Raw genomic sequence first — 228,859 nt, forward strand, 5'->3', positions numbered from 1 at the left:
CCACGTCCTGGCCGACGACGGCGACCTGCGTGCCCTGCAGCAGCGGCAGCGTCGAGAGGTCGGCCGCGACGAGCTCCTGGATCTTCTCGATGTCCGACTGGCGCGCGGCCGCATCCGTCTCGGACGCCTGAGCCGTGATGAGCTCCTGCACCTCGCTGTTGTCGTAGTGGTTCGCGAGGAAGTTGTCCGCGGCGAAGAACGGCGTGAGGTAGTTGTCGGCGTCGGAGTAGTCGGGGAACCATCCGAGCTGATACATCGGGTAGACGTCGGCGGTGCGGTCCTTGGAGTACTGCACCCACTCGGTCTGCGCGAGATTGACGGTGAACAGGCCGCCCTCTTCCAGCTGCGACTTGACCGCGGCGTACTCGTCACCCGACGAGGGGCCGTAGTGGTCGCCGTTGTACTGGAGGTTCAGTGTGACCGGGGTCGATACACCGACGGCCTCGAGCGCGGCCTTCGCCTTGTCGAGGTCGGGCGCCCCCGCACCGTCACCGTAGAGCTCCTTCAGCGGCTCGGTGGCGCCGGTGAGACCCTGGGGCACGTAGGAGTAGAGCGGCGTGTAGGTGCCCTTGTACACGTCCTCGCTCAGTGCCTCGCGGTCGATGAGGTCGGCCATCGCCTGCCGTACCGCGAGCGACTTGGCCGGGTCGGCCTCGGGCGTCGCGGCACCGAAGGGCATCGTGTCGAAGTTGAAGACGATGTAGCGGATCTCGCCGCCGGGACCGTCCACGACCTTGACCGCGTCGTTCTTCGACAGGTCGTCCACGTCCGTGGCGGAGAGGCTGCGGAAGGCGACGTCGATGTCGCCGCCGGCGACATCGAGCTTCAGGTTGGAGGAGTCGGCGTAGTACTTGACCGTGACGCTGCTGTTCTCCGCTGCGCCGAGAGCGCCCTTGTAGTCGGGGTTGGGCTTGTAGGAGATGAGTTCGTTGATCTTGTACGAGTCGATCACGTACTGACCGCCGAAGGCGTTGCCGGCGACGATGTCATCGTCGCTGGTGAGCGCGTCGGCCGAGAAGACCTCCTCGTCGACGATCGGACCTGCGGGGCTGGAGAGGATCTGCTCCCAGGTCTGGTCGTTGCCGTTCTTCAGGGTGAACACGACGGTGGTGTCATCGGGCGCCTCGACGGATGCGAGGTTGCCGAGCAGCGAGGAGGGCCCGTTCGGATCGGCGATCTTCAGCTGCCGGTCGAAGCTGAACTTGACATCCGACGACGTCAGCTCGTGTCCGTTCGCGAAGGTGAGTCCGTCTTTGAGTGTGACGGTGAACTCCGTCGGCGAAGTGAACTCGCCGGACTCGGCGATGTCGGGAGTCACATCCGCAGTGCCGTACTGGCTGTTGAAGAGGAACGGGTAGACCTGGTTCATCACCGCGAACGAACCGTTGTCGTAGGAGCCCGCCGGGTCGATGAAGGTGATCTTGTCAGTGGTGCCGACGATGAGGTCGCCGCCCGTGCCGCCGCCGGTCGACTCGCTGCCGCCCCCGCCCGAGCACGCGGCCAGCATCACCGCCGTGCCGGCCAGAGCGGCGACTGCGAGACCGACACGGCCCCGCCTGATGTGAACAAGAGACATAGTGGTATCCCTGCTGTGAATGGTCGCTGGGCGCACTTCGCCCCGCGCATGCAGGTCATTCTCACCTGGTCTTGAGCGAACACCCAGGAAGATGGCGATCTTTTAACGCACCCGAAACGCCTCCCATCGCGCGTCGTCGGTCAGCAGATCGCTCAGACGGCCGCCCGGCGATCATCGGATTTGCCCGTGCCTAGACCACCGCAACAGTCGTCGCAACCGCCCCGCCCCGCGGTGGACGGGAGTCCATGGTGGATGCATGAGACGCATCACCTATGCCGGCGAGAACGTTCTGACCACCGACGATGTGGCGCGCCTCCTCGTCGAACTGACCGCGGAACTCGCCAAGCGTGGCGAAGCGGCGGCGGTGCGGATCCCCATCGATCCGGAGGGCACCGCAGAACTCGTGGTGGGTCTGGGCAACGATGTGCTCTCGGTACCCGTCACGCGGGACGGCGACGACCCTGACTTCGACAGCTCCGAGCTCGAGGCACACCTCCAGCGGGTCCGCCCGACGCCCGAGCGCCACCTGCGCGCAGTCGAGGGGACCGACGGATCGGACGACGGCTACGACCCCGACTACGACATCTCAGAGGCCTGAGCTCACCGCATCCACAGCAGCGGAATCGCGGCGAGTCCGACGACCAGGGGAGCCGCGAGCGCACCCCAGAGGATGAATCGTCCCCACGACACGTCGATGCCCTCGGATTGCAACCGCTCGTGCCACAACAGCGTCGCCAGTGACGCCCACGGCGTGATCAGCGGACCCGCGTTGACGCCGATGAGGAGCGCCGCGAGATGGATCGGGGATGCTGCGACGGCCGGTTCGAGGGCCAGGTAGGCGGGAAGGTTGTTGATCACGTTCGCGCCGAGGGTTCCCGCACCGGCGACCGCGAACACCGCCCATGGCTGGTCCGAAGAGTTGAGGACAGCAGAGACCGGGTCGAGCAGACCCGCCGCATCCGCCGCCGCGGCGACCAAGAGCAGACCGCTCGCGAAGACGAGCAACTGCCAGGGGATGAGGCGCAGCGAGAGCAGTCGGGGCGAGCGCCACGAGACGAAACCGACGAGCACGACAGCCGCTGCCGCCGCGGGGATCCACGGCTCGAGGCCCGAGACCAGCAGCGGGAGCATGACCGCCACGATCACTCCGGCCGTGATCAGGAGCGGCTTGTCGGCGATCTGCGGTGACGCTGCGGGGGAGAAGCGTCCTCGCAGCCGCCTGCGGTCGCGGAGCCACAGGAGGGCCACGGTCACGACCACGGCGATCAGCGCCGACGGCCCGAGAAGTCCCACGAACGCTCCCGTGCCTCCCTCGAGATTGTGGGCTGCGAGCAGGTTCGTGAGATTGGACACCGGGAGAAACAGGGACGCCGTGTTCGCCAGCCACACCGTCGCGAACGCGAATGGCAAGGGGGGAAGTCCGTTCGCTCTGGCGACAGCGACGACGACGGGCGTGAGCAGCACTGCGGTGGTGTCGAGAGAGAGGAACGCGGTGGACACCAGCGCGAGCGCCACCACGAGGAGCCAGAGCACGATCGTGCGGCCGCGGGAGAGGCGTGCGAGAAAAGCGCCGAGCACGTCGAACAGGCCCACGCGGGTCGCGAGCTCGGCGACGACCGTGATCGCGGTGACGAAGCCGAGAACCGGCAGGATGCGTTCGGCCACCGCAACGGCCGCGTCCGGGGGCAGGACGCCGAAAAGGACCGCGGCGACGCCGACCAGCAGCAGCGCGCCGCCGATGAGGGCCAGCTTCACGACACCATCTTGCCGCCTCGCAAGCTCGATAGGATCGATTGAGACCCACTTCAGGAGCGTCCTTTGACTGATCTGACCCCGGCAGCCGTCGCATACCCCGCAGACGGATTCGCCCTCTATCCCGACCGCTCCGTCATCGCGTTGCGCGTGAACGGCGAACTGAAGGACCTCGCGACGACGATCGCTGAGTCCGACGTCGTCGAGCCGGTCACGATCTCGTCGGAGGACGGCCTGGCCATCCTCCGTCACTCCACCGCGCACGTGCTCGCACAGGCGGTGCAGCGCATCAAGCCGCAGACGAACCTCGGCATCGGCCCGCCCGTCACCGATGGCTTCTACTACGACTTCGGCACCGACACCCCGTTCACGCCGGAGGACGTCAAAGCCATCAAGAAGGAGATGGAGCGGATCGTCCGCGAGAACCAGCGGTTCGTGCGTCGGGTCGTGACCGACGACGAGGCGCGCGCGGAGCTTGCCGACGAGCCCTTCAAGCTCGAGCTCATCGGCCTGAAGGGCGGTAAGAAGGAAGCAGCCGAGGGGGCATCGGTCGAGGTCGGCGCGGGTGAGCTCACGATCTACGACAACGTGAACCGCGACGGCGAGACGGTCTGGAAGGATCTCTGCCGCGGACCCCACGTGCCCAGCACCCGCGTCATCGGCAATGGGTGGGATCTGCAGCGCATCGCCGGCGCGTACTGGCGCGGCAGCGAGAAGAACCCGCAGCTGCAGCGCATCTACGGCACCGCGTGGGCGACCAAGGACGACCTGCGTGCCTACCAGCACCGGCTGGAGGAGGCGGCGAAGCGCGACCACCGCAAGCTCGGCAAGGAACTCGACCTGTTCTCGTTCCCCGACGAGATCGGCTCCGGCCTCAGCGTCTGGCACCCCAAGGGCGGCATCGTGCGCGGCGAGATGGAGCAGCACGCGAGGCGTCGGCATGTGGAAGGCGGCTACACCTACGTCTACACGCCGCACATCTCCAAGGAAGACCTGTTCATCACCTCCAACCATCTGGTGACCTACCGGGAGGGCATGTTCCCCCCCATCACCATGGACGAAGAGCGCGACGCGGAGGGCAACGTCACCAAGGTCGGCCAGGAGTACTACCTCAAGCCGATGAACTGTCCGATGCACATCCTCATCTACAAGGAGCGCGGCCGCAGTTACCGCGACCTGCCGATGCGACTCGCGGAGAACGGCACCGTCTACCGCAACGAGCTCTCGGGTGCCCTGCACGGCCTCACGCGCGTGCGCGGATTCACCCAGGACGACTCGCACCTGTTCGTCACCCCCGAGCAGCTCGAGGCCGAGGCGACGCGCGTGCTGGAGTTCGTGATCTCGATGCTCCGCGACTTCGGGCTCGAGGACTTCGAGCTGGAGCTCTCGATGCGCGACGACGAGAAGTCGAAGTGGATCGGTTCCGACGAGTTCTGGGAGTACTCGACGAACGCGCTGCGCAACGTCGCCATGGCGAGCGGCCTGAAGCTCACCGAAGTGCCGGGCGAGGCCGCCTTCTACGGGCCGAAGATCGACCTCAAGACCCGGGACGCCATCGGCCGCACCTGGCAGCTGTCGACCGTGCAGGTCGACCCGAACCTTCCCGAGCGCTTCGGTCTCGAGTACACCGGTCCCGACGGCGAGAAGCACCGCCCGATCATGATCCACCGGGCGCTGTTCGGCTCTATCGAGCGTTTCTTCGCCATCCTGCTCGAGCACTATGCGGGGGCTTTCCCCGTGTGGCTTTCGCCCGTGCAGGTGGTCGGCATCCCGGTCGCCGAGCAGTTCGCGGACTACCTGGACGGCATCGTCGACCGCCTCAAGGTGTCGGGTGTCCGCGCGGAGGTCGATCACTCCGACGACCGGATGCAGAAGAAGATCCGCACGCACACGACCCAGAAGGTCCCGATCCAGCTGATCGCGGGGGAGCAGGACCGCAGTGCCGGCACGGTGTCCTTCCGTTTCCGCGACGGGACGCAGACGAACGGGATTCCCGTCGACGACGCGATCGCGATGATTCAGCGCGCGATCGCGGAGAAGACTCTCGTCAACACCGCGGAGGACCTCGCGTGACGACGGAGCCGGATCAGACGGATGCGGCGCTGATCGCCGCATCCGATCTGGCCGGCGTGCCGGATGAGTTCCAGCGGCTGTGGACTCCGCACCGCATGGCCTACATCCAGGCCGGCCCCGAGCCGCACTCCGAGCAGTGCCCTTTCTGCGCCGCGCCGCACAAGAGCGACGAGGACGGACTCATCGTGCATCGCGGGGCTCGCGCATACGTCCTGCTGAATCTGTTCCCGTACAACTCGGGCCACCTGCTGGTGTGCCCGTACCGCCACATCCCTACCTATGACCAGGCGGATGCGGAAGAAGTCGCCGAGATCGGTGCGCTCACACAGACCGCGATGCGCGTACTCCGCGAGACGTCCCGGTGCGACGGGTTCAACATCGGCATGAACCAGGGCGCCGTGGCAGGCGCGGGGGTGGCGGGCCATCTCCACCAGCACGTCGTCCCGCGGTGGGCGACCGACGCGAACTTCTTCCCGATCATCGCGCGCACCAAGGCACTGCCACAGCTGCTCGGCGACGTGCGCCGCTCGCTGGCCGACGCGTGGCCGCTCTGAGCGTTCTCCACAAGCCCCCGGTGCCCGCGATCGCCTGCCGATAGCGTGGCGGGCATAGTTCCACGAGCCCGGGGGTCTCTCATGCGCACACGTTCCGTCCGACTCATCGCACCCATGCTGCTGCTGGCTCTCGTGCCGTTGGCGGGGTGCCAGTTCACCCCACTGCCCTCATCCAGCGGGTCGGGCGAGGCGCTCGCTCCCTCGGGCCAACCCACGGAGATCACCGGCGACTCCGGGTCCGACGATCTGATCGACGGCGATGTCTTCGCCGAGCGCGATGCGTTCTTCGAGGCCCAACAGCAGGTTCCGGGAGACCCGATGCTGACGCCGAAGACCCCCGAGCAGCAGGAGTTCATCTCCCAGCAGCGGGCCTACACCGAGTCGCAGGGCGGCACGTGGTCCCCGGAGATCGAGAGCATCACGCTCGCCCTCGCTCTGGACGCCTGCGAGACCTCGATCCTCAACGGTCACGATGTCGACCAAGACTTGTACGCCACGCACGTGGCGACCTCGCCGCTGATCTCGGCACTCACGAACGGCGATCCGACGACGGAGCGCAATGTCACCAGCATCATGGTCTTCGGAACGGGATTCCTGTGTCCGGCCGACGCTCCCCAGTGGGAGAGCGCCTTCCGTGCCGCCACCGGAGGCTGAGCCGACTCAGCGCACCTGACGCACGGTGAACTGCATGCGGGGATGCGCGTAGGCCTCCTGCGACTCGACGAGCTGGAGTTCGCGCTCACCCGAGCGGTGTGTGGCCTCGAGCAGGTCGAACACGCTGGATGCGGTGCGGGCCAGGGCGTCCGCGGCATCACCGGTGCGCGTGTAGTGCGCTGTGAAGAGGGCCGCGGTCACGTCGCCGGATCCGTTCGCCTTCATGGGCAGCAAGGGCGTCGTCACGATCCAGGCGCCTCGGGGCGTCACGGCCATCATCTCGATCGTTCCCTCGTCGCGGTCGGGGCGCTCGACGCTCGTGACGAGAACCGTGTCCGGACCCATCGCGCGGGCCGCATCCGCTGAAGCGAGGGTCTCCTCGATCGTGTGCGGATCGGTGCCGGTGAGAAAGCCCAGTTCGAACTGATTGGGCGTGATGATGTCCGCCACCGGGACGACCTTCTCGCGCAGGAGCTCGGGAATCGCGGGAGCGACGAAACAACCGGACTTCGCGTTGCCCATGACGGGGTCGCATGCGTACACGGCGTTCGGGTTTGCGGCCTTCACGCGCGCCACCGTGTCGACGATCACGTCGGCGATGCCCTCGGAACCCTGATAGCCGGACAGGACCACGTCGATCCTGTCGAAGACACCGCGCTCCTCGATGCCCGTGACGACCTCGCGCACATCGTCCGGTGCGATGAGCGGTCCTCGCCACGCGCCGTACCCGGTGTGGTTCGAGAAGTTCACGGTATACACCGGCAGAACCTCGACTCCGATGCGCTGCAGGGGGAAGACCGCAGCGGAGTTGCCGACGTGGCCGTAGGCGACGGCGGACTGGATCGAAAGTACCTTCACAGTGGAGTCATCCCATCTTCGAAGTGGCGGCGACCGCATCCACGGCCGCAACGAGGTCGGCGATGAGCCGACCGGCATCATCGTCGGAGAGATCATGCACCGTCAGGCGCAGGTAGTGCGTCGCGCGCGCGTCGGCGAGCACGAACTCGTCGCCGGTGCGTGCCAGCCAGCCGCGGCGCATGAGCTGCTCGGCGACGGCGCGAGCGGAAACGCCGAGGGGGACCCACAGGTTCAGTCCGTCGCCCGGCTCGACGGCGAGGCCGTGGTCCCGCGCCCGCTCGGCGAAGGCACGGTTGCGGTCCGCGTAGTGCCGTCCTGTCGCCCCGATCGCGCCCTGCACCGTCTCGTCGGCGAGGAGGGCGATGGCGAGCCGCTGCAGGAGATGGCTGACCCAGGTGGTCCCGGGGCTGAGGCGCAGCGCCAGACGGTCCGCGGTCTCGGGATCCGATGCCGCGACGGCCAGGCACATGTCGGGTCCGAGGAACTTCGAGACCGACCGCACGAGTGCCCACCGTCGGTGGTTCGTTCCGATGATCGAGTGGTAGGGCTGCGGTGACAGGAGCGAGAAATGGTCGTCCTCGATGATGAGCACGTACGGATGGTTCTCGAGCACGGCGCGCAGCTCGGCGGCGCGTCGTGCACTCAGACTCGCGCCGGTCGGGTTCTGGGCACGTGGCGTGCAGACGATCGCGCGGACGCCGGCGGCGAGCGCAGCACGAAGTCCGTCGACCGTCATCCCCTCGGCGTCGACGGGAACCGGAACGGCGCGATAACCGCCGAGGCGCACGGTGTGGATGCTGGCGAGGAAGCAGGGGTCTTCGAGAGCGACGGCGTCGTCTCTGGTCAGGGCCTGTGCGAGCAACCGCTCGACGGCGTCGACCGCACCGCTCGTGATCGTCAACCGCACTGTCGACGGCGCGAGGTCGGCGCTCACCCACTCTCGGGCCCACGCCTCGAGATCGGGGTCGATGACGGGCTCGCCGTAGAGGACGGGGCGGCGGGCGATGCGTGTCAGCGCGGGAAGGGTGTTCGGGATGCGGTCGGGATCGGGGTTGCCGGTGCCCACATCACGGAGCACGGTTCCGGCGGCGAATCCCTCCTGCGCGACCGGTGCGGCCTCGGCGACGAGGGTGCCGCCGCGCCCGCGGGTGACGACGGTTCCCGCCTGCGTGAGCAGACGATATGCCGCCGCGACCGTGTTGCGGTTGACATCCAGCGCCTCGGCGAGCGCCCGAACCGGCGGCAGTGACTGGCCGGGAGCGAGCTCGCCGCGCTCGACGAGTGCGCGGACGCTGTCGGCGATCTCCGCGGCGGAGGAGCCGCGGATCTCGGGACGCGTGTCAGACAGAGACATCCACACCAGCCTACGCCGTAGGACATGCTAATTTCTGACCTAGGACAAAACGTCGCACCGGGCGGCGTGGACGAAGGAGCACCCGATGACCGATTCCCTCACCGGTTCCACGCGCGTCAAGCGCGGACTCGCGGAGATGCTGAAGGGCGGCGTGATCATGGACGTCGTCACCGCCGAGCAGGCGCGAATCGCTGAGGACGCGGGGGCCGTCGCCGTCATGGCCCTCGAGCGCGTCCCCGCAGACATCCGCGCGCAGGGCGGTGTTGCGCGCATGAGCGATCCCGACCTGATCGACGAGATCATCGCGGCGGTCTCGATTCCGGTCATGGCGAAGGCGCGAATCGGTCACGTCGTGGAAGCTCAGGTTCTGCAGGCGCTCGGAGTGGACTACGTCGACGAATCCGAAGTGCTCTCGCCGGCGGATTACGTGAATCACATCGACAAGTGGGGCTTCACCGTCCCCTTCGTGTGTGGCGCGACGAACCTGGGTGAGGCTCTGCGGCGGATCACCGAGGGTGCGGCGATGATCCGCTCCAAGGGGGAGGCGGGCACGGGTGACGTCTCGGAGGCCACGAAGCACATCCGCACCATTCGCGGTGAGATCGCGGCTCTCGGTGCGAAGAGCGCGGACGAACTGTACGTCGCGGCGAAGGAACTCCAGGCGCCGTATGAACTCGTGGCGGAGGTCGCCCGCACCGGCACGCTCCCGGTCGTGCTCTTCACCGCCGGCGGTGTCGCGACCCCCGCGGATGCCGCGTTCATGATGCAGCTGGGAGCCGACGGCGTCTTCGTGGGCTCCGGGATCTTCAAGTCCGGCAACCCCGCCCAGCGTGCTGCCGCCATCGTGAAGGCGACCACGTTCTTCGACGACCCCGCCGTCATCGCCGAGGCCTCGCGCGGACTCGGCGAGGCGATGGTCGGCATCAACGTGGCCGATCTCCCCGCCCCGCACCGCCTCGCCGACCGTGGCTGGTGATGCTCCCCGCATCGGGGTCCTCGCCCTCCAGGGCGATGTGCGCGAGCACATGCGCATCCTCCGACTCCTCGGCGCGGCGGTGCGACCGGTTCGTCGGCCCACGGAACTCGCCGAGGTCGACGGCCTGGTGATCCCGGGCGGCGAGTCGAGTGTCATCGACAAGCTGAGTCGGGCGTTCGGGATGCGCGACCCCCTGCGCCGGGAGATCGCCGCGGGGCTCCCGGTTTACGGGACGTGCGCCGGACTGATCCTCCTCGCCGACGAGGTGCTCGACGGCCTCCCCGGCCAGGAGAGCTTCGGCGGCCTCGACGTGGTCGTGCGGCGCAACGCGTTCGGTTCGCAGCTCGACTCGTTCGAGAGCGACCTGCGGGTCGAGGCACTGGGCGGGCCGCCGGTGAAGGCCGTCTTCATCCGTGCGCCCGTGGTCGAAAAGGTCGGTCGGGCCGTGGACATCCTCGCGACCCTCGACGACGGACGCGTGGTCGCGGTCGAGCAGGGGAACCTGCTGGGAACGTCGTTCCACCCGGAGGTCTCGGACGAGACGCGGTTCCATGAACGCCTCCTCGAGCGGGTCCGCGCGCGGCTGAACTAAGATCGACGCTGGACTTTCCAGCCGCTGAACACGGGAGACTCATGTCCGGTCACTCCAAATGGGCCACCACGAAGCACAAGAAGGCCGTCGTCGACGCGCGTCGTGCGAAGTCGTGGGCGAAGCTCATCAAGAACATCGAGGTCGCCGCGAAGCTGGGTGGGGCCGATCTGGCGGGTAACCCGACGCTCTTCGATGCAGTCCTCAAGGCGAAGAAGACCTCGGTCCCGAAGGACAACATCGACCGCGCCATCAAGCGCGGAGCCGGCATCGGCGGCGAGTCGGTCGAGTACTCCTCGATCATGTACGAGGGCTACGGCCCCAACGGCGTCGCCCTCATGATCGAGTGTCTGACCGACAACAAGAACCGCGCCGCGGCCGAGGTCCGCACGGCACTGTCGCGCAACGGCGGAACTCTCGCCGATCCGGGGTCGGTCGCCTACAACTTCACGCGCAAGGGCGTGATCGTCGTCTCCGAGGAGGGAACGACCGAGGACGACGTCATGATGGCCGCGCTCGAGGCGGGTGCGGAGGAGATCGAGCCGCACGCGCAGGGTTTCGAGGTGATCACCGAGGCCTCCGACCTGGTGTCCGTCCGTACCGCGCTCACCGACGCGGGCATTGAGTACGAATCGGCCGATGTCGAGTTCGTCCCCAATCTCAAGGTCGAGGTCGACGCGGAGACCGCGCGGAAGGTATTCCGTCTGATCGACGCCCTCGAAGACAGCGACGACGTGCAGAACGTCTTCAGCAACTTCGACCTGACGCCCGAGGTGCAGGCGGAGCTCGAGGCCGACGAGTAAGCGTCGGGCATTGCGGGCGCGTCGAGGCACCGGCTCGCCCTGAGACACGTACCGTGATGGGGTGGGTTCTTCTCTGCGTGTGCTCGGTGTCGACCCGGGCCTGACTCGCTGCGGCGTGGGCGTCGTAGACGCCGCGGCAGACCGCCGCGCCAGCCTCGTGCACGTCGGCGTCATCCGCTCGTCGCCCGAGCTTCCGATCGCGGAAAGGCTCCACCTCATCGCCCAGGGGCTCCGCGACGCCGTGCGGGAGCATCGGCCCGATGTCGTCGCCGTCGAGCGCGTGTTCGCGCAGCAGAACCGCAGCACCGTGATGGGGACGGCGCAGGCCAGCGGTATCGCGCTGCTCGTCGCGGCCGAGCACGGACTACGCACCGCGACCCACACGCCCAGCGAGGTCAAGGCCGCGATCACCGGCTACGGCTCCGCCGAGAAGCTGCAGGTGCAGACGATGGTGGCACGAGTCCTCAGACTCGATGCGCTTCCGCAACCCGCCGATGCCGCCGATGCGCTCGCGCTCGCACTGTGCCACGCGTGGCGCGGCGACAGTGCCGGGGGAGCGGCGGTCTCGGATGCGGCTCTGACTCCGGCGCAGCGCGCGTGGCGAGCGGCGGAGAAGACGCGACGCTGAGCGTGTCGAATCGAACAAAGGTGCGAAGCGGGCTAGGCTCACAGCCATGATCGCCTCGCTCCGCGGCTCCGTTGCACACGCATCCTCCGACGGCCTGGTTCTCGAAGTCGCCGGCGTCGGCTACAGCGTGGCCGTGACCCCGGAGGTCTCGCGCGCCGTGCACCTGGGTGACGAGATCCTGCTGCACACGCACATGATCGTCCGCGAGGATGCCCTGTCGCTCGTAGGATTCCGCACTCGAGAAGAGCTGGCGGTCTTCGCGGCGCTGATCGCAGTTTCCGGGGTCGGCCCGAAGTCCGCGCTCGGTGTGCTGGCCGAGCTCAGCATCGACCAGATCGCACAGGCGGTGGCCGACGAAGCCGACGGTCCGTTCCGCAAGGTCTCCGGCATCGGCCCCAAGACCGCCAAGCTGATCGTGGTGCAGCTCGCCGGCAAACTGGCACCGCCCACCTCATCCGCCGCCGGCCCCTCGGCGGGGTCGCCCGATCTCGTCGATCAGCTCGCACAGGCACTCGTCGGTCTGGGCTGGTCCGAGCGCGTCGCCGCCGAGACGGCTGCGGTCGTCGTCGCCGACGCACCCGACGAGCGCACGGTCGCGGCTCTCCTGCGCAGGGCCCTTGCGGCGCTGGGCCCGGCCCGCGCGGAGGTGCTGCGTGGATGAGTTGAGAGACGCGGGGAGCCCCGCGGACGAGAACGAGCTCGCGATCGAGGGTGCGTTGCGGCCCGACTCGCTCGCCGACTTCGTCGGACAGCAGAAGGTACGCGGTCAGCTGCAGCTGCTGCTCGACGCGGCCCGCATCCAACAGCGCCCACCCGACCACATTCTGCTCTCCGGTCCTCCGGGTCTCGGCAAGACGACCCTCGCGATGATCGTCGCGCACGAGAGTGGCCGCGCGCTGCGGATGTCCAGCGGGCCCGCCATCCAGCACGCCGGCGATCTGGCGGCCCTCCTATCGTCGTTGACGCCCGGCGAGGTGCTGTTCATCGACGAGATCCACCGGATGGCGCGCTCCGCCGAGGAGATGCTCTACCTCGCGATGGAGGACTTCCGCATCGACATCATGGTCGGCAAGGGCGCCGGCGCTACGAGCATCCCCCTCGATCTCGCCCCCTTCACCCTCGTGGGCGCCACCACGCGGTCCGGACTGCTGCCCAATCCGCTGCGCGATCGCTTCGGCTTCACCGCGCACCTCGAGTACTACGAGCCCGAGGAGCTCGAACGGGTCATCGCCCGCTCGGCCACGATGCTCGGCGTCGATCTGCCGGCCATGGCGCGCTCCGAGATCGCCCGCCGCTCGCGCGGAACCCCGCGTATCGCGAATCGGCTGCTGCGACGAGTGCGCGACTACCTCATCGTGTACGGCGATGGAGGATCGGGCAGTCTCGCCAGTGTGGATGCGGCGCTCGAACTGTACGACGTCGACCCGATCGGTCTCGACCGGCTCGACCGGGCCGTGCTGGACGCGGTCATCCGTCGCTTCCGCGGCGGCCCGGTAGGGCTGAGCACCCTTGCTGTCGCGGTGGGTGAGGAGGCCGACACGATCGAGTCGGTGGTCGAGCCCTACCTGGTGCGGATCGGTTTCATGGGGCGCACGCCGCGAGGACGCGTGGCGACTCCGGAGGCCTACGGGCACCTGGGCGTGCCCCATCCGACCGGAGCGCTGCGCTTGGATGACCTATAATCGCTGAAGGCTTTCGCCGCAACTGACTCGACCAGCGCTGGACCCGGTTCGCGCTGCCCCGGAAAGGGCCCCTCCACTTCATGGACTTCGCGACCTTCTTCGCCAACTACGGTCTGATCATCCTGCTGGTGATCCTCCTGATCTTCATGTTCTGGAGCTCGCGTCGCCGCATGCAGAAGGCGAAGGCCGAGCAGGAACAGAAGGCCCGCCAGACGGTCCCCGGCGCCGAGGTGCTGTTGCAGGGCGGCCTGTACGGAACGATCGTCGAGTTCGACGCCGACAACCTCGACCAGCCGGCTCTCATCGAGATCGCTCCTGGCGTCGAGATCAAGGTGCACAGCCAGGCCATCCTGCGAATCGTCGACCCTGCAGAGGGCGTCGTGACCGAGGACGAGTTCATCGAGGCCGAGGCGAGTGAGGCCGAGTACATCGCCGGCGTCGCCGACGGTGACATCACCTCGATCAGCGACGACCACAAGTACTCGTCGCACAGTGACGAGGTCGAGAACGACAAGAAGGACAAGCCTGAGGCCTGACGCCTCCATCCCTTCCTGCACGAGAAAGCTGATCGTCCGTGGCGACATCCACTCCCGTCCGTCACGCCTGGCGCGCCCTCATCGGGCTCCTCGCGGTGACCGCTGTGCTCTTCGGCGTGAACGCCTTGGGCGTCTACGTCTTCAAGACCTCCGCAGGAGCTCCCGCGAGCTCCTGGTCCCCTGAACTCGCGCTGGATCTTCAGGGCGGGACGCAGATCATCCTCGCGGCGCAGACCGCCGACGGCGCTGCTCCGAGCGGCGACCAGATGACGCAGGCCGTCACGATCATCCGCCAGCGCGTCGACGCCTCCGGCGTCGGCGAGGCGGACGTCACGACCGAGGGCGGGCGCAACGTCGTCGTCCAGATCCCGGGCGAGGCCGATGAGGAGACGCGTCAGCGCATCCAGGACTCGGCGCAACTGCAGCTGCGTCCGGTGCTCGTCGAGTCGGGTGAGATCAGCGGCAGCTTCATCGGTCAGGACGGCACGGCGACGCCGTATCCGACGCCCGATCCATCGCTCGCGGCCACGCCGACCGCGTCGCCGACGAACGGCAGCGACGTCAGCTGGATCACCCCGAAGCTGCAGGCGGAGTTCCAGGCCTACGACTGCGCCAACCCCACGAACGATCCGGCGAATGCTCCCGACGCCGACCCGCTGATCACCTGTTCGACCGACGGCACCGCGAAGTACATCCTCGGTCCGGTCGAGATCAAGGGCGACGACGTCGCCGACGCGAGCTCGGGGGTCGTGCAGACCAACGGCCAGTGGGCGGTCAACCTCGTCTTCAATGCCGAAGGCACCGAGAAGTTCACCGAGATCAGCCAGCGGCTGTACCCGCTGCAGCGCCCGCTGAACCAGTTCGCGTTCGTGCTGGACGGCACGGTGCTCTCCGCGCCGTCGATGAACGGCATCATCACCGACGGAAAGCCGCAGATCACCGGTTCCTTCACGCAGGAGAGCGCGAAGACGCTGGCGGACCAGCTCAAGTACGGAGCCCTGCCGCTGAGCTTCACGGTGCAGAGCTCCGACACGATCTCGGCAACCCTCGGATCTCAGCAGCTGATGATCGGGTTGATCGCCGGCCTCATCGGTCTGGGTCTCGTCGCGGTCTACTCGCTGACCGTCTACCGAGCCCTCGGCACGGTGATCATGGCGTCGCTCGTGGTCATGGGTGTGCTCACCTACATCACCCTCTGCATCCTCGCCTGGCGCATGGGCTACCGCCTGTCGCTGGCCGGCGTCGCGGGTGTGATCGTGTCGATCGGATTCACGGCGGACTCGTTCATCATCTACTTCGAGCGCATCCGCGACGAGTTGCGCGACGGCAAGTCGATCACCGCAGCGGTCGAGGACGGCTGGAGCCGTGCCAAGCGCACGATCTACATCTCGAAGTCCATCAACGTGCTCGCCGCCGTGGTGCTCTACATCCTCGCGGATGCGACCGTGAAGGGATTCGCGTTCACGCTGGGCCTCACGACCGTCATCGACGTGCTCATCTTCATCCTGTTCACCCATCCCGTGATGCAGCTGCTGGCCCGCACCCGATTCTTCGGCTCGGGCCACCCGCTGTCCGGTCTCGACCCGACGGCGCTCGGCGCGGTGTACCGCGGTCGCGCGCAGTTCCGCGCTCCCGTGGCCCCGACCGGTCGCGTCGCGCGCTCGCGCGGCGAGGCGGAGCGTCGTCAGACCATCGCCGAGCGCAAGCGCGCCGCGCAGCAGGGGGATGCCGGCTCCACACCCGCGGACGATACCGTGTCCCCGTCGAAGGGCGGTCGCAACTGATGCGCTCGATGTCCCAGGTCGGTAACGACCTCTACACCGGCAAGACCTCCTTCCCGTTCGTCGGACGTCGCCGGCTCTGGTTCCTGATCGGTGCGCTGCTCGTCATCGCCTCCGCGCTGGTGCCGCTCTTCCGCCCGATCGAGTTCTCGATCGAGTTCACGGGGGGATCCCAGTTCACGATCAACGAGCTGTCCAATCCCGACCAGGCCATTGCGACCACCGCCGTCCAGTCCGTCGTCCCGAACGCCGAGACGCGAGTCACGACGGTCGGTTCGGACTCCGTCCGGGTGCAGACCGACCAGATGTCCAACGACGAGACACAGCGTGTCTCGGAGGCGCTCGCGGAGGCCTACAACGTGCCGGCCGCCGACGTCACGTCGTCGTTCATCGGCCCGAGCTGGGGCGAGGGGGTGACACGTCAGTCCCTGTGGGGTCTGGCGATCTTCCTCACGCTGACCTTCGTGATCCTCGCGCTGTACTTCCGTACCTGGAAGATGTCCGCGGCTGCCATCATCGGCGTCGTCGACGTGCTGATCGTCACGATCGGGATCTACGCGGTGTTCGGCTTCGCGATCTCGCCCGCCGCCGTCATCGGATTCCTCACGATCCTCGCGTACTCCCTCTACGACATCACCGTCGTCTTCGACAAGATCCGAGAGAACACGAGGGACGACGGGGAGATCTCTGCCCGCACGTTCGGTGAATCGGTGAACCTCGCGGTCAACCAGACGCTGATCCGCTCCATCAACACGACCGTCGTCGCCATCCTGCCGACCGGCGCGATCCTGTTCATCGGCGCGTTCTGGCTCGGTGCGCAGACCCTCACGGACATCTCGCTGTCGATCTTCGTGGGCACCATCGTGGCCGCGTACTCGACGCTCTTCCTCGCGGCTCCGCTGTACAGCCTGTTCCGCGAGGGCGAGGCGAAGGTCAAGGCGAGTGATGCGCGGGTGCTGACGGCGCGCGAGCGCGCCGTCGTCGAAGCCTGATCGGATCCAAGACGCGTAAAATGGTCCGACCGGGCGAAGGGCGGTGATCGAGGTATGGCCGAGACGCTTCCCGCGGGCGCCCAGAGCTCGTCTCTGCGCCGCCTGATCCCGCGCATCTTCTCGCGCGCCGCCCGCCGTGACGACGTCGACAAGCTCGTTCGCACGGTCCGGACCCACCACCCGAAAGGCGATCTCGCGATCGTCGAACGGGCCTACGTGGTGGCGGCCCGGGCACACGAGGGGCAGAAGCGGCAGAGCGGCGAGCCGTACATCACGCATCCGCTCGCGGTCGCTCAGATCCTGGCGGATCTCGGCCTCGGGCCGAAGGCGGTCGCCGCCGCGCTGTTGCACGACACCGTCGAGGACACGGGATACCGCCTCGATGAGCTGAGCGCCGAGTTCGGCGACGAGGTCGCGATGCTGGTGGACGGCGTCACGAAGCTCGACAAGGTCAAATACGGCGAGAGCGCACAGGCGGAGACCGTCCGCAAGATGATCGTGGCGATGTCTCGCGACATCCGCGTGCTCGTCATCAAGCTCGCGGACCGCCTGCACAACGCCCGCACGTGGGGCTTCGTGCCGCCCGAGAAGGCATCCAAGAAGGCGACCGAGACGCTCGAGATCTACGCACCGCTGGCGCACAGGCTCGGCATCCAGGCGATCAAGTCCGAGCTCGAAGACCTCTCGTTCGCGGTGCTGCACCCGAAGCTCTACGTCGAGATCGACAGCCTCGTCAAGCAGCGTACGCCCCAGCGGGAACAGTACCTGCAGAACGTCATCAATGCGGTGGAAGAGGATCTGCGCGAGCTGCGGATCCGCGGCAGGGTGGCGGGTCGCCCGAAGCAGCTCTACTCCGTCTATCAAAAGATGGTCGTGCGAGGTCGCGAGTTCGACGACATCTACGACCTGATCGGCATCCGCGTGATCGTGGCGACCGTCCGCGACTGCTACGCCGTGCTCGGTGCGCTCCACGCGCGATGGACGCCGCTACCCGGGCGGTTCAAGGACTACATCGCGACGCCCAAGTTCAATCTGTACCAGTCGCTGCACACGACGGTCATCGGTCCGAACGGGCGCACGGTCGAGATCCAGATCCGCACGAACGAGATGCACCAGCAGGCCGAGTTCGGTGTCGCGGCGCACTGGAAGTACAAGGAGCGGATGTCGGGCGCCAAGACCGACACGAAGGCCGTGGACGCCGACATGGCGTGGCTCGCCCATATCTCCGACTGGCAGGCGGAGACCGCCGACCCGGGCGAGTTCCTCGACTCGCTCAGGTTCGAGATCGGCGCGAAGGAGGTCTACGTCTTCACGCCCAAGGGACGCGTCATCGGCCTGCCGGCGGGCGCGACCCCGGTGGACTTCGCGTATGCGGTGCACACCGAGATCGGGCACCGCACGATGGGCTCGAAGGTCAACGGCCGGCTCGTCCCGCTCGAGTCCGAGCTCCATTCCGGCGACGTCGTCGAGGTCTTCACCTCCAAGAACCCGGATGCGGGACCCAGCCAGGACTGGCTGGGGTTCGTCAAGAGCACCCGCGCCCGCAACAAGATCCGCGGCTGGTTCACCAAGGAACGCCGTGAAGAGGCGATAGAGCAGGGGCGCGAGTCCATCGCGCGCGCGATGCGGCGCCAGAACCTGCCGCTGCAGCGCTTGATGAGTCAGGACTCGTTCACTCAGGTCGCGCAGCAGCTGCGCTACGAGGACGTGTCGGCGCTCTACGCGGCTGTCGGCGAGGGACACGTCTCCACCCAGTCGGTGATCGAGAAGGTCACGGCGCTCGTCGCGGCGGACAACGACACCTCCACCGGCCCGATCGACATCCCGCACATCGGTCGGGGCCGTACGCCGCGCGACGGCGATTCCGGAGTGCTCGTGCGCGGTGCGCCCGACATCCTCGTCAAGCTTGCCAAATGCTGCACACCGGTCCCGGGGGATGAGATCGTCGGCTTCGTGACCCGCGGCAGCGGTGTCTCGGTGCACCGCGCCGACTGCACCAACGTCAAGGCGCTCGAGGCCGATCCCGAGCGGATGATCGATGTCGAGTGGGCGCCCACCACGAAGAGCGTCTTCCTCGTACAGATCCAGGTGGAGGCGCTCGATCGCTCGGGGCTGCTCAGTGACGTGACGCGGGTGCTGAGCGAACACCACGTCAACATCCTCTCCGCGACGGTCTCCACATCGAACGACCGTCTCGCGCTCAGCCGTTTCGTTTTCGAGATGGGCGACACCGTGCACCTCGACCGCGTGCTGAACGCGGTGCGCCGCATCGACGCCGTGTACGACGTCTACCGCGTCACATCTTCCTGACGAGCTCCTGCAGAAGCGCGAGCGCCGCCAGACGACGCGGTACGCGTCGTCTGGAATCGAGCCACGCGATGGCGCCGTGGATGGCTTCGGGGGCTCGCTCGGCGCACTGTCCCAGCAGGCCGCGAGCCGCCTCGTCGGTGCCCCGTGCGAGATCGGCGACGGTGCGAGCCGGCGTCGTGACGGGAACGCCGCCGAGACGGAGCAGGTCGTCATCGGGGATACGCGGATCGCGGTAGACGAAGCGCCGGTCCACGGGCTCGTGCAGGCGGTGCTCGCTGATGCGCTGCAGGTCGTGACGGACGGGCACCTCGTCGATGAAGCCGTGCACCCAGGCAGCGCTGCGGTGGGTCGCGGCCATTCGTTCGCCGACGAGAGGGTGCAGGGATGCGGCTCGCAGTGCCGCCGTCTCGATCGTGTCCGCGGGGACGAAGCCCTCGCCGAGTCCCACGAGGTCGCCGTCGAGACACGCAGCCGTGAGCTCAGCGCGGCTGAGCAGTTGGCTCGGGAAGTAGAGGAAACGCGATCCCATCGCCTCAGTGTGCCGGGATCGAACGCAAAGACGCGCGGGGCCCGTCCGATCTGTGGACAGGCCCCGCGCGTCGCGGTCAGGCGGAGGAGGAGTCAGCCGCCGATGGCGCGCAGCCACGCCTTGCGCGCCTCGAGCGACTCGCGTGCCGTCTTCGCCGCCTTCGTGTCCTTGCGGGCCTCCGCGTCGGCCAGTTCGCTCTCGAGCTTCTCGATGGCGTCCGTCAGCTGGCGGGTCATGTCGTTGGCACGAGCCGTCGTCTCGGGCTCGTTGCGCTTCCACTCGGCGTCCTCACGGTCACGCACATGCTGCTCGATCTTGCGCAGTTCGTCGTCGAGCGCCCGCTCGCGATCGCGCGGGAAGATCCGGCCGATCTCGTCCCACTGGCGCTGGATCTCGGTGAGACGCTGACGGGCCGTCGACAGGTTCTTCTCGTCGACGATGGGCTTCGCCGTCTCGAGCAGCGCCTGCTTGGCGACGATCCGCTCCTTGGACTCCTCGGCCTCGGCCGCTTCGCGGCCCTGGCGCGCGCCGTAGAGCGCGTCGCCCGCGGCCTTGAAACGGGCCCAGAGCGCATCGTCGACGCGCTTGCCGGCGCGTCCCGCGGCTTTCCAGTCGTCGAGGAGGTCGCGGTACGCGGGGATAGCGTCCTCCCCGCGTGGTGCGAGAGCCTCGGCGCGCTCCACCAGGCGCGTCTTGCGGTCCTTGGCGGCCTTGTGCACCTCGTCGAGCTCCGCATAGAACGCGCGGCGATGACGCTCGAGCGCACTGCGCGCATCGCGGAAGCGCGTCCACAGCTGCTGCGACGCGGACTTCGGCAGACGCGGGCCGTTCTGCTGCTGGCTCTGCCACTGGTCGAAGAGTTCGGTCAGCTCTGCGGTGACCTGCTTCCACTGCAGCGACTTCGGGTCGCGCTGAGCGAGGGCCTCCGCCCGCTCGACGAGGACTGTGCGCTGGGCGAGCGCTTCGTCGACAGCGGCCTTTGCAGCCTCCGCCTCATTCGCGCTCGCTTCGGCCAGCGAGGCGACGAGGGCGTCGAGCCGGGCGCGCAGTGCCTCGAGGTCGCCGACGGCGGCGGCGTCAGTGACCTTCTCGCGCAGCGCGTTCGCCGTGTGACGCAGGTCGGATGCCGACGCGCCTCCGCGACGATGACGGACCTCCAGGAGCGTCACCTCGCTCGCGAGGTCGGTGTACTTGCGAACGAAGTACGCCAGCGCCTCATCCGGAGTGCCGTCGGGGTACTGCCCGACGACACGCCAGTTCTCGCCCTCGCGCACGGCGACGGTGCCATCGGCATCCACCCGACCCCAGGGCTCTTCAACGGCCCCGGTGGTGTCGGGCTGGTCAGGGGTGTGGTCTGTCGCGGCAGTCACGGGGCACCTCGAGCGTCTCGCGTCGGCGGGGGAAATCGGATTCAGCCTAGTACGCCGGTCGGTCCGGCGCCGTGCAGGTCAGGACGTGGGCTCCGGTGTCGAGGTGGGCGCGGGGTCGGAGGGCGCCGGGCTCGGTGTCTCGACGACGGGCGAGCTCACGCCGGGTCCGACCGTGTAGTACGCGATCTGGCCGCCGAGGACAGCGAGGACGAGCAGCCCGCCACCGAGCCCGGCCAGGATGTTGTCGCGGCGGCGCCGAGTGATCTGTGCGTCGTGGTGGGCGCGGCGCGCCTGATACAGACGAGCGCGTTCGCGCTCGGCACGCTGCTGCTTGTTTCCCGCTGCCACGGTTCCTCCTCGCCTGCCGGACCAGCCGATCCTATGCGGCGCCGGCGGCCGCCATCAAAGCCGGGCGTCGTCGGCCGCCGTTAGCCTGGGGGAGTGACCTCCTCCGGTGCCCTCTTCCAGGGTCAGACGCCTCTTGCCGTGCGCATGCGTCCGGCGTCGCTGGCCGAGGTCGCAGGGCAGGGGCACCTCTTGAAGCCCGGTTCGCCGCTCGTCGCGCTGGCCGACCCCGAGCGGCAGACGTCCGGAGCGGTGTCCGTGATCCTGTGGGGACCGCCCGGCACCGGAAAGACCACGCTCGCGCAAGCGATCGCGCGTTCCTCCGGGCGTCGTTTCGTCGAGCTCTCGGCCATCACGGCCGGTGTGAAGGACGTTCGTGAGGTGATGCAGGAAGCGCTCAATCAGCGCGATCTGTACGGGCAGTCCACCATCCTCTTCCTGGACGAGATCCATCGCTTCACCAAGGCCCAGCAGGACGCGCTGTTGCCCGGCGTCGAGAACGGGTGGGTCGTGCTGATCGCCGCGACCACAGAGAATCCCTCGTTCTCGGTGATCTCCCCGCTTCTGTCCCGCTCACTCCTGCTCACACTGAAGCCACTCGGTGACGACGATCTCGGAGAGCTCGTGGATCGGGCGGTGAGCGATCCACGAGGGCTCGCCGGGCGGATCGCGCTCGACGACGAGGCGAGGGAGGCGCTCGTCCGCCTGGCCTCCGGAGACGCCCGGCGTGCGCTGACGGCGCTGGAGGCGGCGGCGGCCATGACCGACGGCGACGGGGAACCGCGGATCACGGCGGCCCTCATCGCGCAGGCGGTCGATCGGGCGCTGCTGCGCTACGACCGCCAAGGTGACGAGCACTACGACGTCATCAGCGCGTTCATCAAATCGATCCGCGGGTCGGATGCGGACGCCGCGATCCACTACCTGGCGCGCATGATCGAGGCGGGGGAGGACCCCCGGTTCATCGCACGACGTCTGGTCATCTCCGCGGCGGAGGACATCGGGCTGGCCGATCCGCAGGCCCTGCCGATCGCCGTCGCCGCTGCGGATGCGGTGGCGTTCATCGGTATGCCTGAAGGGCGCATCCCTCTCGCCGAGGCGACGGTGTATCTCGCGACCACCGCGAAGTCGAACGCTGCGTACAACGCCATCAACGCCGCGATCGCCGATGTGAAGGCGGGCGGCTTCGGCCGGGTCCCCGCACACCTGCGCGACGCGCACTATCCGGGCGCCAAGCGTCTGGGGCATGGCAAGGGCTATGTCTACCCGCACGACCTCGATGTCGGCGTCGCGACGCAGCAGTACCTCCCCGACGAACTGAGAGGGCGACGGTACTACCAACCCACGCAGCGCGGTCTCGAGCGCGACATCGCGGCGCGTGTCGAGAAGATCCGCCGGATCCTCGAGGGATGAGTGCCCGCTGGTGGTGGCTTCGTGACGGCTCTGCACGGCGGTGATGCCGAGGCGGCCGCATCCGTCGCCGATCGAGACCTCGAGTACGGCCTGCTCGTGTTCTACGGGATGCGCGAGCTCGCCGACGGACTCTCCGACGACGCCGCTGCGCTGAGCAGGCGGATGGAGCGCGAGGCCAAACGGTCTGCACGCCGCCGATTCGGCGCGGCGACATCGTTCGGCGCACCGCTGGCGGGCCTGCAGTTCCTCTTGGTGCTCGTGGGTGCGACCGTTCTCATCGGCGTCAACATGCTCAGCGTGCAGTTCGACCGCGAGCACCGACTGGGGACGCTGCAGACCGATGCTGCCTCGCTCACCGTCGCCGGTGTCGTCGCGCTCGCGCTGCTGGCGATGCTGGCGGCGGTGGGGCAGAGGGTGGTCGACCGTTCCGTGTCCACCGTGGCCGCGCGTGCCGCCCTGTTGTATGCCCTGGGCGCCGGCGCCGTGATCGTCGCGTACGCGAACGGGCTCACCGCACCCGCCACGGTGGTCGCCGTCGTCGTCCTGGCCGTGTTGTCCGCGGGCGTCGGGGTGTGGTTCGCCGCCCATCGACGCCGCAGGCCGGCTGCCGCTGCAGAGGTCGATGCGGCGTGGTCATGGGCGGTGGCGCAGCAGTTGCCGTCCTTCGAGCACGAACGAGAACTCCTTCGCGAACGGGTGGCGCGCGCCTTCGCCGCGCGGACCGACACCGGCTCGATCATCGCCGACCGCAACAGCATCCGCACCCCTGCCATCGCGGACGCGCTGCCGGGCGAGGCCATCATCGCGATGCAGAGTTCGCTGTGGCTGACGACCGGTCGGCACGCCCGTGAGAGCCGTAAGACGGTCTGATAGCATGAATCGGCTCGAAACCGAGTTTTCGGGCATCCCCCTCCTTCTGCTCCACCGTCCGACGCGCCCCGGCGTGCGCGTCATCGGGAGAAGTCGGGTGATACGCCCGTGAGCCGCGAAAGGCGCGGCCACGTCATCGGAAGGACACCTTCGTGACCACGAAGTCCCAGGACCGCCGCAAGGTCCGCCTGTCGCGCGCGCTCGGCGTCGCGCTGACCCCCAAGGCCGCCCGCTACCTCGAGAAGCGTCCCTACGCTCCCGGCGAGCACGGACGCACCAAGCGCAAGGCCGACAGTGACTACGCCGTCCGCCTGCGTGAGAAGCAGCGTCTGCGTGAGCAGTACGGCATCCGCGAGAAGCAGCTGCGTATCGCGTTCAACGAAGCCCGTCGCACCGACGGCCTGACGGGTGAGAACCTCGTCGAGCTGCTCGAGATGCGTCTCGACGCCCTCGTGCTGCGTTCCGGTTTCGCCCGCACCACGGCGCAGGCGCGTCAGTTCGTCGTGCACCGCCACATCATGGTCGACGGCCAGATCGTGGACCGCCCGTCGTTCCGCGTCAAGCCCGGTCAGCTGATCCACGTCAAGACCCGCAGCGAGGGCACCGAGCCGTTCCAGGTCGCAGCCGCCGGCGGTCACGCCGAGGTCCTGCCGAACGTCCCCGGTTACCTCGAGGTCGAGCTCGACAAGCTCCAGGCTCGCCTGGTGCGTCGTCCGAAGCGCGCCGAGGTCCCCGTGACCTGTGACGTGCAGCTGGTCGTCGAGTACTACGCCGCGCGCTGAGTCGTTCGCGCACGAAGGGCGTCGGGGTCATCCCGGCGCCCTTCGTCGTCGACCCGTCGCCGGCATCCGTTCTCGCCTACGATGGAGGATGCTCGCGACAGACGCGGACACGATGAGGAAGAGGTCACGGTGAGAAGTCTTCTCTGGTTCGCGGTCGGAACGACGGCCGGGTTCGTGCTCGCGCACCTCGTCAACAAGGATCCGCGCGGACACGAGATGCTCGCCGAGATCGACGCCCGCATCACAGAGTTCACCGACCGCATCCAAGACGCCTACCACGAGCAGCAGGCCCGGTTCGAGACCGGGGCCGATGCCGAAGGCTCCGCTGCCGACGATCGCTGACCACCCGCGAACTCCGAACGGCCGCTCCGGCGGCCTTCCTGTCCTGCCCGAGGAAGACACCGCATGAAGACCGCCGAGATCGCCCAGCGTTACCTCGACTTTTTCGAGAAGAACGATCACACCATCGTTCCTTCCGCGTCTCTGGTCAGCGATGACCCGACGCTCCTGTTCACCGTCGCCGGGATGGTGCCGTTCGTCCCGTTCCTCAATGGAACGGTGCCGCCTCCGTTCCCGCGGGCCGCCGACGTGCAGAAGTGCATCCGGACCAACGACATCGAGGAGGTCGGTCACACCGCCCGCCACGGCACGTTCTTCCAGATGCTCGGGAACTGGTCTTTCGGCGACTACTTCAAAGAAGGCGCCATCACCTACGCCTGGGATCTCCTGACGCGCTCCGAGGCCGATGGTGGTCTCGGTTTCCAGGAGAAGGACCTGTGGGTCACGGTCTACGAGACCGACGACGAGGCCGCCGATCTCTGGCGACGCATCGCTGGACTGCCGGAACACCGCATCCAGCGACTCGGGCGCGAGGACAACTACTGGTCGACGGGTCAGCCCGGTCCGGCCGGCCCCTGTTCCGAGATCTACTTCGACCGTGGGCCGGCCTACGGCCGCGACGGCGGCCCCGCCGTCGACGATTCGCGGTTCACGGAGATCTGGAATCTCGTGTTCATGCAGTACGCGATCACCAACGTGCGCTCGAAGATCGACTTCGACATCGTCGGTGAGCTGCCGAACAAGAACATCGACACCGGCATGGGGCTCGAGCGCGTCGCCTTCATCAAGCAGGGCGTCGACAACATGTACGAGACGGATCAGGTGCGCCCCGTCCTCGATCGCGCGGTCGAGCTCTCCGGCCGGCCGTACGGCAAGGAGCACGAAGACGATGTGCGCTACCGCGTCATCGCCGACCATGTCCGTTCGTCTCTCATGCTGCTCTCCGACGGTGTGACGCCGTCGAACGAGGGCCGCGGCTACATCCTGCGCCGCCTCATGCGCCGCTCGATCCGCGCGATGCGACTGCTCGGAGTCGACGGCGCCACCTTCCCGGAGCTCTTCTCGGCGTCTCGTGATGCGATGGCAGCGTCGTACCCCGTCGTGGCCGAGGACTGGGGTCGCATCTCGCAGTATGCCTTCGCGGAGGAGGAGACCTTCCTTCGCACGCTAGCCTCAGGATCGTCGATCCTCGACCTCTCGATCGCCGAGACGAAGAAGACGGGCGGCGCCTCGATCTCCGGTGACCAGGCGTTCCTCCTGCACGATACCTACGGCTTCCCCATCGATCTGACGCTCGAAGTCGCCGAGGAGGCCGGGCTCAGCGTCGACCGCGGCGCTTTCGACACCCTGATGCAGGAGCAGCGCACCCGGGCGAAGGCGGACGCCAAGAGTCGGCGTCGCCAGCTCGCCGATCACAGCGTGTACCGCGACTTCCGTGCTCAGGGCGAGACCGTCTTCACCGGGTACACGGACCTCGCGACCGAGTCGCGTGTGCTGGGCATCCTGCACGAAGGGGTCTCCGTCGACCGCGCGCGGCAGGGTCAGGTCGTCGAGGTGATCCTGCCCGCCACCGCGCTGTACGCGGAATCCGGCGGACAGGTCGCTGACAAGGGCACCATCGTCGGGTCGGGCTTCGAGCTGGACGTGCTGGACGTGCAGAAGCCCGTGCCGGGACTCATCAGCCACACCGTCGAGGTGCTCACGGGCGAGGTCGGTGTCGGCGATGCGGCGACGACGGTGGTGGATGCGGCCAACCGCCGCGCCGCGCGTCAGGCGCACTCCGCGACCCACCTCGTGCACGCTGCTCTCCGCGACACCCTGGGAAGCTCCGCGACCCAGGCGGGCTCGTTGAACCGTGCCGGGTACATGCGCTTCGACTTCAACTGGAGCCAGGCGCTCTCGCCCGCGACGCGGAGCGAGATCGAGGAGATCGCCAACAACGCCGTGCGCGACAACCTCGAGGTGACCACCCGCGTGCTGCCCCTCGACGAGGCCAAGGAACTGGGCGCGATGGCGCTGTTCGGCGAGAAGTACGGGACGACTGTGCGCATGGTCGACATCGGCGGCCCGTGGTCGCGCGAGCTGTGTGCCGGAACGCATGTCGCCTCCAGCGCGGAGGTGGGACTCATCAACCTCGTGGGGGAGTCCTCGGTGGGCGCGACCGCGCGCCGGGTCGAGGCGCTCGTCGGACTGGACGCGTTCCGTGATCTTGCGGCAGAGCGTGCGATCGTGTCTCAGCTGACGTCGGACCTGAAGGTCCCCCGCGAGCAGATTCCCGCACGGATCGCCGATCTTGCGGCAAGCCTGAAGGCGGCCGAGAAGAAGATCGCGTCCTTCGAAGCGCAGGCTCTCGCTCAGCGCGCCCCAGAGCTTGCGACGCAGGTGCGCCGGGTCGGGCAGGTCGGTGCCGTCGTCGCCTCGATCGGCGCCGTGGGATCGGCCGACGATCTGCGCACCGTGGCACTGGCGGTTCGCGACCGGCTCGGCGAGGACGCGAGCGTCGTCGCTCTCGGCGCGACAGCAGGAGGACGTCCGATCGTCATCGTCGCAACGAACGAGGCGGCACGGCGGGCGGGCGTCAAGGCAGGGGTTCTCGCCAAGGGTGCCGCGGGGGTCCTCGGCGGCGGCGGTGGCGGACGCGACGACGTCGCACAGGGCGGCGGTTCGGATGCGGCGGCGCTGCCCGACGCGCTCGAGGGCATCGTCCGAACGCTGGAGACCACGTCGGCGTGAGCGACTTCCGCAGGGGCGTCCGGCTCGGCATCGACGTGGGCAAGGCGAGGGTCGGCGTCGCCCGATGCGATCCCGATGGGATGCTGGCGACGCCGGTGGAGACGGTCGCGCGCGCGGACGACTCACCGCAACGCGTCCTCGCCATCGCCCGCGAAGAGAACGCGACCGCGCTCTACGTCGGGCTGCCGATCAGTCTGAGCGGCAATGAGACGGCCTCGACGCAGGATGCCCGCGAGTTCGCGCGCGCCCTCGCCGTCGCCGGTCCTCTCCCCGTGCGGCTGGTGGACGAGCGGTTGAGCACGGTGTCGGCGCATGCGGCGCTGCGGAGTTCAGGGCGTTCACAGCGCTCTTCGCGTGGAATAGTGGACCAGGTCGCCGCCGTGATCCTGTTGCAGAACGCCCTCGATGTCGAGAAGCAGACGGGTCGGGCGCCCGGCACTCCCGTCGACCCGGACCAGGAGACCGACTGATGTCCGACACTCCCTCCTCCCGCCGCGAGGCGCGCGAGGCCGCCCAGCGCGCGAGCGCGCCGCAGCCCGAATCGGCGCCCCCACCGACCCCCGCGGTGTCCGAGCCGATCCTCCGCACTCCTGCGGACCCAGCGCCGGCCACCGCCGCCCGTCCCTCGCTGGACGACCTGTTCACGGGTGAGGCGACGACCGATGTGCTGGGCGCTCCGCCGCCTCCGCCCAACAAGCGCCGCCGTCGCAAAGGCGGGTGGATCGCCCTGGCGATCGTGGTCGTGCTTCTCGGTGGCGTCGCCGCCGGAGGGCTCTGGGTGTGGAACACCTACGAGGACAAGATCCGCGCGGTGCTCGGGTGGGAGGAGCCGACCGAGTTCGAGGCCGGACAGGCGCACGGCGAGGCGACGATCACCGTCGTCAGCGGCGACGCCGGTCCCCAGGTCTCCCAGAAGATGTTCGACGCCGGTGTGACGCGCACCGCGACCTCGTTGTACAGCTACATGATCGACAACAACATCGCTTTCACGTTCCAACCGGGAACGTACAAGCTGCAGCAGGAGATGACCTCGGCGGCCGCGCTGGAGGCGCTCGGCGATCCCGCCAACCGGCTCGAGGGACGCGTCGTGCTGCCCGAAGGGCTGACGGTGGATGTGTCGCTGCAGCGGATCGCCGACGGCGCGAGCGTCTCGCTCGACGATCTGACCGCAGCCGTGGCGGACCCCTCGGCCTACGGCGTCTCGGCGTCGAGCCTCGAGGGGTGGCTCTTCCCCGCGACGTACACGATCGAGCCCGGCACCAGCGCGACGTCCATCATCCAGATGATGGTCGACCGGACGGTGCAGTCGCTGGATGCGGCCGGGGTCCCTGCGGATCAGCGGGAGCGCATCCTCACGATCGCCTCGATCATCCAGCGCGAGGCGCGGTACGAGGCCGACATGCAGAAGGTGTCGCGCGTCATCCTCAACCGACTCGATCCGTCCAATCAGGAGACTTTCGGCCTGCTGCAGATGGACTCCACCGCCCAGTACGGCTACGGCGAGCTCCATGCCGGCTCGGTGAGCACCTCGGAACAGGCGCAGCACGACGACAACCCGTGGAACACGTACGTTCATCCGGGATTGCCGGTCGGACCCATCTCGAACCCGGGGGATGTGGCGATCGATGCGGCCATGCACCCCGCCGACGGCCCGTGGCTCTACTTCGTGACGGTGAATCTGGACACCGGTGAGACGGTGTTCACGACGACCTATGCGGAGCATCAGAAGTACGTGAAGCAGTTCCAGCAGTGGTGCAGCGAGCACCCGGATTCGGGATGCTGACCGGCACGCGCCTCGCCGTGTGGGGCGATCCGATCGCCCACAGCCGTTCGCCGCTCCTGCACGCGGCCGCCTATGACGCGCTCGGTGCGGCGTGGACGTATGACCGGCGACGCGTCGATGAGGCGGGCTTCGAGGCCGAGCTCTCGGCGCTCGATGCATCGTGGCGAGGACTCTCGCTGACCATGCCCCTCAAGTCGGCGGGCTTCCGCGCGGCGGTGGATCTCGATGCGAGGGCGCGCGCGACCGGCGCCGTCAACACGCTGCTACTCGATCCGCGTGGTCCGCGCGGATACAACACGGACGTCGGCGGCATCGTGGCCGCGCTGCGCGAGCTGGGCGTGGGAGAGGTGTCGTCGGCACGAATCCTGGGAGCCGGGGCCACTGCCACATCGGCCTTGGTCGCCCTGTCGGAGATGGGCGTCGGTTCCGTCGAGATCCTGGCGCGGCGTCCGGAGGCGGCGAAGCACCTCGTGGCCCGGGGCGCCGCGCTGGGGATGCGCAGCACTGCTCGAGATCTGGACGCCCGTCATCACGCGGTCGACCTCACCGTGGCCACCCTTCCCGGAGACGCCGCGCTGCCCCCCGAGGTTGTGTCCTCGCTGGCGGATGCGGGTGGCGCCCTCATGGATGTCGTCTACGGCACGTGGCCGACCTCGTTGTCCGGGGCGTGGACTGAACGCGGCCTCACCGCGGTGTCGGGGCTGCCGATGCTGCTCCACCAGGCGCTCCGACAGGTGCGCGTGTTCGTGGGCGGCGAGCAGGACCAGCCGCTCGATGACGAAGCACGGGTGCTGGCCGCAATGCGCCGGGCGCTCGTGGGAGAATAGACGAATGCTCCGCGTGCTCACGGCCGGCGAATCGCACGGCCCCGAACTCGTCGCCATCATGGAAGGCCTGCCTGCCGGCGTGCCCGTCGCCCGTGACGCGATCCAAGCCGACCTCGCCCGACGCAAGCTGGGCTACGGCCGCGGCTCGCGGATGAAGTTCGAGGAGGACGAACTCTCGATCTCCTCGGGCGTGGTGCACGGATACTCGATCGGCAGCCCGATCGCGCTGCGCGTGGGCAACACGGAGTGGCCGAAGTGGGTCGAGGTCATGAGCCCCGAGCCGGTGGAGCTCACGGAGCGCTCGCGCGGCCGTGGCGCCGCCCTCACGCGTCCTCGTCCCGGTCACGCTGACCTCGTCGGCATGCAGAAGTACGGGTTCGACGAGGCTCGTCCCATCCTTGAGCGCGCAAGCGCCCGGGAGACCGCCGCGCGCGTCGCCCTGGGGGCGATCGCGCGTTCCTTCCTCGGCGAGCTCGGGATCCGCCTGGTGAGCCACACGCTCTCCATCGGCCCGGTGCGCGTGCCCGAGGGCACGGCGCTTCCGACACCGGACGACGTCGACACGCTGGATGCGGATCCGTTGCGCTGTTTCGATGCGACGACGTCTGCGGCGATGGTGGCCGAGGTCGACGCCGCGAAGAAGGACGGCGACACCCTGGGCGGCATCGTCGAGGTGCTCGCCTACGGCATGCCGCCGGGGCTGGGATCGCACGTCCAGTGGGACCGCCGTCTCGACGCCAAGCTCGCGCAAGCGCTCATGAGCATCCAGGCCATCAAGGGCGTGGAGGTCGGCGACGGCTTCGAGACCACCCGTCGGCGCGGCTCCGCGGCGCACGACGAGCTGTTCGCGACCGATGGCGGAATCACGCGCGGCACCGACCGCGCCGGCGGCACCGAGGGCGGCATGTCCACAGGGACCGTGCTGCGGGTGCGAGCGGGTATGAAGCCGATCGCGACCGTTCCGCACGCGCTGCGGACCATCGACGTCGCCACGGGCGAGACCGCCTCCGCGCACCACCAGCGCTCGGACGTCTGCGCCGTCCCGGCCGCCGGCGTCGTGGCCGAGGCCATGGTCGCCATCGTCCTCGCCGATGTCGTGCTCGAGAAGTTCGGCGGTGACAACATCGTCGAGACCCGCCGTAACCTGCAGTCGTACCTCGCGGCGATCCCGGACACCCTGCGCACGGCGGACGCCAGCGATCCCGACCTCGATCGATGACAGCGCCCGCCGCCTCGGCGATCGTGCTCGTCGGACCCATGGGTGCAGGCAAGACCAGCATCGGCAAGCGGGTAGCCAAGATTCTGGAACTCGGTTTCGTCGATACCGACGCGATCGTCGTCCGCTCGCACGGTCCGATCGCCGACATCTTCACGACGCACGGCGAGGCGCGTTTCCGCGAGCTCGAACGAGAGGCTGTCACGCAGTCCTTGGCTCAAGGCGGCGTCGTCTCGCTCGGCGGCGGTTCCGTCCTCGACCCCGACACGCGGGCGGACCTGCGAGCCCACCGCGTCGCCCTCCTGACGGTCTCGCCGGCGATCGTGGCCGGCCGGATCGGGGGTGGCCACCGTCCGCTGCTCGCCGCCGAGGGCGAGGATCCCGTCGCGCGCTGGCGCCGCATCCTGGATGAGCGGATGCCGCTGTACACCGACGTCGCCGACGCCACGTTCGACACCTCGCACGGACCGCTCTCCGACGTCGTTGACCAGATCGTCGCGTGGGCGCGGACGGCCGCACCGAAGGGACACTCATGACCGAGACGACCGAGATCACCGTCGCCGGTGACAACGGGTACGCGATCCATCTCGGGCGCGACATCCTGGATCGGGTGGGAGAGGCCCTCGCGCCGTCGGTCCGCAAGGTGCTCGTCGTCCACCCGCCGACACTGGCTGCGGCCGCAGCCTCCCTGCGCGAACGGCTTATGGCCGACGGGGGGCGTGAGGTGCTCCTGGCAGAGATCCCCGATGCCGAGCAGGGCAAGCGCGTCGAGGTGGCCGCGTTCTGCTGGCAGGTCATGGGCCAAGCGGACTTCACGCGGACGGATGCGGTCGTCGGGTTCGGCGGGGGAGCAGTGACAGATCTGGCGGGCTTCGTCGCCGCAACCTGGCTGCGCGGCATCCAGGTGGTGCAGGTGCCGACGACCGTCCTCGGCATGGTCGACGCGGCGGTCGGCGGCAAGACGGGCATCAACACGGCGGAAGGCAAGAACCTCGTCGGCGCCTTCTGGGCCCCGCAGGCGGTCGTCTGCGATCTCTCGATGTTGGACGGGTTGTCGCAGAACGAGGCCACGGCGGGCTTCGCCGAGGTCGTGAAGGCGGGCTTCATCTGGGCACCCGAGATCCTCGACCGCATCGAAGCGGAACCGCAGGCCATTGTGGATCCGTCGTCCGCATCCTTCCGGCGCTGTCTCGAGCTCGCAATCGACATGAAAGCGCGCGTTGTGGGCGAGGACTTCCGCGAGGCGGGTCTGCGGGAGATCCTCAATTACGGTCACACGCTCGGTCACGCGATCGAGCACGCCGAGCGCTACCGGTGGCGTCACGGCGCCGCGATCTCCATTGGCATGGTGTACGCCGCCGAGCTCTCGCGCCTCGCGGGTCGACTCTCGGACGGGGCTGCGGCCCGCCATCGCGAGATCCTCGAGTCGCTCGGGCTCCCGACGACCTATCGCGCCGGCGCCTGGCCGCAGCTGCTGGCCACCATGCAGCGCGACAAGAAGTCGCGCGGCGGGATGCTGCGGTTCATCGTGCTCGACGACATCGCCCGTCCGACCGTGTTGCAGGCACCCGACGAGTCGCTGCTGTTCGCGGCCTACCAGGAAGTCGCGGGCTGAAGACGCCGCGCCACCCGTGCTCCTGGTAGCGTGCGAGCGTGACCGCCCCACGTCGTCTCCTGCTCGTCAACGGCCCGAACCTGAATCTGCTCGGGACGCGTGAACCCGACATCTACGGGACGGCGACGCTCGCGGATGTCGAGCGCATCGCGTCGGAGGCTGCTCATGCGCACGGTTTCGAGCTGCGTGCCGTGCAGAGCAACCACGAGGGCATCCTGCTCGACGCGATCCATGCCGCGCGCGAGGACTGTGCAGGAATCGTGATCAATCCGGGCGGTCTCACCCACACCTCGGTCGTGCTCCGCGATGCCCTGAGCGGTGTCTCGCTCCCCGTCGCCGAGGTCCACATCTCGGATGTCACGGCGCGAGAGGAGTTCCGGCACCACTCGTACGTGCGGGACGTCGCGATCGTGCATGTCGTCGGCGAGGGCGTGCGGGGCTACGCGACGGCAGTGGATCGCCTCGTCCGGGTGATCACCGGACAGTCGGATGGCTGAGTGATTTCTCCTCCGCAAGGAATGAGTCGACTCACTTTTGAGTTCACTCATTTGTGGCCGATGACACAGGACGCCGGGAGCGCGGGAAGCAGCTGAAGCGGGAGCGCATCTTCGCTGCCGCGCGTGATCTGTTCGACGAGTTCGGCTACGCGGGGGTGACCACTCAGCAAGTAGCCGATCGCGCGGACGTCGCGGTGGGGACGGTGTTCCGCTACGCCGCGACGAAGGCCGAGTTGCTGCTCATGGTGCGCAACGAGGACGTGCGCCATGCCGTTCGCCGCGGACTCGACGAAGCCGGGGCGGTGGCCGACGCGACCGAGGCGGTCCAGACCGCGCTGAGGCCGCTCTTCGACACGGCAGCGCAGCGGGCTGCGGATGCGGCCGTCTACCAGCGCGAGCTCATGTTCGGCGATGCGAACGATCCGTACCGCGCCGACGGCTTGGCGGTGGTCGCCGAGCTGGAGGACGGCATCGCCCGGATCCTCACCGGCGGCCGGCAGAGCGCGGCAGCCCGTAGCGCGGCTCGCGCGATCTTCGCCTGCGCGCACATCGTGCTCGTCCGCCCCAGCGGGGGAGAACGCTTCGACACCACCGACCTGCCCAGGCAGATCGCACAGATCGTCGCCGGCTACCGTGCCGGCGCGGCTGATACCGCGGCCCACCCGACCGCGAACTGAGCGACGGGGGATCCCCGTCAGGAAGAAGACATCATGACCGACATCACGACCGTCGCCGTTCTCGGAACAGGTGTTCTGGGATCGCAGATCGCCTTTCAGAGCGCCTACAGCGGATTCGCCGTCGTGGCGTACGACATCAACGACGAGGCGCTGGTCTCCGCGCGCGAGAGATTCGAGCGCCTCGCTGCCACCTACCGCGCCGAGGTGCCCGGTGCTGCAGAGGGCACGCGCGTCGAAGATGCTCTGGCCCGCGTGACGCTCACGACCAGCCTCGCCGACGCGGCGAAGGTCGACCTCGTCATCGAGGCAGTACCCGAAGTCCTCGACCTCAAGCGCGAGGTGTACACGCAGCTCGCTGCACTCGCGAACGAGAACACGATCTTCGCGACCAACTCATCGACACTCCTGCCGTCCGACATCGTCGACTTCACGGGGCGTCCCGACCGCTTCCTCGCCCTCCACTTCGCGAACCGCGTGTGGACGTTCAACACCGGCGAGGTGATGGGAACCGAGCGCACCGCCCCGGAGGTGTTCGACGCGGTGATGCACTTCGCCGAGGCCATCGGCATGGTGCCGATCGCCATCCGCAAGGAGAAGGCGGGCTACGTGCTCAACTCGCTCCTCGTCCCGCTGCTCAACGCCGGTATGGGGCTTGCCGCGGGCGGCTACGCCTCCGTCGCGGACATCGACAAGACGTGGCGCATCGCCACCGGCGCTCCGATGGGCCCGCTTCAGATGCTCGACGTCATCGGTCTGAACACGCCGTACAACATCCTGACGCACTCCAGCACGGGCGACCAGGCGCTGGCTGCCTGGCTGAAGGAGAACTACATCGACCAGGGCAAGTTGGGCGTCGCCACCGGAGAGGGCTTCTACCGATACGCCTGATGCCGCCGTCGCCGACCCCGCCGCCGCGCCATCGTGTGCCCGGCGGGGCCGGCGACGATCCCGTAGGATAGGGCGCTGGGCCATCGGCTGACACGACGCGCCCGCAGATCTCACGACGAACGGAACCTCCACCCCCATGGCATCTACCGCAGACATCAAGAACGGCGTCGTCCTCAGCATCGACGGACAGCTGTGGAACGTCGTGGAGTTCCAGCACGTCAAGCCCGGCAAGGGCGGCGCGTTCGTGCGTACGAAGCTGAAGAGCGTCATGACCGGCAAGGTCGTCGACAAGACGTTCAACGCCGGCGCGAAGGTCGACATCCAGAACGTCGACCGCCGCGACTTCACCTACCTCTACAACGACGGTGAGGGCTTCGTCTTCATGGACGTCGCCGACTACGACCAGATCACGGTGGGCGCGGCGACGGTCGGCGACGCGGCCAACTACCTCCTCGAGAACCAGCAGGTCCAGATCGCGCTGCACGACGGCAACCCGCTCTACATCGAGCTGCCCGCCTCCGTCGTCCTCGAGATCACCTACACCGAGCCCGGTCTGCAGGGCGACCGCTCGTCCGCGGGAACGAAGCCTGCGACGGTCGAGACGGGTCACGAGATCCAGGTGCCGCTGTTCGTCGAGACGGGCACGAAGGTCAAGGTCGACACGCGCACGGGCGACTACCTCGGCCGCGTCAGCTGACGGGTGAGCGCTCGTAGCAAGGCGCGCAAGCGCGCCCTCGACATCCTTTTCCAGGCAGACGTCCGCGGCGAGGACCCTGCGGCCATCCTCGCCGCTGAAGCCTCCCGCGCAGCGGGGGAGCCCGACCGCCAAACGTCCTGGCTGTATGCCCGCGACATCGTCGACGGCGTCATCGACCACCGTGACGAGATCGACGAGCAGATCATCACGCACGCCCGCGATTGGAAGATCGAACGGATGCCGGCCGTCGATCGGGCTGTCCTGCGCATCGGTGTCTGGGAAGCCGTCTTCAACGACGAGGTTCCCGTCGCGGTCGCCATCGATGAGGCCGTGGAGCTGGCGAAGGAGTACTCGACCGATGAGGCCGGCGCCTTCGTCCACGGCGTGCTTGCGCGTATCGCACGCTCGGCCTGACGCGCGGGCCACGGGCGAACGCTGAGAATCGACCCGAGCGCGGAAGGGGCTGGGCATGACGGCACTGCTGGAGATCAGGATCGTCAGCCCCGTCCTGATCGGAGTGTTCTGCGCAGTGAGCCTCGTCGCGCTCGGCTACCTCCTGTGGCGTCCCGGGCGCGGACGGTGGTTGCTTCATGCGGCTGTCGCGTTCGGTCTCGGAGCTGTGCTGGCGCTCGTGGTATCGGTCCTCGCCGACGCGACGGGCATGTTCGGCATCACACTGCCGTGGCAGGTGAAGACGTGGGCGTCCGCGGGTCTCGGGGCGACCGCCGTCGCGGTCGCCAACCTGTGGGACTCTCGTTGGCGGCGGCGCGTGATCGCTCTGATCTCCGCGGTGGTGTTCCTCCTCACGACGACCCTCGGAATCAACGCCCATTTCGGGCTCAACGCCACTCTGGCGAATTTCCTGCATATCCAGATCGACAAGCCGATCGTCATCCCCACGGCGTCGCCGGGGGCGTGGGATCCGGACGTGCCCCTCTCCCAGAGCTGGCAGCCCCCCTCGGATATGCCGGCGTCAGGGAAGCAGGGGACCGTATCGATCCCGGCGACGAAGTCGGGGTTCGCGGCGCGGCAGGCGGGGCTCTACATTCCTCCCGCCGGTCTCACCGCCAATCCTCCGCTTCTGCCGCTGGTCATCCTGATGATGGGGCAGCCGGGGGATCCCGATCCCCAGTACATCGCCGCGACGCTCGACGCCGCCGCTGCGAAGAACAAGGGGCTCGCGCCCTACGTGCTCGTGGTGGACCAGCTCGGCGATCCCACGCGAGACCCCGCGTGTGCGGACTCGCCGATGTACGGAAACGTCGAGACCTATGTCACGCAGGACGTCGTCGACTTCGCCCGGACGCTGCCCGTGATCCCGCGGGCGCAGGACTGGATCATCGCGGGTTACTCCAACGGCGGGGGATGCGCCTTCACGTACGCCGCCAAGCATCCGGACATCTGGGGCAACCTCCTCTCCATCAGCGGCGAGATCGTGCCGGGCTCCGAGCACCCCGATGAGACGATCGCGGACGTCTATGGGGGCTCTGAGGCCGCCTACAAGGCGTCACAGCCGATGAGCATCCTCGCCTCCGGTGCCGTGGCCTACCCGAACGAATGGGCGCTGTTCACCGCGGGTGAGAACGACCCCGGGTACGTCGCCCAGGCACAGACCGGAGCCGCCGCGGCCGCGGCGGCAGGGTGGGATGCCCAGAGCTACATCGTCCCTGGTGCCGGCCACGTGGTCGACGCCCTGGAAGGCGGGTTGGCGGAGGGCTTCGCTCGGCTGTACCCGCGACTGGGGCTCGCGCCCTCGTGATCGGCGAGCGGTGAGTCGGCGGTGCGCACGGGACACACAGCGGGCGCTGCCTAGACTCGAGTGCGGAAAGGACTCATCTATGCGCATCACGGGTCTCGGCCACGCGGGCATGTTCATCGAGACGGCGGGCGGCAGCATCCTCTGCGACCCCGTCATCGGCCCCTCGTTCTTCGGATCGTGGTTCCCGTTCCCCGACAATCGCGGGCTCGACTGGGAGCGTTTCGGTCAGGCGGACTTCCTCTACATCTCGCACCGTCATCGCGATCACTTCGACCCCCGGCTGCTGCGGCGCTATGTGCGCTCGGACATCCCCGTTCTCCTCCCCGATTACCCGACGGATGATCTGGAGCAGGATCTGCGCTCTCTCGGCTACGAGAACATCGTCTACACGCAGTCCGGCGTTCCGCTGCAGTACGGGGAGCTGTCCGTGATGGTCACTCCGCTGCGTGCGCCCAGCGACGGCCCCATCGGCGATTCATCCCTGAGCGTCGACGACGGAACGGCCTCCGTGCTGAACCAGAACGACTCGCACCCCCTCGATCTCGAGAGGCTGCTGGCGTTCTCCAAGCCGGACGCGTACTTCACCCAGGTCTCGGGGGCCATCTGGTGGCCGATGGTCTACGACCTGCCGCAGGACGCGAAGCAGAACTTCGCGCAGCTCAAGCGCGACGCGCAGAACAAGCGCGCGATGTACTACATCGAGAAGGTCGACGCCGAGCACGTGTTCCCGATGGCCGGCCCTCCGATGTTCCTGCGCGAGGAGCTGTTCCGCTACAACGGCCTCGGTCTCGAGAACGACTCGATCTTCACCGACCAGAGCGAGTTCCTGGCGCACATGTCGGAGGTCCGCCCGGACCAGAAGGGATACCTGTTCGTGCCCGGCACGCAGGTCGATCTCAACCACGGGGCGGTCGAGGTCACCCAGACGCTGTACACCGACGCCGAGATCGAGCGGATGTTCGCCGACAAGTGGACCTACCTCGCCGAACAGCGTGACAGTCGTCAGCAGGAGATCCGCGACGAGGAGGCGACCCGCGCCGAGGTCCTGCCGCCCGCCGAGATGCTGGCAGCCATCAAGGAGTGGTGGGAACCGTTGCTGCGCCGAGCGCGCACCATCCGCAACGGCGTCGGCGGCAACGTCCGGTTCCGCATCGGCGACCTGGACATGGTGGTGGACTTCCCGAAGGCGAAGGTCCGCGAGTACGCGGGGGAGGAGTGCATCTACTGGTACACGATCCCCGCCGACCTCGTGTCCACGAACATCGCCGACCATGAGATCGACTGGTCGAACTCCATCTTCCTGTCGATGCAGTTCGAGGTCGGGCGAAGCGGCAAGTTCAACGAGTTCCTCACCACGTTCCTGAAGTGCCTGTCGCGCGACCGCATCGAGTACGTCGAGAACTGGTACGCCGAGCAGTCCGATCAGACCGAGGACGCCCAGCTGGGTGACTGGGTCGTGCAGCGCCGATGCCCTCACCTGCGCGCGGACCTGACGAAGACCGGCAAGATCGAGGACGGCGTGCTGACGTGCAGCCTCCACGACTGGAAGTGGGACCTCGCGAGCGGGCGCTGCCTGACGACGCAGGGGCACCCCATCCGCGCGTCGCACGCCGCCGCCGAGGTCGCCTCCGGCGTCTGAGTCGGAACGCGTTGCGCGTCGCCTCGCTCGTCCGCCGGAGCTGATTGCCCGGCCGGCGAGCGAGGCTGCCTCGGTGCGGCGGGTCAGACCTGGTCGACGGTGTACTGACGCGCGCGCCCTCGCACGCCCGCGAAGTGGTACGGCCACGGAGACTGTGCCGGCACGGCCACGTCCTGACGGCTCCCCAGGTGCGCCGCCGCGTGCAGGGCACGGTATGCAGGCACGTCCACTCGGGTGCGGGCGGCGAGCATCTCCGCGGTCTCATCGGCGCGGGTGTGTGCGCGGTAGCCGGGCTGCACGACCCCGGCGAAGAACTCGCTGACGCTGCCGGAGCCGTAGCTGAACATGCCCACGCGCTTGCCGGTCAGATCATCGTCGCCGTCGAGCAGAGCGGCGAGACCGAAGTACAGCGACGCCGTGTACGAGTTGCCGATGCGCCGGTTGTAAAGGGTGGAGCGCAGGTAGCGGTCCTCCGCGAGTTCCGTTCCCAGGTGCTCGGCGAGACGGCGATGCGCCTTGGCGGCCATCCGCGTGAACGGCTGGTGGTGGGTGAAGACGTCGATCTCGTCGACATCCGCTCCGCCGTGGGAGCGGTAGTCGTCCCATGCGCCGACGAAGCCGTCGAGATACGCATCGATGGACAGCTTGCCGTCGACGACGGCGGTCACGCTGTCGTTGGGTCGCCAGAAGTCGTCGACGTGGGCGGTGTGCAATCCGGTCGCCGGTTCGATGCTCATGAGGGCCGGGTCCGCGGTGACGAGCATCGCGACCGCACCGGCACCCTGTGTGGGCTCGGCAGCGGAGTCCAGCTCGTAGCGGGCGATGTCGCTCGCGATGACGAGCACCCTCGAGCCCGGCTCGCGCGCGACGAGCCCCGCGGCCGCCTGCAGCGCGGCGGTCGCGGAGTAGCAGGCCTGCTTGAGCTCGATGACGCGGCTGGTCGAGGGTAGGCCCAGCAGATCGTGCACCCAGACGCCGGCGGACTTGGACTGGTCGACCCCCGACTCGGTCGCGAAGAAGACGGTGCGGATACCCTCGGCACCGTGGCGGTCGATGATGCGCCGGGCCGCTGTCGCACCCATCGTGACGATGTCCTCGTCGGGGCCGGGAACGCTCATCTGATCCTGCCCGAGCCCGATGTGGAACTTGCCCGGATCGACGCCCGTCGCCGCGGCCAGGTCGTCGAGCTCCAGCACGTGGCCGGCGGTGGCCACTGCCAGGTCATGGATGCCGATCAGGGGCGCGGTCATCGCGTGGCCTTTCCGTTGCGCTCCAGCTGGAGGTGGGAGGTCATGAGTTCTCCGGCGTTCGTCTGGGCAGCCAGGAGGGAGAGCTCGCCGCAGAGAACGGTCGCCGCGACGAGGGCGGCCAAGCGGCGGGCGTTCTCGCCCGACTCCCGCTCCTCGCGGCAACCGAGGCGCGTGAGGGCCTCTTCGACCTGTGGGAGGTCTTTGCCGTTGCCGACCGTGCCGACGATCAGAGTGGGCAGCGTGCACGAGAAGTAGAGGTCGCCGTCGCCGCGGACCTCCGCCCACGTGATCCCCTGAGATCCCTCGACGATGTTGGCCGCGTCCTGACCGGTCGCGAGGAAGATCGCGAGCAGCATGTTGGCGTAGTGGGCATTGGCCGAGCGCAAGGCTCCCGCGATCGTCGAGCCGACGAGGTTCTTGCGCGTGTTCAGTTCGACGATCCGTGCCGCGGTGGAGCGCAACTGGGCCTCCACGATCTCTGCGGGGATGAGGATGTCGGCGACGACGTTGCGACCGCGGCCCAGGATGCCGTTGACGGCGGTCGCCTTCTTGTCGGAGCAGTAGTTGCCGGATATCGATCCGTACTCCAGCTCGGGATGCCACTGCAGGATCTGGGCCATGAGCGACTCCGCAGCCAGCGTCACCATGTTGTGTCCGGATGCATCGCCGGTCGACAGGGCGAAGCGCACGAAGAGCAGGTTGCCGACGACTTCGGTGTCGACGTCGAGGAGCCGGGCATGCCGGCTCTGCGCGGCCACGGTGGCCGCGAGTTCGGCGAAGCGACCGCGGATGTCGCGTCCGGCGCGGACGGCGGTCGCGGCGTCGACGGCCGTGAACAGCGAGGAGCGCGTCATCCGCTCGTCCACGACCGTCACCCGGATACCGTCGTCGATGAGGCGGGAGATGCGCGCGCCGCGCCCGACAGAGGGCCAGAGGGGGCTCTCGTACGTGGCGAGGGGGACCTCCTGCTCGCCGACGACGTCGCCGCTCAGACGTAGCGGACCGACCCAGCGGGTGGGCAGGGGAGTGAACTCACCGGTCATTCCGGCTCCTTCCAGGTGCGCCGAGCGCATCGGAGCGATGCGCCAGCGAGGTGATGTCGATCGCGCGTGCCCGCGCGAAGTCGGCGGTCTGGCCGCCGATGATCAGATCCGTCATGACCAGGTCCGCACTCGCGCGCGCACCGAGAACGGTCAGGAGGGCTCGGAGCTGGGCCTTCCACGCATCGAGCGCGGCGGACAGGGCATCCGTGCCCCCGTCGAGCACGATCCGCAGGAAGGTGCCGGAGACGCCGACGGCTCCTGCGCCGAGGGCGAGGCCCCGGACGACGTCGAGGGGTGTGCGTACTCCTCCGGAGGCGAGCAACGGGGGCGCGTCGGACGGCGCGTCGAGCAGACACTCGACGGCGCTCTGCCCCCATCCGGCCAGATAGCCGAAATCCGCATCGGCTCGGCGTGCGTTCTCGATCTGCACGAAGTCCGTGCCGCCGCGGCCTGCGACGTCCGCGGCGGAAACCCCGATGTCCCCGAGGACGGAGAGCGTGCGTCGGCTGAAACCGAACCCGACTTCTTTGACGAGGACGGGCACGTCCACCGCCGCGACGATGCGCTCGAGCGACGCGACCCAGTGGCCGAAGGAGCGCCCGCCCTCCGGCATGACGATCTCCTGCACGGCATTGACGTGGATCTGCAGCGCGTCGGCATCGATGAGGTCGATCGCCCGGCGGGCGTCGTCAGCCGATCGTTCGATACCGATGTTGGCGAACAGGAGTCCGTCCGGATTCTCCTCACGCAGCACGCGGAACGTCCCGGCGGCATCCGGGTCGTCGAGTGCGACACTCATCGAGCCGGAGGCGATCGGCACACCCGCGGCTGCGGACGCGGCCGCGAGCGCACGATTGATCTCGCCCGTGCGCGCGCTGCCGCCGGTCATCGCGTTGATGTAGAACGGCGTGGACCACTGCAGCCCGGCCACCTCGGTGTCCAGCGTGACCTCGGATGCGTCGATGCCGGAGAGCGCGTGATGCAGGAAGCGGACATCGTCGAAGCCGTTCCCGGCGACGAGCGGATGCTGAGCGGCGGCGAGCCGGACGTGATCGTCCTTGCGATCCGCGGCGCTCACGGTGCACCTCCCTCGGCGGGCGACACCGACAGCGTCAGGTGACGGATGTCGCGCTCCTCCCAGTCGCGGAGCATGCCGGCGACGTCGGCGTCCTCGGGAGCCAGGACGATTCCGCAGTCGCCACCGCCGGCGCCCGACGATTTCGCCGCGGCGCCAGCCGCCTCGGCGGTGTCGCAGAGCGCGGCGAGCGCGTCCGTCTCGATGGCGACGCCGGCGCTTCGTCCGAGGCGTCGCAGCAGCCGCCGCGCCCGACGGACGGCGCCGAGCGTGGCGACGTCGTCGCCGTCGTCCAGCGCGCGTGCCAGCTCCGTCACGCATGCGCGGGAGTCGAGCAAGAACGCCGGGTAGTCCATGGCGCCCGATCCGTCCCGCACCGCGTCGACGAGCCGCGCGGTGGATGCGGGGCGACCGGTCCATCCGACGAGGAAGCGGAGGGATGAGGGCGGTGCGAGGCGCGTGATGTCCAGCGGCTCCCATCCGCGCGATGCCAGCAGATCGGCGACGGACGCCTCCGCCTGGAGGGCAGCCCGAAGCACCTCTCGGTCGGGCGAGCGGTAGGAGATCCATCCGCCGAATGCGCTGGCGGCGAGGTCGCCACCCGATGCCTGCGGCGCGACCTGGATGGTGGCCAACAGGGCGAGGCGGTACGCGTCGCGCCGGGACAGGCCGAATCCGTAGAACTCGTCGATCGCCCGGATCGTCGCGATCGTGACCGCCGCGGACGATCCGAGACCGAACTTCCGGCCGGAGGCGTCGTCGAGACCACTGTCTATGCGCAGGTCGTAGTAGCGCGCCGACAGCCCGCGCTCCGAACGCAGACGTTCGGCGAGCGTGATGGCTGCGAGCACGTACTCGTACGGATGGTGCTCGGCATCGATCGTCAGTCCATCGCCCGCACGACCCCAGACCAGCGGAGTGCGGCCGAACTCGGGCGAGTGAACGCTTCCGGAGTCCGCGCTGGGGGTGAGACGGACCGTCAGGTAGCGATCGACGGCGACGAGCACGGCGGGCTCTCCGGGAGTCACGACCGCGTACTCACCCGCGATGAACAGCTTGCCCGGCGAGCGGACGATGATCGGGGCGGTCATCCGACGGACCTTCCGCCGACCACCAGCCCGGGCCCGGGCAGTGCGATGACGGTCTCGGCCAATGCGCCGAGCTCGCCCGCGACCGCCTCGGCGTCCGCGGCGTGGCACAGGGCGACGACGTTCGGGCCCGCGTCCGCCGTCGCGTACGACTCCAGGCCCGCGTCGCGCAGCGCCGCCACGCGGTCGAAGAGCGCGATGCTGGTCGGCGAGAGGTAGCGGATGGACGGGGCCGAGGCCTGGATCACGGCGTGCATCCGAAGAGCGTTGTTCTCGGTGAGGCGTCCGAGCTGCGCGACATCGCCCTCGACGCATGCGCGCCGCGCTTCCTCGAGCGTCGCCGCGGTCGAGGAGACCCACGCGGGGTAGAAGGGCGAGGTATCCGCCGTACGGCGCATCGCCTCCCGGCTGGAGACCTGCTTCTCGCCGCTGTCCACGATCGCGACGACCATCGCGAGGTCCGCGGGCGCCGGTAGCGGTTCGGCGTACGACTGCTCGTCGTCGCCCGCGTGCCAGAGGGCGAAGCCGCCGAAGACGGAACGCGCGGCCGAACCCGAACCGCGACGGGCGAGGCGGCTGAGCTCCCTCGCGCTCAGCTGCAGTCCGAAGGCCGATGCGGCGGCGCCGGCGAGTGCGGCGAAGCCGGCCGCGGAGGACGCGAGTCCCGCAGCGGACGGCACGGTGTTGTGGGACTCCACGCGGGCACGTAGAGCAGAGCCGGACAGCTCTCGTACGAGGTCGAGGAAGCGCGCGGTGCGCTCGGCGGGGATCCCCGTCTGCTCACGGCCGTTCAGCACGAAGACGTCGGCGTCCAACGTGTCGTCCACGGCGACCGTGGTGGTCGTGGGGAACACGCCGAGCGTCATCGAGAGACTGCCGGTGGCAGGCAGATTGAGCGCCGTGTCACGTTTGCCCCAGTACTTCACCAATGCGATGTTGGGATGCGCGATCGCGCGGGCCTCGGTCATGTCGTCGCCTCCACCGTGGTGGTCCAGGTTGCGGCTGCTCCCGCCGCACGCAGAGCGCCGGCGACCTCGGCAGCGCTCTCGTCGTCGCGGGAGAGCACGAGGACGCATCCGCCGCGCCCTCCGCCGGTCAGTTTGGCCCCCCAGGCCCCGTGCGCACGCGCCGCGGCAGCGAGTGCGTCGAGCGCCGGGTCACCGACTCCCAGGAGACCGAGCGCGGCGTGACCCCTGTCCATCGCGGCGCCCAGGGCTCGGGCGTCGCCGGTCGCGAGGTGGGTGCGGGCATCGCGGGTGAGCTCGCCCAGTTCGTCGAGGAGAGCGGTCGTGCCCCGCGGATCCTCGTCGTGACGCGTGCGCACACCGGCTACGGCTTCTCTGGTGCGTCCGGCGATGCCGGTGTCGGCCACCACGAACGTGAGGGGGGTGGCCACGGTGACGGGCGAGACGGCTCCGTCCTCGAACCAGATCGGCGCACCGGCGCGCACGGCGTGTGCGTCGAGACCGCTCGGCGACACGTGCGCGACCCGCTCGGCGCGCTGGATCAACTCGTGCTCCGCCGCAGCGTCCAGAGCTCCCCCGAAGGCCGCGGCCACGGCGCGCACAACGGCAGCGGCCACGGCGGCGGACGATCCGACGCCGCGTTCGGCCGGCAGGTTGCTCGCGATACGGAGTTCGATCGACTCGTCAGCGACGCCCAGGGCGTCGAGCGCTGCGGCGGCGGCCGTGACCGTGGGGCCCAGGCGAGCGGGCGCTGCGGCGAGAGGGCCGTCGTACAGGTCGCTGTGGAGGACGCTCGGACCGTTCGATCGGAGGACGTCCGCTCGCACCTGAAGCGCCGAGAGCGGGATGGCCAGCGCCGGCCGTCGATAGACGACCGCATGCTCGCCGAGGAGGATCGCCTTGCCGGATGCCCGCCCGCTCGCTGCGGCAGTGGGGGTCGGCGTCGCCGGCGCATCGGATGGGCGCGCGGGACGGGCGGAAGAACTGGTCATAGGAACGCACGCGAGCCTAACAGCGTCCGCGCCACCGAGCGCGGAGCCGCCTGTCTGGGATAGTCTGTCCGGCAAACCCCAGCAACCTTTAACCCCGTCCTGTGAGGCGGAGAAGGGAGCGGCGGATGAGCACGCGAACCGTGCTGCATGAGGCCGACATCGCCAGAGCCCTGACTCGGATCTCCCACGAGATCCTGGAGTCCAATCGCGGTCCGGAAGGACTGGTGATCCTCGGCATCCCGACGAGAGGGGTTCCGCTGGCCCGTCGCATCGGCGCCCTCGTCTCCGACTTCGGCGGCTCACCGGTGCCCGTCGGGTCTCTCGACGTCACGATGTACCGCGACGACCTCGCCAACAACCCCACCCGCGCGCCGCACCGCACGGACATCCCGGCGGGCGGCATCGACCAGCGCACGATCGTCCTGGTCGACGACGTGCTCTTCTCCGGGCGGAGCATCCGAGCCGCTCTCGACGCGCTCCAGGACATCGGACGCCCGGCCGCGGTGCGGTTGGCCGCCCTGATCGACCGGGGTCATCGGGAGCTTCCGATCCGCCCCGACTTCGTCGGCAAGAACCTGCCGAGCGCACGCGACGAGCGTGTCAACGTCCGCCTCGCCGAGACCGACGGCGTCGAGGAGGTGACGATCGAGTCATGAGGAACCTCCTCGACACCCGCACGCTCGGCCGCGAGCAGGCCCTGCGCATCCTCGACGTCGCCGAGGACATGGCCGATACGCAGCAGCGCGAGATCAAGAAGCTGCCGACGCTGCGCGGCAAGACGGTGGTGAATCTCTTCTTCGAGGACTCGACCCGCACCCGCATCTCCTTCGAAGCGGCGGCGAAGCGCCTGTCCGCCGACGTCATCAACTTCTCGGCCAAGGGTTCGAGCGTGTCGAAGGGGGAGTCCCTGCAGGACACCGCCCAGACGCTGCAAGCCATGGGAGCGGATGCGGTCGTCATCCGACACGGCGCATCCGGCGCTCCGCGAACCCTCGCCACGAGTGGCTGGATCACCGCCGGCGTGGTGAACGCCGGCGACGGCACGCACGAGCATCCCACGCAGGCACTGCTGGACGCGTTCACCCTGCGCAAGCGCCTGTTCGGTGCCGACAGTCGCGGCCGCGACCTGTCCGGGGTGTCCGTCGCGATCGTCGGTGACATCCTGCACTCGCGCGTCGCACGCTCGAACGTGTGGCTGCTGCACACGCTCGGCGCGCGGATCACTCTCGTCGGTCCGCCGACCCTCATCCCGCAGGACGTGTCCGCCTGGCCCGCCGCGATCGAGTACGACCTCGACCGAGCCATCGCCGCCGGCCCCGACGCGCTCATGATGCTGCGCATTCAGCTCGAGCGGATGAATGCGGCGTACTTCCCGACCGAGCGCGAGTATGCGCGAGCGTGGGGACTGGACGGCGAGCGTCTCGACGCCCTGCCGGCCGATAGCATTGTCATGCACCCTGGGCCGATGAACCGCGGTCTGGAAATCTCCGCCACGGCGGCGGATTCGCCGCGATCCACGGTGCTCGAGCAGGTCACCAACGGCGTATCCGTGCGGATGGCCGTGCTGTACCTGCTGCTTGCGGGCGAACGCCCCGCCTCCGAGAAAGAAGGTGCGTCATGAGCGGAACGTACGTGATCCGCGGTGCGCGGCCCGTCGGCGCCGCCGCGCTCGACCTCGTCGTCGCGGACGGCCTGATCCAGGAGATGGGCAGCGGGCTCAGCCGAGCCGGAGCCCAGGTCATCGACGCCGACGGACTCGTCGCCCTTCCCGGTCTGGTCGACCTGCACACGCATCTCCGGGAGCCCGGCTACGAGGCCTCCGAGACCATCCTCACCGGCTCGCGGGCGGGCGCGGCGGGCGGGTACACCGCGCTGTTCGCCATGCCGAACACATCCCCCGTCGCGGACACGGCAGGAGTCGTCGAGCAGGAGCTCGCGCTCGGAGAGGCAGCCGGCCTCGTCGACGTGCAGCCCATCGGCGCGGTCACGGTGGGGCAGAAGGGTGAGCGGCTCGCCGAGCTGGGGGCCATGGCCCGCTCCCGCGCGCGCGTTCGCGTGTTCAGCGATGACGGCTTCTGCGTCTTCGATCCGCTCATCATGCGTCGCGCGCTCGAGTACGTGAAGGCGTTCGACGGGGTCATCGCGCAGCATGCGCAGGATCCGCGTCTGACCGAGGGCGCTCAGATGAACGAGGGCGCGGTCTCCGCCGAGCTGGGTCTCGCCGGCTGGCCCGCGGTCGCGGAGGAGTCGATCATCGCCCGCGACGTCCTGCTCGCCGAGCATGTCGGCTCCCGCCTGCATGTCTGCCACCTCTCCACGGCCGGCAGCGTCGACATCATCCGCTGGGCGAAGAAGCGGGGGATCGCGGTGACCGCCGAGGTCACCCCGCACCACCTGCTGCTGACCGAAGAGCTCGTGCGCGGGTACGACGCGCGGTTCAAGGTGAACCCGCCGTTGCGGCGGGACGAGGATGTGCGAGCGGTCCGAGAGGGACTCGCGGACGGGACGATCGACATCGTCGCGACCGATCACGCACCGCATCCCGCTGAGGCGAAGGCGTGCGAATGGCAGGCCGCGGCCAACGGCATGGTGGGACTCGAGAGCGCTCTGCGCGTCGTGCACCAGGCCATGGTCGAGACCGGCCTGCTGGACTGGGCGGACGTCGCTCGCGTCATGAGCAGTGCTCCCGCCGCGATCGGCCGCCTGCAGGCGCACGGCCGTCCTCTCGCCGTGGGCGAGCCGGCCCATCTGGCGCTGTACGACGACAGCGTTCGCGCGACGTTCGCGGTCGACGATCTGCGTGGACGCAGCACCAACTCGCCCTATCTCGGGCGCGAGCTGCCGGGGTCGACCCGGTGGACGTTCCGCGCCGGCACCGCGACCGTACGGGACGGGGTCGTTGTGGATGCGGCGGAGGTGCACGCATGAGCAGGGAGGGCGCGCTGCTGGTGATGCTCGCCGTCGCGCTGCTGTTGATCGGGCTCATGCTCTGGGGCTGGCTGCGACGAGTGCGACGAGACAGCGGCCTTGCCGCGCCGCTCGGTTCGCCGCCCGCCGACGCAGAGGTGCTTGCACGCTTCGCCGGCCTGTATGTCGCGACGACCGCGCACGAGACCGCCCTGGAACGCCTCGCCGTTCGGGGACTCGGATTCCGCGCCAAGGCCGACCTTCTCGTCACCGACGCCGGTGTGGCGCTTCTGGCCCACGGCGGCGAGCCGGTGTTCATCGACAGAATGCGCCTCGTGTCCGCTCAGCAGGCCACGGTCACGATCGACCGCGTGGTCGAGCGGGACGGGCTGGCCCGTCTCAGCTGGCGCATCGACGACGACACGCTCGTAGACTCCTACTTCCGCCCGCAGGACGCCTCGGCTCGCGCGGTCGCCGCCGCCCTCGACGCGATCCTGCCCCACCCCACCTCGACGGGAACCGACGTATGACTCTCTTCCGCACCGGACCGGCCGTCCTCGTCCTCGAAGACGGCACCCGCCACGCCGGCCGCGCCTACGGCGCCACCGGGACCACCCTCGGCGAGGTCGTCTTCGCCACCGGTATGACCGGCTATCAGGAGACCCTCACCGACCCCTCCTACGCGGGACAGATCGTCCTGCAGACCGCGCCCCACATCGGCAACACCGGTGTCAACGACGAGGACACCGAGTCGCGGCGCATCTGGGTCGCCGGCTACATCGTGCGCGACCCCTCGCGCGTCGTGTCCAACTGGCGTGCCGAGGAGTCGCTCGATGACGCACTCACGAACGACGGCATCGTCGGCATCAGTGGCATCGACACCCGTGCCGTGACGCGCCACATCCGCTCGGCCGGCAGCATGCGCGGCGGAATCTTCTCGGGCGACGCCGCGGCGATCAACCCCGAGGAGCAGCTGCGCATCGTGCGCGAGGCGCCCGCGATGGCGGGACAGAACCTCTCCGCATCCGTCTCCGTCGTCGAGACCGAGATCACCCCCGCCACCGCGGAGCGCGTCGGCAACCTTGCCGTGCTCGACCTCGGCGTCAAGCAGGCCACAATCGACAACCTCGCCGCTCGCGGATTCGACGTGCACGTGCTGCCGCAGACCGCCACGATCGAGGAGATCCGCGCGATCGACCCCGTCGCGGTGTTCTACTCCAACGGCCCCGGCGACCCGGCGGCATCCGCCGATCACGTCGAGCTGCTGCGTGCGGTGCTCGATGAGCGCCTGCCGTTCTTCGGCATCTGCTTCGGCAACCAGCTGCTGGGGCGCGCGCTGGGCTACGGCACGTACAAGTTGCCCTTCGGCCACCGCGGCATCAACCAGCCCGTCATGGACCGCACGACCGGGCGCGTGGAGATCACCGCCCACAACCACGGCTTCGCAGTGGATGCGCCGCTCGACGGCGTGAGCGACAGCCCGAACGGCTACGGCCGCGTCGAGGTCAGCCACGTCGGCCTCAACGATCAGGTCGTCGAGGGGCTACGCGCCCTCGACATCCCCGCGTTCAGCGTGCAGTACCACCCGGAGGCCGCCGCCGGCCCGCACGACGCGAACTACCTCTTCGACCGGTTCCGGGACATGGTCATCGCCGAGCAGAGCAAGAAGGACACCAAGTAATGCCCAAGCGCGACGACATCCGCTCCGTCCTCGTCATCGGCTCCGGCCCGATCGTCATCGGTCAGGCCTGTGAGTTCGACTACTCCGGTACCCAGGCGTGCCGTGTGCTGCGCGCCGAGGGCGTTCGCGTGATCCTGGTCAACTCGAACCCGGCCACGATCATGACCGACCCCGACTTCGCTGATGCGACCTACATCGAGCCCATCAACTGGCGGGTCATCGAGACCATCATCGCCAAGGAGCGCCCCGACGCGATCCTGCCGACCCTCGGCGGCCAGACAGCGCTGAACGCGGCGATCGACCTGCACAAGAACGGTGTGATGGAGAAATACGGCATCGAGCTCATCGGCGCCAACTTCGAGGCCATCAACAAGGGCGAGGACCGCCAGATCTTCAAGGAGCTGGTGATCGAGGCCGGAGCGGATGTGGCCGCCTCCGTCATCTGCCACTCCATGGACGAGCTGCTCGCCGGTGCCGAGAAGCTCGGGTACCCTCTCGTGGTTCGCCCCTCCTTCACCATGGGCGGACTGGGCTCGGGCTTCGCTTACGACGAAGCCGATCTGCGCCGCATCGGCGGCGCCGGTCTGCACGACTCGCCCACGAACGAGGTGCTCCTGGAGGAGTCCATCCTCGGGTGGAAGGAGTACGAGCTCGAGCTCATGCGCGACACCGCCGACAACACGGTGGTCGTCTGCTCAATCGAGAACGTCGACCCCGTCGGCGTGCACACGGGGGACTCGATCACGGTCGCCCCCGCGCTCACGCTGACAGACCGCGAGTATCAGAAGCTGCGTGACATCGGCATCGAGATCATCCGTCGCGTGGGTGTCGACACCGGCGGCTGCAACATCCAGTTCGCCGTCGACCCCGTGACCGGGCGCATCATCGTGATCGAGATGAACCCGCGCGTGTCGCGCTCCTCGGCGCTGGCGTCGAAGGCCACGGGCTTCCCGATCGCCAAGATCGCCGCCAAGCTCGCGATCGGCTACCGCCTCGACGAGATCCCGAACGACATCACCAAGGTGACCCCGGCGAGCTTCGAGCCGACGCTGGACTACGTCGTCGTCAAGGTGCCGCGCTTCAACTTCGAGAAGTTCCCCGCGGCCGACACGACACTCACGACGACCATGAAGTCGGTCGGTGAGGCGATGGCGATCGGTCGCAACTACGCGACGGCCCTGCAGAAGGCGCTGCGATCGCTGGAGAAGCGCGGCTCCAGCTTCCACTGGGGTGACGAGCAGCGCTCGGTCGAGGAGCTGCTCGAGATCGCGGCCACCCCGACGGACGGGCGCATCGTCGTCCTGCAGCAGGCCATGCGCAAGGGAGCCACGATCGAGCAGGCGTTCGAGGCGACGGCGATCGATCCCTGGTTCCTCGATCAGATCGCGCTGATCAACGAGGTGGCCGAGTTCGTGCGCGCGGCCGGCGAGCTCGATACCGAGGTGTTGCGGGTCGCGAAGGAGCACGGCTTCAGCGACGCGCAGATCGCCGAGCTGCGCGGCATCGGCGAGGCCGAGGTGCGCGGCATCCGCCACGCCCTGGGGCTGCGGCCCGTCTACAAGACGGTCGACACATGCGCCGGAGAGTTCCCCGCTCTTACGCCGTACCACTACTCGAGCTACGACGCCGAGACGGAGGTGTCGCCGTCGGAGCGCACCAAGGTCGTCATCATCGGCTCCGGCCCCAACCGCATCGGTCAGGGCGTCGAGTTCGACTATTCGTGCGTGCACGCGAGCTTCGCGCTCTCGGATGCGGGCTACGAGACGGTCATGATCAACTGCAACCCGGAGACGGTCTCGACCGATTACGACACGAGCGACCGTCTGTACTTCGAACCGCTCACGCTCGAAGACGTGCTCGAGGTGCTGCATGCGGAGAGCGCGTCGGGCGAGATCCTCGGTGTCATCTGTCAGCTCGGAGGCCAGACCCCCCTGGGGCTTGCGAAGGGCATCGAGGCGGCGGGCTACCGCATCCTGGGCACGAGCCCCGCCGCGATCGACCTGGCGGAGGAGCGCGAGCTGTTCTCGCGCCTGCTGGACGACGCGGGACTGGTCGCGCCGCGCAGCGGCACGGCGATCGACGTCGACGGCGCGGTGAGCGTCGCCGAGGAGATCGGCTACCCGGTGCTGGTGCGCCCGAGCTTCGTGCTCGGCGGCCGCGGCATGGAGATCGTCTACTCGACGGAGGCACTGCGCGACTACTTCGTCCGCATCGCCGACGCGGCCATCATCGGCCCGGGGCTGCCCCTGCTCGTCGACCGCTTCCTGGACGACGCGATCGAGCTCGACGTGGACGCCCTGTTCGACGGTCAGGAACTGTACATCGGCGGCGTGATGGAGCACCTGGAGGAGGCGGGCATCCACTCCGGCGACTCCTCCTGCACGCTCCCTCCCGTGTCGCTGGGCCGCACCGACGTCGACCGTGTCCGTGAGGCGACGCTGGCCATCGCCCAGGGCGTGGGCGTGCGGGGCCTGTTGAACGTGCAGTTCGCGATCAGTGCCGGCGTGCTCTACGTGATCGAGGCGAACCCGCGCGCGAGCCGCACGGTGCCCTTCGTCTCCAAAGCGCTCGGCATCCCGCTTGCGAAGGCCGCCAGCCGGATCATGGCGGGCAGCTCCATCGCCGAGCTCAAGGCCGAGGGGATGCTTCCCGAGCAGGACGGCTCGCGTGTTCCGCTGGACGCGCCCGTCGCCGTCAAGGAGGCCGTGCTGCCCTTCAAGCGGTTCCGCACGAAGGACGGCCAGACCGTCGACTCCGTGCTCGGGCCGGAGATGCGCTCGACCGGCGAGGTCATGGGATTCGACCGCGATTTCCCGACGGCGTTCGCGAAGAGCCAGCAGGCCGCCTACGGCGGTATGCCCCTGTCGGGCACGGTGTTCATCTCGGTCGCCGACGCTGACAAGCGCGCCGTGATCCTTCCGGCCCACCGCCTCCAGGAACTCGGCTACGAGCTCGTGGCGACGGAGGGAACGGCGGAGATCCTCGCTCGGAACGGCATCGCCGTGCGCACCGTCAACAAGTACTCGGCGACGCAGGAGACAGGGGAGACGAACATCGTCGATCTCATCAATGCGGGTGAGATCGACATGATCGTCAACACGCCCAGCGGCGGCCTGGCGCGCGCAGACGGGTACGAGATCCGCGCGGCCGCGGTGGCCGCGGACAAGGCACTGTTCACGACGATGGCTGTGCTCGGCGCCGCCGTCAGCGCGTTGCCCGTGCTGCGCGAGGGGTTCGACGTGAAGAGCCTGCAGGAGTACGCGGTGGAGCGGGCGGCGCGCGCGTGAGCGCAGCCGGTTTCGGAACGCGGCTGCAGGCCGCGCTCGACGAGTACGGCCAGCTGTGCGTGGGGATCGACCCCCACGCACAGCTGCTGCGCGCCTGGGGCCTCAGCGAGGATGCGGCCGGGGTGCGCGAGTTCGGTCTGCGCGTCGTGGATGCGGCCGCGGGGCGCGTGGGCGTCGTGAAGCCGCAGGTCGCCTTCTACGAACGGTTCGGGTCGGCGGGTTACGCCGCTCTCGAGGACGTCCTCGCTGCGGCGAGGGATGCGGGCTTGCTGGTGATCGCCGACGCGAAGCGGGGCGACATCGGTACGACGATGGACGGCTACGCCGCCGCATGGCTCGAGCCCGGTGCGCCCCTGGAAGCCGACGCGCTCACCCTCAGCCCCTATCTCGGACCGGAGTCCCTGCACGAGACCATCACCCGCGCGATCCGGGCGGACAAGGGCGTGTTCGTCCTCGCTGCGACGAGCAATCGCGAGGCGGCCGCCGTGCAGACCGCCATCACGGTCGATGCCTCGGCAGGTGACGACGAGCCGATCGCGGCCCGCGTCGCTCGTGAGGTCGGCTCCTACAACGTCGGGAGCGCGGGAGCCCTCGGCCCCGTCGGCGTGGTGGTGGGAGCGACGCTGCAGCGCACATCGTTCGGACTCACCGACACGGTGCTCGCCGGGACCCCCATCCTCGCTCCGGGTTTCGGTGCGCAGGGCGCACAGCCGTCGGATCTCGACACTCTTTTCGGCTACGTCGCGGCGCAGGTCGTGGCCAGTGAGAGCAGGAGCATCCTGTCTGCTGGTCCGGCCGGCTTGGTCGCCCGCATCGACGAGAGGCGCGCACTCTATTCGGAGGTTCGCCGTGGTTGACAGTCGAACGCCGCCCGAGGTCGACCGTGCCGCGGCGTCGCGCCGAGCCGTCGAGGCCCGTCGCGCCCGCGCATCGCTCAAGCGCGACCTCGCCACGCGCGTGATCAGCGGCCAGGAGGTGCTGCGACGTGCGGTCGCCGCCCCCGCATCCGCCGCCGGAACCCTGCGCGTCCCCGAGTTCCTCACCTCGCTCCCGGCCATCGGAGAGGGCAAGCGGGATCGCATCCTCGCCGAGCTCGGCATCTCGCCCGTGAAGCGTCTCGGCGGCCTCGGGGTGCGCCAGCGCGCCGCGCTCCAGGAATGGCTCGACGGTCGTCTGCCGGAACCCCAGCCGCGCGCCGCCCGCAGCCGTCTGCTCGTCCTCGCCGGTCCGACGGCGGTCGGCAAGGGGACCGTGGCCGCCCACATCCAGGAGCACTATCCGGAGATCCTCCTCTCCGTCTCCGCGACCACGCGCCCGCCCCGCCCCGGCGAGGTCGACGGCACGCACTACTTCTTCGTGGACGACGCCGCCTTCGACGATCTCATCGCACGCGGCGAACTGCTCGAGTGGGCGACCGTGCACAACAAGTACCGCTATGGCACGCCTCGTGGGCCGATCGAGCGCGCCTTGGCCGACGGTCGCACGGTGCTGCTGGAGATCGATCTGCAGGGAGCCAGGCAGGTGCGGGCGGCCGCGCCGGACGCCGCACTCGTGTTCCTGCTCCCGCCCAGTTGGGACGAGCTCGTGCAGCGCCTGGTCGGACGAGGCACGGAGGATGCGGAAGAACGCGCCCGGCGTCTGCGCACCGCGCGGGTGGAACTGGCCGCCCAGGGGGAGTTCGACTACCGGGTCGTGAACGCAGAAGTCGCCGAGGCCGCGCGTGAGGTCGTAGAATTGACGAAGGCTTCCGCGCGTCCGTCGTGATGCGTCGTCGTCGAACGACTCTCCGCCGACATCCCCGAACCAGGAGGTACCGCCATGGCTGGGACCAACCAGGGCATCATCGAGCCCCCCATCGACAGCCTTCTCGACAAGGTCGACTCGAAGTACCAGCTCGTCATCTACGCATCCAAGCGGGCGCGCCAGATCAACGACTACTACTCGGATCTGCACGAGGGCAACCTCTTCGACAACGTGGGCCCGCTGGTGGACTCCACGATCGAAGACAAGCCGCTGACGATCGCGCTGCACGAGATCAACGAAGACAAGCTGCGGCTGCGTCACGCCGAGTGATCTGATCACCTCGACGCTCCCCCCGGCACCCTGGTGTCCGGGGGGAGCGTCACAGTGGGGGGTGTCCCTCACGTCCTGAGTGGAGTTGCGATGACCGAGCTGCGTCTGTTCACGTCCGAATCCGTCACCGAAGGGCATCCGGACAAGATCTGCGACCAGATCTCCGACAGCATCCTCGATGCGATCATCGCGGAGGATCCGACTGGTCGCGTCGCGGTCGAGACTCTCGTGACGACGGGTCTCGTGCACGTCGCCGGCGAGGTGTCGACGCGTGCCTACGTCGAGATCCCCGCGATCGTGCGCGACGTCGTCAACCGCATCGGTTACACCTCCAGCGACACCGGCTTCGACGGCGACTCCTGCGGCGTCTCCGTGTCGATCGGCGCGCAGTCCTCCGACATCGCGGCCGGCGTCAACCAGGCGTTCGAGCAGCGCGAGGGACGCTCGGTGGACCCCCGCGACGAACAGGGTGCCGGCGACCAAGGCATCATGTTCGGTTTCGCGACGACCGAGACCGCGCAGCTCATGCCGATGGCGGCGTGGACCGCGCATCGGATGGCCGAGCGCCTGGCCGCGGTGCGCAGATCCGGCACTCTCGATTTCCTCCGTCCCGACGGTAAGACGCAGGTCACCCTCGGCTACGACGGCCACACTCCGAAGACGGTGGAGTCGGTCGTACTCTCCACGCAGCATCATCCCGACATCGGTCAGGACGAGCTCCGCGAGCTGGTGCGTCGCGAGGTCATCGATCCCGTGCTCGCCGACACCGGACTCGACACGCCCGACGTGCAGTACTACATCAACCCCGCCGGCCCCTTCGTGACCGGCGGCCCCAAGGGTGACGCCGGGTTGACCGGACGCAAGATCATCATCGACACCTACGGCGGCGCCGCGCGCCACGGCGGGGGAGCCTTCAGCGGCAAGGACCCCTCCAAGGTCGATCGCTCCGCCGCGTACGCCATGCGCTGGGTCGCCAAGAATGCGGTCGCGGCGGGTCTCGCCGAGCGGCTCGAGGTGCAGGTCGCGTACGCGATCGGCAAGGCGAGTCCCGTCGGCCTGTATGTCGAGAGCTTCGGCACGGGGCATGTGAGCGACGAGACGATCACCGCGGCCATCCTCGACGTCTTCGACCTGCGGCCCAAGGCCATCATCGACCAGCTGGATCTGCTGCGTCCCATCTACTCTGCGACGGCCGCCTACGGTCACTTCGGCCGCGAGCTCCCCGGGTTCACCTGGGAGCGTCTGGATCGCGTCGACGAGTTGCGCGCCGCAGCCGGGCTCTGAGATGACCGGGGCAGCCGGCCCCGCTCGGCTCGTCGCGCGCGTGCTGCTCGACTCGCCGCTTCCGCAGCTCGACCGCCTCTTCGACTACGCGATCCCGACCGAGTTCGACGAGGACGCGGTGCCCGGAGTGCGTGTCCGCGTTCCGCTGCGCAGTGCCGGCCGCGTCGTCGACGGGTTCCTCATCGAGCGCGGCGAGGAGACGGACCACGAGCGTCCGCTTTCCGAGCTCGACAGCGTGGTATCGCCGATGCCCGTGCTGCCTCCGAGCCTCTACGGCCTCGCCCGACGCGTCGCCGATCGCGCGGCAGGATCCGCATCCGATGTCCTCCGCCTCGCGGTGCCGAAACGGATGGTGCGCGCGGAGAAGGCATGGCTGCATTCGCCCGTACCCGACGTCGAGGCGCCCCATGCCGACGCGGTCAAGACCGCAGAAGAGGTCCTCGCGGCGTTCCCGCACCTGGCCGAGGGGATCCGCGCCGGCGAACGCCTCGCCGTGGATGCGACGCCGCGCGTCGTGGAGCTCGCTGAGGGCGGCACGGTCGGATCATGGGCGGTCCTCGTCGCGGCAGCAGCGACAATCACCCTCGCGGCGGGGCGGAGCGTGGTCATCGTCGTTCCCGACCATCGTGATCAGGAGCAGGTGATGACCGCCCTCGCGGGGCGTGTGCCCCCGAACGCGCTGGTGCAGTCCGACGCGCGCCAGACCGGTCCCGCGCGCTACGGCGCGTACCTGCGCACCCTCTCGGCGGCTCCCTGCATCGTCGTCGGAAACCGATCCGCCGTCTATTCGCCCACCAGTGACACGGGACTCGTCGTCATCTGGGACGACGGCGATCCGCTGCTCGCAGAACCGCTCAGCCCCGGTGTGCACGCGCGCGATGTCGCGCTGCTGCGCCAGGAAAGCGAGCAGAGCGCCCTGCTGGTGCTCGGTCACACGCGCACCACGGATGTCGAACGGCTCGTTCAGATCGGTTGGTTCCGTCAGATCGCGGCGGCGCGTCGGGTCACGCCGCGCGTCGTCCTGACGGCGACATCCGACGCAGTGGCGCAGGCGCGCATCCCTTCCTCGGCGTTCCAGGCCGTGCGCGACGCGCTGACGGAGGGCCCCGTCCTGGTTCAGGTGGCACGTCCCGGGTACGCGCCGGTGGTGGTCTGCTCCTCCTGCCGCGCGCCCGCGCGCTGTCTGCACTGCTCCGGGCCCCTCCGTGTGCGCAGACAGGGCAGGCCCCCGGAGTGCTCCTGGTGCGGACGCGGGATCGCCGGCTGGCAGTGCGCCGTATGCGAGGGTCAGCATCTGCGTCTCGCCTCGTCGGGAAGCGAGCGCACCGCCGACGAGCTCGGTCGAGCCTTCCCCGGGACTCGCGTGATCGTGGCGGACGGCGACCATCCTGTCGCGCGCGTCGAGCACCGCCCTGCGCTGGTGATCGCGACCCGGGGCGCGGAACCGATCGCAGACGGCGGTTATCGTGCGGTGCTGCTCCTGGACGGTGACCGGATGCTGCTGGCCGAGGACCTGCGCATCGGTGAGTCGTGTCTGCGGTGGTGGTCGAACGCTGCCGCGCTGACCGCGCCCGGCGCGCCCGTGCTGCTCACCGGGGTCGCCGGGCCGGTCGCCCGCGCGCTGGCCACCTGGACACAGGCCGCCTACGCCCGCGCGGAGCTCGCCGACCGTGCGATGCTGCATCTGCCGCCGGCGGTGCGGGTCGCCGTCGTGGAGGGGGAGCCCCGAACCGTGCACGAGGCCCTCGCGCAGCTGCGTGCCGAGGTTCCCGCGCTCGATCCGGACGCCGTCCTCGGGCCGTCCGAGATCCTCGGCGAGGATCCGCCCCGCTCGCGTGCCCTCGTGCGTTTCGACTACGGCCACGGCAAGGCCGTGACGGGGTCGCTGCGGGCCGCGGTCGTCGCCGACGCCGTCCGCGCTCGTCGTGCGCGCGGCCGGACCCCCGCGCGCAGCCGGAATACACTCAGAGTTCGGGTGGACGTGCCCGATCCCGAGCTGTGAGGAACCCGATGCGTCTTGTCTTCGCGGGAACGCCCGAACCCGCCGTCGCCTCGCTGCGCGCTCTCGCCGCTACCGATCACGAGCTCGCGTGCGTCGTCACCCGCCGCGACGCGCCCGTCGGACGCAAGCGCGTGCTCACCGCGTCGCCCGTCGCCGACGCCGCCGCCGAGCTGGGCCTCGAGGTGCTCAAGACCGACCGGCTGGATGCGGAGGCGACCGAGCGCATCGCGGCGCTCGAGCCGGATCTCGGCGTCATCGTGGCGTACGGCGGCCTCGTACGGGATCCGCTGCTGAGCGCACCGCGTCTGGGCTGGATCAACCTCCACTTCTCGCTGCTGCCGCGCTGGCGCGGAGCCGCGCCCGTTCAGCGGGCGCTCATCGCCGGAGACAGCGAGACCGGAACGAACGTGTTCCAGCTGACCGCGGGTCTCGACGAGGGCGACGTATACGGGGGAACCCGCTACCGCATCCCGGCGACAGTCACCGCCGGCCGCGTCCTGGAGGATCTCGCGCGCGACGGTGCCGCGGCGCTCGTCGACGTCGTCGACCAGCTGGCGGCGGGGACCGCTCGAGGAGTCCCGCAGGCGGGGGAGAGCACGTACGCGGGCAAGCTCACCGCAGAGGATGGCCGTCTGGACTGGACGCAGCCGGCGGATGCGGTCCTGTCGCGCTTCCGGGGCACGACGCCCGAACCGGGCGCCTTCACGACGGTCGACGGCGTGCGCGTGAAGATCCACGACATGCATCGCGCGGAGCACGCCGCGGCCTTGGCGCCCGGGGTGATCCGCGCCGTGCAGTCCGAAGTGCTCGTCGGTACCGCGACCGACCCCGTCGCGCTCGTGCGCGTGCAACCGGCGGCCAAGGCGGCGATGGCCGCGGGCGACTGGCTGCGCGGTCTTCGCGCCCCGGATGGGGTGGTGGCGTCGTGAGCCGCTCCGATCCGCGGCGGGTGGCCTTCGACACGCTGCGCGCCGTCGCCGCATCCGACGCGTACGCGAACCTGCTTCTGCCGGTCGAGATCGCGCGAGCCGGGCTCGACGCGAAGGATGCGGCCCTGGCGACCGAGCTGACCTACGGAACCCTCCGGCGTCTGGGCACCTACGACGCGATCATCGCGTCGGCGGCAGGTCGTCCCATCGACGAGATCGACGAGGACGTGCTCGACGCCCTGCGACTGGGCGCGCATCAGCTGCTCTCGACCCGCATCGCCTCCCACGCGGCCGTGCACGAGACGGTGGGGCTCGTGCGCGAGACGATGGGAGCTGCGCCCACCGGGTTCGTCAACGCCGTGCTCCGAAGGATCTCCCGCGACACGCCGGGGGAGTGGCTCGCCCGTATCGAGGCGGCGGCACGTTCCGACGACGAAAGGCTGGGTCTCGCGTATGCGCATCCGGTCTGGGTGATCCGCGCCTTCCGCCGGGCGCTGGCCGCCGAAGGGCGCGTCGACGAACTCGAAGACCTGCTGCGCGCGGACAACGCGTCGCCGCGGGTCTCACTGGCGGTGCTTCCCGGTCTCGCAGATCGGCCCGCCGATCTCGCGCCGACGCGATACTCGCCCGTGGGCGCGCTCTCCGCCGGCGGCGACCCCGAGCCGCTCATCCGAGCGACCGGCGGCCGCATCCGCGTGCAGGACGAGGGCTCGCAGTTGGCGGCGCTCGCTCTCAGCCGCGCCGTGCCGGTGACCGCAGGGGAGCGATGGCTCGATCTGTGCGCGGGACCGGGCGGCAAGACCGCCCTGCTCGCCGCGGAGGCGCTGGCCGGCGGCGCGCTGCTGGAGGCGAACGAGATCGCGCCGGCCCGTGCGGGCCTCGTGCGTCAGGCTCTCGCGGGTGTCCCCGCCGAGGTCGCGGTGAGCGAGGAGGACGGACGGTCGCGTGCCGGGCGGGCCCGTTACGACCGCATCCTGGTCGATGCGCCGTGCACGGGCCTGGGTGCGCTGCGTCGGCGACCGGAGGCGCGCTGGCGGAAGTCGCCGGGAGACGTGGCGGCTCTGGCGATCCTGCAGCGGGAGCTGCTGGAGAGCGCGCTCGATGCGCTGACGCCCGGGGGCATCGTCGCCTACGTCACGTGCTCGCCCCACCTGGCGGAGACGAGCGCGGTCGTGGCCGAGGTGCGTGAGCGCCGAGGCGACGACATCGAGGAGCTCGACGCCCGCGCCGTGCTGCAGGGCCTGGCGAGCCACCCCCTCGATCTGCCGACGCCCGCCGACGGCGCGGGACGCGCCCAGCTGTGGCCTCACCGCCACGGGACGGACGCGATGTCGATTTCGCTCCTCCGGCGACGCGCGTGAGCGTCGCCGATAATGGCAGGGTGAGCGCTCCCCGCATCAACCCTTCGATCCTCGCCGCAGACTTCGTCAACATGCAGGCGGAGCTCGGTCGCATCTCCGGTGCCGACTTCGTGCATGTCGACGTCATGGACAACCACTTCGTGCCGAACCTCACCTTCGGTCCGCAGATGGTCGAGCGGGTGCAGGCGACGAGTCCCGTGCCGCTGGACGTACACCTCATGATCGACGACCCCGACCGCTGGGCACCCGGATACGCGGAATTGGGCGCAGCATCGGTGACCTTCCATCTGGAGGCGGCCGCCGACCCCGTCGCCCTCGCACGACGGCTGCGTCAGATCGGCGCACGTGCCGGGGTGGCCATCAAGCCGGGGACCTCGGAGGAGCCGCTTCTGGAGCTGCTGCACGAGTTCGATCAGATCCTCGTGATGACGGTGGAGCCGGGTTTCGGCGGGCAGTCGTTCATGCCGGAGACGATGCCCAAGCTCGCCCGTCTCGCCGATGCCGCGCGCCGGGTCGACTCGGCGGTCTGGCTCCAGGTCGACGGCGGTATCGCTCCGACCACCATCGAGCAGGCGGCGTCCGCCGGTGCGGACACGTTCGTCGCCGGCTCCGCCGTGTTCGGCGCGGCGGATCCGGATGCGGCGATCGCCGGCCTCCGGGCGCAGGCCGCCGATGCGAGGGCCCACCGCCACTGAGGGCGACATCCGCGCCGGTCGGCGGACGGTACCCTAGGACGGTGAAGACGTTCGACGACCTGTTCGCGGAGCTGGAGCTCAAGGCCCGGACGCGACCGGCCGGATCCGGCACCGTCGCGGAGCTGGATGCCGGTGTGCATGCGATCGGCAAGAAGATCGTCGAAGAGGCGGCAGAGGTCTGGATGGCCGCCGAGTACCAGAGCGACACGGAAGCGGCGGAGGAGATCTCCCAGCTGCTCTACCACCTGCAGGTGCTCATGCTGGCCAAGGGCCTGACGCCCGCGGACGTGTACCGACATCTCTGATGCCCGCACCCGCCGCATCCGTCACCTTCCCGAGAGTTTCCCCATGCTGAGAATCGCCGTGCCCAACAAGGGCTCCCTTTCCGAGACCGCGGCGGCCATGCTCGCCGAGGCGGGCTACAAGGGCCGTCGCGATCCCAAGGATCTGCACGCCATCGACCCGCTCAACGACGTCGAGTTCTTCTATCTGCGCCCCAAGGACATCGCCACCTACGTCGGTTCGGGTGCGCTCGATGTCGGCATCACCGGTCGCGACCTGCTGCTGGACGCCCGCATGCCGGGCGCGCGTGAGATCGAGGCGCTCGGCTTCGGCGGCTCCACGTTCCGCTTCGCGGGCCCTCCCGGCCGCTTCACCGAGCTCGCCGACCTCGAGGGGATGCGGGTCGCCACCGCCTATCCCGGTCTCGTCGACGCCTACCTCGACGAGCACGGCGTCGCGGTCGACCTCGTGCCGCTCGACGGTGCGGTGGAGTCGGCCGTCGAGCTCGGTGTCGCCGATGCGGTGGCCGATGTCGTCTCCACCGGCACCACGCTCCGTCAGGCGGGGCTCGAGATCTTCGGACCTGTCCTTCTGGAGTCGGACGCGGTCCTGATCACCGGCGCGCAGGAGCCCGCAGGTCTCGAGACGTTGCTGCGCCGCCTGCGCGGCGTCATCGTCGCGCGCGAGTACGTGCTCATCGACTACGACCTGCCCGCCGACCTCGTCGACGACGCGATCGCCGTCGCCCCCGGCATCGAATCGCCGACGATCTCGCCGCTGCGGGACCCGTCGTGGGTGGCGGTGCGCGTCATGAGCCCGCGCAAGGGCGTGAACCAGGTCATGGATGCGCTCTACGCGATCGGTGCGAGGGCGATCCTCGTCACCGAGATCCACGCGGCGAGGCTCTGATGAGTCTGGTCTGCCGAGTCATCCCCTGCCTGGATGTGGCGGCGGGACGCGTCGTGAAGGGCGTGAACTTCGAGAACCTCCGCGACATGGGAGATCCCGTCGAGCTCGCACGGCTGTACTTCGAACAGGGCGCCGACGAGCTCACGTTCCTCGACGTGACGGCCACCGTCGACGAGCGGGCGACGACCTATGACGTCGTGCGCCGCACGGCGGAAGAGGTCTTCATCCCGTTGACGGTCGGTGGCGGCGTTCGCTCCGACGAGGACGTCGCGAGGCTGCTCGCGGTGGGCGCGGACAAGATCGGCGTCAACTCGGCAGCGATCGCGCGCCCTGCCCTGATCGACGAGATCGCCGACCGCTTCGGCGCCCAGGTGCTCGTGCTCTCGCTGGACGTCAAGCGCGCCGAGGGGATGCCCTCCGGGTTCGCCGTCACGACCCACGGCGGCCGCACTCTGACCAAGCTCGACGCGCTCGCGTGGGCGCGCGAGGCGATCGAACGCGGTGCGGGCGAGCTGCTGGTCAACTCGATCGACGCCGACGGGACGAAGAACGGCTTCGACCTCGAGCTCGTCGCCCTGATGCGGGAGATCTCCCGCGTGCCGGTCATCGCCTCCGGCGGCGCCGGGCACGTGGGTGACTTCGCGCCCGCGATCCGCGCCGGCGCCGACGCCGTGCTCGCCGCATCCGTCTTCCACTCGGGTCAACTCACGGTCGGCGACGTCAAGGATGCACTGGTCGACGACGGGATCGAGGTGCGGCGGTGAGCGAGAGCGTCGAAGAGCGCATCTCCCGGGTTCGTTTCAACGACCAGGGCTTGGTCGCCGCGATCGTGCAGCAGTGGGACACCCGCGAGGTGCTCATGATGGGCTGGATGGATGCGGAGGCACTGCGGCGCACGCTCACCTCCGGGCGCGCCACCTACTGGTCGCGGTCGCGGCAGGAGTACTGGCGCAAGGGCGACACCTCGGGGCACATCCAGGTCGTGCACGGCGCTCGTCTGGACTGCGACGGCGACGCCGTGCTGCTGTCCGTGGAACAGACCGGCCCCGCCTGCCACACCGGCACACGGACCTGCTTCGACGCGGACGATCTGGACCCCGTTCGAGGCGGCGAGTGATCCGTCGCGCGCGTTCGAGCGCGGTACTGGCGATCCTGGCGGCGGGGGCTGTGAGCACCCTGGCCGCCACGCAGACCTGGATCCACGTCGCGCTGACGGACGGCGCGGCCGCCGATGTCGCGGTCGCGGGAACGGCCGCCATCCCCGTGCTCACGCCGCTGAGTCTCGCTGTGCTCGCGCTGGGCGCTGCGCTGTCGATCGTCGGTCGGGTGCTCCGGATCGTCTTCGGCGCTCTGACGGTGGCTGCGGCGATCGGAATCGCGCTGCTCACGGCTCCCGTCGCCTTCGACGCGCCCGTCGACGCCTACGCCCCGAGCGTGACGGAGACCACCGGCATCACCGGCGACTCGTCGGTCGCGGCACTCGTCGCGAGCACGAGCGTCACAGGCTGGCCCATCGCCGCTCTCCTCGCCGCCGTCGTGCTGCTGGCGGCGGGTTCGTTCGTCCTCGTCACGGGGTGGCGCTGGCCGGGCGGAGGGCGCAGATACGACGCACCGCGCCGACGGGCAGGCACCGCCGACGACGCACCGCTGGACGCGATCGACTCGTGGGACGACCTCTCCCGCGGCGATGATCCGACCTTCCCCGACCCGCCCCGCTAGACTGGATCCGGCCGTCACGTGGCCGCACCCGAAGGAGAGACATGAGCAATTCCATCGACGACCCCGGCCACGGACACTCCCCGGCAGCCTGGACGGCCGTGGTGATCATGCTCGTCGCCGTCGCGCTGGGCACGGTGTTCTTCGTGCTCGACATGCCCGTGCTCGTGTGGGCGTCGGTCGGTCTGCTCGTCGTGGGTCTGATCACCGGGTGGGCTCTGGCCCGCGCCGGTTGGGGCGTCAACGGCCCCAAGTACGTCGCGAAAGAGCACTGATGGTGCTCGCCGACCTCACGGCCGGCGCAGTGGAGGATGCCCGCGAGCGAGAGTCGCGCATGCCTCTCGCGGTCGTGGAGCGCGCTGCGCTGGAACGTCCCGCTGCGCTCGACGCGCTCGCGGCACTCGCCCCCGCGGACCGCGTGAAGATCATCGCCGAGGTGAAGCGGGCGAGCCCGTCCCGCGGTGATCTGGCGGCGATCCCCGATCCCGCATTCCAGGCGTCCCGTTACGAAGAAGGCGGCGCCAGCGCGATCTCGGTGCTCACGGAGGGGCGCAAGTTCAAGGGCAGCCTCGCCGACCTCGAAGCCGTGCGCGAGCGCGTCTCGGTCCCGGTTCTGCGCAAGGACTTCATCGCCACGCCGTACCAGGTGCTCGAGGCCCGGGCGTCCGGGGCGGATCTGGTGCTGCTGATCGTCGCCGCCCTCGAGCAACCGCTCCTCGTGGAGCTTCACGAGCTCGTTCTCCAGCTCGGCATGACGCCGCTCGTGGAGACGCACTCTGCGGAAGAGCTGTCTCGCGCATCCGATCTCGGAGCACGTCTCATCGGGGTCAACGCGCGCAACCTCAGCACCTTCGAACTCGATCGCGATCTGTTCGGCCGTCTCGCCGATTCGTTCCCGAGCGATGCGATCAAGATCGCCGAGTCGGCGGTCCTCACTCCCGATGACGTGCGCCACTACCGCTCCGGCGGCGCGGACGTCGTCCTCATCGGCGAGGCTCTCGTGACATCGGAGCCGGTCGCGACCCTGCACGCTTTCCTGGAGGCTGGATCATGAGTCTGCGCGATGTCAAAGGACCCTTCTTCGGTCAGTACGGCGGGCGCTACATGCCCGAGTCGCTCATCGCCGCCATCGACGAACTGACCGCGGTCTACGAGTCCGCGATCGTCGATCCCGCCTTTCAGGCGGAGTTCGCGGAGCTGCTGCACTCCTACGCCGGACGTCCCTCTGTGCTCACCGAGGTGCCGCGGTTCGCCGCCCACGCGGGCGGCGGACGCGTGTTCCTCAAGCGCGAGGACCTCAACCACACCGGCTCGCACAAGATCAACAACGTCCTCGGTCAGGCGCTGCTCACCAAGCGCCTGGGCAAGACCCGCGTCATCGCGGAGACGGGCGCCGGCCAGCACGGCGTCGCGACCGCGACCGCGGCTGCGCTGTTCGGCTTCGAGTGCACGATCTACATGGGCGAGGTCGACACGGAGCGGCAGGCCCTGAACGTTGCGCGGATGCGGCTGCTGGGCGCCGAGGTCATCCCGGTCACGACAGGCTCGCGCACCCTCAAGGACGCCATCAACGAGGCGTACCGTGACTGGGTGGCGAGCGTCGAGACGACGAACTACATCTTCGGCACCGCGGCGGGGCCGCATCCGTTCCCCGCCCTCGTGCGCGACTTCCAGAAGATCATCGGCGAGGAGGCGCGCGCACAGCTCCTCGAGCAGGTAGGCCGGCTTCCCGACGCCGTGTTCGCGTGCGTCGGTGGCGGCTCGAACGCGATCGGCATGTTCGACGCGTTCCTCGACGACGAGTCGGTCGCCCTCTACGGCGTCGAAGCGGCGGGTGACGGGGTCGACACCCCGAAGCACGCAGCCTCCATCGAACGCGGTCGTGCGGGCATCCTGCACGGCGCCAAGACCTATGTGCTCCAGGACGAGGACGGCCAGACCGTCGAGTCCCACTCGATTTCGGCGGGCCTGGACTACCCGGGTGTCGGCCCCGAGCATGCGTGGCTGGCCGACATCGGTCGTGCCTCCTACATCCCTGCCACCGACGACGAGGCCATGCAGGCGCTGCGTCTGCTCTCGCGCACCGAGGGCATCATCCCCGCCATCGAGTCCGCGCACGCGCTGGCGGGCGCGTTGCGCATCGGTAAGGAGCTGGGCCCCGACGCGGTCATCGCCATCAACCTGTCCGGTCGCGGTGACAAGGACATGGACACCGCCGCCCGCTACTTCGACCTCTACGACGCCGCGGGCGATGAGGGGTCGCCGGTCGACGTGCCGCCGTCGTCCGACGAGGCAAAGGGAGAGGGGACCGAGCTGTGAGCTCACGCGTCGCAGCGGCCATCGAGGCCGCCCACGCCGAAGGACGGGGCGCGTTCGTCGGATACCTCCCGCTCGGTTTCCCCGACATCGCCACCAGCATCGAGGCGGCGGTCGTGCTCGCCGAGAACGGCGCCGACATCATCGAGCTCGGTCCGCCCTACTCCGACCCGGTGATGGACGGCCTGGTGATCCAGGAGGCGACACAGGCCGCGCTGGCCGCAGGCTTCCGCCTGCGCGACCTGTTCCCGGCGATCAAGGAGATCACGAGCCGCGTCGACGTTCCCGTCGTCGTGATGACGTACTGGAACCCCGTTTTCCAGTACGGCGTCGACCGATACGCCGACGACCTGCTCGCGGCCGGGGGAGCGGGACTCATCACCCCCGACATCACTCCCGAGGCGGCTGCCGAGTGGATCGCAGCGAGCGAGCGGACGGGACTCGACCGCATCTTCCTCGCCGCACCCACCTCGAGCGACGAGCGGCTCGAGCTCGTCGTGCAGAACTCGACCGGGTTCGTCTACACGGTCTCGACGATGGGGATCACCGGGGAGCGCGCCGAACTGGATGCGGCCGCTCGCACACTCGTGGCGCGACTGCGCGAGAAGGGTGTCGAGCACGCCGCGGTCGGCATCGGGATCTCGAACGCGGACCAGGTCTCCGGCGTCCTGGAGTACGCCGACGGCGCGATCGTGGGAACCGCCCTGGTGCGGGCCCTTCGTGACGGCGGACTCGAGGAGCTGGGGCGCACCGCCCGGGCCCTCGCCGACGGCACGCGTCGCTGAACCGGGTTCGCGGGGTGGGCGCTGTTCGCGTAGCGTCGCGCAGGTGGGCTCCTCCACGACCCCCTTGTCGCTCCCGCTGTACGGAGCATCTTGGCCGCAGGCGATCGCGCGCTACTTCCTCAAGTACGCGACGTTCGCGGGCCGGGCGAGCCGCAGCGAGTTCTGGTGGTGGGTGCTGACGAACGCCCTCGTCGGGATCGGATTCCAGATCGTCTCGACCGCCGCCGGCGACCCGTTGACCTTCTCCGCGTGGCCCGCGCCCTACGTGGTGTGGAACGGCGCGCAATCCGACGCCGGCGTGACGACGATCATCGGGGCCATCGCCGCGCTCTACTCCCTGGTCACGCTGCTGCCCGGTCTCGCGCTCACCTGGCGCCGTCTGCACGACACCGACCGCAGCGGGCTCTGGTTCTTCATCCTGCTGATCCCGCTGATCGGCGCGATCGTCCTCCTGGTGTTCACGATTGAGCGTTCCCGACCCGAGGGCGCGCGCTTCGACAGGTATCCCTGAGCGCGCACGAGCGCACCATCGACGCCTTTAGACTCGTCGTCATGACGTTCGCCCTCACGAGCGCGCCCGCAGGCGTGCTCGCCAGCATCCCGAGCCCTCCGATCAACGGATTCAACCTGTGGCCGGGCGGCCCGGAGATCCGCTTCTACGCGCTGTGCATCATCGCCGGCATCGTCGTGGCCACCATCCTCACGAACAGGCGCCTGACCAAGCGCGGCGGCGAGCCCTGGGTCGTCGTGGACATCGCGCTGTTCGCGATTCCGCTCGCGCTCATCGGCGCCCGAGCCTTCCACGTGCTCACGCACCCGGGGTTCTACTTCGGTGACGGCAAGAACACCTGGAATCCCTTCGAGCCGGGTTCCGTGTGGGCCATCTGGGAGGGCGGCATCGCGATCTACGGCGCCCTCATCGGCGGCGCGGTCGGCGCGCTCATCGGCTGTCGCTGGACGGGGATCCGGTTCTGGAGCTTCGCCGACGCTCTCGCTCCCGGGCTCATCATCGCCCAGGCGATGGGCCGATTCGGCAACTACTTCAACCAGGAGCTGTTCGGTCAGCCGACCGACGGGTGGTGGGGCCTGGAGATCGCCCGGCCGAACGACGCGATCCCCGTGGGACTGCCAGAGGGCACGCTTTTCCAGCCGACCTTCCTCTACGAGGTGATCTGGAATCTCCTGGGCGCGGCCGTCATCCTGTGGGCAGGAAAGCGTTTCACGCTCCAGTGGGGTCGTCAGTTCGGTCTCTACCTCGTCTGGTACTCGGCGGGCCGAATCGTCTGGGAGAACATCCGTATCGACCCGAGCGAGGTGTTCCTCGGACTGCGCTCGAACGTGTGGGCGGCCATCCTCGGCGTCATCCTGGGTCTCGTCATCCTGGTCGTCCAGAAGGTACGTCACACAGGCCTCGAGGCCTCGCCGTACCGGCCCGGTCGCGAGTGGGTGGACAAGTCGGCTGTACAATCGCAGAACACCGAGGACTTCGTCGATGTGAGCGCACCCCCCGCCGACGAAACCATCACCACTGGCAGCGCCACAAGCACCGCCGCCAAGTAACTCTCCGGGCCGACGTCGTCCCAGCAACAGCAACAATCGAGGACGGTTGGTATGGCTTCGAGCCCCCGTCACAGCGCCCCCGGATCTGCGGGCTTCGGCGCCTTCCCTGCCAAGCAGGGCATGTACAACCCCGCGTTCGAGAAGGACGCGTGTGGTCTGGCCATGGTCGCGACCCTTCGCGGCGAGGCGGGCCACGACATCATCGATCTCGCCCTGACGGCGCTTCGCAATCTGGAGCACCGCGGCGCGATCGGCTCCGACGCAGGCACGGGCGACGGCGCGGGCATCCTCACGCAGATGCCGGACGCGTTCCTGCGCGCTGTCGTGGACTTCGACCTGCCGCCGGTGGGGGAGTACGCGGCCGGTCTCGCGTTCCTGCCGCGCGACGGTGAGGAGCGCGCCGCGCAGAAGGCCGGCATTGAGCGCATCGCCGCGAGCGAGAACCTCGTGGTGCTCGGCTGGCGCGAGGTGCCCACGGAGGAGGAGCATCTCGGCAAGCTGGCGCTCGAGGCGCGCCCGGCGTTCGAGCAACTGTTCCTTTCCCGCCCGGCCGTGGGAGACGCGCCCGCGCTCAGTGGCATCGACCTGGATCGTCGGGTGTTCCGTCTGCGCAAGCGCGCCCGCAACGAGCTCGACGCGTACTTCGTCTCGCTGTCCAGTCGCACGCTCGGATACAAGGGCATGGTCACGACCCTGCAGCTCGAGCCGTTCTATCCCGACCTGCAGGACGAGCGTTTCGCGTCCGAGCTCGCGGTCGTCCACTCCCGCTACTCGACCAACACGTTCCCGTCGTGGCCGCTCGCGCAGCCGCTGCGGATGGTCGCGCACAACGGCGAGATCAACACGGTCAACGGCAACCGCAACTGGATGCGTGCGCGCCAGTCGCAGCTCGAGTCCGAGGTGCTCGGCGACATCCGTCCGCTTCTGCCGATCTGCACCGACGGAGCGAGTGACTCCGCGTCGTTCGATGAGGTGCTGGAGCTTCTCACGCTGACCGGCCGGAGCCTGCCGCACGCCATCATGATGATGGTCCCGGAAGCGTACGAGAAGCAGCCCGACATGGACCCGAAGCTGCGCTCGTTCTACGAGTACCACTCCATGCAGATGGAGCCCTGGGACGGTCCGGCCGCGCTGATCTTCACGGACGGCACCGTGGTGGGCGCCACCCTCGACCGCAACGGTCTTCGTCCGGGACGTTGGACGGAGACGACAGATGGACTCGTCGTCATCGGCAGCGAGACCGGCGTGCTCGACTTCGAGCCCGAGCGCATCAAGCGCCGCGGCCGGCTGCGGCCCGGTCGGATGTTCCTCGTCGACACGGCCCAGCGCCGCATCATCGAGGATGACGAGATCAAGAACGAGCTCGCGACGCTCCAGCCTTGGCAGGAGTGGCTGGATGCGGGGCGCGTGCGCCTGTCCGAGCTTCCCGAGCGCGAGCACATCGTGCATCCCATCGCCTCCATCACGCGGCGTCAGCGCACCTTCGGCTACACGGAGGAGGAGGTCCGCATCCTCCTGACGCCCATGGGGCAGACGGGCGCGGAGCCGCTGGGTGCGATGGGCAGCGACACGCCCGTCGCGGTCCTGAGCGAGCGTCCCCGGCTCCTGTTCGACTACTTCACCCAGCAGTTCGCGCAGGTGACCAACCCGCCGCTGGACTCGATTCGTGAAGAGGTCGTGACCTCGCTCTCGCTGGGCCTCGGCCCCGAGCCGAACCTGCTGAGCTGGGGTGCGGAGCACGCGCGCACCGTCACCCTCGACTTCCCGGTGATCGACAACGACGAGCTCGCGAAGATCCAGCACATCGACACGGCGCTGCCGGGGCGCACCTCCGCCACCATCCGCGGCCTGTACCGCGTGCAGGCCGGCGCGAAGGGGATGGAGAAGCGCCTGACGCAGATGTGCGCCGAGGTCGACCGTGCCATCGAGGACGGTGCCGAGTTCATCGTGCTCAGCGACCGCGATTCCAACGCGGATCTGGCCCCCATCCCGTCGCTGCTCATGCTCGCCGCGGTGCACCACCACCTCATCCGCAACCAGACCCGCATGAAGGTCGGCCTCGTGGTCGAGGCGGGCGACGTGCGCGAGGTGCACCACGTGGCGACCCTCATCGGCTACGGCGCCTCCGCGGTGAACCCCTACCTCGCGATGGAGAGCGTCGAGTACCTCGTGCGCGCCGGGTTCATCACGGGCATCTCGCCCGAGAAGGCGGTCAAGAACCTGATCAAGGCGCTCGGCAAGGGCGTGCTGAAGATCATGTCGAAGATGGGCATCTCCACGGTCTCGTCCTATGCGGGGGCCCAGGTCTTCGAGGCGGTCGGACTGTCCGAGGAGTTCATCGCGTCGTACTTCACCGGTACCGAGTCGAAGCTCGGCGGCGTCGGCCTGGACGTCATCGCCGCCGAGAACGCGGCACGCCATGCGTTCGCGTATCCGGAGGATGCGGCAGCCCGCGCGCACGAGCGGTTGTGGACCGGCGGTGAGTACCAGTGGCGTCGCGACGGTTCGCCGCACCTGTTCAACCCGGACACGGTGTTCCGTCTGCAGCATGCGACGCGTGAGCGCCGTTACGACATCTTCCGGGAGTACACGAAGCTCGTGGACGACCAGGCGAGCGAGCTCAAGACGCTGCGCGGGATGTTCGGCCTGCGCACGGGCGTGCGGCCTCCTGTGCCGATCGATGAGGTCGAGCCGATCTCGTCGATCGTGAAGCGCTTTTCCACCGGAGCGATGAGCTACGGCTCGATCTCGAAGGAAGCACACGAGACCCTCGCGATCGCGATGAACCGTATCGGCGGCAAGTCGAACACCGGCGAGGGCGGCGAAGACGTCGAGCGTCTGCTCGACCCGGAGCGGCGCAGCGCGATCAAGCAGGTGGCGTCGGGCCGCTTCGGTGTCACGAGCCTGTACCTCACCGAGGCCGACGACATCCAGATCAAGCTCGCTCAGGGTGCGAAGCCCGGCGAGGGTGGACAGCTGCCCCCGCAGAAGGTGTACCCCTGGGTCGCGCGCACCCGCGGCGGGACACCCGGTGTCGGGCTCATCTCGCCGCCGCCGCATCACGACATCTATTCGATCGAAGACCTCAAGCAGCTCATCTTCGACCTCAAGCGGGCGAACCCGTCGGCTCGGGTGCATGCGAAGCTCGTGAGCCAGTCGGGCATCGGCGCGGTCGCGGCAGGCACGGCGAAGGCCCTGGCCGACGTCATCCTGGTCTCCGGCTTCGACGGTGGGACGGGCGCCAGCCCGCTCAACTCCCTCAAGCACGCCGGCACGCCGTGGGAGCTGGGTCTCGCGGAGACGCAGCAGACGCTCATGCTCAACGGCATGCGCGATCGCGTGGTCGTGCAGGTCGACGGACAGCTCAAGACCGGCCGCGACGTGATCATCGGTGCGCTGCTGGGCGCCGAGGAGTTCGGATTCGCGACCGCACCGCTCGTGGTCTCCGGCTGCATCATGATGCGCGTGTGCCATCTCGACACCTGCCCGGTGGGAGTCGCGACGCAGAACCCGGTTCTGCGTGAGCGTTTCACCGGCAAGCCCGAGTTCGTCGTGAACTTCATGGAGTTCATCGCTCAGGAGGTGCGCGAGTACCTCGCCGAGCTCGGCTTCCGCTCGCTCGACGAGGCGATCGGTCACAACGAACTGCTGGACGTCAACGGCGCGATCGAGCACTGGAAGGCGAGCGGTCTCGATCTGGCTCCCGTCCTGGAGGGCCCCGCGTTCGCCGACGACGAGCCGCGACGGAACGCCCGTGAGCAGCTGCACGAGCTGGAGAAGCACTTCGACGTCGCGCTCATCGAGCGTGCGCAGGACGTCATCGCGCACGGCGGAACGGTCGAGATCACCCTGCCGGTGCGCAACACCGAGCGTGCCGTGGGCACGATGCTGGGTCACCACGTCACGAAGGCGCGCGGTGCGAACGGGCTGCCCAGCGGTTCGATCGTCGTGAACCTCACCGGATCCGCCGGCCAGTCCTTCGGCGCCTTCATGCCGTCGGGGATCACGCTGCGCCTCGAGGGCGACTCGAACGACTACGTCGGCAAGGGGCTCTCGGGCGGTCAGATCGTGGTTCGTCCGCCTCGCGGGTCGAGCTTCGACGCCTCGCAGAACGTCATCGCGGGCAATGTCATCGGCTACGGAGCGACCCAGGGCACCATGTTCCTGCGCGGTGTCGTGGGCGAGCGCTTCCTGGTGCGCAACTCGGGTGCGACCGCTGTCGTGGAGGGCGTGGGGGACCACGCGCTCGAGTACATGACCGGCGGTCTCGCCGTCATCCTCGGAACGACCGGCCGCAACCTCGGCGCGGGGATGTCGGGCGGCACGGCCTACGTGTACCGCCTGGACGAGAACCTGGTGAACCGCGAGTCGCTCGCCTCCGGCGAGCTCGAGCTGGGGGAGCTGGGATCCGGCGACGCCGCGATCCTGCGGGACCTGCTCGAACGCCACGCCGCGGAGACGGACTCGTCTCTGGCGGCATCGCTCCTCGAAGACTTCGAGGAGGAAGTGAAGAACTTCGTGCGGGTGATGCCGCGCGATTACGCAGCGGTGCTGCAGACCCGCGAGGAGGCGTTGGCGGAGGGGCTCGACCCCGACGGCGACATCGTGTGGAGCCGCATCATGGAGGTGACCGGTGGCTGACCCCAAGGGCTTTTTGAAGGTGACCGAGCGGGAGCTGCCCGCGCGGCGTCCCGTTCCCGTGCGCATCATGGACTGGAAAGAGGTCTATGAGCCCGGGGACTCGGCAGTGCTGCGCCGCCAGGCCGGTCGATGCATGGACTGCGGCATCCCGTTCTGCCACAAGGGATGCCCGCTGGGAAACCTCATCCCCGAGTGGAACGACCTGACCTGGCGCGGTGAGGGACGCAGCGCGATCGAGCGACTGCACGCGACCAACAACTTCCCGGAGTTCACGGGACGGCTGTGCCCCGCACCCTGCGAGAGCGCGTGCGTGCTGGGTATCAACCAGCCGGCCGTGACCATCAAGCAGGTCGAGGTGTCGATCATCGACGAGGCCTTCTCGCACGGCTGGGTCGAGCCGGAGCCGCCGGAGCGGCTCACCGGCAAGACGGTCGCCGTCGTCGGCTCCGGACCCGCGGGCCTCGCCGCGGCTCAGCAGCTGACCCGGGCCGGTCACACCGTCGCGGTGTTCGAGCGTGACGACCGCATCGGCGGTCTGTTGCGCTACGGCATCCCCGACTTCAAGATGGAGAAGCGTCACCTGGAGCTCCGCCTTCGTCAGATGCAGGACGAGGGAACGAGGTTCCGCGCCGGCGTCGAGATCGGACGCGACATCACGTGGGACGACCTGCGCAGCCGGTACGACGCTGTCGTCGTCGCGACCGGCTCCACGGTGCCGCGCGATCTCTCCATCCCGGGTCGTGACCTGGCGGGTGTGCACTTCGCGATGGAGTACCTGGTCGAGTCGAACCGCGCGGTCGCGGGGGAGAAGCTCCACACCCAGATCAGGGCCGAGGGCAAGCACGTCGTCGTCATCGGCGGTGGCGACACCGGCGCCGACTGCATCGGCACCGCGCACCGTCAGGGCGCGCTGAGCGTGACGAACCTCGCCATCGGCAAGCAGCCTCCCGCATCCCGCCCGGATGCGCAGCCCTGGCCGACCACGCCCACGATCTTCGAGGTGCAGTCCGCGCACGAGGAGGGTGGCGAACGGGTCTTCCTGGCCTCCACCGTCGAGTTCCTCTCGAACGAGGTGGGGGAGGTGCGCGCACTGCGCGTGGCCGAGACGGAGTTCGTCGACGGGCGCCGCGTGCCCAAGAGCGGCACCGAGCGGGAGATCCCGGCCGACCTGGTGCTCATCGCGATGGGCTTCACGGGCCCGGAGCGCACGGAGCTCGAGGGCCAGCTGCAGACGCAGTTCACCTCGCGCGGCAACCTCGAGCGCGACGACGCGTACCAGACGACCACGCCCGGCGTGTTCGTGGCCGGTGACGCGGGGCGCGGCCAGTCGCTCATCGTGTGGGCGATCGCCGAAGGGCGTGCGGCGGCCGCATCCGTGGACCGCTACCTGATGGGTTCGACGGCATTGCCCGCTCCGGTACGGCCCACCGATATCGCGATCGGGTTGCAGCCCGCGTAGGCTGAACCTGCATCCCCTTCATCGCTAAAAGACCCGGAGTTCGAACTCGGATGAGACGCGCGAAAATCGTCGCAACCCTAGGCCCGGCAACTTCCTCCTACGAGATGGTCCGCGCGATCATCGACGCAGGTGTGAACGTCGCCCGCCTCAACCTCAGTCACGGTGACTATTCGGTCCACGACGCGAACTTCGCGAACGTGCGCCGTGCCGCAGAGGACGCCGGCTCCGCCGTCGCGATCCTCGTCGACCTGCAGGGGCCCAAGATCCGCCTCGGCAAGTTCGCCGATGGCCCCCACGAGCTCGCCGTGGGTGACATCTTCAAGATCACGGTCGAGGACATCCTCGGTACCAAGGAGATCGTCTCGACGACCTTCAAGGGACTGCCGCAGGACGTCAAGCCCGGTGACTTCCTCCTGATCGATGACGGCAAGGTGCGTGTCGAGGTCGTCGAGACCGACGGCACCGTCGTCACGACGAAGGTCATCGTCGCCGGCCCCGTCTCGAACAACAAGGGCATCAACCTGCCCGGCGTGGCCGTCAACGTGCCCGCGCTGTCGGAGAAGGACGAGGCCGATCTTCGCTGGGGCCTGAACGCGGGCGCGGACATCATCGCGCTGTCGTTCGTCCGCAACGCCGAAGACGTCAACCGCGTGCACGAGATCATGGCGGAAGAGGGTCGGCGCGTGCCGGTCATCGCCAAGATCGAGAAGCCGCAGGCGGTCGACAACCTCGAGGAGATCATCGACGCCTTCGACGGCATCATGGTCGCTCGCGGCGACCTCGGTGTGGAGCTTCCGCTGGAGGCCGTCCCGATCGTGCAGAAGCGCGCGGTCGAGCTGTGCCGTCGGATGGCGAAGCCGGTCATCGTGGCCACGCAGATGCTCGAGTCCATGATCGAGAACCCGGTTCCGACCCGCGCCGAGACGAGCGACGTCGCCAACGCCGTGCTCGACGGCGCGGATGCGGTCATGCTCTCCGGCGAGACGAGCGTCGGCAAGTACCCGGTCGGCGTCGTCGAGACGATGGCGCGCATCGTGGCCTCCACGGAGGAGCACGGTCTCGACCGCATCGCCCCGCTGAACACCAAGCCGCGCACGCAGGGTGGTGCGATCACCCTCGCCGCGATGGAGGTCGCTCAGTTCGTCGAGGCGAGCTGGCTCTGCATCTTCACCGAGTCGGGCGACACCGCGCGTCGCATGTCGCGCCTGCGTCCCAGCATCCCGATGATGGCCTTCACGCCGGACCCGGCGATCCGTCGCCGCATGGCGGTCACGTGGGGCATCCAGTCCGCGCTGGTGGAGCACGTGCCGCACACCGACCACATGTTCATGCAGGTCGATGAGTTCTTCCTCTCCAAGGGCCTGGCGAAGGAGGGTGACAAGGTCGTCGTGATCTCCGGTTCGCCTCCCGGAATCGCCGGCTCGACGAACGACATCCGCATCCACAAGATCGGCGACGCCGTCAACGGCCGCGCGCCGATCTGGTCGGGCGAGTAACCCGCGAGGTGCACAGAAGGGACCTTCCCCGTTGGGAGGGTCCCTTCTTCCGTGCGGCGCCGCGAGCGCTGTCGCCCCGCTCGGCTGCCGCTTGCGCACGCGTCGCGTCAAGCCCAGCGGTGCGTGTCTCAGCGGTTCACGTTCCGCGGCGCGTGGGCGTGCACAAGTGAGACACGGAACCGGCACCGCGCCCAGCCCAGCGGTGCGTGTCTCAGAAGCTCACGTTCCGCGGCGCGTGGACGTGCACGAGTGAGACACGGATGCGGGGGAGACCGCGTTGTGGTGGGTGCGGGTCTCCCACTTGGTGCCGGCGGTGGGAGTCGAACCCACACACCCTTTCGAGTAACCGAGTTTGAGTCGGTCGCGTCTGCCATTCCGCCACGCCGGCATCGGCCACTCACATGGCCGGGTACGACTTTATCGCACGGGTCGGTCGCTTCCCGCCGCCGGGCTGCCCGGTCTGCTCGAGCGATTTCCTCGGGGGCGGAAGATCGCCTCAACGCCCGGGGACTGCAGCATCCTGGGGGAGGGCGGTGTCGCATCCGGATGCGGAGTGGTCGCGTGCCGTAGGATTCAAAGGTGACTGAGCAGGAAACCGCCGCGACCAACCCGACCGCACCCCGCCGCGTGGTGGTGGCAGAGGACGAGTCGCTGATCCGCCTCGACATCGTCGAGATCCTCCGCGACAACGGCTTCGACGTCGTCGGTGAGGCCGGAGACGGTGAGACCGCCGTGCAGCTCGCCACCGATCTGCGTCCTGACCTCGTGATCATGGACGTCAAGATGCCGCAGCTCGACGGCATCAGCGCGGCGGAGAAGCTGAACAAGAACCACATCGCGCCGGTCGTCCTCCTCACGGCCTTCAGCCAGAAGGAGCTCGTGGAGCGCGCGAGCGAGGCCGGAGCGCTCGCCTACGTGGTGAAGCCGTTCACGCCGAACGACCTGCTGCCCGCGATCGAGATCGCCCTGGCCCGCTACGAGCAGATCATCACGCTCGAAGCAGAGGTCGCCGACATGGTCGAGCGCTTCGAGACCCGCAAGCTCGTCGACCGGGCCAAGGGCCTGCTGAACGAGAAGATGGGCTTGAGCGAGCCCGAGGCGTTCCGCTGGATCCAGAAGGCGTCGATGGACCGCCGCCTGACGATGCAGGACGTCGCGAAGGCGATCATCGAGCAGCTCGCCCCCAAGAAGTGAGGCGCGCCGCCTGATCCGATCGATCAGGCGATGCCTGCGGTGTCCTTCACGAGGTTGGTGATGCGCACGGTCGAGCAGCGGCGCCCCGCGTCGTCCGAGAGGACGATCTCGTGCACCATCAGGGTGCGTCCGACGTGCAGGGGAGTGCATACTCCCGTGACGTATCCGGATGTGGCGGAGCGCGTGTGCGTCGCATTGATGTCGACACCGACGGCGAGGCGCCCCGGGCCCGCGAGATAGTTCGCGTGCATCGACCCCAGCGATTCGCCGAGCACGACGTAGGCCCCTCCGTGGAAGAGGCCCACCGGCTGGGTGTTGCCTTCGACGGGCATCCGGGCGATCGCGCGCTCGGCGGTGAACTCGAGCCACTCGAGCCCCATCTTGTCGGCGAGAGCGCCCGTGCCGCGGCGCGTCACCCATTCCAGCGGATCGATCGTGTACTCGGGCGCGGTCATGCTGCTCCTGGGCTCCGGGGTGTCGTGTCCGCAGGCCTTACTAGGCTGTCAGGGTGACGGACTCCGAAAAGCCTACTCTGTTGGTCGTCGACGGCCATTCGCTCGCCTTCCGGGCCTTCTACGCCCTTCCCGTCGACAACTTCACGACGAAGGACGGGCAGCACACCAACGGGGTCTACGGCTTCCTTTCGATGTTCGTGAACCTGTTGAAGGCCGAGAAGCCGACGCACCTTGCGGTCGCCTTCGACACCTCGCGCGTCTCGTTCCGTACCCGGGAGTACCCCGAGTACAAGGCGACCCGCAGCGAGACCCCGCCGGAGTTCTCCGGGCAGATCCCGCTGCTGCAGGAGTGCCTGCGAGCCATGAACGTGACGGTGTTGACGAGAGAGGACATCGAGGCCGATGACATCCTCGCGACCCTGGCCACGGAAGGGGTCGCTGCCGGCTACGACGTGCTCGTCTGCTCCGGCGACCGTGACACGATCCAGCTCGTGACCGACGAGGTGACGCTGCTCTACCCCAGCGTGCAGGGCGTCTCCCAGCTCAAGCGTTACACGCCCGAGACGGTACGGGAGCGCTACGGGGTGGCGCCTGCGCAGTACCCCGAGATCGCGGCGCTGGTGGGGGAGACGAGCGACAACCTGCCGGGCGTGCCCAAGGTCGGTGAGAAGACGGCCGTGAAGTGGCTCACGCAGTGGGGATCTCTCGACGAGCTGCTGGCCAACGCCGACAAGGTCACCGGCGTCGTGGGCAACAACCTGCGCGAGCACATCGACGACGTCCGGCGAAACCGAGCTCTGAACCGTCTGCTCACAGACGTGGAGCTGCCCGTGACGCCGGAGGACCTCGCCGTGCGTCCGATCGACGCGCAGGGTGTGCGTGACATCTTTGCGCGGCTCGAGTTCCGCACGCTCCTGCCGCGCGTGTTCGAGGCCACCGGAGCGGATGCGGCAGGCGCCGCCGCCGACGAGGCACCTGTCGTCGCCGCCCCGTCCCCCGTGGAGGCGACCGACCCCGCCATGCTCAGCGCCTGGCTCGACGAGGCCGGGGACGCGGAGGTCGGAGTGACCGTCGTGCTGGGTGCCTCGGTGCCCGTGCGCATCGGGCTCGCCCGCGCCTCCGGAGTGATCGAGGCGGGCTGGAGCGACGGCGTCGCAGAGGCCCTCGCTCCATGGCTCGCCTCCGACCGACCCAAGACGTTCACCGACGCCAAGGGCCAGGTGAAGGCGCTGCGGCGCGCGGGACTCACGGTCGCCGGTGTGGCGTTCGACACGCTCCTCGCCGGCTGGCTGATCCGTCCGAGCCTTCCCGACAAATCACTCGGCGACCTCGTCGACCGCTACCTCGGAGAGAAGCTCCCCGAGGCCGATCCATCGCAGCTCGTCCCCGAAACCGAGGGAGCGACCCCCGGTCAGCTCGCCTGGTACACGATCCGCGTGGCCGAACCTCTGCGCGCCGCCCTGGGCGAGGGCCCGTCCTCGGTGCTCAGAGACATCGAGCTGCCGACGCTGCTCGCCCTCGCCGACATGGAACTCGCGGGCGTGGCGGTGTCGCACGACGTGCTCTCCGGATTCTCGGCCGAACTCGCCGAGCGTGCAGACGGCTTGGCGCAGCGCGCCTATGCGGCGATCGACCGCGAGGTGAACCTCGGCTCTCCGAAGCAGCTGCAGGAGGTCCTCTTCGAGCAGCTCCAGCTGCCGAAGACCCGCAAGACGAAGACGGGATACTCGACGGATGCGGCCGTCCTGGCCGATCTGCAGGAGTCGCACCCGCATCCGTTCCTCGACCTGCTGCTGCAGCACCGTGAAGCGACGAAGCTGCGTCAGATCATCGAGACGCTGGATGCGGCGATCGCATCCGACGGGCGGATTCACACGACCTATCTGCAGACGGGGTCGCAGACGGGCCGTCTGTCGAGCACCGACCCCAATCTGCAGAACATTCCGATCCGCACCGAGGAGAGCCGCCGCATCCGCTCCGCCTTCCAGGTGGGCGCAGGCTACGAAACCCTCCTCACCGCCGACTACTCGCAGATCGAGATGCGCATCATGGCGCACCTCTCGGAGGACCCTGGTCTGATCGAGGCGTTCAACACCGGCGAAGATCTGCACCGTTTCGTCGGTGCGCGCGTGTTCGGCGTGACTCCTGAGGAAGTCACGTCGCAGATGCGCACGAAGGTCAAGGCGATGTCATACGGACTCGTCTACGGTCTGTCTGCATTCGGCCTCTCGAAGCAGCTGCGCATCGAGCAGTCCGAGGCCAAGCAGCTGATGGGCGAATACTTCGCACGGTTCGGTGCCGTGCGCGACTACCTGCGCGCATCCGTCGAGAAGGCCCGGGAAGACGGCTATACCGAGACGATCTTCAAGCGGCGCCGTCCGTTCCCAGACCTCGCCAGCCCCAACCGGGTGCTGCGCGAGAACGCGGAGCGTGCGGCGCTCAACGCCCCCATCCAGGGGAGCGCGGCCGACATCATGAAGATCGCCCTGTTCCGCATCCACACGGAGTTCCAGGAGCGCCGGCTGGCCTCGCGCGTGCTGCTGCAGATCCACGATGAGTTGGTCGTCGAGGTCGCAGCGGGGGAGTGGGACCAGGTCGAGGAGATCGTGCGCGCGCGCATGGGGGATGCGGCGCAGCTCACCGTCCCGCTCGATGTGCAGATCGGCCGAGGCGCTGATTGGAACGCGGCCGGGCACTGAAGCGTGACGGCCGTCGGCGTAGGCTCGAATCCATGAGTGAAACGTCCCGTCCCTCCACTCCCATCGACGCCATCGCCGACGCGTGGGTCGACACGGTGGCCGAGTTGTCGCCCACGACCGCCACGTACATCGGCCGGTTCGAGTACAACGATCGATTCGGTGACTACTCGCCCGAAGGCGCCGAGCGCTACGCCGACGCCGCTCGCCGCACGCTCACCGAGCTCGAAGCGACCGCTCCCGTCGATGACATCGACGGCGTGACGAAGGCCGACCTGTCACGTGAGCTCCGACTGGACCTCGAGCTGCACGATGCACAGGCCGGTCTGCGAGACCTCAACGTCATCGCGTCGCCCGCCCAGGACATGCGCTCCGTCTTCGATCTCATGCCCACCGACACGGTGGAGGACTGGGAGGTCGTCGCCCGTCGTCTTCAGGCTCTCCCCGAGGCCATCGACGGTTACATCGCCACTCTCCGTGCGGGCATCGCGTCGGGCACGGTCCCCGCACGTCGTCAGGTTCTGGAGGTCGTCACCCAGATCGAGCGGTACACCGCGGAGACCGGGTTCTTCGCGACGTACGCCGGCGATGCCGCCCCCGCCGAGGGGCAGCTGCCCGCCTCCCTCGCTCGCGAGCTGGCTGACCAGTCCGGCGCCGCTCGCGTCGCGTACGACGATCTTGCACGTTTCCTCTCCACGGAGCTCGCCCCCGTCGCCAGCGAGCAGGATGCGGTGGGGCGCGAGCTGTACGCGCTGCATTCGCGTCGTTTCCTGGGCGCCGAGATCGACCTCGACGAGACGTATGAGTGGGGTATCGAGGAACTCTCCCGAATGGTCGCCGAGCAGGAGGCCATCGCGAACGAGATCCTGCCCGGCGCCGGCGTCGCCGAGGCCGTCGCCCATCTCGAGGCGGACCCGTCGCGCAAGCTGCACGGTACCCAGGCGCTGCAGGAGTGGATGCAGGCGACGAGCGACCGCGCCGTGGCCGAGCTCGGCCGCACCCACTTCGACATCGCGGAGCCGATCCGCCGGCTCGAGTGCATGATCGCGCCGACGCAGGAGGGCGGGATCTACTACACCGGACCGACCGACGACTTCTCCCGACCGGGCCGCATGTGGTGGTCGGTGCCCGAAGGCGTGACCGAGTTCGACACGTGGCGCGAGCTCACCACGGTCTACCACGAGGGTGTACCGGGCCATCATCTCCAGATCGCGCAGGCCGTCTACAACCGTGCGCAGCTCAACTCGTGGCGGCGTCTGCTGGCCGGAACGTCCGGCCACGCCGAAGGCTGGGCCCTGTATGCGGAGCGGCTCATGGAGCAGCTGGGGTACCTCGACGATCCCGCCGACCGACTGGGCATGCTCGACGGTCAGCGGATGCGGGCAGCCCGGGTGGTCCTCGACATCGGTGTGCACCTCGGCAAGCAGCGCCCGGACGGCGACGGCGTCTGGGATCACGACTTCGCGCTCGCCTTCATGCGGCAGAACGTGAACATGCCGGACGCGTTCATCCAGTTCGAGGTCAACCGCTACCTCGGCTGGCCGGGCCAGGCGCCCTCGTACAAGGTCGGTCAGCGGATCTGGGAGCAGATCCGTGACGATGCGCGTGAGACGCAGGGTGAGGCGTTCTCCATCAAGCAGTTCCACAAGCGGGCGCTCGACATCGGCGGGGTCGGTCTCGACACGCTGCGCGATGCGCTGCGTGCGCACTGAGGGAATGGTGAGCCTCACCCGCGAGTTGTATCCGTCTGAATGAAAGGTGGTCGCGATGACCGTGGAGTTCGGACTGGACACGTTCGGTGACGTCACCGCCGACGAGCAGGGTGTGCCCCTGACGGACGCTCAGACGATCCGCAATGTGGTCGAGCAGGCGGTGCGGGCCGACGAGGTCGGGCTGGCATTCTTCGGCGTGGGGGAGCACCACCGCAAGGAGTTCGCCGTCTCGAGTCCGGAGATCGTTCTGGCTGCCGCGGCGGCCCGGACGCGCGACATCCATCTCGGCACCGCAGTGACGGTTCTCTCCTCAGACGACCCGGTGCGCGTGTACGAGCGCTTCGCGACGCTGGATGCGGTCTCGAACGGCCGCGCCGAGGTCATCCTCGGGCGTGGGTCGTTCATCGAGTCGTTCCCGCTCTTCGGATTCGACCTCGCCGACTACGAGGTGCTCTTCGACGAGCGTCTCGATCTGTTCAGCAGGCTGCGCGATGAGACGCCGGTCACGTGGCAGGGGAGGACCCGCGCCGCTCTGAACAACGCCGACGTGTTCCCCAAGACGGAGAACGGCTTCCGCGCGTGGGTGGGGGTCGGCGGCTCGCCGGAGTCCGTTGTACGCGCCGCGCACCACGGGTACGCGCTGATGCTCGCGATCATCGGGGGAGCGGCAGCACGATTCCGTCCGTACGTCGACCTGTTCCAGCGCACGCGTGACGCGATGGGTGCCCCGCGTCTGCCCATCGGCGTGCACTCGCCGGGCCACATCGCCGACACGGACGAGCAGGCGTGGGACGAGATGTACCCCGCGATGGAAGCCAACCGCAACGCCATCGGTCGCGAACGCGGTTGGCCCCCGTACAGCCGAGCGCAGTTCCAGAACGATGTCGGACCCGGCGGGGCCGTCTACGCCGGCTCGCCCGAGACAGTGGCTCGCAAGCTCGCCGCGACCGTGCGGACCCTCGGAATCGACCGGTTCGACCTGAAGTTCTCGAACGGCACCCTCGCACACGAGAAGATGCTGCACTCGATCGAGCTCTACGGCACCAAGGTGGCCCCGCGGGTACGTGAGTTGCTGGCCGAGACCGGCGAGTAGGCTCGACAGGTCCGGCGCAGGGAGCCGGCGGAACAGGGGGACGCGTGCGCGAGATCCGGTACGTCGCGATCGGTGATTCCTTCACCGAGGGAGTGGGGGACGAACTTCCGGACGGTCGTGTGCGCGGCTGGGCGGACCTCACCGCGCAGGGTTGGGCGAACTCGCTCGGTCACGACATCTCCTATGCGAACCTCGCGATCCGCGGAAAGCTGATCTGGCCGATCGTCGCGGAGCAACTCGAACTGGCACTCGCGCTCCGGCCTACTCATCTCTCATTCAACGGCGGCGGCAACGATATGCTGCGACCACGTACGGCGATCTCGCACCTGGCGGATGCCTTCGATCAGGTGCTGCGGCGGTGCGATGAGGAGGGAGTGACCCTCGTCGTGCTGAGCGGCGCGAATCCCGCGCCGCATCTGCCGATGGGTCGCCTCATCCAGCGCCGCGGTGACGAGCTCTCGGCCGCGGTCGTCTCGCGCATCGAGAACCGGCCGGACGTCGTCCAGGCGCTGAACTGGCCCGACACCGAGCTGTCGTCACGGGGCTACTGGTCGGACGATCGCCTGCACATGAGCGCACGCGGTCACCACCGCGTCGCCGCACGCGTGCTGGACGCTCTCGGCGAGACGCCGGATCCCACGTGGTGGTCGCTTCCCACCGAGTCCGCCGCCCGCACCAGCTCTGGCCTGGCCTACTACCGCACCCACGTGGGGCCGTGGGTTCAGCGCCGCTTGACCGGTCGATCGTCAGGCGACGGCCGCGTGCCGAAGTTCGGCGACTGGGTCACGGTGACACCGACAGCGTGACCTGCGCGAAAGGCCCGTCCATGACGGCTTCGTCGACGCGCAGTCGTGTGAAGTCCAGCCTGCGCGGGAGCAGCGGGCGACCCGATCCGAGGACCGCCGGGGCGTACGTCACGATGATGCGGTCCAGACGGCCGATGTCGACGAACTGACCCGCGAGGTCGCCGCCGCCGACGATCCAGACGTCCCGTCCGGCGGCCGCCGCTTCGATGTCCGCGAGATGCGATGAGACTGTTCCGTGGACGTGTCGGATATCGGCCCCCGCAACCGGTGCGACCTGACGCGAGCTGAAGACGAACGCGGGGCGATCCGCGTAGGCGCTACGCCATCGCTCGGGGTGCTCGTGCAGCTTCTCGTGCCGGTGAACCCAGTCGAAGGTCGTCGATCCCATCACGAGAGCACCCACGCCGTCGAGGAATCCCGCGAAGGCGCTTGCTTCGTCGCTCGCGGGCACGTTGAGCAGCCAGTCCAGGCTGTCGCCGTCATCGGCCAGGAACCCGTCGAGAGTGGATGCAGTGCAGTAGACGTAACGGACCATGGCGCCACCGTATGCGCAGCGTCCGACATCCGCTCGGCGCTCGTGAAAGCTCAGTGGTGTCAGCCGTCAGGGGAGGGGAGTGGCCGCAGAGGAGAGCCGCCCGCGACCGAACGGAAGGACCGGCGCGCGGTAGACCAGGGACGCCTGTGCGCCGGGGTCGAGATCGATGACGGCCGAACCGAATCTCCAGGCCCGGTTGAACACGTATACGCCGATGCGCTCGGGCTCCGTCGCCGAAACCTGCCACGTGCCGCGTCCCCATTGCGCGGGCTGCCCGCGGCCGCCGATCACGACGGTCGGCCGCACGGCGTACAGGGCGAAGCGCGGCTTGCGCAGATCGAGCTCGACCCGTCGGGTGGCGGGGGTGGGATCGGAGGGCATGTCCTTGAGAGTAGTCGGCGGCGTCTCCGTCATACGATGAGGGGATGCCCGTGAAGATCCGCAGCGCCGTCGCGGCCGACCTCCCGCATCTCGAGCGGATCGAGAATGAGGCGGACTCACTCCTGGTGGATCTTCTCCAACCAGACCACTGGCACCCCGCGCCGACGGATGCCGAGCGACTCGCCGACGGAGGGATCATCCTGGTCGCGGAGGGGGAGGACGGCGCTGTCGTCGGTTTCGTGCACGTTCTCGAGTTCGACGGCGGCGCGCATCTCGAACAGGTCTCTGTCCTCCCGGCCTTCGGCGGTCGCGGCATCGGACGCGCGCTCGTCGAAGCGGCGAAGGACGCGGCACGTGAATCCGGATACGCGCGACTGACGCTTCGGACGTTCGCCGAGGTCCCGTGGAATGCGCCGTTCTACGCATCCGCCGGATTCGTGATCGAAGAGCCGGCGGACGACTTCCACCGCATGCTCGTCGAGACGGAGGAACGACTCGGGCTCGAACGCTTCGGGCCCCGCGTGCAGATGGGTGTGGACCTCAGCGGATCCCACTGAGCAGCGGCTCAGCTCACGCAGCCGGGCTTCCGGAGAGCGGAGTGCGAGGGAGCATCCGACTCGTGTAATGACATAATGTGCATTATCGGTAATTACGCTCAGTTTGCGGGAACGCAGTCGGCGCGCGAGAGCGCACCATGGCGCGCGCAGGCGCACCATAGGCTGAAGGCGTGCTGGAGACGTTGACCGGATTCGCCGTCGTCGGCACCGCCATCATCGTCGGCTACGTCATCGGGCGCGTCGATCTGCTTGGCCCGCACGCACGGCATGTGCTGAGTCGGCTCACGTTCTACGTGCTCTCACCGTTCCTCTTGTTCACCGTGCTCAGCCAGGCGGACATCACGACGTTGTTCTCCGCACTGCTTCCGGTGTCGACGATCGCTGCTGTGGTGATCATCGGGCTGCAATGGCTCCTCTCGCGCTTCGTGTGGCGACGAAGCGTCGCGGATGCGACGATCTCAGCGCTGTCAGCCGGTCAGGTCAATTCCAACAACATCGGGATACCCCTGTCGTTGTACCTGCTGGGCAGCGCCGCCTATCCGGCGCCGGTCATCCTGATGCAACTGCTCCTGTTGACGCCCATCGCGCTCGCGATCCTGGATGCCGCAACGACCGGCACGCGATCCTTCTGGCGCGTACTAGGCCGGACGGCTCGCAATCCCATCGTGATCGGTTCGGCGCTCGGTACGCTCGTATCGGTCTCGGGCATCGCGCTTGCGCCCATCGTCCTGGAGCCGGCACTGCTGATTGCGAACGCGTGCGTCCCCATTCTGCTGATCAGCTACGGCATCTCGCTCCACGGTCAGCGCGTCCTGTCGGATGCCGGCCGCCGCGGCGAGGTGCTGATCGCGAGCGCGCTCAAACTGTTCGCGATGCCGGCGGCTGCGTGGACCCTGGCGACGCTCTTCGGGCTCTCCGCGCACGAGGTCGTCATCGTCACGGTGCTCGCGGCTCTGCCGACGGCGCAGAACGTTTTCAACTACGCCCAGCGCTATGCCGTGGGCGAGGCCGTCGCGCGCGACACGATCTTCCTGACGACCGTCGGCAGCGTGCCCGTCCTGTTGGGGATCGTGCTCCTGCTGTGACGGACTGAGTCGCACACCACTCCCCTACGCCGCCGCACCGCGCTACGGTGGATACATACACTCAGCTTCTTCTCAGAAAGAGCAGGACATGTCCGAGACCGTCACTCCCAGCGCCGACAAGACCTTCGTCAACGGAATCCGCACCGCCTTCGGCATCGGCGGCGCGATCGCCCTGATCGTCGGCATCCTCATCCTCGTGTGGCCGCTGAAGACGGCCGCGGTGGGAACCGCGATCATCGCCGTCTACGCGATCGCATCCGGCCTGGTGTACGCGGGTCTCGGCATCTTCTCGAAGACCCTCGGTGGATGGGCCCGCGTGGGTCACATCGTTCTCGGTCTTCTGTTCGTCGCAGCGGGAATCATCGCGCTCGCGAACCTCGGCGACACCACGGTGTTCCTGGCGATCTTCGTCGGAGTGTTCATCGGCATCACCTGGATCGTGGAGGGCATCGTCGCCTTGACGACGCTGGGCAACAGCGCGTCGCGGGGCTGGACCATCTTCTTCGCGGTGATGAGCCTGATCGCGGGCGTCATCCTCGTGTTCTCGCCGCTCTACGTGGCGCTCCTGTGGCTGTTCGTCGGCGCCTCGCTCGTCATTCTGGGCATCATCCAGATCGTGCGCGCCTTCTCCTTCGGCCGCGCCTGACAACGCGAGAACGCCCCCGGATCCTCGGATCCGGGGGCGTTCTGCATGCTTACTCCGCGACGAACGAGCTGGTCTCCCCCACGAGGCGCGTGTTGTCCGCGGGCACCGGGTCCACCGCCGCGAGGGCGACTTCTGCCGCGAACTCGGACACGTTGTAGAGCTTGCCGGCATCCTCTCGGCGCAAGGCGATGGCGCCGGGGTTCGCGCGCTCCAGGAGCGTCGCCGTGATGGTGCCCTCGATCATGTCGCCCGAGACGACGACGAACTCGACGCCGCGCGCGGACAGCGCCGGGATCCGCTCGCGGAGCGCATCCTCACCGGCGCGCTTGGAGAGCGCGACCGGCTCGTACTCGGGCATGGTGGGCGTCGTGTGGATGAAGTGCGCCTGGTGGCTCGTGACGAAGACGACGCGCGACCCCGAACCCAGCAGAGGCAGTGCCGTCTCGAGCACGCGCACCTGGGCGTCCCGGTTCAGCTGCAGCGCGTAGTCCGCGGCCATTCCGCCCTCCATGCCGCCCGAAGCGTTGAGCACCAGGATGTCGAGCGAGCCGAACGTGCGCTCCACCTCGGAGAACATCGCCTGGACGGAGTCCGCGTCCGTCAGATCGGCTCCGACGACGAGCACCTGCACGCCGAGCTCACGCAGCTGTGCGGCGAGTTTCTCGGCACGTGGCGCCTTGTTGCGGAAGTTGATGACCACGTTCGCGCCGGCCTGCGCGAAGTACCGCACGGTGTCGGCTCCGATACCGCGCGACGATCCGGTCACAAGGGCGGTCTTGCCGGCGAGGGAACCGGCGGCGAGGGGGGTGAGCGAATCGGTCACGGGCACTCCTGAATCTTGCGCGAAGGGGCGTCGCCGTGCGCCGAAACGGCGCATCAAGGCGACACCCGACCCTACCAATCCCCGCTCGGCGTCGCGCGCGATAACGTGGGCGCCGTGACGCATCCGTACCTGAGTGGCACACCTCTCCCCCGGGTCCTCGCTCATCGAGGACTCGCGCCCCTGGGAAGTCCTGAGATGGTCGAGAACTCCTTCGCAGCGATCGCCGCCGCTCATGCTGCCGGCGCTGTCTACGTGGAGTCGGACTGTCATCTCACACGCGACGGCACGGTCGTCCTCTTCCACGACGACGACCTTTCGCGGGTAGCCGGCGATCCCCGCCTGGTCCGCGATGTGACGCTGCGCGAGCTGGAAGATCTCATGGCCGATCGCGGCGGACTCGCGAGCTTCGAACAGGCCCTGCAGAGCTTTCCCGACGTGCGCTTCAATATCGACGTCAAGGCGGACGCGGCCGCCGAACCCGCCGGGCGACTCGCCGCGAGCGCGGCGGAGCGCGTCCTGCTGACGAGCTTCTCGGAGCGCCGCCGCCGAACGGCCCTCGCGGCGGCGGCACGCGCCCGGCCGAGCCTCCTGCCCGCCACGTCCGCCGGAGCGACCTTGGTTGCGCGTGTCGCCGCGGCAGCCGTCACCGGCTCCCGCCGGCTCGTGTGCCGCACGCTCGCGGGTGTCGACGCCCTCCAGGTTCCGGAGTATCAGAACCGTATCCGTGTCGTGACCCCACGCTTCCTCGATGCGGTGCACGGTGCGGGCGTGGAAGTCCATGTGTGGACCGTCAACGACGAGGCGGACATGCGACGACTGATCGGGATGGGGGTCGACGGCATCGTGACCGACCGTGCCGATCTCGCGCTGCGGATTCTCGGCCCTGATCGCTGAAGATAGACTGTGAGTTGTGCTCCGTCATAGCCGCCTCGGATGATCCTCCCAACTCGACGCGTTATACCGGGTAAGCACCACGCGACGAGAGGACCACACAATGGCAGACCGCAGTCTTCGCGGCATCCGACTCGGCGCCCAGAGCCTACAGAGCGAAGAGGGCGTCGTTTTTCATGAGCGCGCGCAGCAGACGTACGTCTGCAGCGTGTGTTCGAAAGAGACCACACTGACTTTCGCGGCAGACGCTGAGCCGCCGCAGACCTGGGAATGCCGCGCATGCGGCGGAGAAGCGCTGCTGCGCGTGGGCGAGCAGACCGTCTCCGTCGACCACAGCGACGATAAGGCCGCCCGTACCCACTGGGACATGCTGCTCGAGCGTCGCACCATCCCGGAGCTCGAGGAGCTGCTCGAAGAGCGTCTCGCCTTCGTACGTGCCCGCCGCGGCGCCGGTGACGACGTCACCAAGAAGACCGCCTGAGCGCACTCTCAAGAACGGCGCCGCACCCGAGGGGGTGCGGCGCCGTTCTTCGTCACGCGCGGTTCCGGCGCGGCGCGCGCAGTCGCGCCATGAGCCCCGCTGCCACGAGCGCGACCAGGCTGCCCCAGGCGAACACCGCGTGCAGGGCCGGGCCGAGCACCATCGCGGCGGTCGTGCCGGTTCGCAGCGGAACCTCGGTCACCATCGCGCCGGCGGTGTCGGCGGCGATGCCGTCGATGACCTCGCCGGTGGGAGCGATCACCTGGCTCGTCCCCACGGTCGAGATGTTCACGACGGCTCGCCCCGTCTCGATCGCCCGAGCGCGCGCGAACGCCAGCTGCTGGAGGTTCTCATCGGTCCCGCGGAAGTCCGCGTTGTTCGTCTGGTAGACGTACACCTGGGCGCCGCCGTCGGAGGCCGCCCAGACGACGTCGTCGTAGATCACGTCGAAGCAGATGGCGAGGCCGATCGGGGTGTCTCCGAGCTCGACGACCGGCTCGGCCGTGCCGGGGGTGTACTCGCGCTGGATGAGGTTGATGAGATCCGGCGCCAACGCGGCGAAGAAGGGACGGTCCGGGACGTACTCGCCGAAGGGCACAGGATGGATCTTGTCGTAGGACGCGACGACGCCCTTCCCCGGCTCCCACAGCATCGACGTGTTGAAGTAGCGATCGCCGCGAGCCGTGGCAGCGTTCACGAGGAGCGGCGCGCCGATGCGATTCGACAGACTGTCCAGCGTGGCGGCCGTGGTGCGGTTGGCCGTCGGATCGGAATCGATGCCGCCTTCGGGCCAGACGAGAAGGTCCATGCGATCATCCGCGATCGCCTCGGTGGCCTTCAGCTGGGCGTCGAGGAGCGCGCCCCGCGTGCGCTGGTCGAAGTAACCCGCCGGACCGTTGCCCTGCACCGACCCGATACGCAGCGTACCGGCGGCGGCGGTCCCGTACGCCGGCATGGCGAAGGCGATCGCGGCGACGACCACAATCGGAAGGGCCGTGCGGACATCCTTGAAGCTGTGTGCCCGCACGTACTCGATCGCCGCGGCGCACAGCAGGACGACGACGAAGCCGACACCCGACATCCCGATCCACGACAAGAGAGGGGCGAACGGACCGTTCACCTGCGTCACGCCCACCCTCCCCCACGGGAAGCCGCCGTACGGGAATGTGCCGACCCATTGTTCGCGCAGCACCCACAGGCCCGCGACGACGAGAGGGAGCACGATGAGGCGAGGCCAGAGCCCCCGCAGCGCCCGCGGAACCCACCGATACGCCCAGGTGATGAGGATGGCAGCAGCACCGGTCAGGACGGCCTCGAGCACCGACAGTGCGAGCCACGGTACCGGTCCCAGATAGCGAGCGGTGAAAGAGACGTTGACGAGGAAGAACGCCGCCCCGTATGCCGTTCCGGCGAGGAACGCTCCGCCCACGCTGCGGCCGATGAGCGAGACGAGTGCGAGCGGGACCGCGACGAACACCATCGGCCACCAGCTCAGCGACGGGAACGCCGTCGTCAGGACGAGTCCGCCCAGGACGGATGCGAGCACGGCGGCCCACAGCGGAAGGAGGGCACGCGGTCTCGGCACGAGATCCAGCCTAAGCGGAGCAGGCCGGACGTCCGCCGTCAGACGCCGGCGTAGGCGACGATGCCGCGGCGGACCGCGTCGAGCGCGGTGCGCGCGGTCGTCGCCAGGGGCGCGTCGGCCACGAGGGAGAGCTGATCGAGCAGGTCGATCGTCTGCTTGGCCCACCGCACGAAGTCGCCGGCTGCCATATCGGCCTCCGTGAGCACGCGATCGAGGATCGAGCCTCGCGCCCACGAGTGCATGGCCTGCGACAGCCCCGGCGCCGGCGGTGTGGATCCGGGAAGGTGGTGGTCGCGCTCGAGGTCGTCGAGCCGCTGCCACAGATCCTCCGTGGCGGTGAGGGCGGTGCGGAAGGCGCCGCGGGGCAGGCCCCGCTCCCCCACTCCCGCCTCGTCCCTGCGGGGCTCGTAGACAAGAGCGCACACCAGCGCGGCCAGCGACGGCGCGTCCAGTCGGTCCCAGATGCCGGTGCGCAGGGATTCCGCGACCAGAAGGTCGCGCTCCCCGTAGATGCGCCGCATCCTTCGGCCCGATGCCGTGAGCATCGTGCGACCGTCGTCGTCTCGAGCGACGTAGTCGAGTTCGCTCAGGACGTCCACGACGCGATCGAAGACGCGCGCGACCGTGCCGGTGCGTGAGGAGATCTGACCGCGCATGCGTTCGACGCGCTTGCTCAGTTTGAGGTACCGCTCGGCCCACCGCGCGTGCGATTCGCGCTCCGGGCAGGAGTGGCACGGATGATGCTGGAGTCGTCGACGGAGCGACTGGATGCGGCGGGTGCGCTCGTCGCGCGTCGCACGGGAGGCGTTGGCGTCCTTGCGCCCGAGCTTCTCCAGCTCGGAGACCTCCTGCCGGAGCTGCGCGTACTCCGCGTAGTCGCCACGATCGCAGGTCATCGCTTCGCGATAGCCGGCGAGTGACTCCTCCGCCGCCCGCACCTCCCGGGCGAGCCCGACGACCGAGCGGTCCGCCTGGAACTGCGCGAACGAGGACTCGAGGATCTCCCGGGCCCTGGCGCGGCCGAACTGATCGATCAGGTTGACCGCCATGTTGTAGGTGGGCCGGAAGCTCGAGTTCAGCGGGTAGGTGCGTCGCGACGCGAGCGCCGCGACCGCCTGGGGGTCCATCGATTCGCTCCACTGCACCACCGCGTGGCCCTCGACGTCGATGCCACGACGCCCGGCCCGGCCGGTCAGCTGCGTGTACTCCCCAGAGGTGATGGCGACGCGCGCCTCGCCGTTGAATTTCTCGAGCTTCTCGAGCACGACCGTGCGGGCGGGCATGTTGATGCCCAGTGCCAACGTCTCCGTGGCGAAGACGACCTTCACGAGCTTGCGGCGGAAGAGCTCCTCGACGATCTCCTTGAACGCGGGCAGAAGCCCGGCGTGATGGGCGGCGACGCCCCGTTCGAGGTTCTCGCGCCATTCCCAGAAGCCGAGAACGGCAAGATCCTCATCCGGAAGATTGCGGGTGCGCTCCTCCACGATCTCTCTGATCGCTCGTCGTTCGTCGGCGTCGGTCAGACGGAGTCCGGAACGTCGCACCTGCTGCACGGCGCCATCGCACCCCGCACGGGAGAAGATGAAGAAGATCGCGGGGAGCAGGTTCGCCCGCCCCAGCAGGTCGACGACCTCCGGGCGGTCGATGCGTTCGAGGCGCCGTGCGTTTCCGGAGCGAAGTTGCTTGGTGCCGTGCCGGTGTGGACGGCGGTGCGCGTCCGCATCCCGTCGTGCCTGCTGACCGTAGCGCTTGCGGTCGTGCCCCGGTCCCCCGCCCGAGCGTATGCGGAGCAGTTCCTGATTCACCTGCGCCGCGGCGACCCCGGCGCGATCGTCGAACAGCGGAAGCAGGTCGCCCCGCACGAGCACATGCTGTTCGAGAGGCACCGGACGCGTCTCGGAGACGATGATGTCCGTCTCGCCGCGCACCGTGTCCAGCCAGTCGCCGAACTCTTCGGCGTTCGACACGGTCGCCGAGAGGGAGACCAGCCGCACGCTCTCCGGGAGGTGGATGATGACCTCTTCCCAGACGGCGCCGCGGAATCGATCCGCCAGGTAGTGCACCTCGTCCATCACGACGAAGCGGAGATCGCGCAGGGCGGACGAGCCCGCGTAGAGCATGTTGCGCAGCACCTCGGTCGTCATCACGACGATGCGCGCGTTGCCGTTGATGTTGGTGTCGCCGGTGAGGAGCCCGACGTTCTCCGGCCCGTAGACCTCGGTCAGCTCGCGGAACTTCTGGTTCGACAGTGCTTTCATCGGCGTCGTGTAGAACGCCTTGTCGCGTGACGTGAGCATGGCGAGATGAATCGCGAACTCGCCGACGATCGTCTTCCCGGCACCCGTGGGCGCGGCCACCAGGACACTACGGCCTTCCTCGAGGGACGCGCACCCCTCGAGTTGGAACGGGTCCAGTTCGAAGCGCTGCGACGCGGCGAACGCTGCGGTGAGGGGATGGGACGCCCGCGACTGTGCGGCGGCGAACCTCTCGGCGGCGGAGAGCTCCGTCACAGCGTGGTGTCCAACAGGGCCGCCTCACGCTTCCGGCGCCGGCGGTCGAAGATCATGGACAGACCGGCCGCCGCGAAGAACAGAACGATGAGGATGGCGCCGAGCAGCAGCATGCTGACCACATCCGCGGCGGGCGTCGCCACCGCAGCGAAGATCGTCGCCAGAAGCACCGCGACGCGCCAGCCCTTGAGGATGGCCATGCCCGACATAATGCCGGCGAGGTTCAGCGCGACGAGGAACACGGGCAGGACGAAGGAGATTCCGATGACGATCATCAACTTGAAGATGAAGTCGTAGTACTCGGACGCGGAGTAGAAGTTCACGGCGCCCTCCGGCGTGAAGCTCCACATGACTTCGATGACATGCGGCATGACCAGCACGGCGACGTAGCAGCCGGCGAAGAACAGCGGGATGGCCGCCGCGACGAAACCGATCGTGTACCGGATCTCCTTGCGCGTGAGCCCGGGCATGACGAACGCCCAGATCTGCCACAGCCAGACGGGGGCGGACAAGAAAATGCCGATCGTCACCGCGATCCGCATCCGCATCTCGAAAGCGGATGTCACCGTGGGAAAGTTCAAAGCCGCGAAGTTGTCACCGCGCTGCTCCGCGACGATGCGAATCGGTCCAGTCAGCCAATCCAGGATCGGGTCCGTCACGAAGAACGCCACGATCATCGCCGCAACGAGCGCGATGGCCGCGATCATCAGTCGGCGCCGCAACTCTATGAGGTGCTGCCCCAAGGACATGCGCTTCTCGCGGCGCGGTTCTTCAGCTCCCGTGATGGGCGAGGCCGGGGCCGTCACGACGGGTCAGGCGCGAGTATCGGGCGAAGTCCCCGTGTCGGGGGCCTTCGGCGCGGACTCCGCCGGCGTCGGAGCCGGCGCGACGGTCGTCGCGGTGGACGGCGCCGCGGCGTCGTCTTCCTTCATGGCCTTCATCTCGCCACGGAACACCCGGGCGGACTGACCCACGCTCTTCGCCAGAGCCGGCAGCTTGGCAGCGCCGAAGAGGAGCAGAATCACCGCGAGGATGACCAGCAGGTGCGGCCAACCGAAAGCGCCCATGGAGATCTCCAAAAGTTCGAGGTTTCCCCAGTGTAACCCGCGCATCTGCGACCGGGTCGGGGCTCAGTCGGAGTGTTCGTACTGGGCCAGGCCCGCGTGCGCCCAGGATGCGGCGGCGCGGCGGGCCGCCTCCGGCGCCAGGATCTCGACATCGCCGGCGCGACGGGCGGCGAGCCGCCGCAGCACGCCCTCATCCGCCAAGCGCACGGTGGCGGTCGCCATACCGCCGGAGATCTCGATCTCGGCGTGCGTCAGGAACTCCCCCAGCAGCGGTGCGACGGCTTCGGGAAAACGCAGACGCGCAACGATCTCGCCCTGCAGCGTGTCGAACAGCGCAGGCAACGGATCGGCGCCGTGGGTCACCGGGATCTCCGTCACCTCGACGTCGGCAACGCGGTCGAGGTGGAACGTGCGCGTCGCCTGGCGCAGATGGCACCAGCCCTGCAGATACCACTGTCCGTCGGCGATGTGGACCTTCACCGGGTCGACCGTGCGGGTCGTCGCGGCCGCATCCGGAGTCTTGTAGGAGAAAGAGACGGCACGCCCGCGACGGAGTGCCTCGTCGACGCGCTCACGCACCTGGTCGACGGGGGCGGGGGCGACGATGACATCGGCCGGAGCCGTCGCCGACCCGCGTGCGAGCTTCGCGAGAAGGCCGTCGAGAAGGGCGGACTCGCTCACCCCGGGCAACGAGCCGGTGAGTTGGAGTCCGGCGAGCAGCGCCGCGGCCTCACGGGCCGTCAGACGAGGCGTGCGCTCGAGGCCGACCGTGTGGGTCAGGGCGATGCGATCCTGCGTGTCGAGCAGATCCCAGTCGATGTCGAACAGGTCACCCGGCAGCGACCAGAAGCCGCCCTCCCCGGGACGGCCGATGACCGTCAACTTCTCGACCATGCCCCGCATCTGCGCGGGGCTCACCTCGAAGTCCCGCGCCGCCTCGTCCAGCGACACATCACCGCGCTCGAGGAGGTAGGGCACGAGCTGCATGATCAACGCGGCGCGCTCGGTGGCGACCAACGGACGCGAGGCGCTCATGAGCGTTCTCCATGCAGCGCGATCACCGCGCGCAGTCGTTCGACCACGAGATCGCGCAGGTGGGGCGGGTCCACCACGCGTGCCTCGGGACCGTAAGAGGCGAGCTCGTCGGCGAGGATGTGCGCGTCGACGTACGGCACCAGGATGCCTTGAGCGGCCGAGCGGCCACGGCGGGAGAGGCGAAGCGCGGCCTCGGTTCCCGGGTGCACTTCGATGAGCGCCTCCTGTCGTGCCGCGAGCTCCTGGAGCTCGCGGAGGGCGCGTTCCCCCGCGCCCGCGCGCAGGGAGGGATCGAAGCCCTCCTTCGTAACCTGCACCGCGTCGGTGATGCGGGAGAGGAGGAACGTGCGCTCCGCGCCGAGCGTGACGTCGGTGCCGTAGACGTGCCAACGTGCTTCGTACTCGACGAGGGCGAGCGGTCGCACCCGGCGACGCCGAGCCGTCGACTCCCCCGGGCGCACATAGGTGAACGAGACGACGCGTGCCTGTTCGATGGCGCGCTGGAGCGGAGCGAACGCCGTGTCGCGCACGCTGATGCGCGGTGCATAGCCGACGATCTCCGCGTCGACCTCGTTGCCCAGCGCACGGATCTTGCGCAGCCCGCTCCGCGCCGGCAGCGACATGCTGTTCTCACTCCAGACCGAGCCTGCGAGATTCAGCAGGGCGATCTCCGCCGGCGTGAACGTGATGTCCTCGGGAAGCGCGTACTCCGCCGTCGGCACACGATAGCGGGCCTCGCGGAGGTCGTCCGGGTCGGCGTGGTCGCCGATCGTCTCGATGGGAACGCCGAGCGCGCGCAGGTTCTCCTTGTCGCGCTCGAACATCTTCTCCAGAGCGGTCTTCGATGCTCCCGACTCCGCCTGTTCCCGGTAGCCCGATACCGAGCGGAGGATGGTGTCCTTGGTGAGCCCCTGCTCCGTGGCCATGAGAGCGACCGCGAGGTTCACCAGTCGCTCCTCGGGCGCGACGGAGCTCGTTTCGTTCATGGGCACTCCCATATCCTAGGCGCGCCACTGCCCGCCGGCGCGGTGCGGACGGGGCTCAGCCCAGCGTGCCGAGGATGTCGATCACGTAGATCGACGCGCTGCCGGAGGCGTCCGCGGGCGGCTCGACGACCAGCACCTGCGAACCGACCGGGAGTCCCGCGATCGTCTGCGAGACGACGGAGTCGCCGCCGAGGGCGACGGCGTCGGGCTTGTCGTCCCAGGTGGTCTTCGTGACGCGCTTGCTCTTCCAGTCGACCTGCAGCACGTTCACGACGACGGTGGACCCGTCGGCGGGCACGTCGTGATCACCCCTCTTCAGGACCTCCACCGTCCGCTCGGTCGGAGCGGAACCGTCGGGGACCACGAGTCCGGGGTGGCCGTCGTCGGTGAGCACGACGGAGGGCATGCCGTGTGCGTCGTTGTACTGCGGAGCACCGTCGGCTGCCGGGAGCATGACGGACCGGAGGTCCAGGACCGCGACGAGAGGGGTGCCCTCGGCGAGCCGCAGTTGCTCGAGGAAGCCGGCTTCGACCTGATCGCCGGCGAGACCCACGACGATCCGCGAGCCGCCGGTCGCGCACTCCAGCGCACTCTTGATGCCCGGCATGGCCTGCGTGAGACCTGTCAGCGGCAGATAGAGCGGCTGGCCGTACCCCTCCGCGGCAAGGACCTCGCCGTTCGTCGCATCGGCGAGGGTGAAGCCCACGTCCACGACCTGATTGTCGGAGACGATGGCGCTGCCATCGCCGGTGACGAGATCGTCGTACTGCACGCCGTCGATCTTGATCGGCGAGGACACCTGCACCGTGGGTGCGACGCTACTGTCGTCACCGGATACGGTGACGAGCGAGCCGATCGCGCCGAGAGAGCCGGGGCGATCACAGCCCGAGGCTGTCGATGACGAGCATCCGACGAGGGCCAGGGTCATCAGGCCGACTGCGGCGGCCGCGGCGGGAAGTCTGCGCACCGGATCAGTCTACGTGCTCGTCGGCGTCGTCCTCCGCCGCCGCCTGGCGCGCGCCTGCGGCCGCGCGCTGAGCCTCGCGCACCCGCTTGCGGAGGTTCTTGTCGGTGATCTGCCGCTCCCCCACAGCGCCCGGCGTCCACAGCTCCACATCCTCGTCGCTGTAGCTCGACTTGGAGGCGCGCCGCTTCTGCTCGGGAAGCACAGCGCCGGGAGCGAGACGGCGCGCCGTCAGCAGGAACCCGGTGTGCGCGACCATGCGGTGATCCGGGCGCACCGCGAGTCCCTCGACATGCCAACCGCGCACGAGCGTCTCGCTCGCCTCCGGGTCCGTGAAGAGCTCGGTGTGACGGATGTACTCCGCGACGCGGCTGAGCTGTGTGGCGGTGGCGACGTAGCAGATCACCACGCCGCCGGGCGCGAGGGCGTCGGCGACCGCATCGATGCATTCCCACGGCGCCAGCATGTCGAGAACGACGCGGTCGACGGATGCCGGTTCGACCGCGTCGGGCAGGCGCTCGACGAGATCCCCCACCTCGAGGGTCCAGTTCTCGGGCACGGACCCGAGGAAGGTCTCGACATTCGCACGCGCCACCTCGGCGAAGTCCTCCCGCCGCTCGAACGACGTGAGCCGCCCCGTCGCTCCGACTCCGCGCAGGAGCCAGAGAGCGAGCGCACCCGATCCGACACCCGCTTCGACGACGACCGCCCCGGGGAAGATGTCGGCCTGCGCGACGATCTGCGCCGCATCCTTCGGGTACACGATCGCCGCGCCGCGCGGCATGGACATCACGAAGTCGCGCAGCAGCGGGCGCAGGGCGAGATACTCGTGACCGCCGCTGTTGGCGACGACGGAGCCGTCCGGCAGCCCTTCGAGATCGCGATGACGCAGCACGCCGTGATGCGTGTGCAGCTCGCCGCCGTCCTTCAGCGTGATCGTGTGCAGTCGACCCTTCGGTCCCGTCAACTGGATGCGGTCGCCGAAACGGAAAGGGCCGCGGGGTGCGGAGGCGGGAGTGGTCATCGTGCGACGTCCTCGAATTCGTGATGTGCGGTGAACAGACGTGCGATGTCGTCGGCGCCGGTGTCGGCGAGTGTCGGCCACAGCGCGGCAGCACCGACGCCCTCGAGCGAGACCATATGGGGAACGCCGAGGGCGACGGTTCCGGCTGCGATGGCGGAGCGCAGTCCGTTGGGCGAGTCCTCGATCGCCACGGTGCGAGCCGGATCCACGCCGAGCGACGCACAGGCCTGGAGGTACGGGTCCGGGAACGGCTTCGGACGGATGGTCTCGTCTCCGGCGATCACGAGGTCGAAGGCGTCGAAGTCGATGAGCTCGACCACCGCATCCGCCATCCGACGCAGGGACATGGTCACCAGAGCCGTGCGTACACCCGCCGCACGGAGACTGGCCAGCAGCTCCCGGGCCCCGGGCCGGAAGGGCACGCCGTCCTCCCGCAGCGACTGCATGACACGACCGGTCAGGGTGTCGATGATCTGATGCTCGGGAAGACGCACGCCCGCGTCCTGAAGGAGACGTGCCGCGTCGTCGAGTCCGAGCCCGACCATCCCCAGCGCCTGTTCATGGGTCCAGACACCGCCGTGCGCTGCGACGAGGGGGCCCTCGGCGGCCATCCAGTAGGGCTCGGTATCGACGAGTGTGCCGTCCATGTCCCACAGGACGGCGTCGGGAAGCTGGGGGTTCACCGTCCCATGCTACGAGGCGCCCCGACCGGCCCCGCGCCACGCGGCGCCGCTGCGCCTATCCTGGAACGATCCCCGCGGCACACGGCTGCTGCGGAAGAGAGGGAGTGACGGTGGAGGGACTCGGTCGGCGCGTTCTGGTCGCCGCCTTCGACGGCTGGAACGATGCGGGTGAGGCGGCATCCGCGGCGCTGGCTCTGCTGCGCGCCGAGGGCGACTACGAGCCCGTGTACTCGGTCGATCCCGAACTGTACTTCGACTACCAGTACACCCGCCCCACGGTGAGCCTGGATGCGGAGGGCAATCGCGCGCTCTCCTGGCCGGAGACCACGCTGCTGCGGCCGTCGCAGCAGACCCGAGGGACGCAGCTGTGGCTGCTGACGGGGGTCGAACCGGCACGGGCCTGGAAGGCGTTCGCCTCCGAGCTCGTCGACTTCGCACTCGCCGAGGACATCACCGGCTTCGTCGCGCTCGGCTCGATGATGGCGGATGTGCCGCACACCCGTCCGATCTCGATCTTCGCGGGCAGTGACAGCGATGCGCTGCGCACCGGTCTGGGCCTCGAGAGAAGCTCCTACGAAGGACCCGTCGGCATTCTGAGCGTGCTCGCCCATGTCGCGGAACAAGCCGGCATCCCTGCTGCCTCGCTCTGGGCCAGCGTCCCGCACTACGTCGCGGGTCACACGCCGTCTCCGAAAGCCACACTGGCGCTGCTCGACCGTCTCGAAGACCTCACCGGGGCCAAGGTGCCCCGCGGCGAACTGTCGACGCAGGCTGCCGCGTGGGAGGCGTCCATCGACGCGGCAGCGGCCGACGACGAGGAGATGACCGAGTACATCCGCGGACTCGAGCGCACGCGCGACACGTGGGACTCCCCTGATGCGTCCGGTGACGCCATCGCCCGTGAGTTCGAGCAGTATCTGCGCCGCCGCGGCGACGGACCGGGCAAACCCGGGCGCGACGAGCCGCGTCGCTGACGCGGGGTCGCCGTCAGGCCGCGATCACACCGGTGGCGAGCATCACCATCACGAAGGCGCCCAACGCGACGCGGTAGATCACGAACGGCAGGAAGCTGCGCTTCGAGATCCACGCCATGAAGTACTTGATGACCACGAGTGCGACGAAGAACGCGACGACGGTCGCGGCCCCCGTCTCCCACAGGTTGAAGGCGGGGTCGACCTCGGGTTCGCGGAGCACCTTGAACAACTGGTAGAAGCCGCTGCCGAACACCGCCGGGATGGCGAGCAGGAACGCGTACCGCGCGGCCGCCGCACGCTCGTAGCCGAGGAAGAGACCCGCGGTGATGGTGCCACCGGAACGCGACACGCCCGGCACGAGGGCGAGCGACTGCGCCAGGCCGAAGACGACGCCGTGGCCGATCGTGAGGTCCTTGAGCTTGCGGCGGTGCGCCCCGACCGCATCGGCGATGCCGAGGAGAACGCCGAAGAAGATGAGCATGCCCGCCACCAGCCAGAGCGAGCGGAACACGCCCTCGATCTGGTCTTGGAAGAAGAGCCCCAGCGCGACGATCGGCACCGACCCGATGATGATCAACCAGCCCATCCGCGCATCGGGATCGTTCCGCGGCACGCGGCCGGTGAAGGAGCCGAACCAGTGCGAGATGATGCGGACGATGTCCTTCCAGAAGAAGATCACCACCGCCGCTTCGGTGCCGATCTGCGTGATCGCCGTGAACGCCGCGCCCGGATCCTGAGCGGAGGGAAGGAACGCGCCCAGGATCGCGAGATGTGCGCTCGAGGAGACCGGGAGGAACTCGGTGAGGCCTTGAACGAGGCCCAGGAGGAGCGCTTCGAGGAAATTCTGCATCGACGGCCTTTCGCCTGATCGGATGACGGGTCAGCAGGTGCGGAGGAAGTCGGTCAGCACGCGCTGTCCGAACACGAGCGAATCGATCGGGACGCGCTCATCGACACCGTGGAACATACCGGTGAAATCCATGCCCGGCGGAAGGCGCAACGGCGCGAACCCGTAGCCGGCGATTCCCAGACGGGACAGGGCCTTGTTGTCGGTGCCGGCACCGAGCAGATACGGGATGACGGGCGCATCGGGATCGTGGTGCGCGAGGGCGTCGACCATGCGGTCGACGAGATCGCCCTCGAACGCCGTCTCCAGGCCCACGTCGCGCACGACGGTTTCGATCTCGATCCCCTCGCCGACGATGCGTCGGATGTCGGCAAGCGCCGCATCCTCGGTTCCCGGCAGAACACGGACATCGATCAGCGCTTCGGCGCGATCGGGGATCACATTGTGCTTGTAGCCGGCGGCGAGTCCTGTCGCGTTCGCCGTCGTGCGCAGACTCGCCCGGAGGAACGCGGATGCGGGTCCGGCCGCGTCGGCCAACGCATCGGGGTCGGAGGTGTCGATCCCCGTGAGGCGGGACATCTCCGCGAGGAAACGTTCGGTCGTGTCGGTGAGACGCAGGGGCCACTCGGTGCGCCCCAGGGCCGCGACGGCCTCGGCCAGGCGGACCACCGCGTTGTCCGGATGGAACCTGCTGCCGTGGCCGGCTGCGCCGCGCGCGACCAGCCGCAACCAGAGAAGCGCCTTCTCCCCCACCTGCAGGAGATAGGCCCGTCGAGAACCGACGTCGACGGAGAAGCCACCGACCTCGCTGACGGCCTCCGTCGCGCCGGCGAAGATCTCGGGCCGATGCTCGACGACCAGCGAGGAGCCTTCGACACCGCCGTTCTCCTCATCGGCGAAGAAAGCCAGCACGAGATCGCGTTCGGGCTGTTCACCCGCGCGCACGAGCTCCGCGACCGACGTGAGGATCATGGCGTTCATGTTCTTCATGTCCACTGCGCCGCGTCCCCACAGCATCCCGTCACGCACGACGCCCGCGAACGGATCGACGCTCCAATCCTCCGCCACCGCGGGGACGACGTCGAGGTGGCCGTGGACGACCAGGGCCGGGCGACTGCGGTCTCGCCCCGGCACACGGGCGAAGACGTTGGTGCGGCGCGCGACCGGCTCGTAGTACTGCGCGTCGAGACCGAGATGCTCCAGGTAGGCGCCGACGTACTCGGCGGCCTCACGTTCGCCGACGGCCCGGCCACCGCCGTAGTTCGTCGTGTCGATCCGGATGAGGTCCCGCGCGATCCGCGCGACCTCGGGCAGATCGGGCGCGCCCCCGGCAGTCGCGTCCGTCATGGGATTCAGGCTACCGGCTCCGTGTGTCCATCCCATGACGCGCGACACACGCGGGCCGCGCCGGATTAACGACCGGACACGGGACGTGGTAACGTTGCTCCTCGTTGCGAAAGCGACGAAAACACTGCGCGGGTGGCGGAATAGGTAGACGCGCTAGCTTGAGGTGCTAGTGCCCGTATAGGGCGTGGGGGTTCAAGTCCCCCCTCGCGCACAGTGACAGAAGAGGGTCCCGGAAGGGGCCCTCTTCTTCTTTGTGTGCACGGCGCACCGCTGCCCACAGCCTCTCAGCTGTGGACGCGCTTGCGCAGCAGTTCGATCCGGGCCTGCAACTGAGCGACGGTCGCGTGAGACACCGCAGGGCCCCCGCACAGTCGACGCAGTTCGGTGTGCACCGCGCCGTGCGGCTCTCCGCTCTGCCGCGCGTACAGTCCCACGAGGCTGTTGAGCAGCTGACGCTGTTCCTTGAGCGTGCGATGAAGGGGCGCGGGGATGTCGCTCGCCGGCTCCTGCTCCCCTGCCGCCTCGCGCGCTTCCCGTGCGGAGCGATGGCGTCCCTGACGGGCTTGACGCTGCATCAGGAGTTCGTGCACGTGCTCCGGCTCGAGGAGCCCGGGGATACCCAGGAACTCCTCTTCCTCCGGCGTGCCGGGCACGGCGAGCTGACCGAACTCCTTGCCGTCGAACAGAACACGGTCGAAGTGGGCGTTCGCACCGAGAGCCTGGTACGCGAACTCTTCGGTGAGGGCGTCGGATGCGGAGTCTTCACGCTCCGCCGCATTCATCATGTCCTCTTCGGCGTCCCACATGTCCTCCGCGTCGCTCTCGCGGTCGAGCGCGTGGTCGCGCTGGCGCTCCATCTCGTTGGCGAGAGTGAGGAGCTGCGGAACGTTGGGGAGGAACACGCTCGCGGTCTCACCGCGACGCCGAGCACGCACGAAACGCCCGATCGCCTGCGCGAAGAAGAGCGGGGTGGAGGCGGACGTCGCATAGACGCCGACAGCGAGGCGGGGCACGTCGACTCCCTCGGACACCATCCGCACCGCCACCATCCAGCGGGAGTCCGAGGCGGAGAACGTTTCGATGCGGGAAGATGCCTCGGCCTCGTCGGAGAGGACGACGGTGACGGGTTCTCCGGAGATCTGTTGCAGGATGTCCGCGTACGCGCGCGCCGCCGTCTGGTCGGTCGCGATCACGAGGCCCCCCGCATCGGGGACCTGCTCCCGTACCTCGGAGAGGCGTCGATCGGCGGACCGAAGGACGGCGGAGATCCACTCCCCCTCTGGCGCGAGCGCGGTGCGCCACGCCTGGGACGTGATGTCCTTCGTGTTGTCCTGGCCGAGCTGGGCCTCCATCTCGTCGCCCGTCTTGGTGCGCCAGCGCATGTGCCCGGCGTAGACCATGAACAGAACGGGTCGCACGACACCGTCCTCGAGCGCGCGACGATAGCCGTACGCGTAGTCGGTGCGGGAGATGCGGTTCCCCTTGGCGTCGGGGTGGTACTCGACGAACGGGATGGGGGCGGTATCCGAGCGGAAGGGTGTGCCGGACAGCAGCAGTCGGCGAGTGGCGCGGCCGTACGCCTCGCGCAGTGCATCGCCCCAGCTGAGGGCGTCGCCGCCGTGGTGCACCTCGTCGAGGACCACGAGACTGCGCTTCTCGATCGTCAGGTACTGGTGGACGGACGCCTTCACGGCGACCTGCGCGTACGTCACGGCGACGCCGTGATACTGCCGGGCAGGAACGGTGTGCCGATTGCTGAAGTGGGGATCGAGTCGGATGCCCACCCGCGCCGCCGCATCGGCCCACTGCGTCTTGAGGTGCTCCGTCGGTGCGACCACGATGATGCGGTCGACGACCCCACGGCGCAGCAGCTCACTCGCGAGACGCAGCGCGAAGGTCGTCTTGCCGGCCCCGGGCGTGGCCGCGGCCAGGAAGTCACGAGGCCCCTTTCCTACGCCGTCGGGACCGTCCAGCGAGAAGTACTGGTCGAGGGCCTCCGCCTGCCAGGCACGCAGCCGCTGCGCGGTTCCCCACGGCGCTCGTTGCGGATACGTCGGGGAGAGGTGCTCGGCGGCGAAACTGCCGATGTGTTCGGCTCCGTGCTCGTCGATCCGATCGGCGTCGATGGTGGTCTCCCGCTCGTCGTCCATCGCACCTCCCTTCTCGAACGCGAGAATCCACGATAGGCGAGATCGCGGACACCGGGCCTCGACCTGCGCTCAGGACGCGGGGCTACGCTGAGAGGTCAGGAGGAACGATGACGACCGAATCGGCTCTGCCGCACCGCACGCCCTACGTTGCCAACGATCAGGGACATCCGTGGCGGCGTTTCGTCGCCATCGGCGACTCCTTCACCGAAGGCCTCGGTGATCCCTCGCCCGACTCGCCGGGCGGCAACCGCGGTTGGGCCGACCGCGTCGCCGAAGTGCTGGGCGCCGGTGTCGATGACTTCGCGTACGCGAATCTCGCGGTGCGCGGCCGTCTGATCGGCCAGATCGTCGCCGAGCAGATCGAGCCCGCCCTCGCTCTCTCCCCCGACCTCATCAGCTTCTGCGCGGGCGGCAACGACGTCATCCGCCCCGGCACCGATCCGGATGAGATCTCGCAGCAGTTCGAGGACGCCGTCATCCGACTCTCATCGACCGGCGCCACCGTCGTCGTTTTCACGGGCATCGACACGAACTTCTCGCCCGTGTTCCGCGGCTTCCGCGGGAAGGTCGCGATCTACAACGAGAATCTGCGCGCGATCGCCGACCGGTACGACTGCATCGTCGCGGACCAGTGGGGCCTGAAGGAGATCCAGGACACCCGCTTCTTCGCGGACGACCGCCTGCATCTGAACACCCTCGGGCATCACGAGGTCGCGCGGATGGTGCTGAGGGCCCTCAACGTCCCCAACGACCTGACCCCGATGCAGCCTGCGCCTATCGCAGTACGGAACTGGCGTGCGGCCCGAGCCGACGATCTGGTCTGGGCACGGACCTACCTCGTGCCCTGGGTGCTTCGGCGCCTGCGGCACCAATCGTCCGGCGACCACGTGACGGCGAAGCGTCCTGAGGCGTCGCGCGTGGCGCGTATCGAGGATCAGGACTCCGCCGCGGGCGGGTGAGCGAGCGCCCAGAGCGCCACGGCTCCCGCAGAAGCCACATTCAGGGAGTCGACCCCGCCCGCCATCGGGATCGTCACGACCGTGTCGGCTGCCCGCAGCGCACCGCGGCTCAGGCCGTCGCCCTCCGCCCCGAGGAGCAGCGCCACCCGCTCGGGTCTCGACGCCGCGAACGACTCGAGCGCGACGGCGTCATCCGCCAGCGCGAGAGCGGCCAGGTGGAACCCGGCCTCGTCGAAGAGCCCCCGCGCCTCGGGCCACGCCGGGAGGCGGGTCCACGGCACCTGGAAGACGGTGCCCATGCTGACCCGCACACTGCGGCGGTAGAGCGGGTCCGCGCATCGCTCGGTCACGAGGACCGCATCCGCTCCCATCCCCGCGGCCGCGCGGAGGGCCGCGCCGACGTTCGTGTGATCGACGATGTCCTCGAGGACGAGCACCGTGCGGGCACCCCGCAGGAGGTCGGCCACGTCCGGCAGCGCCGGCCGGTGCATCGCCGCGAGCGCGCCGCGGTGCACGCTGTACCCGGTGACCGACTCGGCGACCTCGGCCGGGACGACGTATACCGGCGTGTCCGTGTGCGCCAGGAGCCCTGAAACCTCGTCGACCCATTTCTGCTGCACGAGCACCGACCGCGGTCGATGGCCCGCCGCGAGCGCCCGCGCGATCACCTTGGCAGATTCCGCGATGTACAGCCCCTCCACCGGCTCCGACACGCGCCGCAGTGCGACGTCGGTGAGCCTGCGGTAGTCGTGCAGGCGCGCATCGTCGGGGTCGGTGATCTGTTCCAGGTGCATGGGTCCTCCCCCGCCAGCTAACCAGCCCCGGACACGGGCGACGAAACATGCCCGCAAACCGGCAGGCGTAGGCTCGGCAGCAGGAGGTACTGTGCCACTCGTGACGGAACCCGATCCGACCGCCCTCGCCCAGCTGGAGCGCGCGATCGACGCGCTGGCCGGCCGCCGGGTCGCCGTTCTCACCGGCGCCGGTGTGTCGACGGACTCCGGCATCCCGGACTATCGCGGACAGGGTGCACCGGTGCGCAAGCCCATGAGCGTCGAGCAGTTCCTCGCTGAGGAGAGCGCCAGACGGCGCTACTGGGTGGGCAGCCACCTCGGCTGGCGGCGCTTCGCCGCGGCCCAGCCCAACGAGGGCCACCGAGCCCTCGCCCAGCTCGAGGGCGAGGACATCACGAGCGGTGTCATCACGCAGAACGTCGACGGACTGCACGTGCGTGCCGGCTCTCGTCGCGTGGTCGAGCTGCACGGCACGATGCGTCGCGTGGGCTGCCTCCAGTGCGGGCAGGTGTTCGATCGGCGGGACCTCGCCGCACGGGTCGAAGCGGACAATCCCTGGCTGAGCGCGACGGAAGAGCTGCCGCTCGGTCCGGACGGCGACGTCGCGGGAGCCGAGGTGGAGGGTTTCCGCATCCCCGAGTGCAGTGTGTGCGGAGGCGTGCTCAAGCCGGACGTCGTCTTCTTCGGCGAGTTCATCCCCGCCGAGCGGTTCCGCGAAGCCGAACAGCTGGTGCGCACCGCCGATGCGCTTCTGGTGGCGGGCTCCTCCCTCGTCGTGAACTCGGGCATCAGATTGGTCGAGCGGGCCCGGCGACGTAGGCTTCCGGTGGTCATCGTCAATCGCGGACAGACCCGGGCCGATGCTCGGGCGACGGTCAAGGTCGACGCCGGGACGAGTGAGGTGCTCACCGCTCTGGCCGAGGCGCTTCCCCGCCGACGCTGACTCCGCTTCGACACTCTGACAGGCCTGTGACCCACCTCATCCTGATCCGCCACGGCGAGACCGACTGGAACCGCGCGCGCCTCATCCAGGGCGCGACAGACATCCCCCTCAACGACACCGGACGCGCGCAGGCGCGCGAGGCCGGCCTCGCGCTGCGCGACCGCCTCGACACGGACATGCCGCTCGTGCTCGTCTCGAGCGACCTGCAGCGTGCAGCCGAGACGGCGGACATCATCGGGGCGATCCTGGAGCGGCCCGTGACCGCCCGTTATCCGGAGCTGCGCGAGCGCTCGTACGGCGAGGCCGAGGGAGTGTCGATCGATGAGCTCGCCGAACGCTGGGGACGCGGGCCGGATGCTCGGGTGCCGGGCGCCGAGACGCGCGAACAGCTGCGAGAGCGCGCGCTGCGTGCCGTAGCACGGGTCATCGACGACGCATCGACGGAGGCGGAACCGTCCGTCGTGGTGGCCGTCGCGCACGGCGCGCTGATCCGTGAAGTGCTCGCCTTCGCCACCGACGAACAGCTTCCCGCCGACGGCGATCGGCTCGGCAACGGTTCGGCGCAGGAATTCTCGTGGGAGGACGGCGTGCTGCGCCTGCTCTCCTACTCGTCCGTCTGAGCCGAGGCGCCGGCTCGACGACGATGCCGTAGCCTGGCTCACACCATGAGCCGTCGCCCGAGGAACGTTCCGAACCCGGAATCCGGAGCCGCTTCCCGGCGCGACTTCCTCCGAGTAGGTGGGCTGGCCCTCGGCGGACTGGCCCTGGGAGGAGCCGCCGGAGCGGGGGCGGCGACGTTGCAGGCCTCGACGCGTCCGTCACGCGCCGCGAACGAGCCCGCGTTCGCCCACGTCGTGGTCCTGATGGGCGAGAACCGGTCGTTCGACAACCTCCTCGGCCACCTCTACACACCCGACACGCTGCCCACCGGTGCACGGTTCGACGGCCTCGCGTTCGGGGACTACTCGAATCCCGCTCCCGATGGGAGGACGGTTCCTGCGCACGTCTATACGGGCAGCACCGACGACATCATGTGCTCACCCGACCCGGATCCGGGCGAGACGTATCCCCACGTGAACACCCAGATCTTCGGCACGGTCGACCCCGCATCCAACGAGACATCCTGGCACCGACCGCTTCGCGCTCCCTGGAATGCCCCGTCCGCGGACATCACCCCGACGATGCAGGGATTCGTGCGCGACTACGTCGCGAACTACCGGCGAACGAGCAAGGGCAGAGAGCCGTCTCCCGCAGACGCGGACGTCATCATGGGCGGGTTCTCGCCCGCGATGCTGCCGGTGCTCTCCACGCTCGCTCAAGGGTTCGCGGTCTACGACCACTGGCACTGTGCCGTTCCCAGCCAGACATACTGCAACCGTTCCTTCTTCCACGCGTCGACCTCGCACGGTTTCGTCACCAATCGTGGTGGCGGCGGCTACAGCAAGTGGCTGGATGCGGCTCCGGCGCCGACGATCTTCAACCGCCTGGAGGAGGCCGGTCGCAGCTGGCGCATCTACTTCGACGAGCAGCAGCTGGTCTCCCTCACGGGTGTCATGCACGCGCCCGTGCTCGAGAAGTACTGGCGTACCGACCATTTCGCGTACATGGACCATTTCTTCGCGGATGCGAAGGCCGGCACCCTGCCCGACTACGCGTTCATCGAGCCACGGATGGTCTACAACCACAACGACTTCCACCCACCCTTCGGCGTCGTGCGCGGAAGCGAGGTCGACGGGTCCCCCGTGTTCGACTCGGCGGTGTCGGACGTCCGCGCCGGCGAAGCCCTCGTGGCCAGCGTCTACGACGCGATCCGCACCTCCGACAGCAGCGAAGGCTCCCACGCCCTGAACACGCTCCTGCTCATCACGTTCGACGAGCACGGCGGCACGTACGACCACGTCGTGCCGCCCAGGGCCACTCCTCCCGACCCCGAGGCGGCAGAGGGTGAGATGGGCTTCCGTTTCGACCGGCTCGGACTGCGGGTGCCCGCGATCGCCGTCTCGGCGTACACACGGGCCGGAACGGTCATCAACGAGGAGGTCCATCACGCGGCCGTCATCGCGACCCTCTGTCAACTGCACGGTCTCGAGCCGCTGACCGATCGCGACCGCGGCGCTCCCACCCTGTTCGGTGCGACGAATCTGACCGAGCCGCGCGATCCGTCCACCTGGCCCACGGTGAACCCCGCCTATGTGCCGCCTCTCCTGGAGGAGGACGAGCTGGAGGAGATCCGCAGCTCGGACAAGCCGCTGACGTCGCCCGCGAAGGGGCTGCTCGGCCTCCTCCTGGAGCGCTACGGCCCGAGCGGCGCTCCGGAACCGGAGACCTACGCCGACGCGTACAACATCCTGAAAGCGCACGGACTGGGACTGTTCACGACGGAAGGCGCCTCTCCAAGCCCGACCGCCTCGTGACCCCCGCCGCGCAATATGCGCAGACGTCACTGCCCACTGCTGCTAGCGTTGCGCATCATGCCCGCCTTGGACCGTATCGACATCGAGCTGCTCCGCGCCCTCGCTGACGACCATCGCGCAACGGTCGTCGCCCTCGCCGAGCGCCTTCAACTGTCCCGGAACACGGTCCAGGCGCGGCTCGCGCGTCTGGACCGCACGGGAGCGTTCCTCAGCTACCAGCGCGCTCTCTCGACCAGTGCCCTCGGGTTCCCCATCGAGGCCTACGTCAGCGTCACCGTACGACAGCACGAACTGCCACGGATCCGGGAACAGCTGGCAGAAGTTCCGGAGGTGTTGCAGGCGCACGGCCTCGCGGGCTCGGTCGATCTGCTCGTCCGTGTCGCCTGCCGGGACGCGCAGCACCTGTTCGACACGGATGCCCGCATCCTCGCGATCAGCGGGGTGGAGCGCACCGAGACCTCCTTCGTCATGGACGAAGTGATCCCCTATCGCGTGACGCCTCTCATGGCGATGGCGCAGCCGCAGCGCTAGCCGCGGTGGCCTGCACGGAAGGCGCCGAGGCGTCCATCCGCACCAGCACCACGCCGACGATCAGGACCGCACCGCCCACGATCTGCACCGGGCCGGGGGCTTCGCCCAGGAGGAGCCAGGCGAACAACAGCGCGAAGAGAACCTCCGAAAGCCCGACGAAGGATGCCACCCGCGAGCCGAGCATCGGCACGGCGATCACCCCGAGGGAGTAACCGAGCGTCGTGGCCACGGCGCCGACCCAACCGATGGCGACCCACGCCGGGAGCTCGAATCCCGCCAGCACGACGGACACATCGGGGGCGGAGAACGGCAACAGACCGGTGGCGCAGAGGGCGGCCATGAGTGCGGCGCCCACGATCAGGCCCCCGGCCGCGAGCGCCAGGGGCGGCAGTTCTTCGCCGGTGCGTTCGGACAGCAGGAAGTACGCACCCACGCAGACAGCGGCGCCGAGCGCGAAGATCGTGCCGAGGAGGTCGAAGCGCGCCCCCGCGATGTCCACGACCAGCACGAGAGCCAGGATCGCGACCGCGGAGCCGGTGAGCACCAGTCGGGACGGAGCGCGACGTGTGCGCACCCACGCGAGCAGGACGAGCAGCACGGGCGCGAGGTACTGCACGAGGAGCGCAACGGCCACCGGCATCCGTTGCATCGCGGCGAAGTAGAAGATCTGACAACCCGCGACGCCCGTCAGGCCGAATCCGACGATCAGCGGCCACTGCCGGCCCAGGAGCCCCGACCGGCGGCGCACCGCGCGGATCAAAGCCGGCGACAGGATGAGCGCCGCGAGCGACATCCTCACCAGGAGCGCGGCTCCGAGCGTCCATCCCGCCTCGATGAGCGGCTTCACGACCGGACCGCTGGAGGAGAATGCCAGCGCGGACGCGAGCCCGACGGCAAGCCCGGCGACGCGGCGACTCGGCACGGGCGGAGGCTCGACCACGGCGAGGGAGGAGGTCTGGGCGACCATCGGCGACTCCGACTGTCAGGGGTAAACTGGAGGAACGCTGGTGACGTTATCCCCCCTTGAGTCAGGAGTCAACTTGATTTTCACCCCTGACACCCGGTCGTCCCTCGTCATGACCGCTGACATGGTCAACACGCTGCCGGGAACGGCGTCACCGGACGTGGACGGCCTCGTCGATCTCGACGGTCTCGCCGCATACCTGCGGGTTCACCCCTATTCGGGATCGATCCGTCTCGATGCCGATGAGCTCGACGCGATCCGCCGCATCCGGCCCCGCCTGCGAGAGCTCTGGGCGCTCGATCGCGATTCCGCGGTGCCCGTCGTCAACGCGATGCTCCACGACAGCAACGCCGTGCCGCGTCTCGTCCGCCACGATGCGTACGACTGGCACATCCACGCCACACCCGATGACGGACCGCTCGCCGACCGGATCCTCATCGAAGCCGCGATGGCGTTCGTGGACGTGATCCGCGCCGATGCGTACGAGCGGATCCGGGTGTGCTCGGCCGACGATTGCGGTGCGGTGTACGTCGACTTCTCCCGCAACGGCTCGAAGCGCTATTGCGACACCGGCAACTGCGGCAACCGGATGAACGTCAACGCGTACCGTCAGCGGAAGGCGCAAGAAAGCGACTGATCGCCGCCGCCGCCGGCTCGGGCGTCTCGTAGTGGATCAGATGACCGACACCGGCGATCTCGACGAGCTCCGCGTCGCGGAACATCCCGCGCAGGGCGCGCTCTGCTTCGATCGGCGTGATGTCGTCGAGTTGAGCCGCGACGAGCAGCGTGGGCTGCGAGATGCGCGGCGCGAACTCCCGCACGTCGTGCGAAACGGACGCCACGAATGCTTGCAGGAGGACGTCGCGGTCCGCGAAGCGCGAGAAATAGCGATCGTGCTGGTCGTGTACGAACCGTCGCAGCAGCGGCTGACGCGTCTTGACCATGGCGACGCTCATCCCCCGCACGATCAGGCGGTTGCGCAGCAGCGCGTCGCCCACGGGCGCGGGCAGGCGCGCCGCGGCACGGTAGTAGAGGACCGCGAGTCGAGTGAGGAACCCACGTGGCCCCTCCAGTGCGGGCGCACCGATGGGGTTCACGAGCACGAGGCGATCCGTTGGGAGCCCCCCGGCCACGGCCGCCGAGGCCACGATCGATCCGAAAGAGTGACCGAGGACCGGCGCTCCCGGCGCCACCGCCGCCGCGAAGCCGTCCAGCCACTGCGCGTACAGCTCTAGATCGTGGACGCGGTGCGGGATCGGCGCCGTCTCGCCGAAGCCCGGCAGATCGGGGGCGATGATGCGGAAGCCCGGAAGGTTCGCAACGACCGGCTCGAGCCCGTGGTGGTCGCCGCGGAAGCCGTGCACGAGCAGGAGGGTCGTGTGGGCGTCTTCCTCGCCGTACTCCCAATAGACGGTCTCGCCCCCCATCACCTCGACACTTCGCCGCAGGACCGGAATGGGCGCGAGCTTGTCGGCGTACGGATGCGGCGCTGTCACCGTTCGAGTCTACGTCGCGCCCGGCGTGGTCATCCGGGCGTGGGGGTGGTCTCGCGTAGCGTGAGCGCATGCCCGAGGACCCCGTCGCCGCTGGCGCGCCCGAAGCGCTGTTCGACCTCGAGACGTTCCTGCCCGTCGGCCCTCCGGCCTGGGCCAGACGCATCGGCGTCTTCGATCTCGAGACGACCGGCGTCGATGTGACCCGCGACCGCATCGTCACCGCGCATGTCGGCGTGCTGGACGAGACCGGGTCCGTGGTCGAAGCGCGCTCGTGGCTCGCGGACCCGGGCATCGCGATCCCCGAAGGGGCGACAGCGGTGCACGGCATCTCCACGGCCCACGCTCGCGCGTACGGGCGTCCCGCGCGCGAGGTCGTCGAGGAGGTCGTCGGAGCGCTCTCGGATCTCTTCGCTGCGGGCACGCCGGTCGTCGCGTACAACGCTCCGTACGACTTCTCGCTTCTTCGATACGAAGCCGCGCGTCACCGCGTGTCGCCGATCGAGAACCCGTCCCCCGTGATCGATCCGCTCGTGCTCGACAAGGCGTTCGACGCCTACCGTCGCGGCAAGCGCACGCTGAGCGTCGTCGCCGAGCACTATCGCGTCATCCTCGACGGCGCGCACGAAGCCGCGGCGGATGCGGTCGCCGCGGGACGGGTCGCGCTCGCCCTCTGCGAACGCTACGGCGATCTGCTGCCGGCGGCCGTGGCGGAGCTGCACACCAACCAGGTCGCCTGGGCGAGGTCGCAGGCTGAGAGCCTGACCGAGTACTTCGTCCGCATCGGTCGCATCGATCCGCTCGATCCCGTCGACGGACGCTGGCCGATCCGGTGACGCACGAAGGGCCCCGCGATGACGCGGGGCCCTTCGTGCGTGATGGCGTCTTACTTGGCGCCGAAGTTCTTGAAGCGCTGGTTGAACTTCTCGACGCGACCGGCCGAGTCCATGATGCGCTGCTTGCCCGTGTAGAACGGGTGCGAGGCGGACGAGATCTCGACGTCGACGACGGGGTACTCGACGCCGTCGAGCTCGATCGTCTTGTCGCTCGAGACCGTCGAGCGGGTGAGGAAGGTCTCGCCCGAGCCGAGGTCGCGGAAAACGACGTCGCGGTAGTCGGGGTGGATGTCAGTCTTCATGGATGTTCCTTGCGGGAGTGCTTCGGAGGAAAGTCTGCGGTGCCGGGAGCACCAAAAGACGAGTCTAACAGGAGGAGCGGCGCTTCGCCGCATCCGGCGCTCAGCGCGCCGCGCGTGCAGCGTAGCGGCCGTCGGCTTCGGTGACCACGATCGGCATCCCGAACGTCTCGGAGAGGTTCTGCGCGGTGAGCGTCTCGGCGATCGGCCCCGAGGCGACGACGGCGCCCGCACGCAACAGCAGCACGTGGGTGAATCCGACCGGAATCTCTTCGACATGGTGCGTGACCATGACCATCGCCGGCGTCGTGGGCGCTTGGGCGTAGCCGCTCAGCAGTTCGAGGAGCTCCTCTCGCGCGCCCAGGTCGAGGCTCGCGGTCGGCTCATCGAGAAGCAGCAGCTCGGGATCGGTCATGACGGCGCGGGCGATCTGGACGCGCTTCTGCTCCCCGTCCGACAACGTCCCGAAGGTGCGATCGGCGAGGTGGTCGAGCTTCCACTCGGCCAGCACACGCAGTGCGCGGCGCTCGTCGATGCGGTCGTACTGCTCGTTCCAGCGTCCGAGCACGGAGAACGCCGCGGTCAGCACGACGTTCAGAACCGTCTCTTCAGCGGGGATGCGCTTGGCCATCGCGCTGGAGGCGAATCCGATGCGAGGACGCAGCTCGAACACGTCGGTGCGTCCGAGACGCTCGCCCAGGATGGTCACCGCGCCGGAGGTCGGGTGATCGAGGGTCGCGGCGAGCTGAAGGATCGTGGTCTTGCCTGCGCCATTGGCGCCGAGGACCACCCAGCGCTGGTCACCGTCCACCTGCCAGTCCAGATGGGAGACGATGTCCTTGGCGTTGCGGCGGACGACGACGTCGGAGAAATCCAGCACCTGCGGCATGCCGTCCAGCCTACCGGGCCGGCGGTTGCGGCCGAGCCGGATCAGCGGGTCTCGAGGACTTCGCGATAGAGCTGCTCGGTCTCGGCGGCGATGCGCGTCCAGCTGAAGTCCTCGACCGCGCGGCGCCGGCCGGCGGCACCGTAGCGTGCGGCCTGCTCAGGATCCGAGACGACCTCGGTGAGCACGCGGGCGAGATCTTGGACGAAGCGGTCGGGGTCGAGCGGCGTCCCCGTGCCGTCCTGCACCTGCGCGATGGGCACGAGGCGTCCCGTCTCACCGTCGACCACGACCTCGGGGATGCCGCCGGTGGCGGTTCCGACGACGGCCGCACCGCACGCCATCGCCTCCAGGTTCACGATCCCGAGCGGCTCGTAGATCGAGGGACAGACGAACGTGGTCGCGGCGGTCAGGATGGCGGACAGCTCGGGGCGCGGCAGGTGCCGGTCGATCCAGACCACCCCGTCGCGCGTCTCCTGCAGCTCGCGCACCAGAGCTTCGACCTCCGCCATGATCTCGGGCGTGTCCGGAGCGCCCGCGCAGAGCACCAGCTGAACATCGGCGGGCAGCAGCCGCGCTGCGCGGAGCAGGTACGGCAGGCCCTTCTGCCGAGTGATGCGCCCGACGAAGACCACGGACGGCCTCGTCGCGTCGATGCCGAGAGTTCGCAGGAGATCCTCGTCGCGGGTCGGCTGCCAGGCTTCGGCGTCGATACCGTTGTAGATGACGCGCACGCGCGCCGGATCCACCTGCGGGTACGCGCGCAGGATGTCGGTCCGCATCCCCTCACTGACCGCGACGATCGCCGCCGCGGACTCGTAGGCCGTGCGTTCGACCCAGCTCGACACCGCGTAACCGCCCCCGAGCTGTTCTGCCTTCCAGGGCCGCAGCGGTTCGAGCGAGTGCGCGGTGACGACGTGCGGGATGCCGTGCAGGAGAGATGCGAGGTGGCTCGCGAAGTTCGCGTACCAGGTGTGGCTGTGCACGATGTCGGCCCCGGCGACGTCGCCGACGATCTCCAGATCGGTGCCGAGCGTCTTCACCGCGGGGTTCGCGTGCGCGAGTTCCGCAGGCGTGGCATACGACGTCGTATCCGCTTCGTCGCGCGCTTCTCCGAACGCGCGCACCTGGACCTCGATGCGCTCGCGCAGGGCGCGGACGAGCTCGGCGACATGGACTCCGGCCCCGCCGTAGATCTCGGGCGGGTATTCCTTGGAAACGATGTCGACGCGCATGTCATGGACGCTAGTACAGGGGGTGCGTGCGGCATAGTCTGGTGCCATGCCGGCACCCAAGGTCTTCGGAATCATCCTCGCGGGTGGCGAAGGTAAGCGACTCATGCCGTTGACGGCCGACCGGGCTAAGCCGGCGGTGCCGTTCGGCGGCCAGTACCGACTCATCGACTTCGCCATCTCGAACCTCATCAACTCCGGGCTGCGACAGATCGTCGTGCTGACGCAGTACAAGTCGCACAGCCTCGATCGCCACGTCTCCCAGACCTGGCGCATGTCGGCGCTTCTCGACTCCTACGTGACGTCGGTGCCGGCCCAGCAGCGCCTCGGCAAGCGATGGTTCTCCGGTTCCGCCGACGCGATCCTGCAGAGTCTGAACCTCATCAATGACGAGCAGCCCGACATCGTCGTCGTGGTCGGCGCGGACCACGTGTACCGGATGGACTTCCAACAGATGCTGGACGCGCACATCTCATCCGGAGCGCGCGCGACGGTCGCCGGCATCCGCCAGCCGATCGGCCTGGCCAACCAGTTCGGCGTGATCGACGTCGAGCCGGACGACCCGACCCGCATCCGCGAATTCCTCGAGAAGCCGCAGAATCCGGCAGGGCTCGTCGACAGCCCGCACGAGGTGCTGGCCTCGATGGGCAACTACATCTTCAACACCGACGCGCTCATCGAAGCCGTCGAGGCGGATGGCGAGCTTCCCACGTCGAATCACGACATGGGTGGCGACATCGTGCCGTACTTCGTCGACCGCGGGGAGGCGGGTGTCTACGACTTCATCCGCAACGAGGTGCCCGGCTCGACCGACCGAGACCGCGCCTACTGGCGCGATGTCGGCACGATCGACTCGTTCTACGACGCGCACCTCGATCTGATCTCGACGCTTCCGATCTTCAACCTGTACAACACGCAGTGGCCCATCCACTCCCAGCTGGTGAACTCGCCGCCCGCGAAGTTCGTGCGGGATGCGGTGGGGCGTATCGGCAACGCCATCGACTCCGTCGTCTCGCTCGGCTCCGTGCTGTCGGGGACGCACCTGGAGCGCAGTGTCGTGGGCCCCTGGACCTTGGCCGGGGGCGGATCGACCATCACCGACTCGGTGCTCTTCGACCGCGTTCGTGTGGGGGCCGGCGCACGCATCCATCGAGCGATTCTCGACAAGAACGTCGTCCTGGCCGACGGCGCGACGGTGGGCGTCGATCGCGAACGCGACCTGGCACGGGGATTCACGGTCACCGACTCCGGGATCACCGTCGTCGGCAAGAACGTCCGCGTCGAGCCGTGACAGCCGCGGCCCCTGTCAGCCGCCCGGGGCCGCGCGCGCTAGCGTGGACGGATGCGTGAGAACCGCCCTCGTCGTCTCCTCGTCGTCCTCGACGCCGACTCCACTCTCATCCGCAACGAGGTCATCGAGTTGATCGCGGACGAGGCCGGACGGGGTGCCGAGGTCGCGGCGGCGACGGAGGCCGCAATGCGGGGGGACGTCGATTTCGCCACGAGTCTGCGCTCCCGCGTCGCGCAACTGCGCGGTGTGCCCACCGCATCCTTCGCACGCGTGAGATCGCGCATCGAACCGACGCCGGGCGTGCGCGAACTGATCGATGCCGTGCATGCCCGCAACGGCATCGTCGGTGTGGTCTCCGGCGGGTTCCACGAGATCCTCGACGAGGTCGCGCCCGCACTCGGAGTCGATCTCTGGCGCGCGAACCGACTCCAGGTCGACTCCGGAGCACTGACGGGCGCCGTGTCGGGAGAGATCGTCGACGGCGAAGCCAAGGCGTCGCAGCTGCGCGAGTGGGCCGCTCGGTACGAGGTCGATCCACGCCGCACCGTCGCCATCGGCGACGGTGCCAACGACCTGCCGATGATGCGTACGGCGGCTCTCGGTCTCGCATTCAACGCCAAGCCGGCCGTGCGCGCCGCCGCAGACCTCGTCATCGGCCCCGTGGATCTGCGCGAGATCATCCCGCTTCTGCCCTGACGGCGTCCGAAGCCGGGCGTAGAGTCCGAGGATGCAGCTCATCCTCATTCCCGGCCTGTGGCTGGATGCCGGTTCGTGGCACGACGTGGTGCCCACGATCGACGACGCAGGCTTCGATGCCGTGCCCCTTACGCTCCCGTCGTCGGCAGACGCGCACCTCGCGGATTGGGTCGCCGCCGTCGTCACCTGGATCGACGCGGCAGCAGAACCCGTGGTGCTCGTGGGGCACAGCGGCGGCGGCAACGTGGCCTGGGGCGCCGCCGACGCACGCCCGGAGGCGGTCGCGCGTGTGGTCCTCGTCGACACCGTGCCGGTGCCCGACGGCGCCGGTATCGCCGCCTTTCCGGTGGTGGACGGCGTCGTCCCCTTCCCGGGTTGGGCGACATTCGACGCACCGGACATCGCTGACCTCGATGACGCAACGCGCGCCCGGGTCGAGGCGGCGGCGATTCCCGTCCCCGCAGCCGTTCCGACCGACCCACTGCATCTGCACGACCGGCGCCGATACGGCATCCCCGTCACGGTCCTCTCCGGCAGCGCCGACGCCGAGGAGCTCGACGCCCAGTTGACGCAGTGGCCGAGCTATCGCGACGAGTGGCACGCCATCGTCGACCGTGAGGTCGTACCGATCGGTTCGGGCCACTGGCCGCAGTTCTCCCAGCCCCAGCGGCTGGGAGCGCTCATCGTCCGAGCGGTCGAGCGCTGACGGTCAGTGCCCCATGCCCAGGCCGCCATCCACCGGGATGACCGCGCCGGAGATGTAGGCGGCGTCGTCGGAGGCGAGCCACGCCACGACCGCGGCGACCTCCGAAGCGGTGCCGTAGCGACCGGCGGGAATCGCCTTCTTGTACTCCGCCTGCGTTTCGGCGGGCAACTCCGCCGTCATGTCGGTCTCGATGAATCCCGGCGCGACGACATTCGTCGTGATGCCGCGTGCCCCGAGCTCGCGAGTCAGCGAGCGGGCGAATCCGACGAGAGCGCTCTTCGAACTGGCGTAGTTGATCTGGCCCGCCGACCCGTAGAGGCCCACGACACTGGAGATGAGGATGACGCGACCCCATCGTGCCCGGACGAGCCCCTTGGCAGCGCGCTTGACCACACGGAATGTGCCGCCCAGGTTCGTGTCGATGACATCGTCGAAATCGTCCTCGCTCATGCGCAGAAGCAGCATGTCGCGGGTGATTCCCGCGTTGGCGACGAGGATGGTCACCGGACCGAGCTTCTCCTCGACCTCGGTGTAGGCGGCGTCCAGCGCGGCCGCGTCCGTGACGTCGGCCCGCACCGTGAGCGTACCTTCCGGCCCCTCGCCCGAACGAGCGGTCACCGCGACGCGGTAGCCGTCGGACACGAAGCGTTCGGCGATCGCGCGGCCGATGCCGCGGTTGCCTCCGGTGATGAGCACGACACGGTCGCTCGACATGGTTCTCCTCGTCAGATCGGGCAGAGCCTCCAGCCTATCGACAGGCTCGTTTGACACCGCCCGGCGGTGACTGGAAGGCTTCCCTCACAGACGGAAAGGCTTCCAGATGAGCGATCAGAACAACGACTTCCCCGCGCCCGAATCAGCGGGAGAGGGCATCGCCCCCGACGCTCAGCCCGTGCCCGCGGAACCCACCGCGGCGGCCCCGGCCTCACCCGACTACCAGGCACCGGCGTACGCCCCGCCGTCGTACCCCGCCCCGTCGTCGCCGGCCCCCTCCCCCGCGACGCCTGCCGGATACCCGGGGTACAGCGCGCCGCCGGCGAGCCCGGCGCCCTACCCGGCCTACAACGTCCCGCCCGCGTCGCCCGTGTACCCTCCGACCTACCAGGGCGCACCGGCCTACGGCGCCCCGCCGGTGTATACGCCGTACCCGGCGGGTCCGAAGACGAACAGCCTCGCCGTCGTGTCCTTGGTGTCCTCGATCGTCGGGATCGTCCTCATCCCGTTCATCGGCTCCATCGTCGGCATCATCACCGGCCACATCTCGCTCAAGCAGATCCGCGAGCGCGAGGAGGGCGGTCGCGGGCTGGGGCTGGCGGGCACGATCACCGGTTACGCGGGCCTGGTGCTCTACGCGATCATCACGGTGCTCGTCGTCCTCTGGATCGTCTGGATCGTGAACCTCTCGAACGGCGCCTACTACGACTACAGCTACTCCTCCTGACCGACCCCGCGAGCGGTGCCTCCGGCGTACTCTGGAAGCACCGTGAAGCAGCCCTCCCCACCACAGTCGGCGACCTCGCTCCCCCACGCGCCGCGTGACGAGTCGAGTGCTCGCATGCTCAAGTACGTCATCATGATGGGCGTACGGGTGGCCTGCTTCGTCGCGATGATCCTCGTCACCCCCTACGGCTGGTATACGTGGCTGTTCGCGGCGGGAGCGGTCTTCCTCCCCTACATCGCCGTCGTCGTGGCGAACGTAGGCCAGGAGTCACGTGCCGCGCCCGCCGAGACCGTGACGCTGCCCGCTCTCGAGCAGCGACAAGACGAGCCGTCCCCGACTCCGCACAGCCAGGTGATCACCATCTCCGAGACACCCCCGAACCCGCACTCCGCATGAGTGAAGAGGCGATCTGTTCGCGAGCGGGATGTCGCGACGGCGCCCTCTGGCGGGTGCTGTGGCGTAATCCGCGGATACATGACACGGACCGGCGGAAGGTCTGGCTGGCCTGCGACGCTCACGTCGCATATCTCCGAGACTTCCTCGCCACTCGTTCCTTCCCGGTCGCGGTGGAGCCTTTCGCGAGAGAGGACGCATCGTGAGCATCCGACGGGACACGGCGCTGCGATGGACGGCCTATGTGGGGGTCGCCGTCGCGTTCGCCATCGCCTGTGTCTTCCTCTCGAATTGGCAGTTCGCGCGCAACGACGAGCGCGCCGCGCAGCTGGCCCTCGTCGACCGGAACTACGACGCGGCCGCGGTCCCGCTGGATGATCTCCTCCCCGACGACCAGCTCGATCCGGAGTCGGAATGGCATCCCGTCGTCGTCACCGGCGAGTACGTTTCGGAGCAGCAGCTCGTGGTCCGCAATCGGCCACACGGCGGCACGAGCGCCTTCGAGGTCCTGACACCCCTGCGCACGTCCGACGGGCGCGTGCTCATCGTCGACCGCGGATGGATCCCGCCGGCGGAGAGCGGCGACGGGCCCGCACTCATCCCCGCGCCGCCGTCGGGCACGGTGAGCGTCGTCGTGCGCCTCCGCGCCCCCGAGGCACTCCCGAACTCGGGCCGCACCGCGCCTGCGGGGCAGGTGCCGACGATCAATCTGCCGCTCGTCGCGGAAACCACCGGTTCGGCGACCCTGACTTCCGCCTACGGGGTGCTCGTGAGCGAGGATCCCCCGGTCTCCGATATGCCGTACGCGCTGGCAGCTCCGTCGGAGGATCCCGGGCCGCATCTGTCGTACGCGATCCAGTGGATCCTGTTCGCCGTGATGGGGTTCGTCTTCATCGGATACATCATCCGCACCGAACGTCGGAAGCGCACCGAGGACCAGGAAGACGATGATCGCCCGGCCGTGTCTCGTGTCACCCGAGCCCGCAAGCGCGTGGATCGCGACGCCGAGCAGGAGGACGCGATCCTCGACCGCGCGGACGCGTGAAGGATCAGGCCAGGGTGATCAGGTCGACGTAGTCGCGACCCCAGATGTCCTCGACCCCGTCGGGCAGGATGAGGACGCGCTCCGGATTGAGGGCCTCGACGGCTCCCGCATCGTGCGAGACGAGCACCACAGCACCCTCGTAGTGCGCGAGCGCACCGAGGATCTCCTCGCGCGAGGCGGGGTCGAGGTTGTTCGTCGGCTCGTCGAGGAGCAGCATGTTGGCGCTCGAGACGACCAGGGTCGCCAACGACAGTCGCGTCTTCTCGCCGCCTGAGAGCACCCCGGCGGGCTTGAGCACGTCGTCACCGGTGAACAGGAACGACCCCAGCACCTTGCGGGCCTCCGTCGCCGTGATGTCCGGTGCCGCCGACATCATGTTCTCCAGGACCGACCGCGACACGTCGAGGTTCTCGTGCTCCTGGGCGTAGTAGCCGACCTTCAGTCCGTGCCCGGGCTCGATGGTTCCGGTGTCGGGGGCGTCCACACCCGCGAGCATCCGCAGCAGTGTCGTCTTTCCCGCGCCGTTGAGGCCGAGTACGACGACCTTCGAGCCGCGATCGATCGCGAGATCCACGTCGGCGAAGATCTCCAGCGAGCCATACGACTTCGACAGGCCGCGCGCCATCAGCGGGGTCTTCCCACAGGGGGCGGGCTTCGGGAACCGGAGCTTCGCGACGCGATCCTCCTGGCGCACCTGATCGAGACCGGACAGCATCTTCTCCGCGCGCGCCACCATCTGGTGCGCGGCCGCGGCCTTCGACGCCTTGGCACCGAAGCGCGCCGCCTGCAGCTGCAGTGCGGTCGCCTTCTTCTCGACGTTGACGCGCTCCTTCTTGCGGCGCTCCTCGTCTGCCACCCGCTGACGCTGGTAGTTCTTCCAGTTCATGTTGTAGATGTCGATGACCTGGCGGTTGGCGTCGAGGTAGAACACACGGTTGACGGTCTCGCCGACCAGCTCCACATCGTGGCTGATCACGATGAGTCCGCCCTTGTAGTTCTTGAGGAACTCGCGGAGCCAGACCACGCTGTCGGCATCGAGGTGGTTGGTCGGCTCGTCGAGGATCATCGTGTCCGCATCCGAGAACAGGATGCGGGCGAGCTCGATGCGTCGGCGCTGACCACCGGAGAGCGTCTTCAGCGGCTGATCGAGGATGCGATCGGGCAACGACAGGTTGTGGGCGATCGATGCCGCCTCCGCCTCAGCCGCATAGCCGCCGAGCGACTCGAAGCGCTCCGTGAGGCTGCCGTACCGTCGCATCGCCTTGGCCGCGACATCGGGGTCGTCGTCCGCCATCGCGAGCGAGGCCTCCTGCATGCCGAGCGCGAGCGTTCCCAGCCCGCGCGCGTCGAGGATGCGCGTGCGCGCCAGCATCTCGGGGTCGCCGGAACGAGGGTCCTGCGGCAGGTAGCCGAGCTCCCCTCCACGCTGCACCTCTCCCGCCGAAGGCAGCAGATCGCCGGCGAGGACCTTCGTGAGCGTCGTCTTGCCCGCACCGTTGCGACCGACCAGGCCGATCTTGTCGCCTCGGGAAACGCGGAAGGCGACCTCGGACATGAGAACGCGCGCGCCGACGCGGATCTCGAGGTCATGCACGGCGAGCACGGCGTACGTCCGTTCTGTTCGGGTGGGAAGGCGGCCGAAGTAGGCCACCGTTCAGTCTACCGGCGCGCACCGCGACCGTCGCCCGGCCGAACAGCCGTGTGGATTCGGGTCGAGAACCGTCCACGAGTTAGGGTAGCCTCGCCTAGCACCCCTCCAGAAAGGCCCTCCTCGTCATGCAGATCAAGCGTTGGACCGCTCTCGCGGTCGCCACCGTCTCTCTCGCCGCTCTCACCGCCTGCAGCTCGGGCGCGGCGACCCCCGCTGCCACCGACGGCGGCGCGGAAGAGGACGGCGCATTCCCGCTCTCGATCGAGAACGCCTTCGGGACCACGACGATCGACGCCAAACCGCAGCGCGTCGTCACCGTCGACTGGGGCAACCAGGATGTCGCACTGGCGCTGGGAATCGTTCCGGTGGCCATGCCGAAGGTGACCTACGGCGACGAGGACGGCGACGGGCTCCTGCCCTGGGTGAAGGACAAGCTCGACGAGCTGGGTGCGGAGACCCCCGTACTGATGGACGAGACGGATGGGTACGACTACGAGGCCATCGCCGATGCCGCGCCCGACGTCATCCTTGCCGCGTACTCCGGGATGACCCAGGAACAATACGACACCCTGAGCAAGATCGCGCCTGTCGTCACCTACCAGGACATGGCGTGGGGAACCTCATGGCAGGACATGACCATCCTCGACGGGACGGCCCTGGGCATGGCGGATGAGGCGCAGGAGCTCGTCTCCTCGCTCGAGAAGCACGTGGCCGACACGGCCGCGGAGTATCCCGCCATCGCCGGGAAGACGACGCTTCTCTCCTACTTCGACCCCACCGACCTGAGCAACCTCGGCTTCTACAGTCGATCGGACCCGCGCGTGGGCTACCTCGAGGAGATGGGATTCGCCCCCTCCGCCTACGTCAAGGAGCAGTCCGCCGCATCCGACCAGTTCTGGATCGTCACCAGCACCGAACAGATCGAGAGCTTCGAGGACGTCCAGGTGATCGTCACGTACGGCACGGATGAGACCCTCTCCCAGTGGCAGGCCGACCCGCTCCTCTCTCGCATCCCCGCCGTCGCCAACGGTGCCGTCGCGGTGATCACCTCGGACTCGACGCTCTCCTCCGCCATCACGCCTTCGCCCCTGTCGATCGGCACCAGCTACGGCGACGACTACATCAAGCTCGTCGGAGAGGCCGCCGCCAAGGCATCATGATCCGACCGATCGTCCGCGGGTGCGGGCGGCGATGAGCGTCGCCCGCACCCCCGACACTGCCGTCTCCACGCCGTCACCGCGACGGCGCTGGGGGCGGCGACGGGCGTTGTGGCTCGTCGCACTGCTCGCCGCGTTGCTGGCGATCTCGTTCCTGTCGGTGACCTTCGGTGCACGCGCGGTCGGATGGCACGACATCTGGGCCGGACTCGGCGGGGCGGTCGACACGGCGGGGGCCGCCGCAGTGAACAAGCGCATTCCTCGCACCGTCCTGGCGATCATGGTCGGCGCGGCGCTCGGCGTCGCGGGCGCGGTTCTCCAGGGCGCGACCCGCAATCCGCTCGCCGACCCGCAGATCCTGGGGATCAACGGCGGGGCCGCCCTGGCCGTGGTCTGCGGCATCGCGTTCCTGGGTCTCGCGACGCCGGCCGCGTACATCTGGACGGCGTTGGTGGGAGCTGCCGTCGCCGCCGTGTTCGTGTACGGGATCGGCGCACTGGGCCGAGGAGGCGCGACACCGCTCAAGCTCGCTCTTGCAGGTGCGGTGACGGCCGTCGCCTTCTCGTCGTTGACGAGCGCGATCCTGCTGCCCCGGGTCGACGTGATGAGCCAGTTCCGTTTCTGGCAGGTCGGCGGTGTCGGGGGTGCGACGATCGCCACCATCCTGCAGGTCGCGCCGTTCCTCGTGGTCGGTCTCCTCGTGTGCGTGGCGTGCAGCCCCGCACTGAACACGCTGGCGCTGGGAGACGAGCTCGCCGCAGGGCTCGGGGAGCGCGTGCGCACCGCACGCCTGGTGTCCACACTCGGTGCGGTGCTCTTGTGCGGTGCCGCCACGGCGGTCGCCGGGCCCATCGGCTTCGTGGGACTGGTCGTGCCGCACATCTGCCGGTTGTTGATCGGCGTGGACCATCGGTGGCTCCTGCCCTTCAGCGCGGTCGCAGGAGCCGTGCTCCTCATGGGCGCGGACGTCATCGGACGAGTCATCGCCCGCCCGGAGGAGATCGAAGTGGGGATCATCACCGCGCTCGTCGGCGCGCCGTTCTTCATCGCCATCGTCCGGCGGCAGAAGGTGAAGGCGCTGTGACCGTCGCCGCCGGAGCCGTGGACGCGCTCTCCCTCGTCCGGGCGGGGCGTCGCCGACGTCGTCGACGGTGGATCGTCGTCACGTCCGCGCTCGCCGCGATCGCGATCATCGTCTACGCGCTTTCCCTCATGCTGGGGCAGACTCTCTACTCCCCGGCGGAGGTCTGGGCAGTGCTGACCGGGCAGCGCGTTCCCGGTGCGTCCTTCACCGTAGGAGAGCTGCGACTGCCCCGCGCCACGACGGCGCTGCTGACCGGCCTCTGCTTCGGGATGGGCGGCGTCGTCTTCCAGACGATGCTGCGCAATCCCCTCGCGAGTCCGGATGTCATCGGCATCAGCTCAGGCGCGAGTGCCGCCGCTGTCACAGGGATCGTCGTCCTCGGCCTCGGCGAGACGTCTGTCTCATTCTTGGCGACCGGCGCCGCGTTGGCAGCTGCCCTGCTCATCTATCTCCTCGCCTACAAGCGCGGCGGCTCCGGCGCCCGGCTGATCCTGATCGGCATCGGCGTGGCGGCCATCTGCAACAGCGTGATCTCGTACGTCATCTCGCGCGCCGCGGAGTGGGATCTCCAGACCGCCATGCGCTGGATCACGGGCAATCTCAATGACGCCAGTTGGGCGAAGGTCCTGCCCCTCGCCGCGGTGATGGTTCTGGTCGTGCCCGCGCTGCTCTTCCTGTCCCGCGATCTCGAGCTGCTGCGGGTCGGCGACGAGGCCGCATCCGCTCTCGGAGTGCGCGTTGAACGCAGCCGTCTCCTTCTCATCGTGGCCGCCGTGTGCCTGCTGGCGTTCGCGACAGCCGCCGCCGGCCCCATCTCGTTCGTGGCCTTCCTCGCCGGGCCCATCGCCGTGAGGATCCTCGGGCCCGTCGGCTCCCCCGTCATACCCGCCGGGCTCGTGGGCGCCGTCCTCGTGCTGGTGTCCGACTTCATCGCACAGTACGCGCTGGGCACGCGTCTGCCCGTCGGCGTCGTGACCGGCGTGCTGGGCGCGCCCTATCTCGTCTATCTGCTCATCCGCAGCAGTCGGGCCGGAGGAACCTCGATATGACCGCCGAACACACCCTCGTCGCCGACGCCCTCACCCTCGCCTACGGGGACAGGGTGATCGTCGACGCACTGGATCTCTCCGTCCCCGCGGGCAGGATCACGACGATCGTGGGCGCCAACGCGTGCGGGAAGTCCACGCTGCTGAAGTCGATGGCGCGCCTGCTGTCGCCAGAGGCCGGGAGTGTGCTGCTCGACGGGAAGAGCATCCATCGGCTGCCCACGCGCCAGGTCGCGCGCGTGCTCGGGCTGCTTCCGCAATCCCCCATCGCTCCCGACGGCATCGCGGTGTCCGATCTCGTCAGCCGGGGCCGGCATCCGCACCAGGGCCCGCTGGCACGGTGGAGCGCCGCCGATGACGCGGCGATCGCGGGCGCACTCGAAGCGACCGGCACCGCGCATCTGTCCGACCGGTCCGTCGACGAGCTCAGCGGTGGCCAGCGCCAGCGCGTCTGGATCGCGATGGCCCTGGCACAGCAGACGGATCTGCTCCTGCTCGACGAGCCGACGACGTTCCTCGACATCAGCCATCAGATCGACGTGCTGGACCTGCTGACCGATCTCAACCGGGACCGTGGCACGACCATCGTCATGGTGCTGCACGACCTCAACCTGGCGGCGCGTTACGCCGACCATCTCGTCGCCATGGTCGACGGCCGCATCCTCGCCGCGGGAGAGCCGGAGAACGTCCTGACGACGGATGTGGTGCGCACCGTCTTCGGCCTGGAGAGCAGGATCATGCCGGACCCTCTGACGGGCCGCCCCATGGTCATCCCGCTCGGTCGTCACCACACGATCACGGACGCGGACGCGGACGCCTGACGCTCCTGCGGTCTACTCGATGCGTTCCGAGACGCCTTGGCGCCAGTAACCCATGAAGGCCACGCGCTTGCGGTCGACACCGTTGCCCTGGACGAGCAGTCGTCGCAGCGTCTTCACCGTCTGCGACTCGCCCGCCATCCAGGCGTAGAACTCGCCCTCCGAGTCTTCCGGGCTGTCCCAGAGGAGCTCACGGTCGACATCCACGTCCTCGAGCTCCTGCGGACGGGGCGCGGCGGCACGCGCAAGCACGTCGTCGGCGGCGTGCGTCCAGGAGGTCACCGCCGCGATGAGTGCCTCGCCGTGGGCGCGGTCGTCGCGAGCGAGCCACGTCACACGCGCATGCGTCGCGATCGGGAGGGCATCCTGTCGCGAGGGCACCTCGATGAACGCGTCGACGTCGGTGTCGGTGGGCAGCGACTCGAGGATCCCGGCGATGGCGGGTGCGGCGGTCTCGTCACCGGCGAGCAGGAGCCTGCGTGCGCTGCCGGGATGCCAATCGATGCCCAGATGAGAGTCCGGACTGCGCTGATCCGGACCGACGATCACGAGCTCGTCGCCGGCGACGGCGGCTTCCGCCCACGCGCCCGCGGGACCGGGATCATGGTGGAGCACGAAGTCGATGTCGACCTCGCAGTTCTCGGGGTCGACGCGGCGCACCGTATATGTGCGGAAGGGCGTGCGCTCCGCGGGCGACAGTCCGCGCCAGCGGGTGTACCAGTCGCCCCTTGCGATCGCCTCCTCATCGTGTTGACCCACGTCGCACACGCGACCGTCCGGGCCGGGGAACAGGACCTTCAGCCGTTGGTCCCGCCCGGCGGTGCCGAAGTTCTCGAAGTCCGGGCAGGAGAACGTGAGGCGGACGAAGTGCGGCGACAGCCGCACGACCCGCGAGACGTGCGCGATGTACGGGCGGTAGGACGGTCGAGTCACGAGGGCTGTCACCTGATAAGGCTATCCTTACCTTCGCAGATGCCCAAGCGGATTCAAGGAAGAAGGGCGATCCGCTCGATAGCCTCCGTGAGCACCTCGGGCGCGCAGCCGAGCGTCAGACGGATGTGCCCCGCTCCTCCCATGCCGAACGCGGGACCGGAGTGGACGGCCACACGCGCCTCGCGGAGGATCCGCCGTGCCGGCGCATCACCCCACCCGCGGCGAGAGAGATCGACCCACCCGAGGTAACCGGCCTCGGGCGGACGAAATCCCGCATCCGGCAAATGTGCCTCGAGCAAGCCACGCAGGAGATCGACGTTCCCATCGATCGCGAGCGCTTGCGCATCCAACCAGGCGTCGGACTCGACCGACAGGGCGGCCACCGTAGCGACGGCGCCGAAGAGCCCGGTGCGCCACGAGACCTCGTCAGGGAGCGCGCGAAGGACGGCGTGGGTCCGGTCGTCCGCGGCGACCATGATCGCGCACTTCAGACCGGCCAGGTTGAAAGCCTTGCTCGCGGAGACGACGGCGTACCCGCATTGTGCTGCCGCGTCCGAGACGGAGAGGAACGGCGTGACGACGTTTCCCGCGCGCGGCAGGGGCGCGTGGATCTCGTCGCTGACGACGACGGCCCCATAGCGCACTGCGAGCTCCGCCAGCGCGGCCAACGTCCCCGGAGGATGAATCGTCCCGGTGGGGTTGTGGGGGTTGCACAGGAGGATGCCACGCGCGCCGTCGCGGAACGCGGCCTCGATCCCCTCGAGGTCGAGCTCCCAACCCTGTCCCGTGTCTCGCAACGGCACGGACTGCGCGACCCCGCCGGCTTCGGGCACGGCCTCGAAGAAGGGCGGATAGACGGGCGGGGTGATCACGACACGATCGCCCGGCGCGATGACCCGACGGAGGATCTCGACGACACCCATGATGACGTCGCCCGTGATCCGCATCCGCTCTGGATCCGGAACCCATCCGAGCCGCCGCGCGGCGAAGGCGGCGTACGCGGCGGTCACACCCGGATCCGCGGGCGTGTAGCCGGTGTCGCCGCGCGAGACGGCGTCGTGCAGCGCCCCGCTGATCGCGGGCGCCAGCGGATAGTCCGTCTCTGCGACGAACAGCGGGATCACATCGTCCGGGTACGACCGCCACTTCGCACTCCGGCGCGTGCGAAGCTCGTCGAGAGGCAGTGCGCGAAGGGGCTCGATCGTCACAGCGCGAGCCTATCGACGGTCGTCAGATCGCGAAGCCGAGGGCCCGCATCATGTCGCGGCCGTCGTCGGTGATCCGCTCCGGACCCCACGGCGGCATCCAGACCCAGTTGATCCGGAATCGCTCAACGACCGAGTCCAGCGCCTGCGCGGTCTGCTCCTCGAGCACGTCCGTCAGCGGGCACCCCGCAGAGGTCAGTGTCATGTGGATGACGAGAGCATCGTTCTCGTCATCCCACGCGAGGTCGTAGATGAGACCCAGATCGACGACGTTGACACCCAGTTCGGGGTCCATGACGTCCTTCAGAGCCTCGGTGACCTCGTCGTACTTCTCCGGGGTGATCGTCGCGGTCATAGTCGAATCCTACGCGCCGGCCTGCACACCGGGCTCGAGGAAGCGGTCGTAACCCTCGTTCTCGAGGCGCTCGGCGAGTTCGGGACCGCCCTCTTCCGCGACGCGGCCGTTGACGAGCACGTGCACGAAGTCGGGGCGGATGTAGTTGAGGATGCGGGTGTAGTGCGTGATGAGCAGAACACCGAGGTCGGTCTCCGCCTTCGCGCGGTTCACACCCTCGGAGACGATCTTCAGCGCGTCAACGTCGAGGCCGGAGTCGGTCTCGTCGAGGATCGCGACCTTCGGCTTGAGCAGCTCGAGCTGGAGGATCTCGTGACGCTTCTTCTCGCCGCCCGAGAAGCCCTCGTTGACGTTGCGCTGGGCGAACTTCGCGTCCATGCGCAGGTTGCTCATGGCCGCCTTGACGTCCTTGGTCCACGTGCGGATGGCGGGAGCCTCGCCGTCGATCGCGGTCTTGGCCGTCCGCAGGAAGTTGGTCACGGTGATGCCCGGGACCTCGACGGGATACTGCATCGCGAGGAACAGGCCCGCGCGTGCGCGCTCGTCGACGCTCATCTCGAGGACGTCCTCGCCGTCCAGGGTGATCGAGCCACCGGTCACGGTGTACTTCGGGTGCCCGGCGATCGTGTAGGCCAGCGTCGACTTGCCCGACCCGTTCGGCCCCATGATGGCGTGGGTCTCACCGGTGCGGATCGTCAGGGTGACGCCGTTCAGGATGGGGGTGGTCCCCTCATCGGTCTCGACCGTCACGTGGAGGTCGCGGATCTCGAGCACAGACATGTCAGTTCCTTCGTCAGTCGACGTTCTTGGTCACGGCGGGATCGATCAGAACATCGTCTCCCTCGATCGTGACTTCGTATACGGGCACCGGCTCGTAGGCCGGCAGGTTCAGGGGCTTTCCGGTGCGTAGCGAGAACGCGGATCCGTGCGCCCAGCACTCCAGCGTGTCCCCCTCCACGAATCCGTCCGAGAGCGAGATGTCACCATGCGTGCAGGTGTCGCCGATCGCGTGCACCTCGCCGTTGCCGTCGAGCACGACCGCCATGGGTACACCGTCGATCTCGACGCGACGGGCTTCGTCCTGCTGCAGCTCGCTCAGAGCGCACACGCGTGTCGCGCTCACCGCTTCTCCCCCGCGAGCTCGGCCTCGATCGCACCGACGAGACGTTCCTCGAGGTCCGCGATACCGATCTTCTGCACGATCTCCATGAGGAAGCCGAGCACGACCAGCCGCCGCGCCTGCTCCGCGTCGATGCCGCGCGCCTGCAGGTAGAACAACTGCTCGTCGTCGAAACGACCGGTCGCGCTCGCGTGGCCCGCCCCGCGGATGTCGCCCGTCTCGATCTCGAGGTTCGGGATGGAATCGGCCCTGGCTCCATCGGTGAGCACCAGGTTGCGATTGGCCTCGTAGGAGTCGGTGCCGACCGCATCCGGTCCGATCAGCACATCGCCGATCCAGACGGAGTGGGCGGTATCGCCCTGCAGGGCGCCCTTGTAGAGCACGTCGCCGACGGTCTGCGCACCCTTGTGGTGCAGGTACACCTGGCTCTCGAGATGCTGGCCGGCGTCCGCGAAGGAAAGACCGTACAGCTCGCCGCGCGCGCCTGTGCCGGCGAGCTCCACGTTCGGGTTGACGCGGACGACGCCGCCGCCGAACGAGACCACGACATGACGCAGGCTCGCGTCCCGATCGACACGTGCCTGATGCGCGGCCACGTGCACCGCTTCGTCGTCCCACTCCTGAAGCGTCACGAGCGTGAGGCCGGCTCCGTCTCGGACGATGATCTCCACGTTCTCGGCGAGCTGTGCGACACCCGCATGGCGCAGGAGCACCGTGCCGCGCGCGTTCGGCTGCGCCTCGATCACGAGATGCGTGTGCGCGCGGCCGCCGGCACCGCGGAGGTCCACGACAACGGGCTCACTCAGTTCCGTGCCCGCGGGGATGCTGAGATACAGCGCCTCTGCGGAACGCTCCCAGGCGATCGCCGCACTGAGATCCTCCGCGGTGAACACCTCGCCGCGCGGCGCCTGGCCTGCGGCCAGACCCGCCGCAGCCAGCGGGCCGGTCACGGAGACCGCCACCGCACCGGCGTCGCCGGCGACATCTTCGAGAAGACCACGGATGCGGTCGATCGGGGTGTGCTTCCAGTTCACCTCGCGGCCGGTCGGAGCCTCGAAGAACGACACCTCGTTCGCTCGCGGGCGCTCCGAGCGGGTCTGCACCGGCACGAACGCGGCGGCAGGGTCGATGTGCCCCTTCGCGGTCTCGACCACGGGGGCTTCGGCCTGGGGGCTCATCCGACGCTGCCTTCCATGCCCATCTCGATGAGCTTGTTCAACTCCAGTGCGTACTCCATCGGCAGCTCTCGCGCGATGGGCTCGATGAACCCGCGCACGATCATGGCCATGGCCTCGTCTTCCGCGAGCCCCCGGCTCATCAGGTAGAAGAGCTGCTCCTCACTGACCTTCGAGACCGTCGCCTCGTGTCCCAGCTGGACATCGTCGACGCGGATGTCGATGGCCGGGTAGGTGTCAGAGCGCGAGATCGTGTCGACCAGGAGCGCGTCGCAACGCACCGTGTTGGCCGAGTGGTGGGCGTTCGCGTCCACGCGTACCTCGCCGCGGTAGCCGGCACGCCCGCCGCCGCGCGCGATCGACTTCGAGACGATCGAGGACTGCGTGTACGGCGCCATGTGGATCATCTTGGCGCCGGCGTCCTGGTGCTGGCCGGGCCCGGCGAACGCCACCGAGAGGGTCTCGCCCTTCGCGTGCTCCCCCATGAGGTAGATCGAGGGGTACTTCATCGTCACCTTCGAGCCGATGTTGCCGTCGACCCATTCCATGGTGGCGCCCTCATGGGCGACAGCGCGCTTGGTCACCAGGTTGTAGACGTTGTTCGACCAGTTCTGGATCGTGGTGTAGCGCACGCGGGCGTTCTTCTTCACGATGATCTCGACGACGGCCGAATGCAGCGAATCGCTCTTGTAGATGGGCGCCGTGCAACCCTCGATGTAGTGGACGTACGACCCCTCATCGGCGATGATCAGCGTCCGCTCGAACTGGCCCATGTTCTCCGTGTTGATACGGAAGTAGGCCTGCAACGGGATCTCCACGTGCACGCCCTTGGGGACATAGACGAACGACCCGCCGGACCACACGGCCGTGTTGAGGGCGGCGAACTTGTTGTCGCCGGCGGGGATGACGGTGCCGAAGTACTCCTCGAAGAACTCCGGGTGCTCCTTCAACGCCGTGTCGGTGTCCATGAAGATGACGCCCTGCGCTTCCAGATCCTCCTGGATCTGGTGGTACACGACCTCGGACTCGTACTGCGCCGCGACACCCGCCACGAGCCGCGAGCGCTCCGCCTCGGGGATGCCGAGCTTCTCGTAGGTGTTGCGGATGTCCTCCGGGAGGTCCTCCCAGGACTGCGCCTGCTTCTCCGTGGAACGAACGAAGTACTTGATGTTCTCGAAGTCGATGTCGCTGAGGTCCGCACCCCAGGTCGGCATCGGCTTGCGGCCGAACAGCTGGAAGCCCTTCAGACGGGTCTTCAGCATCCATTCCGGCTCGGCCTTGAGCGCAGAGATGTCGCGCACCACGGCTTCGGTGAGGCCGCGCTTCGCGCTGGCGCCCGCGGCGTCGGGGTCATGCCATCCGAACTCGTACACCCCCAGACCTTCGAGCTCCGGGCGGTCGATCAGCACATCCGACATCACACTCTCCTTATTGGACCGCAACGGTGTCATCCGCCCCGGCATCCGCCGCCCCGTCGAGTCTGCGGGGACGAACGCCGCTCTCGGGCCCTCATCATGGGCGCTCACGTGGCGCCTAAACTGTTGTCGATGCACCCTGCGCGAAGCGCGGCATCGCAACAACCACGATTCTACAGGTTCCCCCTGACTTCCGGGCCGCGTCCGGAGTCCGGAACGGGCCGGAGGACACATGCCCGCTCGCACCGCTCTGCCCACATCCGACCGCGTCTCGGGGGGGTCCGGGATCGTGGTGCGACGGCCACTGCGCGTCCTTGCGTGGCTCTCGTTCCTGACCGAGGTCATCATCATCGGGACCGGCGGAGCGGTGCGGCTGACCGGGTCGGGGCTGGGGTGCTCGGAGTGGCCCCTGTGCACACCGGACTCCCTCGTCCCCCTGCCCGAGCAGGGCATCCATGGCGTCATCGAGTTCGGCAACCGGACCATGACGGGTGTCGTGGGAATCGTCGCGGTGGCCGTGGTCCTGCTGACGCTCTTCGCGATCGCGGGTCGCCCCGCCGTGATGCGCGCACTCGCGTTCGCCGGTGGAGGGATCCTCCTCGCGGTCCCCGCCTACGCGCTGGCGGCAGCACTTGACCTGCCGGCCTTCGGTTTCGCATCGGGTGCGCTCCTGGTCGCCGTCATCGCCGCGGCGATCGACGCCGGGCGACGACTTCCTCGCCGTCGAGACCTCTCGACGCTCGCATGGATCGTTCTGGCGGGAGTGATGGCGCAGGCCGTCGTGGGCGGGTTCGCGGTGCTCACCGATCTGAACCCCTTCCTCGTGGGGTTCCACTACACGTGCTCCTTGGTGTTGGTGTGCGTCGCCGCGGCGTACCTGGTGCGACTCGACGCCACCGCGGGCCCGCGCGAGCGCGTCGTGCCCCGGTGGTTCCAGATGGGAACGCACGCAACCGGGTTGGTGCTGGCCGTGACGATCCTCTTCGGCGTGCTCACCACGGGCTCGGGACCGCATTCGGGCGACGCCAACGTGATCCGCGACGGATTCGACGCGACGATCCTCGCCCACGTCCACGCCTGGCCCGGCTATGTTCTCGCAGCGCTCGTCCTCGCGCTCACGATCAGCGCCTGGGTGCTGCGGCTCCCCCCGCGGCGCTGGCTCCTCGTGCTCGTCGTCGCCATCGCCGTGCAGGTGACCGTCGGAGTGTGGCAGGCGCGCGAGGGACTCCCCGAGCTCCTCGTAGGCATCCACATGGTCCTCGCCTCACTCTCCGCGGCTGCCTACACGGTCGTCGTCCTTCACCTGAAGAGGCCGGTCGCACAGGAGGATTCCTCAGCAGACGCATAGGCGCGTCATCGGGCGCACCTCGATTCACCCGCGAGGGTGGCCAGGTCGCGGCAACCGTTGCCGCGCGTTCGAGGAGTGATCCACATGACGACCCGTCCCCGCCTGTCCCGCAGCATCCCGTTCTGGGGACTCATCGCAGGCTCCGCCGCCGCCGTCGGCTTCGGTGCCTGGCTCACGATCGACAAGATCTCGATCATGACCTCCACCCTCACCGACGGCAGTGCGACCGGCGTCGAGGTGTACGCCGGCCAGGCGTGGGCCCTGTTCGGTGCCGTCATCGCCGGCGCAGGCCTCGTCGGCCTCGTCGCCGCCCTGGCGCTCGGTGCGGCACGCAGTCTCGTCGCCCCGAAGGTCGACGTCGTCGAGACCATCACGTGGCAGGACGAGGCAGAGCCGGCGGATGCCGAGATCGCATCCGACATCCCCGCAGACCCCGCCGATACGTCGTCCGAGCCGCAGAGCGACGTCGCGGCATCCGCGGAGCAGCCGATCACCCGCTGATCCGGCGACGCACACGCGCAACGAGAACCCCCCGGCCCTTTCTTGCGGGCCGAGGGGTTCTCGCGTGTCAGGACGCGATCAGAACGGCAGCAGCGGGTCGATCGCGATGGCGACGAAGAGCAGCGTCAGATAGGAGATGGATGCGTGGAACACCCGCATCGGGCGCGGCTCGGTGCCGCGCACCGCGCGCGCATAGAGACGGTGCGATTCGTAGAGGAACCAGCCACCGAAGACGAGCGCGGACACCGAGTAGACCATGCCCATCGACGCGACCGGGATCAGCAGCAGCGAACAGGCCACGGTCGCCCAGGCATACAGGATCACCTGCAGCCCGACCTGGGAGCCGGACCGGGTGGCCCCGAGCATCGGCACGTCGACGTTCTCGTACTGGTCCTTGTACTTCATCGACAGCGGCCAGTAGTGCGGCGGGGTCCACAGGAAGATCAGGACGAAGAGGATCAGCGGGGTCCACGACAGCGAGCCCGTGACGGCGGACCAGCCGATGACGACCGGGAAGCAGCCCGCGATGCCTCCCCACACGATGTTCTGCTCGGTTCGCCGCTTGAGCAGGATCGTGTAGATGACCACGTAGAAGAAGATGGCGCCCGCCGACAACGCCGCGGCGAGCCAGTTCGTGGTCAGAAGCAGCCAGACGGTCGACACGACCGCCAGGGTCCAGGCGAAGATCAGTGCGCCGCGCGGCGAGACCTCGCCGGTCACGAGAGGGCGATTGACCGTGCGCTGCATGTGCGCGTCGATGTCCCGATCGAGGTACATGTTGAACGCTGCCGCGGAACCCGCGCTCAGCGATCCGCCGATGACCGTCGCCAGGACCAGCCAGAGATTCGGCAGCCCGTTCTGCGCCAGGATCATCACCGGCACGGTCGTCACGAGCAGGAGCTCGAGCACGCGCGGCTTCGTCAGGGTGATGTAAGCGCGCACCGTCCGACCCATCGAAGGACGGACGGCGGATGCGGGCTCGCCCTGGCTCGTCGTCATGATGTCCATCTGCTGCGTTGTCGCCCCTCGTCAAGCTCCAGACCAGTCTATGCTGAAACCACACGCGCGCCTGCCGTGGTCGTGGCCCTCCCGGGCCGGACTCATCGGCCCTCTGCGGCGCACTCCTCTTTGTGAAAGGCGGTCCCGTGGCCGATTTGCGTTGGGATGAGATTGATGCACGCGCCGTGGACACGGCCCGCATCCTCGCGGCGGATGCAGTGGAGAAGGTGGGCAACGGTCATCCCGGTACCGCGATGAGCCTCGCCCCCGCCGCCTACCTGCTCTACCAGCGGGTGCTGCGCCACGATCCCGCCGACCCGCACTGGATCGGCCGCGACCGCTTCATCCTCTCGGTGGGGCACTCCTCGCTCACGCAGTACGTGCAGCTGTACCTCGGCGGATTCGGTCTCGAGCTGAACGACCTCGAGTCGCTGCGCACGTGGGGATCGTTGACTCCGGGGCACCCGGAGTACGGCCACACCAAGGGCGTCGAGATCACGACGGGCCCGCTGGGTCAGGGTCTCGCGTCCTCCGTCGGCTTCGCCTACGCCGCCCGTTACGAGCGCGGGCTGTTCGACCCCGAGGCACCGGCCGGCACCTCTCCCTTCGACCACTTCGTCTATGTGATCGCCGGAGACGGAGACCTGCAGGAAGGCGTGACGAGCGAGGCGTCCTCTCTCGCCGGACACCAGCAGCTCGGCAATCTCGTCGTGATCTACGACTCCAACCAGATCTCCATCGAGGATGACACCAACGTCGCCTTCACAGAGGACGTCGCCGCGCGCTACGAGGCCTACGGGTGGCAGGTCCAGACCGTGGACTGGAAGAAGACGGGCCAGTATGTCGAGGACGTCGCCGAGCTCTACGCCGCCATCGAGCGCGCGAAGGGCGAGACCGACAAGCCGTCGCTCATCATCCTCAAGACGATCATCGGCTGGCCCTCGCCCGGCAAGCAGAACAGCGGCAAGATCCACGGCGCAGCGCTGGGTGCCGATGAGCTGGCCGCCACCAAGAAGGTCCTCGGGTTCGATCCGGAGGAGAACTTCGCCGTGGCCGACGACGTCATCGCCCACACGCGCGAGCTCGTGAAGCGCGGTGAGCAGGCGAAGGCCGAGTGGCAGCAGTCGTTCGACGCCTGGGCCGCCGCCAACCCCGAGCGCAAGGCGCTTCTCGACCGCCTCGAGGCACGGGAGCTCCCCGCCGACATCGCGGACGCCCTCCCGGTCTTCGAAGCGGGCAAGGACGTCTCCACCCGCGCCGCCAGCGGCCAGGTCATCAACGCCCTCGCCGCGCAGCTGCCCGAACTCTGGGGCGGTTCGGCCGACCTGGCCGAGTCGAACCTCACCACGATCAAGGATGCGCGCTCGTTCATCCCGAAGGAGTGGTCGACGCACGAGTGGACCGGCTCACCCTACGGCCGCGTCCTGCACTTCGGCATTCGCGAGCACGCCATGGGTGCGATCCTCAACGGCATCGTGCTGCACGGACCGACGCGTCCGTTCGGCGGTACGTTCCTGATCTTCAGTGACTACATGCGCCCGCCCGTGCGGCTGGCCGCGCTGATGAACATCCCGACGGTCTTCGTCTGGACGCACGACTCGGTCGCCCTCGGCGAGGACGGACCCACCCACCAGCCGATCGAGCAGCTGGCGACGCTGCGCGCCATCCCGAACTTCTCGATGGTCCGCCCCGCCGACGCCAACGAGACCGCCGTCGTCTGGCTCGAGATGCTGCGTCGCACGGCCGGCCCCTCGGGTATCGCGCTGACCCGCCAGAACATCCCGGTGTTCGAGCGCGGTGACGGTGCCGCATCCGGCGATGTCTTCGCCTCGGCGGACAACGCCGTCAAGGGCGCCTACGTTCTGGCCGAGGCTCCCGGCGGCGCCCCCGACGTGCTGCTGATCGCCACCGGTTCGGAAGTGCAGCTGGCCGTCGAGGCCCGCGCGGCTCTCGCCCAGGAGGGCGTCTCGGCGCGCGTCGTCTCGGTGCCTTCGCTCGAGTGGTTCGCCGAGCAGGACGCCGAGTACCGTGAATCCGTCCTGCCGTCTTCGGTCAAGGCGCGCGTGTCGGTCGAGGCCGGCTCCGCACTCACCTGGCAGGGAATCGTGGGCGACGCCGGTCGCTCGGTGGCCATCGAGCACTTCGGTGCCTCCGCTGACTACAAGACGCTGTTCCAGAAGTTCGGGATCACCACCGAAGCCGTCGTCACCGCCGCCCGCGAGTCCATCGCCGCGGCAGCCGAGTAAGTACGAGGAGAAGCAACATAATGAGCACCCCTACCGAACAGCTCGCTGCGGCGGGCGTCAGCATCTGGCTCGACGACCTCTCGCGTGAGCGCATCACCACGGGCAACCTCAGCGCGCTGATCTCGGACCGCACGGTCTCCGGTGTGACCACCAACCCGACGATCTTCGCCGGCGCCCTCTCGAAGGGCGAGGCGTACGCCGAGCAGGTCGCCACCCTCGCCGCTGCCGGTACGGACGTCGACACGGCGATCTTCGAGATCACGACCGACGACGTGCAGGCAGCGTCGGACATCTTCCGCCCCGTGTACGACGCCACGAACGGTGTCGATGGGCGCGTGTCGATCGAGGTCTCCCCCGACCTCGCCCACGACACCGCTGCGACCGTGGCCCAGGCCAAGGAACTGTGGGCCAAGGTCGACCGCCCCAACGCGCTGATCAAGATCCCCGCGACCAAGGCGGGGCTGCCGGCGATCACCGAGGTCATCGGCGCAGGCATCTCGGTCAACGTCACGCTCATCTTCAGCCTGGAGCGCTACGCCGCTGTCATCGACGCGTACCTGTCCGGGCTCGAGAAGGCGCGTGACGCGGGCATCGACATCTCCGGCCTGCAGTCGGTGGCGTCGTTCTTCGTCTCGCGTGTGGACACCGAGGTGGACAAGCGCCTGAAGGCCATCGGCACCGACGAGGCGACCGCGCTTCTGTCGCAAGCGGGTCTCGCCAACGCGCGCCTCGCGTACGAGCTGTTCGAGCGAGAGTTCGGATCTCCCCGTGCGCATGCCCTGCTCGAGGCCGGCGCGAATCTGCAGCGCCCGCTCTGGGCCTCGACGGGGGTCAAGGACCCCGCACTGCCCGACACGCTGTATGTGACCGAACTCGTCGCAGCCGGCACGGTCAACACCATGCCCGAGAAGACGCTCGAGGCCACGTTCGACCACGGCGTCATCGAGGGCGACACCATCACGGGCAACATCGACGCGGCCCACGCCTTCTTCGACCAGCTCGCCGCGGTGGGTGTCGACTTCGCCGACGTCACCCAGACGCTCGAGGACGAGGGCGTCGAGAAGTTCATCGTGTCCTGGCACGAGCTGCAGGAGACGGTGGAGACGGCGCTCAAGGCCGCGCGATGAGCTTCGACATCCACGTCAGCGGCGACGTCCGCGACGTGGTCGAGGCGGAGCTCCCCGCGCTCGTCGACTCTCTGATCGCCTCCGGCATCACGGCCGGCGACCCGGACCTCTGGGGTCCGGGCGCCGCCGCGGATGCCGCCGGGCGACTCGGCTGGGTGCAGGCCGTCACCGTGTCCCGGCCGCTGGTCGAGGAGATCGTGACGCTTCGCGAGGTTCTGCGCGCCGACGGTGTCACCCGCATCGTGCTGGCAGGAATGGGCGGCTCGTCCCTCGCTCCAGAAGTGATCGCCGCCACGGCGGGTGTCCCCCTCGTCGTCCTGGATTCCACCGCCCCCGGTGAGGTCGCGGCCGCCATCGGCGGCGACGCCGAGGCCGGCGGTCTCGCGCAGACCGCTCTCGTCGTGTCGTCCAAGTCCGGCTCCACGATCGAGACGGACTCCGCCAAGCGCGCGTTCGAGGCGGCCTACCGCGCAGCGGGAATCGACCCGGCGAGCCGCATCGTCGTCGTCACGGACCCCGGTTCGCCGCTCGCCGAGTCCGCGGATGCCGACGGCTACCGTCTTTTCACCGCAGACCCCACCGTCGGCGGGCGCTATTCGGCGCTGACCGCATTCGGGCTCATACCCGCGGGCCTCGCCGGTGTGGACATCGACGAGCTGCTCAACGAGGCCGAGGCGACGCTTCTCGAGGTCGCCATCGACGATCCTCGCAATCCCGCGCTCGTCCTCGCGGCGGCCATCGCCGGTGGCGGTGCTGCGCGCAAGGACAAGCTGGGCCTGATCACCGACGGCACCCATATCGTGGGACTGCCCGGGTGGATCGAGCAGCTCGTCGCAGAATCGACCGGTAAGAACGGCACCGGCATCCTGCCCGTCGTCCTGCTCCCCGTCTCCCCCGAGGTCGAGGACACCCCCACCGACCTGCGGCTGCTGCGCCTCGTCGAGAACGTGCGCCATGATCACCTGTTCGAGCACCACCGCGGTGAGATCCTCGTCGCCGGATCCCTCGGCGCGCAGTTCGTCGTGTGGGAGTACGCGACGGCGATCGCCGGGCGGATGCTGAGCATCAATCCCTTCGATCAGCCGGATGTGGAAGCCGCGAAGGTGGCCGCTCGCGCCCTCTTGGACAACCGCCCCGAGCCCACCCCCGCCGTCTTCGAGCAGGACGGCATCGAGGTCCGCGTGTCCGACCCGTCGCTCGCGGCCAGCGGCACGTTGAGTGGTGTCCTCGATGCCCTCTGGGCCCGTGTTCCCGAGAACGGATACGTGGCGCTGCAGGCATACGTCGACCGGCGAGACCTCGCGCCGATCGAGGGGCTTCGTGAGCTCGTCGCTGCCGACTCTGCGCGCCCCACGACCTTCGGTTGGGGTCCACGGTTCCTGCACTCCACCGGTCAGTACCACAAGGGCGGTCCCGCCAACGGAGTGTTCCTGCAGATCTTGCAGCACCCCCGCACCGATCTGGCCATCCCCGGCCGCCCCTTCACCTTCGGCGAACTGATCGCCGCGCAGGCCGCCGGCGATGCATCCGTGCTGGCCGACGAGCACGCGCGCCCGGTCGTCACGCTCACCCTCGTCGACGCGCAAGCCGATGTGCTCGCGCTGTTCGATGCCGCCCAGTAGGAGAACATTCTCGATGACTGCCGAGATCTCGCGGGGGCACAACCCCCTCCGCGACCCGGATGACCGACGCCTCAGTCGGATCGCTGGCCCCAGCGCGCTCGTGATCTTCGGCGTGACAGGCGACCTGTCCCGCAAGAAGCTCATGCCGGCCGTGTACGACCTCGCCAACCGCGGTCTGCTTCCGCCCGGGTTCGGACTGGTCGGATTCGCTCGCCGCGACTGGGAGGACGAGGACTTCGCCGAGGTCGTCCGCGACGCGGTGAAGCGGTACGCCCGCACCGAGTTCCGGGACGAGACGTGGGAGCAGCTGCTCCAGGGCATCCGCTTCGTGCAGGGTCAGTTCGACGACCTGGATGCGTTCCGTCGCCTTCGCGAGACCGTCGAGAAGCTCGATGTGGAACGCGGCACGATGGGCAACCACGCGTACTACCTGTCGATCCCGCCGCGCGACTTCCCGATCGTCGCGGAACAGCTCAAGGCGTCCGGCCTCGTCGACGACACCGCCGACGGCGCGGACCGCTGGCGCCGAGTGGTGATCGAGAAGCCCTTCGGCCACGACCTCGAGTCGGCTCGTGAACTGAACGACGTCGTGCGCTCCGCCTTCCCCGCCGATTCGATCTTCCGCATCGACCACTACCTGGGCAAGGAGACGGTCCAGAACATCCTGGCGCTGCGCTTCGCGAACGAGCTCTACGAGCCCATCTGGAACCGCAACTACGTCGATCACGTTCAGATCACCATGGCTGAAGACATCGGGGTGGGCGGGCGAGCCGGCTACTACGACGGGATCGGCGCCGCGCGCGACGTCATTCAGAACCACCTGCTCCAGCTCCTCGCGCTCACGGCCATGGAAGAGCCCATCACCTTCGACGCTGCGCAGCTGCGCGCCGAGAAGGAGAAGGTGCTCGCAGCGGTGACGCTGCCCGATGATCTGTCCACGGCCACCGCTCGCGGACAGTACGCCGGCGGCTGGCAGGGCGGCGAGAAGGTGCTCGGCTTCCTCGAGGAAGACGGCATGGCCGCCGACTCGACGACCGAGACCTATGCCGCCATCAAGCTCGACATCAACACGCGCCGGTGGGCAGGTGTCCCGTTCTATCTGCGTGCCGGGAAGCGCCTCGGTCGTCGGGTGACCGAGATCGCCGTCGTCTTCAAGCGTGCCCCCGAGCATCTGTTCGGTCGCAGCCAGACCGATGGTCTCGGCCAGAACGCGCTGGTGATCCGGGTGCAGCCCGATGAGGGCGTCACCATCCGTTTCGGATCCAAGGTTCCGGGTGCCGACATGCAGGTGCGCGACGTGACCATGGACTTCGGCTACGGCCACGCTTTCACCGAAGCGAGCCCCGAAGCCTATGAGCGTCTCATCCTCGACGTGCTCCTGGGCGATCCGCCGTTGTTCCCCCGCCATGAAGAGGTGGAGCTCAGCTGGAAGATCCTCGACCCGATCGAGAAGTTCTGGTCGGAGCAGTCCGGCCCGCTCGAACAGTACTCCCCCGGTTCATGGGGACCGCAGTCCGCGGACGATCTGCTCGCCCGCGATGGTCGCACCTGGAGGCGCCCGTGATCATCGATCTGCCCGACACCACCGTCAGCAAGATCTCCCGCGCCCTGGTCAACGTCCGCGAAGAGGGCGGGGCGGTCGCACTCGGCCGCGTCCTGACGCTCATCATCGCGACGCGCCGCGGCATCGAGGAGGAGGCGATCGAAGCGGCGAACGACGCGTCCCGCGAACATCCCATGCGGGTCATCGTGCTGATGCTCGACAACCCGAAGGCGGAACCGCGCTTGGATGCGGAGATCCGTGTCGGCGGCGACGCCGGTGCGAGCGAGGTCATCCTCCTGCACGCGCACGGGCCCGCGGGCTCGAACGCCGAGAGCCTGGTGACCGGTCTCCTCCTTCCCGACGCCCCCGTCGTCGCGTGGTGGCCCGCGGATACTCCTGAGGTCCCCTCCCGCTCCGACATCGGTAAGATCGCGCAGCGCCGCATCACCGACGCGGCGATGCAGAGCGACCCGCACGAGTGGGTGCTGAACCTCGGCGGACACTATGCGCCCGGCGACACCGATCTCGCCTGGACCCGCCTCACCCGCTGGCGTGAGCAGCTCGCGGCGGTCTTGGACCAGCCTCCCTACGAGCCGATCACCGCCGTGGAAGTCCTGGGAGGCGGCGACTCGCCTTCCACTCCCCTCCTGGCGGCCTGGCTCCGTCTTCAGCTGAAGGTCGACGTGACCTGGCGCTATCTGGACAGCGACGAATGGGCAAGCGGCATCAAGTCCGTCCGGCTGACGCGTGCCAGTGGAGACATCGTGCTCGAACGCCCCGATGCGCTGACGGCAGTACTGACGCAGCCGGGACAGCCCAGTCACGAGCTGGCCTTCCCGCGGCGGTCCCTGCGCGAATGCCTGGCCGAGGAGCTGCGACGACTGGATGCCGACCTGTTGTACGGTCGCGTCGTCACCGAGGGCAGTGCCCTCATCGAGCACTGATACGAGGAGCATGATGCCCGAGGCCACCGAGAAGCAGGTCGTCGTCCGCTCGGACCCCGATCGGATCGCGCGCGCTGTGGCCCGTCGCCTCCTCAGTCGGATCGCGAAGCGTGTCATGGAAGGGAAGCCGGCCCACATCTCGTTGACCGGCGGGTCGATGGGGGGGCGCGTTCTCGCGGCTGTCGCCGAGAACCCGCGATGCCACGAGGTCGACTGGTCTCTCGTCCACTTCTGGTGGAGTGATGAGCGTTTCGTGCCGCGCGGATCAGAGGATCGCAACGACGCCGAGGCCTTCATCGCTCTGCTCGATCGCATCCCGGTCCCGGCGGAGAACGTGCACACCATGGCCGCGAGCGACGACGGTCTCAGTATCGAGGATGCGGCCGCGGCCTACGAGGCCGAGCTCGCCCGGTTCGCGGATCCGACCGTCGGCGCATGGCCGTCGTTCGACGTCTGCTTCCTCGGAGTCGGTCCGGACGCGCACATCGCTTCGCTCTTCCCGGATCGTGGCGAGATCCAGGTGACCGATCGCGCGGCGCTGGCCGTTCGCGATGCGCCGAAGCCTCCTCCGGAGCGGATCACCGTGACCCGGCCGGTGATCAACTCCGCCAAGCGCGTGTGGCTGGTTCTCGTCGGCCCCGACAAGGCATCCGTCCTCGGCCTCGCTCTCGCGGGTGCCAGTTATCAGAGCGTTCCCGCTGCGGGTGCGAAGGGACGCAAGCGTACCGTCTTCTTCGTCGATGAGGCTGCCGCAGCGAAGGTGCCGCCCGAGCTGATCGACAGCGACTACTGACAACATGAGAGGAGCCCCGGTCGATGACCGGGGCTCCTCTCATGTCAGCGGTGGATCAGTCCTGGCCGCGGCGCTCGCGCAGCTTGTGAAGCGCCTCATCGAGGAGCTGTTCGGCCTCGTCGTCCGTGCGACGCTCCTTCACATAGGCGAGGTGCGTCTTGTAGGGCTCGGGCTTGGCCAGCGCGGGCGGGTTCGCCTGGTCGCGGCCGGCCGGAAGACCTGAATGCGGCGAATCGATCGTGTCCGGGATCTCCTCCTCGGCGATACCGGCGGCGAAGTAGCGCACCGTCTCGTTTCCGAGGGCGTCCCAGTACGACACGGCCACGCGGTCGGCGTGATAGCCGTGGTCCTGCTCGCCCATAGGACCCGCGCCCACACGAGTACCCCGGATCGCGTTTCCCCCGGTCGCCATGATCAGACCAGTCCGGTGAACTTGGTGACCAGACCGAGGGCCACGATCGAGATGAACCAGACGAGCGCGAGAACGATCGTGAAGCGGTTCAGGTTGCGCTCGGCGAGGCCCGAGGAGCCCAGGGATGAACTCATACCGCCTCCGAACATGTCGGACAGTCCGCCGCCGCGCCCCTTGTGGAGCAGGATCAGCAGCGTCAGCAGCAGGCTCGTGATGCCGAGAAGCACCTGGAGCACGAACTCGAGGATCTGCACTGTGTTCGTCACCCTTCTTGGCGATCCCGAGATCGCACAAGGTACAAGTATAGCCATCGGGCCGACCTGAGCCGTGAGACGGGGCCGCGCCCCGTCTCACGGCCGAGATCAGACGCCGACGTGCTTCTGGTAGCGGATGATCGCCGCGAACTCTTCGGCGACCAGGCTGGCACCGCCCACGAGCGCGCCATCCACGTCGGGCTGACGCATGAACGTGGCGATGTTGCTGGACTTCACGGAGCCGCCGTACAGAACACGGGTGCGCCGACCGGCCTCCTCGCCCAGCACCTCGGCGACGACACCGCGGAGCGTCGCGCACACATCCTGCGCCTGCTCGGGCGTGGCAGCCTGGCCGGAGCCGATGGCCCAGACGGGCTCGTACGCGACGACCACGTCGGCATCAGCCGAAATGCCCTCGAGAGCGACCCGCAGCTGCCCGACCGGCACGGCGCTCGCGCCGAACTTCTCCAGATCCTCCGCCGTCTCGCCGACGCAGATGACCGGGCTCAGTCCGTGGCGGAGGGCCGCCTGCACCTTGGCGGCGACGACCTCGTCCGTTTCGTTGTGGTATTCACGACGCTCGGAGTGACCGATGATCACGTACTTCGCGTCGAGCTTGGCCAGGAAGGCACCGGAGATCTCGCCCGTGTAGGCGCCCGAGTCGTGCGTCGACAGGTCCTGCGCGCCGAGGGCGAACGGGATCTTGTCGGCGTCGATCAGCGTCTGCACCGTACGCAGATCCGTGAACGGCGGGAAGACGGCGACCTCGACGCTGTCCTGCTCGTGCTTCGCGTCCTTCAGAGTCCAGTACAGCTTCTGAACGAGCGCGACCGCCTGCAGGTGGTCGAGATTCATCTTCCAGTTGCCCGCGATGAGCGGGGTGCGTGTCACTGCCATCCGAGGACCTCCAGTCCGGGAAGCTTCTTGCCCTCGAGGAACTCGAGGCTGGCGCCACCGCCGGTGGAGATGTGGCCGAACTGATCGTCACGGAAGCCGAGCTGGCGGACCGCCGCGGCGGAGTCTCCCCCGCCCACGACCGACAGTCCGTCGACCTCCGTCAGCGCCTTCGCGACCGCGCGGGTGCCGTCGGCGAACGCCGCCATCTCGAACACGCCCATCGGCCCGTTCCAGAACACGGTCTTGCTCGCAGCGATCGCCGCCGCAAACGTCTTCGCCGTCTCCGGTCCGATGTCCAGGCCCAGACCGGAGGCGCCGAACGGGGTCTCTTCCAGGGCGTCGACCGCGGCCACCACATGGTCCGCATCGGCCGAGAAGGATGCCGCCACGACAGCATCCACCGGAAGGACGATCATCACGCCACGCTCCTCGGCAGCGGCCAGGTAGCCCTTGACCGTGTCGATCTGGTCCTTCTCGAGCAGGCTCGCACCCACCTTGTGGCCGAGGGCCGCGAGGAAGGTGAACATCATGCCTCCGCCGACGAGCAGCGTGTCCACGCGGGGCAGGAGATGCTCGATGACGCCGAGCTTGTCGCTCACCTTCGACCCGCCGAGCACGACCGCGTACGGCCGCTCGGGGTTCTCGGTCAGGCGGTCGAGCACGTCGACCTCCTTCTCGATCAGCAGGCCCGCAGCCGAGGGCAGGAGCTCCGCGAGCTCGTAGACGCTGGCCTGCTTGCGGTGCACGACACCGAACCCGTCGGAGACGAGAGCGTCACCGAGTGCGGCGAGCTCCTGCGCGAAGGCGCGACGCTCACCCGCATCCTTCGAGGTCTCTCCGGGGTTGAAGCGGAGGTTCTCGATGATGGCGACGTCGCCGTCGGCGAGCGAGGCAACCGCCTCCTGCGCCGAGACGCCGACGGTGTCTCGAGCGAAGGCGACGGGCTTTCCGAGAAGCTCGGACAGGCGCTGCGCGACCGGCTCGAGGCTGTACTTCGGGTTGGGTTCGCCGTCAGGACGCCCCAGATGGGAGCAGACGACGACACGGGCGCCCTGGTTGATCAGGGCGTTGAGGGTCGGCAGCGTAGCCCGCACGCGACCGTCGTCCGTGATGACCCCGTCCTTGAGAGGAACGTTGAGGTCAGCACGGACGACGACGCGGCGGCCTGCGAGCGACCCCAGCGAATCGAGGGTGCGCAGTGCCATGGTGTGGATCAGAGACGCTCGGCGACGTACTCGGTCAGGTCGACGAGACGGTTGGAGTAACCCCACTCGTTGTCGTACCAGCTCGAGAGCTTCACCTGGTTGCCGATGACGCGCAGCAGGCCGGCGTCGAAGATCGACGAGTGCGGGTCGGTGACGATGTCGCTCGAGACGATCTCGTCCTCGGTGTACTTCAGGATGCCCTTGAGGGGTCCTTCGGCCGCAGCCTTGTACGCGGCCTTGATCTCGTCGACCGTGACCTCGCGCGACGCCTCGACCGTGAGGTCGGTGATGGAGCCGGTGGGCACGGGCACGCGCAGCGCGAAACCGTCGAGCTTGCCCTTGAGCTCGGGCAGCACCAGGCCGATGGCCTTCGCGGCGCCCGTGGAGGTCGGGACGATGTTGATCGCGGCGGCGCGCGCGCGACGCAGGTCGCTGTGGGGGCCGTCCTGCAGGTTCTGGTCGGCCGTGTAGGCGTGGACCGTGGTCATGAGACCGCGCTCGATGCCGAAGTTGTCGTTGAACACCTTCGCCAGCGGGGCGAGGCAGTTCGTGGTGCACGACGCGTTCGAGATGATGACGTCGGTCTCGGGGTTGTAGTCGCCCTCGTTGACGCCCATGACGATGGTGACGTCGTCACCGGTCGCGGGGGCCGAGATGAGAACCTTCTTCGCGCCGCCGGCGATGTGCTTCTTGGCGTCTTCCGCCTTGGTGAAGCGGCCGGTGGACTCGATGACGATGTCGACACCCAGCTCGCCCCAGGGGAGGTTGGCGGGGTCGCGCTCAGCGAGCACCTTGATCTTGTGACCACCGACGGTGATCGAGTCTTCGTCGTACGTGACCTCCGCGTCCAGACGACCCGTGATGGAGTCGTACTTGAGCAGGTGAGCCAGAGTCTTGTTGTCGGTGAGGTCGTTCACCGCCACGATGTCCAGGTCCGCACCCTGCGCGAGCGCTGCGCGCAGGTAGTTGCGTCCGATGCGGCCGAAGCCGTTGATGCCGATCTTGACAGACACGGTGTCTCCCGTTTTCTCGTCGCGCCGCAGCGCCTTTTCCATCCCGGGTTGTCCTCCCGGGGTGAGCCGTGCGTGGGTGCGCATCGACTCGGAGAGGGGGATGCCGGAGCCCCCGCACGGCGAGGGCTCCGAGGCATCCTCACCTGATCATGACCCTACCAGCAGGCCTGCCGTCTTCTCTCGCGCCGTAACAAAGCGGGACTGGACGTTGGACCAGTCGGCGATGTTCCAGAACGCCTTCACGTAGTCGGCGCGGACGTTCTTGTAATCGAGGTAGTACGCGTGCTCCCAGACGTCCAGCAGCAGGAGCGGAACGCTGCCCGCGGCGAACTGGGACTGCTGGTCGAAGAACTGCTGGATGATGAGGTTCTCACCGATCGAATCCCAGAACAGACCCGCCCAGCCGGAGCCCTGCACGCCGAGAGCCGCGGCCGTGAAGTGGGCCTGGAACTTGTCGAACGACCCGAAGTGGTCGTCGATGGCGGCCTCGAGCTCGCCGGTCGGCTTGTCGCCGCCGTTGGGCGAGAGGTTCGTCCAGAAGATCGAGTGGTTGGTGTGACCGCCGAGGTTGAACGCGAGGTCCTTCTCGAGCTTGTTCACGTTCGCGAGGTTTCCGCTGTCGCGGGCCTCCGCCAGCTGCTCCAGCGCGGTGTTCGCGCCGGTGACGTAGGCCTGGTGATGCTTGCTGTGGTGCAGCTCCATGATCGTCGCGCTGATGCTCGGCTCGAGCGCGGCATAGTCGTAAGGGAGCTCGGGCAGCGTGTACTTCGCCATGTTCTCTTCCTCCTGTCGGGCGCAGCGCCGAACGCCTCGGCGATGCGGGGATGACGCCTTCATCCTACTGAGGGAGAACCGCGCCAGGCAGGGGTTGATTCCTTGGATGACGACTCCGCGTGGGACTGATCAGTCCTTCGCGGCGGCGGGCACGGCGGACTCGGTGTCCGGCAGTCCCTCGGTCTCGGCCTTCTTGTCGGCCATCGCGAGCAGGCGGCGGATGCGGCCGGCGACAGCATCCTTGGTCAACGGCGGGTCGGCATGGTGGCCGAGCTCGTCCAGGCTCGCATCGCGGTGCGCGAGACGGAGCTCGCCGGCCGCGCGCAGATGCTCGGGCACGGTGTCTCCGAGGATCTCGAGCGCGCGCTCGACGCGTGCGCACGCGGCGACGGCGGCCTGAGCGGAGCGACGCAGGTTGGCGTCGTCGAAGTTCACGAGGCGGTTGACCCCCGCACGGACCTCGCGGCGCTGCCGCAACTGCTCCCACTCCTGAGCTGCACGACGCGCGCCCATCTCGTGCAGCACGGCCCGGATCGCGTCGCCTTCGCGAACGACCACGCGCGGGAGGCCGCGCACCTCGCGCGCCTTGGCGGCGATCCCGATGCGGTGGGCGGCGCCGACCAGGGCCATCGCGGCCTCACCGGACGGACACGCGATCTCGAGCGCCGCGGAACGGCCGGGGTCGCTGAGGCTCCCCGCCGCGAGGAACGCACCTCGCCAGATGGCGGCGAGGTCGTGGCGGGCACCGGTGGTGAGCCGGTTCGGCAACCCGCGCACCTGGCGGCGTCGCTGGTCGAGCAGACCCGTCTGACGGGCGAGGGTCTCACCGCCGTCGATCACACGCACCGCATACGTGGTCCCCGGACGTGCGGAAGTCCCCTGCACGTGCGCGAGCTCGGGCCGCACACCGTACAGGTCGACCAGTTCACGGGCCACACGTCGCGCGAGGGCCTCGGAATCGACCTCCGCCTCGACGGCGACGCGACCCGCGATCGCGTGAAGCCCGCCGGCGAACCGCAGGATGGCGGTCAACTCGGCCACTCGGGCACTCGGACGCGGATCGCGACCGGCGATCAGTTCGGCCTTCACATCGGCGGTCAGCGGCACGGTACTCCTTGTGGGAATGGGGAACGGGACGACGTTCCAGCCTACTCTCGCCCCAGGTCCCGATGTGTGACGCCGACGGCCACATCCGGCATCTCGGACAATCGTGCAGCGATCTCCCGCGCCATGACGACGGACCGGTGCTTGCCGCCCGTGCAGCCGATCGCGATGATCGAGTGCCGCTTGTTCTCCCGCTGATACCCGGCGATGACGGGAGCCAACGCCGCCGTGTACGCGTCCAGGAACTCGCGCGCTCCGGGCTGCGAGAGCACGAAATCGCGCACAGCCTCGTCCTCCCCGGTGAGCGAGCGCAGCTCGTCGGTCCAGTATGGATTGGGCAGGAAGCGCATATCGGCGACGAGATCCGCATCCACCGGAAGGCCGTACTTGAACCCGAAGCTCATCACCGAAACGGTGTGCAACGGACTTCCCTCGGCGGAGAACAGCTCTGCCACTCGCGTGGTGAGCTGGTGGATGTTGTACGACGAGGTGTCGATGATCAGATCGGCGCTCTCGCGCAACGGCGCCAGGCGCTGACGCTCGCGGTGGATCCCATCGACGATCGTCCCCGTGCTCTGCAGCGGATGCGGCCGCCGCACGGCCTCGAACCTCCGCACCAGCACCTCGTCGCTGGCGTCGAGGAAGACGATGCGCAGCCGTCGATGCGCGCGAAGAGCGTCGGCGATCTCGGGCACGCGCCCGAACAGCTCCCGCCCGCGTACGTCGACGACAACGGCGACTCGTGGAACCGCGCCCCCGGCCAGCTCTGACAGCTCGAGCAACGGACGCAGCATCTGGGGAGGGAGGTTGTCGACCACGTACCAATCGAGGTCTTCGAGAGCGTTCGCGACGGTCGAGCGCCCCGCGCCCGACATGCCGGTGACGATCAGCACCTCGCCGGTGTTCGCCGTATCCGGGTCCGTCATCCCTCTCCCCTGTTCGCCTCGCCCAGACTATCGACTCGTCAGGTGCTCATGCACAGCCGTCGCGAGCTTCGGCCCGATGCCGGGGAGTTCGGCGATCTGCTCCACGGTCGCTCCGCGCAGTGCCGTGACCGAGCCGAAGTGACGAAGCAGAGCCCGGATGCGCGCGGCACCGAGACCGGGCACCTCCTCCAGCACACTGGAGATGTCCCGGCGACGGCGTTTGCGCTGGTGCGTGATCGCGAACCGGTGCGCCTCGTCGCGCAGGCGCTGAACGAGATAGAGCGCCTCGGAGGTACGGGGCAGGATGACGGGGTATTCCTCCCCGGGCAGCCAGATCTCCTCCAGTCGCTTGGCGATGCCGCACAGCGCGATCTCGGTGTGACCGGACTCCTCGAGCGCCCGTGCAGCGGCCGCGACCTGGGGCTGGCCGCCGTCCACGATCAGCAGTTGGGGCGGGTAGGCGAACCTCGGACGCTTGCGCACGGTCGCGACTTCGCCGTCGGCGGATGCCTGTTCGGGGTCGATCGCCGCCGCGGCGATCTCGACGTCGTCGGCGTCCTCGGGCCGATCGAGGTGGGCGAGGCGCCGGGTCAGGACCTGGTACAGCGAGTCCGTGTCATCCGTCGTCTCCGCAACCGAGAAGGACCGGTACTGGTCTTTGCGCGGCAGGCCGTCCTCGAACACGACCATGGACGCCACCACATTGGTGCCGGCAAGATGCGATACGTCGAAGCACTCGATGCGCAACGGCGCCGTCGCGAGCCCCAGCGCCTCCTGGAGGTCGGTCAGCGCCTGCGTCCGGGCGACGTAGTCGCTCGTGCGCCGCGTCTTGTGGAGCATGAGCGCCTGCTGCGCGTTGAGGGTCGCGGTGCGCATGAGATCGGCTTTTCCGCCGCGCTGGGCGACTTGGATCGTGACGTTCTTGCCGCGCTTGTCCCGCAACCACTGCTCGAGTTCCGTCACGTCATCCGGAAGGGCCGGCACGAGCACCTGCTTCGGGATGTCGGTGGCGGCCGCATCCCCGTACGTCCGCTGGAGGACCTGGTCCACGAGCTCGGCGCCGGAGATGTCGATCTCCTTCTCGATCGTGGTCGCCCGCACACCGCGCACGCGTCCACCCCGGACGACGAAGTGCTGCACCGCGGCGGCCAACTCGTCCTCGGCGATGCCGAAGAGATCGGCATCCGTGTCGTCGGAGAGCACCAACGCGCTCTTGCCCAGCACGGCCTCGATCGCTTGCAGTTTGTCGCGGTACCCGGCGGCGGCCTCGTAGTCCATCGCTGCGGCGGCCTCGCGCATCCGGGCGGTCAGGGCCCGCGCGAAGCGCTGATCTCCGCCGGCCATGAAGGCGATGAAATCGTCGACGATCGCGCGATGCTCCTCGATCGTGACCTTCATGGAGCACGGACCGCCGCAGCGGCCGATCTGCCCGGGGAAGCAGGGGCGTCCCGTCGCCATCGCCTTCTTGTACGACGCATCCGAACACGTCCGGATCGGGAAGACCTTGATCATCAGGTCGATCACGTCGTGCACGGCCCAGACCTTCGGGTACGGCCCGAAGTACTTGGCGCCCTTGATCCGACGGTTGCGCGTGACGATGACCCGTGGCGCCTCATCCGCCAGGGTGATCGCCATGTACGGGTAGGACTTGTCGTCCTTGTAACGCACGTTGAACGTCGGCGAGAACTCCTGGATCCACATGTATTCCAGTTGCAACGCCTCGACGTCGCTGCCGACGACGGTCCACTCGACCGATGTCGCGGTCGTGACCATGCGGCGCGTGCGCTCGTGCAGGGTGTGCAGTGGAGCGAAGTAGTTCGACAGCCGCGCGCGCAGGTTCTTCGCCTTGCCGACGTAGAGGATGCGGCCCTCGGCGTCACGGAAGCGATAGACCCCCGGACTCGTGGGGATCTCCCCCTGCTTGGGGCGATAGGGCAGCACGCTCAGCCGGCCTTGCGCTGCTCGGCGACGCCCAGCACCTCCGCGAGGAACGCGCCGGTGTGGCTCTCGGGCACCTGGGCGACCTGCTCCGGCGTGCCGGTCGCAACGATCGTCCCTCCGCCGGAACCGCCCTCGGGGCCGAGGTCGATCACCCAGTCGGCCGACTTGATCACGTCGAGGTTGTGCTCGATCACGATGACGGTGTTGCCCTTGTCGACGAGGCTGTTCAGCACCTCGAGGAGTCGGCTCACATCTTCGAAGTGCAGTCCCGTCGTCGGCTCGTCGAGCACGTAGATGCTGCGCCCGTTCGAGCGGCGCTGAAGCTCGGTCGCGAGCTTCACCCGCTGCGCCTCACCGCCCGACAGCGTCGTGGCCGACTGCCCGAGACGGACATAACCGAGTCCCACATCGACGAGCGTCTTGAGATAGCGATGGATGGCCTGGATCGGCTCGAAGAACTCGGCGGCCTCGGCGATCGGCATCTGCAGGACCTCGGCGATGTTCTTGCCCTTGTAGTGCACTGTGAGCGTGTCGCGGTTGTAGCGCTGACCGTGGCACACCTCGCAGTCGACGTACACGTCGGGAAGGAAGTTCATCTCGATCTTGATCGTGCCGTCACCAGAGCACGCCTCGCAGCGCCCGCCCTTGACGTTGAAGCTGAAGCGTCCGGCCTGATAGCCGCGCGCTTTGGCTTCGAGAGTCTCCGCGAACAGCGTCCGGATGCGGTCGAACACCCCCGTGTAGGTGGCCGGGTTCGATCGCGGCGTACGACCGATCGGGGCCTGATCGACGTGCACGACCTTGTCCAGGTTCTCCAGACCGGTCACCCGCGTGTGCTTTCCGGGAACGCGGCGCGCCCCGTTGAGCCGCGACGCGAGCACCTCGTAGAGGATTCCGTTGACGAGCGACGATTTGCCGGAGCCGCTGACGCCGGTGACGGCGGTCAGCACGCCCAGGGGGAATGTCGCCGTGACGTTCTTGAGGTTGTTCTCGCGCGCGCCCACGACCGAGATCTGGCGCTTCTTGTCGATCTTGCGACGCTTGGTCGGCACGGCGATGGAGCGTCGACCGGAGAGGTAGGCAGCGGTGAGCGACTCGGGTTCCTCGAGGAGCTGCGGGTACGTGCCGGAGTGCACCACGCGTCCGCCCTCGACGCCCGCGCGCGGGCCGATGTCGACGATCCAGTCCGCAGCCTGAATGGTCTCCTCGTCGTGCTCGACGACGATGAGCGTGTTACCGAGGTTCTTGAGCGCCAGCAGCGTCTCGATGAGCCGACGGTTGTCACGCTGATGCAGACCGATCGAGGGCTCGTCCAGCACATAGAGCACGCCCGTGAGGCCGGAGCCGATCTGCGTCGCGAGCCGGATGCGCTGTGCTTCACCGCCGGAGAGGGAGCCCGCCGCGCGCGACAGACTCAGGTACGTGAGCCCGACCTGAATGAGGAAGTTCAGACGGGCACGGATCTCGCGCAGCACGGCGGCGGCGATCTTCGCCTCTCGATCCGTCAGCTCGAGGCCGTCGAAGAAGCCCTGCGCGTCGATGAGGCTGAGGCTGGAGGCGTCGGCGATCGAGTGGCCGTGCACCTTGACCGCGAGCACCTCGGGCTTCAAGCGCGTGCCGTCGCAGACCGGGCACGGAACCTCGCGGAGGTACTCGCCCCACCGCTGCCGCGCGCTGTCGGACTCCGCTTGCTGGTACTGACGCTCGATATAGGGAACCACGCCCTCGAATCCCGAGGTGTAGCGCATCTCGCGGCCGTAGCGGTTCTTCCACTTGACGGACACCTTGAAGTTGTCGCCGTGCAGCACCGCATCCTTGACGTCCTGCGGGAGCTTGCGCCAGGGCGTGTCGAGCGAGAATCCGAGGTCGGACGAGAGCCCTTCGAGCAGGCGTTCGTAGTACTGGAACAGCCCCTTGCCCTGCGTCGTCCACGGCACGAGCACACCCTCGCGGATGGAGAGGTCTTCGTCGCCGAGCATGAGCTCGACGTCGACCGACATCCGCGTGCCGAGACCCGAGCAGGTCGGGCACGCGCCGAACGGAGCGTTGAACGAGAACGTCCGCGGCTCGATCTCGGTGAGCTGGAGGGGGTGACCGTTCGGGCACGCGAGCTTCTCGCTGAAGTTCTGCCATGCGTCGTCGCCCTCTTCGTCGACGAAGTTCACCTGCATCACGCCACCGGCGAGACCGAGAGCCGTCTCGACCGAGTCCGTGACGCGAGAGAGGATGTCGGCGCTGGCGACGAGCCGGTCGACGACGACCGCGATGTCGTGCTTGTAGCTCTTCTTCAGCGTGGGCGGCTCCGAGAGCTGGACGAGCTCGCCGTCGACGACGGCCCGCGCGTACCCCTTCGCACTCAGCTCCTTGAAGAGGTCGACGAACTCCCCCTTCTTCTGCGTGACCACGGGCGCCACGATCTGGTAGCGCGTGCGTTCGGGCAGCGTCATCAGCTGGTCCGCGATCTGCTGGACCGTCTGACGCTGGATGACCTCGCCGCACTCGGGACAGTGCGGGACACCGATACGCGCCCAGAGCAGGCGCATGTAGTCGTGGATCTCGGTGATCGTGCCGACCGTCGAGCGGGGGTTGCGGTTGGTGGACTTCTGATCGATCGACACCGCGGGACTCAACCCCTCGATGAAGTCGACGTCGGGGCGATCCACCTGTCCCAGGAACTGACGCGCGTACGAGCTCAGCGATTCGACGTAACGACGCTGCCCCTCGGCGAAGATCGTGTCGAACGCGAGACTCGACTTGCCGGACCCGGAAAGGCCCGTGAAGACGACGAGGCAGTCGCGGGGGATGTCGAGGTCGACGCCGCGCAGGTTGTGGACCCGGGCGCCACGGACACTGAGAGTTCCGGCGTCGTGGGCGAGTTCGGAGACAGGCGAAATGGGCACCACGCAAGTCTAGGCAGGGCCACGGACACGGGCTCCGAGCTTCGCCGAGAGCGCACGATCGTGTACGGACGCGCGCTCAGAGCTCGGGACGTCGGCCGGCGAAGGGGGCGAGTGCGTCGCGCAGCGCCGCCAGCTGCGCGGCATCCATGCCCACGCGCGCCATGATCTGTTGCGGCACCCGGACCGCGGCGTCGCGGAGTTCGCGGCCGCCGTCGGTGAGACCGATCTCCAGGACGCGCTCGTCGTCGACGCGACGCGCGCGGGTGACCCTCCCCTGCGCCTCGAGACGCTTCAGCAGCGGCGACAGCGTCGCCGGCTCCATCGCCAGCTCCTCGGCCAACTCCCCCAGAGTGCGCGGCGATCGCTCCCACAGGGCGAGCAGCACGAGGTACTGCGGGTGCGTGAGACCGAGCGGTTCCAGCACGGGCCGGTAGATGGCGACGACGTTGCGCGCCGCGGTCACCAGGGCGAAGCAGAGCTGGTTCTCGAGTCGGAGCAGATCGTCGGTCATCGCTCCATCCTACAGATTCATTAGTACACTAATGGTTATGGCACACAACAAACCTCGTCCGCCACTGCGAGAGCGCGTGCGCGAGGCAGGCGGCTGGTACGCCTGGATCAATCGCACCCTGATCCGTGCGGCGGGTCCGGCATCCGTGGGTCCCTACGAGACGGCCCCCGAGCCGGTGCGCACCGAACGCCCATGCCCGCTGTGCGGCGCGCCGATGTCGACGCACACGTTCGACCGCTCCGGGCCGAAGCCGATCATGCACTGCCCCTGAACGACTGGCGCCCCTCGCGCCACCTGATCGGCCCGCAGCACGTCGACACACGCAGCCCGCAGCACGCCCCGATCACGCGTGACCGGCGCGCTCCATCGCGCGGAGCTCCTTCTTCAGATCCTGCACCTCGTCACGCAGTCGTGCGGCGAGTTCGAACTTCAGTTCCGAAGCCGCCGCGAGCATCTGATCGGACAGGTCGGAGATCGTCGCTTCGAGCTGCGCGGCGCCTTCGGCCGCGATACCCTCACGGCGCAGATTCGGCGTGGGCGACTTGCCCTTGCCCTTGGGATCGCGAGAGAGCATCGCTTTCGTGTCGGCGCCCTCACGGATCAGCGCGTCGGTGATGTCGGCGATCTTCTTGCGCAGGGGCTGCGGGTCGATGCCATTCGCCGTGTTGTACGCGATCTGCTTCTCGCGGCGCCGCTCGGTCTCATCGATCGCGTTCCGCATCGAATCGGTGATCTTGTCGGCGTACATGTGCACCTGGCCGGACACGTTGCGCGCGGCGCGGCCGATCGTCTGGATCAATGATGTTCCGCTGCGCAGGAACCCCTCCTTGTCGGCGTCGAGGATCGACACCAACGAGACCTCAGGCAGGTCGAGACCCTCGCGCAGCAGGTTGATACCCACGAGCACGTCGTACACGCCGGCCCGCAACTCGCTGAGCAGCTCCACACGTCGCAGCGTGTCGACGTCGGAGTGCAGATACCTCACGCGGACGCCGTGCTCGCCGAGGAAGTCGGTGAGCTCCTCCGCCATCTTCTTGGTCAGCGTCGTCACCAGCACGCGTTCGTCACGCTCCACCCGGAGCCGGATCTCTTCCAGCAGGTCGTCGATCTGCCCCTTGGAGGGCTTGACCACGATCTCGGGGTCGACGAGGCCGGTGGGGCGGATGATCTGCTCCACCACGCCGTCGGCGATACCCATCTCGTATCGACCGGGTGTCGCCGAGAGGTAGACCGTCTGGCCGACGCGGTTCTTGAACTCGTCCCACCGCAGCGGACGGTTGTCCATCGCCGAAGGCAGTCGGAAACCGTGCTCCACGAGTGTGCGCTTGCGCGACGCATCGCCCTCGTACATCGCTCCGATCTGCGGCACCGTCACGTGCGACTCGTCGATCACGAGGAGGAAGTCGTCCGGGAAGAAGTCGAGCAGCGTGTGCGGGGGCTCCCCCGGGGCGCGGCCGTCCATGTGCCGCGAGTAGTTCTCGATGCCGGAGCAGAACCCGAGCTGCTGCAGCATCTCGAGGTCGAAAGTCGTGCGCATGCGCAGCCTCTGGGCCTCCAGCAGCTTGCCCTGAGACTCGAACTCCTTCAACCGCTCGGCCAGCTCGGTCTCGATCGTGCCGATCGCGCGCTGCACCACATCCGTCCCCGCGACGTAATGCGACGCGGGGAAGATCGGCACAGAGTCCATCCGCTCGACGATCTCGCCTGTCAGCGGGTGCAGGGTGTACAGCGCCTCGATCTCGTCGCCGAAGAGCTCGATGCGGATGGCGTACTCCTCGTAGACCGGGATGATCTCGATCGTGTCACCGCGGACGCGGAAGTTACCGCGTGAGAAGTCGACGTCGTTGCGGTTGTACTGCATCGCGATGAACTGCCGGATGAGGGCATCGCGGTCGTAGCGCTCCCCCACCTGGAGTGCCACCATGGCGCGCAGATACTCCTCGGGTGCACCGAGACCGTAGATGCACGAGACCGTGGAAACCACCACGACATCCCGTCTGCTGAGCAGGGAGTTCGTGGTGGAGTGACGCAGACGCTCCACCTCGGCGTTGATCGAGGAGTCCTTCTCGATGAACGTATCGGTCTGCGGGACGTACGCCTCAGGCTGGTAGTAGTCGTAGTACGACACGAAGTACTCGACCGCGTTGTGCGGCATGAGCTCGCGGAACTCGTTGGCGAGCTGGGCGGCGAGCGTCTTGTTGTGGGCGAGAACGAGAGTCGGACGCTGCACCTGCTCGATCAGCCAGGCGGTCGTGGCGGACTTTCCTGTGCCTGTGGCGCCCAGCAGCACCACGTCGGTCTCGCCGGCGTTGATACGGGCGGCGAGGTCGGCGATCGCTGCGGGCTGGTCGCCGGAGGGGACGTACTCGCTGACGACCTCGAAAGGGCGAACGGATCGTGTGGTCTGCACCGTTCCAGCGTAGGCGGGCCCACCGACATCGGGGCCGTCAGCCTCGCAGGCGCTCCCACAGCTCGTCGGTCTGGGCGAGCGTTTCCGCGAGCGAACCCGACGTATCGATCACCACATCGGCGACCGCGAGGCGCTCCTCGTCCGAGACCTGGGCGTCGATCCGCGCCCGGGCGTCGTGCTCGCTCGCGCCGCGCAGCTCCACGAGCCGGCGCTCACGCACCGAGGCCGGCGCGTGAGCGACGACGATCGACTCCCACGGATCGTCGACACGCGCCTCCACCAAGAGCGGCACGTCGTAAACGACCACCGCATCGGGGTCGTCCGCGAAGGCCCGCGCGAATCGTTCGGACGAGGCTCGTCGCACCGCAGGATGCACGATGGCGTTCAGACGTTCCCTCGCCGCCTCATCGGAGAAGATTATGGCGCCCAAGGCGGCACGATCCAGTGAACCGTCGCCCAGGATGACCGCGGGCCCGAACTCGGCCGCGATCCGCTCCAGCACCGGAGAACCCGCCGTCTGCACCTCACGCACGATCGCATCGGCATCGACGACGACCGCGCCGAGCTCGGCGAGACGACGCGCGATGGTCGATTTGCCGGACGCGATCCCGCCGGTGAGTGCGATAAGAGGCATTCCTCGAGCATGCCACGACGTCACTCCGGATTCTGCTCCGCCTCCGACAGACCGCCGAACAGCACGGACGACTCGACGCTCGTCGCGGACTGATCAGCCGCCAGGCGTGCAGACTGCACCAGGGCCTCCGTTCGATAGCCGACGGTCTCCGTCAGCGCGACCCCGACGCCGACGGAGGGGATGACCGCCCGGCTCACGGCGCCGAGCGCCTCCAGGACCCCGCGATAGATCACGGCGGCCTGTCTCCGCGCCTCCGCCGCGGTCGCCGCGCGCGTGACGACGATCAGCGCGTCCGCTCCGTCCTCGCCGACGAGGGCGAACGACGGCGCGTACCGACGCACGCTCCGGCGCCAGTGCTGCAGCACATCGCCCGCGACGTCTGCGCCGAACGCCGTGCGGATCTCTGAGAGATCCGCCACGCGCACGGCGACGGTCGACACCAGCTCACCACGCCATCGGGCGCGCTCGATGACGTCTGCCATCGCTGTGCGCAGCGTCGCCGCCAGCAGGATGCCGTCAGAGTTGACGCCCCTACTGCTCATCCACGCGAATGAGCGCAGCTCGACCTGCGCCGCCCTCAGCACCGAAAGGACGACGACTGCGACAACGGTCAGCCCGACGGTGAAGAAGTTGGCCACAGCCGAACCGAATACCTCGAGGAAGAGGGAGCTTCCGGGGCCCGCGACGACGAAGACCACGCAGCGCGCCAGATAGAACGCGGCCGTCACCAGGAAGACGGTGGCGAGCACCGCGGCGGTTCCGAAGCGTCGCATCGGTGCACGGAGCGTCTCGAAGGCGGCAAGGGTCGAGAACACGACCAGGCCGATCCCCATCGTCAACCACCCCGCCCAGTCGCCGCCATCGGGGCCTTCCACCACGACGGCACCTGCCACGATCAGCGCACCCAGCGACGTCACCGCCGTCGCCGAGCCGATCCGGCGCTGGTTGAAGCTGCGAGAGCCGAGCCACATCACCGCCGTCGTCGTCACGAAGAGCGCGTTCCCCACCGAGATCGTGAGCATCTCGCTGATGCCGGCCGCCCACATGCTGTACGCGATGGTCGTGATCATCCCGCACAGGAAGGCGATCGCCCAGATACGGCCCGGACCGTGGTCACGGCGCAGGATCGTGTCGATGATGAACACGGCCCCGGCGACGTTGCCCACGAGTGCGGTGAACAACGATGCGGTGAACAGATCGACGTTCATCCTCGATCGCCCGTCTCCTCGCCGGGCACCACGACCGCAGTCGCCGGGCGCTCGTCCGCGGGAAGCTGCACCATGAAGGTCGATCCCAGGCCGCGACTCGTCTGAACCGTGATGTCACCCCCGTGGGCGCGCGCGATGTCTCGGCTGATGGACAGCCCCAGGCCGGTTCCCTCGACGTCCGTCCGCGCACGGAAGTATCGTTCGAACAGTCGACCGAGATCGGGCTCCGCGATGCCCGTTCCGGTGTCACGCACGAGGATCCACGTCGAGTCCCCGTCGGTGGTGCACCCGAGGAAGATGGCGCCGCCGTCGCGGTTGTATTTGACGGCATTGCTGACGAGGTTGTCCATGACCTGCCTGAGCCGCAGCGGATCGGCGAACGCGCGGGCAGGCTCGATTCCGGACGTGTCGATCGTCACCGCGCGCTCAGCCGCCCGCGGGCGCCAGGCTTCGGCCGTCGCCGCCACCAGCTCTGCGACATCGATCGGTTCGGGTGAGATCGTCATGTCGATGGACAGGCGCGACGCGCTGGACGCGGCGAGGATGTCGGCGACGATCTCCAGAAGTCGTTCACCGTTTCGCGCCGCGATCTCGAGCGAATGGCGCGCCTGTTCCGGATCATCGAGCGTGTCCAGCGCGAGATCGAGATAACCGAGCACGGATGTGAGGGGCGTTCGCAGCTCGTGCGAGACGGAGGCGACGAGCCGGTCGCGAGCGCGCATCGCCGTCATCTCGGGGGTGACGTCCCGCGCGATCAGCACAGCACCCGCATCCCCGCCGTCGGCGTCGTGCATGCGCCGCACGGTGATGCTCATGGCGTGACGGCGTTCGTCCGGATGGCCGAACCAGACCACCTGATTGTCGAACACCTCGCCCGCCAGCGCGCGGAGCAGCGGGCGTTCCGCGCGAGGTAAGGGGGTCGCGCCGTCGGCACGATACGCGTTCTCGATCTCCTTGCTGCGGGAGCCGAATCCGGGGATCGTGTTCTGAAACCGACCCAGCGCCTCGTTCACCACGGACACGGTTCCGTCGGGGGCGATGCGCAGCACTCCGAAGTCCACGGCGTCGAGGACATCGATGACGAGCTCCTCCTGGCGCTGTGCGCGCTGCAGCGCACCGCTGAGCAGCGCTGCCTGCTTCTCGAGCAGGTGTGCCTGCGCGCGCTGACGACGCGAGGAGATGAACGTGGTCGTCGCGACCGCGAGAACGGCGGCGGGGAGCAGGAACGTCGTGTATCCCCAGACGGTCGTGCCCCCGGAGACCACGATCACCGTGTACGCGCCCGTGATGATCACGAACTGGATGACGAAGCCGACGACGCCCAGAGAGGCGAGCCACATCGCGGGAAAGACCCACATCAGTCCGAGCCCGCTCATGGGCTCGGCGACGCGGATCACTGCGATGCCCGCGATGTCGGCGATAGGCAGGAGATAGAGCGCCACACGCGGGACGCGGGTCCACGGTATGGCCAGGGTCGCCATGCCGACACCGAAGATGATCACGACCCCGACGAGGAACAGGCTTTGATTGCGCAGCGTCGATGACACGACCCCGATGGTGGCCACGATCAGCACGAGTGCGCACAGCACGAGCTGGTTCAGGACGGCAGTGCGCCCCCGGACTGCGGACACACGAGAACCCCGCGGTGCGGCGAGGCTCGTGTGCAGGAGTCCGCGTACGCCTCTCCCTCGGGCGGGAGCAGCATCGCTGTGCATATCGTGGACACTATCGCTCCGTCGGCTCCGCGGGGAACGCAGGAGCACCCAGGCCCCGAGCCTGCGCGAAGACCACAGAGGTCTCATCGCTCTCGGATGCCTCGACGGCGGCGATCGTGGCCGCCTCCACGAGCACCTCGGGTCCGTAGCCCAGCGTCTGGCTGAGGGCGACGCCGACCCCCACCCCCGGCACCACGATGCCGCGCGCGTCCACGAAGCGTTCGATCACGCCACGGTAGATGAGACCCGCCTGACGCCGCGCATCGGAAGGGCTGGACGCCGTCGTGGCGACGAGGATGATGGTCCGATCGTCTGTGGCCCCTACGGCCGCCACGGGCGACGCGAACTCACGCACCGCCGACCTCAGCACACGAGTGGTGGCCTCGGCGACCTCTTGCCCGAACGACGCGGTGATCGCCCCCACGTCCTCGACGATCACGGCGATGACCACCACGAGTTCGGTGCGATGCGCGGCTCGGCGGAGGATTCGCCGCAGCATCGCGAGGAACGCGGATGCCGCGAGCACCTCGTCCACGGCGGCGAAGCCGCCCGGGGGCTGGTCGCTGACCAGCACGGCGCGGAGCATGAAGAGCGTCAGGGACGACACGGTGCCGAGCACCAGCACGACGAGGGTGAGCGAGATCGGGCCGAACCACGCAGCGAAGACGGCGCTGTCCTCCCCCGCGGTGATGACGACCACCGCGCGCATCACGTGATAGGCGCCGAAGAGCGTGGTCGATCCGACGAAGACCCAGGTCGCGACGCGAGGTCTCGTCCTGGGGCCGACGGCATGGATGATCGCGCCGACGCAGAGTCCCGCGATCGCGAGGCTGTACCAGAGGACGCTCGTGTACCCACCCGCAACCGGTCTCTCGACCACCGTGACCGCCGCGACGAGGAAGGCGAGGGAGACGACCATGAGCGAGGGACCGGCGACCTCCTCGCCGTTGTAGGCACGGAATCCCATCAGGACGCAGCCCGCTGCGCCGACCGCGGCGGCGTTGCCCAGGGCCAACGCCCACACGCTCGTCCATTCCGAGGCATCGAACAGGCCGATCACGACGGTGCACACGACGGCGATGATCTGCAGCAGGAAGCCGATTCCCCACAGCTGCGCCCCGCCGCTGTAGCGCCGCGAGAGCGTGGTGGCGATGTAGGTCACCGCGATGGTGACCACCGCGGTCGCGGTGAAGATACCCGCGGTGATGGGATCGAGCGTCATGTGAGCTGGTCCCCCTCGCGCCGCGCCGCGCCGGTTCCGGTGATCGTGACGATCGCGTCGGGATCATCAAGGGACTCGGCGCTGGCGGGAAGCTGCACGCTGAACGTGGAACCGACGCCGGCCGTACTGCTGACGATGATGTCGCCACCGTGCGCACGCACGAGTTCGCGGCTGATCGAGAGACCCAGTCCCGTTCCCGTCGACGTGTCGGCGACCCGGAAGAAGCGCTCGAAAAGTCTGCCGACGTCGCTCTCGGACACCCCGACACCGGTATCGGTGACCGTGATCATCGTCGTGATCCCGTCCGAGGTCGTGCTGAGCGTCACGCGCCCGCCGTCGCGGTTGTACTTGACCGCGTTGCTGACGAGGTTGTCGATGACCTGCCGCATCCGCAGTGGATCGACGTAGGCGGGCGCAGGGCGCACACCCGTCATGTCGATCGCGATCGCGCGCTCCGCTGCTGCGGGCGCCCAGGACTCGCCGCTCGCGCGCACCACGTCGGCGATGTCCACATCCTGCTGCGAGATCGTCAGGTCCGCGGACATCTCCGACGTGCTCGACGCCGTGAGGATGTCGGACACGATCTCCAACAAGCGCGAGACGTTCCGCTCTGCCACATCGAGGTAGCCGCGCGCACGTTCGGGCACTTCCGGGTCGTCGACGGCGAGTTCGAGATAGCCGATGATCGACGTGAGCGGGGTGCGGAGCTCGTGCGAGACCGACGAGACCAGCGAGTCCCGCGCGCGCAGCGCCGTGAGCTCGGCCGTGACGTCGCGCGAGACGATCACCGCACCGTTGTCCGAACCGTCCACGGCGCGCGTGCGCCGCGCCGTCACGCTGAGGGCCCGCCGACGCGGGCCATCGCCTCCGAACCATACGATCTGGTTGTCGAAGACCTCTCCGCGCGCCGCTCGCGCGAACGGGGTGTCGTGTCGATCCACGGGCGTGACGCCGTCGGCCGCGAAGGCGGCGTGACCGCCGCCCGAGCCGGCCTCCGCGGGACGTGCCGCGCGCTGCAACCTCGCATGTGCCTCGTTCGCGACCGTCGTGGAGCCGTCGGCGGCGAGCCGGATGACTCCGAAGTCGATCGTGTCCAGCACCTCGGCCAACAGCTCTTCCTGCTTCTGCGCGCGGCGCAGAGTACGGGCCATGGTGCGGGTCTGACGGGTGAAGAGCAGCCGCTGCGCCGTCATCTGCCGTCCGAGGGCGAGGCTGATGGTCGCCACGACCACGATCATCAGCGGCAGGCTGAAGGTGACGTAGCCGACTTCCTGCCGCGGGTCGACGATCGCGGTGGTCACCAGCACGGTGGGCGCGACGATGACGCCGACCAGATATCCGCCGATGCCGAAGTAGATGGCGAGCCAGATGGCGGGGATGAAGAAGAGCACACCGAACCCGCCGGAGGGCAGCGACTGGCGGAGCAGGGCGATCCCCAGGAGATCGATGATCGGAACGGCCATGATCCACCAGGCGGACACCCTCGCCCACGGAACCAGCAAGGCGACGCCGCCCGCGCCGAGCACGACGATGGCCCCCAACCAGAAGAGACCGAGATCGCCCGCGTAACCCCAGGGCACCGCGATCACGACGTAGACGAGGACGACCGCGGCGAGACTGAGCTGCAGCGTCGCCGTCGTCCGCGCGCGACCCGTGTCGAGGAAGGGCGGCAGCGCGAAATGACGACCGAACCCGCGAATCCATCGCAGGATGCGCCGCGAGTCGACGACACGCTCGGCGACGGGGTACGCGTCGCCGGCGTCGCTGTTGCTCATGAGTCCGACGTTATCGCGCCCCGGCGTCCGACGCCGACCTCCCACCGCCTGCGCGCCCCCTGGACGAGGTGAGCGACGGAGCGTCACCGATCCGCGGGGGCCGACGACGGCGCGTCATCGGCCGCGTCGGCCGCCACGTACTCCGCGATGAGAATGTGCTCGCCGCTGTGCGACGGCAGGAGAACACGCACGAGGACGGCCCCGGAGACAATGGCGACCCCGCCCACCGCATATGCCCACAGAGCGCCGTCGACCAAGCTCTGGGTGGCGGCTGAGACGATCTCGGAGCGATACTGCGGAAACTGATCCGCGACATGCAGCGCAGAGGCGAAAGACGCCTGCAGCGCCGCCTGCACCTCGCCGGACGCCTGCGAGGCGGACGGCGAGGCGGCGATGGCCCGAGCGAACGCTCCGGCGAATCCGGTCGCCAGAATGGCTCCGAGCAGAGCCTGCATGATCGAACCTCCGAGGTCGCGTTGGAGGTCCGAGGTGGCGGATGCCATTCCCACGCGCCGCACCGGCGTCGCGTCGGTGAGCGCGCGGGATGCGGGGGTCATGGCGAACCCCGCCCCGACCCCGATCGTGAAGAAGCCGACGCCGATCAACCAGTAGGGCGTGTGCTCCCGCCAGAGCAGCGTCGTGAGGAAGCCTGCGAACACGAAGGCGTAACCGACCAGCATGGTCGTCCTCGAGCCGCGAGTCGTGACCATCCGCGCAGACACCGGCGCCGCAAGCAACAGTCCGGCCGCGGCCGGCACGACCGCAAGACCCGCCTCGAGGGTGTCGTAGCCCAGGATGTTCTGAAGGAACTGCTGGCCTACGAACATCGCCCCCATCAGCGATCCGAAGACGATCATCCCCGCGACCGCGGGAACCCAGAACATCCGACGGCGGGCGATGGCGAGGTCGTACAGAGGCGACGCGGCCGCGCGTTGCCGCCACACGAAGCAGACGAGCAGAACGATGGCCAGCGCAAGACTGACGCCGCCTGCGAGGCGTTGTTCTGGTGCGGCGACGATTCCGACACCGACGACGAGAGCGGCCACCCCCAACACGGACAAGACGCCGCCGACATGATCGACGGGTTCCGTCGACTCCCGGATGTGGGAAGGGACGACGGCGAGGACCAGCACGAACCCCACGGCGGCGATGGGGGCGGCCAACAGGAAGGCCGCCGGCCAGTGGAAGACCTCGAGCACGAGACCGGCGGCAACCGCGCCCAGCACTCCCGACATCGCGCTGACGGAGGACCACAGGGCGATCGCGCCGGTACGGGCCGGTCCGCGCGACCAGAGCGCAGTGATCAACGACAGCGTGGTCGGGTAGGCCATGCCCGCGGCGACGCCGGTGAACACGCGAGCCGCGATGAGCCAATCGAGCGAGGGGGCAGCAGCCGCCGCGAAGCTGGCGAGCACGGTGAGTGCGAGCCCCAGCAGAAGCATCTGCTTGCGACCGTACCGGTCCGCGAGTGCACCGAGATACAAGACGGACATCGCGAGACCGAGGGAGCACCCGAGCGCGACGAGGTTCAGACCGGTCTGGCCGGCAGCGAAGTCGTCGCCGATCTCCGGCAAGGCGATGTTCGCGGCAGCGAGATTGAGGTTGCACACCAGAGCAGCGAGGACGAGAGCGGCGAGCACCAGACCGGGGCGGGGCGGCACCCCCCTGCTCCCGTCGACGCCCAACGTTCGCTCCGCCGCCATGGGCCCACCCTATCGGCGTCTCTGGACAGAGAAGAGGGCCGGGATCCGAAGATCCCGGCCCTCTCTCATGAGGATGTCAGTCGATCAACGACCCGACAGCTTCTCGCGCAGAGCAGCGAGCGCCTCGTCGTCGGCGAGGGTGCCCGCGGGGCCCGACTCGCTCGAGTAGGAGGAGGATCCGCTGGCCTCGACGGTGCCGACGTTGTTGGCCTCCGCCTCCTGAGCCTTGATGACGGCGGCCTTGTGAGCTTCCCAGCGACCCTGAGCAGCGGCGTACTCCTGCTCCCAGGCGTCGCGCTGAGCGTCGAAGCCTTCCTTCCAGGCGTTGGTCTCGGGGTCGAAGCCCTCGGGGTACTTGTACTCGCCGTTCTCGTCGTACTCGGTGACCATGCCGTAGAGAGCCGGGTCGAACTCGGTGCCGTACGGGTCGACCGACTCGTTCGCCTGCTTGAGCGAGAGCGAGATACGACGACGCTCGAGATCGATGTCGATGACCTTGACGAAGACCTCTTCGCCCACCGACACGACCTGCTCGGCCAGCTCGACGTGCTTGCCCGACAGCTCGGAGATGTGCACGAGGCCCTCGATGCCGTCTGCGACGCGGACGAACGCACCGAACGGAACGAGCTTGGTGACCTTACCGGGCGTGACCTGGCCGATGGCGTGGGTACGCGCGAAGACCTGCCACGGGTCCTCCTGGGTCGCCTTCAGCGACAGCGAGACGCGCTCGCGGTCGAGGTCGACCTCGAGGATCTCGACGGTGACCTCCTGGCCGACCTCGACCACCTCGGAGGCGTGCTCGATGTGCTTCCAGGAGAGCTCGGAGACGTGCACGAGGCCGTCCACGCCGCCCAGGTCGACGAACGCACCGAAGTTGACGATCGACGAGACCGTGCCCTTGCGGACCTGACCCTTGTGCAGGTTGTTGAGGAAGTTGGAGCGCGACTCCGACTGCGTCTGCTCGAGCAGAGCGCGGCGCGACAGGACCACGTTGTTGCGGTTCTTGTCGAGCTCGAGGATCTTGGCCTCGAGCTCCTGACCGAGGTACGGGGTGAGGTCGCGGACGCGGCGCAGCTCGATGAGCGATGCGGGCAGGAAGCCACGCAGGCCGATGTCGACGATGAGGCCACCCTTGACGACCTCGATCACCTGACCGGTGACCACGCCGTCGTTCTCCTTGATCTTCTCCACGTCGCCCCACGCGCGCTCGTACTGCGCACGCTTCTTGGACAGGATGAGGCGACCTTCCTTGTCCTCCTTCTGGAGAACCAGCGCCTCGACGTGGTCGCCGACGTTGACGACCTCGTTGGGGTCCACATCGTGCTTGATGGAGAGCTCACGCGAGGGGATGACGCCCTCGGTCTTGTACCCGACGTCGAGGAGGACCTCGTCGCGGTCGATCTTCACCACGGTGCCCTCGATGAGGTCGCCGTCGTTGAAGAACTTCAGGGTCTTCTCGACCGCGGCCAGGAAGTCCTCGGCAGATCCGATGTCGTTGATCGCGACCTGCTTGGTGGCCGGGGCGGTCGTTGCGGTAGTCATGTAGTGGGTAGTCCTTGTTGGATTGGGGTCTCAGGCTTCGAGCGCACGCGTATGCGGCGGTCGAAGCGGATTGTCTGGTTTCTTGTCACCCTGCGCGCACCAAGGGGCGCGCCACACGAGTGACAATCAAGGCTATCAGAGCCGGGCACCGCGATCCAGCGCCCCGAGCAGCGCCGTCACGCAGCGTCATCGATCCGCGGCGCCTGCCGCGCGACTCAGTACGTGCCCGATGCCGGGCTGCCTTCGACCACGGCACGCGTGCTCGAGAGACCGAGGCGCGTGGCGCCGGCGGCGATCATCGCCTCGGCGTCCTCCCGGGTGCGGATGCCACCCGATGCCTTCACCTCGAGGCGGTCGCCGACCGTCTGCTTCATGAGCTCCACCGCGTGCACGCTCGCGCCGCCCGAGGGATGGAATCCCGTGGACGTCTTGACGAAGTCCGCCCCCGCCCGCTCTGCAGCCTGCGAGACCGCCACGATGGCCTCATCGCTCAGCGCTGCCGACTCGATGATGACCTTGAGCACCACGGGCGACGGCGCTGCCTCGCGCACCGCGCGGATGTCGGACTCGACCGCGTCATAGCGACCTTCGATCGCCGCGCCCACATCGATCACCATGTCGATCTCGTCGGCTCCTTCGGATGCGGCCAACGCCGCCTCGGCCGCCTTGATCTGCGAGTGGTGCTTGCCGCTGGGGAAGCCCACGACCACGGCGAGCTTCAGGCCGTCCGGGAGATCCACGGGCAGGACCGAGGGAGACAGGCACACGCTGTAGGCGCCCAGGGCCGCGGCCTCCGTGATCGTCGCCGCGACATCCGCCGTCGTGGCTTCGGGCTTGAGCAGCGTGTGGTCGACGTATCGCGCGATCTTCTCGGTCATGCCTTCATGTTCTCATCCGTCGATGGCCGACGCCGCACGCCGGCGCGTGAGCCCCACCCACAGCGCGCGCCAACCGACCAGAAGCACTGCAAGGGTGACCGCCGCCACCACGATGAACGCGGGGGCTGCGCCCTGACCGACCAGCATCCGCAACAACATGCCCAAGGCGACGGTCACCGCCCACACGGGCACCCCTGTGCGCACCACCGCGAAAGGTCGTCGCCAACCGAGCGAGACACCCCAGCCGACGGCGAGTGCGACGACGAACGGCCATGCCGTGGCCAGAAGGCCTCCGAGCGGCGACTCATCGTGACTCGCGCGACCGATCGCGCAGAAGACGACGACCAGCAGAAGGTCTGCAAGGACGGCGAACAGGATGCGTCGACGGGCACGACTGAGCACCTCTCCAGAGTACGGCGCCCGCTGCCGCGCGACGGCGTACAGTGGTCGGCGTGATTCGTGACATGCAGCCCACGGGGCGTCAGGGGGTCTCCGGCGCGCATCGCGCCGGCGACAGATGAGGGTCGAGTCCCCTTGGCGGACTCCTCGCATCCGTCGACGACCGTCGACGTTCCCCGCCGCTTCGGCGGCACGCACACGAAAGCACTTTCATGATTCCGTTGGACGATGCCCGCATCCGGGCCAGTTTCGTCAATGCATCCCTGCGTGAACGCAGGGCCGTTCCGCTTCCGCCTGCTCCCGAGTCGCTGTCGTGGGTCGGCCTCGACTACCTGGGCTGGCGCGATCCCAAGCAGCCCAAGCTCGGCTACGTGGTGGCCGAGGTGGATGGCACACCCGTCGGGGTGATTCTGCGAGAAGCCGATACCCGTCCGCGCTCGCGCGCGCAATGCGCCTGGTGCAACGACGTCGAGCTGCCGAACGACGTCGTGCTGTTCGTCGCACGTCGCGCCGGCGATGCTGGCCGACGCGGTGACACGGTGGGCACCCTCCTGTGCGCGGGCTTCGAGTGTTCGCGCAATGTACGCCGCCTGCCGCCCTCCGCGTACCTCGGCTTCGACCGCGAAGCGGCACGCGACAGGCGCATCGACGCTCTCCGCGACAATGTCACCGCGTTCCTGCGCGACGTGCGGGGCACCGGCTGAGGCGGATCAGCCCTCGCCGAGACGACGCAGCGCCTGGCCTGCGAGGCGCTGCGTCGTCCACTCGTCCATCGGCGCAGCGCCCAGAGAGCGGTAGAACGCGATCGCCGACTCGTTCCAGTCCAACACCGTCCATTCCAGACGCGTGTACCCCCGATCGACGCACAGCGCCGCCAGCGAACGGATCAACGCGCGGCCGAGTCCGGCCCCGCGCTCCGAATCGGCCACGAAGAGGTCTTCCAGCCAGATGCCGTGCCGACCCGTCCAGGTGGAGTAGGTGAGGAACCAGATCGCGATTCCCACGATGTCGCCGGCACGTTCCACGACATGCGCGTACACCCGTGGCTCGGCTCCGAAGAGCGCTTCCGTGAGCGCGTCCTTGGTGTTCACGACCGCATCCGGTTCGTTCTCGTACCGCGCGAGATCGTGGATGCGGGCGAGGATCGCGGATTCGTCACCCGGGCGCGCGGCGCGCAACTGCGCGCCGTCGGGCAGGTCCAGAGGCAGAGGCATGCGACGAGTCTGGCGCATCACACCGGCAGGGCGAACTCCCGCGTCCGATCCCACGGCTCCGTCCATCCGAGGCGATCGAAGACGGCGTCCAGCAGCAGGGCGGTGAAACCCCAGACGAGGAACTCCCCCGCGGCATCGTCCACGACAAAGGCGGGTCCGCGCCACTCTCGCCCGTCGCGTCGGACGACGGTGACGCCACGGCGAGCGGGGTCGAGAAGATCCGCCACTGGGGCGCGGAAGACCGCCGCGGACTCGGCGACGTCCACGACGCCCACCGGTGAAGGCCTTTGCCACCAGGCCAGAACGGGCGTGACGACGTGTTGCGAGAACGCGAGCGGCACGGCGGGAAGAACACCGAGGACCTCGACCCCCGCGGGGTCCAGACCGGTCTCCTCCTGCGCCTCGCGCAGTGCCGCGGCGACGGGGCCGTCGTCGCCGGCATCGAGGCGCCCTCCGGGGAACGCCACCTGACCGGGATGGGCGCGCAGCGTCGCTGCCCGTGACAGCAGCAGGACATCGAGATCGACCGACACGGCGCGGTCGGCCGCGACGCGGGTCGCCGGAAGCGCATCGAGCACGCCGAACAGCATGAGGACGGCCGCCGCCCGATCCGTCGGTGCCGGCGCGGGCAGCTCCGCGACCCGGAAGCCCCTCGCGTCGCGCGCGAGGGCGGCGAGTTCGGCTCGCGCGCCTTCTCTCCCGTCCACCCCGCCCATGGCGCTGATCGGCACGCTCCTCAGTTCAGCGCGCGGGTCGAGCCGGGGATGGATCCGTCGGCGTACAGGTCTTTCGCGACATCCTGCAGCGCAGTGAGCGCGACGCGTTGTGTGGTGGGTCCGTAGGAGATCCGCGCGACGCCGAGCGCCTCGTACTCGGCCGCGGTGAGCGCACCGGGAAGTCCGATGACGCTCACCTTCCGCTCCCCGATCCCCTCGACGAGTCGGCGGGTGACCGCGGCGTCCAGGATGCCGGGAACGAAGACCACATCGGCACCTGCGTCGAGGTAGGCGCGGCCGCGCTCGATCGCATCGGCGATGGACTCCTCGACGGGACGCGCACCCGCCCGGACGAACGCATCGGTGCGGGCGTTCAGAGCGAACGGCACCCCTTCCGCATCCCCCGCCGCCGTGATCGCAGCAACCCGCGCGACGGCCTCGTCGAGCGGCCGCAGCCGGTCCTCGACGTTGGCCCCCACGACACCCACGCCGATGGCGCGACGGACGGCGTCTCCCGGATCCTGGTAACCGTCGTCGAGGTCTGCGGTCACGGGGACCTCGCCCGCCACCCGAACGATCCGCGCGACCATGTCGAGCGTCGTCTCCAACGGGATGGCGCCGTCGTCGTAGCCGAAGCTCGCCGCGATCGAATGGCCGGCCGTGGCGATCGCGCGCGTCTCGGGCAGGGCGAGGACCGCCCGCGCCGAGATGACGTCCCACACGTTCACGACACGCAGGATCTCGGATGCGGCGTGCAGCTCGCGCAGCCGCGTCGCCCGCTCGGCAGTGGTCAACGACGAAGTATCGGTGGTCATGCCCTCACGCTAGAGCACGCTTCTCGAGGCGGGGCCGATCGAACCGGGGGCGCAGCACTCGCGCATCCGCGACGCGCACGCCACTGGCGCACCCTCGAATCGATTCGATATCCTGGCCGGTGCGGTCGGTGAACCGCCGTCATTTCCCGCACGATCTCGAGAGCTCTTCGCATGTCCACCTCACTGACCACGGGCAGCCCGTGGCGCGTCATCCTCCTCTTCTCGGTCCCCCTGCTCATCGGCAACGTGGTGCAGCAGCTCTACCAGGTCGTCGACGCGATCGTGGTCGGACGCGAGCTGGGCGTGGAGGCGCTCGCGGCCGTCGGCGCGACGGGCAGCCTGCTCTTCCTGCTCATCGGGTTCGCGTGGGGTCTGACCTCGGGGTTCGCCATTCCCACGGCACAGGCGTTCGGCGCCGGCGATCGAGCCGCCGTCCGGCGATCGGTCGCCACCGGCACGGTGCTGACGGCAGCGACCAGCGCCATCCTCACGGTCGGCGCGCCGCTCGTGTCGCGCCCGCTGCTCCAGATCCTGCAGACTCCGCCGGAGCTGCTCGACAACGCGACGGTCTTCGCCCAGGTCAGCTTTCTCGGCGCAGCGGCGACGATGTTCTTCAACTACCTCGCGGCCACCATCCGCGCCATCGGCGACGCACGGACCCCGCTCGTCTTCCTGACGGTCGCGTGCCTCCTCAACGCCGGGCTCGTCGTGCTCATGGTGGGCCCACTCGGCTGGGGCGTCGCGGGGGCAGCGGTCGCGACTGTCGTCTCGCAGGCCGTTTCGGTGCTGCTGTGCCTCGCGTACGTACGCCGACGTGTGCCGATCCTGCACCTGAACCGGGCCGACTGGCGGATCACCCGCGGCGACATCTCGCTGCACCTCCGACTCGGACTGCCGATGGGATTCCAGGCATCGATCATCGCGATCGGGACGCTGGCGGTGCAGGTGCGTCTGAACGAGCTCGGCTCGGATGCGGTCGCCGCGTACACCGCCGCGGCGCGCGTCGACGGCCTCGCCGTCGCGCTGCTGCAATCCCTCGGCCTGGCCGTGTCCATGTTCGTCGCGCAGAACTTCGGCGGCGGCCGTCCCGACCGCATCCGCGCCGGCGTGCGCCAGGCGTCCTGGCTCGCCATCGCCGGGGCCGTCGCACTGGGCGGCCTGCTCATCGCGTTCGGCGCCCCCATCGTGCGCCTCTTCGTCGGAGACACCGCGCCGCAGGTCGTCGATCTCGCCGCGCTCAACCTCGTCATCAACGGCGCGAGCTACACCTTCCTCGGAATCCTGTTCGTGCTCCGCGGTGCACTCCAGGGTCTGAGCCACACCGTCATCCCCACCGTCACAGGAGTGATCGAACTCGTGATGCGGGTGGGCGCCGCGATCGCGCTGGGGGCGGCATTCGGGTTCGCCGGCGTCGCCTTCAGCAACCCGCTCGCATGGCTCGGAGCCGTGGTCGTCCTGATCCCGGCCTATGTGCGCGCCCACCGCCGTCTCGCCCACGATCCGATCTCCCGCGTGGACCACGTCTCCCCCGAGACCACGCCCATCCCCGTCGTCGGCCCGACCAGCGGCTCCATGGTCGTCGACGCGATCGTCACCCGTCCGATCCCCATCGTTCCCACGCGCACGCGGGGGCGACTGCTGCGCTCACGCCGCCGCTGAGGCGGATGCCGGGTGCGGGACCAAAACCGCGGGGTGCGTTGTTGTATCCGTCGATGCCGCCGACCGGCCGCATCGCAGACAGGCGGATCTACACTCGTGAAAGCCATCACGCGGCGACGATCCGTCCGACAAGGAGCAGTCAGCATGACCACCGACAACGGAACCATCACGCAGATCCCCGGCACCGAGACCGCCGTGCTCGCGGGCGGGTGCTTCTGGGGTATGGAGGACCTCATCCGTCGTCAGCCCGGCGTTCTCGACACCCGCGTGGGCTACACGGGCGGGCAGAACGATCACGCGACCTACCGCAACCACCCGGGTCACGCCGAGGCCGTCGAGATCGTCTTCGACCCCACCAAGACCACCTATCGCGACATCCTCGCGTTCTTCTTCCAGATCCACGACCCGTCGACCCTGAACCGTCAGGGCAACGACATCGGCACGAGCTACCGCTCGGCCATCTTCCCCCTCAGCGAGCAGCAGAAGGAGATGGCCCGCGACACCATCGCGGATGTGGACGCGTCGGGCCTGTGGCCGGGCAAGGCCGTGACGACGATCGAGCCGGCGGGCCCGTTCTGGGAGGCGGAGCCTGAGCACCAGGACTACCTGCAGCGCATCCCGAACGGCTACACCTGTCACTTCCCTCGTCGGGACTGGGTACTCCCGCGTCGCGAGAGCGCCACGACGCAGGCCTAACTCGGGCGGATGCGGCGCGCACACGCGCGCCGCATCCCTTGCTGCCGGCACGGGGAGAGGGACAGGCACCGAGCATGCCCATCCCTCTCGTCCGCGTCAGTTCAGGTCGTTCGGATGCGTCCCGACACGACCGGACCCGTCACCCGGGTCGAGGTCGGTGATCGCGGCTACCTCGTCGGCGGAGAGCTCGAAGTCGAACAGATCGAGGTTCTCCGCCATCCGGTCACGATTGACGGTCTTGGGGAACACGATGTTGCCGACCTGCAGGTGCCAGCGCAGGACGACCTGAGCGGGCGTCTTGCCATGAGAGGCGGCGGCCTCATGGATCGCAGGGGTGCCGAACAGGTCGTATTTGCCCTGGCCGAGCGGTCCCCATGCCTCGATGTGCACACCGTTGTCCTTCGCCCAGGCGACGACCTCGCGCTGCTGGTACGCCGGGTGCAGCTCGATCTGATTGACGGCGGGCACCTTGCCCGTCGCCGCGACGAGCCGTTCGAGGTGCTCGACGAGGTGGTTGGAGACGCCGATGGAACGGGCGAGGCCGGCTTCGTTGAACGAGACGAGCTGCTCCCAGGCGTGCACATAGTTGTCGTTCGCCGGCGCAGGCCAGTGCACCAGGTACAGATCGACATGGTCGAGTCCGAGCTTGGTGAGGCTCTCCTCGAGAGCCTGCTTCGGCTGGGAGCCTGCCTGCCGGTCGTTCCAGAGCTTCGTCGTGATGAACAGCTCGTCACGAGGGATGCCGCTGGCCGCGATAGCTCGTCCGACACCTTCTTCATTGCCGTAGATCGCGGCGGTGTCGATGTGCCGATACCCGAGCTCGAGGGCTTCGGAGACGAATCTCTCCGTCTGGGCGGGGTCGACTTTGAAGACGCCGTATCCGAGCTGAGGGATGTCGTGTCCCGAGTTGAGGGCGATCGAGGGGATACGCCCCGCGTTCTCTCGCTTCGCTTCGGCGCGGTGATCTGCGTGATGTTCTGCCATGTGTCCAGCGTACGAAGCGAACGCGACATGCGGGCCGGGCTTGCACGATCGACCGATATACCGCATCGGTGTTTTCGACCGGTGACCGGGCCATCCGGCTGTCGCGGCTCCCGCCGTCACGTCCCCACGCGTTGACGTCTCCTCACGTCCGGAGAATGATGGAAGGACCCCGAACACCGGTAGATCTACCGAAGGACGTCTTCTATGCCCGCGCCCCGACCGCTCGTGACCGCGATGGTCGCGTCGGCAGGTGCGCTCGTGCTCTCGTGCCTGAGCGCGTTCGCTCTCACCGGCGCCGACGCCGCGACCTCGCCTCGCGCGGCCAGCACCGACCGTGGGCTGCCCCCGGTGGCATTGAACGCTCCCGCGTCCCTGGAGGCCGCGATCGGCACGGAGCCGACCCCGGTCTCAGAGCCTCCCGCACAGGACGATGCGGCCCCGACACAGCCCCGGCGCGAGCGCGGCACCCCACCCGCGGTCGGGCGTGTTCCGCAGCCCACTCCTGTCCCGGCTCCTGCTCCGGTGCCGCCGGTAGCCCCCGCGCCGACTCCGGAGCCTTCGCCGTCGCCGACGACCGACCCCACGCCGTCGCCCGAACCGACGACGACGCCGACACCGACCCCGGCACCGCCCACCGAGGAGTCGGAGCAGCCGACATCCGGTGTCCTCGCTCCCGATCAGTCGTCCGAGGCGATTCAGGGCGACTGAGCCGCCGTCATCCGGCCTGGATGACCGTCGCCTCTACCTGGATGTCCGCGGCGATCGACTCGAGAGCCGCCACGATCTCTGCGGCGGGCGTATCGATCGGGGCTGCAGCCAGGATCTCCGCCTGGAACAGTCGACCGCCGGACATCGCGGCGTCCTGCGTGTGCGTCGTCATCCGGACGACGTTGACGCCACGCTCGCCCAGCGCGCTGCTCACCTCGCGCACGATTCCGACACGGTCGTTGCCGATGACGCGGATGGCGAGTTCGCTGCGCGCTGTGAGAGGGCTGCCGGGCGTGACGACCACGATGCTCGCCAACCCGTCCAGTGCGCCCAGGGCGTTTCGCAACGCGTCGGCACGGGATGGAGCGACGTCGACCTGGACGACGCCGGCGAAGGTGCCTGCCAGTTCCGCGAGCTCGCTGTTCTCCCAGTTGCCGCCGTGCGCGCTGATCACCTCGGCGACCGCGGACACGATGCCCGCACGATCGACGCCGACGACGGTGAGCACGAGGGTAGTCATGGCGCCAGCGTAGCCACCGCGCAGCGCCCGTGGAATGTGCTCAGTCGGGTGGCGTACGACCGCGGCGCAGACCGGGCCGTCGTCGATGCGCGGCCGTGCCCCCGCACGAGGCAGCCTGGTGATGGCCGCCGAGAGGAACGAGATCGATTCATCGGAATGCTTTCTCGTTCCGTATCGTTGTGGACGATATGGAACGCTTCGGAACACTCTCCTTCGGGCACTACGGCCCTCTCGGCGGCGGACGCATCCTCACCGCACGCGACTCGATGCTGCAGGCGATCGACCTCGCGGTGGGCATGGACGAACTCGGCGTCGACGGCGTCTACTTCCGGGTGCACCACTTCGCGCGTCAGCAGGCCTCGCCCATGCCGCTTCTCGCAGCGATCGCCGCACGTACCTCCCGCATCGAGATGGGGACCGGCGTGATCGACATGCGCTACGAGAACCCTCTCTACCTGGCCGAGGAGGCCGCGGCTGTCGACCTCATGAGCGACGGCCGACTCGCGCTCGGCGTCAGCCGCGGCTCACCCGAGTCGGTGGTGCGCGGCTACGAGACGTTCGGGTACACGGGATCCGAAGATCCCCGGGGCGCCGACATCGCGCGTCGCCACTTCGAGCTGTTCCTGCGTGCGATCGACGGCGAGCCACTCGCCGAGCGCGACGCGAACAGTCCTTTCGGCGGCGGGACCGGGATGCAGGCGATCGAGCCGCAATCCCCCGGGCTCCGCTCCCGGGTGTGGTGGGGGGCCGGCAACCGCGACACCGCCGAGTGGGCGGGACGCGTCGGTGTCAACCTCATGTCCTCGACGCTGCTCACCGAGGCCGACGGCACGCCCTTCGATCTTCTGCAGGCACAGCAGATCGACGCGTTCCGGGCCGCGTGGCGCGAGGCGGGCCATACGGGCACGCCGCGGGTCTCGGTCAGCCGCAGCATCTTCCCGATCACCACCGCCGAGGACGCCATGTACTTCGGCGGTTCGCAGGGCGGCGATCAGATCGGCGTCATCGACGGCATGCGCTCGACGTTCGGCAAGACGTACGCCGCGGAGCCCGACGTGCTCGTGGAGCAGCTGCTTCAGGACGCGGCGATCCGGTCCGCCGACACGTTGATGCTCACCATCCCGAGCCAGCTCGGCGTGGAGTTCAACCTGCGCGTCGTCGAATCGTTTGCGAAGTATGTCGCGCCCGCGCTGGGCTGGAAGTCCTCGATTCCGGCCTGAGCATCCGCTCCCGCGCGCCGGCAACCGTCGAGCGAGCATCCTTTCACCGAGCGAGCATGCCATCGGGTGCTCTCTCGGTAAAGGACTGCTCCCTCGACGGGATGACGGGCGAGAACAGGCGGGGCGATCAGCCTGCGGCGGGCAGGATCGACTCCAGCACCACTTCCTCACCCTGCTGGCTGATGGCGATCCCCGCGGATCTCGTCCCGAGTCCGGCGGAACGTCGAGCGGATGCGGCGAGAGCACCACGCGACGAGACCCGGACATGCACCCGGCCGTCGGTCATCCCGGAGATGACGACGGCGGCGACGCGTGCCGACGAGTGCTTCACGGCGTTCACAAGGGCCTCGTTGACCGCGTCGATCGCACGCTCCGCCGTCGCGGGATCGGTCAGGGCGCGCGTCCCCGCGGCATCGACCTCGAGCGCGGTCGTGACGACACCGCTCCAGGCGGACAGGAGTCCCTCGACGGATCCGGCGATCCCCGACGTCGGCGCGCCGTCCGGGGTCGACCGGGGGTCGAGGATCGCGTCGAAGGCCTCATCGGTCTGGTCGCGGAACACCCTGGTGTCCGCCGTGAGCGGCGACCCGTCGTCGGCCTGGGCCGCGAGGATCACGCACCTGCCCTGCACGCGACCATGGAGCAGGTTCGACGCGCGGGAGAGCCGCTCGCTCGTCCGGGCGTCGCTTGCCGCCACGCGCTGCGCCACGCGCGCCAGCACCCGGGTCGAGCGGTATTCGGCGGAGCGCACCCGACGCATCGCGTCCACGCACAGCGACAACGTCAGCGCTGCGGCGGGAATGGCCACGACGCCGACGACGCTGAGCATCCTGACGTCGGGAAAGAGTGTGAACGTCAGGAGCGCGACGCCGATCCCGGCCAGCAGCCACACCACGATGAACACGCCAGGCCGCACGGATCCGGGTATGGTCCCGCGCAGACGCGGGACACGGGTCACCGCTCCCGCGACGATGTCGAGCAGGCACACGCCGAGGTAGCCGATACCGACGACCGCGGGCGGCCCGGCCGTGAAGGCAAACGGTAGGGACGCGATGTTGTAGACGAGCGCGACGACGAGCCACGGCGTGGGGATCAGCGCCCATGGCGGCCGCCCTGCGGGGACGGCGTTGCCGTCGGCGGCGGGCGGGGCCGGGGCGGGCCCCGCGTCCTCAGCCAGCTGAGCCAACCGGTGGCTCGCGTCCCGTACCTGCGTCGCGTACGCCCGCACGGTGTCGAACTCGACGCCGCCCGCCAGCATCGCGTTCCGGCCGGCGCGAAGCTCGCTCACCGTCGCGACGAGCAACTCGTTGGTCTGGATCGCGCGTTCCTGAGCACGCTCCAGGCGGCCACGCATCAATTCCAGCGCGGCTGCCAGCCGCTGTGCGACGAGACGACGTCGCGCGAACTGCGTCGTCGCGACTCCCACGATGCCGAAGACCACGAGAGTCGTGAGGACGTTCGTGAGGGTTCGCGGCCCCCATGCGCCCGCTGTCGGTGTGTTCCACAGAAGCACACTCACGGCGTTGTTCACCGGTGTACGCACGATCGCTGCGACGATCAGTGCCGTCAGAACCACCAACGCCCGCACGCGAGGGGAGGTCAGCCGACGCTCGGCGGCAGCCGCCGGCAACACGATGATCGAGAGCGCGGTCCAGCCGAGAGCACCGACCAGGACGGCGGCGATGTAGCCCTGCAACGTCGCATCGGCGATCGTCGGAACGCTGACCGTGCTGGCCACGATGAAGGACAGAAGTGCGCTCCAGCGCGTGAGAAAGGCGCCACCGGAGACCGCCTCCGCGCACGTGCTGAAGGCGCGTCGGAACGCCCCGCGCACCCGACGCACCATGCTGCACCCCCTCCGGCGTACGCGCGCCACCGGAATCATCGTGCCCCGCATCCGCGTCACCGGCAAGCACACGCGCCCACTCCGGCCGCGCGATCGCGGCTGCGCGCAGTCCCAAGACGCCCCTCCCTGCCCGAGCGCCCCCGCCGCCGAGCGCGCAGGGGGCCGCCGCCCTCTTGGGCGACGGCCCCCTGCCTTCACTACCGGCACGCATGGTGAGCGACCGGGGAAGGTCGGCCGCTACGACGACGGGTTCGTGCGCCCGGTCCGCCGACGACGCCACAGCAGAACACCGCCGAGCGCGAACAGGACGGCGGCGCCGAGCAGGATCGCCCCGACCCCGGCCGCATCCCGCCCGGTCACTGCGAGAGAACCGTCCGATGCCGTCACCGTGACGGGCGTCCATCCGAGGACGGAGCCGTCGGCGCCGGCCACAGCCACGCGATGCGCTCCCAGACTCGTCGTCCCAGGTACGCTCACGGTCACGGTCCTCGCCGCGCCCACCGTCGCCTTCCCGAGGTAGGTCGGTGTCGAGAACAGCCAGACATGAACCTCGGTGCCCGGCTGGACATCCCCGAGCGTCAACGTCAGCGTCTCGCCCCGTCGCACTGTCGCCGGGCCGGTGACCGCGCCCCGTCGCTCCGCGGTCAGGTCGTCGGCAGACGGAGCGACGACACCCGTCGGGGCGGTGGGTCGCGTCGAGGTCGGCGACGGGCTCGGGGACGGTTCCTGCACGGCGGGCACTCTCACCGTCTGTGCGGTCTCGACGTTTCCGACGATGTCCACCGCTCGATATCCGACGACGCTCTCGCCGTCGCCGACCGTGACCACCTCGTCCAGACGCGACCACGCCCCCGCGTCACCGATCCGATACTCGATCCGGTCGACTCCCGCGTGCGCGTCGACGGCGGTCAGGCGCACGGAACGCGCCTCGGCGTCCACGGTGGCCGTCGTGACAGGAGCGTCGACGTCGATGGAGAAGGATGCGGTGCCTCCCGACTCCGCGACCGGCTCGCCCGCAACGCTGGCGCGGTAGTCGACGGTGTGGGCTCCGGACTCGGAGACCACCACCTCGTCCTGGTAGTCCGACCAGCTGCCGCCGTCGATCCGGTACTGGATGTCGGCCTTCGCGCGCTCGTTGAGCGCCAGGGCGACCGACACCGCCGTGGGATACCAGCCCGAGACCTGAGCGGCATCCGATCTCACGTCCGCCGAGACGACCGGGACCACCGCCGGCAACTCCTCGAGATCGGCGATCGCGCGATTCAGGGCCTGAGCCGGAGCATCGACCTCGTTCTGCGTCGACGGGCCCGCGACGGAGCTCGCCCACGTGAGCGCCGCCGCCACGCCCGCCCATGATGCATCGGTGTAGTCGCGGCGGTCCAAACCGGACGCCTCCCGGATGAGCCAGTCGAGGTCGCTCGTGTCCACGGCGACTCCGTCGGCGCTCAGCACATCGGAGAGGTAGAAGTAGTCGAAGTCGGCATGCCCGCCGGTCGTCTGCTTCGCGTAGCTGAACAGGCCGAAGCGCTGACCCTTGAAGTGCTTGGACTCCCACGACGCGCGCTTGGGTTGGGCTCCCCCGAGCGCGTTCCAGGTGACGCCGTCCCAGCTGTAGAGGAACCGGACGGTGTTGCGGTCCGCACCGGACTTCCGCATGTTCAGGTCGGCCTTCAAAAGCACCGTGCTCGTTCCGGCCGGAACGGCCACACTGGCGACGAAGTCCTCCGCTGTCGCGATCGACTCCTGGTCGGTGTAGTCGCGCACCGGACGGTTGACGACGCCGAGCGTGAACTGCCCGTTCTCCTTGGCCACGCCGATGTAACTCACCTGCCGGTTGTAGACGGCGAGCCCCGAGACGTCGCCATCGTTGAGCGCACCGAAATCGAGGCGGGTCTGAGCGGACGAGGCCGGGGCGAACGTACGCTGCGAGAGGGTGTTACGCGCCTCCTCGAAGTACGTCAGTTGATACTGCTTGTTCGCCTTGCCGGTCACGACGCGTCCGTTCGTGAGACGCAACCAGCCGTCGCGATCGGTCAGCGACCAGTATCTGTTGTCTGCGTTGTGCCCCCACTGCCAGGGCAGTGCCAGGTGGGAGCCGTTGTCGGCGCCCTCTTCGGCCGTGTAGTGATCGGGGACGGCTCGCGCTCCGACCATCGAGACATCGTCGACGAAGAAGATGTCGGGCACGGTGGCCGAGTCGACGGTCACGATCGAGACCTTGGCGTCGGCGACGTCCAGCTCCGCGGGAATCGTGAACTCACCGGAGACCTGCACGAAGGTCGTCGCGGCCGAGGCCGAGCCCTTCGGCACACTGGTCTGCGCCATCACATAGGAGTGGCCGTTCGTGTCGCTGAGAGTGAGTGCGAAGTTCGCCGGATCCACACCGGCGTCGCGATAGTGCACCCACGCCGAGACCGCGTACGTGGCCCCGCGCTGGAGAGTCGTCACCGTCTGCGACGCGCCGGCAGCATCCGTCGCTCGACCGTTCACCTTGAGCGACATCGCCCCCTGATGGCGCGTCGAGTAGCCGAGCCCGAGCGTCGTCCCGCCCAGCGACTGCCACGCCGTCGTACCACCCTCGATCGTCCCGTTCGAGATGTGCTCGCCACGGGACTCCGGCACAACGACCTCGGGCGCCGGGACGTTGGGATTGCCGAAGTCTCGAGGCGGGGCGTCGTTGTCGAAGCGATCGGAGGTCACGACGCTCGCAGACTCGGCCTTGCGCCGGTCTGAGGCGCTCAGGGTGACCGGCATCGGCTGCGTGCCGGGTAGCGGCACCTGGGAGCTTCCGTAGACGCCAGTTCCGAACACGGGCCACGCGTCCTTGTCAGCGGCATCCCACGCGACGGGCACGAGGACAGGAACGCGGCCGGTCGGGTAGTCATCGCCGAAGAGCAACGCCCACTGCGGCGTGGCGGAGTCGCCCGTGCCGATGAACCCGCCCTGCGCGACGAGGTTGGAGCCGACGGCGACACGCACTTCGTACGGATCGGAGGCCGCCGCGCCGAGCAGGCTCTTCGAACGCAGCACGATGGCCTGGCGTCCGTACTTTCCCCAGGCGATGCCGAGGACGTAGTAGTACCCGTTGATGTACTCGACCTGGTTCCCCTCCCAACCGCCACCCATGGCCTCCGAGGTGCTCAGACCGGTGTTGTTGATGGCGGTGGTCGTGGTCGCCGCGACGCTGTCGCTGATGACGCTGTGCAGATCCGGACTCATCTGGGCGATCTGCATCGACGAGCTCCCATAGACGATGTACGGGGTGTCGCCGTCGAAGAAGATGTTCGGATCGTGGAAGCTGCGGTTATAGCTGTGCTTCTCCCACTGCCCCTTCTCGATGTCGGTGGTCGTGAAGAGGTACGCATGACCGTTGTTGTTGCTGTTCATCAGCGCATAGAACGTCCCGTCGTGATAGCGCAGAGTGCTGGCCCATTGACCCTGGCCGTACGCGCTGTAGCCGTTGCGCAACGCGTTGGTGTCGGTGATCTCCATCACGTCGTAGACATAGTTGACGATCTCCCAGTTCACGAGATCGTAGGAACGCAGAATGGGGGCGCCAGGGGTGAGCTCCATGGTCGTCGAGATCATGTAGTAGGTGTCCCTGCTGGCGCCCGCGGTGCCGGCAGGCACACGGATCGTTGCGACGTCGGGGACGTCGGATCCGATGATGGCGTTCGTGAACGTGCTCTCCGTGGTCTGGGTCGACGTGAAGCTCTTCCCCTGGCCCGACCAGGGGTCGTCGTCCGCGGCTCTCGCCGCAGCCGTGCTCACGACCGCGCCGGACACGGTGGTCGCGACAGCGGCGCTCAGTGCTGCCACTCGGGTCAGGAGGCGTCCTGCACGCTTTCTCGGGTTCATGATCGTCACTGGATGTCTCCCCTTCCGCGCATCATCGCGCCGCATCGCGTCGCCGTCCGGGCGCCACGATCAGCCGCCGTACCCAGGTCCCGCCGCGGCGGCCGTGGGACCGAACGACCTGTGTTCGGTGGGCGACGCCTGCATGTTAGCGAGAACATTCATTCAAGGGCAAGGTCCTCTCTGACATATGTCGGCCAGAGGGAGGCACGCGGTCCGACGCACGCGTCGTTCCGTCCGGCCGGCTCTAGGCTGGTCGGATGCTGGAGATCCGCGCCGTCCGCACCGAAGACCTCGCCACCTGGCTCGACCTCTGGCAGGGATACCTGAAGTTCTACGAGACCGAACTCACCGACGACGTCACCCGGTACGCCTTCGATCGCATCATCGATCCCTCATCCGGGCTCGACGGCGCGATCGCCTGGCAGGACGGTCGCGCGGTCGGACTGGTGCATTGGCTGACGCATCAGGCGACCTGGTCCAGGGACGATTACTGCTACCTCGAGGACCTCTTCGTCTCCCCCGACGCACGCGGCTCCGGCGCAGGCCGATCGCTCATCGGCCACGTTCGGAACTGGGCGAAGGATGCGGGCTGCACCAAGGTCTACTGGCTGACGGCGGAGACCAACACCCGCGCGCGGGTACTGTACGACCAGGTCGCGACGCGCAGCGGGTTCATCCACTACCAGCTGTCGCTCTGACCCGGCGCGACCTTCACGAGCGCAGGAACTGCGTGGGATCGAACTCGTCGATCGGAATCACGCGGATGCGGGGCAGGGGCGCGTCGAACGCCTGCGCGTCGTACTCGATGTCGAAGAAGGTGATTCCGCCGATCGCCGCGTAACCGGTGTTGCGGAACTCGTTGAAGGCGAGCACTCCCACTCGCCGCGATCCGTCGGCGAGAGGTGCGAGATCCTCCACGAAGTCGCCATCGTGGCTGACGAGCACCACGTCGTCGTCACGCTCACGCAGCGCCCGCAGAGTGCGCTGGATGGCGATGTCGACGACCTTCGCGTCCGCAGGGCCCGACAGCGGGACCGGCTCGAAGCCGAGCGCCGTCAGAGCCTGGACGAAGGTCATCGGCAGGTTCGTCGACGCGTTCAGGAAGAAGAGCCCGCGCGCGTGCCCTCCCCAGGTGCGCTCGACGAAGGCCAGGAGGCGGTCCCAGCGCGGACGCTCGTCGGGCTGCGGGCGGCGACCCAGGATCGAGCCGCCCAGGGTGGCGTCGATGTTCTCACCGTCGATGAGAAGCCAGGTCGTCGCCTCTGCCTGAGCCATCGTTTCGTCTCCTGTCTCCACCGACTCGCTCACTCCCCCGCCCGCCGGGCGCACCACGCGTCGGCTCACGGACGCAGCAGCACCTTGGTCGCCCGGCGCTCGTCCATGGCGGCATAGGCATCGGCCGCCTCACGAAGCGGGAGTTCGAGGTCGAACACGAGGCCGGGTCGGATCGCGCCCGAGCGGACGTCGGGCAGTAGCTCCTCGATGTAACCGCGCACCGGTGCCACACCGCCGTTCACACCCACGTTCGACCCGAACATGGTGCGTACGGGCAGCTCGGGTCCGCCGTTCGGGACACCCACGTAGCCGACCATCCCGCCCGGGCGTGTCGAGCGCAGGGCCTGGTCCATCGACTCCTTCGTGCCGACGCACTCGAGGACGCGATCGGCGCCGATGCCGCCGGTCAGTTCGCGCACCTTCTCGATGCCCTCCTCGCCGCGCTCTGCGACGATGTGCGTGGCACCGAACTCGCGCGCCAGCGCCTGCCGTTCGGGGTGACGAGACATCGCGATGATCGTCGTGGCGCCGAGTCGCTTCGCGGCGATGACCGCGCACAGACCGACGGCACCGTCGCCGACGACCGCGACGCTGTCGCCGGAGCCGACTCCTGCCGACACCGCGGCGTGGTGGCCCGTGCCCATGACATCGCTCAGCGTCAATAGCCCCGGAATCTCGTCGGGCTCCACCGGCCCCGGAACCACGGCGAGGGTGCCGTCGGCGAGGGGCACGCGCACGAACTCGCCCTGACCGCCATCGGCGAAGCCGTCCTCGCGCACATCGCTCCCCCACCATCCGCCGTTGAGGCAGGAGGTACTGACGCCGTTGCGGCAGTTGACGCAGGTACCGTCGCACACGTAGAAGGGCGCGATGACGAAGTCGCCGGCGCGGACGTTCTCGACGGCGTCACCGACCTCCTCGACGACACCGACGAACTCATGACCGATGCGGTGGGGACGCTCCGTGGGCGTCACGCCTCGGTAGGGCCACAGATCCGAGCCGCACACGCACGCGGCGACGACGCGGACGATCGCGTCGCGCCCCGTGGACAACTGCGGTCGCGGGACCTCTTCGACGCGGATGTCACGGGCGGCGTGGATGACGGTTGCGAGCATGATCCGAGCCTACGTGAGCCGGGGGCCACGCGGCTCCCCGAGCGGATGCGGGGTCCTCCCCTCGGCGAGCATCCCGACGAGCCGCGCGACCCGCCCCGCCCGCGCCGACGGCGTGGCCGTCACCACCCGGTGCAGGATCGCGTAGCGGTTCGTCGCGTCCAGGCGCGCGAACAGCTCCGCCGCCGCGGGCTGAGCGGCGAGAGCCGACAGGAGGTCATCCGGCACCTCGATCGTGGCCGAGCCGGCGTACGCGCGTTCCCATCGCCCGTCGTGTTTGGCGCGGTCGATCTCCGCCTGCCCGCGCGGCCGCATCCGTCCGGCCTCGATCAACGCGGCCACGAGAACGAGGTTGCGCTGCGACCAGAGCGACGCGCGACGCCGAGGCGTGTAACGCTGCAAGAACGTGGCGTCATCGCGCCCGCGCTTCTGACCGTCGATCCACCCGCTGCACAGCGCCTCGTCGAGAGCACCGTCGTAGCCGAGGGTCGTCGGCTCGGTCGTGCCTTTCTTGGCGAGCACGAGCCACACTCCGTCGTCGTCGTACTCGTGCTCGTCGAGCCACGCGCGCCATGCCGCGGCATCCGCGACGATCAGCGGGTTGTCGAGGGTGTGCACCGTCCCATCTTGGCGCGCGTCGGCCGGATGTGCGAGAGGTGTGCTCAGCGGGCGCGGTCGCCCGCGCTGCGCGGCGGGTCCACACTGACGTCCAACGGCTCCAGCCCGCGCAGCGACGTCCACACGAGCTCCTCGCCCTTCGCAGCATGGTGCGATGCGCGGACGGCGCGCTCGTCCGCCCAGCTGTTGAGGCGATGTCCTCGGTGTCCGCGGACGTGTTCGAGGACGACGTCGGGGAGCCCGGCCGCACGCCGCGCGTCGCGCACCTCGATGAGTTGTTCGAGGATGTCGCGGTTGGCCGTGGGCTTCTTCGCCGACGTCACCCAACCGCGACGCGCATGACCGTCCATCCACTTCGTGTAGGTGTCGATCGCGTACATCGAGTCCGCCTGCACGATGAGCTCGGGCACCTCGAAATGATCCCGGATCGCGTAGAGCAGTCCGAGCAACTCACCGATGTTGTTCGTGCCGCTCGGAAGCGAGCCTGCGGCCCACTGGCCGTCCTCGCCCACCCACGCCCAGCCCGCGGGCCCCGGGTTACCCTTGCAGGCCCCGTCGGTCGCAACGGTGTAACGGGAGGGCACGGCGTCAGTGGAGGACATCCCTCCATCTTCTCAGGCGTTCTGTTCAGCCCGCCAGGAGGTTCGGATGGCGGCCGCACGCCGTGCTGCCCTCGCACGCTTCGCAGCGCACCACGCGATCGGGGCACCCCACGACCGCGCAGTCGATCATCCGGGAGGTGGGTGCGCCGCATCCGGTGCAGCGGGCGATGTGCTCGGCGTCCGCGCCGAAGGTCATCGCCTGCCTTCCGTCGAAGACGTAGAGCGACCCCTCCCAGAGACCGGTGTTGCCGAAGGTCTCGCCGTACCGGACGATGCCACCGTCGAGCTGGTAGACCTCCTGGAAGCCGCGCGCCGTCATCAGGCTCGAGAGCACCTCGCACCGGATGCCGCCCGTGCAGTACGTGACGATCGGCTTCTCCTTCAGGTGGTCGTATCGTCCGGAGTCGAGTTCCGCGATGAACTCCCGCGTCGTGGAGACGTCGGGCACCACGGCGCCGCGGAAACGTCCGATCTCGGCCTCGAATCCGTTGCGGCCGTCGAAGAAGACGACATCCTCGCCGCGTTCCTCGATGAGCCTGTGCACGGCGCCGGGTGTCAGGTGCGTACCGGTGCCGACCACGCCGCCCGTGTCGACGCGCAGTTCGTCGGGAGCGCCGAAGGTGACGATCTCGTCGCGCACCTTCACCGAGAGCTTCGGGAAGTCGAGGCTCCGCCCCTCGTGGTCCAGCCCGGTGCCCTCCGACCACTTCAGGTCGAGACCGCGGAAGGGCTCGTACTGTCGCGTCTTGCGCGCGTAGGTCTTGACCGCGCCGAGCTCTCCGCCGACCGTTCCGTTGATGCCGTGCCGCGAGATGAGGATGCGGCCGCGCAGCCCGAGCAGCTCACAAAGATCGCGCTGCCACAGACGCACGGCCTCGGGATCGGCGATCGGGGTGAACCGGTAGTACAGCAGGATCTTCGAGATGGCCACCGAGACAGCGTAGGCGCTCAGCCCGCCACGAGCGCCCACACCGCGGCGCCCGCCGATACGGCAGCCAGGACGAGAGCGGTGCCGATCAGCACCGCATGGACGATGAGGAACCGCGTCGGGCGTCCCGCGGCGTCGCGCGCCCGCGCATCCTTCGCCACACGGCCGTAGAAGCGCGGCCAGACCACCACGTTGTAGACAGCGTTGACGAGCAGGAGGACGGCGAGCAGGACGAGCATGTCCCGAGCGTAATCGCGCTCAGACCACGTGCGTCACACGTGCGTCCACGATCGTGCCCACGACCTCCATGTCCCGCAGGGCCGTCGACTCCCCCATTCGCGGGTCCGCGGCGAGCAGCGAGAGATCCGCGCGCTGACCGACGGCGATCGTGTCGGGATCCGCGGAGCCGCGATGAGTGGATGCGGCGAGGGCGACGTCGACGGAGACGGTCTCCTCGGGCGCCCACGGCTCGCGCCCGCCACGCGTGCGGGAGGCAGCGGCAGCGATCTGACGCCACGGGTCGAGCGGCGAGACCGGGGCGTCCGATCCGAAGCGGAGATCGACTCCCGCGGCCCACAGTGAGCGCAACGGATACGCACGAGCCGTTTGGGTCGCCCAGATGCTGTCGGTCAGATCGCGGTCGTCGAGGGCGTGCTCCGGCTGCACGCTGGCCGTCACGCCGAGTCGAGCCATGCGCGGCATGTCGGCGGCAGCCACGAGCTGCGCATGCTCGATGGTGCCGTGCGCACCGGTCGCCGCGTACGCGTCGAGAGCATGACGCAGCGCGTCGTCGCCGATCGCGTGGATCGCGCAGTCGAAGCCCGCCGCCGTGGCCCGCGTCATGACCTCCCGCAGATCGTCCGGTGCGATGGTGAGCAGCCCGTGCGGGTGCGGCCCGTCGGCGTACGCGACCGAGCAGGCCGCCGTCCGGGTTCCGAGCGACCCGTCCGTGATCGCTTTGAGCGGACCGACCGTGATGAGACCGTCATCGTCGCCGCGCAGCGCGTCGCCGCTGCGCAGACCCGCAGCGATGGCGCGATCGAGGAGGTCGGGGTAGACGCCGAACTCCACGCGCAGCTGATCGAAGCCTGCCGAACGTCGTCGCTGCCACGAGGACTCGTTCCACACCATGTCGAGGTCCACGACACCCACGACGCCGCGCGCCGCTGCGGCAGCGGCCATGGTCGCTACCGCAGCATCCGAGATCTCGTCGGGGAGCTCATTGAGACGCCGCGACATCTCGAAAGCCGGCCCCTCGCGCAGGACCCCGTCGTCGGCCGCGACGCCTTCGCGGGCGAGTGCTGCGGAATTGAGCCACACGCTGTGCACATCGGCGTTGATGAGGTAGGTCGGGATGTCTCCGGTCGCCGCGTCGAGGACCTCGAGCGAGGGTGCGTCTAGCCAGAACGCGTCACGGAATCCGGTGCCCACGCGCCGACCGTCCACGCCCGGGGCCACCCGTCCCATCCGGGCCGCCGCATCCGTCGCCGAGACCGCGTCGCCGAGCGGCTCGCGCAATGCGGCCAAGGCCCACTGCGTCACGTGCACGTGATGATCCCAGAGACCCGGGATGGCGAAGGCGCCGTCCGCGCGATGCACGACGCCTCCCAAACGAAGCGCCCCGGCCGGCGCAATGTCGGCGATGCGCCCGTCGCGCAGGACGATGTCGTACACCTCCGCTCCCGGCAGGAGCTCGGCACCCGGTCCCGCGATCCGCACGTCCGCGACCGCGTCGATGCGTGGCCGGGTCATGCCTCGCGCCGCGCGCGCCGGGCGCGGGCCATCTCGTCGGCCAGCGCCGGGTTCATGTGGGGCCCGTCGGCGCGCAGCATGTCGACGATGTGATCGACCACCTCCGCCGGCCGGTTCTGGCTCAGCTTCCGCTTGGCGACCACCGAGTTCGGGGTGAGCCGGAAACCGACCGTGCCCCGCTCGAGACGGCGCACGAACTCCGCGTCGTTCGGACGCTCCCACATCCGGCGCGGGGTCGGCATCGGCGACTCGAAGCGGTCGACGAGACGGTCGAGCACCCGCAGGTTCTCCTCGGTGCCGAGCAGCTCAGGAACGCCGCTCAGATGCGCGGCCACGAAGTTCCACGTGGGCACCGCCGGCGCATCGCCGTACCAGCCGGGCGACACGTAGCCGTGCGGGCCCTGCACCACGACGAGGAGCTCGCGCTCCCCCAGAGCGTGAATGGCGTCGTCGGGCTTGCCGACGTGCGCCACGATGCTCAGGTCGTCCCGCGTGTCATCGAGCAGCACCGCGTAGTGCGACGCGACGAGACCGTCGGGCCCCGCGCTGACGAGCGTCGCCCACGGATTGTGCTCGATGAGCCGCCGGATCTCCGCGACGTCGGTCATCGCGAAGCTCGGATTCTGTCTCACCGCATCCTCACTTCTGGCACACCGGGCACCAGTACAGCTTCCGTGCGCCCATCTCCTCCAGCACGATCGACGTGCCGCTGATACGACAGGGAAGCCCCGCACGGTGGTAGACCCAGTGCCGGTCGTCGCGATGGGCCATCGCCCGGCGCCACGCGTCGGGGGTGAGGTCGTCCATCGTCATCATCTGGCCGGTCTCGACCCCGATGCGCAGCAGCTTCACCCAGTCGCGCCACAGGCCGCGGACGACCTCCTCGGGCACGTCGCGCCCGGGGGTGTGCGGGTCGAGGCGGGCGCGGAACAGGAGCTCGGCTCGGTAGACGTTGCCGATCCCGCTGACGACGCTCTGGTCCATCAGCAGGAGACCGATCGGGGTGGGCTTGCGCCGGACGACGCGGGTGAAGCGCTCCTCCCCTTCGGTCACGTCGTCGACGAGGGGATCCGGGCCGAGCTTCGCGATGACCGCCTGCACCTGATCGGGAGTGAGCACCTCGCACGCGGTCGGCCCGCGCAGATCGGCGCAGGTCGCCTCGGTCAGCAGTCGCAGCCGCACCTGACCGACGATCGGGGGCGGCCACGTCGCGTCGGTGTCGTCGAGTCCCGACGTCTGCTCCGACATGCGCACGTGTCCGCGCGCCTTTCGAGGCGCACCGATCGAACTCAGCGAGTTCTCGCCGGCGGCATCCACAATGCGCTCCGCATCGGTCCCCCGCTGGTTCGTCTGTCCCATCCGACCGTTGGCGGAGGCGATCGTCGGGTCGACGAGGATCTCACCCGAGAAGTCCCAGGCACCGTACATCCCGAGATGCACCCGCAGCCACAGATCCCCCTCGAACTCGAGGAACATCTGCTTGCCGACGGCTCGCACCGACAGCGCCTCGCGACTGTCCAGCAGCGCCGCACCCTCGGCGAAGCGACCCTGCGGGCTCGAGGCCCGGACCCGGTGTCCGACGACGTTGCGATCGAACTGCCGGGCGATCCGATGGACGGAATGACCTTCGGGCATCAGCCCGCTTCCGGGTCGAAGCTACTGGACGCGTCGTCGAGCACATCGGGGCGCGCGACACCCGCACGCGGGTCGGGAAGAAGGGAGCCGTCACGCTCGAAATCCGCGATCTGCGCGATGCGGCGCACGTGGCGCTCCTCGTCCGAGAACGGCGTGGCGATGAAGCGATCGATGAAGGTCGTCGCCTCCTCGAACGTGTGCTGACGCGCGCCGATCGCGATGACGTTCGCGTCGTTGTGCTCGCGCGCGAGCTCGGCCGTCGCGATGTTCCACACCAGCGCCGCCCGGATTCCCGCGACCTTGTTCGCCGCGATCTGCTCGCCGTTGCCGGAGCCGCCGAACACGATGCCCAGCGTGTCGATGCCGGCCGCCTGATCGCGAACGACCGCCTGAGCGGCGCGGATGCAGAACGCCGGATAGTCGTCGACCGGGTCGTATTCCAGGGGCCCGTGGTCGACGACGTCGTGACCGGCTTCGGCGAGATGGTGCTGCAGGCGCGTCGAGAACTCGAGGCCGGCGTGATCCGTGGCGATGTGGATGCGCATGATGCTCATCCTAGGGACGCGCGGACCCGCCCCGCACTCACGGGGCGATGCCGGCGGCTGCGGGCTTGAAGCCCGCCCTGATGTTCTCGCAGCAACCGGGGCGGCACACGTCGAACCATGGACCGAGCGACGTCCGGTGCGGACGCTGATCGGCCGGAGTACCGGCGAGTCGCTCCTCGATCAGATCCACGAGTCCCGACACGTATGCGGGATCGATGCCGGGCGTCGGTGTGCGGACGGCACGGATGCCGACCTCCTCCGCCGTCTCCATGGCCTCCGTGTCGAGGTCCCACAGAACCTCCATGTGGTCGCTCACGAAGCCGAGGGGCACGATCGCCACGGCCGTGACCCCAGCCGCCGCGAGTTCCGTGATCTCGTCGTTGATGTCGGGCTCGAGCCAGGGCTGGGATGCGGGACCCGAACGCGACTGGTAAACGAGCTTCCATCCGATCTCCGGCGCCGACTGCGCCATGACAACCTCCGCGACCGCCAGGTGCTGGGCTTCGTAGGCGCCGCCGGGGCCGAAGTCGCGGTCCCGCGGGCCGGAGCGCTGCGCGTCGGCGGTCGGAATGGAGTGCGTCGAGAACAGCACGCGGATCTGCTCGGCCGGCACGCCCTCGGCGAGGAAGCCCGAAACGGCCTCGCTCACGCCTTCGATGAACGTCGACACGAATCCCGGGTGGTCGAAGAACTGACGCACCTTGTCGATCGTCACCTGCCCGCCCAGGTTCGTCGCGTCCAGGACGCGGGCGAAGTCCTCGCGATACTGGCGACAGCTGGAGAACGAGCTGTAGGCGCTCGTCGCGACCGCCAGCAGGGTCGTGTGACCGGCCTCCGCCGCCTCCTGCACGGCATCCTCCAGGTACGGACCCCAGTTGCGGTTTCCCCAGTAGACCGGCAGCGCGAGACCACGGCGGGCGATCTCGGCCTCGAGCGCGGTCTTCAGCGCGCGGTTCTGCGCGTTGATGGGGCTCACGCCGCCGAAGTGGCGATAGTGGTGCGCCACCTCCTCCAGACGTTCGTCCGGGATGCCGCGCCCGCGGGTGACGTTGCGCAAGAACGGAATGACGTCATCCTGCCCCTCGGGCCCCCCGAACCCGGCGAGCAGGACGGCGTCGTAGGCGGTGGGCTGCTCGACCCAGGGCGGACCGCTCGCGGCGTGTGCCGATGCGAAGGGCACAGGGGTGCCGGGCGTCTCGGTCTGGAGAGGGGTCTGTTCAGGGGAAGTCACGCCAACATCCTCGCACCGTGCGCGGATCGAGCCGGAGCGATACCGCCGATGCGCAGCAAAACCGTAGGCTGGAGGTCTCGCCCGTGTCGCCAGCAGCGATGCCGTGCCTTTCACACCCTCACCCCATGGGAGCAAACGCAGTGCCTGGAGAGAACCTCACCCGGATCGAGGCGCAGGAGCGCCGCGCGGTCGTCGACACCGAGTCTTACGAGATCGCGCTGGATCTGACCACGGGAGCGGAGCTGTTCCGCTCGACCAGCACCATCCGATTCGCCGCCACCGAGGGCGCTTCGACCTTCGTCGACCTCATCGCCGAGCGTGTGCACCGGATCACGCTCAACGGCGTCGACATCGACCCCTCCGCCTTCGCGGACTCCCGCATCCAGCTGGAGAACCTCGCCGCCCACAACGTGCTGACCGTCGACGCCGACGCGCGGTACACCAACAGCGGCGAGGGCCTGCACCGGTTCGTCGACCCGGTCGACGGCGAGGTCTACCTCTACTCGCAGTTCGAGGTACCCGATTCGCGGCGCGTGTTCGCCGTGTTCGAGCAGCCCGATCTGAAGGCGACCTTCCAGTTCACGATCACCGCTCCCGCCGCCTGGCAGGTCGTCTCCAACTCCCCCACGCCCGAGCCCGCGCCCACCGGCGACGGCATCGCGACGTGGACGTTCGAGCCCACTCCCCGCATCTCGTCGTACATCACGGCGCTCATCGCGGGCCCCTATGAGGTCACCCGCTCCGAGCTCACCAGCTCGTCCGGTCGCGTCATCCCGCTGGGTGTGTTCGCGCGCAAGAGCCTGTGGCAGTACCTCGACGCCGACTACGTCTTCGAGAAGACCCGTCAGGGATTTGCGTACTTCGAGGAGAAGTTCGGCGTCGCCTATCCGTTCGCGAAGTACGACCAGCTCTTCGTGCCCGAGTTCAACGCGGGTGCGATGGAGAACGCGGGCGCCGTGACGTTCACGGAGACGTACGTCTTCCGCAGCAAGGTCACGGATGCGGTCAAGGAGCGTCGTGTCGTCACGATCCTCCACGAGCTGGCCCACATGTGGTTCGGCGATCTCGTCACCATGAAGTGGTGGAACGACCTCTGGCTGAACGAGTCGTTCGCCGAGTGGGCATCCACCATCGCCACCGCCGAGGCCACCGAGTGGACCGAGGCATGGACGACGTTCAACGCGATGGAGAAGTCCTGGGCCTACCGCCAGGACCAGCTGCCGTCGACGCACCCCGTCGTCGCGGAGATCAACGACCTGGAGGATGTCCAGGTCAACTTCGACGGCATCACCTACGCCAAGGGCGGCTCCGTCCTGAAGCAGCTCGCGGCCTGGGTCGGCGTCGAGGCCTTCTTCGCCGGCGTGTCCGCGTACTTCCAGAAGCACGCGTGGGGCAACACCGAGCTGCCCGATCTGCTGACGGAGCTCGAGACCACGAGCGGCCGCGATCTGTCGGGCTGGTCGAAGAAGTGGCTGGAGACGGCCGGCGTCAACACGCTCACCCCCGCGGTGGATGAGTCCGTGGACGGCACCATCAGCAAGTTCTCCATCATCCAGACGGCCCCGGCGGACTACCCCACCATCCGTCCGCACCGTCTCGGCATCGGCTTCTACGACCTGCAGGGCGACGCCCTCGTGCGCGTGCACCACATCGAGCTCGACGTCGACGGCGACCGCACCGATGTCGCCGAGCTCGTGGGCCACCGCCGCCCCGACCTGATCCTCCTGAACGACGACGACTTGGCGTACGCCAAGATCCGGCTCGACGACCGGTCGTTGGCCACAGCCGTCGCTCACCTGTCGAAGATCAGCGACCCGCTCGCCCGTTCCCTCGTGTGGGGCGCCGCATGGGATCAGACGCGGGATGCGGAGGCCTCCGCCTCGGAGTACGTCCAGCTCGTCCTCGGCAACATCGCCGCCGAGACCGAGTCCACGACCGTGCGTACGACGCTCGCGCAGCTGCAGCTGACCGCGAACGCCTATGTCGACCCCGCCAAGCGCGATGCCACGCGTGCCGCCGTCGCCGACGGCCTCTGGGACCTCGCGCAGGGCGCCGCCGCAGGAAGCGACAGCCAGCTGCAGTTCGTGACCGCGTTCGCCTCGGCCGCGACGACCCCTGAGCACTTCGCGCGGGTGCGGAGCCTCCGCGAGCGCGAACTCGTCCTCGACGGTCTGGAGATCGACGCCGACCTGTCCTGGGCGCTGCTCGTCTCGCTCGCAGCGGGCGGACTCGTCACCACCACGGACATCGACGCCGCCCTCGCGGCGGACAACACGGCCAAGGGCGGAGAGTTCGCCGCCCAGGCGAAGGCGGCTCTGCCCACGGCAGAGGCCAAGCAGGCTGCGTGGGACGCGCTGGTCGGTTCGGACGACCTTCCCAACACCGTCGTCCGCTCGGCCGCAGCCGGCTTCACCCACCCGGCAGGTCGCGATCTGCTGGTCCCGTTCGTGTCGACCTACTTCGACATGCTGCTGCCGGTCTGGGAATCGCGCAGCTACCAGATCGCGAACTACCTCATCGTCGGCCTGTACCCGGCGCCTCTCGCGGATGTCGCGCTGCGCGACGCGACGCGTACCTGGCTCATCGAGAACCGCGACGCACCGGCGGCACTGCGTCGCCTCGTCGCCGAGAACCTCGCCGGCGTGGAGCGGGCCCTCTCCGTCCAGGAGGCGGACGCCTGATCGGCTGATCCGGAACGCCCCGTCGACCACCGGTCGACGGGGCGTTCCGTTCGTCTCCGCCTCTGGGACGAGGCGTACCGGAAGAGATCGGTACCACAGGGGGACGCGGCGGCGAGGTGCCGGCTCGTAGCGTGGAGCCATGATCGTCGCAGAGAACCTCACCAAGCAGTTCGGGGACAAGCACGCCGTCTCCGATGTCAGCTTCACCGTCCAGCCCGGCAAGGTCACCGGCTTCCTCGGACCCAACGGCGCCGGCAAGTCCACCACGATGCGCATGATCGTGGGACTCGACCGACCGACCCACGGCAACGTGACCGTCGACGGCGAGGACTACCGCAAGATGCGTTCCCCCCTCACCCGCGTCGGCGTACTTCTCGACGCCAAGGCCGTGCACACCGGCCGCTCGGCACGCAACCATCTGCGCGCGCTCGCGGCCACGCACGGCATCCCCACCTCCCGGGTCGACGAGGTCATCGCGCTGACGGGCCTCGAGTCGGTCGCCAAGAAACGCGCGGGCGGTTTCTCGCTCGGTATGGGCCAGCGCCTCGGCATCGCCGCAGCGCTGCTGGGCGACCCGCAGACGCTGATCCTCGACGAGCCGGTCAACGGCCTCGACCCCGAGGGCGTGCGCTGGGTGCGACAGTTCGTGCGTCACTACGCGAGCGAGGGGCGCACCGTCCTCCTGTCCAGCCACCTCATGAGCGAGATGGCGATCACCGCCGACCACATCATCGTGTTGGGCAAGGGTCGTGTCCTTGCGGACGCGCCCGTCTCGCAACTGGTCTCGGAGTGGACGAGCACCCGCATCCGCCTGCGCAGTCCTCGGCTCGCGGAGCTGATCCCCCTCATCTCGGGAGCAGGCGTCGAGATCACCCAGACCGAGCCTGGAACCGCCGACGTCGTCGGCGCGCTGCCCGAAGCCGTCGGTGACGCCGCGGCGGCTGCCGGCATCCCCCTTCACGAGCTGAGCCCGCAGAGCGGCTCGCTCGAAGACGCCTACCTCGCCCTCACCGGCGAATCCGTCGAGTACAAGAGCAAGGAAATCGCATGAGCGCCACCACCACCACCACCCCCGCGCGTCGCGTCACCGCGACGGAGGCTTCGTACCGCCTTTCCTTCCCCCGACTCGTGCGCAGCGAGACGCTCAAGCTTCTGACACTGCGCTCCCCCTGGTGGTCGATCGCGATCGTCGCCGTCCTTTCGATCGGTTTCTCACTGCTGATGGCGTGGGCGATCACGAGCTTCGACGGCGGCCCGCAGGGCGACGACGGTTCGTTGGCCACGATGGTGATCCTCGCGCCGACGACTTTCACGATGCTGCTCGCCGTGATCCTGGGCGCCATCCAGGTCACCGGTGAGTACTCGACCGGGATGATGCGCTCCACCCTGACGGCTGCGCCCGGACGACTCGGGTCGCTTCTCGCCAAGACGGTGGTCGTCGCCGGTTTCGTGTTCGTGTCCAGCGTCATCATCTTCGCGATCGCCGCCGCGGCGACCGCACCGATCATGGCGCGCAAGGACCTCGGACTCGACTTCTCGAATCCGGAGGTCTCCGTGCTGCCGCTGCTGGCCGGTGCCCTCACCATGGCCGTCATCGCGATCATCGGCGTCGCGACGGGCTACATCCTCCGCAACGGTCCGGGAGCGATCGCCCTCGGTGTGGGACTCGTGTTCGTCCTGCCCATCGTCCCCGCTTTCTTCGCCGCGCTGCCCGGATGGGGCTGGGTGCAGGATGCTGCCCGGTTCCTGCCCTCGAACGCGGGGCAGCTTCTGATGGGCACTTCGGGCGGAAGCAACCAGCTCGAGCCCTGGGCCGCGAGCCTCACGCTCGCCGCCTGGGTCGTCGTCGGGCTCGTGGGCGCGAGCGCCGTCCTGAAGAGCCGCGACGCGTAGAGTCGAGCGGATGAGCAAGCGCGGTCGGGCCGTCGCCGGGGCGGAGAGCACTCCCCCCGACGACGGCCTGCTGCTGCCGCGACCTCCGGGGGCCATCCGTCGGTACTGGTCGCGGCACCCGCGTTTCGCCGACGCGCTCGTCGCCTTCTTCGCCTTCGTCCTCTCCGGGCCGGGCCTGGTCGCTGCGGCTCCGATGGATCCCGCCTGGGCTCCCTTCGGCATGATCGTGTCGATCACCGTTCCGGCGAGCACCGCGATCGCGCTCCTCTGGCGCCGACGCTTCCCGCTCACGGTCTTCCTGGTCGCCGCCCTCCCCTACCTCTTCGCGCCGTACCCCATGCTGCCGAGCGGCGTCGCCCTCGCGATCGCCGTGTACTCGCTCTCGGTGTACCGTTCCAGCCGCGCCGCGTGGGCCGGCGCCGGAATCCTGAGCGGCGCGATCGTGATCTCCGGCCTCGTACGCGTGACGTTCGGCGAGAGCTGGTCGAGCGCGATGGGCGCGGCGGGCGCCACGATGGTCATGCTTCTGATCGGGGCGCTCATCGGCGCGAACGTCGGCGGCCGCAAGCGCTACGTCGAAGCACTCATCGAACGCTCCCGTCAGCTGACGATCGAGCGCGATCAGCAGGCGCAGCTCGCCACGGCGGCCGAGCGCACCCGTATCGCACGCGAGATGCACGACATCGTGTCGCACTCGCTGACGGTGATCGTGGCGCTGTCGGAGGGTGCCGCCGCGACGACCGACACCGAACGCGCCCGCTCCGCCGCCCGCACCGCGGCCGACACCGCCCGTGGCGCCCTGACCGAGATGCGGGCGATGCTGGGCGTGCTGCGCACGGATGATGCGGGCACCGCACCCCTGGCGCCCCTCACCGCCCCCTCGCCGCGGGAGGTCGTCGCCACCGCGCAGGGCGCGGGCTACCCGGTCGTGCTGCGTACCTCCGGACGCACGAGCACGCATGCGCCGACCACGGAGTTGGCGATCGGCCGCGTCGTGCAGGAGGGGATGACGAACGCGATGCGGCACGCACCTCGCGCGACGGAGGCCGTCGTCGAGATCCGCGAGGATCCGGATGCGGTGCGCATCAGGATCATGAACGACGGCGTCGCCGGAGAGCGTGACGAGGAGACCGCCGGCTTCGGTCTCCGCGGACTGACCGAGCGCGTCGCCCACGCCGGGGGCACTCTGCGCACCCGACGCGGCGACGGCACCTGGACCCTCGACGTCTGGCTGCCGACGGAGGAGAACACCCGATGAATGACCCGATCCGCATCCTGCTCGTCGACGACCAGGAGCTCATCCGGCTCGGCTTCCGCATGGTGCTGGACGCCGAAGACGACCTGCGGGTCGTCGGCGAAGCGGCAGACGGGGAATCCGCCGTCGCGGCCGTGGCAGCTTTCGAGCCCCATGTCGTCCTCATGGACGTGCGGATGCCGGGCGTCGACGGCATCGCCGCGACGGAACGCATCGTCGCCGCCCACCCCGACGCCCGCGTCCTCGTCTTGACCACCTTCGATCTCGACGAGTACGCGTTCGCCGCACTACGCGCGGGCGCGAGCGGGTTCCTGCTGAAGGACGCGCAACGCCACGAACTCATCTCGGCGATCCACGCGGTGCACCGGGGCGACGCCACCCTCTCACCGCGCGTGACGCGCCGCATGATCGAGCTCCTCGGCACACCGCCGGTGCGCTCCGCGGCCCCCGACCCGACCGATACCCTCACCGAGAGGGAGCGCGAGGTGTTCCTCGCGATGGCGCAAGGCGCCACGAACGCCGAGATCGCCGCGGCCCTGTTCCTGGGCGAATCCACCGTGAAGACGCACGTCGGCCGCATCCTCGCCAAACTCGGCGCGCGAGACCGCGTACAGGCGGTCGTGATCGCCCACCGTGCAGGGCTCGTCGACGGCGGCGGCATCCAGCTCGGTAAGAGCGGCGATCAGTAGCATCGAGAACGTGACGCACACCATCGTCTTCGACCCCAACGATCCGGCGTTCTGGCCGAACATCGGGTCCTTCTTCACCACCGCCGGGTTCAAGGCGCTCGGGGTGCTCGCCATCATCGTCGGCGCCATCGTCCTCTCCTGGATTCTCCGCGGAGTGATCCACCGCGTGGTGGAGCGCATCGTCTCGGGCGCGAAGAGCAAAGCTCAGGTCACCGACACCCAGGCGCTCGATCGCTCTCCGCTCGCCGCGGTCCGTCTGGTCCAACGCACCCGCACCCTGGGTTCGATCCTGCAGAACATCGTCAACGTGACGATCGTGATCATCGGCATCATCCTGATCGTCAACACGATCGACTCCGGCATCCTCGGCTCCTTCGCGCTGCTCACCGCGGCGATCGGCGCGGGACTCGGCTTCGGTGCGCAGAACATCGTGAAGGACGTGCTCAACGGCATCTTCATCGTCGCCGAGGACCAAGTGGGGATCGGCGACGTCGTCGACCTCGGTCTCGCCACCGGTGTCGTCGAGTACGTCAGCGTGCGCGTCACGCACGTACGCGACGTCAACGGGACGCTCTGGTACGTGCGCAACGGCGAGATCACCCGCATCGGCAACATGTCGCAGGGGTGGTCACGGGTCATCATCGACCTCTCCGTCCCCGTCGACGCCGACCTGGACGCGGTGGAGAAGGCGATGCTCGACGCGGCGAAGCAGCTCGCGAAGGATCCCAAGTGGCGTACCAGGATCATCGAGCAGCCCGAGATCTGGGGGTTGGAGTCGATCTCCGGGGATGCTCTCGTGATCCGGCTCGTCATGAAGACTCGCTCCAACGCCAAGGACGACGTCGCGCGAGAGCTCCGGGTACGCCTGAAGCGTGCGATGGACGCCATGGGCATCCAGCTGCCGCTGCTGAACTCGATCATGCTGAGCGGACTGGAGGCGGCGGGTCGCGTGCGCGGAGCGAACCCTCCCCGCACCAAGCCCATCCCCGTCGCTGCAGACGAACGCCCGGTGTGGCGCCCGAAGCGCACGGGGAGGGGCGCCCGCGCCGCCACGGAAGCCGCCGCCGAGAGCGAGGCGGTCGCCCGCGCCGGAGACGGAGCGTCAACGAGCGATGACACGCATTCGGCGGCGCCGCGAAAGCCACGAAAGCCCCGCACCCCACCCGAGGAGTCCGCATGAGTGAGCAGCCGATCAGTTTCTACGATCAGGTCGGTGGCCACGCGTTCTTCACGAAGCTCGTGGATGCGTTCTACGAGGGCATCGCCGGCGACGAGGTTCTGCGACCCATGTACCCGGAGGCCGATCTCGGCCCCGCCAAGGTGCGCATGCAGACCTTCCTCGAGCAGTACTGGGGCGGACCCACCACCTACAGCGAGCAGCGGGGTCATCCGCGACTGCGTATGCGTCACGCCGCGTTCCACGTCGATCCGGATGCCCGTGACCGGTGGCTCTCGCACATGCGACGCGCGGTCGATGCCTGCGAGCTGCCCCCGATCCTCGAGGCGACCCTGTGGGACTACCTGCAGCGTGCGGCCTATGCCATGGTGAACACGTTCGAGCCGTCAGGCATCGGACCTGCGGCGGGGACGCGCGCCTCGCTCCCGGTCGATCCTGCGGCGACCACGAAGGAGTGACCGTGACCGCACCGATGTTCTCGTCGTGGGATGGGGTCTGGCGGGACTCGTGGCCGCCTGCGAGGCGCTGCGCGCCGGCAGGTCGGTGACGATCGTCGACCAGCAGCCGCGCGTCGACCTCGGCGGCCAGGCGTGGTGGTCGTTCGGGGGGCTGTTCCTGATCGACTCCCCCGAGCAACGCCGGATGGGCATCAGGGACTCACCTGAGCTCGCCGAGCAGGACTGGTTCGCGACCGCCGGCTTCGACCGGGAGGAGGACGAGTGGCCCGCGCGATGGGCGCGCGCGTACCTCGATTTCGCGCACGGGGAGAAGCGCTCGTGGCTGCGCCAGCGCGGCGTGTCGTTCTTCCCCGTCGTGGGCTGGGCGGAACGCGGCGGCTACACCGCGACCGGTCCTGGCAACTCCGTTCCGCGCTTCCACATCACCTGGGGCACCGGCCCCGGCCTGGTCGCTCCGTTCGCGGCGGAGATCGAGGAGGCGGAGGCCGCGGGACGCGTGCGCATCCTCGCACGTCATCGCGTCACCGGGCTCGAGACGACCGCTGGTGCCGTCACGGGGGCCCGTGGCGACGTTCTCATCCCCGCAGACACCGACCGCGGAAGGGCGACTCCGCACGACGTGATCGGCGTCTTCTCCATCCAGGCGGGCGCGACCATCGTCACCAGCGGTGGCCTCGGCGGCAACCATGCGCTGGTCCGCGAGCGCTGGCCGGAGCGTCTGGGGACCCCGCCGGCGACCATGGTCGCCGGCGTCCCTGCCTATGTCGACGGCGCGATGCTCTCGGTCGCGGAGCAGGCAGGAGCCAGGCTCATCGGCGGCGACCGGATGTGGCACTACGTCGAGGGCCTTCAGAACTGGGACCCGATCTGGCCGCAGCACGGGATCCGCATCCTTCCGGGCCCCTCCTCCGTCTGGCTGGATGCGACCGGCAAGCGACTGCCCGTCCCCTTGTTCCCCGGCTTCGACACCCTCGGAACCCTGGCCCATCTCCGCGCCACCGGACACGACCATTCCTGGTTCGTCCTCTCCGAACGCATCGCCGAGAAGGAGTTCACCCTCTCCGGCAGCGAGCAGAACCCGGATCTGACCGATAAGGACGTCTCTCTGCTCGTGCGCTCGCGGCTCGGAAAGGGCGCATCGGCTCCGGTGCGCGCCTTCCTCGAGCACGGCGCAGACTTCGTGCGCGCGGACCGGCTCGAGGATCTGCTCGCCGGTATGCGCGACCTCCCCGGCGGCGATGCTCTCGATACCGACACGGCCCGGCGGGAGATCGAGGCGCGCGACCGTGAGATGGACAACCCGTTCACGAAGGACGCCCAGGTGGCGATGCTGCGCTCCGCGCGGGCGTTCCGCGGCGATCGACTGGTGCGCACAGCCCGGCCGCACCGCATCCTCGACCGCGCGGGCGGGGGTCTGATCGCGGTCAAGCTGCACGTGCTGACGCGCAAGTCTCTCGGTGGCATCCTGACCGACCTCGACTCGAGGGCGCTCGATGCGCAAGGTGAGGCGATCCCGGGACTCTACGCCGCCGGCGAGGCCGCCGGTTTCGGGGGCGGCGGCGTGCACGGCTACCGAGCGCTGGAGGGAACGTTCCTCGGCGGCTGCCTCTTCTCCGGGCGTGCCGCAGGACGGGCGGCCGCGCGCGCCATCTGAATCTTCACATACCCGTCACCCGCACCGCGGTCATCCCGGATCGCATCGGCACGCGCACGAGGATGTGCCCCCGCGAGAGCGAGACGCGCGTCCAACCGGGGGCGGAGAACACGCGACCGTTCTCCTCGCCGAGCACGAAGCCCATCGCGACCGCGCCGAAAGCGACGGCGCGCAGCTGGGAGCCCAGGGCCTCGTCCGGCTCTCCCCACACCCGGAGCCTGGCCGCGCGCACGATCTCCTCGCCGGGGTCGCTCGGCAGCGCATGGGCGACAGCCGCCATACCCCACTGCGCCCGTGCGGCCAGGAGCTCCGATGCGATCCGGCCCGACGACTCCCATCCGGACCGCGGCGGGGACACGCCCGCCCACGCGGGCCGGACGGCCGTCTCCCCCAGCTCGATCGCGGTGTCCGATGCGGCGATCAGTTGCGACGAGGGCACGCTGAGATCGCACTCGAGCTCCGGATCGACAGGGAGGACGCGCATCGCCAGTACCGTGGGCGTCGCGTCGAGCAGGCCCCGCGAGGCCAGCACCGCGGTGGTCATCGTCAGCACGCCGCCGGCTCCGCGGAAGTGGACGGCCGCTTCACGATCGAGCGCTCCGGCCCGTCCGGCGAACGTCAGAGCATCTGCCGCGGCCTCGGGATCGGGGAACAGAAGACGAGCGGACACCCCACCTAAACTAGCAACGCGTGCATGCGGCGAGCCGAGGAGAACCAATGACGACCAGCGATGAACCCACCGGCGGGCGCACGGCCAACGCCAGCGACCCCGTCGGCTCCCTCATCGAGGTCCTCTCGATCGCGTCGAGCGAGGCGCGCACGACCGAGGACATCTTCACGGGCGACTCGCATGCGATGCCCCTCGGACGCATCTACGGCGGGCAGGTGCTCGGGCAGTCGGTGGTCGCCGCCTCCCGCACGGTGGCAGACGACCGTCCGATCCACTCCATGCACGGATACTTCCTGCGCCCCGGCGACTCGTCCCGGGGGCTGACGTTCTCGGTGGACCGCCTGCGTGATGGCCGGTCCTTCTCGGCGCGCCGCACGCAGGCGTACCAGGAGGGCGTGCCGATCTTCTCGATGATCGCCTCGTTCCAGACCGACGATGCCGGCCTCGACCATGCCGAGCCAATGCCGGACGTGCCCCACCCCGAGGCGCTCGTGCCGCAGGAGTCGGACCAGCTGCATCCTCTGTCGATGCGCAGCATCAGCGAACTGCCGGTCGAGGTCCGCCACGTCCCGGGGACGCTGTTCGAAAGCGAAGCGGTGACCCCGGAGCCGCATCAGAGCGTGTGGATGCGGTTGCGCCGCCCCTTGCCGGCAGATCCCCTGCTGCACCGAGCGATGCTGGCGTATCTCTCAGACATGACCATTCAGGAGTCGATCCTGCGCGCGCACGGCCTCACGTGGCGCACGCCGCGCCTCAATGTGGCGAGCCTCGATCACGCGATGTGGTGGCACCGTCCGGCCGCCGTCGACGACTGGCTGCTGTACACACAGGACTCCCCCAGTGCACGTGGCGGGCGCGGACTCGCGACCGGCCGCATCTACACGCGTGCCGGCGAACTCGTCGCCAGCGTCGCGCAGGAGATCATGGTGCGTGTTCCTGCGCCGGACGACGCGTCCTAGCGGCGTCGCGCGTAGGCGATCGGCGCGCCCAGGTACGGTTCCCAGGCCTCGCGCATCCGCTCGGTCAGCCGCATCGGCCGCCCGGTGGCGGCGTCGACCGTGACCACGACGGCGGAGGAGCGGGCGTAGAGGGTTTGAGGATCCTTCCCCGTCAGTGGGCTGAACACCTCGTAGCAGACCTCCATGCTGGATCCGCCGAGGCTCCCGAACCACAACTGCACGTCGAGCGGTGCACGCTGGTACGGCACCGGATGCAGGTATTCGATCTCCTGGCGCGCGATGAGGGTGAGCACCCCGGCCGTGGCGCCGGCCGGGACGACAGCGGTCGGATACTGCGGCTCACCGTCATCCGCCGCCCAGAAGGCGCGCACACGCGCCTCCTCGAGAAGCTTGAGCATCGAGGTGTTGTTGACGTGATTGAACGCGTCGAGGTCCCCCCATCGCAGGTGGATGGGCACGTGAAGTCGCAGCTCGCCCTCGGTCATGGTCTCTCCCACTGCTCGAATGCAGAATGCGGATCGCCCCGTGAGGGGCGATCCGCATCCGACATCAGTCGCGCGTCAGCTTGCGGTGCGTCGAACGGTGCGGGTTGGCCGCATCCGGACCGAGGCGCTCGATCTTGTTCTGCTCGTACGCCTCGAAGTTGCCCTCGAACCAGTACCACTGAGCGGGGTTCTCGTCCGTCCCCTCGTAGGCGAGGATGTGGGTCGCGATGCGGTCGAGGAACCACCGGTCGTGCGTGATGACGACGGCACAGCCGGGGAACTCCAGCAACGCGTTCTCGAGCGAGCTCAGAGTCTCGACGTCCAGGTCGTTGGTCGGCTCGTCGAGCAGCAGCAGGTTGCCGCCCTCCTTGAGCGTCAGCGCCAGGTTCAGGCGGTTGCGCTCACCACCGGAGAGGACGCCGGCCTTCTTCTGCTGGTCCGGGCCTTTGAACCCGAACTTGGAGACATAGGCGCGCGAGGGGATCTCGGTCTTGCCGACCGTGATGATGTCGAGTCCGTCGGAGACGACCTCCCACAGCGTCTTGTTGGGATCGATGTTCGCGCGCGACTGGTCGACGTAGCTGATCTTCACTGTCTCGCCGACCTTCAGGTCGCCGCCGTCGAGCGGCTCCAGCCCGACGATCGTCTTGAAGAGTGTCGTCTTGCCGACACCGTTCGGGCCGATGACACCGACGATGCCGTTCGGCGGAAGACTGAAGCTGAGGCCATCGATGAGGACGCGATCACCGAAGCCCTTGTGGAGCTTCTTCGCTTCGATGACGACGTTTCCGAGGCGAGGCCCGGCGGGGATCTGGATCTCCTCGAAGTCCAGCTTCCGCGTGCGCTCCGCCTCCGCCGCCATCTCTTCGTAGCGCGCGAGACGCGCCTTCGACTTGGTCTGGCGTCCCTTCGCACTCGAACGCACCCACTCGAGTTCGTCCTTGAGACGCTTGGCGAGCTTCGCGTCCTTCTTGCCCTGGACGTCGAGACGCTCGGCCTTCTTCTCGAGATACGTCGAGTAGTTGCCCTCGTAGCCGATCAGGCGACCACGATCGACCTCGGCGATCCACTCCGCGACGTTGTCGAGGAAGTAGCGATCGTGGGTGATCGCGATGACGGCACCCTTGTAGGACTGCAGGTGCTGCTCGAGCCAGAGCACGCTTTCCGCGTCCAGGTGGTTGGTGGGCTCGTCGAGCAGGAGCAGGTCGGGCTTCTGGAGGAGAAGCTTCGCCAGCGCGACGCGGCGACGCTCACCGCCGGAGAGCGGTCCGATCGCGGCGTCACCGGGCGGGGTGCGAAGTGCATCCATCGCCTGCTCGAGCTGCGAGTCGAGGTCCCAGCCGTCGGCCGCGTCGATCTCCTCCTGCAGCACGCCCATCTCGGCCAGCAGCGCGTCGAAGTCCGCGTCGGGATCGGCCATGAGGCCCGAGATCTCGTTGAACCGGTCGAGCTTGGCCTTGATCGCGACGCCGTCCTGGATGTTCTCCAGCACGGTCTTCGTCTCGTCGAGCTCGGGCTCCTGCATCAGAATGCCGACGCTGTAGCCCGGGCTCAGCTTCGCCTCACCGTTGGAGGGCTGGTCGAGACCGGCCATGATCTTGAGGATCGTCGACTTACCGGCGCCGTTCGGACCCACCATGCCGATCTTCGCACCGGGGAGGAACGCCATCGTGACGTCGTCGAGGATGAGCTTCTCGCCGACCGCCTTGCGGGCACGGACCATGGAGTAGATGTATTCGGCCATATCCGCTCCAGTCTAGACGGCGCTCACCCGCCCCGCCGCCGGACTACCAGTCGATGGCGCGGGTGCGACCGATCAGACACGTGCCGTCGGAAAGGATCGGCTCCACAACGGTGACAGCCTCACGCGTGGCAGGTCCCACCTGGCCGATCAAGCACTCATCGCCCCATCGCACCGAGAACTGGATGCTCTCGGCGGGGTTGTTCACCGTGGACTGATCAGGGGTGACCTGCATCGCCGCCTTATCGAAGCCCGCCGCCGTGAGCGCATCGATGTAGGCGCGACCCGCGACCTGATCGGGGCCGGCCCAGACCGCATCCACCACGCTCGTGAACAGCGGCAGGTTGTCCTCGGCCGAACCCTCCGGGACAAGTGTCGGCGCCGGGCTCGGAGCCGGCGTCGTGGCGATGGGTGTCGACACCGAGACGGTCGGACTCGGTTCGGGTGACGGCGTGCACGCCGCCAGCACCACGGAGCCGGCCGCGGCCACGAGGACGAGAGCGGACAGTCGGACGGCGCGGGGCGGGGTCACGTGGCCAGTTTAGGCATCAGAACGGCGTCGCTCCGACGCGCGCCTCTTCGCCCACTGCGCCGGGCGCGGCCCATCCGTCGTCGTCTACCGGGCCCGCGGGGTGGCTTGCGTCGTGGCCGGCCGAGTCCTCCGACCGTGCGCCGGTACGCGTGTAGACGGTCGTGCCCCACCGCAGGTCATGGCCCACCGCCTCCGCCTCGATCTCCGCCGAGACGCCCTTCTTCGTGTCGGTCTCCCATTCCTGCAACGAGAAGCGACCGCTCACGAAGACCCTCTCGCCCGATCCGATCGAGCGGTGGATGTTCTCCGCCAGTCCCCGGTAGGCGCTCACGCGATACCAGCTCGTTCTGCCGTCGACCCACTGCGAGGTCTGCCTGTCCTGGCGACGTTCCGTCACGCCGACGCGGAAGCTGACGACCGCGTCGCCGGAGGGCATGCGCCGCAGCTCGGGGGTCGCGGCAACGTTCCCGACGATCGTGATGCGTTCCTTCATGATGTGTCTCCTCTCGACCGGGCACGTGGGACGACGCTGCGGCGCCCGGGTGCCCGACGGGCGCCGCAGCGGAGACCACTGTGCCCGTTCGATCCGGGCGGGAAGGCCCTCGCGTGCCTTGATGAGGCGGAACCGCCGCCAGCCACTCGCTGGGGAGGAACGAAGGTGCGGTGTCGGTGGTCGTCGATAACGTCGGAGCGACGGGAGGGATGAGCGATGAACGCACGGACGGGAGCGGCGACCGCACCATCTCTGGTCGCCCTCGGAATGGATCGGTGGCGCGTGCTCGATGGCGCGGGGGTCGTGATCGGCGTCGTCGACGCGTTGTTGCGCCCCGAGGGGACGTGCTACCGCGCCCGTCGTTATCGGTGGTCGTCGCGGAGCTTTGTCGACGTCGGAGAGTTCTGGCGACGTGATGACGCGGTCGCCGTGCTCCGACGCGGCTGAGCCCTCACACGACCGCGTCCAGCGCACCCTCTCTGAGCGCTGTCGCTCCCCCGGTGGTCCGCCGCCAAGCACGAGCGATCCCGTCGACGGCGCGCTCGAGATCGGACGCGGATGCGGTGAAGGGGATGCGCAGGTTCTTCTCGAATCCCCCATCCACCCCGAACCGGGGCCCCGCAGACAGGAGGACGCCCTCCGTGCGCGCGGCGAGCACGAGCGCGCTGCTGAACGGTCGATCCAGCTCCACCCAGAGCGCCACTCCGCCGTCGACCGCGGGAACGTTCCACTCGGGCAACTGCTCCGCCAGCGCCGCGCCGACCGCGTCGCGTCCCGTCCGCAGAAGATGCGCCCGCTGCGCGATCACCTGGGGAAGATGCGGCAGGAGAAGCGTCGCGACGTGCTGTTCCCAGTCAGGGGTGCCGAGTTCGATCGGAAAGCGGGCAGCGATGAGCCGACGGATGAGCTGTTCCTCGGCCCGAACCCATCCGACGCGCAGACCGCCCCAGACCGTCTTCCCGAACGAACCGACACGCACGATCTGATCGTCCTGGCGCTCCGCCCCGAACGGCGGCGGGTCGATTGCCCGGTCGATGTCGAGATCGGCCGTCGTCTCGTCGACGATGAGCGTCGTTCCCACACGCTCCGCCATCGTCGCGAACAGCTCGCGTTCACTCCCGGTCATCGAGCGCCCCGTCGGATTCTGGAAGTCCGGCATCAGGTACGCGAGAGTGGGGCGTACACGAGTGAACACCTGCTCGGCGCGATCCAGATCCCACCCCTCATCCGGAGTGACCGGAACGCTCACCAGTCTCGCACCGGCAGAACGCAGCGCCTCGGCGGCGTGCGGATACGTCGGACTCTCGATGAGCGCTCGATCACCGCGGCGCACGAGCACGGTCGCCAACAGGTGCAGGGCGCTCTGCGCCCCGCTCGTGATGAGGATCTGGGCCGACGTGGTCGGGATGCCACGTCGCGTGTACCGGTCGGCCAACGCGGCGCGCAGTTCCTCGCGTCCGACCACGTCGTAGCCGGGGCGCGCCAGGAGCGCCGGCGCCTGCGCGGCAGCCTCGGCGAACACGCCGGCAAGACCGGGCCACGCCGCGGGGCTCGCCTGCTGAAGGTCGATGGCGCGAGGGTCGGAGACCGTTCTGGTGGCCGCGCGCTGCGGAGCGCCCTGCGTGACGCTTCCCGAACCGCGGAGGCTGCGGATGTGGCCGCTGTCGCGCAGACTCCGGTACGCGGCGGCAACCGTCGTACGGCTGACACCGAGCACGGCGGCGAGTTCCCGCTCCGCCGGCAGCGCGGTCCCGGCAGGGAGCCTGTTGTCGAGACAGAGGAGGCGGATCCCGTCCGCGAGGGCTTCATACGCGGGTTCGCTCGTGCGCCATCCACCCAGACGGGCTGTCAGCGCACGCGCGCTCACTCGGGAGTCCATGCAAGCCAGTCTACTCAGATTGGCATCTTTGCCTCGATCCAATTCTGCGGTGTGCTGAGGGGCATGACCACACGACTGATCCGCCTCGTCGTCGGCTTGGCGATCTACGGCGCCGGCGAGGCGCTCATCGTTCGCGCAGGACTCGGCGTGGATCCCTGGACCGTCCTCGCCCAGGGCATTTCGCTGCACACCGGGTGGGGCATCGGCTGGATCGTGAATCTCCTGGGGGTGGCCGTGATGCTGGCCTGGATCCCGCTGCGCCAACGACCCGGCGTCGGAACTCTGGCCAACATCCTCCTGCTGGGAACGAGCATGCAGGTGGTGCTGGATGTCGTTCCCGACGCCGATGGGATCCCCGCCCAGATCCTGGTGCTCCTCGGCGGGATCGTCCTGGTGGCCTTCGCAACAGGCCTCTACATCAGCGCAGAACTCGGGCCCGGTCCACGCGACGGGCTGATGACGGGGCTTCACATCCGCTTCGGCCTGCCCATCTGGATCGCGCGGGGAAGCATCGAACTGACGGTCGTCGGCGCGGGCTGGCTGCTCGGAGGGTCCGTGGGCGTCGGGACCGTCGCGTTCGCGCTCCTCATCGGACCGCTCGTGCACCGCGCCCTGCCGCTGCTGGCGCGACGACCCCGCGTGACGCGCTCGCCGATCAGTGCTGACGGAACTCCGGCCACGCCGAGCCGGGCTTGAGGTGCGCGCGCAGCGCGCCCTTCGCGATCTCCATGCTCGGATAGCTTCCGAGATGGTCGTCCGCACCGCTCATCGTGACGACATACTCCCCGGCGTCCTTTCGGATGCTGCCCACCACACCGGTGTTCCCGTAGGCCACCCATAGCGCTTCGGTCGTGCTCATGCCGAACCTCCTCGTCCGTGTGCGGCCGACGCTACGCCGTCCGACGGTCGGGCACCAGGCCCATCGCGCTACGCTGGACGGTGCGGCCCCCCGTAGCTCAGCGGATAGAGCAGGAGCCTTCTAATCTCTTGGTCGCAGGTTCGATTCCTGCCGGGGGGACCACCGTCTCCGACTCGTCCGCGTCGGAACACACGAGGAGGATGTGCACGTGAGTACGACCGATGGCGACCGGCTGGTGTGGATCGACTGCGAGATGACGGGTCTCGATCCGCAGATCGACGAGCTCGTCGAGATCGCGATCGTCGTGACGGACTTCGAGCTGAACGTCCTTGACGAGGGTTTCCAGATCGTCATACGCCCGGATGCCTCCGCACTGGCGAACATGAACGATTTCGTCACCGAGATGCACCGTTCGTCCGGACTTCTCGAGGAGATGCCCTCCGGTGTGAGCGTCGCCGAGGCCGAGTTCCAGGCGCTCGAGTACGTGCAGCGCTTCGCGCCGATCGAGGGCAAGGCGCCGCTGGCGGGCAACACGATCGGCACGGACCGCGCCTTCCTCGCCCGCTACATGCCCCGACTCGACCGGTGGCTGCACTACCGCAACGTCGACGTCTCGAGCATCAAGGAGCTCTCGCGCCGCTGGTATCCGCGGGTCTACTTCAACGCACCCGCCAAGAACGGCGGCCACCGGGCCCTCGCCGACATCCGCGAATCCATCCGCGAGCTGGCCTATTACCGCGAAGCCGTGTTCGTGTCGCAGCCCGGTCCGTCCAGCGACGACGCGAAGTCCGTCGCAGCGAACGTCGTGTCATCATTTGCCCCCGAGGTGTGAGAGAATCGTTTGGTTGCCCGCGCGAGCGGGAGACATGGTGGCTATAGCTCAGTTGGTAGAGCACCGCGTTGTGGTCGCGGGGGTCGCGGGTTCAAGCCCCGTTAGCCACCCCACTTCTTTCCTCGGTTGCGAGGCAGGGTCGCCTGATGCTTGAGATGGATCACGAGAGCTTCGAACGCCTCGTCGTCGACGAACTCGATCGCCTCCCCGACGACATGGTCGACGGTCTCGACAATGTCGTGTTCGTGGTCGAAGACCGCTCGGACGACGATCAGGGCGAGCTGTTCGGTCTGTATGACGGGTGGGCACTCACTGAGCGCGATCGCTATGGCGTCGGCGAGCTTCCGGATCGGATCGTGGTGTACCGCGAGCCCCACCTGAACGCCTGCGCCGACGAACAGGAACTCCGCGACGAGGTGCATACGACGCTCGTCCACGAGATCGCGCACTTCTACGGCATCGATGACGCGCGCCTGCACGAGCTGGGATGGGCATGATGGCCGCGCTCGCGAGTCCCGACATCGACGAACGGGTCGATCTCGGCGCGGTCGACGCCCTCGACCCGCACTGGCAGACCGTCGTGTGGAACGACCCCGTCAACCTGATGAGCTACGTCGTCCACGTCTTCCGCGAGTACTTCGGCTTCTCCCGGGAGGAGGCCACCCGGCGCATGATGGCGGTACACAACGACGGGCACGCGGTCGTGGCGGAGGGGATGCGGGAGCAGATGGAACTGCACGCGCAGGCGATGCACGACTACGGACTCTGGGCCACCGTCCGACGGGCGCCCGGCGCATGAGCGACGCGGTCACACTCTCCTTCACGCGCGTCGAGGCCGTCCACCTCCGGGGTCTCGTCGGACAGTTCGTCGATCTGCTCGCGGACGCGGATGCCGCATCCGACCCGGCTGTGGCGCGCCTGACGCCCTCGGCCTATCCCGAGGACGCGGCGTCGGCGGATCAGTTCCACGCCGCGACCCGCGCTGACCTCCTGCGCCGTCGGAGTGCGGAGGCGGGCACCGTCCTCGCGGATCTCGCCAGCGCGGGGGAACTGGACCCGTCCGACGACGACGCCTTCGACGAGGCGCTCGCACAGATGGACATCACGCTCGAGCCGCGCCAGGTGGCGGCATGGATGCGGACACTCAATGCCGTCCGGCTCGTCCTGGCCGCACGGCTGGGCATAGACGACGAGGACGATCACCCGGCGGACGATCCCCGCTTCGGCGTGTACGAGTGGCTCGGCTATCGGCTCGAGCTGTTGATCGGCGCCACCGACGACTCCTGATTCAGACGCGGACGACGTGCGTCGCGAGGGAACGCGGGTCGTTCTCGCTCAGATGATCTCGCTCCTGAGCAGCCCAGCGATCCCAATGCGGCTCGTACGTCGCACCGTCACGTCGCAGCGCCCGCTCCCGTCTCACAGCGTCGTCCGCCTCCACCCAGACGCGCACCGGCGCCAGCGCAGCCGCCACCGGCGTCAGGACGCCCGCGCCTTCGACGATCAGGGGCGTTCCCGACGCGACCTCGTGCCAGGCTGCCGGCCGGTCGGACTCCCAGTCCCAGCCCTGCCAGCGGCCGACCCGCCCCTGTGCCAGCGGCTCCAGCACGCCGGCGATCGCCGCATCCGCACCCCGGCGCAGTCCATCCCATCCGGGATAGAGCTGGTCGAGCGACAGGACGACGAATGCGGGCCGCGCAGCGGCGAGCTCGCGTGCGAGCGTCGTCTTGCCCGCGCCGGAGCGACCGTCGATGACCACGAGACGCGTCGGCCCGCACGCGTCGAGGGATGCCGCGATGTCGGCGAGCGAGGCGCCGCCCTGCGGCACGTTACTTCTTGAGGGCGCGGATCACGCGGCTCAGCGCGCGACCTGCGACGAAGACGAACGGAATCGCCACCGCGAGCAGCGACACCAGGTTCGGCTCGAAGCGCAGGTCGTCGCCCTTGCGGATGTAGGCGCCCAGCGGAACCGTGTAGCCACCGCCCCCACCGCCTTCGTTGCCGCTGTCGTCGGAGCCGCCCCCGAAGCCGTGCCACGACAGCGCGACCGGGATGAAGCGCACGCCGTCGACGTCTTGCTGCTCGCCGTACACGGAGGTGACGCCGAGGGATGCGGACTGCTTACCGAGATCGAGAACGAAGTTGGCCATGCCCCCACGCTAACGGCAGAAACGCATGACACCTACGCCTTGACTCAGTCGGAACGGGGTGGACGGGGATGCGAGGGCAGCGATCCGCCTGCGCGCGGCGCACCGAGCAGCGCCGCGCGGGTGACCGCTCCGCGACCGAAGCGGCTCGACGCGTCATCGAGGGCTTCTTCGACGCGTCGCCACTCGGCGTCGTCATCCCAGAGGGTCGCCATCATGCCCGACGAGCGCAGGTTCTCGCCCCGCACCCCGATGAGCCGCACAGGGAGCGACCGGTCGATTCCCGCGAGCAGGCGCAGCGCGGCGTCGCCGATCCGCTGCCCCACGGCGGTGGGCTCGGGCAGCGTCACCGACCGGGACAGGGTGCGGAAGTCCGCGAAACGGACCTTGATCGCCACCGTCGCCGCCTCGACATCGTACGCCCGAAGTCGCGCGCCCACCCGGTCGGCGAGACGCCGCACCTCGGCGCGGAGCACCGTGTCGTCGTCGACGTCCTCGTGGAAGGTCTCCTCATGCCCGATGCTCTTGTCGACCCTCTCGACGGACACCTCACGCGCGTCCTCCCCGCGCGCCAGACGCCAGACGCGCTCCCCCATGGCAGGACCGAGCACTTTCTCGAGCACCGGCCGAGGCGTCTGCAGGACGTCGCCGATCGTGCGGATGCCGCGGGCTTCGAGGACCTCTGCGGATCGCGGCCCCACGCCCCACATCGCGCGAACCGGTCGGGGCGCGAGAAACGCCGTGGTATCGGCCGCTGCGATGATGAGCAGCCCGTCGGGCTTGCTGAGCGTCGACGCCATCTTCGCCACGTGCTTCGTCGCCGCCGCTCCCACGCTGCACACGAGGCCGGTGCGCTCGAGCACCCGGGCGCGCAGCAGTCGCGCGATCGTCCCGGGGCTCCCCCAGAGACGGCGCGAACCGCGCACATCCAGGAAGGCCTCGTCGATCGACAGGGGTTCGACCAGCGGGGTGAACTCGCGGAAGATGTCCATGACCTGCGCCGAGAGCGCTGTGTAGCGGTCGAAGCGCGGGGGCACGATCACGGCCGTCGGGCACAGACGCATGGCCTGCGACACCGGCATCGCGGATCGCACGCCGTAGCGACGCGCCTCGTACGACGCGCTGGAGACCACACTTCGACCCTCGGGCGATCCGATGATGAGCGGCTTTCCCGCCAACGACGGATCGTCGAGCACGGCCACCGCGGCGTAGAACGCATCCATGTCGACGTGCAGGATGCCGGCGCCGGTGTCGTCGGCATCGGCCGGCGACACGATGCGCCCGGATCCGTCGCCGCGTCCCATACGATCATTCTCCCGCGGACCGCCGACATCGCGGCCTGCGGGAGAGCACGATCACTGTGCGGCGCGCTCCAGCACCAGCTCGCGGACGCGAGCGGCGTCGGCTTGCCCCTTCATCGCCTTCATGACCGCGCCGATGACGGCACCCGCGGCCTGGACCTTGCCGTCGCGGATCTTCGCCAGCACGTCGGGCTGCGCGGCAAGGGCGTCGTCGATCGCCGCGATCAGCGCACCGTCGTCGGAGACCACCGCGAGCCCACGGGCGTCGACGACCTCCTGCGGCGAGCCCTCGCCGGCGATGACGCCCTCGAGCACCTGGCGGGCGAGCTTGTCGGTCAGTGTGCCGGCATCCACCAGCGCCTGCAGGGCGGCGACGTCGGCCGGGGTGACGAGGTCTGCCGCTTCCCGCTCCTTAGCGTTCGCCACCCGGGTGATCTCACCGGTCCACCATTTGCGTGCGGCGGTAGGACTTGCACCCGCGGCGATCGTCGCCTCGACCTCGACCAGGAGTCCGCCGTTGGCGACGTCCTGGAACTCGAGGTCGGTGAAACCCCACTCGGCCTTCAACCGACGGCGACGAGCCGCCGGTGGTTCGGGAAGCGCGGCACGCAGCTCCTCGATCAGCTCAGCGGCGGGGACCACGGGCAGCAGATCGGGCTCCGGGAAGTACCGGTAATCGTCGGCATCCGACTTCGGACGACCCGGCGACGTCGTCCCCGTGTCCTCGTGCCAGTGCCGCGTCTCCTGCGTGATCGTGCCGCCGGCGGCGAGGATCGCCGCCTGACGCTGGATCTCGTAGCGCACGGCACGCTCGACGGAGCGCATCGAGTTGACGTTCTTCGTCTCGGTGCGCGTGCCGAGCTTCTCCGCCCCGCGCGGACGCAGCGACACGTTCGCGTCGCAGCGCAGGTTGCCGCGCTCGAGGCGGGCCTCCGAGATGCCCAGCGAGAGGACGATGTCACGGATGGCCGCAACATACGCCTTGGCGATCTCCGGAGCGCGGTGCTCGGCACCGAAGATGGGGCGCGTGACAATCTCCACGAGAGGGACACCGGCGCGGTTGTAGTCGACGAGCGAGTACTCGGCGCCCTGGATGCGGCCGGTGGCGCCGCCGACGTGGGTGAGCTTGCCGGCGTCCTCCTCCATGTGGGCGCGCTCGATCGGAACCGTCACGAGCGTCCCGTCGGCGAGCTCGATCTCGACCTGACCGTCGAACGCGATCGGTTCGTCGTACTGCGAGATCTGGTAGTTCTTGCCGAGGTCCGGATAGAAGTAGTTCTTGCGCGCGAACCGGCTCGACGGCGCGATCGAGCAGCCGAGGGCGAGCCCCAAGCTGATCGAGGAGCGGATCGCCGTGGCGTTGACGACCGGCAGCGCGCCGGGCAGCCCCATGTCCACGGGCGCGACCAGCGTGTTCGGCGCGGCGTCGTGGTTGTCCGGGTGGGCGGGGTTCGGCGCGGCCGAGAACATCTTCGTGCGCGTGTTGAGCTCCACGTGGACCTCGAAGCCGAGCACGGGCTCGAACAGCTCGAGAGCCTTGTCGAAGTCCATCAGCTTGTCTTTGGCCATCAGCGGGTCCCTCCCAGCACCGGGGCGCGATCGAGCAGCGGCCCGCCCCACGAATCGACGAGCAGCGCCTCGAGCGCCGCCCCCACGCGGTACAGGCGCGCATCCTCACGCGCGGGCGCGAGGAACTGGATGCCGACCGGCAGTCCGTCCTCGGCCGCGACGCCCGACGGTACGGAGATCCCCGGGACACCCGCCAGGTTCGCCGGGATGGTGGTCACGTCGTTGAGATACATCTGCAGCGGGTCGTCGATCTTCTCGCCCAAGCGGAACGCCGTCGTGGGCGCGGAGGGGGTCGCGATGACATCCACCTTCGCGAAGGCCTCGTCGAAGTCGCGCTGGATGAGGGTGCGCACCTTCTGGGCACTGCCGTAGTAGGCGTCGTAGTAGCCCGCGGAGAGCGCGTACGTGCCCAGGATGATGCGACGCTTCACCTCGTCGCCGAAGCCGGCCTCCCGCGTGGCGGCCATCACGTCCTCGACCGTGGCTGCGGCGTGCGGGCTCACCCGCATCCCGAACCGGACGGAGTCGAACTTGGCGAGGTTGCTCGACGCCTCGGCGGGCAGGATGAGGTAGTACGCCGCGACACCGTACTCGAAGTGCGGGGCACTGACCTCGACGATCTCCGCTCCCTGCGCCTGCATGGCCGCGAGCGCCGCACGGAACGAGTCCGACACCCCCTGCTGGAAGCCGCGGTCGTCGAGCTCACGGATGACGCCGACCTTGAGGCCCTTGAGACTCTCACCCGTGGCGCCTTCACGCGCCGCAGCAGCGAACGACGGCCAGACGTCGGTGAGCGAGGTCGAGTCGTGGGGGTCGTGACCGGCGATCACGTCGTGCAGCAGCGCCGAGTCGAGAACCGTGCGCGTGACCGGCCCGACCTGGTCGAGGCTCGAGGCGAGCGCGATGGCGCCGTAGCGGCTGACACCCCCGTAGGTCGGCTTCACACCGACCGTGCCCGTCACGTGCGCGGGCTGACGAATGGAACCACCCGTGTCCGAGCCCAGCGCGAGAGGGGCTTCGAAGGCGGCGACAGCGGCCGCCGAGCCGCCGCCGGATCCTCCCGGGATCCGGTCGAGGTCCCACGGGTTGCGGGTAGGACCGTACGCGGAGTGCTCGGTGGAGGAGCCCATCGCGAACTCGTCCATGTTGGTCTTGCCCAAGGGCACGAGGCCGGCGGCACGAGCCCGCGCCACGACCGTCGCGTCGTAGGGCGACATGTAGCCCTCGAGGATCTTGGATCCGCTCGTGGAGGGCATGTCCGTGGTGACGAGGACGTCCTTGATGGCCAGCGGCACACCCGCCAGCTCGCCCAGCACCTCGCCGCTCGCACGGCGGCGGTCGATGTCCTCGGCGGCGGCCAGCGCGCCCGCGTTGACGTGCAGGAACGCGTGGACGTCACCATCCACCGCGGCGATGCGGTCCAGATGCGCCTGCGTCGCCTCGACGCTGGACACCTCGCCCGCGGTGAGCTTGGCGGCGAGATCCGCCGCACTGAGACGGATGATGTCGCTCACTGCTCCTCCCCCAGGATCGCCGTCACGCGGAAGCGGTCCTCCGCCGCATCCGGCGCGTTCTGCAGAACCTCGGCGAGAGACAGCGCCTCGCTGTGCTCGTCGTCGCGGAAGACGTTCTGCAGCGGGATCGGGTGGCTCGTCGCGACGACATCCGGGGTCGCGACCTCCGACACCTTCGCGATGTTGTCGACGATCGCGTCGAGCTGACCGGTGAGGCGCCCGACCTCCTCGTCGCTCAATTGGATCCGGGCGAGGACGCCGAGATGGCGCACGAGATCTGGGGTGATTTCCGACACCCCGACAGTCTAGTTCGGCCCCGCCCGACCGCCGGGCGCCCGTAGGCTGTGCCGGGTGACGACCTTCGATCCTCCCCGCCCCTGGGTCCGCAGCTACGCCGCCGGAGTGCCCGAAGACCTCGAACCGGTGTCGGGTTCTCTCCTGGATATCGTGCAGGCCTCGGCACGCGAGTATCCGGATGCCGTCGCGCTGCAGTTCTTCGGGCGTGAGACGACGTATCGCGAGCTCGACCGCGCCATCGCGCGCGCAGCGGCCGGGCTTCACGCCCAGGGCGTGCGCCGAGGCGACCCCGTGGCCATCGTCCTGCCCAACTGCCCGCAGCACATCGTCGCCTTCTACGCCGTCCTGCGCCTCGGCGCCGTCGTCGTCGAGCACAACCCGCTCTACACGGCGCGCGAGCTGCGCAAGCAGTTCGAGGACCACGGGGCCAAGCACGCCATCGTCTGGAGCAAAGTCGCGGCAACCGTGCAGGCCTTCCCCAAGGATGTGCGCGTCTCGACGCTCGTGACGGTGGATCTGACGCGCGCGATGCCCTTCACGACCCGCGCCGCATTGCGCCTGCCGATCGCCAAGGCACGCGAGTCCCGCGCCGCGCTGCACGCGAAGGTCCGCGGCGGCATCGACTGGGATCAGCTGCTGCGCAGCGAGCCGCTCCCGGCGTCGCATCCCGCTCCGACCGCGGACGACCTCGCCATCATCCAGTACACGAGCGGCACCACCGGCACCCCCAAGGGGGCCAAACTGACGCACCGGAATCTGCTCGCCAACGCGGCGCAGTCGCGGGCATGGGTGCCCTCGATACACCGTGGTGAGGGATGCGTCGTCTACGCCGTGCTGCCGATGTTCCACGCCTACGGCCTCACCCTCTGTCTCACCTTCGCCATGTCGATGGGCGCGCGGCTCGTGCTGTTCCCGCGCTTCGACCCCGACATGGTCCTCGCCGTGACCAAGAAGCACCCCGCGACCTTCCTGCCGCTCGTGCCCCCCATCGCCGACCGCCTGCTGCAGGCGGCGCAGGCGAAGGGCATCTCGCTCGCGGGAACGCGCATCGCGATCTCCGGCGCCATGGCACTCCCGCATGAGCTCGTCGTGCCCTTCGAGGAGGCGACGGGAGGCTATCTGGTCGAGGGGTACGGGCTCAGCGAGTGCTCGCCGGTGCTCATGGCGAATCCCGTCGCCGAGAATCGGGTGCCCGGCACCGTGGGGCTTCCGCTACCCGGCACCGAGTGCCGGGTCGTCGACCCGGAGAACCCCCGTGTCGACGTCGCCCCCGGCTCCGCAGGCGAACTGCTCGTGCGCGGACCGCAGGTCTTCTCGGGCTACTACGGCAAGCCGGAGGCCACGGAGGAGGTCTTCGTCGACGGCTGGTTCCGCACCGGTGACATCGTCACGATCGACGAGGCCGGCTTTGTGCGCATCGTCGACCGGATCAAGGAGCTCATCATCACGGGCGGCTTCAACGTCGCCCCGACCGAGGTGGAGAACGTTCTGCGTCAGCACCCCCAGGTGGAGGATGTGGCCGTCGTCGGCCTCCCCGACGAGCATGCCGGCGAGGAGGTCGTCGCGGCCATCGTGGTCGCTCCCGGCGCCGAGGTCGACACCGAGGCGATCCGCGGCTACGCCCGCGGGATCCTCACGCCGTACAAGGTGCCGCGGCGCTTGTTCATCGTCGAGGAACTGCCGAAGTCGCTCATCGGGAAGGTGCTGCGAAAGCAGGTGCGCGAACACCTGCTCGCCGAGACGGCGCGCTGACCCGGCTCAGCCCGCGTCCGGCGCCAAGGCGTCGAGTGCCGCCGGCCCCTGCTCCACGAGGATGCGGAACTGCGCGGCGTCGATGATGCGCACCCCGAGCTGTTCTGCCTTCGCCAGCTTGGATCCGGCGCCCGGCCCCGCCGCCACGAAGTCGGTCTTCTTCGAGACGCTGGAGCCTGCCTTTCCGCCGGCCGCGAGGATCGCCTCCTGCGCGCCCTCGCGCGTATAGCCCTCGAGGGTGCCGGTCGCCACGACCGTGAGCCCGTCGAGCACGCCGCCCTCGACGACGGCGGCGCCGGGACCGGGGTGTCCGGGCGTGGCCAGCTGCGCTCCCGCCGCCTCCCAGCGCTCGACGATCTCGCGGTGCCAGTCGATCTCGAACCAGGCGATGACCGCATCCGCGATGATCCCGCCCACTCCCTCGACCGCCGCCAGCTCCTCGCGGCTCGCCGAGCGGATCGCCGAGACGGATCCGAACCACTGCGCCAGCGCCCGGGCCGCGACGGGTCCGACATGGCGGACGTTGAGGGCGACGATGAAACGCCACAGCTCCTTCGTCTTCGCCTTCTCGAGCTCGTCGAGCAGCGTGAGTGCCTGCGCGGACGGCTGCGGCGTCAGCAGTCCGGACTTGCGCTCGGCGGGCGTCGGGTTGCGACGGAACGGGGCGCGAAGCACCGGCTCGCCGGTGGCGTCGTCGAGCTTCGGTTCACCGGTCTCCGCATCCCGGACGACGACCTCGATCGGGACCAGTTCATCGAGAGTCAGATCGAACAGTCCTGCCTCCGTGTCCAGCGGCGCACGTGCGCCCCCGTCGGCCTGTGTCAGCGCCGCCGCGGTCACCTCGCCGAGCGCCTCGATGTCGAGTGCGCCACGCGAACCGATGTGCTCGACCCGGCCCCGCACCTGCGCGGGGCACGAGCGGGCGTTCGGGCATCGCAGATCGACATCGCCCTCCTTCGCGGGTGCGAGCGGAGTGCCGCAGACAGGACAGTCTCTCGGCATCACGAACGCTCGCTCCGAGCCGTCGCGGAGCTCGACCACCGGACCGAGGACCTCGGGGATCACATCGCCGGCTTTGCGGAGCACGACCATGTCTCCGATGAGCACGCCCTTGACCTTGACGACGTCCTGGTTGTGCAGCGTCGCCTGTCGCACGACAGAGCCGGCGACGCGCGCCGGTGCCATGACCGCGAACGGAGTCGCACGGCCCGTTCGCCCGACCGAGACGACGATGTCGAGAAGGCGGGTGTTCACCTGCTCGGGAGGGTACTTGTAGGCGATCGCCCAACGCGGCGCCCGGCTCGTCGCGCCCAGCTCCTCGTGCAGCGCGAGCTCGTCCACCTTGACGACGATTCCGTCGAGTTCATGCTCCACATCGTGACGGTGCTCGCCGTAGTGCGCCACGAAATCCAGGACGCCGTCGATGTCGTCGAAGGTCTTGTAGTAGGGACTCGTCGGCAGCCCCCACTCCGCGAGGAGGTCGTAGATCTCGCTCTGGGAGGCCACCGGAGGCGCGGTCCACGCGCCGATGCCGTGCACGAACAGCCGGAGCGACGCGAGACGAGCCCGCCCGGCCTCGAGCTCGAGACCATCCTTCTTGTCGAGTTGCTGACGCAGTCCGCCGCTGGCGGCGTTGCGGGGATTCGCGAACGCCGGGAATCGACGGTCGGCACTGAGCCGCGCACGCTCCTCCGTGAGGTTGCCGCGCTCACGCGCCTGCTCGATGATGCGTTCCCGCATCCGGGACTGGAGGGCGTTGAGCTCCTCGAAGGCCGCGACCGGGATGAAGACCTCGCCGCGCACCTCGACGAGAGGGGGGTGACCGGTGCCGCTCAGGCGTTCGGAGATGCCCTGGACGCGCAGCGCGTTGACGGTGACGTCTTCGCCGATGCGCCCGTCGCCGCGCGTGGCGGCGGAGGTGAGCACACCGTTCTCGTAGCGGAGACTGATCGCGAGCCCGTCGATCTTCAGCTCGGTCAGCCACCGCACCGGACGCCCCGCGGAGGCCTGGGTCTTGACGCACCAGTCCCGCAGCTCGTCCGGGCTGAACACGTTGTCGAGGCTGAGCATCCGCTCGGCGTGCTCGACGGGTGCGAACATCGTGGTGGATGCCGCGCCGACGCTGAGCGTGGGCGAGTCCTGGGTCTGCACCTCCGGATGCAGCCGCTCCAGCTCTTCCAGCCGACGGATCCAGCCGTCGTAGGTGGCGTCGTCGACGAGCTCGGCGTCTTCGCCGTAGTAGGCGTCACGGGCGCGGAGGATGCGCTCCGTCAGCTCCGCCGCTTCCGCACGAGCCTCTGCGAGGGTCGTGTCATCGTCGATCGAGTCACCGGCTTGCGTCACGGATCGAGTCTAGGTCCGCCCTCCGACACCGCCAGGGCGGTGCGCAGCACCGGCCCCGCGCCTAGGATGCGGTGACGGAGCCGACCGGCACGGCCGAGACCGTGCGGTCGACCGTGAACTGGCCGAGCACGCGCGTGCCGAGATAGAGCACGGCCGTCTGTCCGGGGGCCACGCCGTCGAACGGCTCGGCCGGACGCACCACGACGCCCCCGTCGGAGACGTCCGCACGGGCCGCCACCGGATCGGCGTGGGCACGGATCTGCACCTCGCAGGAGAACGTGGCCTCGCTCGGAGCAGCGCCCGCCCAGCTGACACGTGCGCCGGCGATCTCCGCCGTCGCCAGCGCCTCCTTCGGCCCCACCACGACAGTGTTGCTCACCGGACGGACCTCGAGCACGAAACGCGGCTTGCCATCGGATGCGGGGACGCCCAGCTGCAATCCGCGACGTTGTCCCACGGTGAACGCATGGGCCCCGTCGTGGCGCCCCACGACGGCGCCCTCGCGATCGAGGATGTCGCCCCGCTCGGCGCCCACGCGCTCTGCGAGCCAGCCCCGGGTGTCACCATCCGGGATGAAGCAGATGTCGTGGCTGTCCGGCTTCTGGGCGACCGTCAGCCCACGCTCGGCGGCCTCCGCACGCACGAGGGCCTTCGAGGGTGTGTCGCCCAAAGGGAAGTAGGTGTGCGCGAGCTGCTCGGCGGTCAGGACGCCGAGCACGTACGACTGGTCCTTGGCCTGGTCGCTCGCCCGGTGCAGCTCCCGCCCCTCTGGTCCGTCGACGAGCAGCGCGTAATGCCCGGTGCAGACGGCGTCGAAGCCCAGCTCGAGAGCACGCTCCAGCAGTGCCGCGAACTTGATCCGCTCGTTGCAGCGCATGCACGGGTTCGGTGTGCGCCCTGCCCGGTACTCCGAGACGAAATCCTCGATGACGTCATCGCGGAAGCGCTCCGAGAAGTCCCAGACGTAGAAGGGGATGCCGAGCTTGTCCGCGGCGCGACGGGCGTCCATCGCATCCTCGATCGTGCAGCAGCCGCGACTGCCGGTACGTAGTGTTCCTCCCGTGCGCGAGAGGGCGAGGTGGACGCCGACGACCTCGTGCCCGGCGTCGACGGCGCGTGCCGCGGCGACAGCCGAATCGACGCCACCGCTCATCGCCGCCAGAATTCGCATCATCCCAGTCTACGAGGGCGACACGGCACGGGCTCCGGCAGCGCGCGCACGCTCCACGGCCCAGGGCAGGGCGTCGAGGAACGCGTCGACGTCATCCGGGGTCGTCGTGCGGCCCAGGGTGATCCGCAGCACCGAGCGCGCCGCATCCTCGTCACGGCCGAGCGCCCGCACGACGTGCGAGGGCTCGGGGATCCCCGCCTGACAGGCGGACCCCGTCGAGACCGCGATGCCGCGGGTGTCGAGGAGGAACAGGAGCGTCTCCCCCAGCGCGCCCGGCACCAGCAGGTGCGCGTTGCCGGGGATGCGGTTCTCGGGGTCGCCGAGCAGTTCGAGTCCCGGTACGGTCGCGCACGCCTGGCTCACCAGGCGATCTCGCAACGCGCCGAGACGCGCGGCCTCCGCATCCCGCTCGGCCGCGGCGAGTTCCGCCGCCACGGCGAAAGCGGCAGCGCCCGCGATGTCCTGCGTCCCGGCCCGCAGCCCTCGCTGCTGCGCGCCCCCGTGCATCTGAGCGCCGATCCGCGCGGAACGAGCAGTGATCAGAGCACCCGTGCCCACCGGGCCGCCGACCTTGTGCGCCGACAGACTCATCGCCACCAGGCCCGCACCCGCCGGAGCATCGCCTCGCCACCGGCGGAAGTCCACGGGCACCTGGCCGAACGCGGCGACGGCGTCCAGATGCAGCGGCACCTCGACCGACGCGGCGCTCGCAGCCATCGTCGCCGCATCTGAGAGGGTGCCGACCTCGTTGTTGGCGACCAGCGCGGTGGCGAACGCGGCGCCGTCCACCGCTGATGCGAAACCATCCAGGTCGATCGCGCCGAGCGAGCTCAATCGCACGGGTCGCACCTCGGCCTGCTGGGCGTCGACGAGGGTGGCGACCGAATCGATGGTCGCGTGGTGCTCCCCGTCCGGAAGCACGATCGCCTCCGCGCCCGCGGCGCGGGTCGCCCACATGCCCTTGACCGCGAGGTTCACGGCCTCCGTGCCGCCGGAGGTGAAAACGACCTCGATGGGATCGGCATCGATGACCGCCGCGAGCCGTTCTCGCGCGTCTTCCAGCACGCGCCGTGCCGCCTGGCCGCCGCCGTGCACGGAAGAGGCGTTCCCCGTCGTGGCCGCCGCCGCGAGCCAGGCCTCGCGCGCCTCGGGACGCAGCGGACTCGACGCCGCATGGTCCAGATAGATGTGCACCCGTCCACTGTCGCACGCGCGGCGTCACCGGGCGTCATCAGTTCGTCATGCGGCGATGGCTAGGGTTGTGGCATGGTCAGCCCGACAACGACCTCCGTTCCCGCGCTCTCGCGGGTCCTCGACCCCGCTCTCGAGGACCTCGGTGTGCGCCTGCACGAGAACGGCGGCACTCTGCGCGTCTTCTCCCAGGCGGCCGACTCCCTCGACGTGGTGATCTTCGACGCCGACGATCTCGACTGGGCGACGGCGATCCTGCCGATGCACCGCCGCGAGCGCGGCGTCTGGGAGCTCACCTCAGAGCTCCTCGTCGCCGGTGCACGCTACGCGCTGCGCGCCGCGGGCCCCTTCGGGGCCGGGAACATCTTCAATCCGCAGACGCTGCTGCTCGATCCCTACGCCCGCGGCATCGTGAGCGGCGGCTTCGGCGATTGGCGTTCGGTCGTCGTCGACCGCGGCTTCGACTGGGGCGAGGTCCGCAAACCGGCCGTCCCGCTGGATCGCACGGTCATCTACGAGGCGCACGTCAAGGGCATGACCAAGCGGCATCCCGGTGTCCCCACAGCGCTTCACGGCACGTACGCAGGGCTCGCGCATCCCGCCATGATCGAGTACTTCCTCGGGCTGGGCGTCACGACGATCGAGCTGCTGCCCATCCACGCGTTCGCCTCCGAACCGCGCCTGCTGCAGCTGGGACTCGACAACTACTGGGGCTACAACACCCTCGGATTCTTCGCACCGCACGCCGCCTACGCGACCGATCAGGCGCGCCGGGAGGGGCCGGATGCGGTCCTCCGCGAGGTCAAGGGGATGGTGAAGCTCCTGCACCAGGCCGGCCTTGAGGTCGTCTTGGACGTCGTCTACAACCACACCGCGGAGGAAGGCATCGGCGGGCCGCGCTCGAGCCTGCGCGGCCTCGACAACCGCGCCTACTACCGGCAACAGGAAGACGGCACGTACGTCGACGTGACCGGATGCGGCAACTCCGTCAACACCGCCACGGATGCGGGGGCACGTCTCGTGCTGGACTCCCTGCGTTACTGGGCGCGCGACGTGCAGATCGACGGTTTCCGGTTCGATCTCGCCACGACTCTCGGTCGCGACGATCAGCACCGGTTCACGCCGGACCATCCCCTCCTGCGAGCCATCGCCGAGGACCCGGAGCTCGCGGACACGAAGAGGATCGCCGAGCCGTGGGACGTGGGCATGGGCGGATGGCAGACGGGCAACTTCGGCGACGGCTGGCACGAGTGGAACGACCGGTACCGGGACCGCGTGCGCAACTTCTGGCTCTCCGACGTCGACTATGCCCGCCGCGCCTCCACGGCGCCCGTGGGAATCGGCGGGTTCGCCACGCGGCTGGCGGGCTCCTCCAACACGTTCAGCGCCGAGCGGGGTCCGCTGGCGTCCATCAATTTCGTGACCGCCCACGACGGCTTCACACTCAACGACCTCGTCTCGTACGACGTGAAGCACAACCTCGGCAACGGCGAGCACAACCGCGACGGCGCCGACACGAACCGCTCCTTCAACCACGGGGCGGAAGGAGCCACCGACGACGAGCGGATCCTCGCCACCCGCCGCAAGGCGATGCGCAACCTCATGGGCACGCTCCTGCTGTCGGCGGGGATCCCGATGATCACGGCCGGCGACGAGTTCGGCAGGACCCAGCGCGGGAACAACAACGCGTACTGCCATGACTCCGCTCTCACCTGGCTGTCCTGGGAGCACCGCCCCTGGCAGCAGGACCTCTTCGCGCACGTGCGGCGTCTGATCGAACTGCGCGCCGAGAACCCGGCGCTGCGGCCCATCCGCTTCGCACGCCTCGACGAGGAGACGCCGTCTGCGTCGGTCATGGAGTGGTACGACGAGCGAGGCGAGACCATGTCGGGCGAGCGATGGAACGATCCCGCTCACCGCACGCTCCAGTACGTCGCGGCATCGACCCCCGAGTTCGAGGAGTTCAACCGCATCCTGCTCATCGTGCACGGCAACGAGACCCCGGTGGATGTGCGGCTACCCGTCATCGACGGCGTCAGCCGCTACGTGTCGCTCTGGTCCAGTGCGGAGGAGTCGCCTTCGCTGGAGATGCCCGTCCTGGCGCCCGGCGACGTCGTTCCCACTCCCCCGACCTCGATGCATCTGTTCCGCGCCGAATAGCACGTTCCCACCGCCCGCGTCACGCCTGTCATGCCGCACCCGCCCGCGATAGGTTCGCTGTGTGGCCACTCCGACACGTTCCCTCCCCACCCGCACCCAACGAAGCGGCGCCGAGATCCCGCTGCGCACGGTCGCAGCGCCCGCGCCCGCCGACACGCTGACCGGCCGCATCCCGCTCAGTGCGGAACGACCGTCGACGCCCGACCCGCGCTTCGACCCTTCCGCCTTCTCCGGCGAGGTCGTCCCGTTCCGCGTGCGCGCGTTCCGAGAGGGACACGACCTGATCGGCGTGCAGCTGCGGCTGACCGCCCCCGACGGCAGCGAGTCTCTGCATCGGCTCGATGCCCACGAGGACGGCTTGGACACCTGGGGTGT

At 68.8% G+C, this 228,859-nt stretch carries 221 protein-coding genes and 4 tRNA genes (2 of these 225 only partly in view); 124 read left to right on the forward strand and 101 right to left on the reverse strand.

The features are described from left to right. On the reverse strand, positions 1–1,576 hold the 5' portion of the coding sequence (locus EHF32_RS04050; RefSeq protein WP_137416930.1) for an ABC transporter substrate-binding protein. 56 nt of this gene lie to the left of the window's left edge; the window shows 1,576 of its 1,632 coding nt (coding positions 1–1,576); it begins with the start codon at positions 1,574–1,576; its stop codon lies beyond the left edge, outside the window. Positions 1,577–1,832: 256 nt separating this feature from the next. Between EHF32_RS04050 and EHF32_RS04055 the strand changes: the two genes are divergently transcribed. Then, positions 1,833–2,174 (forward strand): hypothetical protein, encoded by a 342-nt coding sequence (locus EHF32_RS04055; protein ID WP_238343785.1) that lies wholly within the window; start codon positions 1,833–1,835, stop codon positions 2,172–2,174. A gap of 2 nt (positions 2,175–2,176) precedes the next feature. On the opposite strand, the gene EHF32_RS04060 is transcribed toward EHF32_RS04055, so the two are convergent. Then, positions 2,177–3,331: an SLC13 family permease gene (locus EHF32_RS04060; protein ID WP_137416931.1), complete on the reverse strand. Its 1,155-nt coding sequence runs from the start codon at positions 3,329–3,331 to the stop codon at positions 2,177–2,179. A gap of 63 nt (positions 3,332–3,394) precedes the next feature. Between EHF32_RS04060 and thrS the strand changes: the two genes are divergently transcribed. The 3 genes from thrS (at position 3,395) to EHF32_RS04075 (ending at position 6,609) form a co-directional block, all read left to right on the forward strand. After that, positions 3,395–5,401 (forward strand): threonine--tRNA ligase, encoded by a 2,007-nt coding sequence (gene thrS, locus EHF32_RS04065; RefSeq protein WP_137416932.1) that lies wholly within the window; start codon positions 3,395–3,397, stop codon positions 5,399–5,401. Continuing rightward, the gene (locus EHF32_RS04070; RefSeq protein ID WP_137416933.1) at positions 5,398–5,955 is read left to right on the forward strand and encodes an HIT family protein; all 558 of its coding nucleotides are present in this window, start codon (positions 5,398–5,400) and stop codon (positions 5,953–5,955) included. Before thrS ends, EHF32_RS04070 begins: the two co-directional genes overlap by 4 nt. Positions 5,956–6,036: 81 nt before the next feature. Beyond that, a complete protein-coding gene (locus tag EHF32_RS04075) occupies positions 6,037–6,609 on the forward strand; it encodes a hypothetical protein (RefSeq protein WP_137416934.1) in 573 nt (190 codons plus the stop codon). 6 nt (positions 6,610–6,615) lie between these two features. Here EHF32_RS04075 and pdxY read toward each other — a convergent pair whose 3' ends face one another. Both pdxY and EHF32_RS04085 read right to left on the reverse strand, forming a co-directional pair. Next, a complete protein-coding gene (gene pdxY, locus EHF32_RS04080) occupies positions 6,616–7,467 on the reverse strand; it encodes a pyridoxal kinase PdxY (protein WP_137416935.1) in 852 nt (283 codons plus the stop codon). Between the two features lie 7 nt (positions 7,468–7,474). Further along, positions 7,475–8,821 carry an aminotransferase class I/II-fold pyridoxal phosphate-dependent enzyme gene (locus EHF32_RS04085; RefSeq protein ID WP_137416936.1) on the reverse strand — a complete coding sequence of 449 codons (1,347 nt, stop codon included), beginning with the start codon at positions 8,819–8,821 and terminating at the stop codon, positions 7,475–7,477. A gap of 85 nt (positions 8,822–8,906) precedes the next feature. Here EHF32_RS04085 and pdxS point away from each other — a divergent pair, with 85 nt between their 5' ends. The 10 genes from pdxS (at position 8,907) to EHF32_RS04135 (ending at position 19,118) form a co-directional block, all read left to right on the forward strand. After that, positions 8,907–9,797 (forward strand): pyridoxal 5'-phosphate synthase lyase subunit PdxS, encoded by an 891-nt coding sequence (gene pdxS, locus EHF32_RS04090; protein WP_137416937.1) that lies wholly within the window; start codon positions 8,907–8,909, stop codon positions 9,795–9,797. A gap of 49 nt (positions 9,798–9,846) precedes the next feature. Further along, complete coding sequence (gene pdxT, locus EHF32_RS04095; protein ID WP_443189864.1) at positions 9,847–10,389, forward strand: pyridoxal 5'-phosphate synthase glutaminase subunit PdxT; 543 nt, start codon at positions 9,847–9,849, stop codon at positions 10,387–10,389. A 41-nt stretch (positions 10,390–10,430) separates the two neighbouring features. Beyond that, complete coding sequence (locus EHF32_RS04100; RefSeq protein WP_137416939.1) at positions 10,431–11,189, forward strand: YebC/PmpR family DNA-binding transcriptional regulator; 759 nt, start codon at positions 10,431–10,433, stop codon at positions 11,187–11,189. A 61-nt stretch (positions 11,190–11,250) separates the two neighbouring features. Continuing rightward, positions 11,251–11,817 carry a crossover junction endodeoxyribonuclease RuvC gene (ruvC, locus tag EHF32_RS04105; RefSeq protein ID WP_137416940.1) on the forward strand — a complete coding sequence of 189 codons (567 nt, stop codon included), beginning with the start codon at positions 11,251–11,253 and terminating at the stop codon, positions 11,815–11,817. A 46-nt stretch (positions 11,818–11,863) separates the two neighbouring features. Continuing rightward, entirely contained in the window at positions 11,864–12,478 is a 615-nt protein-coding gene (ruvA, locus tag EHF32_RS04110) for a Holliday junction branch migration protein RuvA (RefSeq protein ID WP_137416941.1), read from the forward strand. Further along, a complete protein-coding gene (ruvB, locus tag EHF32_RS04115) occupies positions 12,471–13,499 on the forward strand; it encodes a Holliday junction branch migration DNA helicase RuvB (protein ID WP_137416942.1) in 1,029 nt (342 codons plus the stop codon). Before ruvA ends, ruvB begins: the two co-directional genes overlap by 8 nt. Positions 13,500–13,579: 80 nt before the next feature. After that, entirely contained in the window at positions 13,580–14,035 is a 456-nt protein-coding gene (locus EHF32_RS04120) for a preprotein translocase subunit YajC (protein WP_137416943.1), read from the forward strand. A gap of 38 nt (positions 14,036–14,073) precedes the next feature. After that, the gene (secD, locus tag EHF32_RS04125) at positions 14,074–15,819 is read left to right on the forward strand and encodes a protein translocase subunit SecD (RefSeq protein ID WP_137416944.1); all 1,746 of its coding nucleotides are present in this window, start codon (positions 14,074–14,076) and stop codon (positions 15,817–15,819) included. Beyond that, on the forward strand, positions 15,819–16,808 hold the full coding sequence (gene secF, locus EHF32_RS04130; RefSeq protein WP_137416945.1) for a protein translocase subunit SecF: 990 nt from the start codon (positions 15,819–15,821) through the stop codon (positions 16,806–16,808). Before secD ends, secF begins: the two co-directional genes overlap by 1 nt. Positions 16,809–16,862: 54 nt before the next feature. After that, positions 16,863–19,118: a RelA/SpoT family protein gene (locus EHF32_RS04135; RefSeq protein ID WP_137416946.1), complete on the forward strand. Its 2,256-nt coding sequence runs from the start codon at positions 16,863–16,865 to the stop codon at positions 19,116–19,118. On the opposite strand, the gene EHF32_RS04140 is transcribed toward EHF32_RS04135, so the two are convergent. The 3 genes from EHF32_RS04140 to EHF32_RS04150 form a co-directional block, all read right to left on the reverse strand. After that, complete coding sequence (locus tag EHF32_RS04140; RefSeq protein WP_137416947.1) at positions 19,105–19,647, reverse strand: type IV toxin-antitoxin system AbiEi family antitoxin; 543 nt, start codon at positions 19,645–19,647, stop codon at positions 19,105–19,107. The two genes, EHF32_RS04135 and EHF32_RS04140, sit on opposite strands and share 14 nt — an antisense overlap. Positions 19,648–19,739: 92 nt before the next feature. Next, positions 19,740–21,017 carry a DUF349 domain-containing protein gene (locus tag EHF32_RS04145; protein WP_238343786.1) on the reverse strand — a complete coding sequence of 426 codons (1,278 nt, stop codon included), beginning with the start codon at positions 21,015–21,017 and terminating at the stop codon, positions 19,740–19,742. Positions 21,018–21,095: 78 nt separating this feature from the next. Continuing rightward, on the reverse strand, positions 21,096–21,365 hold the full coding sequence (locus EHF32_RS04150) for a dioxygenase (RefSeq protein ID WP_137416949.1): 270 nt from the start codon (positions 21,363–21,365) through the stop codon (positions 21,096–21,098). Positions 21,366–21,458: 93 nt separating this feature from the next. Between EHF32_RS04150 and EHF32_RS04155 the strand changes: the two genes are divergently transcribed. The 18 genes from EHF32_RS04155 (at position 21,459) to EHF32_RS04240 (ending at position 39,097) form a co-directional block, all read left to right on the forward strand. Beyond that, positions 21,459–22,775: a replication-associated recombination protein A gene (locus EHF32_RS04155; protein ID WP_419144831.1), complete on the forward strand. Its 1,317-nt coding sequence runs from the start codon at positions 21,459–21,461 to the stop codon at positions 22,773–22,775. 21 nt (positions 22,776–22,796) lie between these two features. Beyond that, on the forward strand, positions 22,797–23,645 hold the full coding sequence (locus EHF32_RS04160; RefSeq protein WP_137416950.1) for a hypothetical protein: 849 nt from the start codon (positions 22,797–22,799) through the stop codon (positions 23,643–23,645). 152 nt (positions 23,646–23,797) lie between these two features. Continuing rightward, positions 23,798–24,427: a 30S ribosomal protein S4 gene (rpsD, locus tag EHF32_RS04165; RefSeq protein WP_137416951.1), complete on the forward strand. Its 630-nt coding sequence runs from the start codon at positions 23,798–23,800 to the stop codon at positions 24,425–24,427. A gap of 129 nt (positions 24,428–24,556) precedes the next feature. Beyond that, the gene (locus EHF32_RS04170; protein WP_137416952.1) at positions 24,557–24,769 is read left to right on the forward strand and encodes a hypothetical protein; all 213 of its coding nucleotides are present in this window, start codon (positions 24,557–24,559) and stop codon (positions 24,767–24,769) included. 63 nt (positions 24,770–24,832) lie between these two features. Then, positions 24,833–27,499, forward strand: coding sequence for an alanine--tRNA ligase (alaS, locus tag EHF32_RS04175; RefSeq protein ID WP_137416953.1), 2,667 nt, complete (start codon positions 24,833–24,835; stop codon positions 27,497–27,499). Then, positions 27,496–27,969: a Holliday junction resolvase RuvX gene (gene ruvX / locus EHF32_RS04180; protein WP_137416954.1), complete on the forward strand. Its 474-nt coding sequence runs from the start codon at positions 27,496–27,498 to the stop codon at positions 27,967–27,969. The genes alaS and ruvX overlap by 4 nt, the downstream gene beginning before the upstream one ends. After that, entirely contained in the window at positions 27,969–29,282 is a 1,314-nt protein-coding gene (gene mltG, locus EHF32_RS04185; protein WP_137416955.1) for an endolytic transglycosylase MltG, read from the forward strand. The genes ruvX and mltG overlap by 1 nt, the downstream gene beginning before the upstream one ends. Then, positions 29,249–30,109, forward strand: a complete 861-nt coding sequence (locus EHF32_RS04190) for a shikimate dehydrogenase (RefSeq protein WP_337678154.1) — start codon at positions 29,249–29,251, stop codon at positions 30,107–30,109. The genes mltG and EHF32_RS04190 overlap by 34 nt, the downstream gene beginning before the upstream one ends. Before the next feature lie 4 nt (positions 30,110–30,113). After that, positions 30,114–31,328, forward strand: a complete 1,215-nt coding sequence (gene aroC, locus EHF32_RS04195; RefSeq protein ID WP_137416956.1) for a chorismate synthase — start codon at positions 30,114–30,116, stop codon at positions 31,326–31,328. Beyond that, the gene (locus EHF32_RS04200; protein ID WP_137416957.1) at positions 31,325–31,861 is read left to right on the forward strand and encodes a shikimate kinase; all 537 of its coding nucleotides are present in this window, start codon (positions 31,325–31,327) and stop codon (positions 31,859–31,861) included. Before aroC ends, EHF32_RS04200 begins: the two co-directional genes overlap by 4 nt. Beyond that, entirely contained in the window at positions 31,858–32,940 is a 1,083-nt protein-coding gene (gene aroB, locus EHF32_RS04205; RefSeq protein WP_137416958.1) for a 3-dehydroquinate synthase, read from the forward strand. Before EHF32_RS04200 ends, aroB begins: the two co-directional genes overlap by 4 nt. A gap of 38 nt (positions 32,941–32,978) precedes the next feature. Beyond that, positions 32,979–33,437, forward strand: coding sequence for a type II 3-dehydroquinate dehydratase (aroQ, locus tag EHF32_RS04210; RefSeq protein ID WP_137416959.1), 459 nt, complete (start codon positions 32,979–32,981; stop codon positions 33,435–33,437). Between the two features lie 53 nt (positions 33,438–33,490). Beyond that, positions 33,491–34,114, forward strand: a complete 624-nt coding sequence (locus EHF32_RS04215; RefSeq protein WP_137416960.1) for a TetR/AcrR family transcriptional regulator — start codon at positions 33,491–33,493, stop codon at positions 34,112–34,114. 33 nt (positions 34,115–34,147) lie between these two features. Beyond that, complete coding sequence (locus EHF32_RS04220; protein WP_137416961.1) at positions 34,148–35,002, forward strand: 3-hydroxyacyl-CoA dehydrogenase; 855 nt, start codon at positions 34,148–34,150, stop codon at positions 35,000–35,002. A gap of 136 nt (positions 35,003–35,138) precedes the next feature. Continuing rightward, positions 35,139–35,699: an elongation factor P gene (gene efp, locus EHF32_RS04225; RefSeq protein WP_137416962.1), complete on the forward strand. Its 561-nt coding sequence runs from the start codon at positions 35,139–35,141 to the stop codon at positions 35,697–35,699. 3 nt (positions 35,700–35,702) lie between these two features. Next, a complete protein-coding gene (nusB, locus tag EHF32_RS04230; protein WP_137416963.1) occupies positions 35,703–36,113 on the forward strand; it encodes a transcription antitermination factor NusB in 411 nt (136 codons plus the stop codon). 55 nt (positions 36,114–36,168) lie between these two features. Further along, a complete protein-coding gene (locus EHF32_RS04235) occupies positions 36,169–37,458 on the forward strand; it encodes an alpha/beta hydrolase (protein ID WP_137416964.1) in 1,290 nt (429 codons plus the stop codon). A gap of 79 nt (positions 37,459–37,537) precedes the next feature. After that, positions 37,538–39,097 (forward strand): Rieske 2Fe-2S domain-containing protein, encoded by a 1,560-nt coding sequence (locus EHF32_RS04240; protein WP_137416965.1) that lies wholly within the window; start codon positions 37,538–37,540, stop codon positions 39,095–39,097. 83 nt (positions 39,098–39,180) lie between these two features. Here the strand turns inward: EHF32_RS04240 and EHF32_RS04245 are convergent, their stop codons facing one another. The 6 genes from EHF32_RS04245 to mvk are packed head-to-tail and all read right to left on the reverse strand — an operon-like array spanning position 39,181 to position 45,510. Further along, positions 39,181–40,347, reverse strand: coding sequence for a hydroxymethylglutaryl-CoA synthase (locus EHF32_RS04245; RefSeq protein ID WP_137416966.1), 1,167 nt, complete (start codon positions 40,345–40,347; stop codon positions 39,181–39,183). Further along, the gene (locus EHF32_RS04250) at positions 40,344–41,390 is read right to left on the reverse strand and encodes a hydroxymethylglutaryl-CoA reductase (protein WP_137416967.1); all 1,047 of its coding nucleotides are present in this window, start codon (positions 41,388–41,390) and stop codon (positions 40,344–40,346) included. Before EHF32_RS04250 ends, EHF32_RS04245 begins: the two co-directional genes overlap by 4 nt. After that, on the reverse strand, positions 41,380–42,468 hold the full coding sequence (gene fni, locus EHF32_RS04255; RefSeq protein ID WP_137416968.1) for a type 2 isopentenyl-diphosphate Delta-isomerase: 1,089 nt from the start codon (positions 42,466–42,468) through the stop codon (positions 41,380–41,382). The genes EHF32_RS04250 and fni overlap by 11 nt, the downstream gene beginning before the upstream one ends. Next, positions 42,465–43,556: a phosphomevalonate kinase gene (locus EHF32_RS04260; RefSeq protein WP_137416969.1), complete on the reverse strand. Its 1,092-nt coding sequence runs from the start codon at positions 43,554–43,556 to the stop codon at positions 42,465–42,467. The genes fni and EHF32_RS04260 overlap by 4 nt, the downstream gene beginning before the upstream one ends. Further along, positions 43,553–44,521: a diphosphomevalonate decarboxylase gene (gene mvaD / locus EHF32_RS04265; protein WP_137416970.1), complete on the reverse strand. Its 969-nt coding sequence runs from the start codon at positions 44,519–44,521 to the stop codon at positions 43,553–43,555. The genes EHF32_RS04260 and mvaD overlap by 4 nt, the downstream gene beginning before the upstream one ends. Next, positions 44,518–45,510 (reverse strand): mevalonate kinase, encoded by a 993-nt coding sequence (mvk, locus tag EHF32_RS04270; RefSeq protein ID WP_137416971.1) that lies wholly within the window; start codon positions 45,508–45,510, stop codon positions 44,518–44,520. The genes mvaD and mvk overlap by 4 nt, the downstream gene beginning before the upstream one ends. A gap of 125 nt (positions 45,511–45,635) precedes the next feature. Here mvk and pyrR point away from each other — a divergent pair, with 125 nt between their 5' ends. From pyrR to pyk, 28 genes are all read left to right on the forward strand, one after another. Then, positions 45,636–46,166, forward strand: coding sequence for a bifunctional pyr operon transcriptional regulator/uracil phosphoribosyltransferase PyrR (gene pyrR / locus EHF32_RS04275; protein WP_137416972.1), 531 nt, complete (start codon positions 45,636–45,638; stop codon positions 46,164–46,166). After that, on the forward strand, positions 46,163–47,131 hold the full coding sequence (locus EHF32_RS04280; RefSeq protein WP_137416973.1) for an aspartate carbamoyltransferase catalytic subunit: 969 nt from the start codon (positions 46,163–46,165) through the stop codon (positions 47,129–47,131). The genes pyrR and EHF32_RS04280 overlap by 4 nt, the downstream gene beginning before the upstream one ends. Next, on the forward strand, positions 47,128–48,438 hold the full coding sequence (locus EHF32_RS04285) for a dihydroorotase (protein ID WP_137416974.1): 1,311 nt from the start codon (positions 47,128–47,130) through the stop codon (positions 48,436–48,438). The genes EHF32_RS04280 and EHF32_RS04285 overlap by 4 nt, the downstream gene beginning before the upstream one ends. Further along, on the forward strand, positions 48,435–48,947 hold the full coding sequence (locus EHF32_RS04290; protein ID WP_137416975.1) for a PH-like domain-containing protein: 513 nt from the start codon (positions 48,435–48,437) through the stop codon (positions 48,945–48,947). Before EHF32_RS04285 ends, EHF32_RS04290 begins: the two co-directional genes overlap by 4 nt. Beyond that, on the forward strand, positions 48,944–50,098 hold the full coding sequence (gene carA / locus EHF32_RS04295) for a glutamine-hydrolyzing carbamoyl-phosphate synthase small subunit (RefSeq protein ID WP_137416976.1): 1,155 nt from the start codon (positions 48,944–48,946) through the stop codon (positions 50,096–50,098). The genes EHF32_RS04290 and carA overlap by 4 nt, the downstream gene beginning before the upstream one ends. Beyond that, entirely contained in the window at positions 50,098–53,385 is a 3,288-nt protein-coding gene (gene carB / locus EHF32_RS04300; RefSeq protein WP_137416977.1) for a carbamoyl-phosphate synthase large subunit, read from the forward strand. Before carA ends, carB begins: the two co-directional genes overlap by 1 nt. Beyond that, positions 53,382–54,242, forward strand: a complete 861-nt coding sequence (gene pyrF, locus EHF32_RS04305) for an orotidine-5'-phosphate decarboxylase (RefSeq protein ID WP_137416978.1) — start codon at positions 53,382–53,384, stop codon at positions 54,240–54,242. Before carB ends, pyrF begins: the two co-directional genes overlap by 4 nt. Further along, on the forward strand, positions 54,235–55,149 hold the full coding sequence (gene gmk, locus EHF32_RS04310; protein WP_137416979.1) for a guanylate kinase: 915 nt from the start codon (positions 54,235–54,237) through the stop codon (positions 55,147–55,149). The genes pyrF and gmk overlap by 8 nt, the downstream gene beginning before the upstream one ends. Before the next feature lie 54 nt (positions 55,150–55,203). Further along, positions 55,204–55,458 (forward strand): DNA-directed RNA polymerase subunit omega, encoded by a 255-nt coding sequence (gene rpoZ, locus EHF32_RS04315; protein ID WP_137416980.1) that lies wholly within the window; start codon positions 55,204–55,206, stop codon positions 55,456–55,458. 90 nt (positions 55,459–55,548) lie between these two features. Further along, positions 55,549–56,742: a methionine adenosyltransferase gene (metK, locus tag EHF32_RS04320; protein ID WP_137416981.1), complete on the forward strand. Its 1,194-nt coding sequence runs from the start codon at positions 55,549–55,551 to the stop codon at positions 56,740–56,742. Position 56,743: 1 nt separating this feature from the next. Further along, entirely contained in the window at positions 56,744–58,744 is a 2,001-nt protein-coding gene (locus EHF32_RS04325; protein WP_137416982.1) for a primosomal protein N', read from the forward strand. 8 nt (positions 58,745–58,752) lie between these two features. Beyond that, a complete protein-coding gene (fmt, locus tag EHF32_RS04330; RefSeq protein WP_137416983.1) occupies positions 58,753–59,673 on the forward strand; it encodes a methionyl-tRNA formyltransferase in 921 nt (306 codons plus the stop codon). Continuing rightward, positions 59,670–61,034, forward strand: coding sequence for an RsmB/NOP family class I SAM-dependent RNA methyltransferase (locus tag EHF32_RS04335; RefSeq protein ID WP_238343787.1), 1,365 nt, complete (start codon positions 59,670–59,672; stop codon positions 61,032–61,034). Before fmt ends, EHF32_RS04335 begins: the two co-directional genes overlap by 4 nt. 71 nt (positions 61,035–61,105) lie before the next feature. Beyond that, positions 61,106–61,729, forward strand: coding sequence for a ribulose-phosphate 3-epimerase (gene rpe, locus EHF32_RS04340; protein WP_238343830.1), 624 nt, complete (start codon positions 61,106–61,108; stop codon positions 61,727–61,729). 41 nt (positions 61,730–61,770) lie between these two features. Further along, positions 61,771–62,034 (forward strand): phosphoribosyl-ATP diphosphatase, encoded by a 264-nt coding sequence (locus tag EHF32_RS04345; RefSeq protein ID WP_137416985.1) that lies wholly within the window; start codon positions 61,771–61,773, stop codon positions 62,032–62,034. A 43-nt stretch (positions 62,035–62,077) separates the two neighbouring features. Next, positions 62,078–62,920 (forward strand): ATP phosphoribosyltransferase, encoded by an 843-nt coding sequence (gene hisG, locus EHF32_RS04350; protein ID WP_137416986.1) that lies wholly within the window; start codon positions 62,078–62,080, stop codon positions 62,918–62,920. Then, positions 62,920–63,684, forward strand: coding sequence for an imidazole glycerol phosphate synthase subunit HisF (gene hisF, locus EHF32_RS04355; RefSeq protein WP_137416987.1), 765 nt, complete (start codon positions 62,920–62,922; stop codon positions 63,682–63,684). Before hisG ends, hisF begins: the two co-directional genes overlap by 1 nt. After that, entirely contained in the window at positions 63,681–64,037 is a 357-nt protein-coding gene (hisI, locus tag EHF32_RS04360; protein WP_137416988.1) for a phosphoribosyl-AMP cyclohydrolase, read from the forward strand. The genes hisF and hisI overlap by 4 nt, the downstream gene beginning before the upstream one ends. Then, positions 64,034–64,639, forward strand: a complete 606-nt coding sequence (locus EHF32_RS04365; RefSeq protein WP_137416989.1) for a Trp biosynthesis-associated membrane protein — start codon at positions 64,034–64,036, stop codon at positions 64,637–64,639. The genes hisI and EHF32_RS04365 overlap by 4 nt, the downstream gene beginning before the upstream one ends. 41 nt (positions 64,640–64,680) lie before the next feature. Beyond that, positions 64,681–64,911, forward strand: coding sequence for a DUF6704 family protein (locus EHF32_RS04370; protein ID WP_137416990.1), 231 nt, complete (start codon positions 64,681–64,683; stop codon positions 64,909–64,911). Between the two features lie 2 nt (positions 64,912–64,913). Then, positions 64,914–65,690 carry an indole-3-glycerol phosphate synthase TrpC gene (gene trpC / locus EHF32_RS04375; RefSeq protein WP_137419111.1) on the forward strand — a complete coding sequence of 259 codons (777 nt, stop codon included), beginning with the start codon at positions 64,914–64,916 and terminating at the stop codon, positions 65,688–65,690. Continuing rightward, positions 65,687–66,955, forward strand: coding sequence for a tryptophan synthase subunit beta (gene trpB, locus EHF32_RS04380; protein ID WP_137416991.1), 1,269 nt, complete (start codon positions 65,687–65,689; stop codon positions 66,953–66,955). Before trpC ends, trpB begins: the two co-directional genes overlap by 4 nt. Beyond that, positions 66,952–67,737: a tryptophan synthase subunit alpha gene (gene trpA / locus EHF32_RS04385; protein WP_137416992.1), complete on the forward strand. Its 786-nt coding sequence runs from the start codon at positions 66,952–66,954 to the stop codon at positions 67,735–67,737. Before trpB ends, trpA begins: the two co-directional genes overlap by 4 nt. 43 nt (positions 67,738–67,780) lie before the next feature. After that, positions 67,781–68,248, forward strand: coding sequence for a DUF805 domain-containing protein (locus EHF32_RS04390; protein ID WP_137416993.1), 468 nt, complete (start codon positions 67,781–67,783; stop codon positions 68,246–68,248). A gap of 41 nt (positions 68,249–68,289) precedes the next feature. Continuing rightward, positions 68,290–69,297 (forward strand): prolipoprotein diacylglyceryl transferase, encoded by a 1,008-nt coding sequence (lgt, locus tag EHF32_RS04395; RefSeq protein ID WP_137416994.1) that lies wholly within the window; start codon positions 68,290–68,292, stop codon positions 69,295–69,297. Between the two features lie 51 nt (positions 69,298–69,348). Further along, positions 69,349–73,938, forward strand: a complete 4,590-nt coding sequence (gltB, locus tag EHF32_RS04400; protein ID WP_137416995.1) for a glutamate synthase large subunit — start codon at positions 69,349–69,351, stop codon at positions 73,936–73,938. After that, positions 73,931–75,397 carry a glutamate synthase subunit beta gene (locus EHF32_RS04405; protein WP_137416996.1) on the forward strand — a complete coding sequence of 489 codons (1,467 nt, stop codon included), beginning with the start codon at positions 73,931–73,933 and terminating at the stop codon, positions 75,395–75,397. Before gltB ends, EHF32_RS04405 begins: the two co-directional genes overlap by 8 nt. 50 nt (positions 75,398–75,447) lie before the next feature. After that, positions 75,448–76,893 carry a pyruvate kinase gene (gene pyk / locus EHF32_RS04410; protein WP_137416997.1) on the forward strand — a complete coding sequence of 482 codons (1,446 nt, stop codon included), beginning with the start codon at positions 75,448–75,450 and terminating at the stop codon, positions 76,891–76,893. 302 nt (positions 76,894–77,195) lie between these two features. Here pyk and EHF32_RS04415 read toward each other — a convergent pair. Continuing rightward, positions 77,196–77,281 (reverse strand) — tRNA-Leu (locus tag EHF32_RS04415). 191 nt (positions 77,282–77,472) lie between these two features. Between EHF32_RS04415 and EHF32_RS04420 the strand changes: the two genes are divergently transcribed. After that, positions 77,473–78,087, forward strand: a complete 615-nt coding sequence (locus tag EHF32_RS04420) for an ANTAR domain-containing response regulator (protein WP_137416998.1) — start codon at positions 77,473–77,475, stop codon at positions 78,085–78,087. 23 nt (positions 78,088–78,110) lie between these two features. Here the strand turns inward: EHF32_RS04420 and EHF32_RS04425 are convergent, their stop codons facing one another. Further along, a complete protein-coding gene (locus tag EHF32_RS04425; protein WP_137416999.1) occupies positions 78,111–78,542 on the reverse strand; it encodes a hotdog fold thioesterase in 432 nt (143 codons plus the stop codon). A gap of 53 nt (positions 78,543–78,595) precedes the next feature. On the opposite strand from EHF32_RS04425, the gene polA reads away from it, so the two are divergent. Genes polA through EHF32_RS04445 form a run of 4 tightly spaced genes read left to right on the forward strand, consistent with a single transcriptional unit; the run spans position 78,596 to position 84,849 of the window. Further along, entirely contained in the window at positions 78,596–81,241 is a 2,646-nt protein-coding gene (gene polA, locus EHF32_RS04430; protein ID WP_137417000.1) for a DNA polymerase I, read from the forward strand. A 32-nt stretch (positions 81,242–81,273) separates the two neighbouring features. Then, positions 81,274–82,950: a DUF885 domain-containing protein gene (locus EHF32_RS04435; protein ID WP_137417001.1), complete on the forward strand. Its 1,677-nt coding sequence runs from the start codon at positions 81,274–81,276 to the stop codon at positions 82,948–82,950. A gap of 55 nt (positions 82,951–83,005) precedes the next feature. Further along, positions 83,006–84,043, forward strand: a complete 1,038-nt coding sequence (locus tag EHF32_RS04440; protein ID WP_137417002.1) for an LLM class flavin-dependent oxidoreductase — start codon at positions 83,006–83,008, stop codon at positions 84,041–84,043. Between the two features lie 44 nt (positions 84,044–84,087). Next, entirely contained in the window at positions 84,088–84,849 is a 762-nt protein-coding gene (locus EHF32_RS04445) for an SGNH/GDSL hydrolase family protein (RefSeq protein WP_192900689.1), read from the forward strand. Here EHF32_RS04445 and EHF32_RS04450 read toward each other — a convergent pair. Together EHF32_RS04450 and EHF32_RS04455 are read right to left on the reverse strand one after the other, a co-directional pair. Next, entirely contained in the window at positions 84,827–85,384 is a 558-nt protein-coding gene (locus EHF32_RS04450; RefSeq protein WP_137417003.1) for a dihydrofolate reductase family protein, read from the reverse strand. The genes EHF32_RS04445 and EHF32_RS04450 overlap by 23 nt on opposite strands. A 66-nt stretch (positions 85,385–85,450) precedes the next feature. Beyond that, entirely contained in the window at positions 85,451–85,765 is a 315-nt protein-coding gene (locus tag EHF32_RS04455; protein WP_137417004.1) for a hypothetical protein, read from the reverse strand. A gap of 44 nt (positions 85,766–85,809) precedes the next feature. On the opposite strand from EHF32_RS04455, the gene EHF32_RS04460 reads away from it, so the two are divergent. From EHF32_RS04460 to EHF32_RS04470, 3 genes are all read left to right on the forward strand, one after another. Further along, a complete protein-coding gene (locus EHF32_RS04460; RefSeq protein ID WP_137417005.1) occupies positions 85,810–86,322 on the forward strand; it encodes a GNAT family N-acetyltransferase in 513 nt (170 codons plus the stop codon). 170 nt (positions 86,323–86,492) lie between these two features. Continuing rightward, positions 86,493–87,407, forward strand: coding sequence for an AEC family transporter (locus EHF32_RS04465; RefSeq protein WP_137417006.1), 915 nt, complete (start codon positions 86,493–86,495; stop codon positions 87,405–87,407). An 88-nt stretch (positions 87,408–87,495) separates the two neighbouring features. Further along, a complete protein-coding gene (locus tag EHF32_RS04470) occupies positions 87,496–88,053 on the forward strand; it encodes an HdeD family acid-resistance protein (RefSeq protein ID WP_137417007.1) in 558 nt (185 codons plus the stop codon). Between the two features lie 49 nt (positions 88,054–88,102). Here EHF32_RS04470 and EHF32_RS04475 read toward each other — a convergent pair whose 3' ends face one another. Then, entirely contained in the window at positions 88,103–88,876 is a 774-nt protein-coding gene (locus EHF32_RS04475) for an SDR family oxidoreductase (RefSeq protein WP_238343788.1), read from the reverse strand. Between the two features lie 114 nt (positions 88,877–88,990). Here EHF32_RS04475 and EHF32_RS04480 point away from each other — a divergent pair, with 114 nt between their 5' ends. Further along, positions 88,991–89,770, forward strand: coding sequence for a glycerophosphodiester phosphodiesterase family protein (locus EHF32_RS04480; RefSeq protein ID WP_137417008.1), 780 nt, complete (start codon positions 88,991–88,993; stop codon positions 89,768–89,770). 100 nt (positions 89,771–89,870) lie between these two features. Beyond that, a complete protein-coding gene (locus EHF32_RS04485; protein WP_137417009.1) occupies positions 89,871–90,248 on the forward strand; it encodes an RNA polymerase-binding protein RbpA in 378 nt (125 codons plus the stop codon). A gap of 52 nt (positions 90,249–90,300) precedes the next feature. On the opposite strand, the gene lnt is transcribed toward EHF32_RS04485, so the two are convergent. The 9 genes from lnt to EHF32_RS04530 all read right to left on the reverse strand — a co-directional run bounded on the left by lnt (position 90,301) and on the right by EHF32_RS04530 (position 100,102). Continuing rightward, the gene (lnt, locus tag EHF32_RS04490; RefSeq protein ID WP_137417010.1) at positions 90,301–91,833 is read right to left on the reverse strand and encodes an apolipoprotein N-acyltransferase; all 1,533 of its coding nucleotides are present in this window, start codon (positions 91,831–91,833) and stop codon (positions 90,301–90,303) included. A 38-nt stretch (positions 91,834–91,871) separates the two neighbouring features. Then, positions 91,872–94,343 carry a DEAD/DEAH box helicase gene (locus EHF32_RS04495; RefSeq protein WP_137417011.1) on the reverse strand — a complete coding sequence of 824 codons (2,472 nt, stop codon included), beginning with the start codon at positions 94,341–94,343 and terminating at the stop codon, positions 91,872–91,874. After that, positions 94,340–95,092 carry a twin-arginine translocase subunit TatC gene (tatC, locus tag EHF32_RS04500; protein ID WP_137417012.1) on the reverse strand — a complete coding sequence of 251 codons (753 nt, stop codon included), beginning with the start codon at positions 95,090–95,092 and terminating at the stop codon, positions 94,340–94,342. Before tatC ends, EHF32_RS04495 begins: the two co-directional genes overlap by 4 nt. A 63-nt stretch (positions 95,093–95,155) precedes the next feature. Next, entirely contained in the window at positions 95,156–95,410 is a 255-nt protein-coding gene (gene tatA / locus EHF32_RS04505; RefSeq protein ID WP_137417013.1) for a twin-arginine translocase TatA/TatE family subunit, read from the reverse strand. A gap of 63 nt (positions 95,411–95,473) precedes the next feature. After that, entirely contained in the window at positions 95,474–96,445 is a 972-nt protein-coding gene (locus EHF32_RS04510; RefSeq protein ID WP_137417014.1) for a helix-turn-helix transcriptional regulator, read from the reverse strand. Beyond that, positions 96,442–97,431 carry a helix-turn-helix transcriptional regulator gene (locus tag EHF32_RS04515; RefSeq protein ID WP_137419114.1) on the reverse strand — a complete coding sequence of 330 codons (990 nt, stop codon included), beginning with the start codon at positions 97,429–97,431 and terminating at the stop codon, positions 96,442–96,444. Before EHF32_RS04515 ends, EHF32_RS04510 begins: the two co-directional genes overlap by 4 nt. Before the next feature lie 55 nt (positions 97,432–97,486). Then, positions 97,487–98,398: a hypothetical protein gene (locus EHF32_RS04520; protein WP_137417015.1), complete on the reverse strand. Its 912-nt coding sequence runs from the start codon at positions 98,396–98,398 to the stop codon at positions 97,487–97,489. A 4-nt stretch (positions 98,399–98,402) separates the two neighbouring features. Then, complete coding sequence (locus tag EHF32_RS04525) at positions 98,403–99,419, reverse strand: tRNA (adenine-N1)-methyltransferase (RefSeq protein ID WP_137417016.1); 1,017 nt, start codon at positions 99,417–99,419, stop codon at positions 98,403–98,405. After that, positions 99,416–100,102 (reverse strand): HAD family hydrolase, encoded by a 687-nt coding sequence (locus tag EHF32_RS04530; protein ID WP_137417017.1) that lies wholly within the window; start codon positions 100,100–100,102, stop codon positions 99,416–99,418. The genes EHF32_RS04525 and EHF32_RS04530 overlap by 4 nt, the downstream gene beginning before the upstream one ends. 110 nt (positions 100,103–100,212) lie before the next feature. Here EHF32_RS04530 and EHF32_RS04535 point away from each other — a divergent pair, with 110 nt between their 5' ends. Then, complete coding sequence (locus EHF32_RS04535; protein WP_137419115.1) at positions 100,213–101,076, forward strand: PAC2 family protein; 864 nt, start codon at positions 100,213–100,215, stop codon at positions 101,074–101,076. Between the two features lie 13 nt (positions 101,077–101,089). Here the strand turns inward: EHF32_RS04535 and EHF32_RS04540 are convergent, their stop codons facing one another. Next, positions 101,090–101,926, reverse strand: a complete 837-nt coding sequence (locus EHF32_RS04540) for an undecaprenyl-diphosphate phosphatase (protein WP_137417018.1) — start codon at positions 101,924–101,926, stop codon at positions 101,090–101,092. Positions 101,927–101,956: 30 nt separating this feature from the next. Continuing rightward, entirely contained in the window at positions 101,957–103,270 is a 1,314-nt protein-coding gene (locus EHF32_RS04545) for a M20/M25/M40 family metallo-hydrolase (RefSeq protein ID WP_137417019.1), read from the reverse strand. A gap of 126 nt (positions 103,271–103,396) precedes the next feature. Between EHF32_RS04545 and EHF32_RS04550 the strand changes: the two genes are divergently transcribed. Beyond that, positions 103,397–103,481 (forward strand) — tRNA-Leu (locus EHF32_RS04550). A gap of 73 nt (positions 103,482–103,554) precedes the next feature. Here the strand turns inward: EHF32_RS04550 and EHF32_RS04555 are convergent. Further along, the gene (locus EHF32_RS04555) at positions 103,555–105,420 is read right to left on the reverse strand and encodes a DEAD/DEAH box helicase (RefSeq protein WP_137417020.1); all 1,866 of its coding nucleotides are present in this window, start codon (positions 105,418–105,420) and stop codon (positions 103,555–103,557) included. 107 nt (positions 105,421–105,527) lie between these two features. Here EHF32_RS04555 and EHF32_RS04560 point away from each other — a divergent pair, with 107 nt between their 5' ends. Continuing rightward, complete coding sequence (locus tag EHF32_RS04560; protein WP_137417021.1) at positions 105,528–106,379, forward strand: SGNH/GDSL hydrolase family protein; 852 nt, start codon at positions 105,528–105,530, stop codon at positions 106,377–106,379. Here the strand turns inward: EHF32_RS04560 and EHF32_RS04565 are convergent. Beyond that, positions 106,355–107,173 (reverse strand): TrmH family RNA methyltransferase, encoded by an 819-nt coding sequence (locus tag EHF32_RS04565; RefSeq protein WP_137417022.1) that lies wholly within the window; start codon positions 107,171–107,173, stop codon positions 106,355–106,357. The genes EHF32_RS04560 and EHF32_RS04565 overlap by 25 nt on opposite strands. A gap of 100 nt (positions 107,174–107,273) precedes the next feature. Here EHF32_RS04565 and EHF32_RS04570 point away from each other — a divergent pair, with 100 nt between their 5' ends. From EHF32_RS04570 to EHF32_RS04585, 4 genes are read left to right on the forward strand one after another with little or no spacing between them, the layout of a single operon-like run. Further along, positions 107,274–108,116, forward strand: coding sequence for a Sir2 family NAD-dependent protein deacetylase (locus EHF32_RS04570; RefSeq protein ID WP_234072834.1), 843 nt, complete (start codon positions 107,274–107,276; stop codon positions 108,114–108,116). A 26-nt stretch (positions 108,117–108,142) separates the two neighbouring features. Then, the gene (locus EHF32_RS04575) at positions 108,143–108,736 is read left to right on the forward strand and encodes a histidine phosphatase family protein (protein WP_137417024.1); all 594 of its coding nucleotides are present in this window, start codon (positions 108,143–108,145) and stop codon (positions 108,734–108,736) included. Between the two features lie 45 nt (positions 108,737–108,781). Next, positions 108,782–110,530 carry an alkaline phosphatase family protein gene (locus EHF32_RS04580; protein WP_137417025.1) on the forward strand — a complete coding sequence of 583 codons (1,749 nt, stop codon included), beginning with the start codon at positions 108,782–108,784 and terminating at the stop codon, positions 110,528–110,530. 57 nt (positions 110,531–110,587) lie between these two features. Next, entirely contained in the window at positions 110,588–111,061 is a 474-nt protein-coding gene (locus EHF32_RS04585) for an Lrp/AsnC family transcriptional regulator (RefSeq protein ID WP_137417026.1), read from the forward strand. On the opposite strand, the gene EHF32_RS04590 is transcribed toward EHF32_RS04585, so the two are convergent. Continuing rightward, positions 111,033–112,028, reverse strand: coding sequence for an EamA family transporter (locus EHF32_RS04590; RefSeq protein ID WP_137417027.1), 996 nt, complete (start codon positions 112,026–112,028; stop codon positions 111,033–111,035). The two genes, EHF32_RS04585 and EHF32_RS04590, sit on opposite strands and share 29 nt — an antisense overlap. Before the next feature lie 73 nt (positions 112,029–112,101). Between EHF32_RS04590 and EHF32_RS04595 the strand changes: the two genes are divergently transcribed. Then, on the forward strand, positions 112,102–112,662 hold the full coding sequence (locus EHF32_RS04595) for a CGNR zinc finger domain-containing protein (RefSeq protein ID WP_192900690.1): 561 nt from the start codon (positions 112,102–112,104) through the stop codon (positions 112,660–112,662). Here the strand turns inward: EHF32_RS04595 and EHF32_RS04600 are convergent. Beyond that, on the reverse strand, positions 112,622–113,521 hold the full coding sequence (locus EHF32_RS04600) for an alpha/beta fold hydrolase (protein ID WP_137417029.1): 900 nt from the start codon (positions 113,519–113,521) through the stop codon (positions 112,622–112,624). The genes EHF32_RS04595 and EHF32_RS04600 overlap by 41 nt on opposite strands. Positions 113,522–113,589: 68 nt before the next feature. Between EHF32_RS04600 and EHF32_RS04605 the strand changes: the two genes are divergently transcribed. Further along, entirely contained in the window at positions 113,590–114,354 is a 765-nt protein-coding gene (locus tag EHF32_RS04605; RefSeq protein WP_137417030.1) for an exonuclease domain-containing protein, read from the forward strand. A gap of 50 nt (positions 114,355–114,404) precedes the next feature. On the opposite strand, the gene EHF32_RS04610 is transcribed toward EHF32_RS04605, so the two are convergent. The 3 genes from EHF32_RS04610 to glgA all read right to left on the reverse strand — a co-directional run bounded on the left by EHF32_RS04610 (position 114,405) and on the right by glgA (position 116,774). Further along, positions 114,405–114,656: a type B 50S ribosomal protein L31 gene (locus EHF32_RS04610; RefSeq protein WP_137417031.1), complete on the reverse strand. Its 252-nt coding sequence runs from the start codon at positions 114,654–114,656 to the stop codon at positions 114,405–114,407. A 100-nt stretch (positions 114,657–114,756) separates the two neighbouring features. Next, on the reverse strand, positions 114,757–115,542 hold the full coding sequence (locus EHF32_RS04615) for an ABC transporter ATP-binding protein (protein ID WP_137417032.1): 786 nt from the start codon (positions 115,540–115,542) through the stop codon (positions 114,757–114,759). 41 nt (positions 115,543–115,583) lie between these two features. Continuing rightward, positions 115,584–116,774 (reverse strand): glycogen synthase, encoded by a 1,191-nt coding sequence (gene glgA / locus EHF32_RS04620; RefSeq protein ID WP_137417033.1) that lies wholly within the window; start codon positions 116,772–116,774, stop codon positions 115,584–115,586. Positions 116,775–116,820: 46 nt separating this feature from the next. Between glgA and glgC the strand changes: the two genes are divergently transcribed. Genes glgC through EHF32_RS04635 form a run of 3 tightly spaced genes read left to right on the forward strand, consistent with a single transcriptional unit; the run spans position 116,821 to position 119,464 of the window. Next, positions 116,821–118,062 (forward strand): glucose-1-phosphate adenylyltransferase, encoded by a 1,242-nt coding sequence (gene glgC, locus EHF32_RS04625; protein WP_137417034.1) that lies wholly within the window; start codon positions 116,821–116,823, stop codon positions 118,060–118,062. A gap of 51 nt (positions 118,063–118,113) precedes the next feature. Next, the gene (serB, locus tag EHF32_RS04630) at positions 118,114–118,758 is read left to right on the forward strand and encodes a phosphoserine phosphatase SerB (RefSeq protein WP_137417035.1); all 645 of its coding nucleotides are present in this window, start codon (positions 118,114–118,116) and stop codon (positions 118,756–118,758) included. Positions 118,759–118,789: 31 nt separating this feature from the next. Further along, complete coding sequence (locus EHF32_RS04635; RefSeq protein ID WP_137417036.1) at positions 118,790–119,464, forward strand: alpha/beta fold hydrolase; 675 nt, start codon at positions 118,790–118,792, stop codon at positions 119,462–119,464. Between the two features lie 3 nt (positions 119,465–119,467). On the opposite strand, the gene EHF32_RS04640 is transcribed toward EHF32_RS04635, so the two are convergent. Beyond that, positions 119,468–120,178 carry a beta-ketoacyl-ACP reductase gene (locus EHF32_RS04640; RefSeq protein ID WP_137417037.1) on the reverse strand — a complete coding sequence of 237 codons (711 nt, stop codon included), beginning with the start codon at positions 120,176–120,178 and terminating at the stop codon, positions 119,468–119,470. 106 nt (positions 120,179–120,284) lie between these two features. Here EHF32_RS04640 and EHF32_RS04645 point away from each other — a divergent pair, with 106 nt between their 5' ends. The 3 genes from EHF32_RS04645 to EHF32_RS04660 all read left to right on the forward strand — a co-directional run bounded on the left by EHF32_RS04645 (position 120,285) and on the right by EHF32_RS04660 (position 122,343). Then, entirely contained in the window at positions 120,285–120,905 is a 621-nt protein-coding gene (locus EHF32_RS04645; RefSeq protein ID WP_137417038.1) for a DUF4190 domain-containing protein, read from the forward strand. A 42-nt stretch (positions 120,906–120,947) separates the two neighbouring features. After that, entirely contained in the window at positions 120,948–121,301 is a 354-nt protein-coding gene (locus EHF32_RS04650) for a DUF3099 domain-containing protein (protein ID WP_238343789.1), read from the forward strand. Positions 121,302–121,506: 205 nt separating this feature from the next. Further along, the gene (locus EHF32_RS04660; RefSeq protein ID WP_137419117.1) at positions 121,507–122,343 is read left to right on the forward strand and encodes an SURF1 family cytochrome oxidase biogenesis protein; all 837 of its coding nucleotides are present in this window, start codon (positions 121,507–121,509) and stop codon (positions 122,341–122,343) included. 4 nt (positions 122,344–122,347) lie between these two features. Here the strand turns inward: EHF32_RS04660 and EHF32_RS04665 are convergent, their stop codons facing one another. After that, positions 122,348–123,946, reverse strand: coding sequence for an ABC-F family ATP-binding cassette domain-containing protein (locus tag EHF32_RS04665; RefSeq protein WP_137419118.1), 1,599 nt, complete (start codon positions 123,944–123,946; stop codon positions 122,348–122,350). 173 nt (positions 123,947–124,119) lie between these two features. On the opposite strand from EHF32_RS04665, the gene EHF32_RS04670 reads away from it, so the two are divergent. The 4 genes from EHF32_RS04670 to EHF32_RS04680 are packed head-to-tail and all read left to right on the forward strand — an operon-like array spanning position 124,120 to position 128,102. After that, a complete protein-coding gene (locus EHF32_RS04670; protein ID WP_137417040.1) occupies positions 124,120–125,154 on the forward strand; it encodes an iron-siderophore ABC transporter substrate-binding protein in 1,035 nt (344 codons plus the stop codon). 31 nt (positions 125,155–125,185) lie between these two features. Beyond that, positions 125,186–126,235, forward strand: a complete 1,050-nt coding sequence (locus EHF32_RS15880) for a FecCD family ABC transporter permease (RefSeq protein WP_192900691.1) — start codon at positions 125,186–125,188, stop codon at positions 126,233–126,235. Further along, complete coding sequence (locus tag EHF32_RS15885; RefSeq protein ID WP_192900692.1) at positions 126,232–127,284, forward strand: FecCD family ABC transporter permease; 1,053 nt, start codon at positions 126,232–126,234, stop codon at positions 127,282–127,284. Before EHF32_RS15880 ends, EHF32_RS15885 begins: the two co-directional genes overlap by 4 nt. Then, entirely contained in the window at positions 127,281–128,102 is an 822-nt protein-coding gene (locus EHF32_RS04680) for an ABC transporter ATP-binding protein (RefSeq protein WP_137417041.1), read from the forward strand. The genes EHF32_RS15885 and EHF32_RS04680 overlap by 4 nt, the downstream gene beginning before the upstream one ends. 12 nt (positions 128,103–128,114) lie before the next feature. Here the strand turns inward: EHF32_RS04680 and EHF32_RS04685 are convergent, their stop codons facing one another. From EHF32_RS04685 to sufB, 7 genes are read right to left on the reverse strand one after another with little or no spacing between them, the layout of a single operon-like run. After that, positions 128,115–129,044, reverse strand: coding sequence for a siderophore-interacting protein (locus EHF32_RS04685; protein ID WP_137417042.1), 930 nt, complete (start codon positions 129,042–129,044; stop codon positions 128,115–128,117). A 41-nt stretch (positions 129,045–129,085) separates the two neighbouring features. Further along, positions 129,086–130,240: a MalY/PatB family protein gene (locus tag EHF32_RS04690; protein WP_137417043.1), complete on the reverse strand. Its 1,155-nt coding sequence runs from the start codon at positions 130,238–130,240 to the stop codon at positions 129,086–129,088. A gap of 22 nt (positions 130,241–130,262) precedes the next feature. After that, a complete protein-coding gene (locus EHF32_RS04695) occupies positions 130,263–130,592 on the reverse strand; it encodes a metal-sulfur cluster assembly factor (RefSeq protein ID WP_137417044.1) in 330 nt (109 codons plus the stop codon). Positions 130,593–130,601: 9 nt separating this feature from the next. Continuing rightward, entirely contained in the window at positions 130,602–131,372 is a 771-nt protein-coding gene (sufC, locus tag EHF32_RS04700; protein WP_137417045.1) for a Fe-S cluster assembly ATPase SufC, read from the reverse strand. 13 nt (positions 131,373–131,385) lie between these two features. Then, positions 131,386–131,715, reverse strand: coding sequence for a non-heme iron oxygenase ferredoxin subunit (locus EHF32_RS04705; protein ID WP_137417046.1), 330 nt, complete (start codon positions 131,713–131,715; stop codon positions 131,386–131,388). Next, positions 131,712–132,890 (reverse strand): Fe-S cluster assembly protein SufD, encoded by a 1,179-nt coding sequence (sufD, locus tag EHF32_RS04710; protein ID WP_137417047.1) that lies wholly within the window; start codon positions 132,888–132,890, stop codon positions 131,712–131,714. Before sufD ends, EHF32_RS04705 begins: the two co-directional genes overlap by 4 nt. Continuing rightward, entirely contained in the window at positions 132,887–134,305 is a 1,419-nt protein-coding gene (gene sufB, locus EHF32_RS04715; RefSeq protein ID WP_137417048.1) for a Fe-S cluster assembly protein SufB, read from the reverse strand. Before sufB ends, sufD begins: the two co-directional genes overlap by 4 nt. 229 nt (positions 134,306–134,534) lie before the next feature. On the opposite strand from sufB, the gene EHF32_RS04720 reads away from it, so the two are divergent. Together EHF32_RS04720 and EHF32_RS04725 are read left to right on the forward strand one after the other, a co-directional pair. Then, positions 134,535–135,650, forward strand: a complete 1,116-nt coding sequence (locus EHF32_RS04720) for a COX15/CtaA family protein (protein ID WP_137417049.1) — start codon at positions 134,535–134,537, stop codon at positions 135,648–135,650. Positions 135,651–135,734: 84 nt separating this feature from the next. Next, complete coding sequence (locus EHF32_RS04725) at positions 135,735–136,151, forward strand: dinucleotide-utilizing enzyme (RefSeq protein ID WP_137417050.1); 417 nt, start codon at positions 135,735–135,737, stop codon at positions 136,149–136,151. A 78-nt stretch (positions 136,152–136,229) separates the two neighbouring features. Here EHF32_RS04725 and EHF32_RS04730 read toward each other — a convergent pair whose 3' ends face one another. After that, positions 136,230–137,150, reverse strand: coding sequence for a heme o synthase (locus tag EHF32_RS04730; protein ID WP_238343790.1), 921 nt, complete (start codon positions 137,148–137,150; stop codon positions 136,230–136,232). Between the two features lie 146 nt (positions 137,151–137,296). Between EHF32_RS04730 and tkt the strand changes: the two genes are divergently transcribed. The 6 genes from tkt to pgl are packed head-to-tail and all read left to right on the forward strand — an operon-like array spanning position 137,297 to position 145,425. Further along, positions 137,297–139,396 carry a transketolase gene (tkt, locus tag EHF32_RS04735; protein ID WP_137417052.1) on the forward strand — a complete coding sequence of 700 codons (2,100 nt, stop codon included), beginning with the start codon at positions 137,297–137,299 and terminating at the stop codon, positions 139,394–139,396. Between the two features lie 20 nt (positions 139,397–139,416). Next, complete coding sequence (gene tal, locus EHF32_RS04740; protein WP_137417053.1) at positions 139,417–140,523, forward strand: transaldolase; 1,107 nt, start codon at positions 139,417–139,419, stop codon at positions 140,521–140,523. Further along, positions 140,520–142,145: a glucose-6-phosphate isomerase gene (locus tag EHF32_RS04745; RefSeq protein WP_137417054.1), complete on the forward strand. Its 1,626-nt coding sequence runs from the start codon at positions 140,520–140,522 to the stop codon at positions 142,143–142,145. The genes tal and EHF32_RS04745 overlap by 4 nt, the downstream gene beginning before the upstream one ends. Positions 142,146–142,158: 13 nt before the next feature. Next, complete coding sequence (gene zwf, locus EHF32_RS04750; protein ID WP_137417055.1) at positions 142,159–143,709, forward strand: glucose-6-phosphate dehydrogenase; 1,551 nt, start codon at positions 142,159–142,161, stop codon at positions 143,707–143,709. After that, on the forward strand, positions 143,706–144,632 hold the full coding sequence (locus EHF32_RS04755; RefSeq protein WP_137417056.1) for a glucose-6-phosphate dehydrogenase assembly protein OpcA: 927 nt from the start codon (positions 143,706–143,708) through the stop codon (positions 144,630–144,632). Before zwf ends, EHF32_RS04755 begins: the two co-directional genes overlap by 4 nt. A gap of 10 nt (positions 144,633–144,642) precedes the next feature. Beyond that, positions 144,643–145,425 (forward strand): 6-phosphogluconolactonase, encoded by a 783-nt coding sequence (gene pgl, locus EHF32_RS04760; protein WP_137417057.1) that lies wholly within the window; start codon positions 144,643–144,645, stop codon positions 145,423–145,425. Positions 145,426–145,480: 55 nt separating this feature from the next. Here pgl and EHF32_RS04765 read toward each other — a convergent pair whose 3' ends face one another. The 11 genes from EHF32_RS04765 to EHF32_RS04815 form a co-directional block, all read right to left on the reverse strand. Beyond that, positions 145,481–145,837, reverse strand: a complete 357-nt coding sequence (locus tag EHF32_RS04765) for an RNA polymerase-binding protein RbpA (protein WP_137417058.1) — start codon at positions 145,835–145,837, stop codon at positions 145,481–145,483. A 2-nt stretch (positions 145,838–145,839) separates the two neighbouring features. Beyond that, complete coding sequence (secG, locus tag EHF32_RS04770; protein WP_137419120.1) at positions 145,840–146,091, reverse strand: preprotein translocase subunit SecG; 252 nt, start codon at positions 146,089–146,091, stop codon at positions 145,840–145,842. A 108-nt stretch (positions 146,092–146,199) separates the two neighbouring features. Next, on the reverse strand, positions 146,200–146,988 hold the full coding sequence (gene tpiA / locus EHF32_RS04775) for a triose-phosphate isomerase (protein ID WP_137417059.1): 789 nt from the start codon (positions 146,986–146,988) through the stop codon (positions 146,200–146,202). Then, positions 146,979–148,193 (reverse strand): phosphoglycerate kinase, encoded by a 1,215-nt coding sequence (locus tag EHF32_RS04780; RefSeq protein ID WP_137417060.1) that lies wholly within the window; start codon positions 148,191–148,193, stop codon positions 146,979–146,981. Before EHF32_RS04780 ends, tpiA begins: the two co-directional genes overlap by 10 nt. 8 nt (positions 148,194–148,201) lie before the next feature. After that, the gene (gene gap, locus EHF32_RS04785; protein ID WP_137417061.1) at positions 148,202–149,206 is read right to left on the reverse strand and encodes a type I glyceraldehyde-3-phosphate dehydrogenase; all 1,005 of its coding nucleotides are present in this window, start codon (positions 149,204–149,206) and stop codon (positions 148,202–148,204) included. Positions 149,207–149,353: 147 nt separating this feature from the next. Then, on the reverse strand, positions 149,354–149,980 hold the full coding sequence (locus EHF32_RS04790) for a superoxide dismutase (RefSeq protein WP_137417062.1): 627 nt from the start codon (positions 149,978–149,980) through the stop codon (positions 149,354–149,356). A gap of 129 nt (positions 149,981–150,109) precedes the next feature. Beyond that, positions 150,110–151,087, reverse strand: a complete 978-nt coding sequence (gene whiA / locus EHF32_RS04795) for a DNA-binding protein WhiA (RefSeq protein WP_137417063.1) — start codon at positions 151,085–151,087, stop codon at positions 150,110–150,112. A gap of 41 nt (positions 151,088–151,128) precedes the next feature. After that, complete coding sequence (rapZ, locus tag EHF32_RS04800) at positions 151,129–152,010, reverse strand: RNase adapter RapZ (protein WP_137417064.1); 882 nt, start codon at positions 152,008–152,010, stop codon at positions 151,129–151,131. Between the two features lie 27 nt (positions 152,011–152,037). Beyond that, entirely contained in the window at positions 152,038–153,951 is a 1,914-nt protein-coding gene (gene uvrC, locus EHF32_RS04805; RefSeq protein WP_238343792.1) for an excinuclease ABC subunit UvrC, read from the reverse strand. A gap of 2 nt (positions 153,952–153,953) precedes the next feature. Beyond that, positions 153,954–156,851: an excinuclease ABC subunit UvrA gene (uvrA, locus tag EHF32_RS04810; RefSeq protein WP_443189855.1), complete on the reverse strand. Its 2,898-nt coding sequence runs from the start codon at positions 156,849–156,851 to the stop codon at positions 153,954–153,956. 76 nt (positions 156,852–156,927) lie between these two features. Then, on the reverse strand, positions 156,928–157,362 hold the full coding sequence (locus EHF32_RS04815; protein WP_137417066.1) for a MarR family winged helix-turn-helix transcriptional regulator: 435 nt from the start codon (positions 157,360–157,362) through the stop codon (positions 156,928–156,930). 31 nt (positions 157,363–157,393) lie between these two features. Between EHF32_RS04815 and EHF32_RS04820 the strand changes: the two genes are divergently transcribed. Next, positions 157,394–157,633, forward strand: a complete 240-nt coding sequence (locus EHF32_RS04820; RefSeq protein ID WP_137417067.1) for a hypothetical protein — start codon at positions 157,394–157,396, stop codon at positions 157,631–157,633. Between the two features lie 72 nt (positions 157,634–157,705). Here EHF32_RS04820 and uvrB read toward each other — a convergent pair whose 3' ends face one another. From uvrB to EHF32_RS04870, 10 genes are all read right to left on the reverse strand, one after another. After that, positions 157,706–159,772, reverse strand: a complete 2,067-nt coding sequence (gene uvrB / locus EHF32_RS04825; RefSeq protein WP_137417068.1) for an excinuclease ABC subunit UvrB — start codon at positions 159,770–159,772, stop codon at positions 157,706–157,708. Positions 159,773–159,809: 37 nt separating this feature from the next. Further along, a complete protein-coding gene (coaE, locus tag EHF32_RS04830; protein ID WP_137417069.1) occupies positions 159,810–160,406 on the reverse strand; it encodes a dephospho-CoA kinase in 597 nt (198 codons plus the stop codon). A 20-nt stretch (positions 160,407–160,426) separates the two neighbouring features. Next, on the reverse strand, positions 160,427–161,614 hold the full coding sequence (locus EHF32_RS04835) for a diguanylate cyclase (protein ID WP_137417070.1): 1,188 nt from the start codon (positions 161,612–161,614) through the stop codon (positions 160,427–160,429). Next, on the reverse strand, positions 161,611–163,245 hold the full coding sequence (locus tag EHF32_RS04840; protein WP_238343793.1) for a sensor histidine kinase: 1,635 nt from the start codon (positions 163,243–163,245) through the stop codon (positions 161,611–161,613). Before EHF32_RS04840 ends, EHF32_RS04835 begins: the two co-directional genes overlap by 4 nt. A 94-nt stretch (positions 163,246–163,339) precedes the next feature. Then, entirely contained in the window at positions 163,340–164,551 is a 1,212-nt protein-coding gene (locus EHF32_RS04845; protein ID WP_137417072.1) for a hypothetical protein, read from the reverse strand. Beyond that, positions 164,548–166,326, reverse strand: a complete 1,779-nt coding sequence (locus EHF32_RS04850; protein ID WP_137417073.1) for a sensor histidine kinase — start codon at positions 166,324–166,326, stop codon at positions 164,548–164,550. The genes EHF32_RS04845 and EHF32_RS04850 overlap by 4 nt, the downstream gene beginning before the upstream one ends. 83 nt (positions 166,327–166,409) lie before the next feature. Further along, positions 166,410–168,029: an MFS transporter gene (locus tag EHF32_RS04855; RefSeq protein WP_137417074.1), complete on the reverse strand. Its 1,620-nt coding sequence runs from the start codon at positions 168,027–168,029 to the stop codon at positions 166,410–166,412. An 84-nt stretch (positions 168,030–168,113) separates the two neighbouring features. After that, the gene (rpsA, locus tag EHF32_RS04860; protein ID WP_137417075.1) at positions 168,114–169,571 is read right to left on the reverse strand and encodes a 30S ribosomal protein S1; all 1,458 of its coding nucleotides are present in this window, start codon (positions 169,569–169,571) and stop codon (positions 168,114–168,116) included. 215 nt (positions 169,572–169,786) lie between these two features. Next, positions 169,787–170,449: a deoxyribose-phosphate aldolase gene (deoC, locus tag EHF32_RS04865; protein WP_137417076.1), complete on the reverse strand. Its 663-nt coding sequence runs from the start codon at positions 170,447–170,449 to the stop codon at positions 169,787–169,789. A 12-nt stretch (positions 170,450–170,461) separates the two neighbouring features. Continuing rightward, the gene (locus EHF32_RS04870) at positions 170,462–170,851 is read right to left on the reverse strand and encodes a DUF3054 domain-containing protein (protein ID WP_238343794.1); all 390 of its coding nucleotides are present in this window, start codon (positions 170,849–170,851) and stop codon (positions 170,462–170,464) included. Between the two features lie 209 nt (positions 170,852–171,060). Here EHF32_RS04870 and EHF32_RS04875 point away from each other — a divergent pair, with 209 nt between their 5' ends. Then, a complete protein-coding gene (locus tag EHF32_RS04875) occupies positions 171,061–171,552 on the forward strand; it encodes an FBP domain-containing protein (protein WP_137417077.1) in 492 nt (163 codons plus the stop codon). 6 nt (positions 171,553–171,558) lie between these two features. On the opposite strand, the gene EHF32_RS04880 is transcribed toward EHF32_RS04875, so the two are convergent. The 3 genes from EHF32_RS04880 to EHF32_RS04890 are packed head-to-tail and all read right to left on the reverse strand — an operon-like array spanning position 171,559 to position 173,593. Beyond that, positions 171,559–172,062: a GNAT family N-acetyltransferase gene (locus EHF32_RS04880; protein ID WP_137417078.1), complete on the reverse strand. Its 504-nt coding sequence runs from the start codon at positions 172,060–172,062 to the stop codon at positions 171,559–171,561. A 17-nt stretch (positions 172,063–172,079) separates the two neighbouring features. Further along, entirely contained in the window at positions 172,080–172,778 is a 699-nt protein-coding gene (locus tag EHF32_RS04885; protein ID WP_137419123.1) for an NUDIX hydrolase, read from the reverse strand. 20 nt (positions 172,779–172,798) lie between these two features. Then, a complete protein-coding gene (locus tag EHF32_RS04890; protein ID WP_137417079.1) occupies positions 172,799–173,593 on the reverse strand; it encodes an isocitrate lyase/PEP mutase family protein in 795 nt (264 codons plus the stop codon). A 171-nt stretch (positions 173,594–173,764) separates the two neighbouring features. Between EHF32_RS04890 and EHF32_RS04895 the strand changes: the two genes are divergently transcribed. After that, a complete protein-coding gene (locus tag EHF32_RS04895) occupies positions 173,765–175,252 on the forward strand; it encodes an MATE family efflux transporter (RefSeq protein WP_137417080.1) in 1,488 nt (495 codons plus the stop codon). Between the two features lie 144 nt (positions 175,253–175,396). Further along, positions 175,397–175,948, forward strand: a complete 552-nt coding sequence (msrA, locus tag EHF32_RS04900) for a peptide-methionine (S)-S-oxide reductase MsrA (protein ID WP_137417081.1) — start codon at positions 175,397–175,399, stop codon at positions 175,946–175,948. Between the two features lie 96 nt (positions 175,949–176,044). Here the strand turns inward: msrA and EHF32_RS04905 are convergent, their stop codons facing one another. Further along, positions 176,045–176,932 (reverse strand): aldo/keto reductase, encoded by an 888-nt coding sequence (locus tag EHF32_RS04905; protein ID WP_137417082.1) that lies wholly within the window; start codon positions 176,930–176,932, stop codon positions 176,045–176,047. A gap of 204 nt (positions 176,933–177,136) precedes the next feature. Between EHF32_RS04905 and EHF32_RS04910 the strand changes: the two genes are divergently transcribed. After that, positions 177,137–177,640, forward strand: a complete 504-nt coding sequence (locus EHF32_RS04910) for a hypothetical protein (RefSeq protein ID WP_137417083.1) — start codon at positions 177,137–177,139, stop codon at positions 177,638–177,640. Between the two features lie 7 nt (positions 177,641–177,647). Here EHF32_RS04910 and EHF32_RS04915 read toward each other — a convergent pair whose 3' ends face one another. Then, the gene (locus tag EHF32_RS04915) at positions 177,648–178,160 is read right to left on the reverse strand and encodes a glycine cleavage system protein R (RefSeq protein ID WP_137417084.1); all 513 of its coding nucleotides are present in this window, start codon (positions 178,158–178,160) and stop codon (positions 177,648–177,650) included. Positions 178,161–178,348: 188 nt separating this feature from the next. Here EHF32_RS04915 and EHF32_RS04920 point away from each other — a divergent pair, with 188 nt between their 5' ends. Then, positions 178,349–179,380: an LLM class flavin-dependent oxidoreductase gene (locus EHF32_RS04920; protein WP_137419124.1), complete on the forward strand. Its 1,032-nt coding sequence runs from the start codon at positions 178,349–178,351 to the stop codon at positions 179,378–179,380. Between the two features lie 127 nt (positions 179,381–179,507). Here EHF32_RS04920 and EHF32_RS04925 read toward each other — a convergent pair whose 3' ends face one another. Together EHF32_RS04925 and EHF32_RS04930 are read right to left on the reverse strand one after the other, a co-directional pair. Further along, positions 179,508–181,226, reverse strand: a complete 1,719-nt coding sequence (locus EHF32_RS04925) for a hypothetical protein (RefSeq protein WP_137417085.1) — start codon at positions 181,224–181,226, stop codon at positions 179,508–179,510. A 237-nt stretch (positions 181,227–181,463) separates the two neighbouring features. Continuing rightward, positions 181,464–185,084, reverse strand: coding sequence for an OmpL47-type beta-barrel domain-containing protein (locus tag EHF32_RS04930; RefSeq protein ID WP_161594059.1), 3,621 nt, complete (start codon positions 185,082–185,084; stop codon positions 181,464–181,466). A gap of 257 nt (positions 185,085–185,341) precedes the next feature. On the opposite strand from EHF32_RS04930, the gene EHF32_RS04935 reads away from it, so the two are divergent. Beyond that, complete coding sequence (locus EHF32_RS04935; protein ID WP_137417087.1) at positions 185,342–185,782, forward strand: GNAT family N-acetyltransferase; 441 nt, start codon at positions 185,342–185,344, stop codon at positions 185,780–185,782. 13 nt (positions 185,783–185,795) lie between these two features. Here the strand turns inward: EHF32_RS04935 and EHF32_RS04940 are convergent, their stop codons facing one another. From EHF32_RS04940 to EHF32_RS04990, 11 genes are all read right to left on the reverse strand, one after another. Continuing rightward, positions 185,796–186,359, reverse strand: coding sequence for an NYN domain-containing protein (locus tag EHF32_RS04940; RefSeq protein WP_137417088.1), 564 nt, complete (start codon positions 186,357–186,359; stop codon positions 185,796–185,798). Positions 186,360–186,424: 65 nt separating this feature from the next. After that, positions 186,425–187,474, reverse strand: coding sequence for a zinc-dependent alcohol dehydrogenase family protein (locus tag EHF32_RS04945; RefSeq protein ID WP_137417089.1), 1,050 nt, complete (start codon positions 187,472–187,474; stop codon positions 186,425–186,427). Between the two features lie 9 nt (positions 187,475–187,483). After that, on the reverse strand, positions 187,484–188,089 hold the full coding sequence (locus EHF32_RS04950) for a YdeI/OmpD-associated family protein (protein WP_137417090.1): 606 nt from the start codon (positions 188,087–188,089) through the stop codon (positions 187,484–187,486). Positions 188,090–188,133: 44 nt separating this feature from the next. Further along, positions 188,134–188,691 carry a ribonuclease H family protein gene (locus EHF32_RS04955; protein WP_137417091.1) on the reverse strand — a complete coding sequence of 186 codons (558 nt, stop codon included), beginning with the start codon at positions 188,689–188,691 and terminating at the stop codon, positions 188,134–188,136. 25 nt (positions 188,692–188,716) lie between these two features. Beyond that, positions 188,717–189,622 (reverse strand): oxygen-dependent tRNA uridine(34) hydroxylase TrhO, encoded by a 906-nt coding sequence (gene trhO / locus EHF32_RS04960; protein ID WP_137417092.1) that lies wholly within the window; start codon positions 189,620–189,622, stop codon positions 188,717–188,719. Between the two features lie 17 nt (positions 189,623–189,639). After that, positions 189,640–189,858, reverse strand: a complete 219-nt coding sequence (locus EHF32_RS04965) for an SCO4848 family membrane protein (RefSeq protein WP_137417093.1) — start codon at positions 189,856–189,858, stop codon at positions 189,640–189,642. A gap of 19 nt (positions 189,859–189,877) precedes the next feature. Beyond that, a complete protein-coding gene (locus EHF32_RS04970) occupies positions 189,878–191,371 on the reverse strand; it encodes an amidohydrolase (protein WP_137417094.1) in 1,494 nt (497 codons plus the stop codon). Further along, the gene (locus EHF32_RS04975; protein ID WP_192900694.1) at positions 191,368–192,003 is read right to left on the reverse strand and encodes an FMN-binding negative transcriptional regulator; all 636 of its coding nucleotides are present in this window, start codon (positions 192,001–192,003) and stop codon (positions 191,368–191,370) included. Before EHF32_RS04975 ends, EHF32_RS04970 begins: the two co-directional genes overlap by 4 nt. Before the next feature lie 7 nt (positions 192,004–192,010). Beyond that, positions 192,011–193,006: an Fpg/Nei family DNA glycosylase gene (locus EHF32_RS04980; RefSeq protein ID WP_137417095.1), complete on the reverse strand. Its 996-nt coding sequence runs from the start codon at positions 193,004–193,006 to the stop codon at positions 192,011–192,013. Next, positions 193,006–193,551, reverse strand: coding sequence for a ribose-5-phosphate isomerase (locus EHF32_RS04985; protein ID WP_137417096.1), 546 nt, complete (start codon positions 193,549–193,551; stop codon positions 193,006–193,008). The genes EHF32_RS04980 and EHF32_RS04985 overlap by 1 nt, the downstream gene beginning before the upstream one ends. Before the next feature lie 37 nt (positions 193,552–193,588). Then, on the reverse strand, positions 193,589–194,782 hold the full coding sequence (locus EHF32_RS04990) for a ferrochelatase (protein WP_443189856.1): 1,194 nt from the start codon (positions 194,780–194,782) through the stop codon (positions 193,589–193,591). Between the two features lie 140 nt (positions 194,783–194,922). Here EHF32_RS04990 and pepN point away from each other — a divergent pair, with 140 nt between their 5' ends. The 8 genes from pepN to EHF32_RS05030 all read left to right on the forward strand — a co-directional run bounded on the left by pepN (position 194,923) and on the right by EHF32_RS05030 (position 204,589). Continuing rightward, positions 194,923–197,463 (forward strand): aminopeptidase N, encoded by a 2,541-nt coding sequence (gene pepN, locus EHF32_RS04995; protein ID WP_137419127.1) that lies wholly within the window; start codon positions 194,923–194,925, stop codon positions 197,461–197,463. A 139-nt stretch (positions 197,464–197,602) separates the two neighbouring features. Then, complete coding sequence (locus EHF32_RS05000) at positions 197,603–198,514, forward strand: ABC transporter ATP-binding protein (protein WP_137417097.1); 912 nt, start codon at positions 197,603–197,605, stop codon at positions 198,512–198,514. Continuing rightward, complete coding sequence (locus EHF32_RS05005) at positions 198,511–199,356, forward strand: ABC transporter permease (protein WP_137417098.1); 846 nt, start codon at positions 198,511–198,513, stop codon at positions 199,354–199,356. Before EHF32_RS05000 ends, EHF32_RS05005 begins: the two co-directional genes overlap by 4 nt. A 10-nt stretch (positions 199,357–199,366) precedes the next feature. After that, a complete protein-coding gene (locus EHF32_RS05010) occupies positions 199,367–200,614 on the forward strand; it encodes a sensor histidine kinase (protein ID WP_137417099.1) in 1,248 nt (415 codons plus the stop codon). After that, positions 200,611–201,300, forward strand: coding sequence for a response regulator (locus EHF32_RS05015; protein WP_137417100.1), 690 nt, complete (start codon positions 200,611–200,613; stop codon positions 201,298–201,300). Before EHF32_RS05010 ends, EHF32_RS05015 begins: the two co-directional genes overlap by 4 nt. 10 nt (positions 201,301–201,310) lie before the next feature. Further along, entirely contained in the window at positions 201,311–202,480 is a 1,170-nt protein-coding gene (locus EHF32_RS05020) for a mechanosensitive ion channel family protein (RefSeq protein WP_443189857.1), read from the forward strand. Then, positions 202,477–202,935, forward strand: a complete 459-nt coding sequence (locus EHF32_RS05025; protein WP_137417101.1) for a globin — start codon at positions 202,477–202,479, stop codon at positions 202,933–202,935. The genes EHF32_RS05020 and EHF32_RS05025 overlap by 4 nt, the downstream gene beginning before the upstream one ends. Positions 202,936–202,960: 25 nt before the next feature. After that, positions 202,961–204,589: an FAD-binding dehydrogenase gene (locus tag EHF32_RS05030; protein WP_238343795.1), complete on the forward strand. Its 1,629-nt coding sequence runs from the start codon at positions 202,961–202,963 to the stop codon at positions 204,587–204,589. Between the two features lie 4 nt (positions 204,590–204,593). Here the strand turns inward: EHF32_RS05030 and EHF32_RS05035 are convergent, their stop codons facing one another. Continuing rightward, entirely contained in the window at positions 204,594–205,259 is a 666-nt protein-coding gene (locus EHF32_RS05035) for a hypothetical protein (protein WP_137417103.1), read from the reverse strand. A gap of 47 nt (positions 205,260–205,306) precedes the next feature. Between EHF32_RS05035 and EHF32_RS05040 the strand changes: the two genes are divergently transcribed. Beyond that, positions 205,307–206,218 carry an acyl-CoA thioesterase gene (locus EHF32_RS05040; protein WP_137417104.1) on the forward strand — a complete coding sequence of 304 codons (912 nt, stop codon included), beginning with the start codon at positions 205,307–205,309 and terminating at the stop codon, positions 206,216–206,218. Here the strand turns inward: EHF32_RS05040 and EHF32_RS05045 are convergent. The 4 genes from EHF32_RS05045 to ssb all read right to left on the reverse strand — a co-directional run bounded on the left by EHF32_RS05045 (position 206,215) and on the right by ssb (position 209,469). Next, entirely contained in the window at positions 206,215–206,703 is a 489-nt protein-coding gene (locus EHF32_RS05045; protein WP_137417105.1) for an acyl-CoA thioesterase, read from the reverse strand. The two genes, EHF32_RS05040 and EHF32_RS05045, sit on opposite strands and share 4 nt — an antisense overlap. Positions 206,704–206,767: 64 nt before the next feature. Next, a complete protein-coding gene (ettA, locus tag EHF32_RS05050) occupies positions 206,768–208,447 on the reverse strand; it encodes an energy-dependent translational throttle protein EttA (RefSeq protein ID WP_137417106.1) in 1,680 nt (559 codons plus the stop codon). A 43-nt stretch (positions 208,448–208,490) separates the two neighbouring features. Beyond that, a complete protein-coding gene (locus EHF32_RS15890) occupies positions 208,491–208,976 on the reverse strand; it encodes a DUF6993 domain-containing protein (RefSeq protein WP_234075335.1) in 486 nt (161 codons plus the stop codon). Positions 208,977–208,992: 16 nt separating this feature from the next. Continuing rightward, positions 208,993–209,469 carry a single-stranded DNA-binding protein gene (gene ssb, locus EHF32_RS05060; RefSeq protein ID WP_137417107.1) on the reverse strand — a complete coding sequence of 159 codons (477 nt, stop codon included), beginning with the start codon at positions 209,467–209,469 and terminating at the stop codon, positions 208,993–208,995. A gap of 216 nt (positions 209,470–209,685) precedes the next feature. On the opposite strand from ssb, the gene EHF32_RS05065 reads away from it, so the two are divergent. Next, positions 209,686–209,916 (forward strand): hypothetical protein, encoded by a 231-nt coding sequence (locus EHF32_RS05065; protein WP_137417108.1) that lies wholly within the window; start codon positions 209,686–209,688, stop codon positions 209,914–209,916. 4 nt (positions 209,917–209,920) lie between these two features. Here EHF32_RS05065 and yczR read toward each other — a convergent pair whose 3' ends face one another. Continuing rightward, the gene (gene yczR, locus EHF32_RS05070) at positions 209,921–211,348 is read right to left on the reverse strand and encodes a MocR-like transcription factor YczR (protein WP_137417109.1); all 1,428 of its coding nucleotides are present in this window, start codon (positions 211,346–211,348) and stop codon (positions 209,921–209,923) included. A gap of 63 nt (positions 211,349–211,411) precedes the next feature. On the opposite strand from yczR, the gene yczE reads away from it, so the two are divergent. Further along, positions 211,412–212,044: a membrane protein YczE gene (yczE, locus tag EHF32_RS05075; protein ID WP_137417110.1), complete on the forward strand. Its 633-nt coding sequence runs from the start codon at positions 211,412–211,414 to the stop codon at positions 212,042–212,044. On the opposite strand, the gene EHF32_RS05080 is transcribed toward yczE, so the two are convergent. Continuing rightward, entirely contained in the window at positions 212,004–212,207 is a 204-nt protein-coding gene (locus EHF32_RS05080) for a methyltransferase (RefSeq protein ID WP_137417111.1), read from the reverse strand. The two genes, yczE and EHF32_RS05080, sit on opposite strands and share 41 nt — an antisense overlap. A gap of 86 nt (positions 212,208–212,293) precedes the next feature. Between EHF32_RS05080 and EHF32_RS05085 the strand changes: the two genes are divergently transcribed. The 6 genes from EHF32_RS05085 (at position 212,294) to EHF32_RS05110 (ending at position 214,326) form a co-directional block, all read left to right on the forward strand. Continuing rightward, positions 212,294–212,369, forward strand: a tRNA-Arg gene (locus EHF32_RS05085). Between the two features lie 91 nt (positions 212,370–212,460). Beyond that, positions 212,461–213,039, forward strand: coding sequence for an oligoribonuclease (gene orn / locus EHF32_RS05090; RefSeq protein ID WP_238343833.1), 579 nt, complete (start codon positions 212,461–212,463; stop codon positions 213,037–213,039). A gap of 37 nt (positions 213,040–213,076) precedes the next feature. After that, positions 213,077–213,152: transfer RNA gene (locus EHF32_RS05095), tRNA-His, on the forward strand. 33 nt (positions 213,153–213,185) lie between these two features. Beyond that, positions 213,186–213,536 carry a metallopeptidase family protein gene (locus EHF32_RS05100; protein WP_137417113.1) on the forward strand — a complete coding sequence of 117 codons (351 nt, stop codon included), beginning with the start codon at positions 213,186–213,188 and terminating at the stop codon, positions 213,534–213,536. Next, positions 213,527–213,838, forward strand: coding sequence for an ATP-dependent Clp protease adapter ClpS (gene clpS, locus EHF32_RS05105; protein WP_137417114.1), 312 nt, complete (start codon positions 213,527–213,529; stop codon positions 213,836–213,838). The genes EHF32_RS05100 and clpS overlap by 10 nt, the downstream gene beginning before the upstream one ends. After that, on the forward strand, positions 213,835–214,326 hold the full coding sequence (locus tag EHF32_RS05110) for a DUF2017 family protein (protein ID WP_137417115.1): 492 nt from the start codon (positions 213,835–213,837) through the stop codon (positions 214,324–214,326). Before clpS ends, EHF32_RS05110 begins: the two co-directional genes overlap by 4 nt. 1 nt (position 214,327) lies before the next feature. Here EHF32_RS05110 and EHF32_RS05115 read toward each other — a convergent pair whose 3' ends face one another. Genes EHF32_RS05115 through gatC form a run of 6 tightly spaced genes read right to left on the reverse strand, consistent with a single transcriptional unit; the run spans position 214,328 to position 219,866 of the window. Further along, positions 214,328–214,867 (reverse strand): hypothetical protein, encoded by a 540-nt coding sequence (locus tag EHF32_RS05115; protein WP_192900695.1) that lies wholly within the window; start codon positions 214,865–214,867, stop codon positions 214,328–214,330. 1 nt (position 214,868) lies between these two features. Next, a complete protein-coding gene (locus tag EHF32_RS05120) occupies positions 214,869–215,189 on the reverse strand; it encodes a hypothetical protein (protein ID WP_137417116.1) in 321 nt (106 codons plus the stop codon). Positions 215,190–215,233: 44 nt separating this feature from the next. Then, positions 215,234–216,490 (reverse strand): DNA polymerase IV, encoded by a 1,257-nt coding sequence (dinB, locus tag EHF32_RS05125; protein WP_137417117.1) that lies wholly within the window; start codon positions 216,488–216,490, stop codon positions 215,234–215,236. 51 nt (positions 216,491–216,541) lie between these two features. Then, on the reverse strand, positions 216,542–218,056 hold the full coding sequence (gene gatB / locus EHF32_RS05130; protein ID WP_137417118.1) for an Asp-tRNA(Asn)/Glu-tRNA(Gln) amidotransferase subunit GatB: 1,515 nt from the start codon (positions 218,054–218,056) through the stop codon (positions 216,542–216,544). Next, positions 218,056–219,570: an Asp-tRNA(Asn)/Glu-tRNA(Gln) amidotransferase subunit GatA gene (gatA, locus tag EHF32_RS05135; RefSeq protein ID WP_137417119.1), complete on the reverse strand. Its 1,515-nt coding sequence runs from the start codon at positions 219,568–219,570 to the stop codon at positions 218,056–218,058. Before gatA ends, gatB begins: the two co-directional genes overlap by 1 nt. Continuing rightward, positions 219,567–219,866, reverse strand: a complete 300-nt coding sequence (gene gatC / locus EHF32_RS05140) for an Asp-tRNA(Asn)/Glu-tRNA(Gln) amidotransferase subunit GatC (protein WP_137417120.1) — start codon at positions 219,864–219,866, stop codon at positions 219,567–219,569. The genes gatA and gatC overlap by 4 nt, the downstream gene beginning before the upstream one ends. A 55-nt stretch (positions 219,867–219,921) precedes the next feature. On the opposite strand from gatC, the gene EHF32_RS05145 reads away from it, so the two are divergent. Continuing rightward, a complete protein-coding gene (locus tag EHF32_RS05145) occupies positions 219,922–221,619 on the forward strand; it encodes a long-chain-fatty-acid--CoA ligase (RefSeq protein ID WP_137417121.1) in 1,698 nt (565 codons plus the stop codon). A 6-nt stretch (positions 221,620–221,625) separates the two neighbouring features. Here EHF32_RS05145 and ligA read toward each other — a convergent pair whose 3' ends face one another. From ligA to EHF32_RS05160, 3 genes are all read right to left on the reverse strand, one after another. Beyond that, positions 221,626–223,962 (reverse strand): NAD-dependent DNA ligase LigA, encoded by a 2,337-nt coding sequence (ligA, locus tag EHF32_RS05150; protein ID WP_443189858.1) that lies wholly within the window; start codon positions 223,960–223,962, stop codon positions 221,626–221,628. 61 nt (positions 223,963–224,023) lie between these two features. Then, positions 224,024–225,133, reverse strand: a complete 1,110-nt coding sequence (mnmA, locus tag EHF32_RS05155) for a tRNA 2-thiouridine(34) synthase MnmA (protein ID WP_137417122.1) — start codon at positions 225,131–225,133, stop codon at positions 224,024–224,026. 9 nt (positions 225,134–225,142) lie between these two features. Continuing rightward, positions 225,143–226,327: a cysteine desulfurase family protein gene (locus EHF32_RS05160; RefSeq protein ID WP_137417123.1), complete on the reverse strand. Its 1,185-nt coding sequence runs from the start codon at positions 226,325–226,327 to the stop codon at positions 225,143–225,145. A gap of 72 nt (positions 226,328–226,399) precedes the next feature. On the opposite strand from EHF32_RS05160, the gene glgX reads away from it, so the two are divergent. Together glgX and EHF32_RS05170 are read left to right on the forward strand one after the other, a co-directional pair. Next, entirely contained in the window at positions 226,400–228,484 is a 2,085-nt protein-coding gene (gene glgX, locus EHF32_RS05165; protein ID WP_137417124.1) for a glycogen debranching protein GlgX, read from the forward strand. 61 nt (positions 228,485–228,545) lie between these two features. Further along, positions 228,546–228,859: the start of a maltotransferase domain-containing protein gene (locus EHF32_RS05170; protein WP_137417125.1), read on the forward strand. It continues 1,768 nt past the right edge of the window; the window shows 314 of its 2,082 coding nt (coding positions 1–314); the start codon lies at positions 228,546–228,548; its stop codon lies off the right edge, out of view.

The sequence above is a fragment of the Microbacterium sp. RG1 genome (assembly GCF_005347485.1).
In the GTDB taxonomy this organism is placed as follows: Bacteria; Actinomycetota; Actinomycetes; order Actinomycetales; family Microbacteriaceae; genus Microbacterium; species Microbacterium binotii_A.

Excerpts from the sequence above, each read along its gene's own strand:
- EHF32_RS04055 (WP_238343785.1), top strand. The coding sequence starts at position 1,833 with ATGAGACGCATCACCTATGCCGGCGAGAACGTTCTGACCACCGACGAT.
- EHF32_RS04075 (WP_137416934.1), top strand. The coding sequence starts at position 6,037 with ATGCGCACACGTTCCGTCCGACTCATCGCACCCATGCTGCTGCTGGCT.
- EHF32_RS04085 (WP_137416936.1), bottom strand. The coding sequence starts at position 8,821 with ATGTCTCTGTCTGACACGCGTCCCGAGATCCGCGGCTCCTCCGCCGCG.
- pdxS (WP_137416937.1), top strand. The coding sequence starts at position 8,907 with ATGACCGATTCCCTCACCGGTTCCACGCGCGTCAAGCGCGGACTCGCG.
- pdxT (WP_443189864.1), top strand. The coding sequence starts at position 9,847 with ATGCGCATCCTCCGACTCCTCGGCGCGGCGGTGCGACCGGTTCGTCGG.
- EHF32_RS04100 (WP_137416939.1), top strand. The coding sequence starts at position 10,431 with ATGTCCGGTCACTCCAAATGGGCCACCACGAAGCACAAGAAGGCCGTC.
- ruvA (WP_137416941.1), top strand. The coding sequence starts at position 11,864 with ATGATCGCCTCGCTCCGCGGCTCCGTTGCACACGCATCCTCCGACGGC.
- EHF32_RS04120 (WP_137416943.1), top strand. The coding sequence starts at position 13,580 with ATGGACTTCGCGACCTTCTTCGCCAACTACGGTCTGATCATCCTGCTG.
- secF (WP_137416945.1), top strand. The coding sequence starts at position 15,819 with ATGCGCTCGATGTCCCAGGTCGGTAACGACCTCTACACCGGCAAGACC.
- EHF32_RS04135 (WP_137416946.1), top strand. The coding sequence starts at position 16,863 with ATGGCCGAGACGCTTCCCGCGGGCGCCCAGAGCTCGTCTCTGCGCCGC.
- EHF32_RS04140 (WP_137416947.1), bottom strand. The coding sequence starts at position 19,647 with ATGGGATCGCGTTTCCTCTACTTCCCGAGCCAACTGCTCAGCCGCGCT.
- alaS (WP_137416953.1), top strand. The coding sequence starts at position 24,833 with ATGAAGACCGCCGAGATCGCCCAGCGTTACCTCGACTTTTTCGAGAAG.
- mltG (WP_137416955.1), top strand. The coding sequence starts at position 27,969 with ATGTCCGACACTCCCTCCTCCCGCCGCGAGGCGCGCGAGGCCGCCCAG.
- aroC (WP_137416956.1), top strand. The coding sequence starts at position 30,114 with ATGCTCCGCGTGCTCACGGCCGGCGAATCGCACGGCCCCGAACTCGTC.
- EHF32_RS04200 (WP_137416957.1), top strand. The coding sequence starts at position 31,325 with ATGACAGCGCCCGCCGCCTCGGCGATCGTGCTCGTCGGACCCATGGGT.
- aroB (WP_137416958.1), top strand. The coding sequence starts at position 31,858 with ATGACCGAGACGACCGAGATCACCGTCGCCGGTGACAACGGGTACGCG.
- EHF32_RS04220 (WP_137416961.1), top strand. The coding sequence starts at position 34,148 with ATGACCGACATCACGACCGTCGCCGTTCTCGGAACAGGTGTTCTGGGA.
- efp (WP_137416962.1), top strand. The coding sequence starts at position 35,139 with ATGGCATCTACCGCAGACATCAAGAACGGCGTCGTCCTCAGCATCGAC.
- EHF32_RS04235 (WP_137416964.1), top strand. The coding sequence starts at position 36,169 with ATGACGGCACTGCTGGAGATCAGGATCGTCAGCCCCGTCCTGATCGGA.
- EHF32_RS04240 (WP_137416965.1), top strand. The coding sequence starts at position 37,538 with ATGCGCATCACGGGTCTCGGCCACGCGGGCATGTTCATCGAGACGGCG.
- EHF32_RS04245 (WP_137416966.1), bottom strand. The coding sequence starts at position 40,347 with ATGACCGCGCCCCTGATCGGCATCCATGACCTGGCAGTGGCCACCGCC.
- EHF32_RS04250 (WP_137416967.1), bottom strand. The coding sequence starts at position 41,390 with ATGACCGGTGAGTTCACTCCCCTGCCCACCCGCTGGGTCGGTCCGCTA.
- EHF32_RS04260 (WP_137416969.1), bottom strand. The coding sequence starts at position 43,556 with ATGACCGCCCCGATCATCGTCCGCTCGCCGGGCAAGCTGTTCATCGCG.
- mvaD (WP_137416970.1), bottom strand. The coding sequence starts at position 44,521 with ATGACCGAGGCCCGCGCGATCGCGCATCCCAACATCGCATTGGTGAAG.
- mvk (WP_137416971.1), bottom strand. The coding sequence starts at position 45,510 with ATGACCAGTTCTTCCGCCCGTCCCGCGCGCCCATCCGATGCGCCGGCG.
- pyrR (WP_137416972.1), top strand. The coding sequence starts at position 45,636 with ATGAGCACGCGAACCGTGCTGCATGAGGCCGACATCGCCAGAGCCCTG.
- EHF32_RS04280 (WP_137416973.1), top strand. The coding sequence starts at position 46,163 with ATGAGGAACCTCCTCGACACCCGCACGCTCGGCCGCGAGCAGGCCCTG.
- EHF32_RS04285 (WP_137416974.1), top strand. The coding sequence starts at position 47,128 with ATGAGCGGAACGTACGTGATCCGCGGTGCGCGGCCCGTCGGCGCCGCC.
- EHF32_RS04290 (WP_137416975.1), top strand. The coding sequence starts at position 48,435 with ATGAGCAGGGAGGGCGCGCTGCTGGTGATGCTCGCCGTCGCGCTGCTG.
- carA (WP_137416976.1), top strand. The coding sequence starts at position 48,944 with ATGACTCTCTTCCGCACCGGACCGGCCGTCCTCGTCCTCGAAGACGGC.
- carB (WP_137416977.1), top strand. The coding sequence starts at position 50,098 with ATGCCCAAGCGCGACGACATCCGCTCCGTCCTCGTCATCGGCTCCGGC.
- rpoZ (WP_137416980.1), top strand. The coding sequence starts at position 55,204 with ATGGCTGGGACCAACCAGGGCATCATCGAGCCCCCCATCGACAGCCTT.
- metK (WP_137416981.1), top strand. The coding sequence starts at position 55,549 with ATGACCGAGCTGCGTCTGTTCACGTCCGAATCCGTCACCGAAGGGCAT.
- EHF32_RS04325 (WP_137416982.1), top strand. The coding sequence starts at position 56,744 with ATGACCGGGGCAGCCGGCCCCGCTCGGCTCGTCGCGCGCGTGCTGCTC.
- fmt (WP_137416983.1), top strand. The coding sequence starts at position 58,753 with ATGCGTCTTGTCTTCGCGGGAACGCCCGAACCCGCCGTCGCCTCGCTG.
- rpe (WP_238343830.1), top strand. The coding sequence starts at position 61,106 with ATGCAGGCGGAGCTCGGTCGCATCTCCGGTGCCGACTTCGTGCATGTC.
- hisG (WP_137416986.1), top strand. The coding sequence starts at position 62,078 with ATGCTGAGAATCGCCGTGCCCAACAAGGGCTCCCTTTCCGAGACCGCG.
- hisF (WP_137416987.1), top strand. The coding sequence starts at position 62,920 with ATGAGTCTGGTCTGCCGAGTCATCCCCTGCCTGGATGTGGCGGCGGGA.
- EHF32_RS04370 (WP_137416990.1), top strand. The coding sequence starts at position 64,681 with ATGAGCAATTCCATCGACGACCCCGGCCACGGACACTCCCCGGCAGCC.
- trpB (WP_137416991.1), top strand. The coding sequence starts at position 65,687 with ATGAGTCTGCGCGATGTCAAAGGACCCTTCTTCGGTCAGTACGGCGGG.
- lgt (WP_137416994.1), top strand. The coding sequence starts at position 68,290 with ATGACGTTCGCCCTCACGAGCGCGCCCGCAGGCGTGCTCGCCAGCATC.
- gltB (WP_137416995.1), top strand. The coding sequence starts at position 69,349 with ATGGCTTCGAGCCCCCGTCACAGCGCCCCCGGATCTGCGGGCTTCGGC.
- pyk (WP_137416997.1), top strand. The coding sequence starts at position 75,448 with ATGAGACGCGCGAAAATCGTCGCAACCCTAGGCCCGGCAACTTCCTCC.
- EHF32_RS04425 (WP_137416999.1), bottom strand. The coding sequence starts at position 78,542 with ATGACCGCGCCCGAGTACACGATCGATCCGCTGGAATGGGTGACGCGC.
- EHF32_RS04435 (WP_137417001.1), top strand. The coding sequence starts at position 81,274 with ATGAGTGAAACGTCCCGTCCCTCCACTCCCATCGACGCCATCGCCGAC.
- EHF32_RS04440 (WP_137417002.1), top strand. The coding sequence starts at position 83,006 with ATGACCGTGGAGTTCGGACTGGACACGTTCGGTGACGTCACCGCCGAC.
- EHF32_RS04450 (WP_137417003.1), bottom strand. The coding sequence starts at position 85,384 with ATGGTCCGTTACGTCTACTGCACTGCATCCACTCTCGACGGGTTCCTG.
- EHF32_RS04455 (WP_137417004.1), bottom strand. The coding sequence starts at position 85,765 with ATGCCCTCCGATCCCACCCCCGCCACCCGACGGGTCGAGCTCGATCTG.
- EHF32_RS04460 (WP_137417005.1), top strand. The coding sequence starts at position 85,810 with ATGCCCGTGAAGATCCGCAGCGCCGTCGCGGCCGACCTCCCGCATCTC.
- EHF32_RS04470 (WP_137417007.1), top strand. The coding sequence starts at position 87,496 with ATGTCCGAGACCGTCACTCCCAGCGCCGACAAGACCTTCGTCAACGGA.
- EHF32_RS04485 (WP_137417009.1), top strand. The coding sequence starts at position 89,871 with ATGGCAGACCGCAGTCTTCGCGGCATCCGACTCGGCGCCCAGAGCCTA.
- tatC (WP_137417012.1), bottom strand. The coding sequence starts at position 95,092 with ATGTCCTTGGGGCAGCACCTCATAGAGTTGCGGCGCCGACTGATGATC.
- tatA (WP_137417013.1), bottom strand. The coding sequence starts at position 95,410 with ATGGGCGCTTTCGGTTGGCCGCACCTGCTGGTCATCCTCGCGGTGATT.
- EHF32_RS04510 (WP_137417014.1), bottom strand. The coding sequence starts at position 96,445 with ATGAGCGCCTCGCGTCCGTTGGTCGCCACCGAGCGCGCCGCGTTGATC.
- EHF32_RS04515 (WP_137419114.1), bottom strand. The coding sequence starts at position 97,431 with ATGAACGAAACGAGCTCCGTCGCGCCCGAGGAGCGACTGGTGAACCTC.
- EHF32_RS04525 (WP_137417016.1), bottom strand. The coding sequence starts at position 99,419 with ATGACCACTCCCGCCTCCGCACCCCGCGGCCCTTTCCGTTTCGGCGAC.
- EHF32_RS04540 (WP_137417018.1), bottom strand. The coding sequence starts at position 101,926 with ATGCAGAATTTCCTCGAAGCGCTCCTCCTGGGCCTCGTTCAAGGCCTC.
- EHF32_RS04545 (WP_137417019.1), bottom strand. The coding sequence starts at position 103,270 with ATGACGGACGCGACTGCCGGGGGCGCGCCCGATCTGCCCGAGGTCGCG.
- EHF32_RS04555 (WP_137417020.1), bottom strand. The coding sequence starts at position 105,420 with ATGGACGACGAGCGGGAGACCACCATCGACGCCGATCGGATCGACGAG.
- EHF32_RS04560 (WP_137417021.1), top strand. The coding sequence starts at position 105,528 with ATGACGACCGAATCGGCTCTGCCGCACCGCACGCCCTACGTTGCCAAC.
- EHF32_RS04565 (WP_137417022.1), bottom strand. The coding sequence starts at position 107,173 with ATGCACCTGGAACAGATCACCGACCCCGACGATGCGCGCCTGCACGAC.
- EHF32_RS04580 (WP_137417025.1), top strand. The coding sequence starts at position 108,782 with ATGAGCCGTCGCCCGAGGAACGTTCCGAACCCGGAATCCGGAGCCGCT.
- EHF32_RS04585 (WP_137417026.1), top strand. The coding sequence starts at position 110,588 with ATGCCCGCCTTGGACCGTATCGACATCGAGCTGCTCCGCGCCCTCGCT.
- EHF32_RS04590 (WP_137417027.1), bottom strand. The coding sequence starts at position 112,028 with ATGGTCGCCCAGACCTCCTCCCTCGCCGTGGTCGAGCCTCCGCCCGTG.
- EHF32_RS04605 (WP_137417030.1), top strand. The coding sequence starts at position 113,590 with ATGCCCGAGGACCCCGTCGCCGCTGGCGCGCCCGAAGCGCTGTTCGAC.
- EHF32_RS04610 (WP_137417031.1), bottom strand. The coding sequence starts at position 114,656 with ATGAAGACTGACATCCACCCCGACTACCGCGACGTCGTTTTCCGCGAC.
- EHF32_RS04615 (WP_137417032.1), bottom strand. The coding sequence starts at position 115,542 with ATGCCGCAGGTGCTGGATTTCTCCGACGTCGTCGTCCGCCGCAACGCC.
- glgA (WP_137417033.1), bottom strand. The coding sequence starts at position 116,774 with ATGCGCGTCGACATCGTTTCCAAGGAATACCCGCCCGAGATCTACGGC.
- glgC (WP_137417034.1), top strand. The coding sequence starts at position 116,821 with ATGCCGGCACCCAAGGTCTTCGGAATCATCCTCGCGGGTGGCGAAGGT.
- serB (WP_137417035.1), top strand. The coding sequence starts at position 118,114 with ATGCGTGAGAACCGCCCTCGTCGTCTCCTCGTCGTCCTCGACGCCGAC.
- EHF32_RS04635 (WP_137417036.1), top strand. The coding sequence starts at position 118,790 with ATGCAGCTCATCCTCATTCCCGGCCTGTGGCTGGATGCCGGTTCGTGG.
- EHF32_RS04640 (WP_137417037.1), bottom strand. The coding sequence starts at position 120,178 with ATGTCGAGCGACCGTGTCGTGCTCATCACCGGAGGCAACCGCGGCATC.
- EHF32_RS04645 (WP_137417038.1), top strand. The coding sequence starts at position 120,285 with ATGAGCGATCAGAACAACGACTTCCCCGCGCCCGAATCAGCGGGAGAG.
- EHF32_RS04670 (WP_137417040.1), top strand. The coding sequence starts at position 124,120 with ATGCAGATCAAGCGTTGGACCGCTCTCGCGGTCGCCACCGTCTCTCTC.
- EHF32_RS15880 (WP_192900691.1), top strand. The coding sequence starts at position 125,186 with ATGAGCGTCGCCCGCACCCCCGACACTGCCGTCTCCACGCCGTCACCG.
- EHF32_RS04680 (WP_137417041.1), top strand. The coding sequence starts at position 127,281 with ATGACCGCCGAACACACCCTCGTCGCCGACGCCCTCACCCTCGCCTAC.
- EHF32_RS04695 (WP_137417044.1), bottom strand. The coding sequence starts at position 130,592 with ATGACCGCGACGATCACCCCGGAGAAGTACGACGAGGTCACCGAGGCT.
- sufC (WP_137417045.1), bottom strand. The coding sequence starts at position 131,372 with ATGTCTGTGCTCGAGATCCGCGACCTCCACGTGACGGTCGAGACCGAT.
- sufD (WP_137417047.1), bottom strand. The coding sequence starts at position 132,890 with ATGAGCCCCCAGGCCGAAGCCCCCGTGGTCGAGACCGCGAAGGGGCAC.
- sufB (WP_137417048.1), bottom strand. The coding sequence starts at position 134,305 with ATGTCGGATGTGCTGATCGACCGCCCGGAGCTCGAAGGTCTGGGGGTG.
- EHF32_RS04720 (WP_137417049.1), top strand. The coding sequence starts at position 134,535 with ATGCCCGCTCGCACCGCTCTGCCCACATCCGACCGCGTCTCGGGGGGG.
- EHF32_RS04725 (WP_137417050.1), top strand. The coding sequence starts at position 135,735 with ATGACGACCCGTCCCCGCCTGTCCCGCAGCATCCCGTTCTGGGGACTC.
- EHF32_RS04730 (WP_238343790.1), bottom strand. The coding sequence starts at position 137,150 with ATGACGACGAGCCAGGGCGAGCCCGCATCCGCCGTCCGTCCTTCGATG.
- tal (WP_137417053.1), top strand. The coding sequence starts at position 139,417 with ATGAGCACCCCTACCGAACAGCTCGCTGCGGCGGGCGTCAGCATCTGG.
- EHF32_RS04745 (WP_137417054.1), top strand. The coding sequence starts at position 140,520 with ATGAGCTTCGACATCCACGTCAGCGGCGACGTCCGCGACGTGGTCGAG.
- zwf (WP_137417055.1), top strand. The coding sequence starts at position 142,159 with ATGACTGCCGAGATCTCGCGGGGGCACAACCCCCTCCGCGACCCGGAT.
- pgl (WP_137417057.1), top strand. The coding sequence starts at position 144,643 with ATGATGCCCGAGGCCACCGAGAAGCAGGTCGTCGTCCGCTCGGACCCC.
- EHF32_RS04765 (WP_137417058.1), bottom strand. The coding sequence starts at position 145,837 with ATGGCGACCGGGGGAAACGCGATCCGGGGTACTCGTGTGGGCGCGGGT.
- tpiA (WP_137417059.1), bottom strand. The coding sequence starts at position 146,988 with ATGGCAGTGACACGCACCCCGCTCATCGCGGGCAACTGGAAGATGAAT.
- EHF32_RS04780 (WP_137417060.1), bottom strand. The coding sequence starts at position 148,193 with ATGGCACTGCGCACCCTCGATTCGCTGGGGTCGCTCGCAGGCCGCCGC.
- EHF32_RS04790 (WP_137417062.1), bottom strand. The coding sequence starts at position 149,980 with ATGGCGAAGTACACGCTGCCCGAGCTCCCTTACGACTATGCCGCGCTC.
- rapZ (WP_137417064.1), bottom strand. The coding sequence starts at position 152,010 with ATGACGGACCCGGATACGGCGAACACCGGCGAGGTGCTGATCGTCACC.
- EHF32_RS04815 (WP_137417066.1), bottom strand. The coding sequence starts at position 157,362 with ATGACCGACGATCTGCTCCGACTCGAGAACCAGCTCTGCTTCGCCCTG.
- EHF32_RS04820 (WP_137417067.1), top strand. The coding sequence starts at position 157,394 with ATGGTTATGGCACACAACAAACCTCGTCCGCCACTGCGAGAGCGCGTG.
- coaE (WP_137417069.1), bottom strand. The coding sequence starts at position 160,406 with ATGCCTCTTATCGCACTCACCGGCGGGATCGCGTCCGGCAAATCGACC.
- EHF32_RS04835 (WP_137417070.1), bottom strand. The coding sequence starts at position 161,614 with ATGAACGTCGATCTGTTCACCGCATCGTTGTTCACCGCACTCGTGGGC.
- EHF32_RS04845 (WP_137417072.1), bottom strand. The coding sequence starts at position 164,551 with ATGACGCTCGATCCCATCACCGCGGGTATCTTCACCGCGACCGCGGTG.
- EHF32_RS04850 (WP_137417073.1), bottom strand. The coding sequence starts at position 166,326 with ATGAGCAACAGCGACGCCGGCGACGCGTACCCCGTCGCCGAGCGTGTC.
- EHF32_RS04855 (WP_137417074.1), bottom strand. The coding sequence starts at position 168,029 with ATGGCGGCGGAGCGAACGTTGGGCGTCGACGGGAGCAGGGGGGTGCCG.
- rpsA (WP_137417075.1), bottom strand. The coding sequence starts at position 169,571 with ATGACTACCGCAACGACCGCCCCGGCCACCAAGCAGGTCGCGATCAAC.
- deoC (WP_137417076.1), bottom strand. The coding sequence starts at position 170,449 with ATGACCGAGAAGATCGCGCGATACGTCGACCACACGCTGCTCAAGCCC.
- EHF32_RS04875 (WP_137417077.1), top strand. The coding sequence starts at position 171,061 with ATGATTCCGTTGGACGATGCCCGCATCCGGGCCAGTTTCGTCAATGCA.
- EHF32_RS04880 (WP_137417078.1), bottom strand. The coding sequence starts at position 172,062 with ATGCCTCTGCCTCTGGACCTGCCCGACGGCGCGCAGTTGCGCGCCGCG.
- EHF32_RS04885 (WP_137419123.1), bottom strand. The coding sequence starts at position 172,778 with ATGGGCGGGGTGGACGGGAGAGAAGGCGCGCGAGCCGAACTCGCCGCC.
- EHF32_RS04890 (WP_137417079.1), bottom strand. The coding sequence starts at position 173,593 with ATGACCACCGATACTTCGTCGTTGACCACTGCCGAGCGGGCGACGCGG.
- EHF32_RS04895 (WP_137417080.1), top strand. The coding sequence starts at position 173,765 with ATGTCCACCTCACTGACCACGGGCAGCCCGTGGCGCGTCATCCTCCTC.
- msrA (WP_137417081.1), top strand. The coding sequence starts at position 175,397 with ATGACCACCGACAACGGAACCATCACGCAGATCCCCGGCACCGAGACC.
- EHF32_RS04905 (WP_137417082.1), bottom strand. The coding sequence starts at position 176,932 with ATGGCAGAACATCACGCAGATCACCGCGCCGAAGCGAAGCGAGAGAAC.
- EHF32_RS04910 (WP_137417083.1), top strand. The coding sequence starts at position 177,137 with ATGCCCGCGCCCCGACCGCTCGTGACCGCGATGGTCGCGTCGGCAGGT.
- EHF32_RS04915 (WP_137417084.1), bottom strand. The coding sequence starts at position 178,160 with ATGACTACCCTCGTGCTCACCGTCGTCGGCGTCGATCGTGCGGGCATC.
- EHF32_RS04920 (WP_137419124.1), top strand. The coding sequence starts at position 178,349 with ATGGAACGCTTCGGAACACTCTCCTTCGGGCACTACGGCCCTCTCGGC.
- EHF32_RS04925 (WP_137417085.1), bottom strand. The coding sequence starts at position 181,226 with ATGGTGCGTCGGGTGCGCGGGGCGTTCCGACGCGCCTTCAGCACGTGC.
- EHF32_RS04930 (WP_161594059.1), bottom strand. The coding sequence starts at position 185,084 with ATGAACCCGAGAAAGCGTGCAGGACGCCTCCTGACCCGAGTGGCAGCA.
- EHF32_RS04935 (WP_137417087.1), top strand. The coding sequence starts at position 185,342 with ATGCTGGAGATCCGCGCCGTCCGCACCGAAGACCTCGCCACCTGGCTC.
- EHF32_RS04940 (WP_137417088.1), bottom strand. The coding sequence starts at position 186,359 with ATGGCTCAGGCAGAGGCGACGACCTGGCTTCTCATCGACGGTGAGAAC.
- EHF32_RS04945 (WP_137417089.1), bottom strand. The coding sequence starts at position 187,474 with ATGCTCGCAACCGTCATCCACGCCGCCCGTGACATCCGCGTCGAAGAG.
- EHF32_RS04955 (WP_137417091.1), bottom strand. The coding sequence starts at position 188,691 with ATGTCCTCCACTGACGCCGTGCCCTCCCGTTACACCGTTGCGACCGAC.
- EHF32_RS04965 (WP_137417093.1), bottom strand. The coding sequence starts at position 189,858 with ATGCTCGTCCTGCTCGCCGTCCTCCTGCTCGTCAACGCTGTCTACAAC.
- EHF32_RS04970 (WP_137417094.1), bottom strand. The coding sequence starts at position 191,371 with ATGACCCGGCCACGCATCGACGCGGTCGCGGACGTGCGGATCGCGGGA.
- EHF32_RS04980 (WP_137417095.1), bottom strand. The coding sequence starts at position 193,006 with ATGCCCGAAGGTCATTCCGTCCATCGGATCGCCCGGCAGTTCGATCGC.
- EHF32_RS04985 (WP_137417096.1), bottom strand. The coding sequence starts at position 193,551 with ATGCGCATCCACATCGCCACGGATCACGCCGGCCTCGAGTTCTCGACG.
- EHF32_RS05000 (WP_137417097.1), top strand. The coding sequence starts at position 197,603 with ATGATCGTCGCAGAGAACCTCACCAAGCAGTTCGGGGACAAGCACGCC.
- EHF32_RS05005 (WP_137417098.1), top strand. The coding sequence starts at position 198,511 with ATGAGCGCCACCACCACCACCACCCCCGCGCGTCGCGTCACCGCGACG.
- EHF32_RS05010 (WP_137417099.1), top strand. The coding sequence starts at position 199,367 with ATGAGCAAGCGCGGTCGGGCCGTCGCCGGGGCGGAGAGCACTCCCCCC.
- EHF32_RS05015 (WP_137417100.1), top strand. The coding sequence starts at position 200,611 with ATGAATGACCCGATCCGCATCCTGCTCGTCGACGACCAGGAGCTCATC.
- EHF32_RS05025 (WP_137417101.1), top strand. The coding sequence starts at position 202,477 with ATGAGTGAGCAGCCGATCAGTTTCTACGATCAGGTCGGTGGCCACGCG.
- EHF32_RS05040 (WP_137417104.1), top strand. The coding sequence starts at position 205,307 with ATGACGACCAGCGATGAACCCACCGGCGGGCGCACGGCCAACGCCAGC.
- EHF32_RS05045 (WP_137417105.1), bottom strand. The coding sequence starts at position 206,703 with ATGACCGAGGGCGAGCTGCGACTTCACGTGCCCATCCACCTGCGATGG.
- ettA (WP_137417106.1), bottom strand. The coding sequence starts at position 208,447 with ATGGCCGAATACATCTACTCCATGGTCCGTGCCCGCAAGGCGGTCGGC.
- ssb (WP_137417107.1), bottom strand. The coding sequence starts at position 209,469 with ATGAAGGAACGCATCACGATCGTCGGGAACGTTGCCGCGACCCCCGAG.
- EHF32_RS05065 (WP_137417108.1), top strand. The coding sequence starts at position 209,686 with ATGAACGCACGGACGGGAGCGGCGACCGCACCATCTCTGGTCGCCCTC.
- yczR (WP_137417109.1), bottom strand. The coding sequence starts at position 211,348 with ATGGACTCCCGAGTGAGCGCGCGTGCGCTGACAGCCCGTCTGGGTGGA.
- yczE (WP_137417110.1), top strand. The coding sequence starts at position 211,412 with ATGACCACACGACTGATCCGCCTCGTCGTCGGCTTGGCGATCTACGGC.
- EHF32_RS05080 (WP_137417111.1), bottom strand. The coding sequence starts at position 212,207 with ATGAGCACGACCGAAGCGCTATGGGTGGCCTACGGGAACACCGGTGTG.
- orn (WP_238343833.1), top strand. The coding sequence starts at position 212,461 with ATGACGGGTCTCGATCCGCAGATCGACGAGCTCGTCGAGATCGCGATC.
- EHF32_RS05100 (WP_137417113.1), top strand. The coding sequence starts at position 213,186 with ATGCTTGAGATGGATCACGAGAGCTTCGAACGCCTCGTCGTCGACGAA.
- clpS (WP_137417114.1), top strand. The coding sequence starts at position 213,527 with ATGGGCATGATGGCCGCGCTCGCGAGTCCCGACATCGACGAACGGGTC.
- EHF32_RS05110 (WP_137417115.1), top strand. The coding sequence starts at position 213,835 with ATGAGCGACGCGGTCACACTCTCCTTCACGCGCGTCGAGGCCGTCCAC.
- EHF32_RS05120 (WP_137417116.1), bottom strand. The coding sequence starts at position 215,189 with ATGGCCAACTTCGTTCTCGATCTCGGTAAGCAGTCCGCATCCCTCGGC.
- dinB (WP_137417117.1), bottom strand. The coding sequence starts at position 216,490 with ATGGGACGCGGCGACGGATCCGGGCGCATCGTGTCGCCGGCCGATGCC.
- gatB (WP_137417118.1), bottom strand. The coding sequence starts at position 218,056 with ATGGCCAAAGACAAGCTGATGGACTTCGACAAGGCTCTCGAGCTGTTC.
- mnmA (WP_137417122.1), bottom strand. The coding sequence starts at position 225,133 with ATGCGAATTCTGGCGGCGATGAGCGGTGGCGTCGATTCGGCTGTCGCC.
- glgX (WP_137417124.1), top strand. The coding sequence starts at position 226,400 with ATGGTCAGCCCGACAACGACCTCCGTTCCCGCGCTCTCGCGGGTCCTC.